The organism is Hydrogenovibrio thermophilus, assembly GCF_004028275.1.
GTDB classification, from domain to species: Bacteria; Pseudomonadota; Gammaproteobacteria; order Thiomicrospirales; family Thiomicrospiraceae; genus Hydrogenovibrio; species Hydrogenovibrio thermophilus.
Map to the genome: position 1 here is coordinate 1208361 of NZ_CP035033.1, position 230686 is coordinate 1439046.

A 230686-nucleotide genomic window follows, 5' to 3' on the forward strand; every position below is an offset into this window, starting at 1 on the left:
ACAAACGTGTGCGCTTTGAGGTGACGGATTCCGGTATTGGCATTCGTCCTGAGCAAATCGATAAATTGTTTTCCGCATTTACGCAAGCCGATGCGTCCACCACGCGTCAATTCGGCGGCACCGGGTTGGGCTTGTCCATCTGTAAAAAGCTGGTGGACATGATGGGCGGTGACATCGGCATTGACAGTGAATATGGCCAAGGCAGCACCTTCTGGTTCGAATTGCCTCTGGTACCGGCCAAAGCGCCGGAAAAACCGGTGGAGGTGTCACCGGAAGTGGAAACGGCACCGTTGAATATTCTGGTGGCGGAAGACAATTTGCCGAATCAGTTATTGGTGAAAGCCATTTTGTCCAAACTCGGGCATCAGGTGTTGGTGGTCGGTAACGGGCTGGAAGCGGTTCAGTCCGTGGAAATGGCCGAGTCACCCTTTGATGTGGTACTGATGGATATGCAGATGCCGGAAATGGACGGGCTGACAGCCACTCAGCATATTCGGGAATTACCGTCCAGCCGGGCGAGTGTGCCGATCATCGCCTTGACCGCCAATGCGCTCAGCGGAGATCGTGAAAAGGTTTTGGACGCCGGTATGAATGATTACCTGACCAAACCGATAGATGTATCGCAGTTGAAGCGGTTATTGAATGTTTGGGGTACGGCCAATCAGCGATTGCCGGGGTTTGAGTAAAAACGCCCAGGCCTGGGCGTTTTCGGCATTCAGTCGGCGTGTTGATAATCCTGCAAGATTTGAAACCAGTCGTCGAATAGCGCCGGTGTGGTTCCGGCCACAGCGGAACGCTTGACCACTTCCGACACCAGAACGGTTTCGCCCGTCAAGGTGGCGCTTTTGCCGCCGGCTTCATTCAAAATCAGCCAGCCGGCGGCGTAATCCCAGATGTTTTGAGCGCCGTGGCAATAAAGTTGACCGCGTCCTGCTGCGACCCAACACCAGTCCAACGCCACGGAGCCGATACTGCGCTGTGATGCATAAGGCGGTTTCAATACCAGCTCGGTTGACAACGGCGCCTGCAATCGTTTGAAATCGACGAGTCCGATGCACTTCTTCAATTCCGTTTTGGCGGTTTGCGCGATAAGCGCGCGGTCGTTCAATTCAGCTCCTTGGCCTTTGCGTGCAGCAAACAGCTCGTCACGGTCCGGGTCGTACACCATACCCAATTTGACATCGCCTTGGATAATCAAGGCCAGCGAGACGCTGTAAACCGGAATGTCGCTGGCGAAGTTGCTGGTGCCATCGACCGGGTCGAGAATCCAGCAACCGTTATCGGAGGCGAGGGCGTCTTTTTGCTCTTGAGCCGAAGATTCCTCGCCTAAAAAGGTGAATTGCGGCCAGTGTTCGTTCAGGAAGGCTTCGGTGGCTTTCTGCATTTCGGTATCGGCTTCGGTCAACACCGAACCGTCGGCTTTGGTGGACGCATCCACATGACGGAAACGCGGCAGCACTTCTTGTTGGGCCAGTTGTTTAATGCCGTTTTTCAGTTTCAGCCAGGCCTGGTCGTTTTCGAAAATAAAAGACATAACTTTCCTTGGTTATTTGAAGCGCAGTGTCGGGTCGACCTGCGTCAGTTTGACTTTTTCGATGGCGTGCTTAGAGGTTTCGGTCACTTCCAGAATGTAGTTGTCGACCTTCAAGCAGGTGCCGACTTCCGGCAAAGTCTCCAATTCTTCCTGAATCAGGCCGTTCAGCGTTTTCGGGCCATCGGTCGGTAACTCGAACTGGTAAGTTTTATTCAGGTCACGAATGAATTCCGATGCATCGAAGGTGATGGAACCGTCCTGGTGCATCGCCACTTTGGTAAAGGCTTTTTCACGGGTGTCGGTGCTGAATTTCCCGACGATTTCTTCCAGCAAATCTTCCAGCGTCAGCAGGCCTTGCAGGTTGCCGTATTCGTCCACAATCAGCGCCATATGGCGTTTGTGTTTGTTGAAGCTGGATAGCTGGATGTTCAGCGTCGTGGTTTCCGGAATGAAATAGCCCGGACGCGTCGCCTTGATGATGTCCTTCAGTGACAAATCGGGTTTGGTCAATAACGGCAGCGCTTTACGCAGGTTGATGACGCCCAGTAAATCCTCGTCCATGTTTTCGCGGTACACCGGAATGCGTGTGAACGGCGATTTGAGGATGGTTTTAACGATTTCTTCCATTGGTTGGCTGACGTCGATGGCGTAAATATCCTGTTTCGGAATCATCACGTCTTCCACGGTGATGCTTTCCAATTGCATGATGCCGTTGAGCATGGTGCGGTATTGTTTCGGCAAACGCCCAGTGGCTTCGTTGATCAGGGTTTGCAGTTCTTCGCGGCTCAACGCATGATCGTCGTCTTCTCGGTCGGACACTTTAACGCCGAACAGGCGCAGGAAATTGTTGGCGAAAAAATTCACCATCCAGACCAGCGGCGACAGCACTTTCAATAACGGTTCTAGAAAATAGGCCGCTGGATAGGCGATTTTTTCCGGGTAAAGTGCGGCCAGAGTTTTCGGGGCCACTTCGGAAAAGACCAGAATGACCAATGTCAGTAGCCCGGCGGCCAAAGCAATACCGGCTTCGCCGATCAAGCGCATCGCGATGATGGTGGCGACGGACGACGCGAAAATGTTTACGAAGTTGTTGCCGAGCAAAATGACGCCCAGCAGGCGATCTGGCGATTCGAGCAAACGCTGAACCTTGATGGCGCCTTTATGGCCTTCTTTGACTTTGTGTTTCAGGCGGTATTTGTTCAGCGCCATCATTCCGGTTTCGGAACTTGAAAAGAGCGCGGACAGAATGATGAGTAAGATTAGGATCCCGAAGAGGACCGAAATGGGAATACTGTTCAAGATGATTCTTTTGGGTAGTTAATCGAAAGGAAATTATAGCGATTCTGAAAGGGATTCGCCATGACATTTTTGCGACAGGGATGCGTGATGTTTTTGCGGCTCGAAAGCCGGGTTTCTCCCGGCTGAAAACGGTTCAGCCTTTGGCGTGCATCATGAAGTTCAGAACGATTTCCGTGCCGATGTAACTTAGAATGAGCAGGAAATACGCCCAGATGGTGTAATAAGCCGCTTTCTGGCCGCGCCAACCGAACTGGAAGTGGCCGAAAATTAACAGGCCGTAGGTCAGCCAGGCCAGGATGGCGAAGAAGGTTTTGTGCACCAGATGTTGCGCGAAAATGTCTTCCATAAAGAAGACGCCGCTCAAAAGCGCGAAGCTCAAGAAAATGAATCCGATAATGACCAGCTGAATCAAGGTTTTTTCCATGATTTGCAGCGGGGGCAGGTTTTTAAAGACAATGCTCAATTGGCGTTTTTGGAACCGTCTTTCCTGAATGGCGTACAAGGTGGCTTGCGCCGCCGCCAGTCCCATGATGCTGTAAGCGGTGATGGAAATCAGGATGTGGCTGCCCAGTGCCAACGGCAATGGCTGGAGCGTGGTGCCGGTGAACGGGAGTAGGGTTGTCAATGCCGCCAACGGGAAGATGAAAATGCCGAGGTTTTCGGTGGCTTTATTGATATTGGTGATCAGCAAAATCACCACGGCAATCCATGAAATCAACGATAATCCGGTACCGAAGCGGAACATCAGCATGCCGTCGCTGAACAAGTGGCCGGAGAAGGAAATCAAGTGCACGACGGCAGCCAAGGCGGCGATCAGCAATAGCTTGTGACGGTTGAAGTTCGCCGCTTCGCTCTCGTCACTTTTAAAGCGCTGCCATAGAATATGGGTGGCATACAGATAGAGCAGACTGGAAAAAAGTGCGATGAAAACGCTGATGGCCATTCTAATCCTTCCGGTTTTGAACGATAGCCGGGTAGCGGTTTTGGCTGAAAAAATCCAATGAAAATCCCGTGCTATCTTAGATATTTGGTGACTAAAGCCGTATAATATCGAAAATCAGAATTAAATGAAACGAAATTCCGCACAATTCCTTAAAGCACAACGCCTTCGAATGCATCGGGGCGGGCGAATGGAATCCGGTTGGCGCGAACTTCGTATAGGGAATGACTATGTTTGATAATCTATCGGATCGTCTGGCCAAATCGTTTAAAGCGATTACCGGTCAGGGACGTTTAACGGAATCCAATATCAAGGACGCATTGCGTGATGTGCGTCGTGCCTTGTTGGAAGCGGATGTCGCCTTGCCGGTGGTGAAAAGTTTCATCGACAAGGTTCAGGAAAGAGCCATCGGTCAGGAAGTGTCCACCAGCCTGAATCCGGGCCAGGCGTTCATCAAAATCGTTCGTGAACAACTGACCGAAGTCATGGGGCAGGAAGCCGCGCCGCTGAACTTCAATGTCGAACCGCCGGCGGTCATTATGATGGCCGGTTTGCAAGGGGCGGGTAAAACCACCTCGGTCGGCAAGCTGGCGCGCTGGTTGAAAGAGCGTGAGAAGAAAAAGGTCATGGTGGTGTCGGCCGACGTGTACCGTCCCGCGGCCATCAAGCAGCTGGAAACACTGGCGGAACAAATTGATGTAATTTTCTATCCGTCTTCCGCCGATCAGGATCCGGTCGATATCGCCAATAATGCTCGTGCGGAAGCGCGTAAACAATTTGTGGATGTATTGATTCTGGATACCGCCGGTCGCTTGCACATCGACAACGACATGATGCAGGAAATCCAGCGTTTGCATTCGGCGGTCAAGCCGGTGGAAACCCTGTTTGTGGTCGATGCGATGACCGGTCAGGATGCCGCTAACACGGCCAAAGCCTTTGATGATGCGTTGCCGTTGACCGGTGTGATTCTGACCAAAACTGACGGGGATGCCCGTGGTGGTGCGGCGCTGTCGATTCGTGAAATCACCGGCAAGCCGATTAAATTCATCGGGGCCGGTGAAAAGACCGAGGCGTTGGAGCCGTTCCACCCGGATCGTATGGCCGGGCGGATTCTTGGCATGGGCGATGTGCTCAGCTTGATCGAAGAAGCCGAAACCAAAATCGATCAGAAAAAAGCCGCCAAGTTTGCCAAAAAAATCCAGAAGTCGGGCCAATTCGATTTGGAAGACTTTCTGGAACAATTGCAGCAAATCAACAAAATGGGTGGTGTTGGCGGTTTGATGGGCAAGTTGCCGGGCATGGGGCAGTTGAAGGATCAAATCAACGATCAGGCGATGGAAAAGGACTTCAAGCGTCTGGAAGCGATTATCTTCTCCATGACGCCGCAGGAGCGTGCGCACCCGGCCATCATCAAAGGCTCGCGTAAGAAGCGTATTGCCTCCGGTTCCGGTACCACGGTGCAGGACATCAATAAGTTGATGAAGCAGTTCACGCAAATGCAGAAGATGATGAAAAAAGTCTCCAAAGGCGGCATGAAAAACATGATGCGCGGCATGGCCGGTAAAATGCCGCCGGGCATGGGCGGAATGTTGCCACCGGGCATGCGTTAAGCCTTTTTCGGAGGTTGTGACACCAATATATAAAAAAACCGCCAGGCCTGGCGGTTTTTTTATGTCTGAAACGTCGCCTAGGGTTTAACCGGTTTGCTTGGACTGTTTTCGAGCGTGCTTGACGGCGTACATTTTTTCGTCGGCGGCGTTCAGCAAGCTGTCTGCGTCATGGCCGTCTTCACCGTAACAGCTGTAACCGACACTGGCGCGAACCTCAATACGGTTCTGTTTGATCTGCATCGGTTTTTCAATCACTTCTTCGATGCGCTGGATGATGTGTTCAATGTCGGCACGGGTCAATTGCCCGCTGAGTAAAATGGCGAATTCGTCGCCTCCCAATCGGAACAGCACGTCATTGGATCGCAGCAGGTGCTGAACGCGCTTGACGATGATTTTCAAGACTTCGTCTCCGGTCTGGTGTCCGTATTCATCATTAATGGGTTTGAACCCGTCCAAGTCGATGAAGATGAACGCCGCGTCCTGATTGTGTTTGAAGGCTTCTTTGGTGATATTGTCCAGCGAGGTACGGTTGTAAGCGCCGGTGAGTTGGTCGAAATAAGCCTGGGATAAGAGCGCTTGTCGCTGTTTGTAGCGATTCAAGGTGTTCTGGTACATCAGGAACAGGCTGACGGCGCTCAATATGATTAGCAGCCCGGCAATCAATACATAACGGGCGCGTATGGAACCGATGGCTTCATTCATGGTGTCTTTGGGAAGATAGGTCACCAGTTTCCAGTTATTGAATTCCGGCGTGAATGCGGTCAGGGAAAAGGTTTGATTGAGTTTTTCGTTGGCGTGTTTGATGCTCTCGAAATCAATCGTTTCATAATTGAAGATGCCTTCCGAGTGTTCTAGGCGGCCACTTTTTTGATTAGAGATCAATTCCCAGACGTCTGGAAAGGATTTGCTGAAATTGGTGTCTTTGCGTTCCGGGAACATAAAGCCCCATTCCAGGTCGGGGCGGGGAGCCTTAATCCAGTAACCAGCATGGTTCAACAGCATCAGCTGGACATTGCCTTCGCTGTACTTGCTGAGGACATTGATCAGTTCCTGTGCGAGGTAATTGACGATGATGACGGACGTAATCTGGTTGTTGTGATCGTAAACCGGCGTGGCAAAACGCATCATGGGTTTGTACGGACGTTCGATTTGGCCGTGCTCGATATTGAGGTCAATCGGGCTGATGTAAACATGACCTTTCGGCACCTCCAGCGCTTCCTGGTAATAATAACGATGCCGTTTGTCCTGCAATTGGTTTTGCGGCACGGCATAAGGGCCTTCTTCGGTGTGGTTGATGCGGATTTGCTCCATGCCGGTGGGGCCGAGCACGCGAAGTTGGTCGTAAATCGGTTTGATGGAGGAAATGTTTTCCAGAAGTTGCTTGGTTTGCAGCATGGCCACGCCCGGCGAATTTTCCAGATAGGCTTGATGCATTTTTGCAATGAATAAGGTGTCTTGAATAACGTCACTGACCAAGTAAACCAATTCTTCCAAAATCACGTCCAGCTTGGATGGTGAGATGGATTCGGTGGAGTGGATGAAAACCTGTCTGTCTTTTTGGTAATAATGCCAGGACAAGCTTGTGATGGCGATGACCAACGCGGCCATGCCGAGCAACAGGCCGCGTTGGATGCGTCGCAGGTTGCTTTGTTCGGCTTTGGTTTGCCGTGAAATGATGAGATGAGATTTCATACGAAAATATACGTGCAACCGATTGTTTTATTGTTGTTTTTTTTTGTGTCTATCAAGTTTTATTATACCGCCGAACCGGTGCGGTGGTTTGGGTATTTCCGGCCAGGCCTGGTGGTTATTGATCTTTCAGGCTGATAATCGGCCAGTTGCGCTCTTGAGCGTAAGACGCCAAGGTCTCGTCGCAATCCACCGCCACCGGATTTTCCACAATGTCCAGCAGTGGGATGTCGTTTTGCGAATCGGAATAGAAGAAGCTACCGGATAGGTCATGGTGGTTGCAAATCAACCACTCGTTCAAACGGGTGACTTTGCCGCTCTGGAAAGACGGCGTGCCCGCCACTTCGCCAGTGTAGCGATTGTCTTTCATCTCCGGGTCGGTGCCGATCAGGTTTTCAATGCCGTAGAGTTCGGCAATCGGCCGGGTCACGAAACTGTTGGTCGCGGTGATGATGAGCAAGGTGTCGCCTTTGGCGCGGTGCTCGTCCACCAGAGATTGGGCTTTAGGTTGATAGATCGGACGGATGAAACTCTCCATAAATTCGTCGTGCCAGGCATTTAAGGTCGTCATATCATGCTTTGAAAGCGGTTCCAGCGAAAAATGCTGATAGGCCATGATATCGAGGGTGCCGTTTTTATAATCCTCATAGAACTGGTCGTTCCGGGTTTCGTAATAGGTTTTGTCCACCACGCCTTTTTCGACCAGAAATTTTCCCCAAAGATAGTCGCTGTCGCCATTGATGAGTGTGTGATCCAGGTCAAAGATTGCTAAAGCCATAATTTTATTCAGTTTATTTCGATTAAAAAAGAAGCGCCATTTTAGCCTATTTAGGCGTTTATTCCGAAGAAAAACACGATTCATTTTATGAAAAAACGCTTTCGTTCAGCATGGGATTGGGGTGTGCCTGGACGTCTTTTCGACATTTTACGGACAAAGCTTTGTGAAAAGAGATTGAAACAAAAGGCGTTTTCTTGCAATAATTAACGGTATTGTATATTGAAAAATAAAAAGAATACCAAAGGGTCAACCGTGATTGATGAAGAGGGATACCGCTTAAATGTAGGTATCATTATCGTAAATAAGGAAGGGAAGCTGTTTTGGGGAAAACGCATGCACCAGGAGGCTTGGCAGTTTCCGCAGGGCGGCGTGCGTGAGCACGAAACGCCGCAACAAGCCGTTTTCCGTGAATTGAAAGAAGAGGTCGGTCTGGAACCGTCCGATGTCCGTGTATTGGGACGCACGCAGGATTGGTTGTCGTACGATTTACCGAAACACCTGATTCGTCATTACAGCCAACCGGTGTGTATCGGCCAAAAGCAAATCTGGTTTTTGCTCGGCATGCTGAGCGAAGAAGAGAAAATCGATTTGAACACTCATGAAACGCCGGAGTTCGAAGGCTGGAGTTGGGTGGATTATTGGTTGCCGGTTCAGAATGTGGTGGAATTCAAACAGTCGGTTTATCAGCAGGCGCTGACCGAATTGGAAGAACACCTCAATAAATTCTGGATTAAAGAACACGCCTGATTCCGAATCGGCGCCTCCAATCGCGTCGATTTTCCCGCCTTTTTGTTCCTGTCCCGGGAAGATTGCCATTACGTTTTCGCATTTTAAATCAAAATATTAACGACATTTCATCAACCGATAAGTGGCGAAAGGGCGCTTAAAGCGCATCCTTCGTTAGGAAAACTAGGTAAAAAATGTTATGATGCCAGCGCATTTAATTTGAACTTGCAGGGAGACGTACGTCCCCAAACCTGAAAAGTTCAGACGTTTTGGAAATACTAAGTAGCTGGAAACCAAAATGGATTTGTTGGCGGTAGACGTAAGAACTACGCTCTACTGAATGGCTTCAGGAAAACCCAGCCCCTGAAGCAGGTTTGAACCAACCAAAGAGGTTAATTTTTTATGAACGATAAGTTCGTTGATCAAGATCCACAAGAAACACAAGAGTGGATCGATGCATTAGAGGCGGTCGTCTCTTTCGAAGGCTCCGACAAGGCGCAACACATTATTGGCTCCTTGATCGAGAAAGCCCGTGTCCACGGAATCGACATTCCTTATTCCGCAAACACCCCTTACATCAACACCATTGCACCGGAAGAGCAAAGCAACTACCCGGGTGACGTTGGCCTGGAACGTAAACTCCGCGCCTTATTGCGCTGGAATGCCATGGCAATGGTGACGCGTGCGAACAAAACCACCAGTGTCGGGGGGCATATCGCGTCTTATGCATCCAGCTGTACTTTGTATGAAGTCGGGATGAACCACTTCTTCAAAGGGCCAAAACACGAACAAGGTGCCGATATGGTGTTCTTCCAAGGGCACACCGCACCGGGGATGTACGCACGTTCCTTTATGGAAGGGCGTCTGGATGTGGATCAACTGCATAACTTCCGTCAGGAAGTCGACGGCAACGGCTTATCGTCTTACCCTCACCCTTGGTTGATGCAGGATTACTGGCAGTTCCCAACCGTTTCCATGGGCTTGGGGCCTTTGATGGCCATTTACCAAGCGCGTTTCATGAAATACATGCAAGCACGCGGCTTGTCCGAAACCCAAGGTCGTAAAGTCTGGGCGTTCCTGGGCGACGGTGAAATGGATGAACCGGAATCCCGTGGTGCTTTGCAGTTGGCCAAGCGTGAGAAGCTGGACAACTTAATTTTCGTCATCAACTGTAACCTACAGCGTTTGGATGGCCCGGTTCGTGGTAATGACAAAATCATTCAGGAACTAGAAGGCGTTTTCCGTGGCGCCGGTTGGAACGTCATCAAAGTGATTTGGGGCTCCGGCTGGGATCGTTTGCTGGCAAAAGACACCACCGGTAAACTGATCGAGCGTATGGGCGAAGTCGTGGACGGTGAGTACCAGGCTTACAAAGCCAAAGATGGTGCTTTCGTGCGCGAACACTTCTTCGGTAAATATCCGGAAACCGCCGAACTGGTCAAAGACATGACCGACGACGAAATCTTCCGTCTGACGCGCGGTGGTCATTCGCCACGTAAGATTTACAACGCTTACAAGCGCGCCACCGAAACACAAGGACAACCAACGGTCATCCTGGCGAAAACCATCAAAGGTTACGGGATGGGCAAATACGGTGAAGCGGCCAACACCGCTCACCAACAGAAAAAACTGGATTTGGAAGGGCTGAAATACTTCCGTGACCGTTTCTCGGTGCCGGTTTCCGACGAAGAACTGGAAAAAGACATTCCGTTCCACCGTCCGGACGAAAACTCCGACATCATCAAATACATGAAAGAACGCCGTGAAGCCTTAGGCGGTGAATTGCCAGCGCGTCAAGACAATGCCGAGCCTTTACTGGTTCCGGAATTGTCGGCGTTCAAAATGCTGACCGAAGGCACCGAAGATCGTGAAATGTCCACGACCATGGCGTTTGTTCGTATCATCTCCATCCTGTTGCGTGACAAGAAAATCGGGCCACGTTGTGTGCCGATTATTCCGGATGAAGCACGTACTTTCGGGATGGAAGGTCTGTTCCGTCAAGTCGGTATCTACGATCCGGCAGGGCAGCTTTACGAGCCAATGGATTCCGACCAATTGATGTGGTACAAGGAAGCCGCCAACGGGCAAGTGTTCCAAGAAGGGATTAACGAAGCCGGCGCCATGTCCAACTGGATTGCGGCAGCCACCGCTTATGCCAACTACGGTGTGAGCATGGTGCCTTTCTACATTTATTATTCCATGTTCGGTTATCAGCGTATCGGTGACTTGGCTTGGGCCGCCGGGGATTCCCGTGCACGTGGTTTCTTGATGGGCGGCACCGCCGGTCGTACCACGCTGGAAGGCGAAGGCTTGCAGCACCAGGACGGTCATAACCTGATTCAATTCGACCAAGTGCCGAACTGTATTTCTTACGATCCGACATTCGCTTACGAAATGGCGGTCATCATCCGTGACGGTATTCGTCGTATGTTCCACGATAAGGAAGACGTTTACTACTACATCACGTGCATGAACGAAAACTACTCGCACCCGGCCATGCCGGAAGGATCGGAAGAAGGCATCCTGAAAGGGTTGTACTCCTTCAAGAAATCCGATGCGAAGCACAAAAACAAAGTACAACTTATGGGCTCCGGTACCATCTTCCGCGAAGTCATCGCGGCGGCGGAAATGCTGGAATCCGAATGGGATGTCGCGGCGGATATCTGGGCGGCTCCAAGTTTCAACCTGTTGCGTCGCGACGGTATTGAAACCGCACGCTGGAATGCGTTGCACCCGACCGAGACACAAAAACTGTCTTACTGTGAAGCCACTTTATCTGGTTCGGAAGGACCATTTATTGCGGCAACCGACTATATTCGCGATTACCCGAACCGTATTCGTGAATATGTTCCAGGTGAGTTCTATGTATTAGGGACCGACGGCTTCGGACGTTCCGATACACGTGAACAACTGCGTAAGTTCTTCGAAGTGGATCGCTACTACGTTGTCGTGGAATCTTTGAAAGCGTTGGCCGATGCTGGCAGCATCAAGCCGGAAGTTGTTCAGAAAGCAATTGAGAAATACGGGATTGATAGTGAAAAACCTTACCCGGTTCATGCTTGATTACGCGTGTCGTTAAGACATGGGTCGTGAAAACGGCCTAAAGAATTCACATTCGGTTCGCTCACGGCGAGCCGAATCCAAAAAGGAATAAAAAAATGGCTACACAGCAAATTAATATCCCGGATATAGGTGATTTTGATTCCGTCGAAGTCATCGAAGTATTGGTTGCCGAAGGGGATGTGGTCGCGGTGGACGATTCTCTGGTAACGTTGGAATCGGACAAAGCCACCATGGAAATCCCTTCTCCAGTCAGTGGTAAAGTGACCAAAGTCACAGTCAAAGTTGGCGACAGTGTCGCGGAAGGCGATTACATTCTAGACATCGAAGCCGATGAAGCGGCGGCGGAAGAAGCACCGAAAGCCGACGCGAAAAAAGAAGAACCTGCTAAAGAAGCGCCTAAAGAGGCTCCAAAAGCCGCCGCACCGGCGGAAAAGCCAGCGCCACAAGAAACCAAAGCACCAGCGCCTAATGTGCCGCCTGTGCCGAAGCCGGTTAATGCTCAGTCCATGGGCGCGGCTTATCACGCGTCGCCATCGGTGCGTGCCTTTGCGCGTAAGTTGGGCGTGGACCTGAATGCCGTCACCGGCACCGGGCCAAAAGGGCGTATCCAGCAAAACGATGTCGAAGCCATGATCAAATCGGTCATGCAAGGTTCAGCGGCGGCTTCCGGCCAGCCACAAGGCGGCGCGGGCATCCCATCCGTTCCGGAAATCGATTTCAGCCAATTCGGCGAAACCGAAACCGTCGAACTGGGCCGCATCAAGAAAATCTCCGGTAAGTTCCTGCAAACCTCTTGGTTGAATGTACCGCACGTCACGCAGTTTGACGAAAGCGACATCACCGAGATGGATGCCTTCCGTAAGAGCATGAAAGCCCAGGCCGAAAAAGCCGGTGTGAAATTAACGCCACTGGTGTTCGTCATGAAAGCCGTGGTCAAAGCCTTGCAGGAGTTCCCGAACTTCAACGCCTCCTTGTCACCGGACGGTCAATCCATTATCAAGAAGCATTACTACAACATCGGTGTCGCGGTCGATACGCCGAACGGCTTGGTCGTTCCGGTGGTGCGCGATGTCGATCAAAAAGGCATCTTCGATTTGTCCAAAGACCTGATGGAACTGTCCGCCAAAGCGCGTGACGGTAAACTGACCCCGGCGGATATGTCCGGCGGTTGTTTCACCATCTCCAGCTTGGGCGGCATCGGCGGCACGCAATTTACGCCAATCGTCAATGCACCGGAAGTCGCCATCATGGGCTTGTCCAAAGCCAAGATGCAACCGGTCTGGAACGGCGCAGAATTTGAACCGCGTTTGGTGATGCCATTCAGCGTGTCTTATGACCATCGCGTTATCGACGGGGCCGAAGGCGTGCGCTTTACCACCACCGTTGGTCAATACCTGACCGATCTACGTCAGTTGATTCTGTAATTGGGAGAAATGTATGAGTAAAGTAGTGGATATTCTCATTCCCGATATCGGTGATTTCGCTGAAGTAGACGTCATTGAAGTATTGGTCGCCGCCGGGGACGAAGTCATTCAGGACGATTCCTTACTGACCTTGGAATCCGACAAAGCGACGATGGAAATCCCGGCACCGTTCGCCGGTAAGGTGACCGAAGTCAATATCAGCGTTGGAGACAAGGTTAAGGAAGGTTCCGTCGTCGGGAAAATCGAAATCGCCGACGAAGAAACCGTTTCTTCCAATGTCGAAGAAAGCGTGACTCCCGATGAAACCCCTGAAGAAAAAGCACCGGAAGCGCCAGCGGCCGTCGCCGCCAGCGATTTGCCGGATGCCGATATTCAGTGCGAAGTCTTGGTGCTGGGCTCCGGCCCGGGCGGTTACACCGCCGCGTTCCGTGCTGCCGACTTGGGCAAAAAAGTGGTGATGATCGAGCGTTATTCCTCCATCGGCGGTGTCTGCTTGAACGTGGGTTGTATCCCATCCAAAGCCTTGTTGCACATGTCCGTGGTGTTGAACGAAACCCGTGAAATGGGTGCGCACGGCATCACCTTCGCCGAGCCGGAAATCGACCTGAACAAAATGCGCGATTACAAAAACTCCGTGATCGGTAAGTTGACCGGCGGATTGTCAGGCCTGGCCAAAGCGCGTAATGTGGACGTGGTGCAAGGTTACGGCAAATTCAGCTCCGCCAATACCGTCACGGTCGAACTGGCCGAGGGCGGCACCCAAACCATCGCGTTTGAAAACGCCATTATCGCCGCCGGTTCCCGCGTGGTGAAACTGCCGTTTATTCCGCATGACGATCCGCGTGTGATGGATTCCACCGATGCGCTGGAACTGGAAGAAGTGCCGAATCGCATGTTGGTCATCGGCGGCGGCATCATCGGGCTGGAAATGGCGCAGGTATACGATTCACTGGGGGCGAATGTCACCATTGTGGAATTGGCCGACAACATCATTCCCGGCGCGGACAAAGACATCGTCCGTCCGCTGTTGAAGCAAATCAAAAAGAAATACGAAAACATCTACCTCGGTTCCAAGGTCACCAATGTGGAAGCCACGGATGCAGGCCTGGTCGTTTCTTTCGAAGGCAAAGGCTGCCCGGAAACCGATACGTTTGACCGCATTCTGGTCGCCGTCGGTCGTGCACCGAACGGTAAATTGATTGACGCCGAAAAAGCCGGTGTCGACGTCAACGACTGGGGCTTTATCGAAGTGGATGAGCGCCAAAAAACCAATGTGGACCACATCTACGCCATCGGCGATATTGTCGGGCAACCGATGCTGGCGCACAAAGCCGTGCATGAAGGTAAAGTAGCGGCAGAAGTCATTAACGGCATGCCAAGCGCCTTTACGCCAATGGGCATTCCATCCGTCGCCTATACCGACCCGGAAGTGGCTTGGGCGGGTAAAACCGAAGACGAGTTGAAAGCCGAAGGCATCGAATACGAAAAAGGCGCTTTCCCTTGGGCCGCGTCTGGTCGTAGCTTGAGCTTGGGCCGTGACGAAGGCATGACCAAAGCTATGTTCTGCGCCGAAACGCATCGTTTACTCGGTTGCGGCATCGTCGGCCCGAACGCCGGTGAACTGGTCGCCGAAGCCATGCTCGCCATCGAGATGGGCGCCGACATGCAAGACATCGGTCTCACCATCCATCCGCACCCAACGCTCAGCGAAACAATTTGCTTTGCAGCTGAAATGGCAGAGGGAACTATAACCGACCTAATGCCACCAAAAAAACGTAAATAGTTTTTTCAGCAAAAACCATTCTAAAACCACCAGGCCTGGTGGTTTTAGATACATTAAAATTCGTTATATTTATTTTTTGATTATAGGCTCTGAATTAAAAAATCATATAATTCCCGATCACCCAAAAATAATTTTTACGATTAATGAAAGACTATCTTGAAATAAAAACATTGCTTGTTGAAGGGCTTCTGGAAGAATTTCCTCAAGCTGAAGGAGATGAAGCTGAGGCAGTTGTATCTCATTGGCTTCAAGCAAGCCAAAATAAAATTCCTTTCTTAACGGATTCTATCAGGAATTATTTTGAAAAAGAAATTAGTAATTTTTTGCCTTCGACTCATAAAAACATGGTTAATGAGAGCGAGGGATTTTATCAATTTAAGCTCCCGATTAATTGGAAGAGTATTCCTTACCCTCCACCGAAGAATCCTTTATTTAACTTTATTGATTTATTTGCTGGTATTGGCGGTTTTCGGCTTGCAATGCAGAATCAAAATGGAAAATGTGTGTTTTCCTGTGAATGGGATTCATATGCTAAAAAAACATATGAGACTAATTTCGGGGAAATTCCTTTTGGTGATATAAGAAAAATTGACGAACTAGAAATACCTGATCATGATGTTTTATGTGCAGGTTTTCCCTGTCAGCCGTTTAGTCTAGCTGGCGTATCTGCGCGGAACTCCAGAAATACCGCGCATGGCTTCGCTTGTGAAACACAAGGTACTTTATTCTTTGATATTGCAAGGATAGTTGAAGCAAAAAAACCTAAAGTTCTATTTCTTGAAAACGTCCGAAACATTGTAAATCATGACAAAGGTAAGACATTTTCAATTATCAAAAGTACGATAGAATCATTAGGTTATAATTTTTCATATAAAGTGGTGGACGCTAGCCCTTTAGTTCCACAAAAAAGGGTTAGAACATATATGGTTTGTACGCCAAAGAATATGCCGGAATTTTCATTTCCAGAAATCCAAGGTGAACCACTTCCACTGAAAAGCATCCTTGAAGATGTTGTCGATGAATCATTTACTATCTCTGATAGACTTTGGGAAGGCCATCAAAGGAGAACTCGTAACAACCTTTCAAGGGGTACCGGATTCACTGCTTTTTGCGCTGATATTGAGAAGCCTTCTAATACCATTGTCGCGAGGTATGGAAAAGACGGAAAGGAGTGTTTAATACCTCAAAAAGAAAGTAATCCAAGAATGTTGACACCAAGGGAATGTGCTCGATTACAAGGCTTTCCAGAGCCATTTATTATTCCGGTAGCAAAAACAGCAGCTTACAGACAGTTTGGCAATTCAGTCGCGGTACCTGTTGTAACAGAAATCGCTAAAGCAATTGTTGCTTATTTGGATATATGTAAGGGTAAATAATATGAGGTTTGGTCAAGCGCAAAAACAAAAATTTGGAACTAAAAATGGTTCCTATTCAATAGTAACTAGAAGAGAGTATGTCGATTCTCAAATTACATTGACTGATTACGAAGCAGAGCTGGTAATCAACCATTTTGGCGCTAGCAACTTACATGTTGGTAATGTTAGATCTGATAGGTTAACGTCTTCAAAGAGTTTTAAGTTATATCCTGATGGTAGGAATATAAATCTTAACATTGTTTATCCAAAGCCGGAAAAAACTGAATTAAGGTTATATATATCCTCAGGAGCAGGATTTAAACCTGAAGGAGGCAGAGTTTGGTTCATGTTCGTACTGGATGATGAATTATGGATTGGGGATATGTCTGAATTGGAATGGAGAATGGAGTCGTCCGTTTTAAAAATGGATGAGTTTGATGCTGTGTACCAAGAAGGTCTTGACGAGTCGCGTGAGATTAAAATACAAAATCTCAAAAAACGCGACATATATGCTCGTGATAGAAATATTGCTTTAAAATCTATGGAACTGTCTGAGTTTAAATGTGAGTTTGATTCCTCACATGATTTATTTTTATCCAGATTTAGTGGAAAGCCTTATCTTGAAGCACATCATCTTATACCAATGGGTGTTCAGCAAGAGTTTGCAACATCACTCGATATCGTTGATAACGTCTGTTGTCTCTGTCCTAACTGTCATCGGGCTGTTCATCATGCTGAAAAAAATTTAGCTCGAGATATTCTTAACACTTTAGCTGATAATAAAGATGTTTTGGATCGTTTTTCTCTGGATGTAAATGATTTATACAGCTTTTATGCGGTTGAGGAAATTCAGTAAATGGTTGACTCATTAACAGCTGAAAAACGTAGCTGGAATATGAGCAGAATTTCAAACAAAGATACAAAACCAGAATTAATTGTTAGAAAATTACTCCATAAAAACGGTTATAGATTTAGGTTGCATAGAAAAGACTTACCTGGAAAGCCGGACTTAGTACTACCTAAATATAAGACAGTGATTTTTGTACATGGTTGTTTTTGGCATATGCATGAAGGATGTAAAGATGCTGGGATACCAAAAACAAGAACAGAGTTTTGGAAGAAAAAACTAGAAGAAAATGTAAAAAGAGATAAAAAAAATATTCAACTTTTAAAAAAATTAGGTTGGAATGTAATAATTGTTTGGGAATGTGAGACTCATAATTCAGAGGTACAATTGCTCGCAAGGTTGGGGAAAGAGTTAACAAGAAATTAATGGGGTCAGGATTGATTTAACCTAAGTATTAGCCAAAATCTATCAGGCAGGGGTGATTAGGAGAAAAGGGAATACCCTTAAATGCTACTGAAAAATGCACCAGTATACCCAATCCAAATGTGTTAATAAGTGTTTATCTTTATACTTTAGCTCATGAATCCAGAGAACTTAAAAAAACTCGTTACAGTTACCATGCCTTACGGAAAATACCAGGGGCGGTTTATTGCTGATTTGCCAGGCAATTACCTTAATTGGTTTGCGCGTGAGGGCTTTCCATTGGGTAACTTAGGGCAGTTATTGGCTCTAATGCATGAGTTGGATCACAATGGCTTAAAGCAGCTGCTTGATCCGTTAAGAAAATAAGTTTTTAATTAGAAAATCATAAAACTTACCAGGCTGGGATAGAGCCTTTGTTATTAAGCCTCGCATTGCGGGGCTTTTTTGTATGCGAAAATCTTGGGTTGAATATTATTCCTCAAAATAGTGTTAGACTAAAAACAGCAATAGAGGAGGCGTGATGATGAATCCTTTAGAAATTCAAGATCGTGCGGCGGGTGCGATTATGGGCGCTTTTATCGGTGATGCGTTGGCACTGGGGCCGCATTGGTATTATGACCTGACGGAACTGCGTCGAGATTATGGCGAGTGGGTAGGCGATTACACGGACCCAAAGCCGGGCCGATATCATGACGGTTTGAAAGCCGGTCAATCCTCCCAAGCCGGGTTTATTCTGAAACTTCTGTTGCGTTCTTTGGTTGAAAACAAAGGCTACGATGAACAAGATTTTTGTCGTCGAATGGACGAGGAATTGTTTCCTCTGATTGATGGTACGCCGATCAGCGGGCCTGGAAACTATACCAGCCAATCCATCCGCGATGCTTGGCGTAAACGGGTGCAGCAAAAGCGGCCTTGGGGTCAAACCGGTGGACATGCGGATACCACAGAGGCGATTGAGCGTACCCTCGCCATTGCGGTTCATTATGCCTTTCAGCCAGACAAACTGGCCGCCGCCATTTCCGATAACACGATTCTGACGCAGAATGATGATACGGTCGTTTCCATGACCGTTGCGTTTGGCGCGGTATTAGGGAAGCTTGTTCAGGGGAACCGTTTAGATTCTGATATTTCCGCAAAATTGATGAAGCTGGTGAAAAGCGGTGCGTTGCCGTTTCATGCCGTGACGAATGATGATTTGCAACCCCCGAAAAAAGGCGACCCGGATCCGCCACGTGCAGGACGTTTTGCTTCTCCGGATGCATTGCTGTCACCGGCTTATATGGCGGAAGCGGCCTTTGATGCGGATATTCAAATCGACCCGCCCTGGAAAGTCTCCATCGTTTACGGCATGCCATGCGCCATTTACCATCAACTGCCAGCGGCTTATTATCTTTCCGCTTTATTTCATAATGATTTTGAGTCAGCGGTGTTACATGCCGTAAACGGCGGTGGTCAAAATCAAGCACGCGCCATACTGACCGGTGCACTTACGGGCGCTCAAGTGGGTTTGAATGGCATCCCTAAGCGGTTTCTTGAAGGGCTCGACAATGCAGAAGAACTGATGAAATTGGCGGAAAGCCTAGCTTCTCATATTGAGATTCGTTAGGCTTTTGAATCAAATCGGCCAGGCCTGGTTACTTTTAAAACAAAACCCGCATAAAGCGGGTTTTTTATTTCGTGATGGGGGATTAGCCATTCATAAACGGGTAATCGGTGTAGCCTTTTTCATCACTGGTGTAGAAGGTATCTTGGTCTGGTGTGTTCAACTCGGCACCCGCTTGGATGCGTGCCGGTAAATCCGGGTTGGCGAGGAAGCTAGTGCCGAAGGCCACCGAGTCTGCCAGCCCTTGTTCAATCACGTCTGCGGCTTCTTGGGCGGTGTACCCCATATTGACCATTAAGTGGCCTTTAAAATGTTCCCGAGCGACCGGAAGAATATCCGCCTGTTGTTGGCCGAAGAAATCCGCGCGCATCACATGCAGATAAGCCAAATTGAATGCGTTGAGGTGTTTGGCCAGGAAAGCCATCCACGTGACCGGGTCGCTGTCTTTCATACTGTTAAAGCTGTTGAGTGGGGATAAACGTAACCCGACTTTGTCGCTGCCGATTTCGTCGGTCACGGCTTGCAAAATTTCGGTCAGAAATCGGGCGCGGTTTTCCAGTGAACCGCCGTATTCATCGGTTCTTTGATTGGCGCTGTCTCGCAGGAATTGGTCAATCAGATAGCCATTGGCGCCGTGGACTTCCACGCCGTCAAACCCGGCTTCAACGGCATTGGCCGCGCCTTGGCGGAAGTCATTCACAATGTCGGCAATTTCCGCTTTGGTCAGCTCGTGCGCCACCGTGTAAGGTTTTTTGCCTTCCGGCGTGTGGGTTTCATCGTCAATGGCGAGGGCGCTGGCGCTGACGGCTTCTTTGCCATTGTTGAGCAATGGGTGGGCGGCACGACCGGCATGCCAGATTTGTAGAAAGATTTTGCCACCGGCTTGATGCACCGCCTCGGCGGTTTTTTTCCAGCCATCGATTTGTTCTTGCGAATAAATGCCCGGGTCATTGCCGAACGCGGACGTCTGTGGGGTGACCATGGTGCATTCGCTGATAATCAGCCCGGCGCTGGCTCTTTGCGAGTAATATTCCGCCATTAAGTCGTTCGGTAAATGATCAATGGCGCGGCATCGTGTTAAAGGTGCCATGATAAAACGGTTGGCTAAGGTCAAGTGGCCCAGTTGAACGGGCTGAAATAACGCAGCGGTATCTGTGGACATGGTTTATTCCTTAATTTTTGACTGAAAACAGGTAACGATCATTCGGATAATTCGATTAGGCTATTCTAAAACCATTTGACCGAATCGTTTTTGCCATTTGAGCAAAACTGTGTTCAGGAAAGTATTAAAACCCGATTAAAATTCCATGAAAGTCCAAGAACGCGATTTGATTGCTTGAGAACTTTATTTGGAAATTCCGGATACATTCAGGTTAAATATCCTAAACGATATGAGAGACTTTTATGAAAATCCTAGCCTTGAGTTTGTCTGTTATTGGCGCATTTTCCATTCAAACCTTTTCGGTTAATGCGCTCGCCAAAGAGCAAGCCCTCGTTAAAAAATCGGACGCGCCTCATTATTCCTTACGCAAATACGCACACGTGCAAACGTTTTACGATTTAACGGCGGAAGAGGCGGTTAAAATCGGTTTGAAAGATAATGTTCCGCCGGCGGCGATATTGGCGATTGCGGGTTGGGAATCCGGTTATGGGCAAGGCTATGTGGCGCAGATTACCGGCAATATTATGAGCTTGGGCGCGCGTAAAGGCGAGGCGGAATTGCCGCCGCTGACCTTGCCGAGAAATCGGGCCACCAATCAGATTATGATTGATATCGATAAGGCGAAACGCATGCCGAAAGATGAGGTGGTTTGGCAAAAAAGACCGCCGAGCCTGAAAAAGGATTATCGCCCGAAACCTTATGCGGGAACGGCCAACAATCTGCTGTATTTCCGAAACCACCCGCACGCGTTGAAACTGGCCTATGCGGATGTGATGCGGGATTTTTCCAGCAGTTGGATCAGTGACAAGTCCAAAGTACCGGTGTTTTTGAAAGCGGCGGAGAACATGGATAAGCTGGTAAAGCGTGACGGCAAAACGGCGTTATTGAGCTGTCAGGTGGCGAAAGACTTTGTGAAAAGCATTGGCGGCCAACCGAGAAGTTTTAATACCCGTCCGGCGTGGATTACGCACGTGAATAAGGTGATGGATAATGCCGGCTTGTGCGCCTTGACTCAAGATGTGTATAAAGGGGAAAGCTTTAAACTGGCGTGGTTGCGTTAAACGCATTTTCATTATAAAAGAAATTTTTCATTGCAAGAAGTTCGACTCAAAGCAATTAAAGAAAATAAATACTGGATTTAACGCTGCTTGAGCAATAAAAGGTTTATTGAATAATGGTGATGTCAAAGAGTCTAAAAATAGGTTTTGCAGAGGATTGCAAAGGCCAATTAATTTCTATTCATGAAGCCTCTAAAGGTCTCGAGTATTATTGCCCTGTCTGTAAGTCTTCTTTGATTATTAAACAGGGAGTGAAACGGTGCAAACATTTTGCTCATAAAACCAAAGAAGAAAGTAGCCATGAAAGCGTTCTACATTATGTAGCAAAACATTGTCTGAAGAATCTTTTAATAGAAGGGTATATTCCTATTTCTCCATATCAAATTATTAGAAAAGCGCCTTCAGAATTTTATGAAAAAAATTTTTATGCTTCGCTTGTGGAACCTAAATTTAATAATTTTAAGTTGTCAGAAGTTTGTGTAGAAAAAAGTGTGAACGAAATAGCCTTGATTTCTGATGTGCTAGCCGTTGAAAGCTTTTCCGATAAATATATTGCTTTTGAGGTAGCGGTCACCAATTTTAAGTCTGAAGATCATATAAACGAATATAAAGACAAAGATATATCTTGTCTTGAGTTTGACTTATCAAGTATGAACTATGATGTTACTGTTGAAGAGATTAAATTAGCTTTGAAGGATAAAAAGAGAATTTTCTTTAAGCATTTATCTAATCAATTGTTATTCATCATGCAAGCAAATCAAAATTTATCTGAGCAGATTGAAAATGATCGCGTGGACGCCCTTAAAAAACAACATAAACATATGGAAGGCCTAAACTTAACAGCAGAAAAAAGTAGAGGTGCGGCTATTAGAGAGAGAAAGTATAAAGAAATTGACCGCGCATTATGGGATGAAGATGAAAAAGAGTGGATTGAGAAAAAGCAGAAAGAACATCGAAAGAGACGCTATCAAAATATTCTTAAAAATGGGCTTTTTTAACGTATGGAAGTAATTGCGAAGATGCTGACTCAAGTCAATAACTTTTGAGAAGCCTAACCATTTTCTCGCTGTATTTTCAAAAACCACCAGGCCTGGTGGTTTTTTTATGTCAGCGTTTTTAACCTCAAACGCTGGTGTTAGAGTTCAAACGCGCCCATGATACTGCCGACGTTCTGTCGGTTCAGGTCTTTGCCCAAAAACACTTTGATTTTGTTCAGGGTTGAGTCATTGAGGTTGTCTTTAATCTGGGCGTGAATGGGCTTGGAAATGGAAACATAGAGTTTGCCGGGGTGCTGTTTGGCGAAGTGGTTGATGAATTCCGCCAGGCTTTCGATTAGGCGGGCTTCGCGTTCCATTCCGCTTTTGGTTTCGAAAGTGCTGTGGCTGTCCGAAACGGCATTGGAATAATCGCCGGCTTTGTCGCTGTAAATTTCCGACAGTTTGGCGTGGCCTTCGATATTGTCAACAGACTCATAGGCCTGCAAAGAGTTGGTTTTTTGGTCTGTTTGTTGGATGGAAAAGACTTTCAGGTTGCCCAAGTCCGCGAGGATGGCATAGCCGATCGTGGTGCTCATAATCACCTCCTTTGAGTTGGTGTGAATAAGACAATAAAAAGGCTAAAAGAATCATCTGCTTTCTATTCTAATCAAATCGACTCAGACCTCAATCTAAATGATATGAGCCATCACCGAAATCAACCTGGTTGTTTTGGGAGGAAAGCGCCAAACCGGCGCTAGAAGGGGCAAATTTCATTTCATGAAAAGATAATTGAGAAATCACCAGGCCTGGTGGTTTTTACATTTCGACAATGACGCGAGCAAGCTCAAGCATTTAATCGGTTTTGGCGGCCAATAGGCTGTGTGCTTGTTTCGCCATTTCCACCAGCACCACATGGGCGTCTTTGGCGGTTTGGACCGGGCTGGTGAGCGGGATGGCAAGGCGTTCGTCGTTTTGCAAAGCCAGTACGATTTCCGTTTCCGTCAGGTCAACCATTTTGGCGGCGGTGACGTCGTTGCGGTTGGCAAAGGCGTGGGCATAGCGTACCAAAGCATCGCCGTGATCGTCATTCATGTGACCGATAATGCGTTCAAGTTCTTCAGGGGTAATGCTCATGGTGTCTCCTTGCTCTGAGAGTGTCGTCGCCCTAGAATAATAAACCGCAGTTTATCAGACCATCCATATTAAAATATTCGACACAACTTTAAAACCCGTTCAAAGTCCGCCAAGATGCTTGGCGGGTTTGTACGATGATGAGAGACAATATGAATTTAAATGACATCCTAAATACCCGTTACGCAACCAAGAAATTCGACCCGACGAAACGTTTGACCGACGAGCAGTTTGAGCAAGTGAAGGCGTTATTGCGCTTGAGCCCGTCGTCGGTGAATTCGCAGCCTTGGCATTTTGTGTTGGCGAATTCGGCGGAGGGCAAGGCGCGTTTGGCGAAGGGCGCGGAAGGCGCTTATGCAGCGAATCATCCGAAAATTATGGATGCGTCGCATGTGGTGTTGTTTTGTGCCAAAACCGATATTTCCGATGCGTATTTGCAGAAGGTGACGGATCAGGAAGACGCCGACGGCCGTTTCCCGAAACCGGAAGCCAAAGAGATGGCGCTGAAAGTGCGCGGCTTCTATGCCGATTTGCATCGCAAGGAATGGGACGACGTCGCTTGCTGGACGGAAAAACAAGTGTATTTGAACATCGGGAATCTGTTGTTGGGCGCGGGCATGCTGGGTATTGATGCGGTGCCGATTGAAGGCGTGGATTTGGCGGTGTTGAATCAGGAATTCGATTTACCAAGCCAAGGCCTTACGGCCGTGGCGGTGGTGGCACTGGGCTTCCATGCCGAAGACGACTTCAATGCGCAGTTGCCGAAATCGCGTTTTTCCGAAGACGAATTGTTTACGCTGCTGTAAAACAACCTTAGCCGTTGAAATACGCCAAAACGGCCAGGCCTGGTCGTTTTATCGATTGTTTATTTCCTACCTGTCAATTTCTTCTATAATCCATTGAAACGGTTTGAAACCATTTTACTTTTTTATTGGGACAGGTGAATCGCATGGATGAACTGATTAAATTGGCGTTGAGTAATTTCCCGTTAACGGCCTTTATTTTAGGGTTATTGAGTGCGGGAGTCTCGTTGGCGCTGTATGCGCGAACCCAACCGTTGACCCAAACGGTGGTGATGGAGCGGGTGTTTGCGTATTTCATGCTGTTCGCAGTGGGCATCGCTTATTTATACAACTTTGTGATTCATGTGTTTTTCGCGGAGATGGCGGCGCATTTCATCGGCTGGCCGAACAGCCCCTTCCAATATGAAGTGGGCTTTGCCAGCCTGGGCTTCGGCATTGTGGGCGTGCTGGCGTTTCGCCAAGGGTGGGCGTTCCGAGCGGCGGCGATTACCGGCCCGGCGTTTTTCACCTGGGGCGCTGCAGCGGGTCATGTTTATCAAATCTTCGCGCACCATAATTTTGCGCCGGGTAATGCGGGCGTGGTGTTGTGGACGGATATTTTCCTGCCGGTTGTGGCCTATGGCTTGTTGTATTGGCAATATCGGGTAATGAAATCGCAGTCGGCCTAAGCGCTGGTATCGCCTGATGGGGCATCGAAGGAAGGAGGCATTATGACATTTTTAAAATGGACCGCATTGTTGGTTTTGTTGTTGATGCAAGCCGCTTGCACAAGTGTGCCGGATAAGGTGACACCGGTGCAGGGGTTTGATTTATCGCGCTATTTAGGAAAATGGTATGAGGTCGCCCGGTTGGATCACAGTTTTGAGCGGGGGCTGGTGGATGTGAGCGCCACTTATTCCATGCGGGAAGATGGTGGCGTTAAAGTGGTTAACCGTGGGATTAATGCCGAGACTGGCGAGCCGAAAGAGGCGGTGGGAAAAGCCTATTTCGTGGGCGCGGAAAATGTCGGTCGCTTAAAGGTATCGTTTTTCGGGCCGTTTTACGGCGGTTATAACATTGCTAAATTGACGGACGATTACAGCATGGTTTTGGTGGTGGGGCCGACGTTGGATTATGCATGGATTCTGGCGCGCTCGCCAAAGCCGGACCCTGATCAGTGTCGTGCTTTTTATGACGCGGCCAAGCAAATCGGCATTCCCGAAAGCCAGTGGATTCGTTTAATCGATTGCGGCTTGCCGGCCACCTTAAAAACCGCTTCTTAGCGGTCGATGTGTGATTTGAGTATTTTGTGCTTTGAAGAAAAATGTTATCAAAAATGTTATCCTTTCCAATATGAAATGATTTTCAATATCAAATGAATGATTAAGTTATTATGTGGAACGACACTTACGATACGGAACACTACGTTTACGGCACCGAGCCGAATGATTTTTTACGGGAACAGGTCCACCATTTGCCGAAAGGTAAAGTGTTGTGCCTGGCGGAAGGTGAAGGGCGCAATGCGGTTTTTCTGGCCAAGTTAGGCTATGACGTGACGGCGGTGGATTTATCCGACGTTGGCTTGCAAAAAGCCGAACGGCTGGCCGAAGAAAACCAAGTGGAAATTGAAACCGTCTGTGCCGACTTGGCGCATTTTGATTTGGGAGAGGAAGTCTGGGACGGCATCGTGTCGATTTTCTGCCATTTGCCGTCGGCATTACGGGCGGATGTGTATCACCGCGTGCAAACCGCTTTGAAGCCGAATGGCGTGTTTTTGGTGGAAGGCTATACTCCGTTGCAATTGTCTTATAAAACCGGCGGACCGCCAGTGGCGGAAATGATGGTATCGCAAAGCGTTTTGGAACAGGAATTGCCGCAAATGACCTTTCGGCATTTATCGGAGCTGGAGCGCCATGTTGTGGAAGGCACCAATCACACCGGACTGGGCCATGTGGCACAGGCCGTAGCGGTGAAACGTTAAACAACGGTTTTGAAACAGCTAACTCAAACGTCATTTAATTTAGTCTATTATGATAATTAAAATTATTTGTGTTAACTATGACGTGAATCGCTTGTCGTTTGGCCGGATTTCTGTCAAGATTAAATCGAAGACTAATTAATATAATATAACGCAATGTAACGGAGAAAAGGATATGTCTGTTATCAGTCAGCTAAAAACCATCCAAGCGGATGCGCACGCTTATTATCTACAATTACACCAAATTCACTGGTTGGTTCAGGGAACGCGATTCAAAGCCATGCACGAGATGACGGAAGGCTATTACGAGCGTATGTCGGAACTGTATGACGACGCGGCCGAGCGTTTGCTGCAGAAAGGCGCTTTGCCATTGTTGAACTTGGATGAATTGAAAGCGGCGAGCACGCTCCCGGCATTGACGGAAACCTGTTTTGACGAGAAAGCGGTTCTGGCGTATGTGGAGTCAATGCTGGCGCACTGGATTAAAGCGTTCAAAGCTCTGGCCGAAGCCGCCGAAGCAGAAGATGACCGCGTCACCACCGCTATCGCCGACGAGCAGATGGAAGTGCTGGAAAAAGACGACTGGATGTTGAAAGCCACTAAAGGCGAAGCGGTTTATAAATAAGCGCAAACCCATCCGGTAAAAACAACCGGTCGCTTTGTGCTCCGGTTGTTTCAATAAAAAAGCCACGCATGATAAGGTTCATGTGTGGCTTTTTTGGTTTCAGTCATGGCTAAAACGGCCAGGCCTGGTGAAAAACGTTATCACCGGGTCAGTGGTCGCATTGGCCGATGTCTTCGTTCCAGATGTCCGGTGATTGTTCGATGAAACGCGCCATGAGCTGTTTGCAACGCTCGTCGTCGAGCAAAATGACCTTGACGCCGGCTTCTTTTAACCAATCCAAATGGCCTTCAAAGTTTGCGTTTTCGCCGATGACAAGGGTGCCGATGCCGAACTGGCGAATCAAACCGGAGCAATACCAGCAGGGCGCGAGCGTGGTGACCAAAATGGTGTCGCGGTAACAACGCTGGCGTCCGGCATCGCGAAAGGCGGCGGTTTCACCGTGAACGCTCGGGTCGTCATCCTGCACCCGTCGGTTTCGGCCTTTGCCGAGCAGTTGACCGTTTTGGTCGAATAACGCCGCGCCGACCGGCACGCCGCCTTCCTCAAAACCGGCTTGGGCTTCCGCCAGCGCGGGTGCCAGTAACGCTTGATAATCCAATGAATCCATTGCGGTTCCTTTTGTGTGGTGAGCGGGTTTTACTGCCTGGTTCAGTGTAACCGATTCCCAGCTTTTGAGCGATTTATGCTATGATGCCTGCCTTTATTGATAAGTAACTTGAGTATTGAATTATGTCTTATACCACCACACCGGATATCGTCAGTTACGGCTTGGGCCGTCAGTTTGGCGACCAATTGGCCGCCGACCCGTTTGAAGGGTTGAATGCGGAAGCCATGGCACAAGGGTTGATGGACGCTTTGCAAGGCAAAGCCAGCCCGATTGCGGATGCGCAATTTCGTGAAGCTTTTCAGGAAATCAATGACCTGATGCAAGCCAAATCAGCCGAGCGCGCCAAAGAGGCTGCGGCCGAAGGCGAAGCCTTCCTGGCTGAAAATGCTAAAAAAGACGGTGTGACCGTGACCGAATCCGGTTTGCAGTATGAGATTCTGGTGGAAGGCCATGGCGAGAAGCCAAGTGCGGAATCGGTGGTTTCAACCCATTATCACGGTACTTTGATTGACGGCAGTGTGTTCGACAGTTCTGTGGAGCGTGGTCAACCGGCCGAATTCCCGGTTAATCGCGTGATTGCCGGTTGGACCGAAGCCTTGCAAATGATGCCGGTCGGTTCCAAGTGGCGTTTGACCATTCCATATGAGTTGGCGTATGGCACGCAAGGTTCCGGCGGCGCCATCGGGCCTTATGAAACGCTGGTGTTTGACGTGGAGTTGTTGGACATCGTCAGCTAACACTTGGCCTACCTATGTGATTTGTTAAAAAGCCCGCTGTTGCGGGTTTTTTTATGCCTGAGTGCTGAAACTGGAAAATGTGGATTATGGCCAGGCCTGGTGGTTTTGTGGTTTGGTTCGCTAGAAGAAAAGCTAGTCATCGCTGCGAATTTTTGCTTAAATGAAATCGCTGGATTTATTTTATTTGAGAGCTTTGCATGAGTGGGGCGCGATAGAAAAATGAGATAAAATTTTTCTGAATTAGGCGGAAAACACAGCGAATAGCTAGTTATTTGCCAGTTTTTCAACGACATTCAGGAAAATTTTAGCCATTTTTATCCGTGCATCCATCTCGTGCAAAGCTTTCTATTTAAACAAAAATAAAAATGAGGTGGGTATGGAACTTGGAGCATTGATTGTGTTTTTGTTGATTGGCGCCGTTGCCGGTTGGCTGGCCGGTTTGGTGATGAAAGGCGGCGGTTTCGGTTTGCTGGGGAATATGGTCATCGGCATCATCGGGGCCTTTGTCGGCGGCTTTTTGTTCGGCTTGCTCGGTATCACGGCTGGCGGCTTGATTGGCTCCATCATTACGGCGACCATTGGCGCCATCGTGCTGTTGTTTGTGATCGGCGTTTTGAAAAAAGTCTAACCCGAGTAGGGGAACTTTCTCATGACACCGGCAGACGTCATTGATTTTTGGTATTCGCCGAGTATGGCCGAGCATTGGTTTCAGTCTACACCGGCGATTGACCAAACCATCCGAGACCGTTTTGAAAGCTTGTGGGAAAGTGCGGCCGGCGGCGAACTGACCAGTTGGCAGGACTCCCCGGAAGGTTGTCTGGCATTGTGCATTGTGCTGGATCAGTTCCCGTTAAATATGTTTCGGGGCGAATCGAAAAGTTTCTCGACCGAGCAGCAGGCCGTCATGGTGACGAAAGAAGCCGTCGCCAAAGGCCTGGACCAACAACTGACGCCCGCCAAGCGGGCGTTTTTGTATATGCCGTTGATGCACAGTGAGGATTTGGCGGATCAAGACGAATCGGTCCGTTTGTTCGAGGCGGCGGGCCTAACGGATAACCTCAAGTTCGCGCGTCACCATCGGGAATTGATTCGGCAGTTCGGTCGTTTTCCGCACCGTAATGCGATTTTGGGGCGTACCAGCTCCGACGCCGAAAAAGCCTATCTCGATTCACCGAAAGCTTTTACCGGTTGATTCATTTCTTTCTGCATCCTGTCTGCGTTATTTCTCGTTATCCCCTCACAATGAATAAAAAAGAAAACAATGTGAATCTCAATCGCAAGTGATGGTTATTTACCGAGCACCCGTTATGCTAAATCTTTTTAAAAATCGGTAGGGCAAGGTATGAGTCTGGAAGGATTTGTTTGGGCGGGATTGTTTTTGGGTGTTGGTGCCACGTTAGTGATGGATTTGTGGGCGTTGTTTGTGAAACGGGCTTTTGCGATACCATCCTTGAATTACTGTTTTGTGGGGCGCTGGCTTTGTCATATGCGAAACGGACGCTTCGCGCACGAGAGTATCGCCACGGCGGAAAAACGGCCGTTGGAGTGTGTTGTCGGTTGGGTCTCCCATTATGGGATTGGTGTGATTTTCGCCTGGATTTTTCTATGGATTATTTCGCCGGACTGGTTGCAAAACCCGACTTGGCTCCCCGCATTGTTATTCGGTATCGCAACCGTTATCGTACCGTTCTTTGTCATGCAGCCGGCTTTTGGCCTGGGTGTGATGGGTGCCAAAACGCCGCAGCCGACTCAAACCCGCTTTCGCAGTCTGATGGCTCATACCTCTTTCGGTATCGGGCTTTATGTGGCGGGCGCTGTCTTCTTCTGGCTGGGGGCTTAGGAGAAACCAAAGAGCCGATTGGGTAAGATAGTAGTCCGCACGCTTCTATGGTAAAGTTCCGTTATCGAATAAACCAAAGAGTCTTTTGATCTTGAACAAAGGACTCTCGAAATATAGAAGGTGCGACGACTTGAAAAAGGGTTCGAAAAACGTGACGTTCATTCCTGTCTGGGCATTGATGCTGTGGGTCTTGAGCGCGTTTGCTTTGAGTACCGCATCCGCCGAGACCGAACCGGAACTGAAAGGCGAGGCGCTGCACATTGCCTTGGTGGAAACTGCGTTGAAGTACGATTTTTTCAATCAACGTTGCCGGGGCGTGAGTGCGTCGCAAAACGAAGCTAAGGTTAACCGCCTGTTTATTGAAAAGTATAATCTGACCGTCAATAACTTCATTAAGCGTTTTCTGACGGATGACCCGCGCGATACGGAATCGGCGATGAAAAAATCGTTGTATGCCGAAATCTACAAACTGGGGGGCTGTCAGGAAGCACGCCGTAAAGGGCTGGAAAGCGAACTGAAAAAAGACTTTCGCCGCCTGTACGAGCAGGTGGAAAGCTCACCCTGGTTCCCGATTTTATAGAGCGTTATAGAGCGAATTCGATAAAGCGGTTATCGAAACCGTTATTTCCGCATTAAGGTGTCGAGGTGATTCACTGCATCCACCCAATCGGCATCGTCTTCCACCGCTTCTTTCAAAAACGCCGCTTGTGCCGGTGTCCAGAGACTGGCTTCATGCAATAGCGTGACTTGAGACAGGCGTGGCTGTTTTTTCAAAAACGCTTCAATGGCGTCATCCGAATTATCCAATCCCAATTGTGCGAATAGGGCATTCAGGTCGTGCGCAGAGGTTTCCATGGTGTGCTCCTCGTTCTAATCGGCTTAATCCCATTTTACGCCGAGCCGTGAAGCGATGGCAAACGAAAAACCCAAACTGACCAGGACTGGTCGAATTCGGTTTTATGCAACAGCGAATTAAGCGGTTTTTTCTTTGAACTCACACAAGTCGTAAATACAGCAGGCGCCGCAACGCGGTTTACGCGCGGTACAGGTGTAACGGCCGTGCAGAATCAATAAGTGGTGCGCCGGGATGATGTATTCTTTCGGCACGTTTTTGAGCAGTTTCTTTTCCACTTCCAGCACGGTTTTGCCGGGTGCGATATTGGTGCGGTTGGAGACGCGGAAAATATGGGTGTCCACCGCCATGGTCGGTTGGCCAAATGCGGTGTTGAGCACGACATTGGCGGTCTTGCGACCCACACCCGGCAGGGCTTCCAAATCTTTACGGTTGTCCGGCACCTGCGAGTTGTGTAGGTCGATCAACATTTTGCAGGTTTTGATGATGTTGGCGCCTTTGGTATTGAACAGGCCGATGGTTTTGATGTATTCCTTCAAGCCGTCTTCGCCAAGGGCGTAAATCGCTTCCGGCGTGTTGGCGACCGGGAAGAGTTTGTCGGTGGCGATATTGACGCCTTTGTCGGTGGCCTGCGCCGATAAAATCACCGCAATCAGCAGTTCAAAAGGATTGGAATAATTGAGTTCGGTTTCCGGCTCGGGAATGGCTTCCGCCAGACGTTGGAAAATTTCAAGGCGCTTTTGTTTGTTCATGGATGGTTCAAATGTCGGTTAAAAAAGTTCGATGGATTGGTTGCTTTTGTAATCGGTTTGAGTCGGCTTCAGTCAGCTTTCAGTGGGTTGACGGCGACCTGTACGCCCAAAGCGTTTTGGGCTTTCTGTGCGCGGCGTTGTTCAATCGCATTTTTCAGCGCCACCAGCAAGCCCAGCCCGATAAAGGCACCGGGCGGCAGAATCGCCAACAAAACCGGGTGATAATTATCGGAGAAATGCAGCGTCATGGCTTGGGCGGATTCACCGAACATCAAATCCATTTGGTCGAATAGGGTGCCGTTGCCGATGATTTCCCGTAAAGCGCCCAGCACCACCAGCACCAGTGCAAAGCCCAAGCCCATGAAAAAAGCATCCACCAGCGATTTGTCGATGGGGTTTTTCGAGGCATAGGCTTCGGCGCGGCCGAGAATGGCGCAGTTGGTGACAATCAGCGGAATGAAGATGCCCAGAATGCCGTGTAAGGTGTTCAGATAGGCTTCCATCAACAGATCGATGACGGTCACCGCCGAAGCGATGATGGCGATGAACACCGGAATGCGGATTTCGTCGGACACATGGTCGCGAATCAAGGAGACCAGCACGTTGGACACGACCAGAACCGCCATGGTTGCCAAACCGAGTCCGATGCCGTTGACGGTGTTGTTAGTGACGGCCAGCAACGGGCAAAGGCCGAGCAGGGCGACCAAGGCCTGGTTGTTGTTCCAAAGACCGTTTTGGGCGATGTGTTTGTAATCGGCCAGTTTGTCGGACAAGGTGTTTGGGGATGAAACAGCCGCATCACTCATACAAAGCATCTCCTTTTTGTTGGACAAACGTCAGCGCCTTGCGGACGGCTTTAATCACGGCGCGCGGCGTGATGGTGGCGCCGGTGAACTGGTCAAAGTGACCACCGTCTTTGCGCACCGCCCACATCGGGACATTGTCTTCTCTCAGTTTAAGACCGTCGAAGGATAATATCCAGCTGGATTTCCGTAATTCAATCTTATCGCCCAGGCCTGGCGTTTCTTTGTGTTTCAAGACGCGAACCCCGGCGATGCGGCCGTCACGATAAACGGCGAGCATGATTTTAATGTCGCCGCTGTAACCGTCCGGCGCGACGGTGGTGAGAATGACCGCCACCGGTTCGCCGTTCTGGCGAGCGCGGTAAACGGTGACCGGTGCGTCCGTGCCAAGATATTTCGGAGAGCGCACTTGAAGGGTATCCTGCAAGGGGTCGTTATCGTATTCATCGGTCGGCAGCAATTGGTTGACGGTGGCCAGCAGGTTGGCGCGTTCCGCTTCCTGAATTGGTTCGTCGGTCAGGAGTTTCGCCACCAGCAACAGGCTGACGCCAATCAGGGTGAACAGACTCAACATCAGCGCGGAACGCAGCATTTGCTTCCAAAGCATTTGACCAGGCCTGGTGGATTGTTGGGTTTCCGTGTTTTCGGTTTGGTTTTCAGTGTCCGACACGTGCGTTTTCCTATTCCGTTAAGGTTGCGTTATTTCTTGTAGCCGACCACGCGCGGTTGCGTGTATTGGTCGATGAGCGGTACAAACATGTTCATAATCAAAATCGCGAAAGCGATGCCGTCCGGATAAGCGCCCCAGTTACGGATTATGTACACCAGCAAGCCGATGCCGATGGCGTAGATAAAGCGACCCATCGGCGTGGTACTGGAGGTGACCGGATCGGTGATGATGAAAAACGCCGCGAGCATCACGCCGCCGGACAACAGGTGAAAGCTCACCGGTGCGTATTGGCTTGGGTCCAGGCTGTGGAATACAAAGGCGACGCCGGCCAAGGCACCCAAAAAACCGACCGGATATTGCCAACGAATCGCGCGTGAATACAGCATCCACAAACCGCCAATCAGGAAGGCGATATTGATGGACGCCCAGCCATACGGAATCTGATTGTCATTGAAATTGGCGCTGTCGAGCGAGGCGAACACCGGCGTGCCTTGTGTCAGCGCAGTTTTAACCTGATCCAACGGCGTGGCGCCGGTGATTTGGTCCAGCCCTAAGTCGTTGGGCGTGTGGCCGGTGAAAATCATCTGGAAGGATTCCATAAAGCCGATATGGTGGCCGGAAACGTCCGACGGCAAGGTCCATTGCGTCAGTTCCGCCGGGAAGGAAATCAATACAAAAGCATAGCCCAGCATGGCTGGGTTGAACGGGTTATAGCCAAGCCCGCCGTACAGGTGCTTGCCGAAGACCAGCGCGAAAATGACGCCAGAAACAATGACCCACCAAGGCGATTCCGGCGGAATGCAGAAGACCAGACCGGTGACAGTGATGACGCCGCTTAAATCGGTCAGGTATGGCATCACCGGGCGGCCGCGTAATTTCAGCAGGGCGTACTCGGTGATGATGAGTGTCAGAACCGCCAAGCCCCATTGAATGGTGATGCCGTAACCGAAAAAGTAGATGTGCGCCAACAGGGCCGGAATGGCAGCGATTTGCACCTGCATCATCAGCTTGCGTACGCTGCTGGCATTATGGGCGAATGGTGACGTTGTCGGAGTCATCTTCAGTGTCCGTCCTTATCGGTTTGGTGAGTGGCCGAGTCGCTTGTGTTATTTGCGTTGTCGGCTTGACGTTTTTGGGCCGCGCGTGCTGCCGCCTTGGCTTTTGCGGCGGCCATGGCGGCTTTTCGTTTCGCGTCCGGCGTCTCTGTAGTGTCGTTTTTCGGCGTTTCGGTGACCGGGTTTTCCGCTTGTTCCGTTTCTTGAGGTCCGGCGGCTTGCGCCTTCTGTTTGGCTTGGGCGCGTTTTTTCGCGACCGCCATCGCCGCCTGGCGTTTGTCTTGAATGGGCGCTTGCCCGTCGGCGCTTTTCGGGGTGTCTTTGGGGGCGTCAGCCGTTTCTGTTTTCGGTTTTGGCTCATTGGCTTTTTTGGCCTGAGCCCGTTTTTGAGCCGCTTCCATCGCGGCTTTGCGCTTGTCGGCGGCAGACGGTTGGCTGTCCGTTTGTGCTTCCGGTTTGGAGGCGCTGTCAGATGTGCTGTTGGTTGAGTTTTGAGCTGCCGCTTTGGCCGCCGCTCGTTTTTTAGCCGCGGCCATGGCGGCGGCTTTTGGATCGGGTTTGGAGTCCGATTTCTTCTTCGGTTCCGCCGATTGGGATTCGGCTTGCTTTTCAGCGGCTTCCGTACGTTTTTTCGCGGCGGCAATGGCTTTTTCACGCGCGGACAGTTTCGGGGCGGTCCCGCTGTCTTTTTCAGCCGATTTTTGGCGAGCACGCGCGGCCGCTTGTGCCGCCGCTGCGGCGGAAGCCGGTTTTTTGGCCACGGATGCGCTGGACGTGTTGGCCTCGGCCTGTTCCGCAGCGGCTTTTTTCTTCACGGCTTCTTTTTTAGCTTTCAAGCGGGCATCACGTTCCTGTTTTTCGCGCTCCAAACGCGCAAGCTTGAACTCGTGGCGTTGCTTGGCCAGTTCCGCCGCTTGTTCTTCCTGTTTGATTTTTTTGATTTCGGATTTTGCGAATCGGTAATACTGCACCAGCGGAATCTGGCTGGGGCAAACGAAGCTGCAGCAACCGCATTCAATGCAATCGAACACTTTGAGTTTTTCGACTTTATCGAACTCATGGCTTCGGCTGTGCCAGTACATTTGTTGCGGCAACAAGTTGACCGGGCAGGCATCCATGCATTCGCCACAACGGATGCAGGGCAGGGCTTCTTCCATCGGTTGCGGCGGGTTGGCGAGAATGCAGTTGGTGGTTTTGATGACCGGCACTTGATTGGATTTCATGGCAATGCCCATCATCGGTCCGCCTTGAATCAGGGGATAATCGAGCGGGTGTTTGGGCTGCGCGAGCTGAGCCAGTTCTTCAAACGAGGAGCCGAGCAGGGCTTCGATATTGAAAGGGTCTTGTAGGCCTTCGCCGGAAACGGTGACCAAGCGACTGATCAGCGGATTGCCGTGGGTCACGGCGTCGTGAATGGCGGCGAAGGTTGCGACGTTCATCATTAGGATACCGGCGTCCACCGCGTGGGTATTGGCGGGTAATTCCACACCGGTGAGTTCCTGGGTCAGCTGTACCTGACTGCCCATCGGGTAAACGGTGGCGACGGTCTCGATTTGGACATCGGTGCCGTTGGTGCCGTTGGCTGCTTTTTGCATGGCCTGAATCGCTTGCGCTTTGTTGTCTTCGATGCCGCAGATAATTTGTTCGACACCCAGTGCCTCGGCGACCATCAAAGCGCCTTGAATGATATTTTCGGGCTGGGTCTGCATCAAAACGTCATCGCAGGTGATGAACGGTTCGCACTCGGCGCCGTTGATCAGCAGGTATTGAATCTGACCGCGCTGCGATGGGATTTTAGCGAATGTTGGGAAACCGGCACCGCCCATGCCGACAATGCCGGCACGATGGACCAATGCTTTGAGCTCGTCGGGTGTTTGCGGACGGGATCCGTCCACTTGCAGCGCGTTGTCGATAGATTCATCCTGGCCGTCGGTTTCGATGACCAAACACTGTCCGTTGAGACCGGAAGCGTGCGGAAGTACGCGGTCTTCAATGGCGGTAATGGTGCCGGACGTCGGCGCGTGAATCGGTGCGGCTAAGCCTTTTTCGGTGTCGGCCAATAATTGATTTTTGAGGACGCGGTCGCCGACTTGAACCTGGGCTTCCGTCACGACCCCGACGTGTTGTTGCAACGGCAAGACCAAGGTTTTTGGAATGTAAACCGGCTTGAGTGGATGACGCAACGACATGGATTTGTTGTAACGCGGGAAGACACCGCCGTGAAAACGATAGAGCCCGCGTTTGGCCATTGGATACAGCTTGGATAACAGCCGTAGGCTGGCGTTTTTGAGCGTCGTGAAGTTCAAGGTTTCGGCCGTCATCGGTTTATGCCTTCTGACCGAGGGTTTGAATCAAGGGTTCTTCGGAACGCGCCGGTTCCGGCCAAGCCCAGGTTTGCGGCGTCGGTTCTTCCGGAATCATGTCGATGCAATCGACCGGGCAGACCGGTACGCATTTTTCGCAACCGGTGCATTCGCTTTCGATGACGGTGTGCATCATTTTGGTGGCGCCGACAATGGCGTCCACCGGACAGGCTTTGATGCAATGCACACAGCCAATGCAAAGGTCTTCGTCGATTTTGGCGATGATTTTGGTGTCGATTTCTTCCGGTTCGGCTTCCATTTCTTTGGGTTCGCGGTGAGTGATCTCGGCGATTTGAATCATCACTTCATGCCCGCCGGGCACACAAAGATTGACCTCCGATTCGCCATTAGCCAAGGCTTCGGCATAAGGTTTGCAGCCTGGGAAACCGCACTGCCCGCACTGGGTTTGCGGTAAGACGCGGTCGATTTGTTCGGCGACCGGGTTGCCTTCCACCTTGAAGCGAATGGCGGCATACCCCAGCAGCAGGCCGAACAGAATGGCCAGACCTAGAAAAATCAGCAACGCGCTTATCATTTGACCAAACCACCGAATCCCATAAAGGCCATCGACATCAAGCCGGCGGTGATTAAGGCAATCGGCGCGCCCTGAAACGGTTTGGGCACGTCGGCGAAAGCGATGCGCTCACGAATCGACGAAAACAGAACCATTACCAGGGTAAACCCGACGGCGGCGCCGAAACCGTAAAAGGCCGATTCCAAAAAGTTATGGCGTTCGCCGACGTTCAGTAGCGCCACACCCAGTACGGCACAGTTGGTGGTGATGAGCGGAATGTAAATGCCCAGCACCTGGTAAAGCACCGGACTAGTTTTGTGGATGGCCATTTCCGTGAAACCGACCACGGCGGCGATGGCGAGAATGAAGCCGATGGTTTGCAGAAACTCCAGCCCGAACGGCACCAACAGATAGGTGTTGATGAGGTAACTCAAAACGGACGACAGCGTCATGACAAAGGTGGTGGCCAAGCCCATTCCCAAAGCGGCATCGGTTTTCTTGGACACGCCCATGAACGGGCACAGCCCCAAGAATTTGACCAGAACAAAATTGTTGACCAGAACCGTGCTGATAAGAATGAGAATGTATTCTGTCATAAGCTAAGCTGACCGTTTTTCGATCGATTTCGACCGTGTGTTTATTTGACGCGCATACCCGGTGTGGCACCGTCGTCCGGATTCAGCAGGAATAAGTCCTTGCCACCCGGGCCGGCCGCCAGCACCATGCCTTCCGACAAACCGAAACGCATTTTGCGCGGTTTCAAATTAGCGACCATCACCGTCATCTTGCCGACCAGGTCTTCCGGCTGATAAGCGGACTTGATGCCGGCGAACACCTGACGTTCGCCCAAGCCGATATCCAGCGTCAATTTGATGAGTTTGTCGGCTTCCGGTACCTGTTCGGCATTGACAATTTTGGCTATGCGTAAATCAATTTTAGCAAAGTCGTCAAATGTGATTTCATCCGCCAACGGGTCGAGAGAATCGGAGCCGTTTTGTGTGTCGGTTGGGTTGTCCGATTTGTTCGATGTGGCCTTCGCTTGAGTCGGCTGCGCTTTCAAGTCTTCCTTGGAGGCGTCGATCATTTTTTCGATGGCGTCCATGTCGACACGGGTCATCAAGGCTTTGAACTTGGTGATTTCATGGTCCATCAACGGTGTTTGGATGGCGTCCCACTGGTAGCCGTCCAATTTCAGGAAGCTGGCGGCTTGTTCGGCGGTGGCCGGAATAACCGGTGCCAAGTACGTCATCAGTACGCGGAACAGGTTGATACCAAGGCTGACGGATTCGTGCAACTCGGCTTCTTTGCCTTCCTGTTTGGCCAAGACCCAAGGTGCGGTTTCGTCGATGTACTCATTAGCTTTGTCAGCCAGCGCCATGATTTCACGCATGGCTTGGGCGTATTCGCGTTTTTCGTACAACTCGGCAATCGCGTCGGATTGATCGGCAAAAAAGGTGTAGAGCGCATTAGCGGAATCCGACCAGGCCTGGCTGAGTTGGCCATCGAATTTTTTGACCACGAAACCGGCGCAACGGCTGGCAATGTTCACCACTTTACCCACCAGGTCGGAATTGACGCGCTGGGCGAAGTCTTCCAGACTCAGGTCAATGTCGTCGATTCGGCTGTTCAGTTTGGCGGCGAAGTAGTAACGCAGGTATTCCGGGTTTAAGTGCTTCAAGTAGGTGTTGGCCATAATGAAGGTGCCGCGGGACTTGGACATTTTTTGTCCGTCCACGGTGAGAAAGCCGTGCGAATAAATGGCATTCGGCGTCCGGAAACCGGCACCGGACAGCATCGCCGGCCAGAAAAGGGCATGGAAGTAAATGATGTCTTTACCGATGAAGTGGTACAGCTCGGCGTCGGAGTCGGCTTGCCAGAAAGCGTCGAAATCAATGCCTTTGGCATCGCACAGGGCCTTGAAGCTGGCCATGTAGCCCACGGGCGCATCCAGCCAGACATAGAAGTATTTGTCTTTTTCGCCGGGAATCTCAAAGCCGAAGTAGGGCGCGTCACGGGAAATGTCCCAGGCACGCAGGCCGGATTCAAACCATTCGTCCAACTTGTTGGCGATTTGGGTTTGCAGGTGACCGTGGTGCGTCCAGTCTTTGAGCATTTTCTCGAAGTGAGACAGCTCGAAGAAAAGGTGATCGGTTTCTTTTTCCACCGGAGTGGCGCCGGAGACGGCGGATTTCGGGTCGATGAGTTCCGTCGGGGAATAGGTCGCGCCGCAGGCTTCACAGTTGTCGCCGTATTGGTCTTCAGCCTTACATTTCGGACAGGTGCCTTTGATGAAACGGTCCGGCAGGAACATTTCTTTTTCCGGGTCGTAGAACTGTTTGATGGTCTTGCGGGAAATGTGGCCTTTGTCGTTCAGCTGATTGTAAATGTAGCTGGCGAAATGCTTGTTTTCCGGCGAATTGGTACTGTGATAATGGTCGAACTGGATGTTGAACCCGGCGAAGTCGGCTTGGTGCTCTTCCGAAACACGAGCAATCAGTTCTTCCGGTGTGATGCCTTCGGCTTGAGCGCGTAGCATGATCGGGGTGCCGTGGGCGTCATCGGCGCAAACATAATAACACTCGTTGCCGCGCATTTTTTGAAAGCGCGCCCATATGTCGGTTTGGATGTATTCGACAAGGTGGCCCAAGTGGATCGGACCGTTGGCGTAAGGCAAAGCACTGGTGATTAATATTTTTCTTCGATGACTCATTTTCTCACTCTGGGTTCTCAAAAATTAATCGGTCAATTATAAGCGTTTTTGATGTTTTTGGGTGGGCTATCCGCTCGAAAAACCGCAATTTACAGTGAATATTTTTCATGAAAAACGGCAGGGTAACATTTTTTTCAAAAAAATTCGTGACAGGGGTGAAATGTTTATTAGAATTAATTCATCGGCATTCATAAATTTTATGAAATAAGCGTCAACTTATACGGATAATCAATGTTACAATCCTGTACATTCCCGTTAAAAATTTGCAGGTATTGCGCCGTTTGCAATGCCTGTTTAAGATGACGGTATGGGCATAGAATATGAAGCAATACTTGGCTGCCGTTCGGTAGCACGAAAGAATTCCTGAGGGGGTAGGTCAATGAGTTTAACGAGTCAAGTGTCGGCCGGCGTCGTGACCATTATGGTCGAAGGCAATTTTGATATCGGTTGTTACGATGCGTTCAATAAGACATTGAACGATAACTTGAACAGTGCATCTAAGTTTGTCATTGACCTTTCCAAGGCGAGCTATATGGACAGCTCGGCTTTGGGGATGCTGCTGTTGCTGCGTGAAAAACTGGGCGGACAGTCATCGAAAATCGAGTTCGTCAACGTGAATGAAGAAGTCATGAAAATTCTGAAAGTGGCGAAATTCGATCAGCTCTTCACCATTTCATCCTGATATTTGTGGAGCCGCGGTTGCATGGCTTCCATTCTGATTGTAGACCCTTCCAAATCCAATCGACTTTATCTTCGACTGACCCTTGAAAAGCAAGGGTATCAAGTTTTTGAGGCCGGTGACGGCCTTGAAGCGCTGGAATCCTACGAACACCATCGACCGAACCTGGTCATCACGGAAATCAAATTGCCGGTCTTGTCCGGTGCCGACTTGGTTCAACGCATCAAGTTGTTGGCGAAAGAAACCTTTGCACCGGTGTTCGTGGTCACGAATGCTTTCAAACCCGACAGTATCCAACGCATCTTATCCGTCGGTGCCGACGACTTCCTGCAGAAACCTTATCCGGAAGAACTGTTGTTGGCCAAGATCGCGTCGTTGTTGCGAAACGTCAACTTCTACGACGATTTGAAACAATCCAAGGAGATGGTGTCTTCCTTGCACATGAGTTTGGCGCTGGAGCACAAATCCGCCGAACGTATTTTTGAGAAGTTTGTACATGGCCCGCGCCAAGAAGTGCCAGGCCTGGAAGCGCATGTGTCACCGGCGTCGATTTTTAACGGTGATGTTTTCCTGTCGACGATTACGCCGGCCGGGAATGTGATTACGTTGCTGGGCGATTTTACCGGGCACGGATTGCCGGCGGCTATCGGCGCGATTCCGGTGGCCGAAGTCTTTTATTCCATGGTGAAGAAGGGCCGCACGCTTAAAGAGATCATTTTCGTAATCAACGATAAATTAAAAACGATTTTGCCGGCGCATATCTTTTTCAGCTGTGTCGCGGTGAAAGTGTTCCCGAAACGGCGTTCGGTCAGTTTGTTTAATGCGGGTATGCAGCCGGTGGTGATGTTGAATGAAGCCAGTGGCGAGTATGCATTGTTTGAATCCAGTTCGGTTCCGCTTGGCGTCCTGGACAGTTTTGAGTTGGATGTGGATTTTACCAAGGTGGATGTGACGGGGAGCGAGCATTTCATCTGTTATACCGATGGCATCGTTGAAGCGATGGACGATGGTAAAGAGATGTTTGGTGTGCCGCGTTTGGTCGAATCCTTGCAAACCTCTCATTATGATATCGGCAGACTGGTGGATGCGGCACAGGACTTTTGTCATGGTTGTGTGTTTAATGACGACGTCAGCATTATCAAGCTAAGCTTGGCCGACATTCTGATGCAGCCAAACCAGATGATTGCGTCGGCCGTGTTGGAGCGCATTCCTCCACCATCCGATTGGTCGTTGAATTATGTGTTTTCCGCCGCTAACCTGCGGTGTAATCCGCACCCGATCGAGTCGATTGTCGATGCCATTATCGGTATGCAACCCATCACGCCCTATAAAGAAGATATCTTTATCATCTTGTCCGAACTGTACAACAACGCACTTGAACATGGGATCTTGCAGTTGGATTCCTGTATCAAGCAGCAGTCGAACGGTTTTTTAGCGTTTGCGGAAGCCAAGCAAAAAGCGCTGGAAACCTTATCCGAAGGGCGTTTGATGGTTGATATTCAGCATGAAGCCTTGTCGGACAGTAAAGGGCGTTTGCGCATCCTGGTGTCGCATGACGGCCCCGGCCGGGCTCAGGACGTGACAACGCAAACCTCCAGTGAAATTTTCTCCGGCCGGGGCATCACCATTGTGCGATTCCTGTGTTCGGATTTTCAATTCGACGACGGCGGAGCGAGAGTGGAAGCGGTTTATGAATGGGAGCGACGCGATGGCGGAAGATAAGATTCTGGTCGTCGACGACGACAGTCGGCAAATTCAAGCCTACATGAATATCTTTGTGCCGAATGTCTCGAGCGGGTTTTCGTTAAAACGTTTTCTCGACAAAGTGCCTGACAGGGAAGCGAGCGAGTCCAAACCGTTTCCGTTTTCGGTGGTGACGGCCTCGCAGGGAGAAGAAGCCATCGAATTGGTGACGGCGGCGTTAGCGGTCGGAGATCCCATCAAACTGGCGTTTATCGATATGCGAATGCCGCCGGGTTTGAATGGTTTGGAAACCGCCAAGCGGTTGCGCGCGCTGGATGAGCGCATTTACATTGTCATAGTGACGGCCTATTCGGACGTTGATCTGAAGCTCATCGCCGATGAAATCGAAGAGAATGTGTTGTTTGTTCGAAAACCCTTTCAAGCCGAAGAAGTCGAACAAATTGCGCGTAATTTCGTGCGTTCCTGGCAAAAAGACCGAGCGTTGGAAAAGCTTAAACATACGCTTGAAGAAAAGGTGAAGTTAAATCTGTTCGAGGCGTCGATGTTCGAAGCCTCAAACGGTTTGTTGGCGGTGTTGGCGGATAAGGTCAACGCACAATCCGGTCTGGTGTCCTACCTCAATACACAATTCGATGTGGCGCCTCAGCAGAAGGCGACTTATGACGATGTCACGCACACCATTTTTGTGGAGGCGCAACAGCTTTCGCAAATGGTGCGCTCCCTGCAGCGTTTGGCGTTGGCATCCGACAAGGTGTCGGTTTTTTCACTCGGCGATATGACCAATCATACCTTGAGTTTGATTCCGGAGCTGAATCAACTGCCCGATAATATACGGTTTCATGTCGACTATCAGGCATCCAAGGATTTGACCTTCCATTTGCCCTATAACCAGTTGGTGTTGGTGCTGACCATGGTTGTACGTAATGCGTTGGAGGCGGTGTTTTCACAAGCTTTGGTGCAAAACAGCTATCAAGGCGACATCCGGTTGACGTTTTCTGAGGTCGATGGACAAGCGGAAGTGCTGCTGTCGGATAATGGCATTGGTGTGATGCCGTCCGATATGAAAAAGATTTTCGAAGCCGGGTTTTCATCGAAAACAGGGCATGCCGGTGTTGGATTGAGTCTGGTGCGATTCTTCATTGATGAGGTGGGCGGCGACATGGATTTCCAGAGTGAAGGCAAGGGGCTGGGCGCCACGATTCGGTTGCGTTTTCCTTTCCATGTGGTGACCGAATGAACCCTGCTGGTCAGGCATTGGTTTTGAGCTCGGATCCCGAGTATCGATCTTATTTCGAATCGCGTTTTCATCGTGACACGGTGTTTTGTGATGCGTTGGCCGATGTCATCGCCAAGCTGGTGAAAGGCCAGCTCGAAGAAACACCGCCCCTTATGGTGTTCCTGGATGGCTGTCTTCTGACCGATGAAAATCATTTTTCATTGCTGAAACGACTGCATGAGTTGAGTCGGTCTACCTATTTCGTCATCGACTTTTCGAGTTTGAATGAAGAGCAGTTCCGCATTTATCAAGACGCGACGGATAACCAGGTTATCTGGTTTCAGAAGTCCTTACCGGTTCATTTCAGAAATCAGATAATCGAGCAGGTGTTGATGTTGTCACGGCAACGCGGTTTGATGGCGGAAGTCCAGGATGAAGCAAGGCAAACGCTGGCGCAATATCGCCAACAAAATGCACTGTTCAATAGTCTCTTGAGTGTGGTGCAGTTCGATGCCAATGGCAAAATTTTAGCCATCAATCAACACTTTTCAACGGAAACCGGTTGGGAGTTTGCCAAGGTTTTGGGCCGTTCGATCCATGAGGTCGTGCTTTGGTCGAATGACGAAAATGGAGACGGCTTGTTTGCCGAGGATTTTGTGGGTGAGACCCGTTATTTTGACGCTTCAGGCCAGCAGCGTTGGGCATTTGCGCAGGTAAAAAAGCAAACACAGAATCACGTGGAAACGTTTTTTTATGTGGCGAAAGACATCTCTGAGCGCAAACAGTATGACCGACAACAACAGTTTGGCACTTACCAGGAAGGCCTGTTGCGCGCCAAAAGTGAATTGATTCATGATCTTGGGAACACGCTGAACAGCATGAACGCGAGTCAGGCGGAAATGGACCGCGGGGTTCAGCAATTGGGGGAGATGCAGACGGATTTGGCGCAGTGGATTTCGCAGCATGCGGATGCACTTTCGGAAGAGGTCACGGCCTTTTTAACCGCGTTGGATGAAAATGTCGGTTACTTGAAAGGGCAATGTTTTCAGCCGACGTCTTCGGTTTTAAAGCATGATCTGGAGCAGATGATTGCTTCAGTCAACCGACAGCAACAAGGGTTGGCGGCCAGTCAATATACCGAATCGGTCAACCTGTATAACCTCATTCAGGAATTGGTGAAATCCAACCAGGCCTTGTTGGCGGAAAAGGGCATTCGTATCCAAGTGCTGGACACCAATACATCGATTTTTCTGCGAGTGTCGCGAAACCAATTGTTTCAGGTCTTGTTGAATTTGGTGAAAAATGCGGTGGAAGCGATCGAAGTGTCGGCCAAGCCGGAACGCTTGATTACGTTACAGACCTTTCAGGACGCATCGGAAACCCGTTTGATTGTGCATGATTCCGGCGACGGGATTGCGGAAGAAAACCTGAACCGGGTGTTTCATTTCGGGTTCACCACCAAGTCGAAAGGCACCGGCCATGGATTGCACTCGGTGGCGAATTTTATGGACGCCTGTCAGGGGAAAATTGAAGTGACCTCTTCCGCGGAGGCCGGTACCAGTTTTATTTTGGTTTTTCCCCGACTCGAGCCATCGGCTGCGGATGTTTCGGAATGAGCGTAGGACCTAGCTGTTTTCCACCACGATATTCGGGAAGGCCGAAGCATAATCGCGTCGTTTGGTGGCGATTTGCGCACTGACCTGGTGCGCAATGTCGTGGTATTTTTGCGCCGCACCACTGGTCGGCATGGCGGCCACGGTCGGTGCGCCTAGGTCGGATTGCGCGCGGATTTGGCTGTCCAATGGCAGGGCGCCTAAGAAAGGTACCTTGAATTGATCTGCCAGTTTCTGGCCGCCGTTTTCACCGAAAATGGCTTCTTCATGACCGCATTGGCTACACACATGCGTGCTCATATTCTCCACGACACCCAGCACCGGGATGTTGACCTTTTCAAACATTCTCAAGCCTTTGCGGGCATCAATCAGCGCGACTTCCTGCGGTGTGGTGACAATCACCGAACCAGTCACCGGAATCTGCTGGGAAAGGGTCAGCTGCACATCGCCCGTGCCGGGTGGTAAATCGATAATCAGGTAATCCAAGCTCTGCCAGTTGGTTTCGTTCAGCAGCTGGGTCAGGGTCGAGGTGACGATCGGGCCGCGCCAAATCATCGGGTCGTCCGGGTTGATGAGAAAGCCGATGGACATCAGTTGCAGGCCGTAAGCGGATAAGGGTTCCATGCTTTTGCCGTCTTTAGTTTCCGGTTTTTGGTGTACGCCGAGCATGGTCGGAATGCTTGGGCCGTAAATGTCGGCGTCCAGCAGGCCGACCTGTGCACCTTCCTGTTGCAGTGCCAAGGCCAGGTTGACGCTGGTGGTGGATTTTCCGACACCACCTTTCCCCGAGGCCACGGCGATGATGTTCTTGACGTTTTTAAGCGGTTGGGTGCCGCCTTGAACGGCGTGGGCCTTGATGTCGGTGGTAAAGGTTATTTCAACCGTCTCAAAGGTGTCTTGCTGTAATAAGGCGTGCTGCAGTTGTTGCTCAATGGCCGGCCACAGGCTTTTGCCCGGAAACGGTAGCGCTAATGCCAGTGTCAGGTGTGTTTTTTTCAACTGAGCGGCTTCCAATGCATTCGAATTCAACGCCTCACTGTCGATGCCGGGTAGCGTCACCGAGTCGATGGCTTGAGCAATGGCGTCACGTTGTTCATCCGTTAAATTGTTGCCGAAGAGTTTATTCAGAATGTTCATGTCGTATTCCTTCCGTCATTATGCCGAAACCAACCAGGCCTGGCCGATTTCCGATAAATGCGTTTTGGTTTGAACCTTATTGAGTGGTGACAAAACCTTGGGATTCAAGGTCAGGAGAGCAAGTCCAGTTGACGCTCGTCCTGTTGGGCGACTTGGTCTTGTGTGATGCGGCTGGCCGTTGGCCCTTGCTGATTGCGGTATTTCGCATCCGCGCGTTTATTGTAGGGCTTAATGGCCGCGCTGGACAGGGTTTCGAAGTTGATGGCGCAAATGTCCATGCCGGGGCGCAGTGCCAATGGCAGTTTGCCGCTGTTGAAGATTTCCAATACGATTTGGCCTTCCCAGCCCGGGTCGATGCGATGTGCCGTGACGTGCACCATCAATCCTAGGCGTGCCAAACTGGAACGGCCATCCAACCAGCCGACCAGGTCGTCCGGAATGGAGACGGATTCGTATGTCGAGGCCAGTGCCAGCTCGCCTGGATGCAGGAAGAAAGCCTGCCCATCGTCAATCACGACTTCGTCACCCATGACTTTGTCCATGAGTTGTTGCATTTCGTCCGACGCGCCGCTCAAATCGATGAAAGGAGCGGTGTGGTCGTTGAAGACGCGGAACTTGTTCGCCAATCGTAAATCGACGCTGATGCCTTTGATCTTGTTTTGATCCGGCATCGGATCGATGCCGATTTTGCCAATTTTCAGGTGTTGGATGATGTCTCTGTCGCTAAGTTTCATTTGAATGTCGGCTTATGATTCAATTCCAGCTCAATTTTTCGGTCTTCGTCTTTGTTGAGAATCACGATGCGGGCCGGGAAATAATTAAGTTCGGGCAAGAGCCAGAGTTCTGCTTCAATTTTACCATTATGGAAGGCAAAAAGTTTTGTTTGTACCGCTTCTTCAAACGGGAGGTCGATTTCATCCGATTCGTTGATGGTGCTGAAAGTGATTTTCTGCTGGATTTTATCGTCCTGCAAATAAATGTTGTCAATCGGGCGTTGGTTTATCACTTGGTATTGGATGCCGTAAGCCATGGAAATGACGTCGTAAATCTGTTTTTGATTCGGCCAGAACTTTTTATCTTCGACATATTCGACTTTATCAAGGTCTTCGCGGCGAATCAGCGTATAGGTTTTCTTTTCGGTACGGTCGTCGTATTCTCGGGTCAGGAATTTTTTGTATTCCAGCCATTTGAAATCTTCGTCACTCTGCTTGAGGTGAATTTTTTCGATGGCCGATTCGTTGATGAACGCTTTGGCCCAGCCTGGCGGAATGGCTTCGCTGGACAGGTGGCAGTCGCCGTTTTGGCAGTTCATTTCCTGATGGGCTTGGCCGATTTTAAAGCCGAGTACCCAGATGTCGAAGGTCGCTTTAAAGCTTGGAATTTGTGCGGCCTGCGACGTGAAGGGGAGCAATAATACGGCAGCGAATAGGGTTCGGGTCGCCAAAAAGGACAATGAATTCATAGCTCTAGCTCGGTCAATTGTAGCGGTACCTGCAAGGTTTGGTCTTGGTAGCAGGCCTGGTTGTTTTGTAACTGAATACGGCCTTGTGCCAACCAGTTGGTGACTAAAGGATACGCGATGTGTTCCTGGATTTGTACCTTTTTTTGCAGGCTCTCGGCCGTGTCACCGGCTTCCACGGGGACTTTGGCTTGCAGAATGACCGGGCCGCCGTCCAGTTCCGGAGTGACGAAATGGATACTGAGGCCGTGTTCGGCATCCTGCGCATCCAGTGCGCGTTGGTGCGTGTTCAGGCCTGGGTATTTCGGCAACAAGGAAGGGTGGATGTTGAGCATGCGTCCCAGGTAATGCAAGGTGAACGCCGGTGTCAGAATGCGCATGAATCCGGCCAGAATAATGCCGTCGATTTGCTGGGCATCAAGGGCTTCAATCATCGCCTGGTCGAAACTTTCCCGGGAGTCGTACTCGGTGTGGTCGATGATGACGGTTGGGATTCCAGCGGCTTGGGCTTTTTGCAGACCGACGGCTTGGGGGCGGTTGGACAAAACGAGCGCGATTTCGTAATCGGAATCCGGCGCACGGTCAATCAAGGCTTGCAGATTGGAGCCGGTACCGGAAATGAGAACCGCAATGCGCATTTTTGATGTCATAAAAGGTTTCGGTGACAGACGTGATGAAAGCATGGCCCGAAAACCGGTCGAAGCGGCTTTCGGGGTGGCGATTATGCCAGCTCGACGACAGGCGTTTCCGAGTCGCTGGCTTCAATGGTGCCGATGACGGAAACGGTTTCACCTTGCGCGGTTAAGGTGTCGATGGCTTTCTGTTTGTCGTCGGCACTGACGACGACGACCAAGCCGATGCCGCAGTTCAAAGTACGGTGCATTTCATGGAAGTCGACATTGCCTTTTTCCTGAATCCAGTCGAATACGGCTGGGCGCTCCCAGCTCTGGGTGTCAATCTTGGCCTGGGTATTTTCCGGCATGACGCGCGGCAGATTTTCCAGCAAACCGCCACCGGTGATGTGTGAAATGGCGTGGATATCAATGTGTTTCATCAGCTCCAGAATCGGTTTGACGTAAATGCGTGTCGGAGCCATCAAAGCATCGATTAACGGTTGTCCACCACAGTCCTGTGACAGATCCGCTGCGTTGACGTCGATGATCTTGCGAATCAAAGAGTAACCGTTGGAGTGCGGTCCGGAAGACGCCAAACCGAGCAAAACGTCGCCGGCTTTGACCTTGCGTCCGTCAATCAAGTCCGCTTTTTCGACGATACCGACACAGAAGCCGGCCAGGTCGTAGTCGCCGTCCGGGTACATGCCGGGCATTTCGGCGGTTTCACCGCCGATTAAGGCACAACCGGATTGCTGGCAGCCTTCCCCGATACCGGCGACGACATCGCGTGCGGTGTAGATGTCCAGTTTGCCGGTGGCGTAATAGTCTAGGAAGAACAGTGGTTCGGCGCCTTGCACAATCAAATCGTTGACACACATGGCCACCAGGTCGATGCCGACTTGGTCGTGTTTGCCGCTTTCAATGGCCAAACGCAGTTTGGTGCCGACGCCGTCGGTTCCGGAGACCAGCAATGGGTTCTTGTATTTGTCCATCGGTAGCTCGAACAAAGCCCCGAACCCACCGAGGGAGGTGGAGACTTCCGGTCTGGAGGTGGCTTTGGCAATCGGTTTAATGGCTTCAACTAGGGCGTTACCCGCATCAATGTCGACACCGGCGTCTTTATAGCTAATGGATGGCTTTTGTGTTGTCATAGGTTTGATTAAAACTGCTGTTGAATAAAGTTTGTGTAAATTTCGGTGAACCCGGCGAGTGACTTGCACCTTCGCAAGCATTCGACACCTGAAATCTTGTGACGAATTTACCAGAGTTTTACCGCAAAATCGGATAACATATTGTAACCAAAAATCATGAGGTAAATATGAGAAGTTTTGTCTCGGCGGTATTTTTTATTTTAATGACCTTCGCCGCTTCCGGTTATGCCGGTGAGCAATCGGATTTGTTTGAAGTTCGAATGCTACAGTTGGATGACGCGACGGATAAAAGCGCTCAGCAGACGTTGGACGAGAGTTTATTGAAGGCGATTCGAATCGAACTGATTCGTTTGACGGGCAATCCAAGTTTTTTATCGCAACCCGAAGCCGAGACGTTTGTTCAATCGCCGAAGGCTTGGTTGAAAAGTTATCGCTATGAATCTTATGAACAGGAAGGGGTCAAGGTCGGCAACTGGTTGGTGTTCGAGTTTGACCAACAGCGCTTTTACCGTTATTTCCAGCAACAGGGGCTGGTGATTTGGCCGATGGCGAATCGTCCGACGACGCTGGTCATGGGGTCGCAATTGATTGCCGGAACCCTGGTCAAGCTAACCGGCGAGACATTGGATTATTTACCGAAACTGAATTACCGTAATACCGCCTTACAACTGGGGTTGCCGATTGAAACGCCGCAATATGCGACTAATTGGGTTTATCCGGATGCGGATGGTTCCAACCAACGGGTGGCTGACATTTTACAATCCAGTGATGCCCGTTATTTGTTGAGCTTTCAGGTGGTGGCGTCCATCAGCGGTGCCGAACGCTATAAATGGCAATTGTTTGATCGCAGCGGAATCAGCTTGTTACAGGGGGAGACCCGTGAGGAACCGGAACAAGGGTACTTTGAAGACACTTTTTCCGAACTGTTGCGATTGTATTCCGCACCATATCGTGAGCAGGCCGAGTTTCTGGGATCTTTGACCCTGACGGTCGATAACATCCATTCGGTCGAGCAACTGACGGAGTTGGAAAAACGACTGAAAGCCATGAAACCGACTGTTCATCAGGTGCGTTTGACATCGGTGGAGAAGCATCAGGTGGTGTTCGAGGTGGTCTATCAAGGCGAATACATTCGATTGGTGAATCGATTGGCGGCCATGCCTAATTTGGTGTCGGTTCGTGATGATGCCGTCATCGGGCAAGTCAATGCGGAATGGGAATAAAGTCGACGGGCCGATAGGAAGATAAGCGACAGTGTTTGTACAGTTACCCCTTAAAATCGGTTTGCGTGAAGAGGTTTGCTTTGACACGTTTGTGACCGAAGACGAAGCGACCGTCTTGGCGTTGAACCGGTTTCAACAGACGCTGATGAAGAGTCAGGAAGGTGAAGCCTTTTATTTTCAAGGTGAGAGTGGGGTGGGCAAAACCCATCTGCTGCAGGCGGCCTGCCGCTTTATGACGGAAAAAAAATCCGCCAGTGTGTATTTGCCGTTGGGTGACACGACCTTACCGTTGATTCCAGATGTGCTCCATGGTCTGGAGCGCACGCCGTTGGTGTGCCTTGATGATGTGGAAAAGGTGATCGGGCAAGAATCTTGGGAGCATGCTTTGGCGAATCTGTTGATGCGTTCTAAGGTACTGGGGCATAAAGTGGTGTTGTCGGGCATGCAGAATATCGGGGACTGGCCGATTGTGACGTCGGATCTGACTCAGGCGTTGATGTCGGTGTTGCCGATTCGTTTGAAGCCATTGCACAATAAGCGCGATCTGGTGGTCGCGATGCAACGCCATGCCTTGAAGCTAGGCTTTGAACTGCCATTGGACGTGGGCAACTACCTCATCAAACAATTTTCCACCGACTTGCAGGAGTTGCTGTCGGTGCTGAAAATTCTCGAACAGGCGACGTTTGTGGAAAAGCGCCGCATGACCTTGCCGTTCGTTAAACAGATATTAACGAAGCATTCATAGTCTGTCTCGCGGGCTGTGGTAGCCTGCTTGCGATTAAAAATGAAACCATAAGGAAGCAAGATGATTCACGCGAAAAACTGGATGAATCCGATTAAATTCTCTCTTTTAATTTCAATGGTGTGGATGGCGGCTTTGTCATCAACGGTTCAAGCGGCGGCCGACATTGAGTTCGAAACGCTGGATGGTAAAACAGTGAAACTGTCCGATTTTCGAGGCAAGTGGGTGGTGGTGAACTATTGGGCGACCTGGTGCCCGCCGTGCCGTGTGGAAATGCCAGAGTTAGGCTTTTTCTATGATGCCCATAAAGATAAAAATGCCGTCGTTTTGGGCGTGAACTATGAAGATAACAGTCCGTCTCAGGTGAAAACGTTTTTGGAACAGGAAGACATCAAGTTTCCGATTGTTCGCCAAAAAGGCCGCATTGACGGTAAAACCACTCCGTTCGGTCCTTTGAGAGGCTTGCCAACCACTTATATGGTCACCCCGAAAGGCGAGGTGGTTGCGGCGAGAACCGGCATGGTCGACCAGAAAATGCTGGAAGAGTTTATTCGGAAATACGACGCAAAAAAATAAACGCTTTAATCAATCTTCCAACCTCAAAAGGCCGTGCAAACGGCCGATAACCCTCTTAAACCCGCTTGTGATAGAATGATGCCATGAACAAAACAAAATTACGCTTTGCATTGAAATATTGGCGCCTGGCCTTCCATTTGATTTTCAAAACCCGCCATTTCGGTGTCAATAACCTGTGGTGGGCGCAGCAGCCGTCTGCCATCGGTTGGCGTTGGTATCAGCAGGCCTGGGGAATTTTGACTGTTATGCCGATTGTGCGGAATTATCAGTCTTTGAAAGTGCGCAGCTGTCTGGGGTGGATTCCGCAGGCCGACTGCGAAGCATTGGGTTATCAAAAAGAGATTGCGAGCAAAGTTCGCACCTGAGCAGGGTTGTAGCAATATGATTCAAATGGACTTGGAGCAGCGGCAGTCGGCACGTTTTGTCCGGCCGTTTCAAGTGACAAACCATGAAGACGAGACGTTTTCCGTGGCGTTTGAAGGGGCGGATGTCAACTTGACCGGGTTGGGGTTCTATATCGACGACCCGGATTTGTTCCTGCCGCAACAATTAATCAGTCTACGCGTCAAGAACGAACAAACCGAAGAGGTCTATTGCTTGGAAGGCGTGGAAGTCATTCACCTGCGTCCGGATGAGAACGGTAAATACCTCTGCGGTTGCCACATCGCTCAAGTCACCAGTGGGCAATTGTTGGCGCATCATCGTTTGGTCATGACCGATGCCCAGACGGCTCTGGTATCGATGGAAACGTCTCAATTATCCGAATTCAATTTCATGGAAGACGGCTCCGCTTTATCGACGGACCAATCCGACTTTCAGGAAGCCAGCATGGCCTTGAACCTCGCGGTGACGCAATCCGATCGAAACCAGAAAGAGGTGGCGCGTTTTATCAACGCGGTGGACTCCATTTTCAACAGCGGTTTGTCGGCGGAAATGAAAGTACAGGATTTGAAAGACGAGTTCGATGATTTTCGCGCCTATCTGCACCAAATGAATGAAAGCACGCTGGCGTTCGCGACGCTGGCCAAGTTGTTAGCGCATACTCCGGAAGAATCCAATGACAAGCTGGCTTGGAAAACGCTGATTTCCGATTTCGAAAACCGCTTTCTCAGTGAAGAGCAGCAAATCGCCTACGACTTTATGCATCAAGGTTTGGACGCCGATGAAGCCTTGAAAGTCGCTTATCAATATCTAAATCAAAGAGACGGTGAATAAACGTGTTTAAAATGTCGAAACCTTTGTTGGTGTGTTTAACCGCAGGGGTTCCGGCCCTCGCGATGGCGGAAAAAAGTCCTTGGGCCCCGAAGATTACGCTGGAAACCGGTTATTTCAATCCGTCGGGCATTCAGGATTATGGCGGGGAAGTCTCGGATCGTTATTACGATGTTCTGCTTGAAAACCAATTGGCGTATTTGGGCTATACCTATTGGAGTCTGGATTGGCACGACATTGATAAACTGCCTTTTGGGAATGGTCATGACAAACCGGTAAAAGGCCTTCGCGGGGCGCGCATTGGCGGAAAGTTCAACCACCGTATCAACTCGAAAATGCTGTTCTTAAGCAGTCTTGGGGTGTCGTCCAAATATGAAGAACAGACCGACGATTCCTACAGCGTCAACCTGAGAGCCTTGGTTTCCTATCAACTGAAGAATGACGTGTCGCTTTTGGGTGGTTTGATTTACAACTACCATCCGGTGCGAAGCCGCTTGTATCCGGCGATTGGGGTCGCGTATCGAGCCCGAAGCTGGGACGGCTTGTCGGCGGTGCTCGGCTTTCCGCGCGCCTATGTGGCTTATGGTTTTGCGGAAAACTGGAACATCAGTACCGGCGCGTCGTACCGGCAGTTTATGGCTAAGTTGGCCGATGACAGCCCGGTTGAAGAAAAAGGATATGTTGAAATTCAAACTTGGAAAGCCGACGTCATGTTGTCTTATCGGGCGTCGAAAAACTGGCGTTTGGATGTGTTTGGACAATATTCCGCCGACTACCGTTTCAGCTTTTACAACCGCCACGGCAATCGTCAAAATCAATATCAACTCGACCCCAGCTGGGGCAGTGGTCTGAAGTTGGCGTATCAGTTCTGATCGTTTATTCCGGGACTAACTGTTCGGCGCGATAATGGCCGCGCGCACCACCAAGCCGTTCGCTTAAAAACGGCAAGCCGGCCTGCAGAGTTTCCATCAATTTCCACGGCGGATGAATCACAATCATGCCGCTGGCCGTCATGCCTTGATCGCCGTCTTTGGCGATGCCTAACTCAAACAACTGAATATTTCGGATGCCGCTGTCGATAAACGCCTTTTCCATGGACTGAATGCGATGGCGTTCTACGACTGGATACCACAGGGCATAGGTGGCGTTGGCAAACTTTTTATGCGCTTTAACCAAGGTTTCCACCGCTTTTGCATAATCTGTTTTGATTTCGTAAGGTGGATCCATCAATACATAACCGCGTTTTTCTTTGGGCGGCAGTTGGCTCATGCAGGCATGAAAACCGTCTTTCGGATAAACGTGAATACGCTTGTCTCCGGTGAAATTTTTCCGCAAAATTTGGCTTTCATTTGGGTGTAAATCGAAAAAATCCAATCGGTCCTGCAGGCGAAGCAGGTGCTGCGCGAACCAGGGAGAACCCGGGTATGTTTGCAGTTCGGTTTGCGGATTGAATTGCTGCACCGTCTCCAGATAATCTTTGACCAGGCCTGGGCAGTTGTCTAATTCATTGAGCAGAGGCCAAAGTTGCCCGATGCCGTTTTCGTATTCCCGGTTTTTTTGCGCTTCACTGTTGGATAAACTGAACGCGCCTGCGCCGGAATGGGTGTCCAGATAATAAATCGGTTTGGGTTTGAGGGTCAGATACTTGAGGATTTGAACCGTCACGCTGTGTTTGAGCACATCGGCGAAATTACCCGCATGAAAGGAGTGGCGATAACTGAGCATGGCTTGTTCGTCCTTGTATTCAAGCGCTGAAGATGTCAGCGATTGCGTTTGTTTTTCTTTTGCTTGCGGGCATCGAGGCGGGCTTGTTTTTTGGCTGCTTTTTGTTCACGCTTGATGTCGACCTGTTGTAATTCCTGCTCCATCATCTCCGGTGTTTCAAAGGTTAGGGCACCAAGTTGCCCATCACGGATTTCGGTAATCAAAATGCGGGAAATCTTATCCAAATCCACCTGCCCGCCGCTGACCAGACAGCCGCGGTCGCGCCCGACGGTTTCCAAAAAAGCCACGTCCGGGAAAGGATCGTGCAGCGGGAGCTCGTCAAGCTGATAGCGTTCTTTCAAGCGTTGCGGGTAGTGCGTCAGTAAATATTCCGCCGCGTAACTGGCGATGTCGGGCAACTCGAAAGCGGTTTCTTTGATGCCGCCGGTAATCGCCAGGCGATAACCGGAGTGCTCGTTTTCGATATTCGGCCACAACATGCCGGGCGAATCGAACAGAGTGATACCGTCTTCCAGCTTAATGCGCTGCAACATTTTGGTCACGGCCGGTTCATTGCCGGTTTTGGCGATCGGGCGGCTGGCCAGAGTGTTGATTAAGGTGGATTTTCCGACATTGGGAATGCCGAGAATCAGGGCGTGTATGACCTTGACGGAGTCTTCCTCTCGTGGAAACATTTTATTGATCAGCCCCAATACCTGAGCTTTACGATCCGATTGCTGAGCGTTCAAAGCCAAGGTCTTGATGTTTTTATGCTGTTCGAAATAGGCTTGCCATTCCGCGGTTTTATCGGCGTCGGCCAGGTCGGATTTGTTGAATATCTTGATGGTCGGTTTGTCGCCGCGAAGCTTGGCGATCATCGGGTTTTCGCTGCTGAACGGAATGCGGGCGTCAAGCACTTCGATGATTAAATCCACTTGCGGGAGGATTTCGCGCACTTCTTTTTGCGCTTTGTGCATGTGCCCTGGGTACCATTGAATTTGCATGTTTTATCTTTATCCGGTTTGCATGGATGGAGTTCAATTGAATGTAATATGAATTATAGACGTTTATCTTAAATCAGGCCGAGACATTTTTAAGTTGGGAGCGTCAGCGTGGTAAAATTATCTTTTTATTTTGGGAGTGCGATCTTGCAATGAAAGCCGTTAAATTTCCTTTTTTGGAGCACATCGGTGCGGAATTGAAAAGCTATGCAACGGGAACGGCGGAAGTGGAGTTACACGTTGAACCCTATCATCTACAGCACATGGGGTTTGTGCATGGCGGTGTGATTTCGACCTTGATGGATAACACCGGCTGGTATGCCGCAGTTTCAAGCTTGGATGAGGGCTTTACGGCGGTGACCATGGAAATCAAAATTAACTATCTTAAGCCGGCTTCTGGAAAGCATTTATTAGCGTCGGCTGAAGTGAAACGCCAAGGCAAGAAGGTAGCTTTTGTGACAATTGAACTGCATGATGAAGGAAAATTGGTAGCTTACGCGACCGGTACCTATGCGATTCTGAAAGAAGACGTATAAAACCAAAAAACCGCCAGGCCTGGCGGTTTTCAACTCAAGGCGTTTTAATCTCAGCGGCGGCCGAAAACCCGCATTAGAAAACGCACCAGCAAGACGATGCCGGAAATCAACCAAAGGTAGACAAACCAACGCACCACTTCGTAAAGAGAAGTCATTTGTCCCGATAAATGTTGTAAGCCTTCCACTGAAAGCTGGCCGTTTTCGGCGGTGCCGAGTGTGATCATCGCGACAATCAGCATAACGGCTCCAAGGCCGGCCCCTAAATACAGAAAAATTTTCTGCCAAATATCCATAATTACTCTCTTTTTACGTGTTTGACGTTCATTATTTTTGCGATTGATTCTACCGGAAAAAGCCATTGAACGATATGTTTAACAGAGTGTTTTTGTTGTGAAAAACCGTTATAACCCTTCTTTTAAAGGGGGTAATGACCTATGACGGGATGAAAAATTTTTATTTCCTACTGCTTTACTAGGTTATATACTGTCAGCGAGGTATGTGAAATCGTTAATCGTTTTAGGGAGACTTGCTATGCCAAGAGTCAGAAACCCTCACGATGCGAGAAGCGTGCCTGTTCCTTCGGCGGCTCCGCATTATGTGAGGACGTCAACATCCGCTGATTGTGAAAATCCGAAAGGTACCTTATATCGTTTTCAGCCTAAGGAAATCGATATGATGCCTGGTAACTGGGCGGAACCGGGTAACCCAACGCCGTATGAGTTACGGATGACCATTCAAACCTGTAAGCGTTTCTGGTATGCGAACAAGGCTGCTTTGGAGCACCCGGACTGCGATCATGAAATCACTGAATACAATATCAAAGTGCTGGAAAAACTTTACATTCACTTGATGTCTTATCTGGTGGAATAGTGTCGGGCCTGTTTTTTCCGGGCATAAAAAAAGCAGGACACTGTCCTGCTTTTTTATCTCAAAACACTTAAGCTGATCGCTTACAGTGCCGTGATGTTTTCCGCTTGAGGCCCTTTCGCGCCTTGTGTAACGGTGAACTCAACTTTTTGACCTTCGGCTAGGGTTTTGAAACCAGAACCGGTGATGGCACTGAAGTGTGCAAAAACATCCGGACCGGATTCTTGTTCGATAAAGCCAAAGCCTTTTGATTCGTTAAACCACTTAACGGTACCTGTCGTTGTTTCAGACATAATTTTAATCCTGTAAAAATCTATAAAAAAGCATGCCTTTCGGCGTAATCATCAGAAAAATAAACTGTTACTTAATGAACTACGGAGAACGGAGAATTACGAATAAAACAACGAAGTCGAGCAGATAAACAAAGAATTTCAGAATTTCTTTCCGAATGTGGAACCAATTAGACGCTAATCGGCGGAGTAAGTCAATTTTTATTTACAAAACAATTGGTTTTTATTACTTGGCCATTAACGATAAATGGCCAGGCCTGGTTAAAAGGGCGATACCCCCTGTTTTGTTTAGAGGTGGGTTACTAAATCGGTCAGAGGGAGGCGGTGCTTCGGTCTGGCTTGGTCGGCCGGTTCTCCGAGTGCCATAATGACGTGCAGGTCATATTGATTCGCATCCAACTTCAAGGCTTTCATCGCTTGGTCTTTATCGAAGCCTTCAATCGGGCAAGAACCGATGCCGAAAACCTGAGCGGCGGTCATCATGTTCCCCAAGGCAATGTAGGCTTGTTTGCCGGACCAGTAAGGTAGGGTTTGTTCATTGAACTGGCTGATGTAACTGCCGTAAAAGTTCAAGACGCCTTGCATGGCGTTGTCGTCCAAACCCCAGCGGCCAAACTGTTTTTTGGCGTAATCGGTAATGCCATCGAACTCTTTAACCGTGACGAATACAACCAGTTCGCTGCAGGTGTCGATTTGCGGTTGACCGCCACAAGCCGCTTTCAGTTCAGCACGGATGGCCGGGTCTCGGACCACCAGAAAACGGGTCGGTTCCAAGCCAAAAGAGCTGGGAGACAGGCGACCAGCTTCCAAAATTTTCTCGAATGTGTCCGGTTCGATGTCCGCTTCCGGTTTGAAGGCTTTAACGGCATAACGGTCTTGCATGGCTTGCATGAAGGTTTTTTCCATGAGGAGGTCCTTTTCAATGAATTTGAGGTCAAATTTACAAAGTTAGAGTATGCTATCATTTATGTATTGTTTTGGTAAGTATGTACTTTTTTGTAATATACTTACTAAAAAGTAACCATTAATAATGTAAGGAATACCATGTCGGAAAAAAACTGTGGCTTTGTCGTCAATAATCAGACCTATCAGTGCGCTTTTCAAGTCGCGATTGATATTTTGGATGGCAAATGGAAGGGGTTGATTTTGTGGTACTTGATGCAAGGACCCAAACGTAATAGCGAATTACGTCGCCTGATACCGCCAATCACACAGAAAATGCTGACACAGAAGTTGCGGCAACTGGAAGAGGAAGGCGTTGTCATCCGAACGGTGTATCCGGTGGTGCCGCCGAAAGTGGATTACCGACTCACTGGGCAGGGTGAACGTCTCAAGCCAGTGTTGGAGCTACTGTACGAATGGGGCGCGGATTACATTGAGGCGCGCCAGGCTCAAGACAGTCAGGGCGAAATTAACGAAGCGAGTTAGAAGTTTTATCGCTTAGGCAAGCAGCTTGTCGATGATGAAGCCGCCCCAGACCAGTGCGGCGAGAAAAAAAGACAGAAACACCGCCGCGGAACCTTGGTCTTTGGCGCGGCCGGACAGTTTATGGTAATCCTGACCAATCCGATCGATGGTGGATTCCACCGCGGAGTTCAGCATTTCCACAATCAAGACAAACACCAGGACGCCGATCAAGGCAATGATTTCCATCAGGCTGTCGCCCAGCCAGATGGCAATGGGCGTTAGCAATAAGCATAGAACGGCTTCCTGGCGGAAAGCCGCTTCGTGCTTCCAGGTCGATTTCAATCCTTTGTAAGAGTAGCCGGCAGCGTAGAAAATGCGCGACCATCCGGTGTAAGGCGATTTCAAGGGGCTTTCCTTTTCAGTTCGGTATCGTAATCTTGTCCATAAGCAATGCGTTTACGCGGTTGAAAGTCCGCCGAACACAAAGCGTTTTGCGCATCATACAGCGAGGATTCCACTTGCGTCAAACATTGCGCGAAATGGAAAACATCATCCAATAGCCCCGGTTGGCCGGTATGGTTTGCCATTATCTGGTCAACGTCTGGAAAGGTTTCACGGTAGGCGCTGTTACGCCATACGATAAACGGCACCTCCAACATAGAAGCCGTTACCCCATCCGGGCCATGGCCTTTGAAATCTTTGGTGTCAAACACCTCTTCACCGTGATCCGCAAAAAACAGTAAGGCGGCTGCGTTGGAAACGGTAGTTAAATCGGCGATGGTGGTGCCGACGATTTCATCCGTGTAATGAATGGAGTTGTCGTAACTGTTAATGTAGCTCGCTTGACTGTCGCTGACGTCTGGCCGGTATGCTTGAAGCTTGTCACGGTTCTTGAACACCGATTTTTCCGGCGGATAACGATTGTTATAGTCCAAGTGGCTGCCCATCAGGTGGACGAAAATCACTTTCTTTTCCGCTGGCGCTTGAACGGCCTCTTGAATGTAAGGCAGTAGGTAGCCGTCATAGCGTTCCACTTCGACGCCATGGAAATCATGGCTGATGAAATGGCTATGGTCGGCTGTTTTGGCTAAGGCCGCGAATGGCATACGCATCGGTTGTTGGTTCGAAAGCCACCAGGTTTCAAAGCCCGCTTTGTTGAAAACGCCCATTAAGCTGACCGATTGATTGATGTCTTTTTGGTTGTCGGTGTTGGCTTCGGTTAAGACATGTCTTAACGAGGCGGCCGTTTGCGCATAGGGCGTGACGATGTTTTCAAAGGCAATCAGGTCGGAACGAACGGCGTCTAACATGGGCGTGGTTGCACGAGGATAACCGTATAGCGACATGTGATTGCGGTTCATGGATTCGCCGATGATAATCACGTAAGTCTGCGGAATGTCTCTCGAGGAAGCTGAAAAATCAGTTTGGGTGTCCAGTTCCTCGCGGGCTTGAATACTCTGTTCAAAACCTTCTCGGTTATTGAGGTAGTCAATGGCAACGCCGTTAAAGCCGGGAATGGTGTCAAATACCCGGTTGCGTTTCTGTACTTCCACTATCGCAACGATGAACATGACAATGGCCAAGCCCACCAAAACTTTTTCCTTACGCATCAGAGACGTTTTTACCAGCATGCGCTTTAGTAGCAGGTATGAAATCGTCAGGTAGAGTAACAACAGCACCACGTTTTCATAACTGGCGTATACGGTTAGAAATTCATAAATTTCTCTGGGGTCAGATTGTGAAATGGCTTCAAATGACGCAGAGGTGAAAACCCCACCGAAAGTTACGGCATAGAGTAAATCCATAGCGCCTGAAAGGGTGATAAAAATCAATATCAAGAGTAAAAAACGATAAAGGTAAACATGATGACGTGCCAAATAAGCAAAGCCGCCCAGCATCACCAACCAGCCCAGTCGTGAGTTCATCTCCGACTCCCGAATAAAATCGGAATAGAGGTTCATCATCAGGAAGGGGAAGAAGAGGATGAACAGTAGTGCCCACCAGTGCGAAAGCGTGAATCTATGCATTGTTATTTTATGGGTGCCGTCACAATATTTTATTTTCGTAATTGCTATATATTGAAAAATATATCGCTAACTCAAATGTTTACAAAGTATAGCAATTACGTAGCTTGTCATATAATTGTTATATTATATGTTACTTTATTGTAACAATAAAGAAGGTGCTAAGAAATTTTTCGGAAAACGGCCAAGCCTGGCGGTTTTTAGTGTAATGCGTAACCAAGTATTAAAAAAGATCTGATTGTGTCGCGTGAGAATGGTTATGAAATCAAGGGTTGCGGTTTTCCAGCATAGCCATTTTGATGCCGGTGTAAATCAATGTCAGGCCGGCTACTTTATTGATTAGCTGAATCACCCAGGCTTTCAGTTTGCGTCTTGCCATATGGGCGCCCATAAAACTGTAAAGGCTGTAAACAAAGGTGTCGGCAAAGAAAAAGGTTAACCCAATGAGTAGCAATTGCATGAATAACGGTTCGTTCGGGTTGATGAATTGTGGCAATAGAGCGGTGAAATACATTAACGCTTTGGGGTTGGCAAGTTGAATCACCAATCCTTGGCTGAAGAGCTTAAGCGCGTGGTGGTCGGTTTTTTTTGGGCTGAACTGAATGGCCGACCCTTTACTGAACAGTACCGTCAGCCCCAGGTAAACCAAAAACGCCACCCCTAGCCACTTGATGATGGTAAACATTAAGCTGGACGCAACAATTAAAGCGGAAATACCCGTCGCAGACAGTGCGAAGAAAAGCAAATCCGCTGTGGCAATGCCTAAGACACCTAAAAATGCTTTTTTGGACTGCAGTGATGCCCCTTGTGAAGCAACGGTCATCGCGGATGGACCGGGCACCAAAATCAACAAAAAAGTGGTGATGAAAAAGATGGAATAATGTTCGATGGACACTTTTACGACGCCTGTGTAATTAAGAGCCTAATCTTACGACTTTTGAAGCCAAAGAATGTATTTTTTATCGTCAAAACAAAAAAACCACCAGGCCTGGTGGTTTTTATGAATGGGCGTAAGGCCGAACTGGGCTTAAGCGTTGAGCTTGGCGAGCAAGAAGTCCATAAACTCCGCTTCGGCGATATCTTGGGCTTTTTCATCGGTGCGGTGTTTGTATTCGATCATGCCGTTGTCTAGGCCACGTTCGCCGATGACGATGCGATGCGGAATGCCGATCAGTTCCATGTCGTTGAACATCACGCCCGGGCGTTCGCTGCGGTCGTCAAACAGCACTTCGATGCCTTTGGCGGTCAGTTCGTCATAAAGCTTATTGGCGGCTTCCGCGACGCGTGGCGACTTGTGCATCTGCATTGGTACAATACACACCTGGAAGGGCGCAATGGCTTCCGGCCAGATAATGCCTTTGTCATCGTGATTTTGCTCGATGGCGGCGGCGACCACTCGAGTGACACCGATGCCGTAACAGCCCATTTCCAATACTTGCGCACGGCTGTTTTCATTCAGCACGGTGGCGTTGAGGGCTTTGGAATATTTGTTGCCCAGTTGGAAGATGTGGCCGACTTCAATGCCACGGCGGATTTCGATTTTCCCTTTTCCGCATGGGCTTGGATCGCCTTTGACGACATTACGGATGTCGGCGACTAGGGTTGGGTTAGCGTTACGATCCCAGTTGGCGCCGGTGTAATGGAATCCGTCTTCATTGGCGCCGCAGATAAAGTCCACGGCGTGATCGGCGGTGCGATCAACGATGACCGGAATGTTCAAGCCAACCGGACCAATGGAACCGGCGTTGCAACCAACGGCGTCCAGAATCTCCGCGTCGCTGGCCATTTCAAGCGGTTCGGCGACTAAGTCTAATTTTTCAGCCTTGATTTCGTTGAGTTCGTGATCGCCACGCACCACCAATGCAACGACTGGATTTTCGTCGGTAGCGCCTTTGACAATTAAGGTTTTCAGGACTTTCTTTTTCTTGACCTGTAGAAAGTCGCAGACCTCTTCGATGCTGTGTTTGCCGGGTGTGGCGACCTTGGTCAGGTCTTCGCTCGGCGCCGGGCGTTCTCCACGTGGTTCCAAGGCTTCCGCCAGTTCGACGTTGGCGGCGAAGTCGGACTCGGTGGAAAAAGCGATGTCGTCTTCACCGGAATCGGCCAGCACGTGGAATTCGTGCGAGCCGTCGCCGCCAATGGAACCGGTGTCGGCCTGAACCGGACGGAAGTCGAGTCCGATGCGTGAAAAGATACGGTTGTAAGCATCGTACATTTCGTCGTAAGTGGTTTGCAGACTGTCGCGATCCATGTGGAAAGAGTAGGCGTCTTTCATAATGAATTCACGAGAGCGCATCACCCCAAAGCGTGGACGAATTTCGTCACGGAACTTGGTCTGGATTTGGTAGAAGTTGGCTGGCAGTTGCTTGTAACTGCGGATTTCCTTACGTACCAAATCGGTGATGATTTCTTCGTGGGTTGGCCCCAACGCAAAGTCACGCTGGTGGCGGTCTTTGAAACGCAGCAATTCCGGGCCGTAATCTTCGGCACGACCGGACTCTTCCCACAACTCCAGTGGTTGAACCACAGGCATCAATAATTCCTGCGCGCCGGAACGGTTCATTTCTTCACGTACAATCGCTTCCACTTTACGCAACACACGGACACCCAACGGCAACCAAGTGTACAAACCGCCGGCCAGCGGTCGAATCAAGCCGGCACGAAGCATGAGCTGGTGGCTGATGACCACAGCATCGGCTGGGGTTTCACGGGTGGTGGCGAGTAAAAGCGATGATGTTTTCATGGTGCGAAATCAAACCCTTCTTGGTGAATTTTTAATCGGATAAACAAAGCGGCTATTCTAGCATGAATGGCGAAAGGGGAAACCGAAAATCCCGCCAGGCCTGGTCGGGATTCGCTTAACGAATGTAGCCGATAACGGCGATGAAATGGCAGACGGAACCGGCCAGTACAAACAAGTGCCAGATGCCGTGGGCGTGACGAAGCAGGTTCTTGTCGTCGAGAATGTAAAATATGATACCGGCCGTGTAGGCGATGCCGCCAATCGCCAGCCAGTATAGGCCGGCCGTAGGCAAAGCTTCTTTTAAGTGGCTGAAATCAAACATGACCATCCACCCCATAATCAGGTAAATGGCGAGTTGTAGCCATTCGATGCGTTCTTTGATGAACAGGTCAAGCAGGATGCCGATAATCGCCAGCGACCAGACGATAATCAAAATCCATAAACCGCTGCTGTCGATTAAGGTCACCAACGTGAAAGGGGTGTAGGTGCCGGCAATCAGCAGGTAAATGGAAATGTGGTCCAGTTTTTGGAAAATGCGTTTCGGCAGCGGGTGCTTGAAGCTGTGATACAGCGTTGAGAAGCTGTAAAGCATGACCAGTGTGAGGCCGAATGTCAGAAAGCCGATAAACAGCAAGGCATCGTTTTGCAAAATACCCACCGCGATCAAGGCGCCCAGTCCCATCAGCGCGAAAACCGCGCCGACCAGGTGGGTGATGCTGTTGAATTTTTCGGAATAATACATGCGTTTCAGCGTACCCTAAAATTAAAAATGTTAAGTCAGTGTATCAAAATACATTTCATCTCATCATGAAAAATACATGAAAGCCACTGTGCGCAGGTATCAAAAGGCTCAGGCCTGGTGAAAACTCGGTTTTCAGCGTGTCATGGCTTTTCTGAACAGGGAATGAAAGTATATCCAAGCTAAAAGACCGTTTAAGGCGGCCGGCAACAGCAAAGATAAATACCCGAACCAATGGAAGGTAAAAATGCCGATCAGTCCGCCGAGGATAAAGCCCAGCAGGATGGCGAATAACAACCAGGTTCGCCAGGTGAACCGGGTGTGCGTTCGAAAGCGGTGGGCGATGGAGACTCCAATGTCGGTGGTGATGCCGGTGACGTGAGTCGTACGGATTTGCAGGCCTTTATAGCTGGCGACCATGGCGTTTTGCAAGCCGCAAGCCAAGGCGCTGAACATCAGGGCCAGGATGTTGATCGAATACGCCATCAAGGCGGCGATGGTCAGGATGATGGCATTCAGAAACAGAGCCGTGCCGTAACTTTTATCTTCTTTGTATTGGCTGTGGCCGATAATGAAGCCGGACAAAAAGGCCCCGACAATGAAGCTCAATAAAATGGATAAGCTGATGATGAAGGCTTCCCAATCAAGGTGAAAACCGCTGTCACTTAAATGGGAGGCAATGCCCGTCATTTGGCTGACGGGAAGGCCGAATTCAATCAGCATGATGCTGTTGATGAATCCGGCAATGGCGGCCATGCCGATGGCGATGGCAAACACCTTGGAAACACTGTAATCGTGTGTGACGTTGTTGGACACGTAATCCTCTTTTGGAACATAAGGCGTGAAAGCTAAAAAACTAAAATACGCCTTATAACCCCAGTTGTAAAGAGGGATTGAGTGGAATTTTGCTAATCCAGCATTTGATGGCCGACGTAAGAAAAAATACCAATCATAATGCCGGTGAGGAATTGGGCGTGTACCAGATAGGAAAACTGGCGCAATTGACGAGGTGAAAATTTCCAACGCAGGAAAAAGCCAAACAGGCCTTGCCAAACCAGCAGTAGCATCACAACTTGAAACAGCAGGATTTCAAAATGGAAGCCGACCAGCAAAATGTGCAAGAAGGTCACGGCCAGGGTGGCGACGCCGACATAGACATGGGTACGATTCAAAGGCACCAGAAGTTTTTGAACCAGAGACTGCGTCGGCTGGTAAAGCATGTTCGGCACCATCCGGTCGGCGACTGAGCCTTTTTCGAACAGCAGTTTCAGTAGGGTGCGGGCATAGATGAACAAGAGCAGCCAAAGTGCGACTTCTCCGAAGCCTTCACCGATTTCCGTGAGAAAAGTTTCATCTTCCCGTTGTGGTGGCAGACTGTTGCGAGCATAAAAGTAATAGGCGAGCGAAACGGCAAAAATGCTCGCCGTGTAGATGAGCAGGGTTCTAAAGGATTTCATTTTTGGAGTAGCGGTTGATGTGTTGGCGGTTAACCGTATTTTTCTTTACAACGTTCAATGGCATCCCAGTAAGCTTTATTGTCTTTTGGGTTGTCTTTGGTGCTGTCCCAAAGCTGGCTGGCTTTTTCTTTACACTCGCGCAACTCAGCGTTCTCGCAGCCGTTGAGCATGACCAGGCTTGTGGTAAATAATGACGCCAGAATAAAACGTGAAACCAGGGTACGCATAATGGAAAATCCCTTTATAACGGAATGAACTTGAAAGCTTAAGTGTATCAAATCCCTCAGGCTTCACAAGTGATTTTACTTATAGTCAAACTAAATGGATGAATGCCGAAAAGGCGTCGAAATGTCAGGGCTGAAATTCGTGGGATGGGCCTTAATTAATTGATTTCGGATGTTTTATTAGAGGTCTGTCCCGGTTTTCAGTATGATAGCGGCATCTGTAAGGCACTTTCGTTTCATTAATCGAATTTATAAAGTTTATAGGAGTCGGCATGCACCGCGCGCTTCAAGAAGAAAAAGATTGGACACAACGTTATACCGATTTTCTGGAAAATCAGGCTTCCCGCGAAGCGCGCATTGTGTATCAACGTGACCGGGCGCGGGTGATTCACTCGGCCTCGTTCCGGCGCTTGCAAGCCAAAACCCAGATTTTCGGTTTGAACGAGTCCGATTTCTATCGCACGCGCTTGACTCATTCGATGGAAGTGGCGCAAATTGGATCAGGTCTGGTGGAACAGCTGATTACGGTCGGCGATGGCAAGGATTATTTGGATTGGCTGCCATCGTTTTATCTGATTGAAGCCATTTGTTTGGCGCATGATTTGGGGCACCCGCCTTACGGTCATGGCGGTGAAGTGGCCTTGAACTATATGATGCGCATGCACGGCGGGTTTGAGGGCAATGCCCAAACCTTACGCATTCTGGCACGCCTGGGAGAATATACGCCGAAAAACGGAATCGATTTGTCACGCCGCGCCACACTGGGGGTTTTGAAATACCCGGCGATTTACGACGAAGTGATTGCGCTGAATGAAGCCTATCAAAGCCAAATGCAGGAACCGGATGCGTTTGACTTTAGAACGCTGGACATGAGCCGTTGGTACCCGCCGAAAGCCAGTGTGTTTTTGGAAGAAAAAGCCCAGTTCGAGTGGGTGCTGGATTTGTTTTCCGACTCCGATAAAGAATTGTTCACGCAATTGAAGCCGAATGATAAAGGGTTCCACAAAACCCAATATAAGGCACTGGATACCACCATTATGGAATTGGCCGATGATATCGCCTATGGTATTCACGATTTGGAAGACGCGGTGGCGATGGGGATGGTGAACCGTGAGCTTTGGCAAGCCGAAGTCATGGAGCACCCGGACTTCAAATGCTACCCATTGTGGGATGAAGTGATGACGGAACGTCTGTTCAGTCCGCGTTCCAAAGACCGTAAGCATGCCATCAGTAAAATGGTCGGCATTATGGTGGAAAGTGTCCATATCGACGAAAACGAAGTGTTCGAACATCCGCTGTTGCGTTATCAGGCCAAGTTGGGTGAAGCGGAAATGACGGTGTTGGAACTGTTGAAAACCTTCGTCTATATCCACGTCATCACCTTGCCGGAAGTAAAAGGCATGGAGTACAAAGGCCAGCTGATTACCTTGGATTTGTTCAAGTCCTTACGCGCCAATCCGCAGGCCTTGTTGCCGCGAAACACCTTTATGAAATACGACCGCGCCGAGTCGGAACGGGATCGTCAAAGGGTGATTTCCGATTACATCGCCGGAATGACCAATACCTATGCATCGCGTATGTATGAGAAGTTTTTTACGGCCTCGCAAGGGTCGATTTTCGACCGTATCTAGAAGGGATTAGGCCAGGGTTTAATTCTAGGAATGGCTTGAAATAAATTCTTCAAGCTGTTTATATTTCAATGGTTTTGATAAATGGTAACCTTGGAATAATTCACATCCATAATCGCATAATTGTTGTAGCTGCTCGAGGGTTTCCACGCCTTCGGCCAGAGTGCGCATGTTCAATTTCTGACCGATTTCGATAATACTTTCCACCAGGCCATGGTCGGATTGTTTGTTCAGCACGTTATCAATAAAACTCTTATCGATTTTCAATTCATCAAAGGGCAGTTTTCGCAGCAGGCTCAAGGATGAGAAGCCGGTTCCGAAGTCGTCGAGCGATAACCAGATGCCACGCCGTTGCAACCGGATCAACAAGTCATGGACGTATTCAAAATCTTCAATGAACAAGGATTCGGTCACTTCAATGGTGAGCAGGTCGGCGGGATAACCATTTTTTTCGATGGCGTCCGTCAGGTCATGATAAAAACCATGGCTCATGAACTGGCGGGCCGAGACATTGAGTGAGAGACGGAAGCGTACGTTATGGTTTTTTTGGAATTCGGCCATACGTCGCAAAGCTGTGTCGAGAATGTAATGACCGAGTTCCGGCATATAGCCGATTTCTTCGGCAATCGGAATGAATTCGGCCGGTGAGATGTCGCCAAATGTCGGGTTTTGCCAGCGTACCAGCGCTTCCACACCGTGCAGTTTTTGACTCCGATCCAACTGAGGTTGATAGACCACGTAGATTTCGTTGTATTTGATGGCCTGGCGGAGCTTGTGTTCCAGGTGGACCTTATGCAAGGTGTTTTGGCGCATGGTTTCGGAAAAGAACTCCACGGCGTTTTTATGCTTTTTGGCATGGTACATCGCCATGTCCGCGCGGCTGAGGATGGTTTTGAGAGTGTCGCCGTCTTGCGGATATTGCGCAATGCCGATGCTGACGCCCAGGTTGAAGCGCATGTCGTCGATATGAAACGGTAGCGAAAGCGACTTGATGAGGCTGTGTGCCAGTACGGACACCTCCTTCGATGTCGAATGCACGATGATGACGAACTCGTCGCCACCGAAACGAATCACCGAATCTTTTTTGTGTAATAGGGATTTGAAACGTTTCGAGACTTCGGTCAAGACCGCATCACCGGTTTCATGCCCGAAGTTGTCGTTGATGTTTTTGAAATTATCCAGATCGAGAAACATCAAACTGTATTCGTGGTTGGGGTTGCTTTCCAATTGGTGTTTGAGTTCGGTGTCCAGATAATAGCGGTTGGGTAAATTGGTGAGCGGGTCGTGCGTGGCCTGATGCAGCAGTCGGGTGCGGGTGCGTTCTTCATAGTTGGCGATGGTTCGGAACAGGGCGTAGGTAATGATGAGCGCAATCAGGAAAAAGGTGCTGTAAGTCATCATCACTCGGCTGAATTCGGGGGTGAGGGTTTTGAGAGGTTGGAACATTGTCACCCACAGATCATAGCGCTGGTTATAGACCACACTGCCTAACATGTTGTTGTTGAAGACTTTCGAGTCCAAGTCGAATGCAAAGGGCGTTGAATAGTGCTTCATTTCTTCCAGAGACAGCCCGTAGCGTTCACGGTAATTGCGTTTCAAGCGCGTCAGCAACTCATCCGACAGCGGGTGCATATAGAACTTTTCATAATCGCTTTTGGGGATGCCGGTCACGAACAGGCGGTAATAGTTCAAGTCGCTGATGATGTCGGCATGGCGGAATTCTTCCAGGCGGAAGTTACTGAGGAAGTTGGCTTCGTCCACTTTCAAGGCGGTGATGATGATGGCAACGACCTTCCCGGTTTCATCACGTAAGGCCTTTCGCATCGGCAGAAGCCAGGTATCAAGCGCGGGGTAATCGTAAGTGCGTCCGAGAATCATTTTTTGGCTGACCAACGCTTTTTGGAAGGAGTCACGGGTGATGTCGCTTTCCAGATAGTTGGTGGTTTTGTCAATGTCCAGGTTGGAACTGAACGCTACCATGTCACCTTGCGGGGTCGCCAAACCGAAACCGGCCAGTACGGGTTTGGCCGCCAGCATTTTGTCGAACAGTTGTTGGGTTTTGGCCAGGTTTTGATAGGTGTGGTTTTCGATGAGCTGTGCGCCGAGCAGGTCGAGTAGCAATTCGTTTTCGACCAGCGTGCTTTGCATGATGTGGTTAAGCAGACTGGTGTCGGCGGAAAGCTCGCGCGTCAAACTCGGCTTTCATGCTGTTGTATTTGGTGACCGATAAAGAAATGAACAATACCACACTGGCGGTGAGGATCAGGTAGAAAAGCCCCCATAGTTTGGAATCAAGACGCTTCATGGATGGTTGAACACCTTCGGTCGATGGTTTGAATCTATCTTATTGGATTTTTTGGGAAAAAGAAATCAGAAGAAACCTGAAAGCTTATTTTGGAAGATAGTATTTTTTCGCTACGGCGGGTTTCAACGGTTTCGGAAAACGGCCAGGCCTGGTGGTTTTGCCGGAAAGGCTCAGGGCGTCTGTTTGGCGTTGCAAGGCCCAGTCGCGGTGTTCCAAGACCAGTTCGGAGTCGCTCGAAAGGTTTTCCAGCACTTGCACAATGCGTTGGCTGAGGTCGGTGTCTTCCAACGCATTCCCCAGTGCGATGCACAGGTTGCGTTGCCATTGTTCAAAGCCGATTCGGCGTATCGGTGAGCCTTCAAATTGGGTTAAAAAATCGGTTTCGTTCCAATCGAGCAGCTCCAATAAGCTGGCGGCGTCGAGCGCGTGTTTGGGTTTAAAGGCGGTTTCTTCGGTGGCTTCGGTGAATTTATTCCAGGGGCAGACCAGCTGACAATCGTCGCAGCCGTAAATACGATTGCCCATTTTTTCACGCAATTCGGGTGCGATGACACCTTTGTATTCGATGGTTAAATAGGAAATGCAGCGGCGGGCATCCACCACGGCGTTATCGACGATGGCCTGTGTCGGGCATTCGTCGATGCAGGCGGTGCAAGGCCCGCAGCCTTGTTTGTCGAATGGCGGGTCGCTCGGCAGTGGCAGGTTGGTGTAAAGCTCGCCCAGGAAAAACCAGGAACCGGCGCGGGGATGAATAATCAGACTGTTTTTACCGATAAAGCCCAGGCCTGCTTTCTCCGCCAGCGGGCGCTCCAACACCGGGGCCGAATCGACAAAAGCCCGGTAGTGGAACGATTCGGCTTTTTCCACCAGTTCGGCTTCAATTTTTGCGGCGAGCTGCTGCAAGCGTTTGCGCATCAGCTTGTGGTAATCCTTGTGCAGCGCATAGCGGGAAACGTACGCCTGGCCGTTGGCTTGCAATTGCTCGACCGGGGAATGGGCGTCCGGGTCGAAATAATTCAATCGGACACTGATGACGCTGACCGTGCCGGGTTCGAGTTCGGCGGGGCGGGTGCGTTTGGTGCCGTGGCGCGCCATATATTCCATGTCGCCGTGGTAATGCTCGCCCAACCAATTGAAATAATCGGCTTCGTACGCAGACAGATCCGTATCGGTGATGCCGACGTCGGCAAAACCGAGCGCCTGGCCCCAGTGTTTAATCTTCTCGGCAAGTTGGTATAATGGCGCTTCCGGCATCTTGAAGAATGGTCTCGCATCGATTGTTTAATAAAACATCCTTTCCGTTCGCCAAGGTCGGTCACAGTCAGGATTGGGGTTGCCAATGGTTCATTCAGAGACACATTCTAGCAAAAACGACGGAACTTCCGAGAAATGCGAATGGCATTTAGCGGATGAAGCCGCCACTCAGGCCTTTGCCGAAGCCTGTGCACAGCTGTGTCTTGACGAATCCGCATTTCAGCCAGGCCTGGTGGTTTATCTGCAAGGCGATTTGGGCGCCGGCAAATCGTTTTTTTCCCGAGCCTTTATCCAATGTTTTCTGCCGAACCAAAAAGTGAAAAGCCCGACCTATACGCTGGTGGAAACCTACCCGACCGAACACGGCCCAATCCTGCATTTCGACCTGTATCGCTTATGCGACCCGGAAGAGCTTGAATTTTTAGCGATTCGCGACTTGATGACGCCACCGTTTATCGCCTTGGTGGAGTGGCCGTCCAAAGGCGTCGGAATTTTGCCGGAAGCGGATTTACGCATTGAATTATCGCCGGACGGCACCGGGCGAAAAATCTCCATAACCCCCATGAAACCAGCTTTTGAAGCGTTTGTCAGAAAACTGACGGAAAAATTGGCACGGTAATTGATTATGACTAGTCACGTGATATTTAAAATACAAAATATAGTGGGTAGTGCCATGATCAGAAAAAATAGCTCCAACATCCTGAGAAACACCATTACGGCGCTTGTTGTCGTTATGGTTATTGTTATGTCATCCACCGCTTGGGCGGCGTCCTTGACCAAAATGCGTTTGGGTCAAGGTACCGATAAAACCCGTGTGGTCTTTGAAATCAAGAAAAACCACCGTTTTGAAATCACCGAGTTGAAGAACCCGGCCCGTATCGTGGTCGATTTCTACAAAGCGGATAACAAACTGACCTTCTCGAAAATGAAATTCCTCGACGCGCGCATCAAAGGGGCGCGCGTCAAAAACCAGTCCAAGCGCACTCGTGTGGTATTGGATTTGCGTGACGACTTTGATTACCGTTATTTCACACTGGCAAAAAACAAGCGCGGTGCCGAGCGTGTGGTCATCGACGTGACTAACGTCAAACAATCGACGGTATTGGCGAAAAAAGCCAAAGCGGAATCCAAGCCGGTTAAAACCATCGCTAAAGTTGAGAAAAGTGCGCCAAAAGCCAAACCAACGCCAGTAACGAAAGTCGCTGTCAAAAAAGCGCCTGAAAAAGCGGTGAAAAAAGTCGCTCAAAAAGAAACCCCGAAAACGGTGAAAAAAGCTACGGTGAAAGTGGCCAAGGTCACGCCGGCGAAAAAAGAAATGTCTACCAATGCTCAGACGCAAAGCCTGTTGAATAAGGACAGTGACATTTTTGCGCCGCAAAATAAAGAATTAGTAGTCGCCATCGATGCCGGACACGGTGGTAAAGACACCGGTGCCATCGGTCACAACAACCTTCGCGAAAAAGACGTGGTGTTGCGATTGGCGAAAAAACTGAAAAAATACATTGATGCCAAACCTGGAATGCGTGCGGTCTTGACGCGTGAAAAGGATGTGTTCATCCCATTGCATAAACGTGTTCGCATCGCTCACCAGAAAGACGCCGACATTTTCTTGTCACTGCACGCAGATGCTTTCCCGAATCCGAAAGCGCGTGGCGGTTCGGTTTATATTTTATCCACGACGGGTGCCAGTAGTGTGATGGCGCGTATTTTGGCGAAATCCGAAAACGCTTCCTTGCAGGATGTGAAGTTGAAAGGGCGTGACGCCGATGTGGCTTTCGTCCTGTCCGATCTGACGCGTTCCGCGAACATCCGTGCCAGCCGTAAACTGGGGCAAGTGATTCTGGGTGAAATGGGGAAAAACGTCCATTTGCATAAAAAATCGGTTCAGTCCGCCAACTTCGCGGTCTTGAAATCAATCGATATGCCATCGCTGTTGATTGAAACGGCGTTCATCTCGAACCCGGGTGAAGCGAGAAAATTGAATTCGGACCGTTTCCAAACACAAATGGCGCGCTCCATCGTCAGCGGCCTGGATCGTTTTGTGAAACGCAACGCCACCAAACCTCGCTGGGGTGAGCAGCTTTACGTTCACTACCGTGTGCAGAAAGGGGATACCTTGTCTGAAATTGCCGAAAACTACAATATTTCCACTTACAAGCTGAAAAAAATCAACAACATCCAAAAAGCGGACCGCCTATACGTTGGCAAAAAACTGCGTATCCCGGTTTCCGAGGATGTGATTGCTTCCTTGTAAACACCGTATTTTAATCAACCCACATTCATTTTTTGAATATCACGTAATATCACGTTCGCCAGGCCCTTCTCAGGGGGCTTGGCATTTTTTTACCAGGCCTGGTCGTTTTTGGGCTTTGCAAACCGGCTTCTTTCGCTTTCAAAACCCCGCTGATAATCCCCGCATAAATCGCTATAATGACGAGCATAAAACCGTCCGAATCCATGAACCGGATTTAGATATCGGATATCGATTACAACGCTTTCATAAACAAACCGACTAAGAATTTTCATGCCGAAAAACAAACCGCAAGACATTGCTTTATTGCCCTCACATCTCGCCGACCAAATCGCCGCCGGGGAAGTGGTGGAAAGACCCGCTTCCGTTGTCAAGGAGCTACTGGAAAACGCGCTCGATTCGGGTGCAACTCAAATCGATATTCAGATTGAAGAAGGGGGCGAAAAGCGCATCGTGGTGTCGGACAACGGCGCCGGCATTCGACAATCGCAATTGCAGTTGGCGGTGAGCCGCCATGCCACCAGTAAAATTCAAACCGCCAAGGATTTGACCGCTGTGGCGACACTGGGCTTTCGCGGTGAGGCTTTGGCGAGTATCGGTTCCGTGTCGCGGTTGACGTTGACCAGCCGTTTCAAAGAGGAAGAAGCCGCCTGGCAACTGCGCGGTGAAGGCGAAGGGAATTGGTCGGAACCGGTACCGGTAGCGCATCCGCAGGGCACGCAAGTGGATGTGCAGGATTTGTTCTTCAACACGCCGGCCCGTAAGAAATTCCTGCGCGCCGCGCGCACCGAGTTTATGCACATTGAACAATTGGTCAAGCGGGTGATGCTCAGCCGTCCGGACGTCACCATTAAATTGACACACAACCAGAAAGTGGTGCGCCATGTGCAGGCCGCATCGGACGAAACGGCTTTGGTCCAGCGCTTAAAACAACTGATGGGCGGCCCTTTTGTGGAACAGAGTCTGGCGCTGGAGTTTGAAGCGCAGGACATTCGTTTGTCGGGCTGGGCGGCCCAAGCCACGTTTAACCGCAGTCAAACCGACATGCAATACGTGTTCGTCAACGGTCGTATCGTGCGGGATCGTTTGCTGTCTTATGCCGTCAAGCAGGCCTATGCCGATGTGTTGTATCACGGTCGGCATCCGGCGTATGTGTTGTTTTTGGAGATTCCGCACGAACTGGTGGACGTGAATGTGCACCCGGCCAAGTATGAAGTGCGTTTTGCCAATGGTCGCTGGGTGTATGACTTTCTGCGCCGTTCGGTTCGGGAAGCGGTGACGCGCCCGGTCGGCGTGTCGGGCGGTCATGCCGAGGCGGCCGCTCCGGTCGGCAAGGCTGGGATAGCATCGGGCCGTTTTGAAGCGACAACGCCAAACGAATCGGCTTATCAGGCGGCGATGCAATTTCAAATCCGTGACACGTCAAACGAGAATGTTTACGGGGTGAACGAGCCGGTGCCGGCCTATGCCATGGAACCGGGCGAGCAATTGATTCGTCAATTTCAAGCGGCGCAAGCCGAGTCGAGTGCGCAAATCGACGCGGCTCGATCGGCGACCCAGCAGCAGCACCCGTTGGGGTATGCCAAGGCGCAAATTCATGGCGTGTTCATTTTGGCGGAAAACGAACAAGGCTTGGTATTGGTGGACATGCACGCCGCACACGAGCGTATTGTGTACGAGCGCATGAAACAGCAATGGACACAAGACCGCTTGGTGTCGCAACCGTTGCTGGTGCCCATCGTGGTGAGTTTGGAAGCGTCGCAAATCGCCATTTGGGACGAGTATCGTGATGAATTGGACAAACTCGGTTTCGAGGCCGAGCCGTTTGGACCGGAACAATTGAAATTGACCCGTGTACCGACATTATTGGCGAAATCCGATGTGGCCCATTTGGTCAACGATATGATTGCCGACTTGGCGGTGGCGGGCGAAACCCGGTTGGTGGAAGAAAAAATCAACCAGATTCTCAGCACCATGGCGTGTCACGGTTCGGTGCGCGCCAACCGTCATTTGACGGTGGATGAAATGAATGCCCTGTTGCGCGATATGGAAGCCACCGAGAGTTCCGCGCAGTGTAACCACGGCCGACCGACCTGGGTGCAGTTGTCGATGGAACAACTCGATGCTTTGTTTATGAGGGGGCAGTAGGGTGAGTGACGTGATGTCGATGGTGCCGGCCTTGAATGTCGAGCGATTAATCGAGCAAAAATGCTGTTTGGCGATTATGGGGCCGACGGCGTCCGGCAAAAGCCGTTTGTCGATGGCTTTGGCCGAGCGTTTGCCGGTGGAAATTATCAGTGTGGATTCCGCATTGATTTACCGTGGCATGGACATCGGTACGGCCAAACCGTCCGCCGAGGAGTTGGCCAAAGTGCCGCATCACCTGATCGATATTCTCGACCCCAGTGAAAGTTATTCCGCCGCCGACTTTGTGGAAGATGTGCATCGCTTGGTGGCGGAAATTTTTGAACGGGGGCGGTTGCCGATGTTGGTGGGCGGTACCATGATGTATTTCAACGCGCTGCAAAAAGGCATGGCGCAACTGCCTTCGGCCGATGAAGCCCTGCGTGCTGAAATTCACCAGGCCTGGCTGGAAGACTCACAAGCCGTGCACGACCGCTTGAAAACGGTGGACCCGGAAGCGGCCGAGCGCATTCATCCGAATGATCCGCAGCGGCTGGTGCGTGCGCTGGAAGTCTATGAAATGACCGGGCGGCCGTTGACCGAATTGCAAAAGGAAGGACAAGGGGCGGGTTTGACGGCTTTCAAGTTGGTCAAGGTGGCTTTGTTGCCGGAAGACCGGGGGCAGTTGCATCAGCAGATTGAGGAACGGTTTCATGCCATGCTGAACGATGGTTTCTTGAAGGAAGCCGAAACCGTTTTTTCGCAACCCGGTTTACACGGTGACCTGCCGGCGATACGCAGTGTCGGTTATCGCCAGGCTTGGTTGTTTTTCGAACAAACCTACGATTATGAAACCTTTGTGGAAAAGAGCATTGTCGCCACTCGACAGCTCGCCAAACGGCAGATTACCTGGCTGCGCAAAGAGACGGATTTACACGTCATCGACCCTTACCACACAAATCTTGACAAAAGTGTGGAGGAGGTTTTAGAGTACTTGGCTAGATGTGATAAAAATGCTTAAATTGAAAAGTGTTTATGTTATTATCTGATTCTTTCAGGGGCGGTAACGAATACACAAGGGCGTTATCATTTTTAGGCCGCTGAAGAGCGAATCCGGCGAATGATTCGTAACACTATAAGAACATAGCTTCATACAAAAATAGGAAATAATCATGGAGACAAAAAAAGTGGCTAAGGCTTTACCAATACAAGATCCATACTTAAACGCGCTGAGAAAAGAAAAAATCAATGTGGCGATTTATCTTGTAAACGGTGTGAAGCTGCAAGGCCGTGTCGATTCTTTCGACCAATTTGTTGTGCTGTTGCGCAGCAATGTGACGCAAATGGTTTATAAGCACGCGATTTCGACCATCGTGCCGGCGCGTGACCCTAAGGCTTATGAATTTGATACGTCGGACGCTTCCGAAGCGAAGCCGGCCGAATAAGATCGAACAAGGCTCCATTGCGGAGCCTGTCCAATATTGTCGTGAAAAACCGGATGCCGTTCGGATAGTCAGGTTTTCACGGATACACTTCGAACCTTTTTTGATCATCACCTCTACACACCTCAAGCGTGCTTGAAAGCAGTCTGTTAACGCATGGAATTATTTGGAAAACTCGAACAGAAGGTACTGGAAAAAGCGATACTGGTACATGTGGATTTTTATCATGAATCCGATCGTGAAGTGCTGGAAGAGTTTTATGAACTGGTGGATTCCGCCGGTGCCGAAGTCAAGGAATTGATTACCACCAAGCGCCAGTCGCCCGACCCGAAATTTTTTATCGGCAAAGGCAAAGCCGAGGAAATTAAGCTCGCGGTGGAAATGCACGAAGCGGATGTGGTGATTGTCAATCATGCGTTGAGCCCGGCTCAGGAACGCAATTTAAGCCAATTTCTTGATTGTCAGGTATTGGACCGAGTCGGTTTGATTCTGGATATTTTCGCGCAACGTGCCCGGTCGCATGAAGGGAAGTTGCAGGTTGAATTGGCACAACTCAAACGTATGTCGACCCGGTTGGTCAAAGGCTGGAGTCACTTGGATCGTCAAGGCGGTATTGGCGCGCGCGGTCCGGGGGAAACCCAGTTGGAAACCGACCGTCGTTTGGTGCAAGGCAAAATCAAACAGCTCGAAGCCCGGATTGAAAAGGTGCGTCAGCAGCGAAATTTGGGGCGCCGTTCGCGTCAGAAATCGGATTTACCGACCGTGACCATTATCGGCTACACCAATGCCGGAAAATCGACCTTGTTCAACCAGATGACGCAAGCGGGTGTGTATGCCGAAGACCGTTTGTTCGCAACATTGGATTCCACTCTGCGTAAGGTGCACCTGCCGGGTGCCGGTCCGGTTATTTTTGCGGACACGGTCGGATTCATCCGGCACATTCCGCATGACTTGGTGGCAGCGTTTCGTTCCACCTTGGAAGAAACCAGCGAAGCCGATTTGCTGATTCACTTGGTGGATGCCGCCGATCCGCACCGCGCCGAAAAAATGGCGGATGTGGCCGAGGTCATTAAAGAAGTCGGTGCTGAAGAAGTGCCGCAGTTGCTGGTGTTCAATAAAATCGACCGCTTGGAACCAGTGGTGGCGCCGCATGTGGATTTAAATGATGAAGGCTTGCCGGAGCGGGTTTGGATTTCCGCGCGTGAGCAATCGGGCATCGAATTAATGATGGATGCCGTGGCGGCTTATTTCCGCGGGCGGTTTCTGACGGTTCGGCTGGTGCTGGATGTTAAAGCGGGCAAGCGTCGTTCCGAGCTGTATACCTTGGGCACCATTTTGGAAGAAGGGTTCGATGAGGCCGGTAACAGCGTCTTCAAGATGTCTTTGACCGAGATGGAGTCCGAGCAGATTCAAAAGTGGGATGAAATCCTCGAATATCAAGTGATAACGTCGAAAAACTGACGGCTTTGTCCGCTTTTCAATGCATGGATTCAAAAACCATGTCCAATTAAATAAATTAATCCCGAAGCCAAGGGGATTAATTGATGACATTTCGTTCGATAAAATTTAAAATGACGCACTGATTTTCAATTTTCTGGAGAAAATAATGGCGTGGAATGAGCCGGGAAAACCTGGACAAGACCCATGGGGCAACTCGGGGAACAACAACCGTCCTAATAATTCAAGAAAACCGAATGGATCGAACCAGGATCCGGACTTGAAGGAAGCCTTAAAAAAAGCCCAGGAATTTTTAGGCGGCACGGGCGATAAGTTCGGTGGCGCCAAAGGAACCGGTTTGATTGTCATCGTATTGATTGCGCTTTGGTTATTGAGCGGCATCTATACGGTCGACTCTCCTGAAAGAGGGGTGGTCAAACGTTTTGGGGCCTACACTCATGAAACCACGGCCGGTCTGCACTGGCACTTGCCTTGGCCGATCGAAACCGTCACCTTGGTGAATGTGGATCGTATTCGTACGGCTGAAATCGGTTACCGTTCCGACAGCCGCAACCGCAACGGCAGTGTGCCGTCCGAAGCCTTGATGCTGACCAAAGACGAGAACATCGTCGACATTCGTATCGCCGTTCAGTACAAAGTCAGTGACGCGAAAAAATATCTGTTCGACGTCGCCGCACCGGATATCACCATGCGTGATTTGACCGAGAGTGCGCTGAGAGAAATTGTCGGCCGAAATACCATGGACTTCGTATTGACCGAAGGGCGGGATGAAGTGGTGTCCAAAGTACGCGCGTTAACGCAGGAAAACCTGGATGCCTACAACACCGGCTTAGTGATTACCTCCTTGAACTTGCAGGATGCCCAACCACCTGAACAGGTTCAGTCCGCGTTCGCGGATGTGGTCAAGGCGCGAGAAGACAGAGAGCGTTTGATCAACGAAGCGGAAGCTTATTCAAATGACATTTTGCCGAAAGCGCGTGGTCAAGCCGCTCGTCAAATCGAAGAAGCCCGTGCTTATCATGATGAAGTCATCGCACGTGCTACCGGTCAGGCCAGCCGTTTCGAAAGCATTATGGCGGAATACAAAAAAGCGCCACGCGTGACGCGTGAGCGTTTGTATCTGGATGCCATCACTAACGTGTTCAGTTCGACTTCGAAAGTCTTCGTCGCGGCCGACAGTGGCACCAATTTATTGTACCTACCGTTGGATAAGATGATGTCCGGCCAAGGCAATAATGTACCGTTCAAAGTACCGGACGATGTGTCGTCTCAATCGGGCACTGGTTCGTCCAGTAGCAGCAACAGCGGTTCGGCTTCTAACCGGAACCCGTCGCAAAACAACATTCGTGACTACTTGAGAACAAGGGAGCTTCGCTAAGATGAAATCCGTTATTACTATTTTTATCGCGGCTGTCCTGTTTATTGGCAGTAATGCCTTGTTTACCGTCCAGCAAGGTCAAACCGCACTGGTTTTCCGTTTCGGTGAAATCGTCGATGATAACTTGAAGCCTGGGTTGCATTTCAAAACACCTTTCGTCAACAACGTGCGTTTGTTTGACGCCCGTTTGCAGACATTGGATGCTGAGCCGGAGCGTTACTTGACGAGTGAAAAGAAAAACCTATTGGTGGATTCGTTTGTTGAGTGGCGTATCAGTGATGCCAAGAAGTTCTATACTGCCATGAACGGTGATATCCGTTTGGCGAATTTGCGTTTGGCGCAAATCATCAAAGATGGCTTGCGTGCCGAATTCGGGAGCCGTACCGTTCAGGAAGTGATTTCTCAGGACCGTCGCGTGATTGTGAAAGAAATCCAAGCGAACACAGGTGAATCGGTCAGTAACTTTGGTATCGACATTGTTGACGTTAAGATCAAACGGGTCGACTTGCCGCAAGACGTCAGTGATTCGGTGTATCAACGTATGGAAGCCGAACGTAACCGTGTGGCGAAAGACTTGCGTTCGCAAGGTTCTGAAGCGGCCGAGCGTATTCGAGCCGATGCCGATCGTCAAAGAACGATTATTTTGGCGGATGCTTACCGTGATGCCGAAAAAGTGCGCGGTGAAGGGGATGGAACTGCCGCCGATATTTATGCCAAAGCTTATTCCAAGGATCCGGATTTCTACGCATTCTATCAAAGCCTGAATGCCTATCAGCAGTCCTTCAACAATAAGATGGACATGATGGTGGTGGATCCGAAGTCCGATTTCTTCAAATTCTTCAACCAGCAGAAATAATCGAATGGTTGAACCGAAAACAATTTGATGTGACATAAAGGTGGTTCAGTCCACCTTTTTTATGCCTTCTCGACAGTCGGTTTCGGGAAGATGGGAGCGGTTTCATGTTTGAGGCACTGCTCAGCGCGATAGCGCTGGTATTCGTCATTGAAGGGCTATTACCGTTTGTGTTTCCCCGTGTTTGGCGAAGCACGATGGCGGAGTTGATACAGCTGGATGACAAGAAGCTAAGGTGGATGGGCTTGATCAGCATTTCCATCGGCATGATTTTATTATTTATTTTTACGTAAGAAGACTGTGATGCAACAAAATATTTGGTTTACGCCGGATGGGCTCGAAGATTTATTGCCGGACGAGGCAAAAAAGCTCGAGTACTATCGCCGTCAATTATTGGATGGTTTCGAACTGTCCGGATACGATTTGGTACTGCCACCGATTGCGGAATTTACGGATTCGCTGTTGACCGGGAAAGGTCGACACCTGGCTGTGGACACCTGCCGTTTTACCGATCAGGAAAGCGGTAAGATGATGGGGGTTCGTGCCGATATGACGCCGCAAGTCGCCCGTATCGCCACGAATCGTATCAAGCAAAAAGGCATTCAACGTCTGTGTTACGTTGGGGAAGTTCTGAAAACCCGAAATAACCGTGCAAAAGGTTCCCGTAGCCCGATTGAAGTCGGTGCGGAATTGTTCGGTCACTCTGGTGTGGAAAGCGATATCGAGGTCATCGAGTTGATGGTGTCGTCGTTAAACGGTATTGGTTTGAACGATTTGACCCTCAGTCTGGGACACGTTTCGGTGGTGGATACCCTGATGAATCAAGTCGGGTTGAGTGCAAGCCAACAGGAAACCATGGTGGATATTCTGTTGCGTAAGTCGATTCCGGAATACGACGATTTTGTTGCCTCTCTTTCCTTGTCGCCGGCTTTGACGGATGCCTTCAATGCATTGTTGTCCATGTGCGGCAGTGCCGAGGATGTGATGGCGAAAATGGATGTGTTGGCCGACGTGTCGGAGGATATGGCAACCCATTTAACTCACTTCAAAGCCGTTTTGGCACATTTCACCGCGTTTGGTAATTTGACCATTCATGTCGATTTGGCCGATATCCGGGGTTATCAATATCACACCGGGATGATTTTCAGTTGTTATGCGGCCGGTCGCAAGATGTATCAATTAGCTCGTGGTGGCCGTTACGACGGTATTGGTTCTGAATTCGGTGTCGATAAACCGGCGACCGGTTTCAGCCTGGATCTGCGTGGCGTGTTGGATCTGTTGGATCAACCGAAGTCGATGAAAAAGGATGTCGTCTATGCCCCAAACGCATACGATGCCGACCTATTGGCTGAAATCGACGGTTTGAAAGCGAAGCACACCATCGTTAAACGTTTTTATGATTTTTCAGAATTGCCGAGTGGCGCTTCTTATTTGGCGCAAACGTCTGGCACCTGGACAATCTCCGTTAAGTAATCCTGCCAGGGCAGGTGACCGTAATTCATTCGTTATAAAGAGAAAAAAATGGCTAAAAAAAATATTGTCGTCGTAGGAACTCAGTGGGGCGATGAAGGAAAAGGCAAGATTGTTGACCTCTTGACAGACCGCGTTGCGGCTGTTGTACGCTTTCAAGGCGGTCACAATGCCGGGCACACGCTGGTCATCGATGGCCAGAAAACCGTACTGCATTTGATTCCATCCGGCATTTTGAGAGAAGAGGTGGAATGCTTTATCGGAAATGGTGTGGTACTGGCTCCGGAAGCCTTGGAAAAGGAAGTTACGCAACTGGAAGCGACCGGCTTACGAGTTAAAAGCCGTCTGAAAATCAGTGATGCTTGCCCTTTGATTCTGGATTACCACGTCGCACTCGATCAAGCCAGAGAACTGGCGCGCGGCAATAAGGCAATTGGTACCACCGGCCGTGGAATCGGGCCAGCGTATGAAGATAAAGTCGCCCGTCGCGGCCTGCGTGCGGGTGATTTGCGTGATATGGCCCAGTTCAAGCAAAAGCTGGAAGGCACTTTGGCTTACCACAACTACATGCTGGAAAATTACTATCAGGTAGAACCGGTTTCGTTCGACGCTTTGTGGGATAAATGTCAGGCGTATGCCGATTTGATTGTTCCGATGTTGGCGGATATTCCGAACCTGATCGATCAGTACAACCGTGCCGGTAAAAATCTGATGTTTGAAGGGGCGCAGGGGACGTTGTTGGACATTGATCAGGGCACCTATCCGTATGTGACATCTTCCAACACCACGGCGGGCGGCGCGGCTTCCGGTAGCGGTATCGGGCCTTGCCAACTGGATTATGTGCTGGGGATCACCAAGGCTTATGCCACGCGTGTTGGCGGAGGGCCTTTCCCGACCGAATTGACTTACGATTGTGCGACGGATGAAGGTGACCCGGTCGGTAAAGAATTGGGGACTCGTGGGCGTGAATTTGGCGCGACCACCGGACGTCAACGTCGTTGTGGTTGGTTCGATGCGGTGGCCTTGCGTCGTTCCGCTCAAATCAACGGCTTGACCGGCGTGTGCTTGACGAAACTGGATGTATTGGACGAGTTGGACGAAATCAAGGTCTGTACGAAATACATCAAAGACGGCGAAGACATTTTCTTGCCACCATCCAGCGCGGATGAGTACGAATTGGTGAAGCCGCATTATGAAACGTTAAAAGGCTGGAATACCTCAACCGTTGGGATTGCGAGTTGGGAGGCCTTGCCGGAAGAAGCCAAGATTTATATCCGTTTCCTGGAAAAAGAAATGGGTGTGCCGGTGTCGATTTTATCGACCGGACCGGATCGTAGTGAAACCCTGGTGTTGCAAGACCCGTTCGCAGGGGAATAAGTATCCTGCTTTGATTGACGTTAAAAAAACCGCCAACGGCGGTTTTTTTATGGGCGTTGTTTTCAGGTTTGTTGGTTCAACGGTCCAAAACGGAGCCGTTAGGTTTGAGCACTGGCAAGATCGCAAAACCACCAGGCCTGGTGGTTTTCAGGAAACCAGCTTAAAGGACTTTACGGATGACGCCCGGTAGGGTTTCCGGGTTAAAGGGTTTGACAATCCAGCCAGTGGCGCCCAAGGCACGGCCTTGTTCTTTCATTTCCTGACTGGCTTCGGTGGTCATCATTAAAATCGGCGTAAAACGGTAGTTTTCAAGCTTTCGCGCCGCTTCCAAAAACGCCAAACCGGACATGACCGGCATGTTGATGTCGGAAAGGATGACGTCGAATTGCTCTTTTTTCAACGCGTCGAGTCCTTGCTGGCCGTCTTCGGCAATGGTGAGGTCAAATTCTTTTCCGAGAACCATGTCGACCAGTTTACGCATGGAAGAGGCGTCGTCGATATACAGGACTTTTTTCATGAGGGTTACTTTAGGTTTATTTTAGGTTTTATTTTCGATTGAAACCGTTTAACTTTATCACAGAAATAAGGGTTTTTTCCTAAAAATTATCTGAAAGGCCCAACAGAGATTGTTACAATAATTTTTTTGACTTTTTAAGGTATCGGAACAAGATGTTACAAAGCATTAGAGAGCATGCACAAGGCTGGATTGCCTGGACGATTGTCGGTTTAATCATCATTACGTTCGCCCTGTTCGGCATCGATCAATATGCCCAAGGTGACAAGACGGTGGTGGTCGCCGAAGTCAATGGCGAAGACATTACCGCAACGGAATTCTTAACGCTTTATGCCCGCCAGCAATCACGCCTTAAAAATCAGTTTGGCGAGCTTTACGACCAGGTCGTCAATGACGAAGATTTGCGTGACCAGGTGATGGATGCCTTGATTGAATCCGAAGTGGTGCGTCAATGGGCCGATGCACACGATATGGTGATTTCCGATCAGCAGTTGGCGATGACGATTCAGTCGGCTCCGGTGTTCCAGAAAGACGGCCAATTCGATGATGCGCTGTATAAAGATATTTTGATGCGCAACGGCTTGAACGTGGCGCGTTTCGAATACGAACAGCGTCAGTATCTGATTGAAAACCAAAACCGTCAGTTGACGGCGGCCTCGGCGATTGTGACCGATGATCAGGTAAAACAATTGGCCGCCCTGCAGTTCCAAAAGCGTGACGTGAATTATCTGCGTGTGGATCAGCGTCCGTTCATTGAAACGGCGACCGTGCCGGATGATGCGATTCAAGCTTACTATGAACAGCATAAAGAAGACTTTGTGACCCCGGAAATGGTCAAATTGAGTTATGTGTTGTTGTCGCAAGAAGAACTGGCGAAGCAAGTGAGTGTTGACGATAAAACTTTGAAACAGTTCTATGAGAACAACAAGGACCAGTTTACCGATCCGGAAAAACGTCAAGCGAGTCACATTCTGGTGAAAATCGATGAAGAAACCGACGATGCGGCGGCCTTGAAAGAAATCCAGGACATTCAGGCGAAATTAGCGAATGGTGACGATTTTGCGGCCTTGGCGAAAGAGTATTCGGACGATCCCGGTTCGGCGGCGATGGGTGGTGATTTGGGCTTGTTCCAACAAGGCATGATGGTGCCGGAATTCGACGAAGCCGTGTTCACAATGAAAGTCGGCGAAGTCAGCGAGCCGGTGAAAACCGATTTCGGTTATCACCTGATCAAATTGACGAAAATTCAACCGAAAAAAGTACTGCCGTATGCGGAAGTAAAAGACGAAGTGGACGACATGTACCGCAATCAGCAAGCCGAAAAACAGTATTTCGAGCAGTTGGAACAGTTGAATACCGTTGCCTATGAACAAGCCGATTCACTGGTGCCGGCGGCGGAAGTGGTCGGTTTGGAAGTGCAAACGACCGACCCGATTCCAAGAAGCGGTGGCGGGGATGAAGTGACGTCCAATGCCAAAGTCATGGCGGCGGCCTTTTCCGAAGACGTGAAAAAATCCGGATTGAACAGTGCCGCGATTGAGTTGTCGCCAACCGAATCGGTGGTGGTGCGCGTGGATGAAAGCATGCCAGCCAAGCAGCAGTCTTTGGACGAAGTCAAAGCGGACATCGTGCGCATTCTGAAGCGCGAAGCGGCGGTGAACGCGTCGGCGGATTTAGCGGGTGAATTGCTGGCTAAATTGCAAAAAGGCGATTCCAAGATGCAGGATTTGGTTAAGGAGGGCGTTGAGTTTACGCCGGTCGGTTGGTTGGAGCGTGAAAACCGTCGCGTTTTGCCGCAGCTGACGCAAGCCATTTTCAAGTCGCCGAAACCGAGCGGTGAAGCACCAAGTTATACCACTTATCAATTGCCGACCGGTGATTCGGTGGTCATTGAAGTCTTGCGCGTGGAAGAAGGCACCTTGCCGGAAGACGAAGCGATTAAAGCTCAGTTGAAAGATGCGTTAATCAACTTGTCGGCCACATCGGAAGTTGACGCGCGTATTCAGACCATGATGGATGCCGCGAAAATTGAAAAGATGTCGAACTACAAAACCATTAAGCCGGCCGGGCTTTAAGTTCGATAAATCGAATCGTTTCTGAAAAACGCCCAGGCCTGGGCGTTTTTTAAGAAGGAATCAAAGCGATAATAAAAAAGCGCCGTTTAGGCGCTTTTTTATTTGGAGCCGAAATGCTTTCAGCCGAATTGATAATGTTTTCTCACCGGCTTTTCAACCGCCCAGTAGCAGTTCAAGCCACGGCGGAAGGTCACCAAATCACCGGTTTTGATGTGGTATTGGGTACCGTTTTCGGTGGTGACAGTGACTTCGCCTTCCAGTAAGTAACAGATTTCGCGCTCATCATAATGCCAAGGGAAGTTGGAGACTTCCTTCTCCCATATCGGCCATTGCATGACCCCCATCAGGTCGAGCTTTTCCTGTGACGGGTTGGATTCGATGGTAACGTCGTTCATGCGGTCCTCCAATCTAGGACGGGGTTTGAAAATGGCGACGGCAGTCGCTGCGCATCGCCTTTCGTTTGACTAACGTTCGAAGTGCTTTCGGTGGATTTTGTCTGGCGGTTCTGGCTTACAGAGCGCCCAAGTATCACCGATTATTGTTCTGTCGATTCAGAGTTGTCGGCCGGTACTCTATAGAGCGCTTGCGCCGCCTGTAAGTATTTTTTGCGGCTCCACAACAAGCCCCAGCGGCTGCCTCCGACCTGGCGCCATAAAACCGCCGCCCGAATCCCCGCCAAAAGCAGTGCGCGGATTTTATTGGCCGTTTTTGGGTTCTGTAAATGCCCGTGCTGTCCGTTGACCATGATTCTCGGGTTAATCGGACTGATATTTTCCGAATAAGCCCTCGCCAACGTCGCGATGACGTTTTCATGGAAGTCGCCAAAATGGGTTCTTTGTGCACAGGCGGATTCAATGACTCTAGAAACCTTATCAAAAGTCCCTTCCGTTTTCGAGACATTTTTTTCCAAAATCATCAGGCTGAGTACGTATTTGGTGACTTCGATATTCCGTGCTGAGACCGATTCGTTGGAGCTCATCTGTGCTAAAAGGGTATTTACGCCCAGTTGAATGTTTTGGACGTCTCCACCGAATACGTCCAGCGTATCGTCGGGGTTTTCGCAAAACAGTGAGTTGATGCTGGTTTGGTAAGCGATTTCGTCGGTTTTACCGCTGGTGGCCAGTTGATACACTTGCTGCGCGACTTGGTAGATGCCGATGAGCGCGATGGCTTTGTCTTGGTCGGTATAAGCTTGCGTCATAACGTCGATTTTATCTCGCTTCAATCTCGTTTAAATGGTGATAACGTCCGGTGATGACGGCACCGCCCAGGCACTCGTCACCCTCATAGAATACCACGGACTGGCCCGGCGTGATGGCGGTTTGGTCTTCGTCGAACTTTACGACGATTTCCCCGTTGGTTTCCGACAGTATCATGCAGCCGGTTTCCGGTTGACGATAACGCACCTTGGCCTTGAGCGGGTGGTTCAGCTTGGGACATTGGCCGGAGGTCCAGTCACAGGTGTCGGCGGTCAAATAAGCGTGATTCAACAGTGGGTGATCGGCTCCTTGCACCGCAATCAGTTGATTTTTTTCCAAGTCCTTGTCGGCCGAAAACCAAGGCAGGCCCGAGTCGCCATGCCCGCCGCCGATGCCTAGGCCTTTGCGTTGTCCCAAGGTGTGGTACATCAAGCCGTCATGATGCCCGATGACTTTGCCGTCGGTATTGACGATGTCGCCCGGTTGCGCCGGTAAAAACTGCTGCAGGAAGTCTTTGAACTTGCGCTCGCCGATAAAGCAGATGCCGGTGCTGTCTTTCTTGTCGTGGGTGATGAGGTCCGCTTCTTCGGCCAGTTGGCGCACGTAAGGCTTTTCCAATTCGCCGATGGGGAACAGGGATTTCGCCAATTGATGCTGTTGCAAGGTGTATAGAAAGTAACTTTGATCCTTATTGGCATCCAAACCTTTCATCAGGTGGCACTGACCCTTGTCGTCACGATGAATGCGAGCATAATGGCCGGTGGCGATGAAATCCGCGCCCAAGGTCATGGCGTGTTGCAGGAAGGCCTTGAATTTGACTTCCTTATTGCAAAGGATGTCCGGGTTCGGTGTGCGACCGGATTTGTATTCCGCCAGGAAATGCTCGAAAACCCGATCCCAATATTCGCCGGAGAAGTTCTCCACGTGTAACGGAATGTCGAGTTTTTCGCAAATCGCCAGGACGTCTTTCAAGTCTTCCGCGGCAGGGCAGTAGTCTTCGGTATCGTCGCCTTCCCAGTTCTTCATGAACAGGCCTTCGACGTCATAGCCTTGTTGTTTCAATAATAACGCCGTAACGGACGAATCCACACCGCCGGAAAGGCCGACGATGACTTTAATTTGAGAGTTGTCTCCGGTTGGAGTTTGAGTGGTGTTTTGCATGGGCTTATTTTATCACGATTTTTCCAGCAGAATCGATTCGCCGGGTTGTAAGTTCTTTAACTGGTAATCGCCGATTCGCGTGCGGATCAAGCGCAAGGTCGGGAAGCCGACGGCGGCCGTCATACGGCGCACTTGGCGGTTTTTACCTTCGGTAATCGTCAGTTCCAGCCAGGACGTTGGAATGTTTTTGCGTTCGCGAATCGGAGGATTGCGCGGCCACAACCATTTGGGCTCTGGCATTTTTCGAGCCTTCGCCGGCTGGGTCAAACCGTCTTTGAGTTCAACGCCTTGTTGCAATTGCTGAATCGCCTGTTTTGTGAGCTCGCCTTCTACTTGCACCAGGTAGGTTTTCGGTTGTTTATGTTTCGGGTCGGCGATTTGGTGTTGCAGTTTGCCGTCGTCCGTCAACAGCAACAAGCCTTCGGAATCTCGGTCTAAGCGTCCGGCCGCGTAAAACCCTGGGCGCTGGATGTAATCTGCCAGGGTTTCGCGTTGCCCTTTGTACTGGGGTTCATCGGTAAACTGACACAGCACATTGAACGGTTTATTGAAAAGCAGCAAGTGACTCATAGGGTTTGACTCATCGTTTCATCGTTGACTTATATTTTTTCGGTCGGTGATGTAAAATAGGCGTTATTCTAACATTCTTTAACCTTTCATCGCCTGACCTTGAGGCGCGCTTAATTTAGGAACTTCCAATGACAGAATCCGCTAAGACGACTTCCAAGATTATTTACACCCTAACCGACGAAGCACCGGCGCTGGCCACTTATTCGTTGCTACCGATTATCGAAGCCTTTACCAAAGCTGCCGGTGTGGCGGTTGAGACGCGCGATATTTCGCTGGCAGGGCGTATCCTGGCGAACTTTCCGGAAAAACTGACCGAAGCGCAGCGCATTGGAGATGCGTTGAATGAATTGGGCGAACTGGCGAAAACGCCGGACGCCAACATCATTAAACTACCGAATATCAGCGCGTCCATTCCCCAGTTGAATGCCGCCATCAAGGAATTGCAATCCCAAGGTTATGATGTTCCGGATTATCCGGCCAACCCGCAGAATGCCGAAGAAGAGAAAATCAAAGCCACCTACGCCAAAGTGTTGGGCAGTGCGGTTAACCCGGTCTTGCGTGAAGGGAATTCCGACCGTCGTGCGCCGACCTCGGTGAAAAATTTCGCGAAAAAGCACCCGCATTCCATGGGCGCCTGGTCGGCGGATTCCAAATCGAAAGTGGCTCATATGTCCGAAGGCGATTTCTATGGTTCCGAAAAATCCACGACCTTGTCGGATGCCACGGAATTTAAAATCGAATTCGTTTCACAGTCCGGCGACACTAAAGAACTGAAAGCCTATGCACCTTTGCAGGCGGGCGAAATTATCGACGCGGCGGTCATGAGCCAAAAAGCGTTACGTGCCTTTTTGGCGAAAGCGGTTCAGGAAGCCAAAGAGCAGGGGATTTTATTTTCGTTGCACCTGAAAGCGACCATGATGAAAGTGTCCGACCCGATTATTTTCGGGCAGGCCGTATCGGTTTTCTTTGCCGAGGTGTTTGAAAAATACGCGGCCGAGTTCGAGCAAGTCGGTGTCAACCCGAACAACGGTTTGGGGGATGTTTACAGCAAAATCCAACATCTAGGCGATGACAAACGTGCGGAAATCGAGAAAGCGATTGCCGATACTGTGAGTGCCAAAGCGGATATTGCCATGGTGGATTCCGATAAAGGCATCACCAACCTGCATGTGCCGTCCGACGTGATTGTCGATGCGTCCATGCCGGCGATGATTCGCACTTCCGGGCAAATGTGGAATAAGGACGGTCAGCAACAAGATACGCTGGCGGTGATTCCGGATCGTTGTTATGCCGGTGTCTATCAAGAAACCATTAATTTCTGTAAGCATCATGGCGCGTTTGATCCAACGACAATGGGCACGGTTCCGAACGTCGGCTTGATGGCGCAGAAGGCCGAAGAATACGGCTCGCACGACAAAACGTTCGAAATGACCGATGCCGGAACCGTCAAGGTGCTGGATAAAGAGGGACAGGTTTTGTTGGAACAAAACGTGGAAGCCGGTGATATTTTCCGTATGTGTCAGGTCAAGGACGCGCCGATTCGTGACTGGGTTAAGTTAGCGGTAAGCCGTGCCCGCGCAACCGGTTGGCCGGCGGTATTCTGGCTGGATACTAATCGTGCCCACGATCATCAGTTGATTGAAAAGGTCAATCATTATCTATTGGAGCATGATACGGCCGGATTGGAAATTCATATTATGTCGCCGGAAGAAGCCACACGCTTTACCCTGCGTCATATTAAAGAAGGGCAAAACGTCATTTCCGTGACCGGGAATGTATTGCGTGATTATTTGACCGATTTGTTCCCAATTTTGGAGTTGGGCACGTCCGCTAAAATGCTGTCCATTGTGCCGTTGATGAATGGCGGTGGTTTGTTTGAGACCGGTGCCGGTGGTTCTGCACCGAAACACGTTCAGCAGTTTATGAGCGAAAACCATTTGCGTTGGGATTCACTGGGTGAATTCCTGGCGTTGGCCGTGTCGTTGGAGCATTTGTCCAGCCATTTCAACAACCCGAAAGCGCAGGTCCTGGCGGATGCCTTGGATAAAGCGACCGGGCGTTTCCTGGAAAACAACAAGTCGCCATCGCGTAAAGTGGGTGAAATCGATAACCGTGGCAGTCATTTCTATTTGGCGATGTACTGGGCGCAGGAATTGGCGGCCCAGGACGCGGATGCCGAATTGAAAGCGCGCTTTACCGACTTGGCCGACGCCATGGCGAAAAACGAAGCACAAATCATGGATGAACTGAACGGCGCGCAAGGACAGGCCATGGACATCGGCGGTTATTACAAGCCAAATGCCGAGCTGGCCAGCCAAGCCATGCGCCCAAGCGCAACCTTGAATACGCTGATTGACGCCGTATAAAAGAAAGTGATAAGCCGCTTTTTAAAGCGGTTGAACTTTATGAGTCTAACCTTTAAAAACCGCCAGGTCTGGCGGTTTTTTTGTTTTTATTCCGGTTATAAAATCATTTAAATATGTATGGTTATTAACGATTTTTATTGGTTTTTCATCTTCTTTTGTCATATAAATTGAGTTTAAAGATAAGTGTTTATGCTTATTTTATTGTATTGATGTCGAACACCGTTCGATGCCGATGTGATTTTCCAATGAATATGGACTGAAGGAGTATTTGAAATGGCTGATACACCTGAAAAAAACCTATACTTTGAAAGTGACGATACGGAACCGGGGATGGATGTCGCGGCGCGATTGAACCTGGAAAGCCTTGAAGAACCGGATGATTTGTTATACATGGCGGATTTGTTGAAAGAGGCACAGGAAGAGACACGCAAAAAAGACTGCGGAAAACTGTTGGATGTTTCTTACACCTATCCGTGTATTAATGGCTGGAGTTATATTTGTCAGCACCAAAAGTGGGAGAAGTGCGGTACCACGAAACGATGTCGCATGCGTGAAAAACGTTGCTGACTTAACGGACTTAACCATTATTGAAACCGCCAGGCCTGGCGGTTTTTTTATATGGCCCTTGAAAGGGGGTTATTGGTTGTATTCGTCTACCGTATCAATCAGTTCGGCGTTCGAGAAAGCGTCTTTCAGTTCTTTGGACTGGGTGGCTTTTCGAATCAAATCCATGGTGTTTTTGTCCGGATGCAGGAATTGGCAGGAAATCTGGTAGGCGCCGATGTCGGTTTTTTCATCAATCCGTACCACCTTGGCTTTTTGATGAACGATTTCGTAATCGTTGGTTTTATCGGAGGCCGAAAGGTCGAAGCGGAAAAAGAGTTCCAAATGGTCGTTGATGTCGACCAGGAAAGGGGTGAAGAAAGAGAAGCCGCCGGAGGAAATATCGTGGGAATCCGCACTCCAGTATTCCGGGAAGACGATGATGTAGTTGCTGCTCGAGATATTGTTGTAGATTTTTTCCAGCAGTGCGGCATAGTGATAAAGGTTGATGAAGGACATCAGCAAGCTGGAACTGTTACGTTTTTTCTTTTCGACATAGTCCCGGATGTCATAGTCGATTTTGACCTTTTCGAGCACCGGTCCTTCGTAGAGTTTGTGGGGCGTAGAGTTTTCCAACAGCGTTAAGGTGCTCTGGCCGATGTGGTCGACCTTTTCTTCGAAATCCCGCAGGATGGATTCGGTTCGGATATTGCCTTTGAGGGAGGCAAAATCCAGGGTGGACTCCAAATTGGCTTTCAGGAAACGTTTGGATTCTTCCACCGAAAGACGGCCGACGGAGATGCCGTTCAGGACTTCCCGTAAATATTCGTTTTTTTCCGCCACGACGGTAAAGAGGTCATAGGCTTCCGGGTGACTGTCCACCAGGGCTTCGCGGATATTTTTCTGATAGTGATCCATCAGGGTGTCCAGCTTCTGGTTGACGATCTTGGTGAAGTGCTTGATACCGGATGTGTAGATGTCGCCTTGAAGTTCCGTGGCGTTTTCATGCGCGCCGAGGCGAACGAAATGGTAGGTCATGTTCGCGGTGTAACGGTAAAAACGACGGGTGTTTTCACGCCGGGAGCGGATGGCTAAAGAGTAGCGGTCGGCGGTATCGGTTTTGTGAATCCAGTAGTGCGTTTTGGGGTAATACTGTTTGAGGAAGTCGAGCAGTTCGTCGTCCGATGCCTCGGCGTCCAGTCGGTCGGCCAGTAAATAACGCAAGGAACGATACAATTGCTCGTATAGAAAAGCCATTTCGTTGTCGAGCACATACAGTTGTTTGTCGAAGAAGGTGATCTTTGCGACCAGGCAGGCATGGAGGGTTTTCAGGATGTCGTCAACGGACACTTTATCCATGTCTTTGAAATGGGTCGAAGCTTGGCTGTCGACACTCAGTATCATCGTTTCCAAGGAATCGTCCCGAATGATTCGATGCGCTATCTTTTTCAAATGAAAAGGCAGCTCTTCAATAAAAGAGTGGTCGTTGTCGTAATGCGTTCCTGGCACGTGTGTGTCCCTAGGTTGAAATTATAATGGGTTGAAATTTGATCAGGTCGTCCGGACAGCGCCCGCCTACGGTTGAGGTGCCGATCAAATTAGCATTATATTATAGTTTAACGGTTTTTGGATGGCAGCCGGATGACGGAATAATCCGGCTTTGAAAAAGAAAAAACCACCAGGCCTGGTGGTTTTTTATACGTTTGAGAGCGATTAGAAATGCAGCGTTACAGTTCGATGTCGAAGTAGACGTTTTGGACGTCGTCTAGGTCTTCGAGCATTTCCAACAGTTTTTCGAACATTTCGCGGTCGTCGTCGTTTTCCAACGGTTTGGTCATTTGTGGCAGGAACTGGATTTCATCGACTTCGAAATCGATTGAGCCGAAGGCTTCAATCAGTGCAGTTTTGGCTTTGGCGTATTCGGTGTGCGGGACGAATACGCTGATTTTGCCGTCTTCATTTTCAATGTCGGAAACGTCGACGTCGGCCATCAAGAGCGCTTCCAAAACGGCTTCTTCATCCTGACCGGCGAAGACCAGAATCGCCGAATGGTCAAACATATGACTGACGCTGCCTTGAGTTCCGATTTTACTTTTGGTCTTGGTAAAACAACTGCGCACATCGCCGAAGGTGCGGTTGGGGTTGTCGGTCAGGCATTCGACAATCACCATGCTGCTGCCCGGTCCATAACCTTCGTAACGGGCCACGGCGAAGTCTTCACCGCCACCGCCTTTGGCTTTGTCGAGCGCTTTGTCGATAACGTGCGCGGGCACTTGAGCTTTTTTGGCGCGTTCGATCAGGCCTTGCAGGGCCAGGTTGCTGTCGGTTTCCGCGCCGCCGCTTTTGGCGCAGACGTAAATTTCACGACTGAATTTGCTGTAGACTTTGGCTTTGGCGTCAGACGTTTTCGCCATGGATTCTTTGCGGTTTTGGTAAGCTCTACCCATCTTGTCTTTCCGTTATCGTTTTTTGAAAAGTGGAATTTTACACAATAACGTTTTGATGATGCAGGGAATTTAAGACTTCTTAAGTTTGAAAAAGGCGAGAGTAACCCGTTTTTACATGGGAAACGGTCATGGAAGGGGGTATAATTATCCGCATTGCTTTTACAGGGACGTGAGAGGAAGTTCGTTGAAGGCCCGAAAGCCGGGTGGAAAATTTTAACTGTTTCATTTTCAATGAAATTTCGTTAATATTGCCGCCAATTCATCAACCGGCGTTGAGTGGTTCGTGGTAGGCCGCTCCGTAAAGAAGAGTTTGAATGATTGATTTAACCGCAAAGCACATCGGGGTTGGGTATAACACATGAAAATTCTAATTATCGACCCCTCGTTGAGTTATCGGGAACTGATTAAAGAAATTTTGTCCACCGAGGACGTCACCGTCATCGAGGCGAAAAGTGGTGAGGATGCGCTCGCTTACCTGAAAAAAGAGATTCCGAATGCGATCAGCATTTCTCATGAACTCGGGGATATGGACAGCTTTAAGTTTCTGCGTAAGTTGAAGCTGAAAGAGGTGCTGAGCAATATTCCGAAGTTTTTGCTCACGTCCAATGCCTCTCAGGATTTCAAACGTTCGGCCTATGATGCCGGGTTTACCGAAATCTTTTTGAAATCCGACATTCAAACCTTAAAGCGCGCGTTGCGCAGCTTGATGCTGTATGCCACCACCAATATTTCCGCTCGGGTGTTGTACATTGAAGACACCCAAAGCACCGCGGATTACACCAGTCACATCATGGCTTCGGCCGGCTGGGAAGTTACCCACGTTAAAAGCGGGGAAGCCGCCGCCGAGATTCTCGATAAGAAAAAACGCTATTTTGATTTGGTGGTGACCGACCTGGTATTGGAAGGTTCCATCAGTGGTATTGGCCTCATCAACCTGATTCGTCAAGGGCATGAAGACATTCGCAATATTCCGATTCTGGCGGTCTCCGGCTGGAACGATTTGTTGCGGCAGGTTTATGTCCTGAAGCATGGGGCGGGGGATTTTATCGCCAAACCGTTCCATGAAACCGATTTTCTGGCGCGGGCCATCAACCTGATTCTGAACAAAAAACGTTTCGACGAATCCAAAGCGGCTCAAAAAGCGCTGTATTTAAAAGCGAACCTGGATGTGGCCACCGGGCTGAATAATCGTCACTTCATCGAAGAGTTCGGTGACAAAATGGTTCAGGAGTCCATCGAGAACAACGAAGGTGTCTCCTTGATGATTCTTGACATCGATTACTTCAAAACCATCAACGATTCCATGGGGCATGCCGCAGGGGATTTGGTTTTGAAGCAAATTTCGACGTTGGTGAAAAGCATGTGTCGCTCCACCGACATTGTCGTCCGTTACGGCGGGGATGAACTGGTGGTATTGATGCCAGGCTGCAATCACGATGAGGCGTTTGAACGGGCCGAGTCGCTGCGTCAGCAGGTTTCCGAATTAAGTCCGGGCGGCATTGATGTCTCTGTCAGTGTGGGAGTGGCCAGTCATGATAAGCGGGTGGCGATGGAGTTGGTGGCGTTATTGAAGAATTTGAATCAGACGCCGCATGATGAAGTGGTATTGGATTACGAGACGTTGTTCCGTGCGGCGGATCATTCTCTGTATGCGGCCAAGCAAGCCGGACGCAATAAAGTCTGTATGAATAACTTGCTGGAACGGACTGAGTCGTTTTCGTCCTGAAACGTCAAAATGGAAATATAATCGGTATCAATGAAAAACGCCCAGGCCTGGGCGTTTTTTGGTTTTGAAGAAAAGCGTTTTCTCTGTGTTCGTTTCGAAACGTCTTTACGCTTTCTTCAAATAAGCGGCGACCAGAACGATTTGGGTGCCGTTGACTTTCCCTTCAATGTGCAACGGGTTATCGGTCAAGTGGATGTTTTTCACCAGGGTGCCGCGCTTTGCGGTGAAGCCGGCGCCTTTGACATCCAAATCTTTAATCAGGGTGACATCATCACCTTCCTGCAAGGTGTTGCCATTACTGTCTTTGTGGACGATGGCATCGTCGTCGTCATCCGGCAAACCGGCATCGGCCCAAGCCTTGGTTTCTTCTTCCAGATACATCATGTCTAGCAAGTCCTGCGGCCAGCCTTCGGCACGCAGGGCATTCAACAGGCGGTAAGCCATGACTTGAACCGCCGGAACCGGCGACCACATGCTGTCGTTCAAGCAACGCCAGTGGTTGGCATCCATCGTGTCCGGCGATTCGATTTGGCTTTTGCAGGTGCCGCATACCAAAATCGCCTGATCGGCGGAACCGTCCGAAGGCGGCACTTCATAAACGCTCAGGTGGTCGGTTGCGCCACACAGTTCACATTTTGAACCGCTTCTTTCTTGCAGGGTTTGTTCAATGCTCATTTTGTTTCCTTTTCTAATTCGGGGCTTATTATGCACAAATGCGTTGTTTTTGAAAGAGAATGTCTGAGAAGAGTCACGTTAGGTATGAAAAAAGACGCCTTTTGAAGAGGTCATCTCGAATTGAAAAAAATTTACTGAAAACGGTTTGAAAACCCGCTGATTTTCGTGCTAATGCTTATTTTTCATACGCTTATTGAGGGCTTTTGACGGTCTGGCTTAAGGCTTTTTTTTGGACCGGAAAACCGTTAGAATAAAGTCTAACCAAAACCGCATTTCGGGTGAATTTCGTTGTTAATCCTAACGCTTCAGAGTGTGACGAATATTAGATGCTGAATAATCGTTACGATACATCCAAAGACTACTTTGCATTGCTCGGTGTTCATCATCAGGCTTGTGATAAAACGATTAAGCAAGCTTATCGAAAGATGGCTCGACGCTACCACCCCGACGTCTCCAAAATTCACAATGCCACCGAAAAGTTTCAAGAAATTTCCGAAGCCTACGAAGTGTTGACCAAATTCAAGGATGCTTACTGGCGGGATTTCTGCCGCCAGAACCGCAAATCCTATTCATCGAGTCAACCCCATTCGCATAATGCATCGCAACGGCAGCGTTCCGAGTCGAGCGGGCCTTATCAATGGCGAAAACAGCGCCCGATTCGAGGTAAGGATCGCATCATCACTTATCCGCTGACGTTGCGTTATGCGATACGGCTGTTGAAAATCGGTTATTTTTACATTCCCGGTTTGAAAGTGAAAATGAGGTTCACCCGAGAAGCGTTCATGAATAAAACCTTCCGCTTGAAAGGCAAAGGCTATCAAGGTCTGTTCGGTGGCGAACCGGGAGATTATCTGGTGAAATTCCAGCTTAAACTGGATTCGCTGAAATGGGAGCTCAAAGGGTGTGATATCTACGGTACCATCCAGGTGCCGAGCACGTTGCTGGTGCCGGGTACGAAACTCGATCTGGAGTCGCCCGCCGGCAGCATGAAAGTGACCGTTCCGGTCAATTATTCTCCGCACGAATACATTCTGATTGAAAACATGGGGTTACCCGGCGATGAGGCCAATGTCCCCGGTCATCTCTATGCAAAATTGATTGCCGCATAACGCCGGCTCTGTTAAATTAAATCTAAGGAACTCGAATGGCAAGTCAACCTTTTCAAGATGACGGCGTGGTGCTGGAAACCGAACGCCCGGCCGTCAAACCACCGAAACGTTATCAGGTGGTGTTGTTGAATGACGACTTTACGCCGATGGATTTTGTAGTGGACGTATTAATGCGCTTTTTTGGCATGGACGAAGCCAAAGCCAATGCCGTGATGTTGGCGGTGCATACCCAAGGAAAGGGCGTCTGTGGCGTATACAGTCGGGAAGTGGCTGAAATGAAGGTGATGCAAGTGAATCAATATGCGAGAGAGCATCAACATCCTCTGCAGTGCGAAATGGAGGTGGTTTAAATGTTAAGCAAGGAATTGCAGTTAACGCTTAGCAATGCGTTCAGCTTGGCGAACGAATACGAACACGAATATGTGACGCTTGAGCACCTATTGTTGGAGTTGCTCGGGTTGCCTTCTGTGCGCGAAGCCATCGAAGCTTGCGGTGTCAAGCCGAACATGATTGAAACCGAATTGGAAAAATACCTGGACGCGGAAGGCACCGGTCACAAAGTAGAAGAGTTGCTGCCGACCATGGCGTTCCAGCGCGTGATTGAGCGCGCCATTTATCTGGTGCAATCCAATGGCTATGCCGAAGTGACCGGTTTGCACGTTTTAGCGTCGCTTTATTCCGAGCAAGACTCTCAAGCCGTGTACATTCTGGAAAGCTGCGGCGTGCATCGTGTCGATATCCTCAGCTACCTTTCGCACGGCGTGACCGCGCAACAGCAGGAAGATTTTCTGTCCAGCTCGCCAACGGAAGAAGGCGTGGAAGACACTCAAACGGCGGAGCCGGAAAATGATCCGATTGCCAATTTCAGCTTGAATTTAAACGCCGAAGTCGAACAAGGACGCATCGACCCGATTATCGGTCGCCAGTGGGAATTGACGCGGACGCTGGAAGTGTTAAGCCGCCGTCGTAAAAATAATCCACTGTTGGTCGGTGAACCGGGGGTCGGGAAAACCGCCGTGGCGGAAGGCTTGGCGCATAAAATCGTCAGCGGTGATGTGCCGGAACAACTGCTCGACGCGGAAGTGTTCAGCTTGGACATGGGTGCGTTGTTGGCGGGCACGCGTTATCGCGGGGATTTCGAGAAACGTTTCAAAGGCCTGCTGAAAGCGCTGGAAGAAAAACCTCACGCGATTTTGTTCATTGATGAAATTCACACCATTATCGGTGCCGGAGCGGTGCAAGGCGGCGCGATGGACGCATCCAACCTGATGAAACCGGCGTTGTCGTCCGGTAAGTTGCGTTGTATCGGCGCGACCACCTATGAAGAATACCGTGGTATTTTCGAAAAAGACCGCGCTTTGGCGCGCCGCTTCCAGAAAATCGACGTACGCGAACCGACCAATCAGGAAACCTTTGATATTTTGAAAGGGCTGAAGTCGCAGTTCGAATCGCACCACAATGTCAAATACACCTTGCCGGCGTTGAAAACGGCGGTGGACTTGTCGGCACGTTACATTACCGACCGTCATCTGCCGGATAAGGCGATTGATGTGATCGACGAAGCCGGCGCGAAACAGGCGCTGATGCCGAAAAGCAAACGCCGCAAACAAATTTCCGTGGCGGAGATTCAACAGATTGTCGCCAATATTGCGCGCATTCCCGTGTCGCAAATCACCCAAAAAGAAAAAGACAAACTGTCTTCGCTGGAAAGCAGCTTGCAACGGGTGGTCTTTGGACAGGATGAAGCCATTCATAAAGTGGTGGCGTCCATCAAGTTGGCGCGTTCCGGTTTGAACGAACCGAATCGTCCGACGGCGTCCTTCCTGTTTGCCGGGCCGACTGGGGTCGGGAAAACCGAGTTGACGCAACAGTTGGCGAAACACCTGGGCATCGAGTTGTTACGTTACGATATGTCCGAATACATGGAAGCCCATTCGGTGTCGCGCTTGATTGGGGCGCCGCCGGGGTATGTCGGGTTTGACCAGGGTGGTTTATTGACCGAAGCGGTCAATAAACATCCGCATTCGGTGGTGTTACTGGATGAAATCGAAAAGGCGCACCCGGATGTGTTTAATTTGCTGTTGCAGGTGATGGATAACGGCACCTTGACCGACAACAACGGCCGTAAAGCTGACTTCCGAAACGTGATTCTGATTATGACGTCGAATGTTGGCGCGGAAGCGGCTTCGCGTGCCAGCATCGGCTTTACCGAGCAGGATCATACGCTGGACTTCCAAAGCGAATTGAAGAAGGTGTTTACACCGGAGTTTCGAAATCGTCTCGATGCGGTGGTGCAGTTCAATCGATTGTCGTCCGAAATCATGGGCTCGGTGGTCAACAAGTTCATCTATGCGTTGGAGAACAGCTTGCAGGATAAGAAAGTGTCCATTGAATTGACGTCTGCGGCACGTGCCTGGCTGGCGAAAGAAGGTTACGATCCGTTTATGGGTGCGAGACCGATGGGGCGTCTGGTGCAGGAGAAAATCAAACAGCCGTTGGCGGAAATGCTGTTGTTTGGTGACTTGCAGGACGGCGGCCGTGTCATCATCGATATCGAGAACGACACGATTCAGTTGAAAGCCGATGAACTGGTTGAGTAAGGCGAATCGGCGTTAAGTCATTACTTTCAGATATAAAAAAACCGCTTTTCAGCGGTTTTTTTAGTTTTTACATTGGGCTGTCAAAGTTTGCGGGAGTTATTTCCCGCGGTAAGTGATGCGACCTTTGGTCAGGTCGTAAGGCGTCAATTCAACCTTAACTTTGTCACCCGCCAGGATGCGGATGTAGTTCTTACGCATGCGTCCGGAGATGTGCGCCAAGATTTCGTGGCCGTTTTCCAAACGAACTTTAAACATGGTATTCGGCAAAGTTTCAATGACTTCACCATCAAATTCGATGACATCTTGTTTTGACATAGAGATTATTAGCTTTTAGTGCCCCTGTAAAAAATAAGCGGCGATTATAGCAGAGGGATTGTTTTTATTCAAGATTTTGTCATTTTTAGAATCGCCGGAACGTGTTAGGGCGCGTCGACGCTGTTCTCGGGAAGAAAAGCACGGTCCCAGGCCTGGTCGAATTGCCATTTTCGGGCCGGAAATGGTTTGGCCGTGTCTTCCCGGAGCAGGCTTTCAAAGTGCTCGCGTGAAATCAGGCGGGCGCCGAGTGATTTGAGGTGTTCGGTTTCCATCTGGGTGTCGATGATGCGAAAGCCCCAGGCTTTGAGTTGCTGGCACAGCGCCACCAAGGCGACTTTGGAAGCATCATTCATTTTGGCAAACATGGATTCGCCGAAAAAGACCTTGCCGATGGCGACGCCGTAAAGTCCGCCGACCAGTTGATCCTGGTGCCAGACTTCGACCGAGTGGGCATGACCGGATTGATGCAGGCGGCTGTAAGCTTGTAGCATCTCGTCGGAAATCCAGGTGCCATCCTGACCAGGCCTGGGCGTTTCCGCGCATTGGCGCATGACGTCGCCGAATGCCTGATCCAATGTGACGGTGAATTGTTGTTTTCGGATGGTTTTCACCAGGCTGCGCCGCACTTTGAGTGAATCGATAAATAAGACCGAACGCGGGTTTGGCGTCCACCATAAAATGGGGTCGTCTTCATTAAACCAGGGGAAAATGCCTTTGCTATAAGCGGTCAACAACCATTCGGGCGTCAAATCGCCGCCGATGGCTAACAAACCGTCCGGCTGTGCCAGCGCATAATGGGTCGGCGGAAAGACCACCGGTTCGGTGTCGAGCCAAAAAGGTTGGTGAATTGACTTGGTCATTGGAAATTATCTGAATTCAGCATGCGATTTATCATAGAATATGCGGCTATTATAACCAATGAAATCAGGCCGTGAATTCGCAATACCTCTTCCAGGGTGCGAAAACGCAAATATAAAATGCGGAAATGAACCAGGCCTGGTGAAAACGCACTGTATTGTTGAGATAAAAATAACGGTTCCCTTAGTTTATATATGACCCAGTTCGTTCATTTACATGTTCATTCGGAATATTCGGTCGTGGATGCCACCTTACGGGTGAAATCGGCGATTTCGAATGCCGCCGGTCACGAACAGCCCGCCCTGGCTTTGACTGACCAGATGAACATGTTCGCGCTGGTCAAATTCTATTCTGCCGCCATCGGCGCCGGCATCAAACCGATTATCGGTTCCGACCTGTTGATTGAAGCCGAAGACGGTAATGTCTTCAAAGTGGTGGCCTTGTGTCAGAATGACCAAGGATATCTCAACCTATCCCATTTGATTTCGATGGCGTATCTGAAGAATCAGAAGATCGTCGCTACCGAAATGCAACCCTTGATCAAGCAAGAATGGCTGAAAGCCTACAACGAAGGCCTGATTATCCTGTCCGGAGGCAAAGACGGCGATATCGGTCAGGCGATTCTCGCCCAAAAACCGAACTTGGCGGCGAAGCGAACGGCCTGGTGGCAGGAAACCTTCCCGGATCGTTTTTATCTGGAGTTGGTTCGTACCGGCCGTGATAATGAAGAAGCCTACCTGGTCGGTGCCGTGGAAGTGGCACAGCGTTATGAGTTGCCGGTGGTGGCCACCAATGACGTACGATTTGAATCCGAGGATGACTTTGACGCGCATGAGGTGCGGGTCTGCATTCATGACGGTTACATTCTTGACGACCCGAACCGACCGAAACGTTATTCTGAAGAGCAGTATTTCCGTTCCTCGGATGAGATGATCGAACTGTTTGCCGATTTGCCGGAAGCCATCGAAAATACGGTGGAGATTGCCAAACGCTGTAATGTCACCCTGACATTGGGCACTTACTTCCTGCCGGATTTCCCGGTGCCGGAAGGCATGACAATGGACGAGTATTTTATTCAGGAATCTCGGAACGGCTTGGAAGAGCGTTTGAAGTTCCTATTCGGGCATTTGTCCGCCGAAGAATTTGCCGAAAAGCGTAAAGAATACGACGATCGTCTCAAGTTCGAACTCGACATCATTATCCAAATGGGGTTCCCCGGGTATTTCTTCATCGTTGCCGACTTCATTCAGTGGGGTAAAAATCACGACGTACCGGTGGGACCGGGGCGGGGGTCCGGTGCCGGTTCCCTGGTGGCCTACGCGCTGAAAATCACCGATTTGGATCCTCTGGAATACGACCTGCTGTTCGAACGGTTCCTGAATCCGGAAAGGGTGTCCATGCCCGATTTCGACGTCGACTTTTGTATGGAACGACGCGATGAAGTTATCGATTACGTGTCGCGTCAATACGGACAGGATCACGTGTCGCAAATCGTGACCTTCGGCACCATGGCGGCGAAAGCCGTGGTGCGCGATGTGGGCCGGGTATTGGGCCACGGTTACGGCATGGTGGACGGTATTGCCAAGTTGGTGCCGAATGACTTGGGTATCAAGCTAAAGGATGCGCTGGAGCAAGAAGAAATGCTTCAGGAACGTTACGATAATGAAGAAGACGTCCGTATGCTCATCGACCTGGCCTTGAAGTTGGAAGGCACGGTGCGGAATACCGGTAAGCACGCCGGTGGGGTGGTCATCGGCCCGAAACCGTTGGATCATTTCTGCCCGGTATTGTGTGAACCGGACGGCACCAGTGTGGTCACGCAGCTGGATAAAAACGATGTGGAAACCGCAGGTCTGGTCAAATTCGACTTTTTGGGCTTGCGGACGCTCACCATCATTGATTGGGCCTTGCACTTTATCAATGATGGCAAACAACCCGGCGATGACGGCTTTGTCGACATCGCGCGCATTCCGTTGGACGATACCCAAACCTTCGACCTGATTAAAACCGGTAAGACCACCGGGGTGTTTCAGTTGGAATCGGCCGGGATGCAGAATTTGATTGTCCGTTTGCGCCCCGACTGTTTCGAAGACATTATCGCCCTGGTCGCTTTGTTCCGCCCCGGACCGTTGGAGTCGGGCATGGTGGACAACTTCATCGCCCGTAAGCACGGTAAGGAAAAAGTCTCTTATCCGGACGCACAGTATCAGCACGAATCGCTGCAACCGATTCTGGAACCGACCTACGGGGTCATTCTGTATCAGGAACAGGTCATGCAGATTGCACAGGTGTTGGCCGGTTATACGCTGGGCGGCGCCGATATGCTGCGTCGTGCGATGGGGAAAAAGAAACCCGAAGAAATGGCCAAGCAACGTTCGGTGTTTAAAGAGGGCGCGGAAAAAGGCGGCATTGACGGCGACTTGGCGATGAAAATTTTCGACCTGGTGGAGAAATTCGCCGGGTACGGGTTCAACAAATCCCACTCCGCTGCGTATGCGTTGGTGTCTTATCAATCGGCCTGGCTGAAAACGCATTACCCGGCCGAGTTCATGGCGGCGCAGATTTCATCCGACATGGACAACACCGAAAAAGTGGTGCACATGGTCAACGAATGTTATGCCATGGGCATTGATGTTCGCCAGCCGAATATCAATGAGTGCGAAATCCATTTTAAGTCGGTCAAAACGGAAGAAAAAGTGGTTCGTTACGGCTTGGGTGCGATTAAAGGCGTTGGTGAATCGGCGCTGGAAGGCATTATCGCCGAGCGCAAGGAAAATGGGCCTTATCAGGATTTGTTCGATTTCTGTTTGCGGGTGACCAAAAAGGTCAATAAGCGCGTTATTGAAGCGTTGATTCTGGCCGGCGCGATGGATTGCCTGCACGATAACCGACAAGCCATGTTGGACAGTGTCGGTTTGGCCTTGCAGAAAGCGGAACAAAAGCACAAGGACGAAGAAGCCGGTCAAGGCGATTTATTCGGTGATGCCATGTCGTTTGAAGCGGAAAATGCTTCGGAGTTGGTCGATGTGCCGGAAATGCCCGAGAAGCTACGTCTGAAAGGCGAAAAAGATGTCTTGGGCTTGTACATGACCGGCCACCCGATTGAAATTTATCGAGAAGAATTGGATAAGTTGGTTGAGCAGAAATTATCCGCCTTGCGTCCGGAGAAATGGGCTAAGAAATGGGCGGCGGGTTTGATTGTCGAAGCGCGCAGCAAGGTGACCAAAAGCGGCAGCCGAATGGGCTTTGTCGCCATCGACGATCAGACCGCTCGTATGGAAGTGGTGTTGCGCCCGGCGGTGTTCGAGTCGTGCCGGGATATTTTGTTGCCCGATACGGTGGTGTTGATTTACGGCGAAGTGTCGGAAGATACGTTTAACGGCGGGATCAAGCTGGATGCCGAACAGGTGGTGACTCTGGCAGAGTCACGCGTCGAAAAAGCGCGGGCCATTAAGGTGTTCGCCGATGCGACGTTACAACCGGATCGTTTACAGAATTTGTCATCGGTGTTGACGCCTTATCGGGTGGAGACCGGCTTGCCGTTGGTGGTGGATTACCGAAACGACCAGGCCAGAGCGCAGATGATTACCCAGGAAGGGATTGAATTTTTTCCGGACGACGAGTTACTGGAAGTGCTCAGAAGTCACGGTTGGCAACCGGAAGTGGTTGTCTGAGTCAATTGGGGGAGTTCAGCGGAGCGGAATTTGAGCGTTGATGAGAGGCCGAATTTAAGGTCATAAAATTTGGTTATAAAGTATTTTTATTCCTATTGGTTGCCCATAACCTTTAGAATGTACGGAATTCGACGAACCGTTCCCAGTGAACTTAAAAAGTTACGTAGAGAAATTGTCAAATAGGAGACATTAATGTCTAACAATATCGAGTCGATCTTACACGAAGATCGGATATTTAAACCAACCGCCGACTTCAAGAGTCAAGCAAACATTACCGAAGAAAAGTACCATGCGTTGAAAGCCAAAGCGGATGAAGACTATGAAGGTTATTGGTGTGATTTGGCGAGGGAAAAACTGGACTGGTCCAAGGATTTCACGGTTGGGTTAGACGATTCCAATGCCCCTTTCTATAAATGGTTCGCCGACGGTGAACTGAACGCCTCCTATAACTGTATCGATCGCCACTTGGAAGAAAAAGAAGACAAGCTGGCCATTATCTTCGAAGCCGATGACGGTTCGGTCGAACAATACACTTACAAAGAACTGCACGATGAAGTCTGCCGCTTGGCGAATGCTTTGACGGCGCAAGGCATCGAAAAAGGCGATCGCGTCATCATCTACATGCCGATGATTCCGCAAGCGGTTTTCGCCATGCAAGCCTGTGCCCGTATCGGTGCCATCCACTCCATCGTATTCGGTGGGTTCTCGGCGGAAGCCTTGCGCGACCGTATTGAAGACGCCGGTGCGCGTATGGTCATTACCGCGAATGCCGGTTGCCGCGGCGGGAAGTCCGTGCCGTTGAAAGGCGCGGTGGATGCGGCTTTGGAAAAAGGCGGCGACTCGGTTCGTAAAGTCATCGTTTACAAGCGTACCGATGATGAAGTGCCGATGAAAGAAGGGCGCGACATTTCTTGGCATGATGCCATCGCCGGTATGAGCAATTATCACGACGCGGTGATGGTCAATGCCGAGCACCCACTGTTCCTGCTTTATACGTCCGGTTCAACCGGCAAGCCGAAAGGGATTCAACACAGCACCGGCGGTTACTTGTTGAACGCCTATGTGACCAATGAGTGGGTCTTTGACTTGAAAGACAGCGATGTTTTCTGGTGTACCGCGGATGTGGGCTGGATTACCGGTCACACTTACGTGGCGTATGGACCTTTGTCGATGGGGATGACCATTGTGATGTTCGAAGGCGTTCCGACGTATCCGGATGCGGGTCGTTTCTGGCAAGTCTGTCAGGACCATGGTGTGACTGTATTCTATACCGCGCCGACGGCGATTCGTGCCCTGATGAAATTCGGTGATGACTTGCCGAAGCAATACGATTTGTCGAAGTTGAGATTGCTGGGCACGGTTGGTGAACCGATCAACCCGGAAGCCTGGATCTGGTATCACGATGTGATCGGACGTGGTGAATGCCCAATCGTGGATACCTGGTGGCAGACTGAAACCGGCGCGCACATGATTGCACCCGTCCCGGGTGTGACCGACTTGAAACCGGGCTCGTGTACCAAACCGTTACCGGGCATCGATGCGCACATCGTGGATGAAGAAGGCGTTGAATTGACGCACGGTGAAGGGGGTTACCTGGTGGTGCGTAAGCCTTGGCCGTCGATGGTGCGTACCATCTGGAACGACGACGAGCGTTTCGTCGATACCTACTTCGCGATGTTCAAGAACAAGTATTATGTGGTGGGCGACAGCGCTCACTTGGATCACGACGGTAACTTCTGGATTATGGGGCGTATCGATGACGTGCTAAACGTGTCCGGACACCGTTTGGGAACCATGGAAATCGAGTCGGCGCTGGTGTCGCACGAGCATGTGGCCGAAGCCGCCGTGGTCGGCAAGCCGCACGATGTGAAAGGGGAGTCCATCTTCGCATTCGTGGTGATGAATATGGAAGTACCGCCAGGGGACGAGCGTCTGGCATTGGTTCAGGAGTTGCGTAATCACGTGGCTAAGGAAATCGGCCCGATTGCCAAGCCGGATGATATCCGCTTCGGTTCCAACCTGCCGAAGACGCGTTCCGGTAAAATCATGCGTCGCTTGTTGCGCAGTATCGCCAAGGGTGAGGAAATCACCTCCGATACATCGACGCTTGAAGATCCAAGTATTTTGGATCAGTTCATGCAGCCGCATAAATAAACAGGGCGCATGAGCTGAACCAAATGTTGAGATAGCCAGACTGGTTACAAAATGACCAGGCCTGGCTATTTTCATATAAACGAGGCCTAAACGGTCTCATTGTCGAACAAGGGTTCGTTTAAATAAATACAACGAAACGACCCGAGTTTCATAATCAAGGAGGAAGACTTTGGAACAGTCTAAAATTGAGAAGATTAAAAATCTTCCGGAGTATCAACAGCTCGTCAAAGAGCGTACGGGGCTGGCATGGAAACTCTCCATTGCCATGCTGGTTGTGTATTACGGGTATATCCTGCTGTTGGCGTTTGATCCGGCATTCTTTACGATGATTGTCAGCGGTCAATACGTATCCATCGGTTTCCCGGTAGGGGTTGCGATCATTATCTTTGCGTTTTTGCTGACCGGTTATTACGTCAGAAAAGCGAATTCGGATTTTGATGAACTCACGGCAAAAATCAAGAAAGAGGTTGAATAATGAAGATGGGAATTCATAAGTTATTGGCCTTGTTGGTTTTGGTCGTCATGCCGGTATCGGTATATGCGGCTGGGATTGATGTATCGGCTCCGGTTGAGAAAGAGACCAATTGGTCCGCTATTTCAATGTTTATCGTCTTTGTTGGCGCAACGCTTTACATCACTTACTGGGCGGCGCAGCGTACCAAGTCCGCAAAAGACTTCTATGCGGCCGGCGGTGGTATCACCGGGTTGCAGAACGGTCTGGCGATTGCGGGTGACTACATGTCCGCAGCGTCTTTCCTGGGTATTACCGGGATGGTGTACTTGAAAGGGTATGACGGTTTGATCTTTGCCATCGGGTTTCTGGTGGGGTGGCCGATTATCCTGTTCTTGATGTCTGAGCGCTTGAGAAACTTGGGTAAATTCACGTTTGCCGATGTCGCGGCTTACCGTTTCCAACAAACACCGATTCGTGTGTTGGCGGCTTTTGGCGGGATTGCGGTTGTTATCCTGTATTTGATCGCGCAAATGGTCGGTGCCGGTAAGCTGATCGAGTTGTTGTTCGGTTTGGACTTCAACTACGCGGTTGTGATGGTCGGTGTCTTGATCATCGCCTACGTATCCTTTGGCGGGATGTTGGCGACGACCTGGGTACAAATCATCAAAGCCGTTTTGTTGCTGTCCGGTGCGACCTTTATCGCTGTAGCGGTTATGTACAACATGGGCTTCAGTTTCGAAACCTTGTTTAAAACCGCTGTTGAAAACCGTGATGGCAATATGGACATCTTGTTCTCCGGTGGTTTCGTTTCCGATCCAATCAATGCGATTTCCCTGGGGATTGCCCTGATGTTCGGTACCGCTGGTTTGCCACACATCCTGATGCGTTTCTTCACGGTTCCGGATGCGAAAGAAGCTCGTAAGTCGGTATTCTATGCGACCGGCTTTATCGGGTATTTCTACATTCTCGCGTTCATCATCGGTTTCGGTGCGATTGCGATGGTGGTGGCGTCTGAATACATGGACGGTTCCAAGCTGATTGGCGGTAACAACATGGCGGCGATTCACTTGTCGCATGTGATCGGTGGTGACTTCTTCCTGGGCTTCATCTCAGCGGTAGCTTTCGCGACCATTTTGGCGGTGGTGTCCGGGTTGACCTTGGCCGGTGCGTCTGCGATTTCGCATGATATCTACGCGAATGTGATCAACAAGAATGCGACCGAAGAACAGGAAACCAAAGTGGCGAAAGGTGCAACTTTTGTGATTGGTGCTTTGGCGATTATTTTCGGTATCGGCTTTAAAGACCAAAACATCGCCTTCGTGGTGGCATTGGCCTTTACAATCGCCGCTTCCGCGAACTTCCCTGTGTTGATTATGTCCATGTTCTGGAGCAAGATGACAACCCGTGGTGCCGTTATCGGTGGCTGGTTGGGTCTGATCTCCGCCGTGGTCATGGTTATTCTTGGTCCGGTCGTGTGGACTCAGATTCTGGGAATGGGCGAAGCCATCGTGCCGTATAAGTTCCCGGCTCTGTTCACCGTGATCATTGCCTTTGTTTCCATCTGGTTCTTCTCCATTACCGATAAGTCGGTACGTGCGAAAGAAGACTTGGATGGCTTTGAAGCACAGTTCGTTCGATCTCAAACCGGGATCGGTGCCGAAGGTGCCTCGAACCACTAAGGTAAGTTACGAGTGATTCGTTAGAATAAAAAGGGGCTGTTTTCAGCCCCTTTTTTGTATGCCTTTGCGCGAGTGTGGCACAATGCAAAGGTCTTAAGAGGTAGAGCCTATGTCCGTTCAACAACAATTGAACTTTCTCAAACAAGTCGAACCGTTTTCGGCACTGAATGAATCGACGCTACTGTCGTTGGCTGAAGCCTTGGATGTGGTGTATTTTCCTTTGGGTGAACGTCTGGAATTGTCTTCCGGCGAAGCTGCAAACGAAAATGCATTTCTGTATTTTGTGATTAAAGGCCATGTGGCCGAGTTCGATGAAAATCAGCGCCAAGTGGCCGTTTACGGCAGTCACACGTATTTTGGCGAAAGCTTTCTATTAAAACGTGCGGCTTATCGCCGTTACGATGTGATTGAAGAAGCGATTGTCTATCGCTTGCCGCAGGAAGCCTTTCTGGAAGTGATGCAACAACCGGAAATCGAGGGCTTTTTCATTGATGACATCACCGCTAAACTCAACCGAATGCATGCCCAGATTCAAGCGGAGTCGTCCAGTGAGTCGCTGATGGGGGTGGTTGAAGACGCTCCGCGCCAAGCGTTGATCGAGGTGAGTGAAACGGAAACCATTCAGGCCTGTGTTCGGCAGATGCAGGCGTTGAAAACCGATGCGTGTGTGGTGGTGTTTCAGGACGAGGCTGAAAGAGGCATTGTCACGTCAATCGATTTGCTCAATGGGTTGGCGTTGAACGAGTACGCGGTGACGGATGCGGTCGGTCCCTTGGCGACGCGGCCGGTGATGACCGTGCATCAATTCGATTATTTGTTCAATGCGTTGTTGAAAATGACCAAGTATCGCATCAACCGTTTGGTGGTGCGCTCGGATGACGCCATGTTGGGTATTTTGCATCAGAAAGACTTGATGGGCATGTTTGCCAACCAGTCAGGCCTGGTGGTTTTGAGTATTCAGCAAGCCGAATCGTTTGACGAACTGAAGGGCGTGGCGGACCGCATTGATCACTTGGTGGTGAATTTGAATAATCGCGGGGTCAAGACGCATTACATCGCCAAATTGGTCAATGAATTGCACCGAAAGATGCTGGAGCGGGTTTTTGAGTTCTTATCGCCATCGGAAGCTTTGCAAAAAGGGTGTTTGCTGGTGATGGGCAGTGAGGGCCGTGCCGAGCAGGTGATTCGTACCGACCAGGATAATGCGTTCATTTTGCCGGATACGGTTGAAATATCGCCAGGCCTGGCGACATTCATGCAAACGTTCAGTGCCCGTTTGATCGAGTTGGGTTTTCCGCCTTGCCCGGGGAGAATCATGGTGTCGAACCCGGTTTGGACTCGGCCGTTATCGGATTTCAAACAGCAACTGCGTGATTGGATGACCGCGCCTTCCGGCGATGCGTTTATGAACCTGTCGATTTTCTTTGATGCCGAGGCGGTGTTGGGCGATGAACAGTTGTTGCTCGACGCCAAGCGAACCATGATGAGCTGGTTGGATTCGAACCGTCACTTTTTACCGCACTTCGCCAAATCCGTGTTGCAGTTCGAGACGCCCATCGGCTTTTTCGGAAAGTTGGTGACCGACAAAGACGCCAAAGACCCGAAAATCGATTTGAAAAAGGGCGGGATTTTCCCCATCGTTCATGGTGTGCGTTGTCTGGCGTTGGAACACGGTATTTTGAAAACCAATACCCATTGGCGTATTAAAGCCTTGATGGACATGGGGGTGCTGACCGAGCATTTTGGTATTGAACTGGGGGAAACGTTGAACTTTCTGAACACCTTGCGCTTGGAGTCGATGGTTGAGCAAATGCAGCTGGAGCAGGCACCGGACAACTTAATTCGGGTGTCGGGGCTGACGCAGTTGCAGCAAGACCTGCTCAAAGACGCGTTCAATGTGGTCAATCAGTTCAAAAAGCTGATTGAGCAGCATTATAAACTTCATGCGGTGATGTGAGGTGTGGCGTTCGTTACGACGTCGTTGGCATCGTCGCCAGTTGAAGGACGAGCGATTTGCGTTTTTGTTTGATGCCGTGCCGCCGGAAAATGAATGGGTGTGTTTCGACTGCGAAACCACCGGGTTGGATCCGAAAAAAGACAAAATCGTTTCCCTGAGTGCGATGAAGATTCGTGGGCAGGAAATCTTGACCAGCGAAGCCTTGAACTTGACGTTGGCACAGGATGCAGCGATTTCCGAACAAAGCATCAAGGTGCATTGGATTCGCAACGAAGATACGGTGCATGGCTTGAGCGAGCGGGAAGCCATTGAACAGTTTCTGCATTTTATCGGCTCCCGTCCGCTGGTGGGGTATTATCTGGAATTCGATGTGGCGATGGTCAATCAGGTGCTCAAGCCTTGGCTGGGAATTGGTTTGCCGAACCCGCAAATCGAAGTGTCGGCCTTGTATTACGATTATAAAGAAGACCCGATTCCGAAAAAGGTCATCGATTTATCGTTTGATGCCATTTTAACGGGGTTGGCTCTGCCGAATTTCGGTCAACATGATGCCTTTAGCGATGCATTGATGACAGCATTGATTTTCATCAAACTGAAAAAATTAGGGTAGGTTTGATTAAATGCGGGTAAATGAAATGCTTTGTTTGACAAATGCTTAAGCGTTTCATATAATTCCGCTCAGTTTTTTAAATCATGTATTAAGGGAGAGGCGGGTTAATGAGCGTCTTTCCGCTTAAATTTTAAAAACCCCGTCTTTACGGGGTTTTTTATTTTTTGAATTAAGGAAAAAGCCTGCGTGATTCTGGAAGAAAAGATTGAAAATTTGCTGAAGCCGACCATTGAAAGCATGGGCTTTCAAATGTGGGGCTGCGAATATTTGCCGGCGGGTAAACACTCGACCTTGCGTGTCTATATTGATAAGGACCCGGAAGGCGTTACCGTCGATGATTGCGGAGACGTGAGTCGGCAAGTGAGCGCCATCATGGATGTCGAAGACCCGATTTCCAATGCCTATATGCTGGAAGTGTCTTCACCGGGGATGGATCGTCCCCTGTTCCGTCCGGAACAATATCGTGCCTACGAAGGGCAGGAAATCCAGTTGCGGACGGCGGTGGCGATCATGGGCCGTAAGCGTTTTAAAGGCATTATGACGCAAGTGAACGAGGATGGCATCGTCGTTGAAGTGGACGGTGAGGCGTATGATATTCCCTTTGGCCAAATTGATAAGGCCAATGTGGTGCCGCAGTTTTAATCTTTTGAAATACACGTTGAATCTTTTAAAAATTTAGCCCCTACTTTTGAGGAAATAGAAATGAGTAAGGAAGTTTTAGCCGTTGTTGAAATCATGTCCAACGAAAAAGGCGTGGATAAGGATATTATTTTCGAAGCCATTGAGGCTGCGCTGGCGACCGCGACTCGCAAAAGCCACAATGACGAAATTGATGCCCGCGTTTCTATTGACCGTCACACAGGGGACTACGAAACGTTCCGTCGCTGGGAAGTGATCGAAGACGATGTCGAAATTGAAGACAATGTCGGTTGGTACATGCGTCACATGGATGCTGTTGAAATCGAACCGCACATTGAACCGGGACAATATATTGAAGAACCGATCGAGTCGATTGAATTCGGCCGTATCGGCGCTCAAACCGCTAAGCAGGTCATTATCCAGAAAGTACGCGAAGCCGAGCGCAAAAAAGTGGTGGAAGAATACGCCAAACGCGTCGGTGAGATTATGACCGGTCAGGTGAAGCGTATCGACCGTGGCGATGTGATTTTGGATTTGGGCGACAATGTCGATGCGGTTATCCCGCGTTCCGAGTTGATTAACCGTGAAGTATTCAAAATGGGTGATCGCGTTCGTGCCTATGTGCAAGACGTTTCGTTCCGTCCTCGCGGGCCGCAAATTTTCATGTCGCGAGCCTGTAAGGAAATGCTGATTGAATTGTTCAAAATCGAAGTGCCGGAAATCGGTGACGATTTGATTGACATCATGAGCGCGGCGCGTGATGTCGGATTACGTGCCAAGGTAGCGGTTCGTGCCAACGACCCTCGATTGGACCCAATCGGTGCTTGTGTCGGTATGCGTGGTGGCCGTGTGCAAGCGGTGACCAATGAATTGAACGGTGAGCGTATCGACATCGTGCTTTGGGATTCCAATGATGCCCAGTACGTGATCAACGCCATGGCGCCGGCCGAAGTCACCTCCATTATGGTCGATGAAGATAAGCACACCATGGACTTGGCGGTGGACGACGAACAACTATCGCAAGCCATCGGTAAAAACGGTCAGAATATCCGCCTGGCGACCGAATTGACCGGTTGGGAATTGAATGTCATGTCCGAAAGCGACATGGCTTCAAAACACGAAACCGAATCGCAAGGCCAGATGGCTTTGTTTGTGAACAGCCTGGACGTGGACGAAGACTTGGCGGAAGTCTTGGTGGCCGAAGGCTTTACGACGCTTGAAGAAGTGGCCTATGTGCCGACTGCGGAAATGCTGGAAATCGACGGCTTTGACGACGATATCGTTTCCGTATTGAAAGAAAGAGCCAAGGATGCGCTTTTGACTCAAGCAATTGCGAATGAAGAAAAGACAGCTATGGCTGAACCTGCACAAGACCTGTTGGATTTGGAAGGAATGACGGAAGAGCTGGCGAAATCGCTTGCCGCTCAAGGTATCGTCACTCAGGAAGATCTGGCGGAACTCGGAACGGACGAGTTGTTGGAAATGGTCGAAATGGACGAGCAGGCCGCGAGTGAGTTGATTATGAAAGCACGCGCACCATGGTTCGAATAATTAGGAGGACACGATTGTATGTCTGAAGTATCCATAAAACAGTTTGCTGAAACACTGAAATTATCAGTCGATAAGCTGATGTCTCAGCTTGAAAACGCTGGGGTGTCCGGTAAAAAAGAAGCGGATTTTCTGTCTGATGACGAAAAAATGACCCTTCTGAATTATTTGAAAGGTCTGCACGGCGAGAAAGTCGACACACCGAAAAAGGTGACTTTGAAGCGTAAACAGGTTCAGAAGCTGAACCTGTCCTCCGGTTCCGGTAAGCGTACCGTGAATGTGGAAGTTCGTAAGAAGCGTACCTATGTGAAGAAGCCGGAAACCGCTGAAGAGCAAGAACCGGAAGTCATCGAGGAAACGGTGGAAACACCGGTACCGGACGAAGTGGTAACGGCCGAAACGCCGGAAACCACTGTGGCTGAGACGACGTCGGAAGAAACCGCTCAACCGGAAGAAGCCTTATCGACGGAAGAAATCATCGAAGCCGTCTCGCCGGAACCGGTTGGGGAGGCCAAAGATAAGAAAGGTAAGCACGACAAAAAAGGTAAGACCACTAAAGCCAAGGTCGACGAAAAAGACGAACCGAAGCACAAAGGTAAACCTAAGCCGAAAGAAAAACTGTCCAAGAAAACCTTGGCGATGTCGGGTGAACAGTCTTTCGGCCGTCGTCGCCATAAAGGCGGACACAAGAAGACCTCGCCGTCCTCGAACGAACACGGTTTCCAAAAGCCGGTTGAAAAACAGGTTCGTGAAGTGCAGTTGGGCGAAACCATTAAGGTAGCCGATTTGGCCGACAAGATGGCGGTCAAAGCCACGGAAGTCATCAAAACCATGATGGGCTTCGGGAGCATGGTCACCATCAACCAAGTGTTGGATCAGGAAACGGCCCAGCTGGTGGTTGAGGAAATGGGGCATAAGCCGGTGTTAGTCAACGAAAACCAAATCGAAGACGATGTGGTGAATCAGGAATACACGGGCGAAACCGTTACGCGCTCGCCAGTGGTCACCATTATGGGCCACGTTGACCATGGTAAGACGTCGTTGCTGGACTACATTCGTAAAGCGAAGGTCGCACATGGCGAATCCGGCGGGATTACCCAGCACATCGGTGCTTATCACGTTGAAACCGGGCACGGTGGCGTCACCTTTATCGATACCCCGGGGCACGAAGCCTTTACGGCGATGCGTGCGCGTGGTGCCAAGGTCACCGACGTGGTGGTCATTGTGGTCGCTGCCGATGACGGTGTGATGCCACAGACTAAAGAAGCCATCCAGCACGCCAAAGCGGCGAATTTGGGCATGGTGGTCGCCATCAACAAGATGGATAAGGAAGGCGCCAACCCGGATCGTGTTATGCAGGAGCTGGTCAATGAAGAGGTCGTCCCGGAAGAATGGGGCGGTGATGTCCAGTTCATCCGTGTCTCCGCGAAAAGCGGAGAAGGCATCGATGACTTGCTGGACGCCATCCTGTTGCAATCGGAAATCCTGGAGCTGGAAGCGCCGTTGGAAGGCCCTGCGAAGGGCGTCGTGGTCGAATCTCGCTTGGATAAAGGGCGTGGGCCGGTAGCGACGGTATTGGTTCAAGCCGGTACCTTGTCAAAAGGCGACATCGCGTTGTGCGGTATGGAATATGGCCGAGTGCGTGCCCTGATGAACGAAAACGGCGAGCAGGTGAAAAGTGCCGGTCCGTCGATTCCGGTCGAAATTCTGGGGCTGTCCGGTGTGCCGGTGGCGGGCGACGATATGATCACGGTCGAAAGTGAACGCAAAGCCCGTGAAGTGGCGATGTTCCGTCAAAGCAAGCACAAGGAAATGAAAATCGCCCGTCAGCAGAAAGCCAAGTTGGACAATATGTTCAATAAGATGGAAGAGGGCGAAGTTCAAAACGTCAACATCATCTTGAAAGCGGATGTGCAAGGTTCCATCGAAGCGATTGTGGACGCATTGGTCAAATTGTCCAACGACGAAGTCAAAGTATCGGTTATCTCCTCCGGTGTGGGCGGGATTACCGAAACCGACGCCAACTTGGCCTTGGCCTCCGATGCGTTGATTTTCGGTTTTAACGTGCGTGCCGATGCGAAAGCCAAGCGTTTGATTGACAACGAAGGTATTTTCCTGAAGTATTACAGTGTCATCTATGAAATCGTCGATGAAGTGAAACGTGCCATCGAAGGGAAGCTGGAGCCGGACTTCAAGGAAGAGATCATTGGTGTGGCCGATGTGCGTGATGTCTTTAAAGCACCGAAAATCGGCTTGATTGCCGGTTGTATGGTCACCGAAGGCATCGTCAAGCGTAACAACCCGATTCGCGTGTTGCGTGATAACGTGGTGATTTACCAAGGCGCTTTGGAATCCCTGCGTCGCTTCAAGGACGATGTTCAGGAAGTCCGTCAAGGCATGGAATGCGGTATCGGTGTGAAAGACTACAATGACGTGAAAGTCGGCGACCAGATCGAGGTCTACGAACGCGTTGCGGTCAAGCGTACCTTAAGTTAATGGTTGCCAGGCCTGGCCGTTTTTGACGGAACAGGCCACGACAATTCGACTATTTTTTCAGTGCCCCGAGAGGGGCATTGTTGTTTGGCGCAATCGCCAATTATGAAGAGAAGATATTATGAACGACGAAGTCAGCAGACCGACCCGGGTGGCGTTGGAAATTCGCAAGACGTTGAGTGAAATTCTGCACCGTGATACCAAAGACCCGCGTTTGGAAAAGGTCAATATCACCGAGTGTAAGATTTCCAAGGATTTAAGCATCGCGACGGTGTACTTTACGATTATCGGAGCCAATGAAGACGATCCGGCAGCTCAGGATGCCATCAAGGCATTGGAAAAAGCCAAAGGATTCTTCCGTTCCGAAATCGGTAAACGCATGAAACTGCGCATTACGCCGGAAATCCGTTTCTTCTATGACACGGTGGCGGAAAACGCCAGTCACATTGAAGAACTGATTTTCAAAGCCTTGCACCAGAACAAAAAGTAAGCGTCGAGCGGGTTCTTATGGCAAAAAAACAATGGCAAGCCGTTGATGGCATCGTCTTGCTCAATAAACCGGAGGGCGTCACCTCCAACGGTATTTTGCAGCAGGTACGACGACTGTACAACGCCAAAAAAGCCGGCCATACCGGCGCTTTGGATCCGTTTGCAACGGGCCTATTGCCGGTGTGTTTTGGTGAGGCGACTAAAATTTCCGGTTTGTTGTTGGATTCCGATAAACGTTACATCGCCACGCTCAGCCTCGGCGTCGAAACTGATTCCGGAGACAAGGACGGTAATCCGTTGCAAACCGTGGACGTACCGCCTCTGTCCGCCGAAAGCATTCAAACCGTTTTAAAAGGGTTTGAAGGCGACATCATGCAGGTGCCGCCGATGTATTCAGCGTTGAAGCATCAAGGCATTCCGCTGTATGAATACGCCCGTAAAGGTGTGGAAGTTGAACGGGTGGCCCGGCCGATCACCATTCACGAATTGACGCTCATTGATTTTCATCCCACCGAAATCACTTTCGAAGTTTTCTGTTCCAAAGGTACTTATGTTCGTACACTGGGCGAAGAAATCGCCAAGGCGCTGGGAACACTCGGGCATTTGACGGCTTTGCATCGCACTCAAACCGGCAGCCTGTGCGGTGACGATATGGCGACACTGGAAACCATCGAACAGGATTTGGCCGCCCATCTGCAACCGTTGGATTTGCCATTACAGCACTTGCAAGCCATGTATTTGAACGAAGCTGATACGCGGACGATTCAGCACGGTGGTAAATTGGCGGTGGCGAAACCGGAGACGGAGTTGGTGCGTTTCTATGATCCGCAGCAGCGTTTCATCGGCGTGGGTGAATGGCAAACGGAAAAAAATCTGCTCAAGCCGAAACGTCTGTTTAATTTGGCGGACTGATTCACATGCCTGCGTCGTTTGACGAAACGCTTCCAATAGTCGATTTGCGGCCGGCCGACAGCTATGCATCCGCTCACTTCCGTGGTGCGACGCATTTACCCTGGCCGGATTTGAAAGAGCGTTTGTCGGAACTGCCACCGCGCCCGGCGGCCTTGCAGTTGATGGGCGAGGCCGCTGACCTGGCGGAAGCCAGCGCTTTTCTGAGCGAAAAAGGTTATGACATTGTCAAAGCCTTGGATGAAACCGCTTGTTTAAGCGAATTGGAAAAATCACCAGGCCTGGCGGTTTCCGGGCTGGCCTCCAAACGGCTGTGGCAGCCGAACCCTTTATTGGTCTGGTTGGTGGAATCGTCAGAATGCTTCGCTTCGACGTCTCATTCAACTTCGACGCAACGCCTTTGGGACATCGGTTGCGGCGGCGGCCGCGATGCGGTTTATATGGGGCAACAGGGGCTTGAGGTGACGGCCATCGACCAACAGGAAGCGGTTTTGTCCCGTGCCCGGCGATTTGCCGAACGGCAGGGCGTGACCGTAGATTGGAAACGCTGTTCGTTGGACGAAACCGGTTGTTTGCCGAATGAACCGGTGGATATGGTGGTGATGATGCGTTACTTGAATCGCGACCTGTTTCCGAGGTTGCGCCAAGCGATTCGTCCCGGTGGCCTGGTGGTGATGCAAACCTTTGTCGAGGGCGTGGAAGCGTTTGGTTCACCGAAAAACCCGAACTTTATTTTAAAACGCGGCGAGTTGGCAAAAACCTTTTCCGACTTCACGATAATTGTTGATAAAATAGACACATTGAAAGACGGGCGTCCGGTTTCGTCTTTTATCGCACAAAAGAAAACTTAAGAGACTCACTATGCAAGAAATGACCCCTTCCGATCTGTTCGATTATTTCCAGAGCAACGCCATTTGCGAATCCTTGACGCGTGCCGATGTCGAGGTGATGTCGCAGTTCTTACAGGAAAAGAACCTGAAAAAAGGCGATGTGATTTTTGATATGGGCGATGTCGGCGATTCGATGTTTTTCATTGTGAAAGGCAAGGTCGGCTTTTCCGTCAACGACGGTCAGGACGAGGCGGAAGTTGGCTATCAGGGGCCGGGCAACTTGATTGGTGAGATGTCGTTTTTCGACCGTAAGCCACGCATGTTGAAAATGTTCGCCATGTCCAAAGAAGTGATTTTGTTGGAAATCAAGCGCCCTATGTATGATCGCTTGAAAGTGGAGCATCCTTACATTGCGGTGAATCTGGTCGAAAATGCCGTGGTGAGTCTGGATCATTTGATTCGTGCCTTGAGTAACGATTTGTCGCATTTCGAACACTATATGGTCGGTTTCGGAAGACACTGATTTTTTAAGCCTTTTCGTGAATATAAGCATGGACAAGCCGATTTGTTTATGTATAATTCACGTTTTCATTCTGCCATCGGTTGCGGAATGGGAATTTTTATAAACCGATTTATCAAAGGATAAAACCATGCTAACAGCTGAAGATAAAGCCAAAATCGTTGCCGAATACGCAACTAAAGAAGGCGATACCGGTTCTCCGGAAGTACAAGTTGCCTTGTTGACACACCGCATCACTTATTTGACGAACCACTTCAAGTCGCACATCCACGACAACCACTCTCGTACCGGTCTATTGCGTTTGGTTAGCCGTCGTCGTAAGTTGCTGGATTACTTGCATAAGAAAAATGCACCGAGATATTTTGATTTGATCAAAAAGCTTGGTCTGCGTAAGTAATCGACTTCGCTGTCAAAAAAAGCCCCGCAGTGCGGGGTTTTTTTTTGCCTGAACACCGTCGAAAGCGCCCCGAAAAAGTTTTGGGATAAATGCGTTCGGTCGGTTGTTTGTCGGGGGATTTATTGTAAAATGTCTCGACTGTTTTAATTTGTAATTGACCTCCGACGACCCCCGATAATCCTAGGGCCGGAAACCGAGACAAGCCTGAATCCTCAGTAGCTTTACGCTTTAAAGTTCCTGGTGATTCAGGTTTCACTGGCTGAATGACAGGATCGATTCGGTCGTCACCTGATAAGGAAAAGATGTATGGCAAAGTACGTTAAGTCTTTCCAGTATGGAAAGCATCAAGTTCGTTTAGAGACCGGTGAAATCGCCCGCCAAGCCGATGGTGCGGTGATGGTCGCAATGGGCGACACCCAAGTATTGGTGACGGCGGTTGGGGCCAAAAGCGCGAAACCGGGGCAGGACTTTTTCCCGTTGACCGTTCAATATCAGGAAAAAACTTATGCTGCCGGTAAAATTCCAGGCGGTTTCCTGAAGCGTGAAGGTCGTCCTTCCGAAAAAGAAACCCTGACTTCACGTTTGATTGACCGTCCGATTCGTCCATTGTTCCCGAAAGGTTTCATGAACGAAGTGCAAATCATTGCCACCGTGGTTTCCTTGGATCCGGAAGTCGGCACCGAAGTCCCGGCCATGCTGGGAACGTCTGCAGCCTTGGCCATTTCCGGCATTCCGTTTGACGGGCCAATTGGTGCGGCGGTTGTCGGTTATAAAGACGGTGACTATTTGTTGAACCCTTCCAGTGAAGAATTGTTGGATTCCGATTTGGAATTGAGCGTCGCCGGGACATCCGAAGCGGTCTTGATGGTGGAATCCGAAGCGGCCGAATTGTCCGAAGAGGTCATGTTGGGTGCGGTGATGTTCGGTCACGATCAAATGCAAGTCGCCATTGACGCCATCAAAGAAATGAAGGCGGAAGTCGGTAAACCTCAATGGGACTGGGAAGCGGCGGCAGAAAACACCGAATTGAAAGACAAAGTCTACGATTTGATTCGCAGCGATATCGAAGCGGCTTATTCGATTGCCGATAAGATGGACCGTTATGCCGCCATCGACGCGGCGAAAGCCAAAGCAATGGATGCGTTGGAAGCAACGGAAGAGAACGCCGACGGTTACGAGGCGGGCGACATTGAAAAAATGGTCGGGAAGTTGCAGAAAGAAATCGTGCGTGGTCGCATTATTGCCGGTGAACCGCGTATCGACGGACGTGATACTCAGACCATTCGTCAAATCGATTGTCAGGTCGGTGTATTGCCGAAAGTGCACGGTTCCGCCTTGTTCACCCGTGGTGAAACTCAGGCATTGGTTGTGACGACATTGGGCACCGAAAAGGACGCTAAGATTGTCGATGAACTGACCGGTTCCTACTCGGACCGTTTCATGCTGCATTACAACTTCCCTCCGTATTCCGTGGGTGAATGTGGTCGTGTCGGTTCGCCGGGACGTCGTGAAATCGGTCACGGCATGTTGGCGCGCCGTGGGGTTTCGGCGTTGTTGCCGACGTCTGAAGAATTCCCATACACCATTCGTGTTGTATCGGAAATCACCGAATCCAACGGTTCCTCTTCCATGGCCACGGTGTGCGGTACCTCCATGTCATTGATGCATGCCGGTGTGCCGATTGCGGCGCCGATTGCGGGTATCGCGATGGGCTTGGTAAAAGAGGAATCCGGTTTTGCCGTCTTGTCCGACATTCTGGGCGATGAAGATCACCTGGGCGACATGGATTTTAAAGTGGCCGGTACTGAGCAGGGTGTAACCGCTTTGCAGATGGACATCAAAATCACAGGTATTACCCGTGAAATCATGGAAATTGCTTTAGGTCAGGCGAAAGACGGGCGTTTGCACATTCTGAAAGAGATGGATAAAGCCATCACCGCCTCGAACGTCAGTGTGGCCAGCACGGCACCACGCTTCTTCAATATCAAAGTCAAGCCGGAAAAAGTGCGTGAAATCATCGGTAAAGGCGGCGCGACCATTCGCTCCATCACTGAAGAAACCGGTGTTACCATCGAAATCGACGACGACGGTAACGTGAAAATCGCCGCCGTTGACGATGCATCTGCGGAAGCCGCGAAGGCACGCATTGCCGAAATCACGGCCGAGCCGGAAATCGGTAAGGTCTACGATGCGAAGGTCGTTAAAATCGTTGATTTCGGCGCGTTTGTGTCTTATATGCCGGGTCGAGAAGGCTTGGTGCATGTGTCGCAAATTGCCGACGAACGTGTTGAAGACGTCAATGAATATCTGAAAGAAGGTCAGGAAATTCAGGTACGTTTGATTGACATCGACAAGCAAGGACGCGTTAAACTGTCCATCAAGGAAGTGTAACCGTCCATAACGGTCATGGCCGTTACGTTGTATTGAAAGAGGCCGCATTTGTCGGCCTTTTTTGTTGAAAGCATTTATGAAAGATCCAGAAGGCGATTAAGAAGGGACTATGTCAAAGAATCATCCTGCATTTGAATTCATCACCGAGCATTTTATCGAATCGTTGAATATTACCGTTCAGCATTTCAAGCACAAGGTTACCGGAGCCGAGCATTACCACCTGGCGGCGGACGATCCGCAAAACGTCTTTATGGTTGCTTTACGGACCGTGCCGATGGATTCCACCGGTGTGGCGCACATTCTGGAGCACACCGTTTTGTGCGGCAGTGAAAAATATCCGGTGCGCGACCCGTTTTTCATGATGATTCGCCGTTCTCTGAACACCTTTATGAACGCCTTTACCTCCAGTGATTGGACCGCTTATCCGTTTGCGACCGAAAACCGTAAGGATTTCCAGAACCTGTTGGAAGTCTATATGGATGCGGTGTTTTTTCCGAACATTGATCCGTTGGATTTCGCTCAGGAAGGGCACCGTTTAGAGTTTTCGGAGATGGACGATCCAACTTCCGATCTGACCTATAAAGGCGTGGTGTTCAACGAAATGAAAGGCGCGATGAGCTCGCCGGTTTCGACGCTTTGGCAAACCTTTTCCGCGGAAATCTATCCGACGTCAACTTATCACTACAATAGTGGTGGCGACCCGAAAGACATTCCGGAATTGACTTATGAGCAATTGGTGGAATTCCATCGTTACCATTATCATCCATCGAATTCGGTGTTCATGACTTATGGCGATATTTCCGCCGCCGAGCATCAAACCCAGTTTGAAAGCCTGGCATTGCATCGCTTTAACGACCAAGTGGAACGCATTATGGTCGGCAAGGAAAAACGCTACAGTCAGCCGATGCAGTTTGAAAACCGTTATGCCTTGAATGAAGACGATTTGTCGAAGAAAACCCACATCGTGCTCGGTTGGCTATTGGGCGAAAACCAGAACCCGATGGACGTTCTGAAGGGACATTTGCTGTCCGCCGTGCTGCTCGACAACAGTGCGTCGCCTTTGCGTCAGGCATTGGAAGCATCGCATTTGGCCACGGCGCCGTCGCCGCTATGCGGTTTGGAAGACTCCAATAAGGAAATGGTTTTTGTGGCCGGGGTACAGGGTTCCGAAGCGGAACATGCCGACGAAATCGAAACCTTGATTCTGGAGACGCTGGAGCGCATCGTACGAGACGGCATTGACACCGATCAAGTCGAGGCGATGTTGCATCAATTGGAGTTGTCGCAGCGTGAAATCGGCGGGGATTCTTATCCATATGGCTTGCAATTGATTCTGCAATCTCTGGCAGGCGCCATGCACGAAGGCGATCCGATTGCGCTATTGGATACGGATGCGGCATTGCAAACTTTACGCGATGAAGTCACCGACCCGAATTTCATTCCGAACTTGATTCAAGAATGGATTCTGGATAACCCTCACCGTGTGCGCCTGACTTTGTCGCCGGACGATAAACTGTCGGCCGAACAGGATGCGGACGAAAAAGCCAAGCTGAAACGCATTCAGGATGATTTGAGTGACGCGGACAAACACGCGATAGTTGAGCGCTCTCTGGCCTTGAAAGCACGTCAGGAACAGTTGGATGATGCGTCGATCCTGCCGGAAGTGACCAAAGAGGACGTTCCATCAGAAATTAAGGATATTCAACCGGTTAAATCCGACACTGAAAGTCATTTAACGGCCTATCAGGCCGGGACTAACGGTTTGAGTTACCTGCAGATGATTTTGGATCTACCCGATTTCACCGAAGACGAACAAGCGGTTTTGCCATTATTCAATGCCTGCATGACGGAGCTGGGTTCCGCCGGACGCGACTATCTGGAAACCCAATCTTTGCAAGCGGCGGTTACCGGTGGCTTGAGTGCCAAATCGGCGGTACGAGCCAACCTGCATGACCGTGATGCGTTTTACAGCCATTTCATTTTGTCCGGCAAGGCTTTGAATAAAAATCAGCCAGGCCTGGCCGATTTGATGTTGGAAACGTTGGAGGAGGTGCGTTTTGACGAATTCGATCGTATTCGTGATTTAATCGGGCAAATCCGTTCGTCGATGGATCATGGCATTACCGGTAACGGGCATGGTTTGGCCATGTCGGCCGCCAACCAAACGGCCTCGCCGGTGGCGAACTGGAACTTTAAGCGTTCCGGCTTCGCCGGCATTCAAACCATCAAGTCGATTTACAAATCGCTGGAGACCGACGGCGAACTGGAACGCATCAGTCAATTGTTCGGGGGGATTCAGCAAAAACTGTTGCAGGCCTCCAAGCAAGCGCTGGTGATTTCGGATGAAACCGGGTTGGATTCCGGCATCGCCAGCATCTCGGAATGGCAAGGCGCTTTATCGACAAACGCAATCGGTAACGGATTGCAGTTGGCGGTGCCGCACACTCCAATTCACCAGGCCTGGGTGACCAGCACGCAGGTGAATTTCTGCGCCAAATCGTATCCGGCGGTGACCGCCGGACATGAAGACGCGCCGAAACTGTCGATTCTCGGTGCCTGTTTGCGCAATGGCTTCCTGCATTCCGAAATCCGCGAGAAAGGCGGGGCTTACGGTGGTGGCGCCAGTTACAATGCGGAAGCCGGCACCTTTGTGTTCTATTCGTATCGTGATCCGCGTTTGATGGAAACTTATGCCGACTTCGATCGTGCGCTGGATTGGGTCTTGAGCGAAGACGCCACCCAGGCGAAAGTGGACGAAGCAATTCTGAACGTCATCAGCGCCATGGACAAACCGGGTTCACCGGCCGGTGAAGCGCGTAAGGCGTTTTATCAACAGTTGTATGGTCGCACACACGCAATGCGCAAACAGTATCGGGAAGGGGTCTTATCGACCACGCTCGACGACATTCGTTCCGTGGCCGAGCGTTATTTGAAATCGGATGTCGCCTCGTCCGCCGTGTTGACGCACAGTGGCATGAGCGATACAGTCAAAGACAACGGGTTTGAAATCATCACGCTTTAGTATCGTTAGGCTTTAACACAACCAGTGAGGCGAATGCCCAAGGGAGTCAATATGCAAGCGAACCAACGCACCGGTGTTTTGGCACTGGGTTTTTTCATCTTTCTCGGGCTGTCCTCTCTCGGGCTGATTCTGGCCAATGCGGCGATCGACGTCAAGCAATATGACCGTGTCGTGACGGTCAAAGGGCTGGCGGAGCGAGAATACAAGGCCGATATTGTGATTTGGCCGATTGCGTTCAGTGTGGCGGAGAATGATGTTCAGGCACTGTACAGTTCTATCGACGATAATTCACAAACCATCAAGCGTTTTCTCATCAAAAATGGCATTCAGGACAGCGAAATCAGTTTTTCGACGCCGAATATTACCGATAAGTCCGCTCAGAGTTACGGCAACGGCCCTAAACCGGAGTTTCGATTCATTGCACGTCAGACGGTGACGGTCTATTCCAAAAATGTCGATGGTGTGCGTCAAGTGATGGGTGAGTTATCGGCGTTAGGGAAAGAGGGCATCGTTTTGACCGGCGGCGGTTATGAAGGCCAGACGGAGTATATTTTCACCCGTTTGAATGACGTGAAGCCGGAAATGATTGAGGAAGCCACCAAAAAGGCCCGTCAGGTGGCAGAGAAGTTCGCCGCCGATTCGGATAGCAAACTGGGCAAAATCAAACGCGCATCCCAAGGGCAATTCAGTATTCGGGCACGTGACCGTAACAACCCGCAAATCAAGAAAGTGCGGGTTGTATCCACGGTGGAATATTATTTGTCGGATTAAGCCTGTTGCCGGGTTAGGCCGCGGTGCTTTTCAGCGCGGTTTTACGGTGTTCGTTCCGACCGTGCAGCACCAGGCCTAAGCCGCCCAGCATTAAGGCCGCGGCAATCATAAACCGCAGCGTAATCGGCTCATCAATCAACCAAGTCGCCCCGAAAGCGGCGATGAGCGGTACCAATAATTGCGTGGCGGATGCCAGACTGGCCGACAATCTCGGCAAGGCCGTGTACCATAAAATATAACCCAATCCCGTGGTGACGCCCCCGGAAATCACCGCCAGCCAAAATCCTTTTGAAGTCATAAATACCTGGTCTCCGATGAACAACAGGCTCAATACACTGGCAACGGCAATCAGCGGCAGGGTGCGATAAAAGTTAAACGCCGTGTCCGACAGGGGTTTCAACGATTTTTGACCATTCAACGTATACAGCGCCCAAGTAAAAGCCGACGCCATCACCATGACCAAGCCCCACCAGGAAGGCGTGGTCAGCTTCGGGTAAACCAAATACAGTAATCCGACCAACGCCACCGCCGCGCCAATCCACTCCGCCAAATGCAGTTTGTCGCCTTTGCGCAAGGCATAACCAATCATGGTGAATTGCACCACCGCGGCCAGCACCAATGCACCGGTCGCGGTGCTGATCGCCACGTAACCGTAAGAAAACGTCAGGGCATATAAGAACAGTACCACGGCCGCGTACCAGGAGCCGTGATTGGTTTTTGACGTCGGCTGGGCGATGGTGGTTTGACGGCGGCGGTTTGACCAATGGATCAATGTCATGACCGCAAACAAAGACAGTGCGGCGGAACCTAAACGTAAACTGGTGAAGCTGACCGGATCAATCAGTTGGTGGTCCAGCGCCCAACGGCAAATGACGGCATTGGCGGCAAACGCGGTGACGGATAAAAAGGTCAAAAGGGCGGTTTGCATCATCAGGCTGCGGGTCATAATCGGGTTCCAAATAAGGGGACAAAAAAAGAAAAAATATTCTACGCGGCGGAGAATAAAAAGAACAGCGCGTTTTCGTAGGGTTTTTACGGTGTTGAATACAAACCGTCGGAATATAAAAAACGACCAGGCCTGGCCGTTTTCAGGTTATTTGGATGTTATTCGATAAACACCAGATACTGCAGCTGCCACAAATCAAATAGCAAGGCTTGATTGGCGGCGGTTTGCAAATCGTTTGGCGTCAGTTCGCTTTGATTGCATAAAGTGGCGATAAAACTGTCTTCGGCACCGTGTTTGTCCCAAATAGCGCCGTTGATGTAAAGCAAGGTCTCGTTGGCCACTTGAGCGTAAGCGAAGCGGCATACCGGGTCTTTTTCCATGCCGTCGCATTCGGTCAGAGCGGTACAGAAATCCTCGAATTCCGGGGTTTCATCTTCGCTCAACGGTTCCGGCAGTTGGCGTGAGGCTTCCTGGTCTAATTGAGTGGCAAAGCGGCCGAACCAGGTTTGCAGTAAGTCTTTATCTTGCAGCGCCGATGTCAGCAGTGCCTGTGCTTGTTCCACCGCATTGTCGGTGACTTCACCGGGATTGAGGTTGTCCGACCAGGTCGGGTCCTGATAGATGGCCTGAAAGGCGGACATTTCCGATAAATGGTCACCAAAGCTGTCCCACAGTTCTTGACCTTGGTAGCTGCGGTAACCGATGGAAAACGTCATGCAATTGTCGGTCAGGCCGACGCCGTGGTGGCCCCATTTCGGAGGGAGATACAAGATGTCACCCGGTTGGCAAACATAATCGTCTTCCACGTCAAATTTTTTCATCAATCGTAAATCCACACCTTCGATGTAATTTTCCGGTGTGCAATGTTGCGACGACAATTGCCAGCGGCGTTCGCCTTGTGCCTGCAACAGGAAAACATCATAGTGGTCGTAGTGGGGGCCGACATTGCCGCCGACGGCGGCATAACTGACCATGATGTCATCGATTCGCCAGCGAGGAATGAAATTAAATTTGTTCAGTAACTGATTGATTTCCGGTATTAAACGATCCATGCCTTGCACCAGTAATGTCCAATTCTCTTCCGGCAGTTCCTGGTAAATGCTTTCCGGAAAAGGGCCTTTCTTGAGTTCGTAATCGGTGTCGCTGTGCTGGATGACAATGCGGCTTTCCACTTCGTCTTCCAGCGACAAACCGGCGAGTTCTTCGGCGGAAATCGGTGGCGTGAACCCCGGCAGGGCATTGCGAATCAGCAAGGGTTTTTTCTGCCAGTAGTGGCTTAGGAAGTCGGTTTTGCTTAGCGCATTGAAATCAATCATTGTCATCGGCTCAGTATTTGGTTGAAAAATTAGGGCAATTATAACGGTTAAAGCTTGAGCTGACGATGATTCTTGGCGGGGACGTCATCTCCAAGGCTTATAACTTTGAATACGGCCAGGCCTGGTCGAAATATTCGAAAAGAACCGGAAGTCGGATATAAAAAAACCGGCCTGAAAGCCGGTTTTTAAATGAAGACGGGCACCGTTTAGCGGCCTTTCAACATGGTCAACGCCAATTCGATGTTTTGCGCCTGCTGTGCGGCATTACCGATGTAAGACGCCGGGGTCATTTCTTTCAGCGTTTGCTTGGCTTCTTCCGGTAATTCCAAGGTATCGACGAAATCCTGCATGATTTCCTTGTTGACGCGACGGCCACGCGTCAGTTCTTTCAATTTTTCATACGGCTTCTCGATGCCGTAACGACGCATGACGGTTTGAATCGCTTCCGCCAGCACTTCCCAGTTATTGTCCAGGTCGTCGGCCATGGCTTGCGCATTGACTTCCAATTTGTTCAAACCTTTCAAGGTGGCTTGCAGGGAAATCATCGTGTGCGCCACGCCCACACCCAGGTTACGCAGAACCGTGGAGTCGGTCAAATCACGCTGCCAGCGCGAAATCGGCAGCTTCTGACCCAGGTGGTCGAAAATGGCATTGGCGATGCCCAGGTTGCCCTCGGAGTTTTCGAAGTCGATTGGGTTGACCTTATGCGGCATGGTCGAAGAACCGATTTCGCCGGCGACGGTTTTTTGTTTGAAGAAGTTGATGGAAATGTAGCTCCAGACGTCGCGGTCGAAATCAATCAAAATCGTATTGAAACGCTGCATGGCGTGGAAGTATTCCGCAATGTAGTCGTGCGGTTCGATTTGAATGGTATAAGGGTTCCACGCCAAGCCCAAGCTTTGTACGAATTGTTCGGTCAGTTCATACCAGTTGATGGATGGGTAGGCCGCCAAGTGGGCGTTGTAGTTGCCGGTGGCGCCGTTGATTTTCCCCATGATCTGAACGTTCATCAATTGCTTGATTTGACGTTGCAAACGGTAAGCGACGTTGGCGAATTCTTTACCGGCGGTGGTGGGGGAAGCCGGTTGGCCGTGGGTGCGGGACATCATCGGAATGTCGGCCATTTCGGTCGCCATTTCAGCGATTTTATCGACCAGCGTTTGCATTTCCGGCACGATGACGCTGGAACGCGCGTCTTTCAACATCAAGGCGTAGGCCAGGTTGTTGATGTCTTCGGACGTACAGGCAAAGTGCACGAACTCGCCGATGGCGTTCAGTTCGGTATTGTCGCCGAAGTGTTCCTTGATCAGGTATTCCACCGCTTTCACGTCGTGGTTGGTGGTTTTTTCGATGTCCTTGACACGTTGTGCCATGTCCAAGGTGAATTCGTCCACCAATTTCATCAAATGGCTTTCCGCTTCCTGGCTCAAAGCCGGAACTTCCGGAATGCCCGGGTGGTTGGCCAACATACGCAACCAGGACACTTCCACTTTCACACGATTTTTGATGAGACCGTACTCGCTGAAAATCTCTTTAAGGTTGGACAAACGCGCACCATAGCGACCATCGACAGGTGAAATAGCGGTAAGTTCTGAAAGTTGCATCCGTTGGCTTCCTTTTTAATTTCATAATGCTTGAAAAATTTGCGCCCATTATAACCGATGTGACACAAAAAATTCTTCCGGATGCGCTTGATGCGGTCGAAAGCCATCGGCCATAATGGTTTGATTCATGCTTGATGCATATTCACGTTGTGCAAGCGCAACACAAGGGAGAAAAGGATGGTGTTCAAACGAGTGAAAAGCTTCTGTCTGGCGGTGCTATTGTTTTCGCCAGGCCTGGCCGTTTTGCCGACGGCGCAGGCGGCCGGGTTCGAGGAAAAAAAAGGGGAAACCCACTTTGAAGGACGCAACCGCGAGTTCCGTTGGGAAAGCGATCGGGTGCATTACAAATGCAGTTCCGGTAAGAAGGTGACGGTGATTTACATGAACATCGAACCGCAAGGCCATTTGGCGGTGATCGATTACGACGGTGTCATGCGGTTGATGAAGCCGTATCGCGCCTCGGGCGACAGTGTGAAGTATCTGGCACTGGACGAGCAAAACAGTCTGCGTTGGCACCGGGTTGGCGACAGAGGCTTTTTAAGTTACTTCCCGCCCGGCCAGCAAGGTGGCGCGAAGGTATTGGAAAAATTGTGTCAGGTGGACGATTAAGTCATGAAACCCAAATCGGACTTGCCGATGAAATGGTCGCCAGTGGTACAGGAGGAGGCCACCGGGTGCGGCATTGCCGCATCGGCGGCCCTGGCGCGCATTTCTTATGCCGAAGCCAAACGCGTGGCCGCACAAATGGGCATTTCCGCTGCGGATAAACGTTTGTGGTCAAGCACCGATTGGGTGGTGGGATTGCTGGGCGAACTTGGCATTGGCGTTCAGCCGGATCCGGTACCGTTCACCGCTTGGCATGATTTGCCGGATTGCGCTTTATTGGCGATTAAATGGCATTTGGAAAACGACCGACCGTTTTGGCACTGGGTGGTGTTTATCCGTCAGGCGGACGGTCAGGCGTATGTCCTGGATTCTAAAGCGACATTGAAACAACACCTGCGAACCGATTTCGGTCGTATGAAACCAAAATGGTTTCTGAACGTCGCTTTGGAAGTGATTTAATGGCAAGAGGCAAACTCACCAGGCCTGGCTGAAAACGGCGATATGTAAGGCCGTATAAGGAATATATAAATGACTATATAAGCATTTGATAATGTTTTGTTATGCGCGAGTAAGAAAATTTAGGGTTTATCCTGATTGATAATTCCGCTCTAGGTTTTTATGCTTACGTTCTTATCTCGAAGAGAGAGATGATTAAAAAGGATAAAAAATGTTGGACTACTTGAGATACCACTTTAAAAACCTGTGGTTCCGAGATAAATCGGAAGAGATTGTTTTCATCAATAAATACGCTGTTCAAATGCGAGCGGGGTTGATGTTGATTCTGCCGATTTACATGGTCATCGTTCTGTTCACCACCGTACTGGCTCCGACCTGGACGGTATTGCCGAACACTATGGTGGAAGAGACCTTTGACGTGACCGACGATTGGCGCACCATCTTCAATGTGCAAGCCTTCCGCACGCCGTTCGACTACACCATTCCCAGTCTGATTCTGCTGTACGGCATGTTCGAAATGATTGTCGGCATGTTCATCCGCACCGCTTATTTGTCGCCGACCATTCACATTGCGACGTTTTTAACTCGGAATATCCGTCCGAAATGGGAACCGCTGAAACCCAAACGTTTCGCCTGGCTGATTGGCGCCACGCTGATTACCTTGTGTTTGTTGTTTTTTAACCCGGATACCGCGGCGCGTTTCGTCAACGACTTGTTCGGTTCGCAGATTCTGCCGACGGACCATAACTGGATGCCGGATTTCATTCCGTTGCTGGTGGGCATCTGTTTCTTACTGATGTGGATGGAAGCGGTGTTTGGGTTCTGTCTGGGCTGTAAAATGCACTGGATATTGGCCAAACTGGGCATCTTCAAAGAACATTGCTACGATTGCATGAACGTCGATTTCGACCAACGCGCCTGGATTGAAGAACGCAAAGCCGCCGAAAAAGCCTTGAAAGACGGCGAGGCCAAAGACAAGGCTTAATCAACCGTTTGCCCTAAACCGCCCAGGCCTGGTTATTTTTGCTTTAAATTCATTCGTCATATTAGAATATACGTATTATGTCTGATTTAATATGAATGGAGAATTTAAAGCGCATCAATGGAAGCCTTAACGGAATATGTAAAAAACCAAGTATGGTTACTTGAATACCCAATTCGGTTTGAGGGTATGGATTTGTTTGGGCGGATGACCATTATCCGTTTGGAAAATGGCGATCTGCTTATTCATGATCCCTGCAAAATAACCGATGCTATCCGGCAGCAGATTGATGACATTGGCCCGGTGAAATACATTGTTGCACCGGGCAGTTATCACCATTTATTCGTAACCGATTTCCAAACGAAGTATCCGCAAGCGGAAACCTTTTTATGCCCGGGCTTGGAAAGAAAACGACCGGATATTCCCTTTGACTGGATACTCGGTAATAAACCGGATCCGAGATGGGCGGATGAAATTGACCAAGTGGTGGTGAGCGGCACCAAATATATGTGGGAAGTCGCTTTTTTCCATAAACCTTCCAAGACTTTGATTCTCGTTGATTTACTGGAAAATATTGGTGACGACTACCGGCATCATGCCAATTGGGTTTTGCGATTCTGGTGGAAGTTTGTTTTCAGAATGTGGAATAAACCTAAGCCTGCACCGGAATATCAAATGGGCTGGGGAAATAAACAAATCGTTCAGACGGCATTGTATAAAATTCTGGGCTGGCAGGCGGAAAGGGCGATTATTGCGCATGGTGAAACCATTGAAGAAGGTGTCAATGAGGTCTTGTCCGAGGCTTGGAAAAAGGTCTTAAAAGCATAATTTGATTCGCATTCAATCCTGAATAAACACCAGGCCTGGGCGATTTAGGGAATTCAGTCTATAATCAACGTTTATCCATTTTACGAGGTGATTCGGTGCCGGGAATTCTAATTGCGTTCAGCCTGTTGTTTATTGCGACGGTCACGGCTTGGTATCACCGCAAAGCGGGCATTGCTTTGTTCATGGTTTTTCTGGTGGTGGCGTTGGCGGTTTTCCTGCAACATGCAACCGATCACCTCGGGTTGCATTTTTAAAGGCCGTTGTCGTTTATGTCATTTTTTACCTTTCCCAACCTGTTCAAGTGGAAAAGTATCGTTGAAATTCTTGGCATTTGCCTGATCATCGCCGCGGCGTTTTATTATCAACTGGTGCTGAACGAACTGCCGTGCCCTTTATGTTTGTTGCAACGCATGGGGCTGTTGGCCATCGCATTCGGTTTTATGCTGAATTTACGATACGGCGCGCATCCCGGCCATTATGGATTGTCATTGCTGGCGGCGGTTTTGACCGGGCTCATTGCGTTGCGCCAAGTCAGTTTGCACATCAATGACCCGGAAGGCTATGGTTCGGCGGTGCTGGGATTGCATATGTACACCTGGGTATTTGTCATCGCCGTGGTGGCGGTGGTTTATATCGCCATCGTGATGAGCTATGCCGGACAGTATGCGCTGAAGCAAAGCGCGGATACCTCTATAGCGTTTCAACGATTCAGTTGGTTGGCCTTTGTGGCATTGAGTGTGATGCTGTTCGCGGATGTGGCGACGGTTTTGTTGGAGTGCGGTTTGCAGGAATGTCCGGATAATCCGACTCAGTATCGCTGGCTTTCGTCATAAATAACGCACTGAGCCGAAAACGACCGTCATGAAAACCTCCAATGATTTCCTGTCGACATTGAATGATGTGTTTGCGTTGTTCGGTGCCATTGAGGCCAAACGAATGTTCGGCGGTTACGGCTTGTATCATCAGGGGGTGATGTTTGGGTTGGTGTCCGGTAACGAATTGTTTTTGAAAACGGACGATGAATCGGCGCAAACGTTTATCGAGCAAGGGTTGCTGCCGTTCGAGTATTCACGGGATGGGGGCCGGGTGCAATTATCTTATTATGCGGCGCCGGAGGTTATTTTCGATGACCCGGAAGAGGCCAAAGAGTGGGCTGAACGAGCTTATAAAGCGGCGTTAAGGTCAAGCTCGGCCACAAGGGGTAAGTGATCGGAAGCTTGTTTGGCCAACGGGCTGCGGTGGGTGTTTAAACTTTTCAATACGGGGCGAGGAGCGGCCCATATACGATCCAATGACAACATCGGTAATTTCGTTGGCCAGGTTCGTCGAAAGGGCGTGTCCGGGAAGCGACTATGTAAGGCTCGTAACGGTCGTCCCCATAACCACCATTCATTCAGGTCACCAGCCAGTATGACAACGTCATGAGCATTATCGTTAAAAATCGTTAATAGACGTTCCACTTGTTCGCGGCGTTCTGATGGCCGTAAGCCAAGGTGGGTCGCCACCAGTTGTAACCGAATACCGTCCAGTGTGAAAGAAACATCCATTGCCTTTCGAGGTTCGCGGCCGGTCACACTGAGATCATGCGACCGGACGTCTTCATAGGGAAGCCGTGTCAGGACAGCATTGCCGTAATCACTGTCGCCTAACTTCATGGTGTTGCCCGCCAGGGCGGTGCATTGGGTCGCTTGTGCTAAATGGTTCAGCGCGTCAAATTCATGGCCTGGGCAAGATTCCACTTCCTGCAAGATAATCAAGTCGGCATTGATTTCCTGAAGCACCGCCGCGCAACGTTCGACGGATTGCTGACCATCATGACCGATACAGCGATGCAGGTTCCAGCTGACTAATTTGATGTTCATGGTTTTCGTTATTGTCCTTGCTCGCGTTTCCGGGATTTATAGCGCAGCCATTTACGCAGTCCAAACATCATCAAAACAATCGCCACCACCCAAAAGACCAGCCAAATGAGGTTGATGCCACTTGGCTCTTTTATTGAGCGTAACACCTTGTCGGTAAACAGCGCAATGGCCGCCATACCGGGTAAAAAACCAATGAAAGATCCTAATATAAAATCCCGTAAGCGAATGTGGGAGGCACCGGCGACCACATTAATCACCGCAAAAGGTGCGATGGGAATGATGCGCATTGTAATAATCGTTAAAACACCACGTTTGGATAACTTCTGGCTGATGCGATGCAAACGATTCCCCGCGTAACGTTTCAGCAGTCCGTGTCCGGCCCATTGTCCCAACAGATAGGACAACACCGCGCTGAGCAGGGCGCCCGACAAGGCATAGGCAAACCCCAGCGAGGACCCGAAGACCAATATCACGGCCACTACCAACAGGGTTAAGGGCACGGCGAGCGTGGCGGCGACAGCAAATATTGGAATCACAAGCCAGGGTGCAAGTGATTGCGATTCCAGTAAGGTGATATAACGCATCATCTGGTCGATATTCAGCCAGTCGCTTAACGGCGTCCAGCGCCATACGGCGACCAAAACCAATAACATCGTCAATAGCAAAGCGACTTTTAGAAAATGCCGGGCCGTATGAGGCTTGTCTTTATTCGGCACGAAATGGTTCACAAGATGATCGGGGTGATACGGCTGTTCAGGGTCGATTAGGGCGGATTCGGGCACCAGTTGATCGACTTCCGTTGTGACGTTTGTATTCAGCGTCTGTAAGGTGCGCTCGGAGCCTTGGAGCGATTCAATTGCGCGGATCAACGATGGATGTTCCGCTTCACTGTTTTGCAGTGTCGTAGTGTCGATACCCAGGTGCTCACTCATCAAGGTGCGCCGGATTTTTTGAATCGCGTAATAAGCCTCTGATTCGATTTCCGCTTCAATGAAAAGATCGCACTCACTGTCCAGCCCCATCGAACGGTTGCTGAGGTTGGAGGATGCCACCCGAAGCATGCAATCATCAATAATCATACACTTGGCATGAACCATTAAAGAGACATCCGTATCGCTTGCGAGTTGCGGATAATACAACCGCAAACGGTTTGCGTGATCCGCATCCTGCAGTTTTTTGACCAGGCGGGCACGCAATACATCCATGGTATGCTGCTCAAGCCATCCGCCGGTTTTTTCCGGCATCACGATGATGATTTCGGGGCCGTTTTCAAGCTGTAAACTTGCAACGAGCGCTTGTTGAATCGCATTTGATGTCAGGTATTGGTTTTCGATATAAATAAAGTGCTTGGCCGCTGAAATACTGTCCAGATAAAGTTGTTTCACTTCCTGAATCGCGGGGTGTCCACGATATTGCGCCAGTGTTCGTGCAATGCCGACCGGTACATTATGGATCAATGGTGTTATGGAAGCGGGCCAAGGATCATGCTCTAGGTCATCGTCCGGCGCATTTGGCGAATCCGGTTGAGCCGGGGTTGCTTGAGTTCCGGTCGCACGTTGCCAGCGTTCGCGTGCCAGTTGCCCTAAAGCTTTGGCCGCATCGTCATCCACCACCATTTGAACATCATGGAAAGGGGGATAAGGCTTGCCGTCTGGGTCTTTTCGTCTGGCATCGTCAATGGCATGCTCGGGGGTATCCCAGCGCCATTTGCTCAGGTCAAAGCCGCCGGAAAAGCCCACACGATCGTCAACGACCACGACCTTTTGGTGCTGAGAAGCGCCAACCGGGTGCTGACTGTCTAAATGAAAATGAACACGCGAGTGGGTTTTCTTGTTAAACACGTACGAAGGACGGCTTTCGCGTTCCAATGTATAGATGGACGCAAAGTCCCAGGTCAGCACAAAAACATCGACATGGTGTTCTCGTGCGACGAAATCCAGTAATTCGCCCAGTTCAATCGGGTGCTCATGGTCAGAATCGTCTCGCACCAGCTTCAATCGGCTGTGTAAATCCCACCCCAGAATGAACACCGAATCATGCGCCGAAAGAATGGCTTCACGTACCGCGCGAAAATAGGCTTCGCCATCAATGGCCACTGCAGCACGGTTCGCATTCACTTTTTGCCAGCAATTTTCGCCAGGGGTGAGGATTGAAGTGCGCCTCTCCCCAATCATATCGTGCATAGAATATCCTTAAAAACCTGATGAATGGTTCTGATGAATCATGGGCTGATTGAAACAGGATAACCGCCCAAGGTCAGAAAGCCAATCGGGAATGACCGGATTACTGGATTCAGGGTTATGAGACGACCAATGAATGGAGCTTGTTTCGGAGAGGATCAGAGTGACACCGGTTGGCGACGTTCGTCGCTTTCCGGTTGGGGATATTCAAGTGGCGTGCCGGCGGAATGCCGGCCGAGGGGGAGGCGTTATTTTTGCGAAAGGGCCTTAGTGTGGTAGGCGATATGCTCACCAATAAAGGTGGCGATAAAGTGATAACTGTGGTCATAGCCATCCTGCATTCTGAGTTGCAGGTTAATGCCATTATCGTCACAGGCTTTTTGCAACGCTTCGGGCTGTAACTGACCTTCGGTTAAAAATTCATCCGCCGTACCCTGATCAACCAAAATGTGTTCACAAGACGCGCCGTTTTCAATTAATTCAACCGCATCATAAGACGCCCAGTCACTTTGATTTTTTTCTCCTAGGTAGGCCGTAAAACAACCTTGTCCCCAGCCGCACTGCGTTGGGTGACAAATGGGCGAAAAGGCCGAGACCGATCGAAACGCTCCTGGATTTTTTAACGCGCAAATTAAGGCACCGTGACCACCCATTGAATGGCCGCTGATGGATTTAACGCCAGCCATCACCGGAAAATTTTGCTCAATCAAATTGGGCAGTTCAGCCGTCACGTAATCATACATTTGATAATGCTTCACCCAAGGTTCTTGCGTGGCATTCACATAAAAACCGGCACCTTTTCCTAAGTCATAACGATCGGGTTCATCCGCCACCTCGTCCCCACGAGGGCTGGTGTCCGGCATCACCAAGGCAATGCCGTTTTCGGCGGCATAACGTTGTGCCCCCGCTTTAACGCGTACATTGTCGTCTGTGCAGGTTAAGCCGGATAACCAGTACAAAGCCGGTACGGCTTGTGTTTCCGCTTGCGGCGGCAAATAGACTGAAAAGGTCATCTCGCACTGGCAGCTATCCGAGAAATGTGTATAGCGGTTGAGAAAACCGTCAAATTCTTTAATGCTTTCTATTTGTTTCATGTTTCATTCATTCCATTATCTATCTCATTATTTTAAAAAAAGATCGTAATCCGCGTTTTTAAAAAATAATGACCGAGCGAATACTTTCGCCGCTGTGCATTAAATCAAAGGCTTTATTAATGTCTTCCAAGCCCATTGTGTGGGTCACGAAAGCATCCAGCTCGATTTCACCGTCCATATAACGTTCCACATAACCCGGTAGTTCGCTACGTCCTTTCACGCCACCAAAAGCGCTTCCTTTCCAGGTGCGACCGACGACCAAGTTAAACGGACGAGTCGAAATTTCCTGACCGGCGCCTGCCACACCAATAACGGTGGAAACCCCCCAGCCCATGCGAGTACATTCCAGAGCATCGCGCATCACCTCGACATTACCGATACACTCAAAGGAGTAATCGACACCGCCGTTCGTAATTTCAGCAATGTACTCGCTGACTTTGCCATCCACGCTTCTTGGGTTCACAAAATCCGTCGCGCCGAGAGCTTTGGCCATTTCCCATTTGCTTGGGTTCAGGTCCACCGCAATAATCCGTGAAGCTTTGGCCATAACCGCGCCTTGAATACAAGAAAGCCCGATTCCGCCTAAACCGAATACGGCCACCGTCGAACCGGCTTCCACTTTAGCGGTATTGAGTACGGCGCCAATTCCGGTGGTGACGCCGCAACCGAGTAAACAGACCTTATCCAACGGCGCTTCTTTATTGATTTTAGCTAATGCGATTTCCGGAACCACCGTGTACTCAGCAAAAGTGGAACAGCCCATATAGTGGTAAATTGGCTTACCATTTTTGGAAAAACGACGTGTTCCATCCGGCATATAGCCTGTCCAAACCGTTCCGGCAATGGATTGGCATAAATTGCTTTTCGTAGAGTTGCAGTATTCGCATTCTCCGCATTCGGGAATATATAACGGAATCACGTGGTCGCCAGGTTTCAGATCTTTAACACCGGGGCCGCATTCGACCACTTCACAGCCGCCTTCGTGCCCTAAAATGGCTGGAAAAACGCCTTCAGGGTCGTCACCAGACAGGGTGAACGCATCCGTATGGCAAACGCCTGAAGCAACTACCTTTAATAGGACTTCACCCTCTCTTGGGCCTTCTACTTCAACTTCTTCAATTTCTAAAGGTTTTTTGGGTTCCCAAGCGACTGCTGCTTTACATTTCATCTGTTTAAGTCCTTATTTTTTGGTCATTGAATATACAGTGGGAGGAGAGCTAAGGCAGGAATCAATGAATGAACAAAAACGACTATCGTTTTTATCGTAGGACAAAAAAAACCGCCAATGGCTCGCCATGGCGTGTATTTTCAATCATACCCTAAAAAAATCCATACCCTCATGGGAGTACTCATTATGGGGACTTTTAGTCTCTGAATCGTGCGTGGTAGCCATTCTAACGAAATTTTCCAGCGTGCATGATACAAGTTGCAAAAAAGATCATGGGTCTTTCCAGGTATTTCATATTCGCTGAAAGTCGGGAGATGAAGCGAGACGAGTCAAAAAATAAAATTTGGCATTCAGTGTTTATTTATGGCCTAACCTTATCAGGGAGAGAGATTGATTCGGCGTTCGTTGCTTTCCGGATAGGGATATTCCATATGGCGAGCCGCCGCGCGGGCAACGTCTTCCCCGAACTGCATGGCGACAATCTGCAAGGCCATGTCGATGCCGGCGGAAATGCCAGCTGAGGTGATTATATGACCGTGGTTGACCACATGCGACTGCTTATCGACCGTGACGTTCGGGAAAAGTGATTGCATCCAATCCAACGAGCGCCAATGGGTGGTTGCGCTCAAACCGTCCAACAAGCCCGCATTTCCGAGCACCAACGCCCCCGTACAGACCGAAGCCAGGGTTTCAACCGAAGCGGCCGCATCACGCACAAACGCCAGTAAGCTTTCGTTGTGCATTTCCTGACGAGTGCCCATGCCGCCCGGCACCACCAGAATATCCAACGGCGGGGCTTGTTCGAATGTACAGCCGGGGATGACTTTCATCCCTCCGGTAGTGGTTACCGGTTCGGGTGACTGCGCTATCAGATGGACGTCAAACGGAGACGTGTCTTCAAAGCGTCGATTTTCATCCAATCGTGTGACGGAAAAAACTTCAAACGGGCCGCAAAAGTCGAGGACTTCGACGTCATCAAAAATAACGATTCCAAGTTGTTTGCGCTTCATAGACGGTCTCTTTTTATAGGGGGCAATTAGGGGTCAATCGATAATGCCTTTGGCCTTCAGCGCTTCCAGTGCCAATTTTTGGCGCAAGGGCAATTGCGCTTTATTGTCGAGCACCATATTCAAGGCAAACAGCCAGGTGTCTTGCGATGTTTTGACATAGCCGATATACCAACCCACATTTGGGTGAACGCGTGCGGCCCAACCCGTCTTAGCCCATAAGGAATAAGAGGGTGTTTTTTTCACCAGCATGATTTTTTGCAAGGTGTCATAAGCCTTGTCATTAAAAGGAAGCTGGCGACGGACGAGTTTTTTTAGAAAATCCACCTGTTCGAATGCACTGATTTCAAGTGAGCCTTCATCCAGCCAAAAGGTGGTGACATCGAATTCGTTCTGTAAATGACCGTAATCAGTTTGTTTGAGATAACGTTTGTAAGCTTCGGTTCCGACTGCACGGGCAATTTGCTGATAACACCATACGCAGGAAACTTTAAAAGCGCTGTCCAACGTTTGGTCGTGATTCCAGCGGGCCACACTGTAATGGTGACCATCCCATTTGAATACAGTGTGTTCATCTTGAACCACGCCATCCTCAACGGCAATCAGGGTATTCATTACTTTAAACGTCGAGGCGGGTGAAAACGGCTGCCTCGCTCTTGTTGCATTATGGACAAATGTTTGCCCGGTTTTCAGCGATTCAATGACCATGGTGCCCTCAATATTTTGTTGGGCGAAAAGCTTGGCGATCACCGAATCGTCGGCATTCGAAACCACGGGAATCAGCGCGGTAAGCAGTGCCATAATGTAATATCGGGTGGTTTTATACATGATGCGTTATATCTTTTTAAGTAGGGGCGGAGGTGATGAATTGGCATTCAGGCCAAAGCCTGCAACCATTTATTGCGCGTTGACTTCTTCGCGTTCCCGTTCATATTGGTCGTAAGGTTTATTCGCGGCCTTCATGCAAGCATCGTATTGCGACGGTGGCTTTTTGTAACAACTGTTACGGTTATTGTGCTGAATATTGTCGTAAACGGCCTGATTGCTGCATCCGGCTAACATAAAGAGGCTTGTCAAAATCAGTAGGTTTCTCACCGTGCTTTCCCTTAGAATGGTTTGTGATTGAATGGATTCAAATGATACGAAATTTTGATTAGGATTTCGCGGTAAATCATCCAGTCATGACATTGTAATGGATTTTGATGGAGTGCTTGGAAAATGAATGTTTTGGTGGTCGGGGCAACGGGTGCGACGGGGCGGTTATTGGTGAGTCAATTGCTCAACCGTGGGTGTCATGTCAAAGCGGTGGTGCGTTCTGCGGAACGCTTGCCGGAAACGGTTCGAGCGCATGCGCATTTGACGCTCATCGAAGCCGACATTTTGGCGCTGTCGGAAACGGAGCTCGCTGAGCTCGTAAGCGATTGCAGCGCCGTGGCTTCCTGCTTGGGGCATAATCTGACTTGGAAAGGCCTTTTCGGTCAACCGCGCCGTTTGGTGACCGACGCCGTGCAACGTTTGTGCGATGCCATTCAAGCCAACCACAAAACCGAACCCACCCGGTTTGCTTTGATGAACACCTCCGGGAACCGGAACCGTGATTTGGCGGAACCCATTTCGTTTGCGGAAACCCTGATTGTCGGGTTGATTCGCCTTTTATTGCCACCGCATTCGGATAACGAACACGCCGCCGATTACCTGCGAACCCAAGTCGGACAAAATCATCCCGCCATCGAATGGGCCGCCGTACGGCCCGATTCCTTGGTGGATCGCTCGGACGTTACCGACTATGCAATTTATCCCTCTCCAACTCGAAGCGCCATTTTCAATGCCGGTGAAACCAGCCGAATCAATGTCGCCGATTTGATGGCCCGGTTAATAACCGAAGAAGACTTGTGGGAACAATGGAAAGGGCAGATGCCGATTATCTATAATCAGATTTAACCATTTTGGCTTTCTGCGCCAATCGCCAACTGCGGCAAAATCTGTATCAAGGCCTCATAAATGTCAGGTTCAATGGAACTGCCACACTCGCTTTTGAGTATCGACAGCGCTTTTTCGATCGGCATGGCATCTCGATAAGGGCGGGAAGCGGTCAGGGCATCAAAAATATCCGCCACGGTGATCAGTTTAGTTTCAAATAAAATTTCTTCACTTTTCAGCCCATAAGGGTAGCCCTTTCCATTGAGCTTTTCATGGTGTGCCCCGCAGATTTTGGCAATTCGGTTAAACGGTTGGATGCGTTGTAGAATTTGTTCGGAATACAGTGGGTGCAGTTGAACCTGTTTAAATTCATCATCCGTCAGTTTGCCGGGCTTATCCAGAATGTGGTTACTTACCCCCAGTTTGCCAATATCATGCAGCAGGGCACAGCGGTTGATTTCTCTCTGCTGTTCAAAGGAAAACCCAAAATGCTGACTGAGTTTGACGGTGTAATCGGCTACCCGAGAACTGTGATCGTGCGTAAAAGGGCTTTTCGCATCGACAATCATGGCAAACGCATAGGTGATGTCATCAATTTTCTGTTGAGTCAGTGTGATTTTTTCGGCTTCCGGTTCGAGCGAACGAATATCGCTTTCAAGGTCTGTTTTCGTTAAGGTTTCCCAAAAGGGCGATTGTGTTTCAAGACTCAATAAGGCGTCAACCAACGCCGGGTTAAACCAGGAGCCTTTTCGGGAACGAACCTCGTTTAACGCCGCAACCTGACCACCGGTTTGAAAAAACACATCGGTCACTTGCGAAAGCAGTGCAATTTGCGCATTGATTGGAATTTGATCTCCGGCCACGCCATAGGGCTTTCCATTGCCATTCCAGTGCTCGTCTAAATAACGAATACCGTCGGCGATTTCTTCATTAAACCCGAGGCGTTTTGCGATATCCGCGCCTCGCTCGCAGCGCGTTGCGAACATTTCCGTGCTTTGTTCGTCACCGAAGCGAGCAATATTGATCAAACGTTTCGTTTTGGAAATTAAGCCACTTCCGACGGCCGTATGCTTGAGGACAAAGTCAAGCATCTGCTTGTAGCTGTCATTATCGACCAATTTAAAATCTTTTTTCGCTTGGCGCTCATCACTGCCATACAGTTCATATAAACGCGCGGCATTACTGCTGCACCCGGCATCTTTCAATAGAAGGGTGTAGTACAAATTCCAAATGTGTTTGGATTCCAAGCCGATGATCTTGCCAATGTGCATCCCAATCCAGCAGCAGCGCACACTGTGCCCGGCGGGTTGTCCTTCCGTTAAGTCCAAGGCATAACTCAAGGCACTGATGACTTGCGAAAGGCTTAAATTTTGTACTTTATCGACCATGGTTTGAAAGATTCCATTTAAAAATGATGACGGGAGAACAATGGTCCCTTGATCACCACCTTAACGGAATTTCCGAATCAAAAACATTAAAAAATGTAATTCATCCGACAAGATGACCGGTGACAGTGAATGGAATTTCGAAAAGGCTTTATTTTCGGTTTGACGGTCATGCCTAAGCTTTAACCAATCAATTTGACCAGGCCTGGTCGATTTTTCGTGGGGTTGCGTATCGGTCAGCGGCTAGGCTATGCTTATCACTTTGCAAAACAGAAGGGCGTGGCATGCCCTTGGTTTCAACAGGCTAACAAACAAAATCACCAGGCCTGGTTAATATTGAATGGAGACCCTTGATGATCAAAACCCACGAAGACTTACACCAGTTGGTGTCGACGGAAATAGAACGTTATTTAGCCGAACACCCGGAGGCTTCCATCACCTTTGAGGTGGCTGAAAACAATTCCTGTAGTATGAAAAACACCCAGAATGACCATAAGTTCGTGTTTTTGTTCGCCCGCTTCGGCGATGAATATAAAGTGGGCTTTGCTCTGTACAAAGGCTATGATCCTAATCCTTGCTGGATTGACGATATTGAACATGAAGGCTTTGACCAAAATTTTATGCAAATCCTCATCAAAGAACACTTAATCGGAGAGTGAATCCAAAAAAAACCGGGTCAAAACGCCCTGTATTGTATAGGAATTTGGCCCGGTTTCCCCGCCACCAATTGCATATCCGAATGCAAAAATACGCCTTTTGCACGCTCTATCTGTAACACTTTATTTTAAGAGAGCTTTGCACGGGATGGATACACGTCTAAAAATGGCTAAAATCTTCCTGAATGTCGTTGAAAAACTCGTTAATAGGCAGCTATTAGCGTCGTTTTCCGCCTAATTCAGAAAAATTTGATCTCATTTTTTCCACGCGTCCCACCCATGCAAAGCTCTCTTTAACAATAATCACCAGGCCTGGGCATTTTTAAACTTATGGCAATGCTCAAGCTATGGCGGATACCACCCCGGTTTTAACGGCACAAAATGCCTGTTTGATGCGGGGGACTTTAAAGATGAATTTGAAAGGGCGAAGTAACGCATGACATCGGCACGGATTTTAGCGGTGGCCAACCAGAAGGGCGGCACCGGCAAGACCACTTTAAGCATGAACCTAGCCGCAGGCCTGGTCAATCACGGCCGTGTGCTGTTGATTGATGCCGACCCGCAAGGTTCGGCCACCCAGTGGTGCCGGTTGTCGGCCGAAGACAAACCGTTTCCGGTTCCCGTCATCGCTGTGGCCGGGCATTTGGCTCACGAAGTGGAACGCTTTGCAAACGATTACGATTTTATTGTCATTGATTGCCCGCCAACACTGGAAACCGGCGTCATGCAAGCCGCGCTCAAAGTGTCCCAAACGCTGTTGATTCCGGTGTTGCCGTCACCGATGGATTTATGGGCCAGCCTTCGCATTGCCGAAGCCATTGAACAAGCCAAAAGGCACAACCGGCCCTTACAGCCCTATATCGTCATCAATCAGTTGGAACCCCGCAGTGCCTTATCCAACGCCATGCAAGAAGCTCTGCAAGAGTTCGATATTCCCGCCTTGAAAAGCGGCCTGCGTCGTCGCGCCGTTTATCGCAATGCGGCGGTGGATGGGCTGAGTGTCTATTGCATGGGCAAACGTGGCGAAATGGCCGCCAATGAAATCGACGATATTATCCAGGAGGTTTTATGACCACCCAAAACACCACTGCATCTAAATTAACCGACAGTCTGCGTCGTGCCAAAACCACGCAGGAAAAACCCGCCAGCAAAACAACCGCAACGCCATCGCGTCAAAAGACGCCCGCTAAGCCGGTCGTCAAAAAACCAGCTTCAAAAGAGGAATCAACAGAACGGGTTAAACCCATGATTTCAAAACGCGTTTGGCCGGATTGACCCAATATTCAATCGGGTCAAATTCGATTCATTTATCAAACATAAATTAAGCGTTGGTGTTGCCGTTTTTCCGTAACAAATCTCGAATCTCGGTTAACAGTTTTTCCTCTGCGGATGGCTCCGGTGGCGCGGCTGGAGTTTCCTCGACTTTCTCGGCTTCTTCTTTTTCCTTAGCCATTCGTTCCTGCAATCGGTTGATGCTCCGTACTAGGAAAAAGACCACCAACGCAATTAACACAAAGTTAATGATGGCTTGGATAAAGTTGCCGTAGGTGATGGTCGCCGCACCGACTTGGAAGGCCAGCGCCGTGAAGTCCACTCCGCCCAACGCAATACCAATCAAGGGCATAACAATGTCATCCACCAATGATTTTACAATCGCGGTGAAAGCCGCTCCAATAATGACCGCGACAGCCAAATCAAGCACATTTCCTCGATTAATGAACGTACGGAATTCTTTGATCATGTTTTGTTCTCTTTTACCTTTGTGTTTTCAATGAAGTGAGTGCGGCGTTATTTTTTCGACCCGCTAACACCAAACTCAGCGAGCGAGCCTTGAAAAACTTCGCTTGAGTGCCTTGTTAACCTTGGTCTTAGGGTACTTTTATCTAAATTGGATTGCAAATGACGTGGCGGTAAATTTGGATGAATGGGGGAACCAAACCGGTTCGATTGGATGTGTCTAGTGATTATTTATTGAGGACAATGTCGATGTTGAAGCCTTCATCCTCCGTTGGAGCCTGAAAGTAACGGTTGACCTGGTGAAACACCGTTTCGGTATCAAATTGGGCGCGTTCCGGTGATTCCAGTCGGCGTTTTTCCAGCCGCTGTAAGCACAGCGAATCGTCGGTTTGCAGATAAATTAATTTATGGGGAATCTGACTTTCGTCGAATAGCTCTTTAAACCAAGCCCGTTGTTTTGGGGTGTTGCCCGGAAAATCCATCACCACCGAAACGCCGGAATGCAACAGGCTTTGAACATGGCTTTTTAGCAAGGGTTTCAAGCGTGCCGAATACAGGATGTAATCGTCAAAGTTTTGAATTTCATCAGGATAAAGAGCTACCAACCAATCATCTTCAGACAGCAAAATCGCTTTGAGTTCGTTCGCCAGTTGTTTGGCGTAAGTGGATTTCCCCGCGCCCATTTTGCCGCTGAAAAAAATCAAAGTGCCTGTTTCGTTCATTGCATATCCTTTGCAAATGGAGCATTCAATCAAATGACCAATATTACCAGGCCTGGTCGTTTTTACCGAAAGGTATTGAAGCAACCTCGAGTAATCAATCGAGTCTGACTCCATTGGTTTGAGTGCATTGTTATGCGTCTGTTGCCTGTGGACTGATCTGTCCTAAACCTTTTCCACGATGACATACTTGAGTCATGTATCTCTTTCCTTATCGTCCTGTAAGCGAGCACGCCACATGGCAATGCTGATACCTAGAAAGATTAGTCCAAGCCAGAAAATCTCATTGGCATTGTTATTTGCTTCAAAACTCATGATTACCATTCCGGCACCAGTAGCACCAAGGAGGTACCGGATTACGTCCATATTTGTCGTTTTAGATAGGCTCATTCCGTAATCTCCGATCTATTATCGCCACCCCGTTAAGCTAACCGGTCTTTGTTAGGTGTTTAAAGCTTTTGTGATTTGTTTTTTACCAGCAAAATATAATCGAATATAGACTGGCTTTTTATTCCATCCAAAATAATCAGCTTCACTGAAATTAAATGTTTTTGTATCGTAAGGTTCAATTCTGACATTAATCAATGAATCTTCTGGCGACCAAATACATTTTTCTTTTCCATCGTTTATAACATAAAGCTCCATATACTCAAGAAGAACAGGCTTGGAAGATAGGTTGTTGATATTTATATCGTTCCCGATCTCAGGAATACTTCTGAAAACTGGGCTAACCTCGATTCTAAAACGGTTACTCCAATACTCGTAAATTTTAAGAAATGCTAAGACTGTTGAGAGGATTGCTCCCCATACTGACATAAAGGTTGTCGCTTCTATTTCAAGTCCGAATATATTCATGTTTTTTGATTGAGTGACAGTTAGTTTCATTTACTCAATAAATTCAGTTCCAGACATGGTTGAAAGAATTTCATATGTAATATTTACACTTGATGCATCTAAAATTTTTATTTTTATTTTCTTAAACGCAAATAAGCCTTGATTTGAGTTATTTAGTTCAAAGTCAAAATCTTGAGAATATGCCTCACGGATCATATTTTTAGCAAATTCTTGTACGGTGAATTTTGCAAGGTTTTTTGATTTTCCTTTATAAATGATTTTATAGCTATGCTCAGGGTAATCAATACTTTCACTTTGAACAACTTCCTTTGTATACTTAACTGCAGGAGTTAGTGGGTTCCAGTTCAACTTATTTCTAAAAGTCCACTCACTAAATGAACCAACGCCTACAGGGTCTTTTAAGCAAATTCTTGGGGTACAGAATAAATTAGAGAAAATACCTTGTTGTGAAAAAATTGTTTTTGCTGATGATTTTTGATTTCTGCTCAAAGTCAATTTATCATCATTTTCTAGATTAATACTTGCAGGTTCAGTTAAGGTAAAAACATATCCTTTAGTAACAATTAACTCTACATCTCTGTAAATCGAATCTCCAACAGTCGCGGTTTTTATCTCGCCTTTTTTCTGCATAACTACTTTATGATAACTTTTAGATTCACTGTCAGTTATATTTATAATTCTTACGCCACCATTTGATGAACAGCCAGATAATATTGAAGCAGTTATTAAGAAACAACCAAATAAAATTGCTTTATTCATGAAAAAATCTCTTATTTATTAATAAAATAGGACGCTACGCTTTAATTAAGGCAGGCATTACTATTTCTATTTGATTCACCAAATGAAAAAGGGTTGCGTCCAATTTTTTTGATCGGTTATCGAATTTTGACCTAACTTTCTTATCAGAGAAAGTTGTTTCGTTTTTACGATTATCCTACTCGACTTGATTTTAAAAATTAAGTAAAAACTCTAGTTTTCATTGTAGGGCGAATGTGCCCAGCAGTCCGCTGCATACTCATCAATCATATGTTTTTCTTCTTCGATAAATCTGGCCAGGCCTGCCGGGAAGGGGTTTTGGGCGAGCCAGTGGGTGGAGCGCATTTTGACGGGTGTGAAACCACGGGCGATTTTGTGTTCGCCGCCGGCACCGGGTTCGAATGTTTGAATGTTGTTTTCAATCGCGTAGTCGATGCCTTGGTAAAAACAGGTTTCGAAGTGCAGGTGTTTGACTTCTTCAATGCAGCCCCAATGGCGGCCGTAAAGCGTGGTGTCGGAGCGGAACATTAAGGCTCCGGCAATGCAGCGGCCGTCCAAATCGGCCAGCACCAGCAGAATTTGCTCGGGCATGGCTTGGGCGATGGCTTTGAAGAAGTCGAGATTGAGCGTGGGGGTGCTCCATTTGTCGATAAAGGTTTTCTGGTAGAAATAACTGAAATTGTCCCAATCGTCTTCGGTGGCGGTGTGGCCGTTGAGTTGACGAAATTCGATGCCGCTTTCGGTGACGGCTTTGCGTTCCTGGCGGATGTTTTTGCGCTTTTTCTTTTTGAGTTGGGCAAGAAAGTCGTCGAAGGTTTGATAATCCTGATTGTGCCAATGAAACTGGCAGTCGTGACGGAAGTATTCGTTATCCCGTTTATGCGATTCCAACCAGGCCTGCTGTTCCGGGTTGGCGAACAACCAGTGAACGCCGCTCATATTAAGATTTTCGGCTAAGGCCAAAGCGCCGTCAAATAACTGCGTTTGCAGTTGTTCGGCGTCGAAAGAGCCATTGCCGATGGTTTCCAGCTGCGGGTGAATCAGAAAACGCTGTCCTTGCGCGGGGGTGTAAGGTACGGCGGAGACGAGTTTGGGGTAATAGGGCAAGCCGACGTGATTCCACGCTTGTTCCCAGGCCTGGTCAAAAACGAATTCGCCGTAATTATTGTGTTTTTCATACAACGGCAGGGCGGCCACGATGCGATCGCCGTGCGGGCTTTCATAAGTGAGGGTGAGATGGTGCGGCAACCAGCCGAAATGTTCGCCCACGCAATCGTGCGCTTCCAAAGCCGATAAAAAACCGTGTTTGAGGAAGGGGTTGTTGTCCTGCACCAAGGCATCCCATTGCGCAGCTTGCTCGGCGGAAAATTCGGTCAGGCCGTTGTGGACGTCGAGACGAAGTTTGGGGGTTTGCGCTGTGGTCGATTTTGGCTTTGAATTCATCTTGTTTGCCTTAACTGTTTGAACTCATTTTAGCATTGAAGTCCGTTTACAACGAATGGGTTTGTATGTATTTGGAGTCAGTTCAGCCGGATATTCATAGTCTCTCAATTTATATTTTTCATTGTTAATGTATATTTTAGTCGTGACTAATTAACAGCTAATTAATGTCTAATTAATTATTGGTTAATGGCTTTGAGCGGGGTTTGTGTAGCATTCGTTTTGGTATGACGCCTCTCATTATTTCTTTATTTATTTCGACAATTATTTAACAAAACAGGTTTTTATGGATATTCAAGCCGCAGGGAAGCAGCCGGATCAACGTTCTATTTGGTATTTTTTAGGCCCAGCTTTTTTAGTGTCGGTGGGTTATATGGACCCTGGCAATTGGGCGACGTCCATCGAAGCGGGTTCCCGTTATGGTTATGACTTACTTTGGGTGATTACGTTGGCGTCGCTGGTGGCGATTTTGATGCAGTTGCTCAGTGCGAAACTGGGAATTGCGACGGGACGAAATCTGGCTCAGATGATTCGCAGTGAACACCCAGGACGATGGGGGACGTTTTTATTGTCTTCGGCGGGCTTGGCGATGGTGGCGACGGACTTGGCCGAGTTCTTAGGCGTGGCGGTGGCGTTGAACCTGTTATTTGAGATTCCACTGGTGGCCGCCATCTTTCTGACGATTTTTGATGTGCTGCTGATTCTCTGGCTGGAACGATTTGGGTTCCGCTGGGTGGAAATGACCATTTTTGCCTTTGTCGCCACCATTGGCCTGGGGTATGTGGTGGAACTGTGGTTGGTGCAACCGGAGTGGGCTGAGGTGGCCAAGGCTTTGGCGGTGCCGAACGATACGATTATGAACACCACGGCTTTGTTTATTGCGATGGGCATTTTGGGGGCGACGGTGATGCCGCATAACCTGTATTTGCACTCTCATCAGGTGACAACCCGTTCCAGCTTGGCAGGGGAGGCGTTACAACGCTTTTATAAAATGATGAAGTGGGACACGATATTGGCGTTAACCGCCGCTTGGGTCGTGAACTCCGCTATTTTGATTATGGCCTCGGCGGCATTCCATGAAAAAGGGTTGTTAATTACCGATATCGACGAAGCTTATCACACCCTCGGCCCATTGCTCGGCGGTGCGGCGGCGCTGACCTTTGGCATCGCGTTGCTGGCGTCGGGCATTGCCAGTTCCGCAACGGGCACGCTGGCAGGGCAGATTGTGTTTGAATCCTTCTTTAAAAAACGCCCGGTTAATATTTTAAAAATCCGCGTGTATATCCGTTTGGCGACCATGATTCCGGCGGCGGTGGCCATTTTATTGAGCGCCAAGCCATTGAGTTTACTGGTGTTGTCTCAGGTGGTTTTGTCGATGCAGTTGCCGTTTGCAGTGATTCCGTTGGTGATGATGACTTCCGACCCGGCTTTAATGGGGGATTTGGTGAACGGCTATGGCACTAAAATGATGGCTTGGATGGCGTCGATTGTGATTGTGGTTTTGAATATATGGCTGCTGGGGATGCTGTTTTGGGACGGGTTTGAAAGCATGGTGCTTCACTGAGCCGGATCAGCCTGATGGTCGCCCGGTTTTACGGTGTGTGAATTCTTTTTTAGATTGTTGGCACCTGCGGCTTAAGTGTTTGGGTGTGTCTATGATAAAATGTCTCCAACCAAAAAAATCATAAGTACTGGAGAGAGAGTATGTTAGAAGCCTATCGTCAACATGTGGCTGAACGTGAAGCGGAAGGAATTCCACCGTTACCGATGGATGCGGAGCAAACAGCACAACTGGTTGAATTGATTAAAAACCCACCGGCGGGTGAAACGGATTTTGTATTGGATTTGTTTGTGAACCGTGTGCCGCCGGGCGTTGACGAGGCGTCTTACGTGAAAGCCAGCTTTTTGGCGGACGTGGCGGCGGGCAAAGTGTCTGTTGATTTGATTTCCCCGGTGAAAGCCACCTTCTTGTTGGGCACCATGCTGGGCGGTTATAACGTTCAGCCGTTGATCGGTTTGCTGGACAGCGATAAGGCCGAAGTGGCCGAAGAAGCGGTGAAAGCCCTTTCCAAGACCCTATTGGTGTATGAAGCTTATCACGACGTGGTGGAGAAATCGAAAACCAACGATTATGCCATGCAGGTGTTGAAATCCTGGGCGGAAGCCGAGTGGTTCCTGGATAAGCCTAAGATGCCGGAACAAATCACTGTGACCGTCTTTAAAGTGGAAGGCGAAACCAACACCGATGACTTGTCGCCAGCGACAGCGGCTTGGTCGCGTCCGGACATTCCATTGCACGCCAAGGAAATGTTGAAAGCGCGCATGGACGATGTGGACGGCACCATTGCCGAGTTGGAAGCCAAAGGCCATCCGGTTGCTTATGTGGGCGACGTGGTGGGCACCGGTTCGTCGCGGAAATCGGCGATGAACTCGGTGATGTGGTTCTTCGGGAATGACATTCCTTACGTGCCGAACAAGCGCCAAGGCGGCGTGGTGTTGGGCGGTAAAATCGCACCGATTTTCTTCAACACGGCGGAAGACTCCGGTTCTTTGCCGATTGAATGTGAAGTAGACAATTTGAACATGGGTGACGTTATTACGATTCACCCATACGACGGCAAAATTACCAACGAAGCGGGCGAGGTGGTTTCCACTTTCGAATTGGCGCCGGACACCATGCCGGACGAAGTGCGTGCCGGTGGGCGTGTACCGCTGATTATCGGCCGTGGTTTGACGGACAAAGCGCGTGAAGCGCTGGGCATGGAACCGTCCGACGTCTTTATCCGCCCAACGGATAAATCCCAAGCCGAGCACGGTTATACGCTGGCGCAGAAAATGGTCGGTAAAGCCTGCGGTATCGAAGGCGTGCGCCCGGGCATGTACTGTGAGCCACGCATGACCACGGTCGGGTCGCAAGACACCACCGGTGCCATGACGCGTGACGAAATGAAAGAATTGGCTTGTTTGGGCTTTTCGGCGGATTTGGTGATGCAATCGTTCTGCCACACTGCGGCCTATCCGAAGCCGGTGGACATCAAACTGCAACACTCCTTGCCGGATTTCATGACCAGCCGTGGCGGTGTGGTTCTGCGTCCGGGTGACGGGGTCATTCACTCTTGGCTGAACCGTCTGTTGTTGCCGGATACCGTCGGTACCGGCGGCGATTCGCACACCCGTTTCCCAATCGGGATTTCCTTCCCGGCAGGGTCAGGCCTGGTGGCTTTTGCCGCAACCTTGGGCGTGATGCCGCTGAACATGCCGGAGTCGGTTCTGGTGCGTTTCAAAGGTCAAATGCAGCCGGGCATTACCTTGCGTGATTTGGTGAACGCCATTCCGTATCAAGCGATTCAGGACGGTTTGCTGACCGTCGAGAAGAAAGGTAAGAAAAACATCTTCAATGGTCGTGTTCTGGAAATCGAAGGCTTGGAGCATTTGAAAGTGGAGCAGGCGTTTGAGTTGTCCGACGCGTCCGCCGAGCGTTCCGCCAACGGCTGTGTGGTGAAATTGGGTCAAGACCCGATTATTGAATATCTGAAATCCAATATGGCGTTAATCGACTGGATGGTCGAAAACGGTTATCAGGATGCCAAGACCTTGTTGCGTCGTCGTGACGAAATGCAGGCGTGGATTGATAACCCTGAGTTGATGGAAGCGGATGCCGATGCGGATTACGCGGCGGTGATCGAAATCGACTTGGAAACCATCAAAGAACCAATCGTGGCGTGCCCGAATGATCCGGACGACGTGAAACTGATGTCTGACGTGGAAAACGCTAAAATCGACGAAGTGTTCATTGGTTCCTGTATGACCAACATCGGTCATTATCGTGCCGCCGGTAAGGTGCTGGAGCAAATGGGCAATGTGCCGACCCGTTTGTGGATTGCGCCGCCGACGAAGATGGACGAGCGTCAGTTGATTGAAGAAGGTTATTACAGCATTTACGGTCGAGTGGGTGCTCGGACGGAAATGCCGGGTTGTTCCTTGTGTATGGGGAACCAGGCGCGTGTCGCCGATGGCGCGACGGTCTTCTCGACCTCAACCCGTAACTTCCCGAACCGTTTGGGGAACGGCGCGAACGTTTACCTGGGGTCGGCGGAGCTGGCGGCGGTGTGTTCGGTCTTGGGTCGTATTCCGACGGTGGCCGAGTACATGGATGCCGTGGCGATGTTGGATACCATGTCCGACGATGTCTACCGTTATCTGCAGTTTGACGAAATGGCCGACTACAAAGTGGAAGAGCCGAAGAAATTGTCGGACATCGGTGTGGCCGTCGCGTAAGCGTCCGCCATTTCCCCATAAAAAAACCGCCTTAACGGCGGTTTTTTTATGTCTGTTATTTGGTGTGTCGGCCAGGCCTGGTGACTATTGGAATTGGATTAACCGACGGTCACGCGGTTGCGTCCGTCTTCCTTGGAACGATACAACAAATTGTCGCCACGGTGCATCAGGCTTTCCGCGGTGTCTTTGTGCTTCAGTTCGGTCACGCCAAAACTGGAGGTGATGTGCAGATCGTGCGCATCAAGCGTTTCCAACTTTTTACGCAAGCGTTCCGCGACTTTCTCGGCGTCTTCCAGATAGGTTTCGGGTAACAATATCACGAATTCCTCACCCCCCCAGCGGGCAAAGACGTCCTTGTTGGTCAAGCCGTCTTCGACGGCACGCGCTACGGTTTTGAGCACTTTGTCGCCCATCAAGTGACCGTGGGTGTCATTGATTTTTTTGAAGTGGTCAATGTCGAAAAACACCAGGCTCAGCGGCAACTGTTTGGATTTGCTCAGTTTCATCTGCTCGTTCAAGGCGCGTTTGAACACATTCCGATTCGGCAGGCTGGTCAAGCTGTCGGTCCGCGCCATTTTGTGCAACAAACGTTTCTGACGAATCTGGTTACGCAGGTAGAAGAAGGTCAGTAAGCTGATAATGAACAGCAGGCTTTCATTTACGACGTTGATTTTCATGAAGTTTTCAGTCACGATGCGCAAGCCGGGTTCATTAATGTAATTGACGATGTAACCGACGGCTTGGCCTTCGGTATTTTTCAATGGGAAGAAGGTGACCAAATAATAGGTTTGGTTAATATTAGTCACTAAATGACAAACATTGCATTGGCCGAGTACGCCTTGGAAGTCATCGTGCAGTTTCTCGTTGATGGCGTGAATGCGTTTTCGGGAAATGCTGTTTGGGCGTTTCTCATGGTATTGCACGCTTTTGTCCACCACATAGTTTGCGGAGATTTCCGACGGTGCGTAGTTGCTTTGCTCGTTTTCGAACACCTTGTGTTTGATCAGGTCTTTTTTCAACAGCAGGTCGTGCGCTTCGTTGTGGTCGTGGGTGATGAGGTGGTAAATGGCGTCAATGGAGAAGGAAATCTCCACACTGCCGACCAACTCGCCCTGGTAATGCAAGGGATAGACATGACGGAAGCCGTTGAAAATGCGGCCTTCCTCAAACCCGAAAATCGGCTTTTGAGTTTTGTGCACTTGCTCGATGCTGTAACGGACGTCGGATAAATCGTCCCCGAATTTCGCCGGGCGGTGAAAGCGCAAAAAGCTGGAGCTGTCCGGTAAATGGAAGTGCAGTTGTCGGATGTATTCCGATTTCAGCAGTCGATACAACGGCTCCAGACGGTTGTAGAGTGTTTCGCGCACCTCGTTGCGCACGACCGCGTCGCCATGATAAGCCTTGGCCATCAAGCTAAGAATGTCGTCCTGATTGATGGCGGAGGTGAAGATGACGTCGGCATTGATGCGCAGCGCTTTCTGGCTGGATTTGAAACTGTTGATTTCCTGCTGACTGGCGTAGTGAATCAAATGCTGTTTCTGGGTGCTGTAATTGCTGTAAGTGGTCCAGATGCTGCCGGCACTGAGTAAAATGAATACCGCGATGGAGACGATAAGCGCCAATCGCCGGGAGGGCAGATTTTTCCAGCGTCGGAATGTTCTTTTGGCAGGTGTCGGCATGGTATAAAAAAATCAAATGCAGTTAGGTGAAATATTCATTATACCATTTCTGCAAAATAACACTAAAACTCAGTGGGTTATACCGTGAAGTTTACGCCAAGTCGGACATTGAAAATGCCCAGGCCTGGCGGAAAATGGAATGGCGCTTAGCGCAAGGAAGTGAGGTAGAGAGACAGCTTGGTCGCGGTTTCTGTGCTGATGTCGCCCAATAGCTGTTCCATAAAGCCTTTTTCGGTTTCGTAGTAACGGGTGTTGGTCTGTTTGATGACTTCACGCTCCACGTAACCCATGTCACCCAAACCGTCAATCAAACCGTTTTCAACCGCTTCGTCGCCCAACCAGACCAAGCCGGTAAAGGTGTTTTTATTTTCTTTCAAACGGTCGCCTCGGCCTTTACGAACCGCTTCGATAAATTGTTCATGCGTTCGGTCCAGAATGCGTTTCTGGAAGAACTCGCGGCCTTCTTTATCAATCGGGCCGAACGGGTTCAAAAAGGTTTTGTGTTCTCCGGCGTGCATGGAACGGTTTTCCACGCCGATTTTATCCATCAGGCCGGTGAAGCCGAAGCTGTCCATGCGCACGCCGATGGAGCCGACCAGCGAGCCTTTGTTGGCGTAAATTTTATCGGCGGCCACGGCAATGTAATAACAGCCGGAGGCACAGGCGTCTTCCACCACCACGTACACCGGTTTTTGATACAGGTTTTTCAAACGGGTGATTTCATCATTGATCAGCGCCGATTGCACCGGGCTGCCGCCGGGTGAATTGGCTTGGATAATGACGGCCTCGGAATTCGGGTTCTTAAAGGCTTTGTCCAATAATGGGTTGAGTTTTTCCGCACTGGTGTAAGTGCCCGGCATAATGGCGCCTTCCAGTTTGACGATTGCGACATGCTTATCGGTGCCGAGCATTTCCTGTTCGGACGGAATCTGGCGAGTCAACATCACGAGGGTGACGATAATGTAGGCCACGACGGCCAGTTTCAGCAGATTGGTCCAGCGGCGGCTCCAACGTTCCTGCTTGATGAACTTTTCCGCCGCACCGGCTAAACGGTTCAAACCATCGTTTTGATTCGGATTCTCCATTGACAATACCTTATAATGTGTCGAAATCGCCTGACGAAAACCGGAATGCAAGCCGGCACTCCGAATGCCGAAAATCGGTCGTTTCGTTTAGAGATTTCTAAATTATCTGAATTATGACAGCCCGCCACGCGCCGGGCTGATTGAACAAGAAGCCCCATTCTAACCGAAATGACAAAGCAAGTAGATACCCAATTCGACATCGATGCCTTTTTGAAGAACCTGACCGAGCGGCCGGGCGTGTACATGATGAAAGACGCCGAGGATCAGATCATATACGTCGGGAAGGCCAAGAACCTGAAACGGCGGGTATCAAGTTATTTCAAAAAACGCCACGACGCTATCAAAACCGAGGCGATGGTGGCGCAAATCGCGTCGATTGAGGTCACGGTCACGGACACCGAATCCGAAGCCTTGATTCTGGAAAACACCTTAATCAAACGCCATAAACCGCGTTACAACATCCTGTTCCGCGACGATAAATCCTATCCGTACATTTTTGTGTCGACCGGCAAGAAATTTCCATCTTTGAGTTATCACCGCGGCGCGAAACGCAGGGTGGGGCGTTATTTTGGGCCTTTCCCGAATGCGTCCGCGGTGCATCAGACCTTGCATGCCATCCAGAAAATTTTTCCGGTGCGCCAGTGTGCGGAAAGTGTGTTCAACCACCGTTCGCGGCCGTGTTTGCAATATCAAATCAAACGCTGTTCCGGCCCCTGCGTGGAGGGTTTGGTCACCAAAGAAGAGTACGACGAAGACGTGGCCAACACCATTGCGTTTTTGGAAGGCAAAAGCTTTGAGGTGATTGAAAACCTGGGGCATAAAATGCAGGCGGCGTCCGATGCGTTCGAGTTTGAAGTGGCGGCGGTCTATCGCGATAAAATCTCCGCGTTGCGCGCCATTCAAAGCCAGCATTTGATTAATCAGCCCGGCTCCAAGGACACCGACGTGGTCGCGATGGCCGAAGAAGCCAATCAAGTGTGCGTGTCGATTATGATGTATCGCGGCGGCAACTTGTGGGGCAGTCAGAATTATTTCCCGAAAACCGGCGGGCAAGACGTGAACGCCGACGAAGTGATTACCGCCTTTATCAGTCAGCATTACAGCGACTTGCCGGTGCCGCAGTTGTTACTGGTGTCGGAAGCCTTGGAAGATAAAACCGCGTTGGAAAGCTGGATGTCGCAACGACGCCAAGAAGGCAAAGCGAGCGGTAAGGTGAAAATCCGCCAAGCGAAATCACAAACCGAAAAAGGTCTGATGAAGCTGGCGATGACCAACGCCACGTCCGGTTTGAAGCAGCAATTGACGCAGAAAGCTTCGCAAGCCGAGCGGGTAAAAGCCTTGCAGGAAGTGCTGGCCTTGCCGGTGCCACCGAATCATATGGAGTGTTTCGACATCAGTCATACTCAAGGCAATCAAACCGTCGCCAGTTGCGTGGTGTTCAGCGAAGGCGTCCCGAACAGCAGCGCTTACCGCAAGTTCAATATCGAAGGCATTCAGCCGGGCGATGACTACGCCGCCATGCATCAGGCGCTGACACGCCGTTACAGTCGAGTGAAAAAAGAAGGCTTGCCGATGGCGGATTTAATTGTCATCGACGGCGGGAAAGGCCAGCTCAATAAGGCCATTGAGGTGTTCAAAGCTTTGGAGCTGGATAATGTGCCGCTGGTATCGGTCGCCAAAGGAGAAGGGCGCAAGGCAGGCCTGGAGATTTTGTACACGCCGTTTAATGAAGAAGGCATTGACCTCGAAGCCGATGATATCGCCTTGCATTTAATCAATTACATTCGTGACGAAGCCCACCGTTTCGCCATCACCAGCCATCGCAGCCGCCGTCAAAAAGCACAAACCCATTCGCGTTTGGAAGATATTCCTGGGGTTGGCGCCAAAACGCGCCATAAATTGTTGACGCATTTTGGCGGTTTGGGGGAAGTGAAAAACGCGGCGGTGGCCGAGTTGCAGAAAGTGCCCGGCATCAGTCAGAAGATCGCCCAGACCATTTACGATTTCTTCCACGGTGAAATCTGAGCCGTAAAGCGCACGGAATTCATTCGCCCCATTTATGACACCAATCAATTTAGGGGTATGAACTTTTTACGAAACCCCACTATTTATTGCCATACTCACGCGGGTCTATGGTAATATTTTTTGGATTTTGACCGATAAACCGTCCGTCGGGCGGCCTTTTTACCAGCTGAAATAAAAAAGATTTAGAGTTTTATGTCCCTGCAATCCTTACCTATGATGATGACGTGGTCACGCGTACTGCTGATTCCCGTTTTCCTGATTTGTTACTACGCACCGATTGAGGATGCGCGTTTCTGGGCCGGGTTGGCCTTTATGATCGCCGCCATTACCGACTGGTTCGACGGATTCCTGGCACGTAAACTTAATGTCAGCAGCAAACTAGGCGCCTTTCTCGACCCGGTGGCGGACAAGTTGATTGTCGCCGCCGCCTTGATTGTGGTGGCCGTGGAATATCAAAACATCTGGGTGACCTTGTCGGCCATCGTCATTATGATGCGTGAAGTCAGTATTTCCGCTTTACGGGAATGGATGGCGGAAAACAATGCCCGTGAAGTGGTGGCCGTGTCCAATTTGGGTAAAGTCAAAACCGCCTCGCAATTGGCGGCCTTGACCTGGTTGCTGTATGGCGGCGAACTTTGGGGCGTGGATTGGGGCACCTTGGGCTTCCCAATGTTGTACTTCGCCGCGATTCTGACGATTATTACCTGGTATCAATACGGGCGTGCCGCCTTGCCGGTGATTTTGGACACGTCATCCGAGGATGCAAAAGATTCACACTAATCAATAACTTGCGTTTTGATTTTGAAAACCCGAATACTGGGCGGTTCATTTTCCGTCACAGATTCGGGTTTTTTCGTTAAAAAAGCTTGTAATTTTTCCGTCTCGCCCTATAATACGCCTTCATTACGAATGCGGGAATAGCTCAGCGGTAGAGCACAACCTTGCCAAGGTTGGGGTCGCGAGTTCGATCCTCGTTTCCCGCTCCAAATGGCGGAATGGCAGAGTGGCTATGCAGCGGATTGCAAATCCGTGGACCTCGGTTCGACTCCGGGTTCCGCCTCCATTTTTCGGTTCTTCGTAATCCTCATTATTTTCTTGCCCGCCCAGGTGGCGAAATTGGTAGACGCAAGGGACTTAAAATCCCTCGGTGGCAACACCGTGCCGGTTCGATTCCGGCCCTGGGCACCATTTACAAAGCTTTACTTTCCTCCGTTTTATTTTTTCAGTATTTATCCATACATTCTTCGGTATTTGCCTTTGACGGAACCTCGCGGGTCAAGTAAGATTCCCTTCTTTAATTGTTTCAGGTTCGACCTTACGCTATGAGCAAAATAATCGATTTAAAAGGCTCAATCCTTTCCTTAACCGTTCTAAATCTTTTTTCCGATCAAATTGATGATACCAAGCAGGCGATTGCGGCGAAAATCGGCCAGGCGCCGGATTTTTTTGTGGGGATTCCGATTGTATTGGAACCGCAAATTGAATTGAAAGACCCGACCTTTTTGGCGTTGTTGGTGGAGTATTTAACCCAGCAGCAGATGATTCCGATTGGGATTCGTACTGAAGACGAGAGTATTAAAGAACAGGCGGAGTATGCAGGCCTGGCGATTTTCCCGAAAGAGAAGCCGAAAGCGGCCCGCGCAAGCAAACCGAAAGCGGCGGCCGAAGAAGCTGGTTTGAAAACGGCGATGATGGTGAACGGCGCGGTGCGTTCCGGCCAGCAGATTTATGCGAAGGACCGTGACTTGATTGTCATGGGGCCGATTAATCCGGGTGCGGAAGTGGTGGCGGACGGCCATGTGCATGTATTCGGTAAGGTAATGGGTAAAGTGTTTGCCGGTTCGTCGGGCGATACGTCGGCGCGGATTTTTGCCAAACAGTTGAACCCGGAACTGGTGTGCATCGCGGGAATGTATCAATTGTCGGAAGATATCGACGAGGCCTATAAATCCGGTTTTGTGGAGATTTGTCTTCAGGACGGGAAGTTGGTGTTCAATACCGATATTCTGGCGTAATCGTGACGGTTTGCAAACTTTTGTCACGAGTAAATTTACGCAACCCATCAAGTCCGTTATAATTTTGAGAATTTGTTTTTATTCGCCGGTCGTTTCGACGGGCGATTTTCATTTCAAGGAGAAGCTTAGGTGTCACGTGTAATCGTTGTAACCTCTGGTAAAGGTGGCGTGGGTAAAACCACGACCAGTGCGAGTATTTCAGCCGGCCTGGCGTTAAAGGGCTATAAAGTCGCGGTCATTGACTTTGATGTGGGGCTGCGTAATCTGGATTTGATTATGGGCTGCGAACGCCGCGTGGTGTACGATTTCGTTAATGTGGTGCAAGGCGAAGCTTCTTTGAAACAGGCGTTGATTCGCGATAAGCGCATCAATAACCTGTACATTCTGGCGGCGTCTCAAACCCGCGATAAGGATGCGTTGACACAGGAAGGCGTGGAAAAAGTCATTGAAGACCTGAAAGAAGACGGTTTCGATTTCATTATTTGTGACTCTCCGGCCGGTATCGAAAAAGGCGCGCAATTGGCGCTGTACTTCGCGGACGAAGCGATTGTGGTCACCAACCCGGAAGTGTCTTCCGTGCGTGACTCCGACCGTATTTTGGGCATTTTGCAAGCCAAGTCGCGTCGTGCGGAGAACGGCGATGAGGCGATTGTTGAACACTTGGTGTTGACGCGCTACAACCCGGAACGAGTGGAAACCGGCGAAATGCTGTCGGTTGAAGACGTGACGGATTTGTTGAATGTTCGTTTGTTGGGTGTGATCCCGGAGTCGCAACAGGTGTTGAATGCCTCCAACTCCGGTGAACCGGTGATTCTGACCAAAGATTCCGATGCGGCGTTGGCGTATGAAGATGTGGTGGATCGCTTCTTGGGCGAAGAGAAAGAACACCGTTTCTTAACGGCTGAAAAGAAAGGCCTTTTCAAGAAAATTTTCGGGAAGTAAGCTATGGCGTTACTAGACTATTTACTTGGACAGAAAAAGAAGAAATCGGCAAATGTCGCAAAAGACCGTTTGCAGATTTTGTTGGCGCACGAGCGCTCTGAACGTAAAGCACCGGATTATTTGCCGAAAATGCGTGAAGAGATTCTGGAAGTGATTGCCAAGTACGTGAACATCGACCAGGATCAACTGCAGATTTCGGTGGATGAAGCGAACGGCTTTGAAGTGCTGGAATTGAACTTGGTGTTGCCGGATAAGTAAGCGTTTACTTTTTAAAGAGTAACCTATTAAAAAAGCCGCTGGGATAACTCTCAGCGGCTTTTTTATTTTGGAGCCTTTGGTTTTTAAACACCCAAAACCACCAGGCCTGGTGATTTTGGTTACTTCCGGTTTAGGCTTGCGTGACCGCCTTTTTCAAACGGTAATCGGCATAGAAGGCGCCCAGCGGAATCAAGGCCGCGACAAAGACCAAAGCGCCCAGTCCTGGTCGAATTAGCTTTTTCGCCACTGCGGACAACATGGTCAGGGTGAGAGAGATAAACAAAACGCCGTGCGTCGGCCCAAGCACCTTGACCGCGTAAGGCCAATCGAATTGGTATTTAATGGGAACGGCGACAAAGACCAATAGCAGCAAAGCGATACCGTCCAGCAGAGCCAGCCAGTAAAGTAATTTAAGATGGGAGTTCATCGTTTTTCCTCTTGAAAACCGCGTCAAAAACGCCGTTCGGTCTTATTGAAAGTGTGTTTAAGCGTGGCTGTTATGGTGTCACGTTTTGATGGATGAAGGCTTGAGAAAGCCTTGAAACGGCTGGATTGGGCAAGCGGGAGGGCGTTTGAAAACCGAATGGCGAAACCATTCGGTCATCATGTTTGAACGCTTAGCGTCCGAGGTATTGAATTTTGACCAGCGCACCGAAAATCGGGTGGTCGAAATAATGCAGTTCGCCGGATTTGATTTTGCGGGATTCTTTTAGCTGAAAGCGCCAAAACTCCGGTAACTCGGTTTCTTCCACATTCTGGTTGACGGCGAATTCGTCGCGGATGCGCAATGGGATTTTGCGGTCCAGTTCCAAATCCAAACGCACATGGGCGTAACGGGATTTGTAAAACACCAAGGTGCCGAGCAGTTTGGATTGATAGCTTTTGTCCGGCAGAGCTTCAATCAGAATCGGTTTGGTTTTGTCTTCCGGCTTGCCTTCCAGCACCCAGCTGGTGTGATAGAGGATGTGATAACCTTTTTGCGGCGTCATTTTATTCGCTTCACCTTCCAGCATGAAACGACTGGCCGGAAGGGTGGTGAGGTTAACCGTGCCATCAATATTGACCGGGTCCGGTTCATGCCAGTATTCTTCGGTCCAGCCACGCAAGGCCAGGGTTTCGAAAACAATCAGTTCCACTTGATATTTCGGCAGGTCTTCCGCTTGGGCTTTGGTGGCAAGGCCCAGACTGAGAAAGCAAGCCGTCATCAAGCTGAAAAACAATCGTGTATGCATTTAAGTGTCCTTGTTCGAAATGGTGGCCACGATGAGTTCGATGGCGTCGATTCGTTGTTTCATGTCAGGCATTGTATCGAAATATTTTAATTCCGTTTGCCCTTTTAGTTGATAGTTCTTCGGGTGATTTTGAATCAATTTAATCAATTCCACCGGGTTGATGTTGGGGCTGTCGCCGAATTGGATACGAATCATCGACTCGGACGCTTCCAGTTTTTTCAGGTTCAGCGGTTCAATCAACAGCTTGACACGCGTGGCCTCGAACAGGTTTTTGACCTGTGGCGGTAACAGCCCGAAACGGTCGATCATTTCCACTTCCAGTTCCTGTAAGCCGTTGGTGTTGTCGGCACTGGCGATGCGTTTGTAGAACACCAGACGGGTGTGGATGTCCGGCAGATAGTCTTCCGGAATCAAGGCCGGTAAACCGAGTTCGATTTCCGCGCCGGTGTGGAGCTTGGCCTCCAACTCGGGTTGTTTGCCGGATTTTAACGATTTGACGGCGCGTTCCAGCAATTCCGAATAGAGACCGAAACCGATTTCCTGAATTTGGCCGGATTGGCCGTCGCCCAGCAGTTCACCCGCGCCACGGATTTCCAAATCATGGCTGGCAAGCATGAACCCGGCACCGAGGGTATCGTGCTTGGCGATGGCAGTGAGGCGTTTTTCCGCATCGGCGGTCATCAGGCTTTTACCGGCAGTGAACATATAGGCGTAGGCTTTGTGGTGCGAACGTCCGACACGGCCGCGTAACTGATGCAATTGCGCCAGGCCAAATTTGTCGGCGCGGTGAATCAGAATGGTGTTGGCGGTTGGAATGTCGATGCCGGTTTCGATAATGGTGGTGCAGACCAGAATGTTGAAACGACGGTGATAAAAATTCTGCATCACCTGTTCGAGTTCACGCTCGTGCATTTGGCCGTGGGCGACGTCCACCTTGGCTTCCGGCAGGAGTTCGCGCATGTCTTCCGCCATCTGTTCGATGCGGTCGACGTTGTTGTAAAGCAGGTAAATCTGCCCGCCACGACGGATTTCACGCAGACAGGCTTCTTTGACCACATCCGGGTTCCATTCCAGCACGAAGGTTTGCACCGCCAGACGTTTGGCCGGCGGCGTGGCGATAATCGACAGGTCACGCAAATCGTTCATCGCCATGTTCAGGGTTCTTGGAATCGGTGTGGCGGTCATGGTGAGCACGTCCACCTCGGTGCGGAGTTTCTTGAGCTGTTCTTTCTGGCGCACGCCGAAACGGTGTTCTTCGTCGATGATAATCAGGCCGAGGTTGTCGAATTTCATGTCGCCCTGAATCAGCTTATGGGTGCCGATGACGATATCGACCTGTTTGTTTTGAACCGCTTCGAGAATCTGTTTGGTTTCCTTGGCGGTTTGGAAACGGGATAAGCCTTCAATGCGCACCGGCCAGTCGGCAAAACGGTTTTTAAAGTTTTCCATGTGTTGCTGCGCCAGCAGGGTGGTGGGCACCAAAACCGCGACCTGTTTGCCGGCGTAAGCGGCAATGAAGGCGGCGCGCATGGCCACTTCGGTTTTGCCGAAGCCGACGTCGCCGCAAATGAGGCGGTCCATCGGTTTGCTGGCTTGCATGTCATGCACCACCGCATCGATAGCGGCTTCCTGATCGGGTGTTTCCTCGAATGGGAAGCTGGCGCTGAAGCGGGCGTAGGCTTCTTCGTCGGTTTCGAAAGAATGACCAGGCCTGGCTTCGCGCTGGGCGTAGATGTCGAGCAGTTCGGCGGCGACGTCACGGACTTTTTCGGCGGCTTTGCGTTTGGCCTTGTCCCATTTGTCGGAACCGAGTTTGTGTAACGGTGCGGTTTCGGCGCTGGCGCCGGTGTAACGGCTGATGAGGTGCAGCGAGGTGACGGGCACGTACAATTTGGCTTCGCCGGCGTATTCGATCATCAGGAATTCGTGTTCTTCACCTTGGATGGTCATGGTTTCCAGGCCAAGGTAGCGGCCGACCCCGTGGTCGAAATGCACAATCGGGCTGCCGATGTCCAGTTCGATGAGGTTGGAGATGGCGGTGTCGAATTCGGAGTGTTTGCGCTTACGGCGTCGTTTCTGAATGACGGTTTGGCCGAAAATCTGCGCTTCGGAAATCAGGCAGAAATCCGGTGTGAAGATGGATTCTTCCAACGGGCCGACTACGATTTGATGTGGTAAATCGTTGTGTTTGAACGCATTCCAATCATCGACGATTTTCGGGACTTTTCCTTTAAATTCAGTATGTTTTCCGAGCAGTGTTAACAGCGTTTCTCGGCGTCCGGTGGATTCGGCGCAATACATAATACGGCCGCCGTATTCGCTTTGGAATTGATCCAGAAAGGCATTGAGTTTGGCCATCGGGTATTCGCTATTGGCCTGCACATTTAAATCCGGTGCCGGCAGGGTTTTGAAGTCCACTTGGTTTTTGCCGGAGGCGATGCGCTCCAGTTGAATGCGATGATAGTTTTTCAGGGCGCTGAAAATGTCGTTTTCGGATTGAATCAGTTCTTCCGGCGGCAGTACCGGATAATCCGGGTTGTGCTGTGCGATTTGATACCGCTCACGGTAATCGCGCCAGTTTTGTTTAATGGCGTCCTGAATGGCCGGTTGGCTGAAGAACAGACTGTTTTCGGGAATGTAATCAAACAGCGTGGCGGTTTCGGGGTGAAATAATGACAGGTAATATTCCAGGCCATCAACGGTCTGGCCGTTATGAACCGCTTGGTACAACAGGCTGTTGCGGGATTCGTCACCGAAGGTTTGGCGGAAGCGTTGTTTGAATAAGGTGATGCCGTCCGGGTTGAGGTCGTATTCCTTGGCGGGCAGGAGTTCGATTTGGTCAATCTGCTCGGTGCTGAGCTGGGTTTCCGGGTCGAAACAGCGGATGGTTTCGACTTCGTCGTCGAACAAGTCCAATCGGAAAGGCGTGCGGCTGCCCATCGGGAAGAGGTCGATAATCGAGCCGCGCACCGCAAATTCGCCGTGTTCCATCACCTGGCTGACGCGTTGATAGCCGCCGGATTCCAAACGTTGGGTAAAGGGTTCGATGTCGAGGGTATCGCCACACTTTAATATAAAGGTGTATTGTTCGATGAACGTATGGGGAACCACTTTCTGCAACAGGGTACTGACCGGCAGGATCAAAATGCCTTTTTGGGTTTGCGGCAGTTGATAGAGCGTGCGCAGGCGTTGCGAGATGATGTCCTGATGCGGTGAAAACTGGTCATAGGGCAGGGTTTCCCATTCCGGAAAGTTCAGAATCGAAAGGTCGCCTTCGGAAAAGAAGTTCAGCGCGTCTTCATATTTATTGGCTTCGCTCATGTCCTGAGTCAGCAAAACCACCAGGCCTGGGTGGTTTCGGGCTTTTTCCATGATGACGAGCGCGTCTTCGGCCGAGGTGTTGAGCGACCAGTGTGACGTCTGGCCTTTTAGTGGAACCTGATCGGCTTCCAGCAACGAGTAGGGTTTGGGCATGCGATTTTCTATGACTTTGGGTTTGTATTGGTTTGAAAAATGACGGTATTTTATCAAAATATTGCTTTCAACTGGCGCTTTCAGGCACCATAATAGCCGCGCAAACATCAGTTTAAATGAATCGCATCGTATCAATAAGCAAAAAGGTTGAATGAATCATGAACGGTCGCTGGGCTTACAACTGGGTACAGATTTTGGCACACCATTATGTCTTGAGCGCAGTGGTGTTCGCGGCAGCTTGGTTGTTGGCACTGGCCGGGGTGTTCAAGTCACCGGCCTTATTCGAGCAAATGAATTTCATGTGGGTTTGGTTGGCGTTGGCCTTGATGGGTGGGGTGTCGGTCAAGGTCATGGATTCGGTCAAGACCGGCGTTTTGGTGTTTGGGCTGAGTTTGGCGGTGTTGGGCGCGGTACTCGGGTTGTTGGGCTGGTTCGGCTTGGCGTTGACTGAAACGTCGGTACTGGGCATGGTGGTGGTGTTGGCGCTGATGATGAGCAATTTGGTGCATGTGATGGCGGCCTTGTTGCGTGAAATGGCGCGGGGCGGGTTTCAACATGATGCTTTAGCCGAAGCATTGAATATGAATGCCGCGCCGGTGTTTTTGTCGAACCTGACGACCGGTTTGGGGTTTGCTGTCGCGGCTTTTTACGATGCCCGTTTGCTGGATGCGGCCTGGGTTGTCTTGCTAGGCGCGCTAGTGAGTTATGCGATGCTGATGACGGGCTTGCCGCTGATTCTGTTGCGTTGGTTTTTGGAGTTCCGCGTCGGGCATTATGAAGACCGCCACGGGTTTATCGGTTTGGCGGAAAAATTTCAGACCTATCCGAAATGGGTGACGCTCATGTTGTGGTTGTCGGCGTTGGTGGTGGTGATGAGCGCCGTGTATCTGTGGCGCAAGCTGGATAACCTCAATGCGGTGGGCGTGATGTTAGCCACGAGTTTTGTGGTGTTATTAGTATTTTGGCATGACCTTAAAATAACTTTGATGACCCTATTAAGCAGTGTTTTGTCGGTTATTTTGGTTTTGACTGCGTATTTTTCCGTGCAGAATTTCCAATCGATTTCGGCGGTTATTTTGATTGTGCCGCTCGGGATAGTATTGGATGATGCCATTCATTACTTTGCGCGTTACTTGAAATCAAAACGCGGTTACTTTAACGATGTGGAATCCTGTCATCGGTTTGCGTTAGCCAGCGTGGGGCGCCCGATTTGGGCCACGACACAAATTCTGATTGCCGGACTATTGGTGTTGAGTTTCAACGAAAATTCATTGGTGCAACAGGCAAGTTTGATTACCCTTTTGGCGGTTTTATTGGCGTCTTATATTGTCTTGGTTTGGCTGCCGGCCTTGGGCTTGAAAAAAGCGAAAAACAACCGCTAATAAAATTTATTCCACAAAATCAGTAAAACTTATTATTCAATATACGAAAAATTTATTTTTAATTTGAATATTAATGCTTCATTATTTCCGGTCAAGAAGTCTGTGGTAACTCAGAATACAGCTCGGATAGGGCGTCTTGTTCAAGACGGCACCCACTTCCGGCTCGGATTTCTCAAATAAAAAATCAGATAAGCGCTTGATGTTACAGCGGGATTCAGAGTTTTCGGGGTCTGAAACCTAAAACCTTATTCTTGTTTGACGATTAAGTGCAATTTCTAGAGATACGAATGAAAAGGAACGAAAAATGGCAACAATTGTTGTAGTAGGATCAAGCACCGGTGGTCTACCGATGGCTTACGATGTTCGTAAGCACCTAGGCAAAGAGCATACCATCAAAGTCGTAAACGCAATCGACGAGTTCAATTTTGTCCCGTCCAACCCTTGGGTGGCGGTTGGCTGGCGTAAGCCGGAAGACATTTCCTTTAAATTGGAACCGCATTTGACGCGTAAAGGCATTGAGTTTTACCACCAGACTGTGACGAAGCTGGATGCTCCGAACAACAAAATCACTTTGGATGACGGTAGCGAAATGGACTACGACTACCTGATTCTGGCCACCGGTCCGGCATTGGCTTTCGAGGAAATCGAAGGGTTTGGTCCGAAGAGCCATGGCGGGAATACGGTTTCCGTTTGTACGACACCGCACGCGACTGAAGCGTTTGAACAATGGGAAGAATTCTGCGAAAACCCTGGCCCAATCGTTGTGGGCGCGGTACAAGGCGCATCCTGTTACGGTCCGGCTTACGAGTTCGCGATGATCATGGAAACCGATTTGCGTAAGCGTAAGATTCGTAGCCAGGTTCCGATGACGTTTGTAACGTCCGAACCTTATATTGGCCACTTGGGTCTGGGTGGTGTTGGTGATTCCAAAGGGTTGATGGAAACCGAAATGCGTAACCGTCACATCAACTGGATTTGCAACGCAAAAGTGACCAAAATCGAAGACGGTAAAATGTATGTCGACGAGCACAACAATAAAGGTGACGTCATCGATCAGCACGAACTGCCGTTCAAATATTCCATGATGTTGCCGGCGTTTAAAGGTTCCAAGTTCCTGCAAGAATTGGCCGAGCCTGAAAACATGGGTGGTCCTTTGGTTAACCCTCGTGGTTTCGTTAAAGTCGATAGCTATAGCCGTAACCCGGCGTTCCACAATATCTATGCATTGGGTGTTGGGATCGCCATTCCTCCGGTTGAAGCGACGCCAGTTCCTGTCGGAACGCCAAAAACCGGTTTGATGATCGAGTCGATGGTGACCGCCATTTGTCATAACATTGAAGCGAACCTGGAAGGTAAAGAGCCACACGAAGAGCCGACTTGGAACACTGTGTGTCTGGCCGATATGGGCGATACCGGTGCCGCGTTTGTGGCCTTGCCACAGATTCCACCGCGTAACTTGACGTGGGCGAAACGTGGTAAATGGGTTCACTTGGCGAAAATCGCGTTTGAAAAATACTTCATCCGTAATATGAAAGCCGGTAACTCCGAGCCGATTTACCAGAAGTACATCATGAAAATGTTGGGTATCAACCGTTTGAAATCCGACAAATAAGACGCTTTCGTCTGCCACTGAAAACGCCCTCCTTGTGAGGGCGTTTTTGTTTGCGACATTCAGTGAAATGGCTTAACGTTTAAAGTCATCATTGCCGCAAGTCTTTGCTTTATAATAAGCGCCATGAATTTAGCCGCCACCCTTCATTATCTGGACCTGCTTGGAACCGTCGTGTTTGCCATGACCGGCCTGCTGGCCGCCAGCCGAAAGCAACTTGATTTGTTCGGCGCCATTGTCATTGCGATGGTGACGGCTGTCGGCGGCGGCACCTTGCGTGATTTGATTCTGGATCAGCCGGTTTTCTGGTTGTCGGAAAATATCTATATTTATGTGGTGGTGATTTCCACCTTGTTCTTGTTTTTCTACGCACGCTTTCGCAGTTTACCGACACGCTTGTTATTGTTTTTGGATGCGTTGGGGTTGGCGGTGTTCAGTGTCATCGGGGCGCAAAAGGCGATGGCCTTAGGATTGTCCGACCCGATTGTAATCATGACCGGGGTCATGACCGGAGTGGTCGGCGGGGTGATTCGCGATGTGCTGATGGGCGAAGTCCCACTGATTTTCCGTAAAGAAATTTATGCCACGGCGTCCTTTGTCGGCATCAGCTTATTGCTGCTGATGGTCGGTTGGGGCGTGTCGGTCGACGTTTCGGTCATTGTATCGATTTTAGTGATTTTCATCTTGCGGGCCTGGGCGGTGCAGTTCAATATCGGACTGCCGGTGTTCCAACCCGTGAATACGCAGGATTAAAGTAAGAGTCTTTTTATGTTCAAACTGCCATTCGAACTGCTGCTGGGGACGCGTTACACCCGGGCCAAAAAACGCAACGGGTTTATCTCGTTTATTTCGCTGTCGTCGATTATCGGGATTGCCTTAGGGGTAACGGCTTTGGTGACGGTGATGTCGATCATGAATGGTTTCCAGCAGGAACTGCGAGACCGTATTCTGGACATGACCGCTCATATGACGCTATCGGAACGTGGCGAGCGTTTGCATCACTGGCAAGATTTGTACGGTATTGTCAAAACCTTGCCGCATGTAAAAGGCGCGGCGCCGAATGCGATGGGTCAGGGCATGTTGACGGCTGGCGACCGGGTCAAAGGCGTTTTGGTTCGCGGGGTGTTGCCTAAGTACGAAGGTCAGGTGGCGGACGTGCAGTCTAAAATGGTGTACGGTCAGATGGATGATTTGAAATCTCGAGATTACAACATCATTCTCGGCACGGAATTGGCAAATGGTCTTGGGGTGTCGGTGGGGGACAAGGTCACCTTGGTCGCGCCGCAGGCATCGATTTCGCCAATGGGGATTATGCCGAGATTGAAGCGCTTTACGGTGTCCGGTTTATTCGAGGTGGGCATGCATGAATATGACAGTGCTTTGGCGCTGGTGCACATGAACGATGCTCAGCGGGTGTTCAAGTTGGGCGATGCCGTGTCGGCATTGCAACTGCGTTTGGATGATTTGTTCGCGGTGCGGGCGGTACGCAACGAAATTGCGGATAACATCGATCAGGTGTTGTATATCCGGGATTGGACGCAACAACACGCCAATTTCTTTAAAGCCATCGAAATGGAAAAGCGCATGATGTTCATTGTATTGGCGTTGATTATTATGGTGGCGGCGTTCAATATCGTGTCGACCATGGTGATGGTGGTCACCGACAAGCAGAAAGACATCGCAGTGCTGCGTACTATTGGTGCCAGTCCGGCCAGTATTCAGACCATTTTCATGGTGCAGGGTTTGATTATCGGGATTGTCGGTGCCTTGATGGGCATTGTCGGCGGGGTGACCATTTCCCTGAATATCGATGTCATCGTCCCGTTCATTGAAAACCTGTTCGGCTTTAAATTCTTCCCGGCGGACATTTATTACATCAGCAAAATTCCGTCTGACCTGCATTGGGAGGACGTTTGGGTGGTGTCAGGCCTGGCGTTTATTCTGACTTTGTTAGCGACGATTTATCCGGCCCGACGCGCGGCCAAAACTCAACCGGCGGAGGCTTTGCGTTATGAGTGATGTCATTCTTCATGCCATGAATCTGGAAAAAGAATACCGTGACGGCAAACTGGTGACGCCGGTCATCAAAGGTTTGGATTTCGAACTGAAAACCAATGAAAAGGTGGCGATTGTCGGCAGTTCGGGTTCCGGCAAAAGTACTTTGCTGCATCTGCTGGCCGGATTGGATACACCGACCGGCGGTGAAGTCGGCTTGATGGGGCAGGATTTTTCCCGTCTCAGCGAAGTCAAACGCGGTCGGCTGCGGAACGAATACATGGGCTTCGTATACCAATTTCATTTCTTGTTGCCGGAACTCAGCGCGCTGGAAAACACCATGTTGCCGTTGCGCGTGGCCCGAAAACCGGCGCATCAAGCACAGCAAGAAGCCGAAGCCTTGCTGGAACGGGTCGGTTTATCGCATCGTATGGCGCATAAGCCGGCCGAATTGTCGGGCGGTGAGCGTCAACGCGTTGCGATTGCCCGTGCCTTGATTACGCGTCCTGCCTGTGTGTTGGCGGACGAGCCGACCGGCAACTTGGATGAAACCTCGGCACAACAGGTTTTTGATTTAATGTTGGAATTGAATCAAGAGCTTGAAACGGCTTTGTTGGTGGTGACGCACGACCTGAAGCTGGCTGCGAAAATGGATCGGCAGTATCAACTGACGGAAGGGCATTTTGTCGCGCCGGATCTAGGGGTGACGTCCGCCTGATATGCTCAATATTCAATCCGTAACCTTGATGGCCGGGACGAAAGTCCTGTTGGAAAATGCTTCACTGGTCATTCACCCTGGGCAAAAAATCGGCTTGATTGGTGCCAATGGCGCCGGGAAATCCACGCTGCTTAAAGCGATTCTTAACGAGGTGCCGTTGGATGCGGGCAGCATCGCCATGCCGGACGCCTGGCAAGTGGGATATGTGGAGCAGGAACAAACGCACCTGCACATGAAAGCGCTGGACTACGTGATGTTCGGCGATACGTTGTATGCTGAGGCACGAAGCAAAATCGAGCAAGCCGAGCGAGATAATCATCATGACCGGTTGGTAGCGGCTTACGATGAACTGGATCACATTGACGGTTATGACGTGCCGATGAAAGCCCAGCAATTGATGTATGGTCTAGGGTTCAAGGAAGCGGATTTCGACAAACCGCTGGAAGCCTTTTCCGGTGGTTGGCAGGTTCGCCTGAAATTGGGGCGAGCGTTGATGCAGCGTGCGGATTTGCTTTTACTGGATGAACCGACCAACCATTTGGATATCGAAGCGGTTTCCTGGTTGGTGCAGTGGTTGAAATCGTTTTCCGGTGCCGTGATTGTCATTTCCCATGACCGCCATTTTCTCGACGAAGTGGTGCAGGGCATTGCGCAACTTGATCAAGGGCGAATCCACTATTTTACCGGCAATTTTGCGGCCTTCGAACGTCAGCGCAACGAGCAACTGATGCAGCAGCAGGCGCTGCACGATAAGCAGAAACAGCAGATGCAACATCTGAAGTCCTTTATCGAACGCTTTAAAGCTAAAGCCTCCAAAGCCAAACAGGCGCAGAGCCGTGTCAAAGCCATGGAGCGCATTGAGCAAGTGGCCGCGGTGCAGGCCACAAATCCCTTTCAGTTCCATTTAGCCGAACCGGATCATTTACCGGACCCGATGTTGAATGTTGAACAACTGGCGTTCGGTTACGGTGATACTGCGATTTTGCAGGAAGTTTCTTTGGTGTTGCGTGCCGGTGACCGCATCGGATTGGTCGGGGTGAACGGCTCCGGGAAATCGACGTTATTGAAACTGTTGATTCGTGAGCTGCAACCGAAAAGCGGGGTGGTCAAACACAGTAAAGGCTTGAAAATCGGTTACTTCGCACAGCATCAACTGGAGGCATTGAATCCGAATCAAACGCCTTTGGCGCATATGTTGGCGCTTGGCAAGGAAATGATGACGGACATTACCGATCAGGAAGCGCGGGATTTTCTCGGGCGTTTCGGGTTCGGGCATGACAAAGCCTTGTCGCCGGTCAAGCCGTTTTCCGGCGGCGAAAAGGCTCGTTTGTCGCTGGCACTGATGGTGTATCAAAAACCGAACCTGGTGATTTTGGATGAACCGACTAACCATTTGGATATGGAAACCCGAGATGCGCTGGAAATGGCGTTGCAGGAGTTTTCCGGCGCTTTGATTTTGGTGACGCACGATCAGCATTTATTGTCGAGTATTGTCGATCAGTTTTGGTGGGTGCACGATACGCGGGTGGAACGCTATGCCGGTGATCTGGAAAGTTACTTGCAGCAGCGTTTAAAACGTTTGAAAGAGCAGCAGGCAAGCATCAAAGCTGAAAAAGCGGCTCTTTCGGCCAGGCCTGGTGATTCTTCGGATGACGCCGGGGCGGTCAACAAAAAAGCCCAGCGTCAGGAAAACGCTCAGTTCCGCAAGCGGTTGAAAGAAGCGACACGTGCACAAACCAAGCGATTGACCCAGGTGGAAAATGCCTTGTCGAAAGCGCAAAATGCGCTGAGTGACATTCATTCGACCATGGAAGATTCCGGTTTGTACGAGGCCAGTCGTTCCGAAGAACTGACCGCATTGCTCAAAGACGAGGCGCGCTTAACCGCTGATATTGAAACGTTGGAAGAAGAGTGGCTGCTGTTGGAAGCGGAAATCGAGGAGATTACCGATAATTTTCAATGATGATGCTTTTTGAAAGGTGAGAACTGGTAAATCCCAATAAAAAAAGCTGCATCATGCAGCCTTTTTGGTATCGACGCCGTTTAGCGATTAACGGAAAGCACAGCCGTGCTTTAGACCGAACTTGCGCAGGATGTACACCATCGGGCAGAATCCGGTCAAACCGGAAATCAACAGGTTTAGACCGATGAAACCGGTCAACAGCAACCATGCCGGAGTGTAAACGTACGCCAGAATTGCGGACAGCAATACCATTGTGCCGACCATCAGCATCATGAATTTTTCAATAACCATCTTTGTTAGCCTCTTTTAAATATATAAGCGTTTATAAATATATTTTACATATAACCCAATATATTAATTTTATCACAGTCGCGCTATTTGGTGGAAGAGCGCATTAATTTCCGGCTATGTCTTTCATTAATTTAATAAAATCGGTATAATTCCGCGTTTATTTTAGTTAGAGAATAAACCGCCGAACGGGATGTTGTAATTCTGTTCACGAACTGGATTTTAATTTTTGAGATTAAACACATGCAAGTAACAGTAGAAAAGCCGGAAACAGGCCTTGAACACAAAATTAACGTCACGCTGCCAGCGGGTGATTTAGACAGTAAAGTTGAAAGCCGTTTAGCCCAAATGCGTCGTACGGTGAAGATGGATGGTTTCCGTCCTGGAAAAGTCCCTATGAGCATTGTGAAAAAACGCTATGGCGGTCAAGTTCGTCAAGAAATGATGGGTGAAACGGTTCAGCAATCTTTCTATGAAGCGGTTGCGAAAGAATCTTTGAACATCGCCGGTTACCCACAGTTCCAAGAGCTGGATGAGAAAGACGGTAATATCATCTATTCGGCGACATTCGAAGTTTTCCCGGAAATCAAATTGCCGAAGTTCTCGACATTGAAAGTGGAAACCGTTAAGTCCGAAGTCACGGATAAAGACGTTGAGAACATGATGACCAAGCTGCGTGAACAAAAAATGGCTTGGAAAACGGCCAGCGCCGCTAAAAAAGCCCGTAATGGTGAACAGGTTATTATTGATTTCGTCGGTAAGAAAGACGGCGTTGAGTTCGAAGGCGGCAAAGCCGAAAACGTACCTCTTGAACTGGGTTCCGGTCGTATGATTCCAGGTTTCGAAGACGGAATTATCGGCATGAAAAAGGGAGAGGAAAAAACCATTGAAGTGACTTTCCCGGAAGACTATCAGTCTGAAGAGCTGAAAGGGCAAACCGTTACATTTGACATTACGGTACACTCGGTACAAAAGAAAGTCTTGCCAGAGATTGATGAAGAATTCGTTAAGTCCTTCGGTATCGAAGAAGGGACTGAAGAAGCTTTGATGAACGAAATTCGTTCCAACATGGAAAAAGAGTTGCAACGCGCAGTTGAAAACCAAAACCGTACCGCTGTTTTGGATGCCTTGTCCGAAAAAGTGGACGTTGAATTGCCGCAAGCCTTGATTGATCAAGAAGCGTCTGCGTTGATGCAGCGTCAGGTCGAACAATTCCAACAACAAGGTTTGAAAGCGGAAGACATCGGTTTGACGTTGGAAACCTTCAAGCCTGACGCGGAAAAACGTGTCAAAATCGGTTTGGTTCTAGGTGAAGTCATCAAAGAAAACAAAATCGAAGCGACGGAAGAAGCGAGAAAAGCGTTTATCGAAGATCAAGCCTCGGCGTATGAAGATCCGAAAGAAGTGATCGACTGGTATGCGAAGAACCCGCAGGCTCAGAAAGAAATCGATGCGATTTTGGTGGAAAAAGAGATTGCCAACACCATCTTGAAAGACGCCAAAGTCAAAGAAGTTTCAAAATCGTTCGAAGAGATTGTTAGCCCAGCTGCCTAACCGCTTTTCAACGTCTGTAAAAAACTTAACTTCTGTTGCAAAATGATGTAATTTTGTAACAAAGTTAAGTTTTTTTTTGCCTGATAAAAAGCTAAGATAGAACCATCTATACGGTAACTTTTTGACGAAACAATTGAAATTTCGAGCCTGTTTTCAGGTCTTTGAAATAAAAACTAAATAAAAATAAAGGTTTATTTGAATGCATTCAACACCGATCCAAGACGCTTTGATTCCAATGGTCATCGAACAAACGAGCCGGGGAGAACGCTCGTTCGACATTTATTCCCGTTTGCTGAAAGAACGCGTCATCTTTTTGGTCGGACAAGTCGAAGACCAGATGGCGAACTTGATTGTCGCCCAGTTGCTGTTTTTGGAATCCGAGAACCCGGATAAGGATATTCATCTTTATATCAATTCACCGGGCGGAAGCGTAACGGCGGGCATGGCCATTTACGATACGATGCGATTCATCAAGCCGGATGTTAGCACCATGTGCATTGGCCAGGCAGCGAGCATGGGATCGTTTTTGCTGTCCGCCGGCGCGGAAGGCAAGCGCTTTGCATTGCCGAATTCCCGTGTGATGATTCACCAGCCGTTGGGTGGTTTCCAGGGGCAGGCTTCGGATATTGAAATCCATGCAAAAGAGATTATGCAAATTAAAGGGCGTTTGAATCAGGCTTTGGCCGACCACACCGGTCAGCCGTTGGATGTGATTGAGCGTGATACGGATCGTGATAATTTCATGAGCGCGCAGGAAGCGTGTGATTACGGTTTGGTTGATAAAGTACTAACACGTCGTTAATAGAAAGAAAAGGCAGTCGGATGAGTGAAAAAACGTTGTATTGTTCATTTTGCGGTAAAGCGCAGGATGAAGTGAAAAAATTGATTGCAGGCCCTTCTGTTTATATTTGTGACGAATGTGTTGAGCTGTGTAATGACATTCTTAAAGAGGAATTCGGCGAAGAAGAATTGAATGCGTTCGAGTTGGATAATTTGCCGACGCCGCATGAAATCAGCCAAATTCTGGACGACTACGTCATTGGCCAGTACCACGCCAAAAAAGTGCTGTCGGTGGCGGTGTATAACCACTACAAGCGTTTACAAAACGGTTATCAGAAAGACGATGTCGAACTGAACAAAAGTAATATTTTGCTGATCGGGCCGACCGGTTCCGGTAAAACCTTGCTGGCTCAGACTCTGGCGCGCTTGCTGGATGTCCCATTCGCCATCGCCGACGCCACCACGCTGACCGAAGCCGGTTATGTGGGGGAAGATGTTGAGAGCATTGTGCTGAAACTGTTGCAACGTTGTGACAACGATGCGGAAAAAGCCGAAAGAGGCATTATCTATATCGATGAAATCGATAAGATTACCCGTAAATCGGAAAACCCATCGATTACGCGCGACGTATCCGGCGAAGGGGTTCAACAGGCGCTTCTGAAACTGATTGAAGGCACCGTTGCGAACATTCCTCCGCAGGGCGGGCGCAAGCACCCGAACCAGGATATGATTCAAGTTGATACCTCGAAGATTCTGTTTATCGTCGGTGGGGCGTTCGAGGGGCTGGATAAGCTTATCGAGCAGCGTACGGATAAGAATACAGGCATCGGCTTCTCGGCTGAGGTGAAGTCGCAAGACACCAAGGCATCATTGTCGGAACGTTTCCAGGGCATCGAGCCGGAAGATTTGGTCAAGTTCGGTTTGATTCCGGAATTTGTCGGGCGCTTGCCGGTGGTCGCGGCTTTGGAAGAGTTGGATGAGAAAGCCTTGATTCAAATTCTGACCGAACCGAAAAACGCTTTGGTCAAACAATATCAGAAAATGTTCGAGCTGGAAGGCGTGGAACTACAGTTTCGTAAGGATGCCTTGACGGAAATCGCCAAAATGGCGATCGAACGTAAAACCGGTGCGCGTGGGTTACGCTCCATTTTGGAGAAAACTTTGCTTGATACCATGTACGACCTACCGAGCATGCAAAATGTCGAGAAAGTTGTGATTAACAAAGCCGTTATCAAAGGCAGTAAAAAGCCGATGCTGATGTACCACGAGTCGGACGAAAAAGTCTCCGGGTAGTTAACGGTTGCCACTGCGTGGACGCGTGGATAATAACGATAAAAAAGATTGGAACGCATTATGGACATAGACCAAATTGAATTTAAAACCAACGTGTTTGTTTTAGCTTTACGCGACGTGGTGGTTTTTCCCGGGATGGTGGTGCCGTTGTTTGTCGGTCGCCCGAAGTCAATGAATGCATTGAATGCGGCCATGAAAGAAGATAAGCAGATTTTTCTGATTACCCAGAAAAATGCCACCGAGGAAACGCCCACCATCGATAACCTTTACCGCATCGGGGTGATGGCGAATATTCTGCAATTGCTGAAATTGCCGGATGGAACCTTGAAGGTACTGGTGGAAGGGGTTAAACGTTTTGAATTGCTGGGGCTGAACAACGAAGAGTCCTTCCTGACCGGTGACATTCAGCAAGTGGAGTCGGACGAAACCTTGGATAACGATGGGGTGGTTCTGGTACGCACCATTCAAGAGCGTTTTCAGGATTATGCGGATTTGAAGAAAAAGATTCCATCTGAAGTCCAGAAAAGCATTCAAAAAACGACTGAACCGAATCGTTTGGTGGATACCATTTCCGCGAATTTGAAATTGGGCATTGAAGAAAAACAGCAGTTGCTGGAAATCTTGTCCATCAATGATCGTTTGGAACACATTCTCAGTACCATCGAAACCGAAATCGATTTGTTGGAGTCTGAACAGCGCATTAATTCGCGCGTTAAGAAAAAGATGGATCAGACCCAGCGAAACTTCTATTTGAACACCAAGCTGCAAGCGATTCACGAAGAGCTGGGCGAAGCTTCGGAAGACGGCGTCAGCGAAATGACCAAGTTGAAAGAACAAATCGATGCGGCCGGTATGACGCCGGATGCCTTGAAGGTGGCCGAAGAAGAGTTGAAAAAACTCAAAATGATGTCACCGCAATCGCCGGAAGCCAATATTGTTCGCACTTATATTGAGTGGTTGGTGGCGATTCCGTGGAAGAAGCGTACCCGTGTTTCTAAAGACTTGAATAAAGCTCAGGCGATTTTGGATAAACAGCATTACGGCTTGGAAAAAGTCAAAGAACGGATTATTGAATATTTGGCAGTCCAGAAGCGCGTTAAAAAGATGAAAGGGCCGATTCTGTGCTTGGTGGGGCCTCCGGGGGTCGGTAAAACCTCTTTGGCTCGCTCCATTGCCGAAGCCACCAACCGTCATTACGTGCGTATGTCATTGGGTGGTGTGCGAGACGAAGCGGAAATCCGCGGCCACCGTAAAACCTATTTGGGTGCCATGCCGGGACGTGTGATTCAAAAAATGAAAACCGCCGGAACTCGGAACCCGCTGTTCTTGTTGGACGAAATTGACAAAATGGCGCGTGACCAGCGCGGCGATCCAGCCAGTGCGTTGCTGGAAGTATTGGATCCGGAACAAAACAAGGCGTTTAACGACCATTACCTGGAAGTCGACTATGATTTGTCCGACGTCATGTTTGTGGCAACATCGAATTCCATGGATATTCCGGAACCGTTGTTGGACCGAATGGAAATCATCGATTTAGCCGGTTACACCGAAAATGAGAAGCTTAATATCGCTTCCCAACATCTGTTACCGCGTGAAATGAAAGATCACGGCTTGAAAAAAGACGAAATTGAAGTGCCGCGTGAATCGATTTTGAAGATTATTCAAACCTACACCCGCGAAGCCGGTGTGCGATTGTTGGATCAGAAGTTGGCGAAAATCTGTCGTAAATCGGTTAAGGAAATCGTTACGGGCGAGGCCGAAGCGCCGATTCAGGTGATGCCGGAGGATTTGGAAAAATACCTCGGTGTCGCCAAATACCGTTTCGGTCTGGCGGAAGAAAAAAATCAGATCGGGCAAGTGGCCGGTTTGGCCTGGACACGTGTTGGCGGTGACTTATTACGCATTGAAGCCACGGCTATGCCCGGAAAGGGGAAAAATACCTCGACTGGTCAATTGGGCAGTGTGATGCAGGAATCGACGCAAACCGCGATGAGCGTCATTCGCAGCCGTTCCAAAGAATTGGGGTTGGAAGACGATTTCTATGAAAAACAAGATATTCATTTGCACTTTCCCGAAGGGGCTATTAAAAAGGATGGGCCGAGCGCGGGGATTGCGATTTGTACCGCCATTGCGTCGGTCCTGACCCAAATTCCGGTACGTTCCGATGTGGCCATGACCGGTGAAATTACCTTGCGTGGTGAAGTCTTGCCGATTGGAGGCTTGAAAGAAAAATTGCTGGCGGCGGCGAGAGGCGGCATTAAAACCGTTTTGATTCCGTATGAAAATGTCCGGGATTTGTCGGAAATTTCCGAGGAAGTGAAAGCCGGTTTGGACATTCATCCGGTGCAATGGATTGACGAAGTCTTTAAGATTGCATTGGAATCCATGCCCGCAATCGACGATGAAGAGGCGCTTGCGGACATTAGCATGAAAGATGCCGAAATGGACAAAATCATTGCAAATAAAGAAACTTCCAAGCAAATTCTTAAAAAAGGTCAGAAAAGGCATTAATTTTGTAAATTTTTCCTCTGAACAGGCTTGACAGTAAATGTTGAACGCTGATATAACTACCACAAGCCTTAATTTGGGTGGAAAGAATACTTAATACTTATGGAGAAACTCACATCATGAATAAGACCGAATTAGTTAGTGCGATCGCTGAAGAAGCAGGTTTAACGAAAGCAGATGCCGCTAAAGCGCTAGAAGCAACTGTGTCCACTGTTACAAAAGCCTTGAGCTCAGGTGATTCAGTCGCCATCATTGGATTTGGTACTTTTAAAGTTGGTGAGCGTTCAGCACGTACTGGTCGTAACCCTCAAACAGGTGCAGAAATGCAAATCCCTGCGGCAAAAGTTCCTAAGTTCTCAGCTGGTAAAGCACTTAAGGACGCTGTTAACTAAGACCGAATTTGTCTTAATAGCTGTCACAACCCCTCAAATTTAATCAAATCAATAGGTTAAATTCTGAGGGTTTTTTTTATGTCAGAAATTTGTAAAAAAAGCATCCAAATTGTTTGACAACGTCGCTTAAGTACTTATAATACGCCCATCAGTTGAGGCAAGCTCAGACAGCGTCTGAAACGGCCTCAAGCGCAAAAGAATAGATCAGAGTTGGGTGATTAGCTCAGTTGGGAGAGCATCGCCCTTACAAGGCGAGGGTCACTGGTTCGAGCCCAGTATCACCCACCAGTTTTGATTCGATTCGGAGTGGTAGTTCAGTTGGTTAGAATACCTGCCTGTCACGCAGGGGGTCGCGGGTTCGAGTCCCGTCCACTCCGCCATTATTTGCACTGATTCGAATTGTTTCTACGATTCGGGTGATTAGCTCAGTTGGGAGAGCATCGCCCTTACAAGGCGAGGGTCACTGGTTCGAGCCCAGTATCACCCACCATTATTATTTCGATGATTTCCAATCATCATCCCTGTTCGGAGTGGTAGTTCAGTTGGTTAGAATACCTGCCTGTCACGCAGGGGGTCGCGGGTTCGAGTCCCGTCCACTCCGCCATTTATCGATTCTCGATTTCCTTTTTCTTATTTAAAAATAACCTTTCACAGGCCTTTGCGGTTTTGTTTTCTACGGTATTTTCTATCCGTGCTTCAGGCATAAAAAAAGCCCCTTGCGGAGCTTTTGTATGAAATGACCAGGCCTGGCCATTTTTTGATGATATCAGTTGCTGGCTGTGGTGTTGTAACCGCCATCCACGTAAGTGATTTCACCGGTGATGCCTGATGCCAGGTCTGAGCATAGGAACGCGGCGGTGTTGCCGACTTCTTCGATGCTGACGTTACGACGCAGTGGCGTGGCTGCCGCGGCTTTATCCAGCATGCTACGGAAGTCTTTGATGCCGGAAGCCGCTAGGGTGCGGATCGGACCGGCCGATACGGCATTAACACGGATACCATCTTGTCCCAAGTCGGCCGCCAGGTAACGTACGGTTGCTTCCAGAGACGCTTTGGCGATGCCCATGACGTTATAGTTTGGAACGGCTCTTTCCGCACCCAGGTAAGAGACGGTGAGGACCGAACCGTTGTTTTTGTTCAGCATGTCATAGCCGGCTTTGGTCAAAGCTGTCAGGCTGTAAGCAGAAATGTCGTGCGCCACCGAAAAGCCGGAGCGGGTTGAGGCGTCAATCATGCGGCCTTCCAATTCCTCACGCGGTGCGAAAGCGACCGAGTGAACCAGAATGTCCAAACCGTCCCATTGTTTGCCCAGTTCGGCAAAGACGTTGTCGATTTGTTCGTCGGACGTGACGTCCAAAGGGAGAACGATGCTGCTGCCCAGTTCTTCGGCGATTTTCTCAACGCGACCTTTCAGTTTTTCGGTTTGATAGGTCAGGGCGATTTCCGCACCTTGTTCGTGCATTTGTTTGGCGATACCGTATGCGATGGATTTGTTATTCGCGACCCCGACGATCAGGGCTTTTTTTCCCGCAAGAAATCCCATTTTGACTCCTTTGTTCTACTAGGTTGTTTCCGAAAAATGTACAAAAATAATTTGGGTCATTATAACGTTAAAATCGGGCTATAATGATCTTCTTTTTATTTGAAAAACCATTCGTAATTTTGATAACCTAGTCGGAATGTCGAGTCGATTCAAATCTCTCTTATAAAGCGGATGAAGCGTGGTTGGTAACTTCTTAAAAATCAGTGTGATTTTATCGGTAATCATGTTTTTTTCCGGCTGTGACGGCAGCCGTTGGAACAATCCTTATGAACTGTCGCAAGTGGAAGAGCCGGTGCTGTTTTCGGCTTTTTCATCCCGCCCGAAACATCTTGATCCGGTGATTTCTTATAATGCCAACGAGTGGTCGATTATCAGCCAGGTCTATGAACCGCCGCTGCAATACCATTATTTGAAACGCCCTTATACCCTTGAGCCTTTGACCCTGACGGAAATGCCCACAGTGACCTTTTTAAATCAGGCCGGGGAAGTGGTGTCGGAGGATTCCGGCGAGGTTGCCTTTTCGGAATATCGGCTGCAGCTGAAACCCAACATCTATTTCCAACCCCATCCGGCCTTTGTCAAAGATGCGCAGGGGCAACCGGCATTGGTGTCGCTTACCAACGAGCAGTTGGAAGGCATTCGAACCTTGGAAGATTTCACCGAAACCGATACCCGTCCTTTGACCGCGGACGATTATGCTTATGCCATCAAGCGTATGGCGGTGACCAGTAATCATTCGCCGATTCTGGGTACGATGAAGCCGCTGATTGTCGGCATGGCATCGTTTTCGAAAGCGGTGTCGGCGCAACCGGTAACGGTACCCGAGCTCAGACAGAAGGATTTACCCGGCGTGCAGGTGGTGTCGGACCGTGAATTGCGCATCCGCATTCATGGGGTTTATCCGCAATTTCTGTATTGGTTGAGCATGAATTTCTTCGCGCCGATTCCTTGGGAAGCGGAGGTGTTTTACGATCAGCCAGGCCTGGCGGAAAAGAATATTTCATTGGACACCTATCCGGTCGGCACCGGCCCGTACCAATTGGTGGAAAATGACCCGAACCGTCGCATGCGCCTGTTGGCTAACCCGAATTACCACCACGGTTTTTACCCGACCGACGGCTTGCCGGACGATGCGAATCCGAATCTGCTGAACGATGCCGGAAAGCCGCTGCCGTTCATTAAGGAAGTCATCTATTCCCTGGAAAAGGAAAGTGTGCCGTTATGGAATAAGTTCTTGCAAGGGTATTACGATGCCTCCGGTGTCAGTTCGGACAGCTTCGATCAGGCGATTTCGGTTTCTTCCGGCGGCGATTTGAGTTTGACCCCCGAGATGCGGGACAAAGGCATTCGCTTTCTGAATGTGGTGGAACCCACTGTGTTTTATTTCGGCTTCAATATGCTTGACCCGGTGGTCGGCGGCTACAGTAAGAAGCAGCGCAAACTGCGTCAAGCGATCAGCATTGCGCTGAACGAGGAAGAATTCATTTCCATTTTCCTGAACGGGCGTGGGGTGGCGGCGCAAGGCCCGATTCCGCCGGGTATTTTCGGTTTTGAACCCGGCAAGGCGGGCATGGATCCGTTTGTGTATGATTGGCGAAACGGTCGTCCGCAACGCAAATCGATTGAAGAAGCCAAACGCTTGCTGGTCGAAGCGGGTTACCCGAATGGCCGTCAACCGAACGGCGACCCCTTGGTGTTGCATTACGATACGGCGGCCACTGGCCCGAACAGCAAATCACAGCTTAATTGGTACCGTAAGCAGTTTGCCAAGCTGGGAATTGAGCTGGTGATTCGCGCCACCGATTACAATCGTTTTCAGGACAAAATGCGCACCGGGCAAGGGCAGATGTTTTCCTGGGGTTGGAACGCGGATTACCCCGATCCGGAAAACTTCCTGTTCCTGCTGGATGGCGAGCAGGCCACCGTTAAAAACAAGGGCGCGGGTATCAACTACGCCAATTACGATAATCCGGAATTCAACCGTTTGTTCAAGCAAATCAAAACCATGTCAAACGGGCCGGAGCGTTTAGAATTGATTCGTCAAATGGTGCGCATCGCGCAACAGGACGCGCCTTGGTCTTGGGGCTTTAATCCGAAAAGCCTGGCGCTGTATCACAGTTGGTACCACAATGCCTGGGCGAACCCGTTGGCGAATAACACCTTAAAATACAAGCGTTTGGATCCCAAGCTTCGAGCGGAAAAACAGATTGAATGGAATCCGCCGGTGTTGTGGCCATTGATTTTAGTGCTGGTCCTGTTACTGGTGTCCATTTACCCGCTGGTACGTGCCTATCAAAAACGGCAAAAAACCGCAATTGAAACGCATGACTCGGGAGGCGCGTAAATGTTGGCTTATATCGTAAGACGCTTGTTGTTCGCCGTTCCGATTTTGATCGGCGTGAACCTGATTACTTTTGCACTGTTTTTCATGGTGAACACTCCGGACGATATGGCGCGCACTCATTTGGGCGCTAAGCAGACCACGCCGGAAATGATCGAGGCCTGGAAGCAGGACCACGGTTACGACAAGCCGCTGTTCTATAATGAAAAAGCACCAGGCCTGGGCGTTTTGACCGATACCTTGTTTGTGAATGAATCCGTTAAGCTTTTCACTTTTGACTTCGGCCAGTCGGATGACGGTCGGCAGATTTCCGCCGACATTCAGGAACGCATGTGGCCGAGCTTGGCCATTGCCTTACCGACGTTTCTCATCGGTTTGGTGACCAATATTTCACTGGCGTTGTTGATTGTCCTGTTTCGAGGGTCGGTGCTCGACAGCGTGACCATGATGGTGGCGGTGGCGATTATGTCGATTTCCGGGCTGTTCTACATCATCGCCGGCCAGGTGCTGTTCAGCAAAATTTGGCACTGGGTGCCGATTTCCGGTTACAGCGAAGGTTGGGATGCCTTTAAGTTCTTGATTTTGCCGGTGGCCATCGGCGTTTTCGCCGGGTTGGGTGCCGGCGTGCGTTGGTATCGCAGCATTTTCCTGGAAGAAATCAATAAGGATTACATTCGCACGGCTCGGGCCAAAGGCTTGTCTGAAATCAAATTGCTGTTCGGTCATTTATTGCAAAACGGGCTGCTGCCGATTCTGACCGGCGTGGTGGTGGTGATTCCGACCTTGTTCATGGGCAGCTTGATTATGGAGTCCTTCTTCGGTATTCCAGGCCTGGGCAGTTATACGATTGACGCCATCAATGCGCAGGACTTCGCCATCGTGAAGTCGATGGTGTTCCTCGGTTCGGTATTGTACATCATCGGCCTGATTCTCACCGATATTTCCTATACGGTGTTTGACCCGAGAGTGAGGTTGGACGGATGATGGGCATCAGCTTGGAAATGCTTTGGACGGATTACATGATCTGGGGGCTGATGCTGGCCTTGCTGGTGTGGGCGCGTTTGATCAGCCGTTCACCGCAGGTGCGTCAACAATGGCTGCAGATTTTCGAATCGCGTTTGGCAATGATTTCCGCGATTCTGTTGATGGTGTATTTGTTGATTGCTCTGATGGATTCGGTGCACTTCCGCGTCGACGCGTCGTCCACGCTGTTATCGGATAATCAAAGTGTGCTGGACACCGCCTTACCGCATTTGGCGAGTGATCAGGAACGCACTTACTCCGCGCCGTTTGCGACGACCGAATACAACAAGAGTTTGGAAGTCGGCGACGATGGCCGTGTCGAACAGCGTTACCGTCCCTTGAAGCATGTGGAACCGGTGTCGATTGTTCAGGCCAGTTTGGAAGCCGCTTTGGCCGGGTTATTGATCAGTTTGTTGTTGATTTTATTGCACGCCTTGTGGCGCTCACGGGTTCACCGACTGTCGTTACTGGCTTACAGCCGCCAAGTATGGCTTAACCAAACACGCCTGCCTTGGCGGACCGGCTATTTAACGCTGATACTGGTGGTTGTCTTTTTAGCTTGGCTGTATCACCTCAGTTTCTTCTACCATGTGTTCGGCACCGACAAGGTGGGCAACGATGTGTTGTACGAATCCTTGAAAAGTATCCGCACCGGCGTGTTGATCGGGGTGCTGACCACTTTGGTGATGTTGCCGCTGTCGTTGATTCTGGGCATCAGCGCGGGTTTGTTCCGCGGCTGGGTGGATGACGTCATCCAATACATTTACACCACCTTGAACTCGATTCCCGGTGTTTTGTTGATTGCCGCCGCCGTCCTGGTGATGCAAGCAATTATGAGCAACAATCCGGAATGGTTCAGCAGCACGGAAGAGCGCGCGGACATTCGATTGCTCTTCCTGATTTTTATTCTTGGCATGACCAGTTGGACTGGACTGTGCCGATTGCTTCGCGCCGAAACCCTCAAAATCAGCCAAGTCGATTATGTCACGGCCTCGAAAGCCTTTGGCGTGAGCCGCTTCCGCATCATCGGCCGTCACATCATGCCGAATGTAATGCACATCGTATTGATTGCGGTGGTGCTGGATTTCAGTGGCCTGGTGTTGGCGGAAGCCGTTTTGTCGTATGTTGGCGTCGGGGTGGACCCGACCATGCACAGTTGGGGAAATATGATCAACCAGGCACGCTTGGAAATGGCGCGGGAACCGATGGTCTGGTGGTCGCTGTTTTCGGCTTTCTTTTTTATGTTTATCTTGGTGCTGGCCGCCAATTTATTCTCGGATCGAGTGCAAACCGTGCTGGATCCACGTAATCAGAAATAATGTTAGGATGAATCTATGGCATCACAAGAACCCGTATTGAGCGTTGAACACCTGGCAATCAAAGCCGGTGACACTTCGCTGGTCAAAAACATCAGCTTTCAGATTCAACCGGGAGAAATTTTCACGTTGGTCGGGGAATCGGGCAGCGGCAAATCCCTGACGTCATTAGCGATTATGCGTCTGCTGCCGGAAGCACTGGACATCACCGGCGGGCAAATTGTGCTCAACGACGAAAGTCTGTTCTTGTTGCCGGAAGTGAAAATGCAGCGAGTGCGCGGTCAGCAAGTGGCGATGATTTTTCAGGAACCGATGACATCCTTGAACCCAGTCATGAAAGTGGGGGATCAAGTCGCGGAAGCCTTGAAGGTTCATTTAAAAATGAATCGTCAGGCCGCTCGCAAAAAGGTGATCAGCCTGTTTGAGGAAGTCGGCATTCCCGACCCGGAGGCACGTTACGACTGGTATCCGCACCAATTGTCTGGTGGGCAGAAGCAACGCGTAATGATTGCGATGGCGCTGGCCTGTGAACCGGATTTGTTGATTGCCGACGAGCCGACGACCGCCTTGGACGTTACCATTCAAGCCCAGGTGCTGGAACTGCTGAAACGGTTGCGCGATGAGCGAGGCCTGGCGATTTTATTCATTACCCATGACATGGGCGTGGTCAACGAAATGGCGGACCGCGTGGCGGTGATGAAGCAAGGTGAATTGGTCGAGCAGGCCGATAAAGCGCACTTCTTTGCCAAACCGACCCATCCGTATACTCAAAAACTGCTGGCCGATGCCGTGCCGAAACTGACGTACAAGCCGATTTCGGAAGCGCGCAGTTTGTTGCGTATTAGCGATTTGAAAGTGCATTTTCCGATTAAAAAAGGGATTTTCCAGCGCACCGTCGGCTATGTGAAAGCGGTGGACGGCGTCAATCTGGCGATTAATCGCGGGGAAACCTTGGCGCTGGTCGGCGAATCCGGCAGCGGCAAAAGCACCATCGGGCAGGCGATTTTACGGTTGGTGGACGCGACGTTCGGCGAAGTGGAGTTTCATACTGAATCGGAAATCGTCGATTTGCTGCCGTTGAATGAACGTCATATGAAGCCGTTTCGCAAACGGGTGCAGGTGATTTTTCAGGACCCGTTCTCGGCGCTGAACCCGCGAATGCAAATTCGCGACATTATCCGTGAAGGCATGAACAGCTTGAAGGTCGGCCCGAAAACGCCGGCCGAGCAGGATGCGCGCATTGATGAATTGTTGGAACAGGTCGGGCTGCTGCCGGAACATAAGTTCCGCTACCCGCATGAGTTTTCCGGCGGGCAGCGGCAGCGCATCGGCATTGCCCGCGCCTTGGCGGTGGAGCCGGAGTTGATTATCTGTGACGAGCCGACCAGCGCCTTGGACGTATCGGTACGGGCGCAGGTGTTGGAGCTGTTGAACCGATTGCAGCAGCAATATCATATGTCGTATCTGTTCATCACCCATGACTTATCGATTATTCCCGCCATCGCCCATCAGGTGGCGGTGATGAAAGAAGGGCGGATTGTCGAACAGGGCCCGGTGGAAGACATTATGCTGAACCCGCAGCATGACTACACTCGCAAGCTGTTGGATTCCGCGCCGGAGTTGATTAAACAGGCCTTTAATCGTCCGCCAGAGGCACCAGCACTTTAATTCAAGCGAGTATGAAAAGTCACCAGGCCTGGCGACTTTTCAGGAAAGTGCTTTCACGTTCAATCAGGTTTTGGCCTGACCTTCCAGTTCGGCAATGCATTGCATGGTTTTCAACACCGAATCCGGATTCAAACTGATGGAGTCAATGCCCAGTTCAATCAAGAACTCGGCCATTTCCGGATAATCCGACGGCGCCTGACCGCATAGTCCGGAGTGCAGGCCATTGCGTTTAGCCCCTTCAACGGCCCATTTAATCATGGTTTTCACGCCTTCGGCACGTTCGTCATAACTGTCCGCGACCAAAGCGGAATCCCGATCCACACCGAGCACCAGCTGCGTCAAATCGTTCGAGCCGATGGAAATACCGTCAAAGTAGGGCGCGAAGGCGTCCATTTCAAGTACATTGTTGGGAATCTCGCACATCATGTAGATTTTCAACGCATTTTTATTACGTTTCAAACCATGTTTTTCCATGGTTTCGATCACTTTTTGCGCTTCGACCACACGCCGCACAAACGGAATCATCACGATGACATTGCTGAATCCCATTTCTTCGCGCACGTGTTTGATGGCTTGGCACTCCAGAGCAAAGGCCGGCTCAAACGCCTCGGAAATATAACGCGATGCGCCGCGATAGCCCAACATCGGGTTTTCTTCATCCGGTTCGAAATATTTTCCGCCCAGCAGGCTGGCGTATTCGTTGGATTTAAAGTCCGACAGGCGGACCACAACCGGTTTCGGATAGAAAGCCGCAGCAATGGTGCCGATGCCGCTGGCGAGTTTGTCGATGAAAAAGGCTTTGCCGCTATCGTAACCGCGGGTTAGGTCGGTCAGCTGTTCCAGGATGGTTTTGGCCGTTATTTTTTCCGGTTGCAGTAACGCTAAAGGGTGGGCTTTGACCGATTCATTAATGATGAATTCCATTCTGGCCAGCCCGACGCCCTGATTTGGGATAAAACTGGTTTGAAAGGCCAGTGCCGGATTGCCTAGATTCAGCATGATGTCTGTTTTCGGCATCTCCAAATCGGACAGGTCAGTTTCATGGATTTCAAACGGTTGTTTGCCGAGATAGACTTTTCCTGTATCGCCTTCGGCACAGGAAACGGTGATTTCGGGATTGGATTCCAACTCCTTGGTGGCTTGGGGGCAACCGACAATCGCCGGAATGCCCAGTTCACGCGCAATAATGGCGGCGTGGCAGGTTCGTCCGCCGCGATTGGTGATGATGGCTGAAGCGATTTTCATCACCGGTTCCCAGTCCGGCGTAGTGATGTCGGTGACGAGAATTTCGCCGGCTTTGAACTGGTCGATGTAAGCGACATCTTGGATTACGTGGGCCTGGCCATGAGCGACTTTGCTGCCAACGGCGCGGCCTGTCGCCAGAATTTGAGCATCCGGTTCCGGTGAAATTTGGTAGGTTTTCAATTGGGTGCCAATCTTTTGAGAAGCCACGGTTTCCGGGCGGGCCTGGACGATATACAGCTGCCCATCGTCGCCGTCTTTGGCCCATTCAATGTCCATGGGGCGTTGGTAACCGATTTTGTCGCTGTAATGTTTCTCGATACGAATGGCGTAATCCGCCAGCTTGAGAACCTCTTCGTCGGTAATGCAGAAAGCCTGGCGTTCGGCGAGGGAGGTGCTGATGTTGCGCACCGGCGATTTATGGGCGTCCGCGGCATAAATCATTTTGATTTTCTTGGCGCCAAGGTGGCGTCGCAATACGGTTCGGTAGCCTTGTTCAAAGGTTGGTTTATGGACATAGAATTCGTCGGGGTCGACGGCGCCTTGAACGACGTTTTCGCCCAGACCGTAAGCACCGGTAATGAACACCGCATCCTTAAAGCCGGTTTCGGTGTCGATCGAGAACATCACGCCGGATGCGGATAAATCGGAGCGCACCATTTTTTGGACGCCAATCGACAGTCCGACATCAAAGTGATTGAACCCTTGGTCGATTCGGTAATGGATGGCGCGGTCGGTGAACAAGCTGGCAAAGCAGCGTTTACAGGCATCGAGCAGGGCGGTTTCACCGCTGATATTAAGATAGGTGTCCTGTTGGCCAGCGAAACTGGCGGTGGGCAGGTCTTCCGCCGTTGCCGAGCTGCGAATGGCCATGGTAATCGGCGTGGTGAAACAGTCGCTTAAAACGTGATAAGCGTCGAGAATTTCGTCGATCAACGCTTGTGGCAGATCGGCATGGTAAACCAATTGCCGTGCGGCCTGACCACGTTCGGCTAAATCGGTTACGCTGGATTCGTCGAGCGGGTCAAGAATGTCATGAAGCTTGTCCCACAAGTCGTTTTCCGTTAACACGGCTCGATAAGCCTCGGCGGTGACGGCAAAACCGTTTGGCACCGGAACGCCGACCGGCGTCAGAGCCTGAAACATTTCACCCAAGGAGGCGTTTTTACCGCCCACCAATGGAATATCATCAATTCCGATTTCGTCAAAAAATCGAATATAACGCCGCTTTGCCATGATGTTCTCCTAACCCGAATATTTAACAAATTTGCACCGATTTTGCTTGTTCCTTGATTCCACAAGAAATATTTTCTCAGTCGGCCGTAATCACCGATACGACGCTTCTTCGAAAATTTCCTTGTGAAACCAATGCTCTGCGCAATCTCAGCACAAATTCATGAAACATTCGGCTAAAAAGTTGTATAGTTTGTAAGGTGTTAATGCTGCGTAACATCATACGCCCTTCCCAGGCGGATTCAAACCCAAATAAAAACACATCCGGCCGTTTGCACAGCATAAGTTTCCAGACCGATTGTAACCCGATAATGAGGAGATTTGATCATGAATGCTACCCGAAACTGGTCGCTGCCCGAACTCAGTATTCCGTTAAAAGCCCTGTTCACCGGCTACATTATGGTGGTGGGGCTAGGGCTGTTGATGGCCGGCGGACAAATACTGCTGACGCACGGTATGGCGGACGGTAAATTCGGGGTTTCGGTCGATGATATTGTGTACAGTTATTACGGGAATCGAACCGGCTCCAAGCTGGAGTCGAAACTGAACGGGTCGATGAAAGACAAAGCCACGCCGGAAGAACGGATGACATTGATTAAGTGGGCGCGTGACGGGGCGAAGGAATCGGAATGGGAGCCGATTGTTCAGCCGATCGTGATGCAAAAATGCGCCATGTGTCATGCACACATCAAGTCTCTGCCAAATGTTTCTCAATTCGACACCATGAAAGACATCGCCAAAGTGGATGAGGGCGCGGACATTACTTCTCTAACACGGGTTTCGCATATCCACCTGTTCGGTATTTCGTTTATTTTCTTCTTTGTTGGTTATATTTTTTCGATGGCGGTTGGCTTTAATCGCTGGGTGAAGGCGGTGATTATCTTTATTCCGTTTGCATTTTTGGTGGTGGACATCGCGTCCTGGTGGCTAACGAAGATGAATCCGCAGTTTGCCTGGTTTGTGATTATCGGTGGCTTTGGTTACAGCATTGCCGCGACGATTATGTTGTTCACGTCTTTGTACCAAATGTGGGTGATGCCATGGGTGGCTGCGCATAAAACGCCGTCGGCGTAATCACCGAAACGGCCTTCTGAAAAGGCGAAACGCAAGTTAAATTGACTGAATTGCAAAAAAACGCCCAGGCCTGGGCGTTTTTCGGTTTTAGAGCTTTTGCAGAGAATCGGTCGTGGAATCGTCTTGCAAGGCTTTCAGGAGTTCGGCGGCGATAACCTGACTGGTCGGAATGGTCTCGGGGTTCTCACTCGGGAACTGACGGCTGCGCGTATTGGATTGAAAAGCACCGAGTTTGGCGCTGTAAAAGCGCAGGGGGCTTTTCTGGTTTTCGAGCGCCACGGTTTTCATAAGTTGTTCCAGCCCGGCTTTGGCCACCCCGTAAGCGCCGTAATAAGCCGGATTGTCTTCCAGGTTTCCATCCAATATTGCAACCAATTGCCCGGCGTCTGCAGCGCGTAATAAAGGCAGTGTTTGCTGAATGAGATGGAAGTTGGCATTCAAATTGGTGTGCAGCACTTCGTACCATTGGATGTAATCGAAATACTCAACCGGCGTAAAGGCCGGTAGGGTCGCGGCATTCAAAAACACCCCGTCAAGATGGCCGTATTCATTTTCCAATGTGGTTCTCAGTTGCCCGTAATGCTCGATGTTTGCGCCGAGCAAATCCATTGGAAACAAAGCCGGTTGCGCTTGGTAGTCATCGGAGTCGACAAGGGTGTCATAAAGGTGATTCAAGCCTTTCAGGTTTTTATCCAATAAAATCAGTTGGTTGTTGTCGTGTGCTGAGGCCAGTGCGAGGCTGCGCCCCAAGCCTTCCGCGGCACCGGTAATCAAATAAATGCTCATAATGTCTCTTGAATGAAGTGAGTGATTTCAATCGGGGTTTCAAAGAAATAATCGGCCGGCCACGCGGTTTCGGACGCGGCTTCCGGCAGATAACCGAACATGGCGGCCCCGGTTTGCATCCCGGCGTTGATGCCGGCTTCAATGTCTCTTGGGTGGTCGCCGAGATAAATACATTGGTCTGCGGTGACGCCGCATTGTTGCGCGGCCAACAACAAGGGTTCCGGATGCGGCTTACGCACGCTTAAGGTGTCGCCGCAAATGATGCTGGCCGGTTCGGATGGAAACGAGATGTTCGCCAACAACTTTTCCGTCAACCAGGTGGGCTTGTTGGTGACAATCCCCCAGGGAATATTACGTTCGGCGATTTCCGCCAGGCCGGCTTCCAGCCCCGGGAAAAGGCGTGTATGCATGTCGATGTGCTTGAAGTACACATCCAGAAAAAATTGTCGTTTGCTTTCCAATTCCTCGCCTTCCAAGCCGGGAAACGCCAGCTGTGTCATCGCCAGTCCGCCTTGAGAAACGGTTTTGCGAATGTCTTGATAATGCAAAGGGTCCTGGCCGTAATGGCGACAGGTGTGGTTCAGCGCGTAGGCAAAATCGTAGGAAGTGTCGAGCAGGGTGCCGTCCAAGTCAAAAAGCACACATCGAATGGTCATAGGGTTGTCTCTTTCAATTTGGTCAGTCATTGCGGTTAAGCGGGTTTTTGATAAGCCATCAGGTAATTAACATCGAGTTTCTCGCTCAAACCATAACGCTTTAAGAGCGGGTTGAACTCGATGCCGGCGCCGTCTTTGAGTAGCAGTCCGGCTTGTCTTGCCATGGCGTCCAACTCGGACGGTTGGATGAATTTTTCATGTGTATGGGTGCCTTTCGGTACCAGATCCAACAGCTGTTCTGCCGCGAAAATCGCCAATAGGTAGGATTTGTAATTGCGGTTCAGGGTGGAAAAGAACACCCAGCCGCCGGGTTTTACGGCTTTAGCAGCCGCTTCGATGATGGCCGCTGGTTGTGGCACGTGTTCCAGCATTTCCATACAGGTGACGATGTCGTAATGCCCGGCGTGTTGGTCGGCATGATCCTCTGCCGATTCCAAACGGTAATCGACCTTGACGCCGGAATCCAAGCCGTGCAGTTTGGCGACAGTCAGTACTTCATCGGCCAAGTCGATACCGGTGACTTGGCCGCCGGCCTTGGCCATGGCTTCCGATAGAATCCCGCCGCCGCAACCGATGTCGAGGATGGTGTGACCTTCAATGGGCAAAAACTGCTCCATGAACGTCAATCGGAAAGGGTTGATTTTATGCAGTGCGCCGAACTCGCCCGACTCGTCCCACCAGGTGTTGGCGAGCTGATTGAAATTGTTCAGTTCGGCTTGGTCGGCGTTGATGTGTGGCGTTTTGGACGTTGACATAAAAACAAAACTTCCTCGGAACTTTTTGGCAATTGGTAAAGTGCTCGTGATTATAGCAACTACTCGGGTTTTTATGTGACTTAATCCAAGCCGTACCTTTCGTGATTGAAAATTTGAATCCCCCGATAAATTGGTGAATGAAAAATCGCATAAACCCTGATGAATGGCTGGGAAAGGTCAATTGCGCCTCGATTGCCGACAGGACGCATAAAACCTAGAGGAAAGGCCTTTTTTTGGGTTATAATGCTTAGCTAATGTCAACTAAAAAGAAAACTGTGATTCTATGTCTGATTTTGCAAGAGAAATTCTTCCGATCTCATTAGAAGATGAGATGAAACAATCTTATCTCAGCTATGCGATGAGCGTTATTGTAGGGCGAGCCTTGCCGGATGTTCGAGACGGTCTGAAGCCGGTTCACCGTCGCGTGCTTTATGCGATGAACGAATTGGGGAACTCCTGGAATAAGCCTTACAAGAAATCGGCACGTATCGTTGGGGATGTGATTGGTAAATACCATCCGCATGGCGATACGGCGGTGTACGACACCATTGTGCGTATGGCGCAACCTTTCTCGTTGCGTTACATGCTGGTGGATGGACAGGGGAATTTCGGCTCAATCGACGGGGACGCGCCGGCCGCGATGCGTTATACCGAAGTTCGAATGGCCAAAATCGCACATGAATTACTGGCGGATCTGGAAAAAGAAACCGTCGACTTCACTCCGAACTACGACGGTTCTGAGACCGAACCGGACGTTTTGCCGACACGAGTTCCGAATTTGCTGGTCAACGGTTCTTCTGGGATTGCGGTGGGGATGGCGACCAATATCCCGCCGCACAACCTAAACGAAACCGTCAATGCCTGCGTGGCTCTGATTGATAATCCTGAGTTGGATATTCCTGGGCTGATGGAGTATCTACCGGGACCGGATTTCCCGACTTACGGGATTATTAACGGTACCAAGGGAATTCGAGAAGCCTATGAAACCGGTCGCGGTCGTGTGCAAATGCGCGCCAAAACCAGTGTCGAAACCGATAAGAGTGGCAAGGCTTCCATCATCGTTCATGAAATCCCGTATCAGGTCAATAAAGCCAAACTGATCGAGCGTATTGCCGAACTGGTCAAAGAGAAAAAAATTGACGGCATCACCGCACTGCGAGACGAGTCCGACAAGGACGGTATGCGTATCGTGATTGAGGTACGTCGTGGTGAAGTCCCGGAAGTTCTGATTAACAATCTCTATAAGCAGACCGCGTTGCAAACCGTTTTCGGCATCAATATGGTGGCGTTGATGGACGGCCAGCCGAAACTGCTGAACCTGAAAGACGTGCTGGAAGCCTTTATTCGCCATCGTCGTGAAGTGGTGACGCGTCGCACGATTTTCGACTTGCGCAAAGCGCGTGAAAAAGCGCATATCTTGGAAGGCTTGGCGCTGGCGTTGAACAATATCGACGAAATGATCGAGTTGATTAAGTCGTCACCAAGCCCGTCGGTTGCGAAAGAGCGTATGTTGGAGCGCGACTGGCCAATCGGCAATGTCGGGCAGCTACTGGATCGCGTCGAAATGGACGATGTGCGCCCTGAAGATTTGCCGGCTGGCTTTGGCGCCGAGGGTGAAATTTATAAATTGTCACCAGTTCAGGCGCAAGCCATTCTGGAAATGCGTCTGCACCGCTTGACCGGTTTGGAACAGGATAAAATCCTAAACGAATACCGCGAGTTGATCGAAAAAATCGCCGAGTTCCTGGAGATTCTTCGTAATCCGGACCGTTTAACTGAAGTGGTACGTGAAGAATTGCTGGAAGTGGTCGAAAACTTCGGTGATGATCGTCGTACTGAAATCGACCACTCGTATCAAGAAATCGACGCTGAAGATTTGATTGCGGTCGAAGACCGTATTGTCACCTTGTCGCAAGACGGTTACATCAAAACGCAGCCGTTGTCCGATTACCAGGCACAACGTCGGGGCGGTCGTGGCAAGTCGGCCACGCAAATGAAAGAAGACGATCAGGTCGGTAAGATTCTGGTGGCCAGCACGCACGATATGTTGCTGTGCTTCTCTAACCGCGGCAAGCTTTATTGGCAGAAGACCTGGCAGTTACCTTTGGCGAGCCGAGGTTCGAAAGGGAAACCAATTGTGAATGTCCTGCCATTGGAAGATGGTGAGTACATCACTTCCATCTTGCCGGTGACGGAATTCTCCGACGGTTATTATGTCTTTATGGCGACCAAGAAATCGACCGTGAAACGTGTAGCGCTGGCGGACTTTTCACGTCCAAGAGCCAACGGTATTATCGCCGTTGATTTATTGGATGACGACGAATTGGTCGGCACCGCCATTACTGACGGCGAACAGGATATTATGTTGTTCAGCAATATCGGTAAAGCGATTCGTTTCGACGAAAACGACGTCCGTGTCATGGGACGCCAAGCACGTGGTGTGCGCGGCATGAAACTGAAAGACGATATGTCAATTATCAGCATGCAGGTGGCGCGTCAAGACACATTGATTCTGACCGCGACCGAGCACGGTTACGGTAAATGTACGCCGGTGGACGACTACTCCACCATCAATCGTGGCGGACAAGGGGTCATTTCCATTAAGACCTCCGACCGTAACGGTAATGTGGTGTCGTCGGTCGCGGTGACACCGGAACAGGAAGTGGTGCTGATTACCAATAAAGGGACTTTGGTGCGTACGCGCGTTTCCGAAATTTCCGTGGTGGGACGTAATACCCAGGGTGTGAAATTGATCAACGTCGGCAAAGGTGAAGTCGTGGTCGGTTTGGCTGTCGTCGATGTTCAGGACGAAGAGCTGTTGGAGGCCATCGACGAGGCGGCGGATGAGACAACTGTCGAGAATGCTGCGCCTGAATCGGACGCTGGAGAAGACACTGCAACGGAATAATGTTCAATCAAATCGGGCCGGGTTCATCGGCCCAATTCCAAGTTCAATGTAATAAAGAGACACAATGAGAGCATTTAATTTTAGTGCCGGCCCTGCGATGTTGCCGGAAGCTGTGATGCGTAAAGCGCAGGCGGAGTTTTTAAACTGGAATAATACAGGCATGTCGGTGATGGAAATGAGTCACCGTAGCAAGGAATTTATGGAAGTGGCGCACCATATGGAAGCCACCTTACGTGAAATCATGGGCATTCCTAGCAATTATAAGGTGTTGTTCGTGCACGGCGGCGCCTCTTTGCAGTTTGCCGGTGTGCCGATGAACCTAACTGAAGCCGATGATGTGGTGGATTACGTCAACACCGGTGTTTGGTCTCAAAAAGCCATTAAAGAAGCCTCTCGTTATGTCAATGTGAACGAAGTCGCAAAAGCGGAAAACAGCATTCCGGCTCCGGAAACGTGGCGACTGTCACCTGAAGCCAAATACTTGCATATTTGCCAGAACGAAACCATCACCGGTGTGGAATATCAATCCGCTCCCATCAGCGACAAGCCCATCATTTCCGACTTTTCATCCACGGTTCTTTCCCGTCCAATCAATGTCTCCGATTACGGTGTCATCTATGCCGGTGCGCAAAAGAATATCGGCCCGGCAGGCTTGGCGATTGTTGTGGTGCGCGAGGACCTGATCGGACAGGCGCGTTCCGATACTCCGAATCTGATGAATTGGCAAACCTACAACGATAACGAATCCATGTTCAATACACCGGCGACCTTCTCTTGGTATTTGGCCGGTCTGGTCTTCGACTGGATTAAAGAGCAGGGCGGAGTTGACGCCATGGGGGAAATCAATCAGCGTAAATCGAAAAAACTGTATGACTTGATTGATGCTTCGGAATTCTTCTACAACGAAGTCGACCCGTCGGTGCGCTCTTGGATGAATGTGACCTTCAAGTTGAAAAATACGGATTTGGACGCGGCGTTCCTGGAAGAATCGAAAGCCGCCGGTCTGTTGAGTTTGAAAGGCCATAAAGCCTATGGCGGTATGCGTGCCAGTATCTATAACGCCATGCCGGAAGAAGGCGTGGATGCATTGGTGCAGTTTATGAAAAACTTTGAAGCGAAATACGCCTGATAACGGCCGGCCCTGAGTAAAACGACAAGACTTTATGATTGACGAAACAGAAAAACAACAACTCAACGAGATTCGAGAAGAAATCGACCAAATCGATGCCGAGATTCAGGCATTGATTTCGCGCCGTGCAGACTGTGCCCAGAAAGTGGCGGACATCAAAACCAAAGGCGGCCAGGTGGAAGCGGTATTTTACCGCCCGGAACGGGAAGCACAGGTTTTGCGTGCGGTCAAAGCGCGCAATAAGAGCTTGATTCCCGATGATGAAATGGCGCGGTTGTTTCGTGAAATTATGTCGGTTTGTTTGGCGTTGGAACAACCGATCAAGGTCGCGTACCTTGGACCGGAAGGCAGCTTTACGCATGCCGGCGTGATAAAACAGTTCGGTTCGTCGGTGCATCCATTAGCGGTTTCGTCGATTGAAGAAGTCTTTGAAATCGTTGAAAAGGGCGACGCCAATTATGGTTTGGTACCGGTTGAAAATTCCACGGAAGGCGTGGTGAAGCAAACCCAAAACGAGTTGGTGACCACGCCGTTAAAGATTTCCGGTGAAGTCGGTTTGGAAATCCATCATTGTCTGCTGTCACAACAAAGTTCGTTGGAAGGTATTGAAAAAATCGTCGCCCACCCACAGGCGCTGGGACAGTGTGAACAGTGGTTGAAAAACAATGCCCCTCGTATTGCGTTGGAACCGGTGGAATCCAATGCGCTGGCCGCACAAATGGCACAGCAGGATGCCAGTTTGGGTGCCATAGCTTCAGAAGCCGCGGCCCAATTGTACTCTTTGAACGTGTTGGAAACCCACATCGAAGACCGCAAGGATAATACGACCAAGTTTTGGGTCATCGGCTCCGAAGCGACCGAACCGAGCGGTGAAGATAAAACCGCGATGGTGTTGGCCATGCCCAACAAGGCCGGCTCCTTGTTGGATGTGTTATCGAGTTTCGCCACGCGCAATATCAGTATGACGCGCATCGTGTCGATTCCATCAACGGAAACCAAATGGGATTATTTGTTTTTCATCGATGTCGATGGTCATCAAAAAGACGCCAATCTCGCGGAGGCGATTCAAGAGGTTCAACAAAAAACCAGCTTTTGTAAAATCTTGGGCTCTTTTCCCGTCTCCCCGTTGAACTAATTGAAGCGATTACGATATGTCCAACCCTTTGTTTTCCGACCAGGTCCTGTCACACGTCAACCGTATCGAAGTTTACCAGCCGGGGAAACCGATTTCTGAATTGCAGCGCGAGCATAACCTGTTTCGCATCTCCAAATTGGCGTCCAATGAAAACCCACTGGGCAGTAGCCCGAAAGTGGTGAAAGCCATTCAGTCGGAACTGATGAATCTGGGACGTTATCCGGACGGCAATAATTATTATCTGAAACAAGCTCTGGCGGATTTTCTGCAGCGTGATGTGTCGCAGATTGCGCTGGGCAACGGTTCGAATGAGTTGTTGGAAATGGCCGCTCGAGCGTTTGCGGGTTCGGGTGATGAAATCGTGTATTCGCAGTATGCTTTTGCCGTCTATGCCATTAGCGCTCAGGTGGTCGGCGCGACGGGTGTCGAAGTCCCTGCGAAGGATTGGGGGCATGATTTGGCCGCCATGGCCGATGCGATTACCGAGCGAACCAAACTGGTTTATTTAGCCAATCCGAATAATCCGACCGGCACCTTTTTCGGAAAAACCGAATGGGAAGACTTTATCCAGAAAGTACCGAAGCACGTCATTGTCGTGCTGGATGAAGCCTATACCGAATACGTGACCGATCCGGACTATGCAGATGGACTTGACTATCTGGATGCATATCCGAACCTGTTGGTTTCGCGAACCTTTTCAAAAGCCTATGGTTTGGCCGCATTGCGGGTCGGTTACATGGTCGGTCACCCGGAAGTGATTGGCTACATTAACCGGATTCGTGAGCCATTCAACATCAACCATCTGGCGCAGGTGGCCGCACAGACGGCCTTAACCGACCAGGCTTTCGTCAAGAAAACGGTGGAACTGAATCAGCAGGGCATGGTCAGTCTGATGCGCTTTTTCGACGATATGGATTTGGAATATATCCCATCCCAAGGTAATTTCATTTGTGTCCGATTGGGTGAAAGCGCACCACAGGTCAATCAAGCCCTGTTGGCGGAAGGCGTGATTGTCCGCCCCGTCGCCAAACAAGGCACTTTCGCTGAATTCTTGCGGGTGTCGATTGGGCTGCAAAAAGAAAACAGCCATTTCATGGATGCTTTGCGAAAGATTTTAAGTCGTTCGGCCTAATACGCAATAGACGGTCAAAACGGCAACGGATAAAAATGAAATGAAACAATGGAATAATATAACGATTATCGGAGTGGGGCTGATTGGCGGCTCCTTGGCCAAGGCCCTTAAAAAGGCAGGCCTGGTCAAAAACGTTACGGGTTATGGAACACGTGAAGAAAGCCTGCAAAAAGCCCAGCAGTTAGGCGTCGTCGACCAATATACCTTGTCATTGCAAGAGGCGGTTCAGGGCGCGGATGTGGTGGTTTTGGCCGTACCGCTGGGTGCGATGGAAGCGGTCTTGAAAGAGATGCAACCGTTCTTGTCGGAAGAGACACTTTTGACCGATGTCGGCAGTGCGAAAACCTCGGTTTTAAACGCCGTGAAAGCCGCGTTTGGGCGAATCCCCAAACGTTTTGTGGCAGGGCATCCGATCGCCGGTAAAGAAAAAAGCGGGGTTGAAGCCGCTTGTGAGAATCTGTTTGTCGACCATCGTGTGATTTTGACGCCAACGGCGGAAACCGATAAAGGCGCTTTGGCCGAACTGACCGAACTTTGGCAAGCCACGGGAGCCTGCGTGTCGGAAATGACACCCGCTTTTCACGATGAAGTCTTTGCCGCCACCAGCCATTTACCGCATTTGTTGGCGTTCGGATTGGTTAATCTGCTGAATGAACATGAAGAATTGGGCAATGTGTTTCAGTATACCGCGGGTGGCTTCCGGGATTTTACCCGCATCGCTTCCAGTGACGCGGTCATGTGGCGGGACATCGCTTTGACGAACCGCGACGCCATCGTCAAGTGGTTGAATCATTATCAAGCCGAAATTCAAGCCTTGACCGAATTGGTCGGCTCCGGCGACGGGCAACGCCTTCATGATTATTTTGCGCAGGCCAAGCAGGCAAGGGACGAACACATCGTCAAGCCGAACGAAATAAAAGACGGCTCGCAGACAAAGCCGTAAAACGTAAAAGGAATTAAGATTGTTCGAGTCGCCGGAAGTCTTACCGGCGGGCTTGTAAACCTCAGGAAAGTTGATTATGTCAGAAAACATTCAATTCAAAGTCCGTCCGGGCGGGAAAATTCACGGGCGCATCCGTGTACCGGGCGATAAATCGGTTTCGCACCGCAGTATTATGCTCGGCGCCATTGCCGATGGCACTACTCACATCACCGGCTTTTTGGAAGGGGAAGACAGCTTGGCGACCTTGAAGGCGTTTCAGGCCATGGGCGTGGCGATTGAAGGGCCGGATAATGGCCGTGTCACCGTGCACGGTGTGGGCCTGAAAGGTTTGAAAGCACCGACTCACCCGTTGGACATGGGGAACTCCGGGACGGCCATGCGTTTGATGGCTGGGATTTTGGCGGGCCAGGATTTCGAATGTGAACTGGTTGGCGATGCTTCCTTATCCAAACGGCCGATGAAGCGGGTGACCGATCCGCTTGCGGAAATGGGCGCTGAAATCGAAACCGAAGCCGGCGGGACGCCACCGTTGAAAATCAAGCGCGGCGGTCCGTTGAAACCGATTGATTATGTGTTACCGATGGCGAGTGCGCAGGTGAAGTCTTGTGTTCTGTTGGCAGGACTTTATGCAGAAGGGCAGACCGCGGTTGAGGAACCGGCACCGACACGGGATCATACTGAACGCATGTTGCGCGGTTTCGGTTATGATGTGGTGTCCGAAAAACTGGACGATATGCGAACGCGTGTATCGCTCACCGGCGGTCAGTCCTTGGCGGCGTCCGATATCGATGTTCCGTCGGATATTTCTTCGGCGGCTTTCTTTATGGTGGCGGCGGCGATTGCCGAAGAAGCCGATTTGATGATTGAGCATGTCGGCATCAATCCGACTCGTACCGGAGTATTGGATATTCTCAAACTGATGGGCGCCGATATTACGCTTGAGAACGAAGCGACGGTTGGTGGCGAACCGGTGGCGGATATCCGAATCCGTTCGTCGAAATTGAAGGGGATCGACATTCCGCCGCATTTGGTCCCTTTGGCAATTGATGAATTCCCTGTGTTGTTTGTTGCGGCTTCCGCAGCCGAAGGGCGCACCGTGTTGACCGGTGCCGAAGAGCTACGTGTCAAGGAGTCCGACCGCATTCAGGTAATGGCGGATGCTTTGAACGCGCTTGGCATTCAAGCCACGCCAACCGAAGATGGCATGATTATCGAAGGGGGGCAACAAGCACCGCAATCCGCACCGATTTTAAGTCACCATGACCACCGAATTTCCATGGCAGCAACCGTTGCCGGATTACGCGCCGCGTCGGATGTGATCGTGGACGATTGCGCCAACGTCAATACATCCTTTCCAACGTTCATTGAATTGATTAATCAGGTCGGCATGCATGTTGTCGCTGAGGAGGCTTAATATGGAAACAACCGAAGCAATCGTCACGGTGGATGGGCCAAGCGGTGTCGGAAAGGGCACCTTGGCGCAATACCTGTGTTGCAAAACCGGCTTCCACTTACTGGACAGCGGCGCCATTTATCGAAGCTTGGCGTACGGCGTGCTCGATCAAGACTTGGCGTTGGACAATCTACCAGGCCTGGTGGAATTGGCTGAAAACCTGCCGGTGGAGTTTATCGAAACCAGCATCCTGTACCAAGGCCAGGACATTACCGCCAAAGTGCGCACCGAAGAAGTGGCGGCCATGGCGTCTAAAGTGGCGGCGATTCCGGAAGTGCGCGCCGCCTTATTGAAGCGCCAAAAAGACTATGCGCAACCGCCTGGCTTGATTGCGGACGGGCGAGATATGGGCACAGTGGTCTTCCCGAATGCGCCGGTTAAGCTGTTTTTGACGGCCTCGGCGGAAGAAAGAGCAAAAAGGCGAGTTAAACAGTTGAAAAATCAAGGGGTTGATGTTAATATTCGCCAAATAACTCAAGACATTATGGAAAGGGACGAGCGCGACCGCACTCGGAAGACCTCTCCATTAGTTCCGGCAGACGATGCGTTGGAAATCGATACAACCGATTTAAGTATCGATGAGGTCTGCAAATTGGCGATGGATCAATTATGGAAACATGGGTTAATCAAGTAAGTTAGCATTTAAATAATCTAACTTATTGAATTAAAAGATTTTATTGAAATCCTCGTTCGGTTGACGAATGGGGATTTTGTTTTTTGACGATTTGCTGACTTGTTGGGATGTCGGCAATATTAATAACGGACCCGTTAACTTTCTGGAAACCCCAATATGAAAGAAGTGAACGGCTATGAAAATTTGGTAAATTATCCATGAGTGAATTATCTTTCGCTGAATTATTTGAGCAGTCTTTGCAAGAAGACAAATTCCAAACCGGTTCTTTGATTATCGGTAAAGTTGTTGGTATCGATAAAGAAACCGTTTTGGTTGACGCAGGTATGAAATCTGAGTCAGCGATTCCTAAGAGCCAATTTGAAGATGCCAGCGGTGAGCTGGAAGTGGCTGTCGGGGATGACGTTGAAGTCTATCTTGAGACTTTGGAAGACGGTTTCGGTGAAACACGTCTTTCTCGTGAAAAAGCGAAACGCGCTAAGACTTGGGATCGTTTGGAAGCGGCTCTTGAAGATAGCGAAACCGTTACCGGTACGGTTACTGGTAAAGTTAAAGGTGGTCTTACAGTTGATGTTGAAGGTGTTCGAGGATTCCTTCCGGGTTCACTTGTGGATGTCCGCCCAATTCGCGACTTCGGCTTCTTGGAAGGTAAAGAAGTTGAATTGAAACTGGTCAAGCTTGACCGTAAACGTAACAACGTTGTCGTTTCTCGTCGTGCCGTTATTGAAGCTGAAAACTCTGTTGAGCGTGAAGCGCTTCTGGCCAATATGGAAGAAGGTTCTGTATTGAACGGTATCGTTAAAAACCTAACTGACTACGGTGCGTTCATCGACCTAGGCGGTATTGACGGTCTATTGCACATCACGGACATGGCTTGGCGTCGTGTAAACCATCCTTCTGAAGTCATCCAAGTGGGTGATGAGATTGAAGTGAAGGTATTGAAGTTCGACCGTGAGAAGAACCGTGTATCTCTAGGCATGAAACAATTGCAAGAAGATCCATGGACCGATATGGTTGCGCGTTACCCGATTGGTTCTGAAATCATGGGTAAAGTGGCGAACATCACCGACTACGGTGCGTTCATTGAGATCGAAGACGGTATTGAAGGTTTGGTTCACACATCTGAACTGGATTGGACTAACCGTAACATCCACCCATCCAAAGTGGTTCACTTGGGTCAGGAAGTTAAAGTTAAGATTTTGGACGTTGATCAAGAACGTCGTCGTATCTCCTTGTCCATCAAGCAATGTACCGTCAACCCTTGGGAAGCGTTCTCTGCAACCCACGCCAAAGGTGACAAAATCACTGGCAGCATCAAATCGATCACCGATTTCGGTATTTTCATCGGTTTGGATGGCAACATCGACGGTTTGGTTCACTTGACGGATATTTCTTGGTCTCAGTCTGGTGAAGAAGCGGTTCGCGAATTCAAAAAAGGCGACGAGCTTGAAACGGTTATCTTGTCTATCGACCCTGAGCGTGAGCGTATCTCTCTTGGTTTGAAACAACTTGAGCAAGACCCATTCGGTGAATTTGTCGCTGAAAACGGTAAAAACAGCATCGTAACCGGTACGGTTAAATCCGTTGACGAGAAAGGTGCGGTTGTCGACTTGGCAGAAGAAGTGGAAGGTTACCTTCGTGCTTCCGAGCTGGAAGAAGACACGCGTGATGCCAGCTCTGTCTTGAAAGTTGGTGATTCCGTTGAAGCGAAAATCACGAATGTGGATCGTAAGAACCGCAGCGTATCGCTTTCTGTTAAAGCCAAAGCGGCTCAAGAAGAAGCGAATGCCGTCAAGGACTATTCTGCAAACCAACCTCAAGCCCAAAACACTCTGGGTGATTTGCTAAAAGGTCAACTTTCTTCTGAAGAGTAATTGTTGTGAGATTCGGGTGCTCTGCACCTGAATCGGCCTTTTCAATCCGGCCGTATGTCTATGTACTTGGGCCGGACAACGATTCATTTTTAATGAATGAAGAAAGAGACAAATTACAATGACGAAGTCAGAATTAATTGAATTGATAGCCCGAAAGCAGACTCAGTTTAGTCAAAAGGATGTGGAACTGGCGATCAACCAAATCTTAGACTCGATGATAGACACTTTATCAGAAGGCGACAGAATTGAAATTCGTGGCTTTGGAAGTTTCAGTCTCCATCACCGAAAAGCACGCATGGGCCGAAACCCGAAAACGGGAGAGAAAGTCCAGTTAACTGCAAAACGTGTGCCGCACTTCAAGCCAGGTAAATCCTTGCGGGATCGTGTGGATGAGTCAAAGGATTTTACCGATATTATCGGTTAATATCATTTCAACTCAATTATGAAAAGGTTACAATATTGAAAAAATATTGTGGCCTTTTTTTATGTCTCGAATTCTTTCACTGATCATCACGCTGTTATTCCTTTCTGCCGGTTTGATTTTAGGGGTCCTTAACCCAGCCATCGTTCCATTCGATGTTTTTTGGACTCAAATCGAAATTCCGCTTTCATTATTATTGGCCATTGCCGTGGTTATCGGTATGCTGTTGGCGGGCTTTTACGCCTTTTCACAATTGATTAAGTTAAAGTGGGAACTGAGACGTTCCGAAAAAAACAATAAAAAACAAATGGATGAAATCATCAGTTTGAAAAAAGACATTCTCGATTTGCAGAAAAAACAACCGGAAAGCGCTGATGCGTCAACCTCACTTGAAATGCTTTCCAAACCTTGAAAAAAGCCCGTCTTCTAGCCTTTACGTTATTTTGATTTACGAGTAATTTATGACTGATATGATTTCTTCCGACCCCAAGGTCGTGGTGGCGTTGGATTTTCCAAAAGAATCCTTAGCGCTTTCATTTGTTGAACAATTGGAACCGAACCTGTGTCGGTTGAAGGTAGGAAAAGAACTGTTTGCCATCGGCGGACCTCAGTTGGTGGAAAAACTGGTCGGCAAAGGCTTTGATGTATTCTTGGATTTGAAATACCATGACATTCCCAACACCGTAGCGATGGCTTGTAAAGCGGCGGCGGAATTGGGCGTTTGGATGCTGAACGTGCATGCTTTGGGTGGTCGTCGCATGATGGAAGCCGCCAAGGAAGCCGTGATGCAATGTGAACAGCCGCCTTTATTGATTGGCGTGACGGTTCTGACCAGTATGGAGCAATCCGACTTGGCGGAAATCGGGCTACCCGGCACACCGAAAGAAAATGTCTTGCGATTGGCAGGCCTGGCCAAATCATCCGGTTTGGATGGTGTGGTCTGTTCTGCACAAGAAGCCAGCGCCATTCGTAGCCAGTTGGGTGACGACTTTTGCTTGGTGACGCCCGGCATCCGCCCGGCCAACAACAGTGCCGGCGATGACCAACGCCGTATCATGACGCCGGCACAGGCGATGGAAGCCGGTTCGAGTTATTTGGTGGTCGGTCGACCGATTACTCAAGCGGCGGATCCGGTGGCCGTGTTGAAATCCATCAACGATTCCATTCGATAAGTTTTTATCTGATTTTAAAGCTGTCGATTTAAGCCTTATAAATCGGCAGCTCCAACCGAAATTCCACACCGTAAGCTTCGCCGTCCGCGTTAAACAGGTTATAGGCTTCGACATTGCCTTTGTGAAAATCCGTGATTAGCTTAACGATGAACAGCCCTAGTCCTAAGTGGGTTTGGTCGTCGGCGTTCACTTCCCGAATCGACATCATGCCGTCGAATATTTGTTTTTCGTAACCGTTTGGTAGGGCCGGTCCGGAGTTCTGGACCGAGATCACCACATCTTTGTCGGTTTGGTGGGCGGAAATCTTAATGGGCGAACGATGATCGTTAAAGTCTTTGGCATTGCTGATGAGCTTATCCATCATCTGTTCAATCATGAAGCCATCACCCAGTAATAAGGTATTATTTTTCAAGCGGTAATCGACTTCGATTTCACTGGCGTCGTTGGTTTCCCGAATGCTGTCCAGATAATGTTGGAGCATCTCGCCGACGTCAAAGGCTTCCGGTGTTTGAGAGTGCAAACTGTCTTCGATGCTGGAGGCTTCGGACAGGGAGGCAATGATTTGTTTAAGCTGTTCCAGGGCATGCTTGGAGTATTGGACCTGTTTGTGCTCCACGTCTTTTTCCAACAGCGACAGCGACATCGATAGACGGTTTAACGGATTATGGATTTCATGGCGTAAGGTGCGCGGTAACTGCTTCAGATAACGTTCATAGGATGACAATTGCGTGAGCATTTCGTAAATGTGGTGGCGCAGATCGGACAGTTCGTCATGATACCCGCGAATGCGCGTATCCGGGAAGGAAAGCTGGTTGACCTTGCCGTAGTTATCGAAGGTGTTGCTAACGTCCTTATCCAGACGAACAATGCGATTGGAGAGGGAGGCGGTGTAAAAAATCGCACCCAAAATCACCAGTAGAAACACCACGCCACCGATACCGATTAATCGATAAAAATAGTTCAACGATTCGGATAACAGACTGTCCATGGTTTGTTCCAACACTGCCGCGCCGATGATTTTGTTTTGCAAACGTAAAGGTGTCGCCGACATCAACGAAATCGGCTGATTGTCGCGGTTCATTCGGTATTGCTGAAAGGTTCGGCCGTTGATGGCTTGGCGAATCAGGGCAATTTCCGGGGTCTTGCTTTGCGGATACGGGTAGGGCAAGGTGTAGGGGATGATCGTTGAAAACGTCTTAATCAAAAAGTGGCCCAATAAGCTGAAGGGGTCGCGGTTTTTTTGTGCGCTTTCGTCGTAATTGGGTAAGCGGCCGACGACATACGTGGCCTGCCCGAATTCATTGACAATCCACAGCACGGATTTTTCCAGGTTGAGGTGCGCCAATTGACTGGTGGGGTTACCGGCTTGAATCTGCAATGCCCAGAGGTCGGTACGGTTTTCCAGAATATAAGATAAGTTGACAACGGTTTGTTGCTGGATAATGGCTTGGTTTTTCAAGAGCAGGCGGTGAAGGTCCACCGCAAACTTATAGGCAAGAAACGGCAATATTGTTAGCAATAACAATAAGATAAAGAACCTTGTTCGAATGGAGAGTCGCAATTGAAAAGGGGGCTTGTTTTGCATATGGCTCCTTAAGTGCGATTCTCCGGAATGAGCCAGGCCTGGCTATTTTTCATACCAGCTGTAGCCGCGTCCATATTCGTTGTGAATCAAGTTGAACTCCGGATCGATTTTCTTGAACGCCGAACGGATACGACAAATATGGGTATTGATGGTGTTACGTTCAACCACGCCTTGAGTGGATTCCTGCAGTGTGTCGTAGGTAACGACACCGCGCTCACCGGTCAAAGCGAACTGCTTCAACATTTCAAATTCGGTGGCGGTCAAGTCCAGCGCTTTATCCTGCCAGTAAGCCTTGAACTCTTCGTTGGCCAAGCGCAAACCGTCAATAATCGACTTTTCGGCCTTGTCCGCCGTCGGCGCCGTGCCGGTAATGCGCAGCAGGTTTTTGACTTTGGCGGTCAGAACGCTCAGGCTGATAGGCTTGGGTAAATAGTCGATAGCACCTAAGGCATGGCCGGTATAAATATCGAATTCGGATTGGCGTTCCGACAGAAAAATCACCGGAATGGCTCTTTCGTAAGACAACAGGTGCTTGGCCAGTTCAAAACCGCCGTCGATTTCATTACCGAGAATGATGTCGGAAATGACCAGGTCTGGTAACGCTTCATCAAAGCTGGCTTCAGCGGGTTTACGCTCGGTAAAGGCTTTGACTTGGAAGCCTTGTTCGGTCAAAGCGGTTTCGAGGTTTTCCAACTGAAGCGGATCGTCTTCGATAATGGTGATGGTGTAATCGGTGTTTAACATAGCCGTGTTTTCTCCACAATACGGGTTATTCCCTAATCGCTTTATTCTATGCCGCTTACGCGATGTATTGGAAGTCCAGTACTTGCATATTCATAATGATTCCAGCATCTTGAATCGGCAGCACAATGGCATCCTGGTCGGAATGGTTGTGGTGTGAGTGCCACCAACCCGGCGGGGTGACGAAAACCGAACCTGGCGTCCACATGGCCTTGACTGGATTGATCAGGTTGCCGTCGGCATCGATTTCCTTGGCAATCATGGTGTAAGTGTCGGGCCCGGCATCCACGCAATAATCCAATGCAATGGAGTTATGGCGGTGCGGTTTTTGCACCACGCCAGCCGGTAGCGCGTTGTACAGCGACCAAAGCGTATGGGTCAGCGTCATGGTTTGCGGAAAATGCGGGTTTGCCAATAGGACGCCAGTGCGATTTCGGCCGGCGGCTTCTTCACGAATTGCATTGAGTTCTTTGGTCAGGCGTTCTTTGGTGTAAAGCACCGGTGAAAAGCGCTTGGTTTTCGGTGCGACGCCGAGGTAATTCAGCAACGGGCCGTCATGCACCCAATACAAGGCGCTGTCTTTTGTGGCAGTGTGTAAGGCATCCGGAACGGCTGGCAAGGTGAACAAATCACCTTCTTTCCATTCAATGGTTCCTTCAGACATTTGTGTCTTACCGGCACCGCGAATGACGAAAAACATTTGCGATGTCGCCTGTGCCTGGGTCTTCAGGGTATCGTTCGGGTTGATTTTGATGAAGTTCGCCATCAGGTTCGGGCTGGTCGCCGGGTATGAAATATCCAGGCTTTTCGATAAATCAAAGGGAATAATGCGCGTGTCGCCCTGCTCATGCAGACTGGAAGGGTAGTCCACAACATCGATTTTCGGCATCGGCGGGTTTACGGCAGACATGTACTCTTTAAAATCGGCTTGCGCTTCCCATTGTTGCTGAGCAGCTTCTTGACGTTGTTCAACGGCTTGCTTTGGTATGATCATCCCGATATTCCTAATTATATAAATGAATGGTCGTCTTTATGCGGCCAACCCCCAAAAAGGCCAGGCCTGGTCAAAATGGTTTATAGCAAACATTTTACTGCATGGCTTTATCGAATTCCAAAAATTAGCCGGTTGTCACTGAATTGAATCGCAGCCATCGAGCGGAAACGGATGGAAACGCACTGATGGTCGATAAGATTACGGCTGCCAAATAAGGCATCATTTGCACACCCAGCACGATGCACCAAAACAATGTTTCAAGTGATTCGAAGCCCACTCGCCAGTAAATGACCAGCACTAATGATGCTAAAATCGTGACCAGTGCGGTTTCTTGGCCGGCGTCTTTCAATGCTTGCAAAATCGCCGCCGACTGGCGCCCTTTTGGGGTTCGTAAAAAGGGCACTTTTCGACCGATAAACAAACCAGACAACACGGCTTTTGCAATGGTGTGTGACAATGCCAGCCCGGCCACGGCCGCGCCAGTGGCCGTAACAAAACTGGCATGCATTCGAGTCAGATAAAGGGCCAGCATCTTCAATAGTTTGAAACCAAAGAATAAAATCGGCACCAGTGAAATCATAATATTCGGCGCATTAAAGTGAATCGGGTTGCTGATCATTAATAATGACCAGATGATGGCCAATAGCGTGAAAATAAAATTGAAACCATCGGCAATCCAAGGCAACCAGCCGGCGATGAAGTGGTAACGTTGCCCGAGGTTTAAGTGTGTTTGGTTGAGGAAAAGGGCGCCGGCATGTTCCCGCATAATCTGCATGGCACCATAGGCCCAGCGATAACGTTGTTTTTTGTAATCCATAAACGTATCCGGCATGACGCCGCGGCCATAGCTGGTGGATTCATAAGTGGCTTGATAGCCGTGTTCGAAAATTTTAAGACCGAGTTCAGCGTCTTCGGTAATGGTCGTTTCACCCCAACCACCGACTTCTTGCAGAACTTTTCGTCGAACCAATGTCATGGTGCCATGCTGGATGATGGCATTCCGTTCGTTGCGGGTCACCATGCCGATATGGAAAAAGCCTTTATATTCGGCATAGCACATGGCCTTAAAGGCATTTTCATTGAAATCACGATAGTCTTGCGGGGCTTGAACAATTGCCACTTCCGGTTCGTCAAAATGCACGACCAAGCGTTTTAACCAATCCGATTCAACCTGATAATCACTGTCGATCACAGCAATGGCTTCGGCCTCCGTATGCGTATGTTTTAATGCAAAATTCAGGGCCCCGGCTTTGAACCCTTCCAGCGGCGAAACATGAAAAAAACGAAATCGTGTGCCCAATTTTTTGCAATGCTGCTGAACCGGTCGCCAGACATTTTCATTTTGAGTGTTATTATCAATGACCAGTACTTCGAAACTCGGATAATCCAGGCGAGAAAGCGCATCGAGGGTCTCGATCATCATGTCCGGTGGTTCATTATAAGCCGGTACGTGAACGGAAATAAACGGCCAATCTCGAGAGGTTGAAGTCGTCTCTGGAAGGGAAGAGGGTAGTAAAAGCCGGCGATGTTTCCGTAACCAGAGGGCTTCGGCCCATTCGTGCGCTTCAACCAATATAACCAGCCAAACCCCCATGACCCCAAGCATCAGTAAGAGGCCAACCATTCGGCTGATCCAGTCTTGATAAAGCAGGGTGTGCTGATAAACAACCCAAATAATAACGGAGGAAGCGAAGAACGCAATGGCAACCAAGAAGGTCCGTCCGCGTTTTTTCAAATTACGGCTATCCATCAGTAAGAAAAGTACTAAAAATACCGCTAATAAAATGGATGCAATGGCAAGAATTCGCCATTCTTTAATCGGAATGATGGGTTTATAAAATTCGAATTTGGGTTGACGGTTTACATCATAAACACCCCAGTAAGCCCCGACAGCACCTTCCAGATCGGCTTTCCAAGGTTGATCAAAAGCTTCCATGACGTAGTAAACGTAACCTTCCGTTCGAGCTTTATCGAGGAAACGTCTTAAAAAAATGGCTTCGTTGGCATTTGAAGCAGAAGCTTCTTTGATGCTGCGTCCATTACTGGGCCAGCCTACCTCGGCAATGACAATCGGTTTGTTGGGAAAGTTTTCGCTCAGCAAAGCCATTTTATCGACAATATAATCAACCGCACTTTCTACCGGAACACCTTCCCAGAAGGGCAGCATATGGACGGCGAGATAATCTGCATGCTCGGCCAACTCCGGGTATTTCATCCAAACATGCCATGGCTCGGCTGTACTCACAGGAACATCCAGCGCCTTTTGCATTCTTTCAAGGTAAGCGGACATTTGATCAACGCTGATTTCTTTTCTCAGTACTGCCTCATTTCCGACAATGGCGCGCACAACATTGTATGGCGGACGATGAACAATCTCTTCCAGAGCTTTCAGTTCTTGTTCATTTGTTTCGAAGTCACCATCAATCCAGGCGCCGAGCGCGAGGTTAATGTTGTGTTTTGCCGCGAGCTCGGGAATCTCACCAAATACGCCTGTCGCGGAATATGTGCGAATAGCGTGAACCATTCCGGATAAGATCTCCAGGTCTTTTTCGATTGATTCTGTGGTTGGGTAAATCCCGGAGAAAGGGCTTTGATCGTAATGATATGGGGAAAATGCAAAACCGGGAATTGTGGTTGGCCAGGATGGTTCTTCAAGTGGTTTATTAAAATAAGCGTAAGAACCAAATGTGAAAAGAGCGAATGATAATAAGATGAGTAAGTTTTGCATAACTGTTTGAAATATTTCACTATCCAGCGATGGAAAGAAAAATATTTTAACAGATTGTTACTTTTTCGTAACAATATATGAAGACGACTTGTCTGTCGACCAAGAAGTCAGCTAAAACTTATTTAAATTTATTGAGCTTTTTGCGCTCGCTGGACGATGGAATGTGCATCGCCTCGCGATATTTGGCAATGGTACGGCGCGCAACATTGATTTCTTTTTCTTCCAGTAACGCCATGAGTTTATTATCACTGAGCGGCTTGTTTGGATCTTCATCGTCAATCAATTGCTTGATGTGCGATTTGATGGCGATGGCGGATTGATCCTCGCTGCCGTATTGTGACACGCCGGTAGAGAAGAAGTATTTCAGTTCAAAGGTGCCGCGCGGCGTCTGCATGTATTTCTGATTGGTGGCACGGGAAATGGTGGATTCGTGCAATTCAAGGGATTCGGCCACGTCGCGCAACACCATCGGCTGCATGGCTTGTTCGCCTTCATCGAAGAAGCGTGCTTGTTTCTCGACAATGTATTTGCCGACACGCAGCAGGGTTTCCCCCCGACTTTGGATGCTTTTAATCAAGCCTTTCGCTTCAGTCAGTTGTTCTTTGATTTGTTTGGCTTCCTGGCTACTGGAGCCTAAGTCACCCGCCATATTGATGTATGCGGAGTTGATGGTCAGGCGCGGAAACGCATCCTGATTGAGTTCCACCATAAAGCCGTCTTTGGTGCGATACAGCTTCAAATCCGGAATCACGATTTCACCCTGGGTCGACGAATACTCACGACCGGGTCTTGGGCTGAGCGATTGGATTACCTGAATCACTTCGGTCAGTTCATCGTCATTCAAAAGGTAAATCTTTTTGATGCGTTTATAATCACGAACACTCAGTAAATCGAAGTTTTCTTCGATAATTTTGATGGCAGTGACGACATATGGGTTCTGGTGCAAGGCTTTCAGTTGCAGAATCAAGCATTCCGATAAGTCACGCGCGCCGACGCCGGTCGGCTCAAACTGTTGGATGACCGATAAAACGCCTTCGATGTCCGACAGGTGAATCAACAGGTCGGGTTCTTTTTCCTGAATATCGGCCAGAATGTTTTCCAATGGCGTTTTCAAGTAGCCTTCATCGTTGATGTCGTCAATGATGTAAGACGCAATGAGTTCTTGCGTTTCGGTCCAAGAATAAATGTCGGATTGCCAATACAGCTTTTCACTCAAAGTCACTTCGGACGAAGTATAGTTTTCCGGAGAGGTGTAATCATCGTTGTCGGATTTGATTGAACTGGAAACAGGGGAGATGTCGGTATACACCTCTTCCCATTCACAGTCGATTTGTAAATCGTCGGACAGCGTGTCGGACGCTTCGATGTCAATCTCATTCTCACTGGCATCCGAGACTTCGGCGGCTTCTTCTTCTGAAGCGAACTCTTCGGCGTCTTCCGGGCGGTCTTCATCCAGTTCCAGCATGAAGTTGGTTTCAAGCGTGGTGGAGATGGTTTGCTGAACTTCCAACGCGGAGTATTGCAGGATTTTGATGGATTGTTGCAACTGCGGTGTCAGTTTGAGCTGTTGACCGATATTGATTTGTAAGCCCGGCATTAACGCCATAGAGAATCTCTCCTTGGTGCCCGAAATGATTAATGGTTGAGTATCTCAGTAATGGTTATATAATAATCGAAAATTCGCCAAAACGGTATTATCTTGGCATAGAGATTTAAAAAACATGCCAATTTTTATTTTTAACTCAATAATACAAAAAAGACGAGAGGAGCGACAAGGTGTCAATCAAACAACAAGCGCATGAAATCGTTGATGCACTGCCGGATGATGCAGATTGGAACGAGCTGGTCAAAAGTCTGTATCGCAATCAAAAAATCACCTTGGGAATGACTGATCTCGAGTTGACTCAAAAAGACCTGTCCGAAGCGGAAATTTCAACCATTATGGGCCGTCTGGAATCGTCCAGCTCACGTCCGGACGACATGCGAGACACCCGCTCTTACAACCCGGGAAATGCCGCCACACTGGGCATGGTGGCTGGGATTGTCGCCATTTTCTTCGCCTTCGTATTCCCGCCAATTACCTGGTTGGCCGCGCCGATTGCGGTGGTGGCCGGTGCGATTGGTGTGAAACATCATCAACCAAGAGCTTGGGTGCCGATTTTGATGGCCATTGTGTCCATGGCACCAATGATTATGGTTTTGAGTGAACACGTCGATTACTTTAAATAGTTTTACGTTCAAAATAATCTCACCAAAGAAACGCCCAGGCCTGGGCGTTTTTTGTATCTGTTATTTACAAATCAGTGCAATTTTAGCAAACAACCTTTAAAAGGTTTCGCAACCAAAATAAGATAACAGGTTGATTTTAGTTGATTTTAAATAAAAACAAGTGAAACAGCCTTTGTGTTCGTCGTTATCGTATGTTCGCATAATGCATATTATGTTAAATTAGATATAACGTAAAAAAGTGCGCCGATCAGGCGCACCTCTTCCGTTCACGTTTGAGCGTTTTTAAATTCAGAACAAGCTGAGAACGTTTTCCGGTGGACGCCCGATAACGGCTTTGTCACCGATGCGAACAATCGGTCGTTGGATCAGTTTAGGATGTTGATGTAGGATTTCCAGCCAGGCCTGGCGGTTTGTTGCATTGTCTTTCAAGGATAATCCCAGTGCTTTGAATTCCGCTTCGCCGGTTCGTACGATCTCTGTAGGCGCGACACCCAGTAAATCACAAAGTGTGTCCATCATTTCTACCGTTGGCGGCGTATCCAGATACCGTACTTCCTCAATCTCAAAACCGTTTTCTTCTAATAATGTACGTGTTTGACGACTTTTCGAACAACGTGGGTTGTGATAAATAATGGCGTGTTTCATCTGACGTTCACTTACTTCGGTTATTCGTCATTGTCTGACGAGTCGTTATCACTGGCGATTCGCTTGTTTAAAGCCGCTTCAACAGCTTCAATGCGGGACTGACACACTTGATAAGCGCGTGTGGCTTCATCCACCATCGGCACCAGTTCATCGATGTCGATTTCTTCGGAATTTGATAGTTTCTGTGCGATTTCTTGCAGTTTCGCGTAGTTTTTTTGATAACTTTCGTTGGTGCTGTCGGCCATAACGGGTTCCTTTAGCAATGGTTATTCTTCTACGGGAATGGCTTGTATGGCGCCATCCTTAAAGGTGATTTCAATTTGCGACTGACGTTTCGCCACATCGGCGGACTTAATCGGTGTGCCGCCCTTTTTGTCTTTAACGATCGCAAAGCCACGATTCAATTGGGTCTTCGGTCCGGAACTCAAAACGAAACGAATCCACTGTTTATTACGAACGCGGGCTTTTTCCAAATGCTGGAACGGCGCATTGGCGACGGTGGTTTGGTATTGAGCCAATTGATGTTTCTGAAGTTTTAATTGACTCGAAACCTGATATTTAAGCTCTTGATTTAACTGTAATAAAGTGTGTTTTTGGGCTTGAACCAGCCCCAGGCTCTGTCGCTGAATTTGGTAATGCAGTGGCGTCAATAACCGCTTGAGTCGCTCGGTAATATTCAAGCTTTGCCGTTGCACGGTTTTTTCCATGTCGGCCAGAATTTGCTTTTGTTTTTGCACGTACAACTGGCTGGATTGTTCGATGGTGAGCCAATGTCGTTGCGCTTTTTGCGCGCCTTCGAAAATCGCCTGGCGAACACCGGCAATGACTTTACTCGGTGTGTCGAATCGCACTGCCGCGACTTCGTCCAGCAAGGTATTGTCGCGCTCGTGACCAATGCCGGTCAAAACCGGAATCGGCGCCATCGCAATCGCTTTGGCGAGGCTATAGACATTCAATGGCGTTAAATCCAATTTGGCGCCACCGCCGCGGATAATGATCAGGGCATCAAATGGGTTGGCTTGATGCAGTGCGTCAAAGGCCTCAAAGGCGGTGAGCATTTCCGACTCGACCTGTTCACCTTGAAAAGCGGAGTAGAAATATTTGAATTCGCAGAGTTCGGCTTGTTGCAGCAAGTCGGCGTCGGCGCGGAAATCTCCGAGCCCCGCGGCATTTGGCGGTGCAATGACCGCGACACGGAAAAAATCCGTCGGTAAAGAAAATTGTTTATTACGTTCGTATAGCTGCTCGGCCACCAATTGCTGACGAATCTTATTTAAATTGGCTTCCAGCTCTCCCAGTGTAAAGCTCGGATCGATGTCCTGAACCACCAAAGAGAAACCGAATTTTTCGTGAAAATTCACTTCGGCCAGCAACAACACTTTCTGGCCTGGTTTTAATTCGGAACCGGTTTCTTTGGCAAAAGTCTCTAAAATACGAGTGACTTGGCTTTGCCAAATCATCGCGCGGCAGGTGGCAACCGCCCCGCCGGTTTCAGCAGTTTCTGTCAGTTCCAGATAAACGTGCCCTCGGCGTTCATTCAGGTTGGCGATTTCCGCTTTGACCCATACTGCACCGGGAAAGGATTGACGCAAAGCCGATTGAACCTGGAACATCAACTGCCCCAGCGTAACGCCCTTTTCCTTTTCATTCGCCGGCACGGCGTCCGGCGACAAGGGTGAATCGACAATCGACAAGGTTGGCTGATTGGGCAACCAGCGTTCGAACGGGGTTAAATCCTCCGAAAGGTTGTCGGGCACATACCATTTTTTCTCCATGGGGCTCCAACGAGCCCCTAATGATTTGGCGGCGTCTTTTTCGGCGAAGGGCACTTCCAGTAAAATCATCGGTTTTGCTCTTCCATGCGTTGGATTTCCTGGGCCACACGGCGGTAGGCTTCCTGCAATACTTCAATCCCGGCCCCCGGTTGGAACGCATTTTCGGAAATGTAACGGCGCCACATACGCCCGCCCGGCAAGCCGGCAAACAGGCCAAGCATATGGCGGCTCACCTGGTTCAGCTTGCCGCCAGACGACAAATGACGTTCGATATAAGGGTACATGGCTTCCAACACGGCTTCCCGATTCAATGGTTCAGACACATCATCATAATAAAGCCGATCGACTTCCGTCAATAAATACGGTTTTTCATACACCGCACGCCCGAGCATGAGGCCGTCCACCGCTGGCAAATCTCCATCGGGTTGTAAAAACGCCAAACCGTCTTGCGGCGACGCGATTCCACCATTGATGGCGACCGGAAACTCTGGGAATAATTGTTTAATGCGTCGAACCCAGTCGTATTTCAATGGGGGCACTTCGCGGTTTTCCTTGGGCGACAAACCTTGCAACCAGGCTTTACGGGCATGGATAATCATGCCGTCGGCACCGGCGTCGTGCACTTGAGTGACAAAGTCCACCAGCGTTTCGAAATCTTCCTGGTCGTCGATACCAATCCGAGATTTCACCGTCACCGGAATTTTCGATACGGCGGCTTTCATGGCCGCCACCCCTTCTGCCACCAAACCGGGATGCCCCATCAAGCACGCGCCAATCATATTGTTTTGGACCCGGTCGGATGGGCAGCCGACATTAAGATTGATTTCCGAATAGCCCCATTCCTCGCCCAAAGCGGCGCATTTGGCCAAATCCTCCGGCCCGGAACCCCCTAGTTGCAAGACCACTGGGACATCGTCCTCGGAATGCCCGAGAAACCGCTCCAGGTCATCGCCGTAAATAATCGCGCCGGTGGTGACCATTTCCGAATACAGCCAGGCCTGGCGGGTTAGCTGACGATGAAAAACACGACAATGACGGTCGGTCCAGTCCAACATCGGCGCCACAGAGAAGTGTTGGGCACTGCAGGTCGGTTGACCGGTGGTTTTTTGAAGGGAGTGGTTGAGCAAAACGCTTCCTTATTGCGAATCAACAAAGAAGCGTATTATAAGTGAAAGCCGCGTGAATATCAGCGGCATGGTGTTTTTTACAGATGGGCCGGCCTTTCCGTAGATTCGGCCAGGCTTGGTCAATTATTGGCCAACGTGCGGTTTAGAAATCGCTCCAATCATGATCGGATGCATCTTTGGCTGCACTTGGCGCGGCCAAAGCTTTGGGTTGCGCAGCTTTTTGAGCGGGTTTGGTCAACATCGCTGAATCGGTTTTAAAGAACGCCATTTCGCTTGACAGCGTTTGCGCTTGATCCGACATACTCTCCGTGGCGGCGGAGGTTTCTTCCACCAAAGCGGCATTTTGCTGGGTGGCGGCATCGATGTCACTGATCGCTGTGTGCACCTGCTCAATACCTTTGGCCTGCTCTTCCGACGAACGGGCAATCATCTCAATCATTTCATGTACATGAGTGATCGATTCGCGGATTTCCGCCAGCATATCACCGGACTCGCCCGTCAATTGAGAACCTTGTTGAACCAGTTCATTACTCTCGTTGATCAGGTTTTTGATGTCGCGCGCCGCATCGGCGGATTTTTGCGCCAGGCCGCGGACTTCACCGGCGACCACCGCAAAACCACGTCCGTGATCGCCGGCACGCGCCGCTTCCACGGCCGCATTCAGCGCCAAGAGATTGGTTTGGAAGGCAATGCTGTCAATCAGCGTCACGATGTCGTTAATGCGTTGACTGGAGTTTTCAATGGAGTTCATCGCATCGATGGTTTGTTTCATCACCTCGGCACCACGCTCCGTTTTCTGTTGCACGTTTTCCGACAGGTTCGACGCCTCAATGGCGTTTTTGGTGTTGTTCTGAACCGTGGAATTCATCTCTTCCATGGTCGCAGAGGTTTGCTCGACGGCCGCCGCCTGTTGTTGCACGCGTTGGCTTAAGTCCAAAGCACCTTTGGAGACCTCTTCCGACGCCGACAAGACAATGTGCGTCGCGCCATTGACCTGGTTTACGATACGGTCCAGATTATTAATGGCATTGTTCAGGTTCTGTTGGATGTGCGCCAATTCCCCCGGATAATGGCCGGACATGTTCTCGGTCAAATCGCCATTGGCAATCAATGTCAAAATACGGCTGATTTCCTGCATCACTGTGCCCAGCGAATCGACGCTGCTGTTGATGCTTTGTTTCAGCTCGTCAAAGCTGCCGGATGCGGATGCCTGCACTCGGTGCGAGTAATCGCCGGACGCGACGGCGTGCATCACGCGATTGATTTGGTTGATGATATTGGCGGTGTTGGACAAAGCGCTTTCCACCTTGTTACGGAAAGCTTCGGCAACACGTTCGTCCATTTTGGCTTCCAAATGGCCGTTTTGCAGGGCATTCATAATGCTATCGAGTTCGTTCATCATGAATTCGACGCTTTCCGCTGAGGCATTAATGCCGTTTTTCAGCGCCAGCATTTCGCCGACAAAATCGCCGTCCATGCGTTTACTGAAATCCCCGTCGGCAATCGCCGCGACCGTTGCATTGGCGCCATCAAAGGTCGCTTTGGTTTGGTCCAGTAATTGGTTAAAGGCCATTGACGCACGGCCGATTTCATCTTGATGATACACGTGAATCCGCTTGGAAAAATCGCCATTCTTGACCACATTCTGGGAAACGTCCATCAGCTCATTCATCGGTCGCAAAATGGCTCTCAGGGTTCGATACGACAAGAGCGCCGCAATCACGAACATTAACAGCGCCACGATGATGGCCCAGGTGAAGGTCGTTTGATAGGCTTCTTCATTGGCGTCATTGAGTTGCCCGGCAATTTCCAACTGCAAATCGATGAGCTGGGTGATGGCATCCGAAATCGGGTCGATTGCCGGATACAGCTGTTCGATGCTGAAACCTTCCACCGCTGCCATATCGCGCGATGCAATCGCCGATTTCAAGCCTTCGATGGATTCATCGGCTTTTTCCATCAGCGTTTGAGCATTCTGCGCCAAGGCCGATTACCGCTCGGTCAAGGTGGTGGCCATGTATTTGTTCCAGGTTTCTTCAATGACTTGTTGCGCCTGCTGAATATTCCCGCTGGCTTGTTCAAACGTCAGGTTTTCATTACGCAGCTTATGATTGGTATCCACGATATTGACCGCGTATTCATCGGCGATGATTTTCAAATCTTTCAGCGGAATAATGCGATCCAGATAGATTTGATGAAAGGATTGGTTGTTTTGTTTCATAATCACCAGGCCTGCGACAATGGCCGCCATCAGAAAACCGATGAGCAGTGAAATAATGAAAATAATGCGTTGCTTGATTGTCATTGAATAAATTACCTCCGTTGGTTACAGCGGGGTAACTATAGTGATTTGAACCCGAAAATAAATAAAAATTTTATGAAATTTGGTTTTTCAACCCCATCAAGAGAGATAAAGCCGGAATTACTCCTTCATAAGTACAGAATTATCGGTAGTTTTCGCTTAAAATGATGCTTGGTTCTGCTTTAGTGAATGTGTTTTTAAGTTAAGCTCAAGTGTGTAAAGGCGTTATGGATTCGGTTCAAACTCTCTATCAAAAAGTTTTCAAATCGGAAGAATATGATGCGCTGGGGATAAAGGCCTGTGAAATGGCGCTGGAAGCTTACGACCTACCGGAACAAAGCATTGTGCGCAGCGCCGAAGTCGCTGCCGTCCTGGCAAACCTGAAACTGGATCGCGACACCTTGATTGCCACGCTGGTCAGCGATATGACCCTGGAACCGCACTATTCCATTGCGCAAATCACCGACGTTTTCGGGCAATCCATTGCCAAAATGGTGGACGGCATTCGTCGCCTAAACCAATTTCGCGATTTCATGCCGGCCAATACCTCCAACGAGGTTCAAAACGAGCGCTTGCGGCAGATGCTGTTGGCGATGACTTCCGACATCCGCACCATGATCGTCAAGCTCGCATATCGCGTGGTGCGCCTGCGTAACCTTAAAAACGAAGATGAAGATGTTCGCCGCCAAATCGCTTCGGAAACCCAGCTAATTTTCGCCCCGCTGGCAAACCGTTTGGGGATTGCCCAATTGAAATGGGAACTGGAAGATCTGTCCTTCCGTTTTCTGGAACCGGGAATCTACAAGGAAGTCGCCCGTCAATTGGACGCCAAGCGCTTAGGCCGCGAAGCCTATATCAACAGCATCATTCAAGAGCTGCAAGAGATGCTCAAAAACTCGGGCATCGAATACCACATTTCCGGTCGCCCGAAGCACATCTACAGTATCTGGCGCAAAATGACCCGCAAAAACCTGCCGATTGACGCGCTGTATGACCTGCGCGCGGTGCGCATCTACGTGGATTCCGTGCGGGAATGTTACGAAGTGCTGGGGATGATTCACAGCCGCTGGGCTTACATCAAAGACGAGTTCGACGATTACATCGCCAGCCCCAAGGAAAACGGTTATCAATCGATTCACACCGTTATCATCGGCGCGGAAAACAAAACCGTCGAAATCCAGATTCGTACCCACGAAATGCACCGTCATGCCGAATTCGGGATTGCCGCCCACTGGCGTTATAAAGAAGGCGGCAAACCGATTGATCCAAGCCTGGAGCAAAGCATTAACCTTGTGCGCCAAATGCTTGAATACAATGACAATCCGGATTTACTGAATGAAATCAGCACCGAACTGTTGAGCGAACACATTTACGTGATGACGCCCGCCAATGAAATCATCACCATGAACAAAGGCTGCACGCCGCTGGATTTCGCTTACCAGATTCACACCGAGCTGGGCCACCGTTGTCGTGGCGCCAAAATCAACGGCAAAATCATGCCATTGACCTATCAGTTGAAAACCGGTGATTCGGTGGAAATTCTGACGGTCAAAGAAGGCACGCCGAACCGTAACTGGCTAAACCCGAACTTGAACTACTTGGGCAGCAGCCGCTCGCGTACCAAGGTGCGCCACTGGTTTAACCAACAGAATAAAGACGCGAATATCGAAGCCGGTGAAGGCTTGTTCCATAAAGAAGTCCGTCGCCTGCAAGCCGACGACATCAGTGCCGAGATGCTTTTGGAGCGTTTCAAGCTGGAAACCGTCGATGAATTGTACGAAGGCATCGGTAAGGGCCAAATCAATGAACGCCAGTTGACCAACGCCATCCAGAAACTCATCAAACCGGAAGAAGAACACATGCGCCCGCGCTCCCGTGACTTGTTGGAACACGATGTGCCGTTGGAACCGGGCAAAGCGTATGTGGTCGGTGTGCCGCAACTGAAAACCTCTTTGGCGCCCTGCTGCCACCCGGACGAATCCGACCAGATTATCGGTTACGTCACCCGTGGCCGCGGCGTCACGGTGCACAAAAAAGATTGCCCGAACATTCTCAACCTGACTTACGACGAACAAAAACGCCTGATCGAAGTGGCCTGGCACGGCGCCAAACCGGAGCCGGAAGCTTACGATGCGGTATTGCAAATCTTGGCGTTCGACCGAAAAGGCTTGTTACGAGACATCATGGCGATGTTGACCCATTGGGATATCAACCTCATCAATTCCGACACGCGCACCGACAAAGCCGACGGCAGCGTGTCCATGACATTGCAAATCGAAGTGGAACCCCAAACCAATGTCGGGGAGTTGCTGGATCAGATCGAACAGATTCAAAACGTGGTGTCGACGTCCATTAACTTGAACAAAGAAAAGCATTCGTCGGTTTCGCAAACACTGCACTAAGTATTTGAAAATAAATATAAAAAGAAAATAAACAAAACCGCCAAAATTGGCGGTTTTTTATTTTGGATACATGAATTTCTTTAGATTACAGCGCGCTGGAATCGATAAACACCAACGTCTCATCGCCCTGCACACGCTGAATCGGTAAATCGTCGCCGTCCAATAACTGCTTAACCGCCTCACGTTTTCCCGCACCGGTAATCAATTTGAATACATGGCGGCTGCGGCCCAAACGTTCGTACGACAGACTGATGCGTTCCGGCGGCGGTTTTGGGGAATGGTATTCCGTCACCACGGAAATATCCTCCGGATACACATGCCCCGGAAACAAACTGGCGGTGTGGCCGTCTTCCCCCATACCAAGCAAAACCACATCAAAGCGATCAATCACGTCGACGGTAGCTTGGTAGGATTTGGCTGCCAATTCAGGGCCCAGTTCAGCGGGCATGACATGGATATTCTTGTCCGGAATATGACCGAAAAACAACCAGGCCTGGTGCAAACTCACACTGTTCCGCTCGCTGTCTTCCTTCGGTAAACAGCGCTCGTCGCCCATGTAAATATGCCAGTTGGCCCAATCGGCTTGTTGTTCCGCCAGCAACTCATAACATTTCTGTGGCGTGGTGCCACCCGCCGTCACCAGTGTAAAACGCCCGCGGGCACGAATGGCTTGATCCGCCAGAACCCGTAGCTGTTCCACCGTATGGGTGGCGACGTCTGCCGGCGTGTCGAACACACGCCAATTCGTCGGCAGGCCATTCACTTCGGTCATCTTTCAGACTCCGGGTGAATATGGTAACGCCAGTTTTGTTCCGGCGAATCAAACAGCTTATTGGCGCCTTCCGGCCCCCAGCTTCCCGACTTGTAGGTATCGATGTAACCGGTTTCCGTGCCCCAAACCTGAATGACCGGGTCCACCACTTTCCAAGCGGCTTTGACTTCGTCATAGCGCAGGAACAGGGAGCGGTCGCCTTTAATGACATCCAGCAGCAATTCTTCATAGGCATCGTTCGGTTCTTCGCCTTCCCGTCCCATGGAGGCATCCAGACTGATTTGTTCGGTATTAATTTCCAGGCCTGGCTGTTTCGCCATCATTTCGATCTTAATGGATTCGTCCGGCTGAATGCCGAAAATAATCCAGTTGGGTTTCATTTTCTGAACGTGCGAATCGCGGAAAAACTGCTTTGGTGAATGCTTGAAGCAAATCGACACCAGCATTTTGTTTTTCGCCATGTTCTTGCCGGTTTGAATGTAGAACGGCACACCGGCCCAGCGCCAGTTGTCGATGTAGAGTTTCAAGGCTGCATAGGTTTCGGTGACACTGTCTTGCGACATGCCGGGCTCGTCCAGATAAGCCGGCACTTGCTTGCCGTGAATTTCACCGGCCGCATACTGCGCCCGATAGGCTTGGGCCGAGACGTTTTTCTTGGAAATGCTTCGAATCGACTTTAACAATTTCACTTTTTCATCGCGTAGGTCTTCCGCATCCATCGAGGCCGGCGGCTCCATGGTGACCAGTGCCAACAGTTGTAACAAATGGCTTTGAATCATATCGCGCATCGCACCACTGGTGTCGTAATACCCCGCGCGTGTTCCGATGGGTCGGTCTTCGGCATGGGTAATCTGAATATGGTCGATGTAATTGCGATTCCAAAGCGGCTCCATCAACAGGTTGGCGAAGCGGAACACCATAATATTCTGCACCATGCCTTTGCCGAGATAATGGTCGATTCGGTAAGTCTGGTCTTCATCCAGATATTTATTGAGTTGCGCTTGCAGTTGTTTGGCGCTATCGGAATCGTAACCGAAAGGTTTTTCCAGCACCACGCGTTTCCAGCCGTCGGTTTCGGCCAACATACCGCTTTCACCCAAATGACGCACCGTGCTGGCGAAGTGATCCGGCCCCAACGATAAATAATAGACGGCATTGTTCGGCCAGGCGTCGGTGGCGATTAAACGCGCCAGCGCCTGATACGACTCGGCTTTATTAATATCCATTTGGAAATAATCCAAACGTTCGCAAAAACGTTTGAACAGATTTTTATTCAAACCGCCCCGCGCTTTGGGTTCCACCGCTTTTTTCACGATTTTTATCCAGTCGTCTCGGCTCCATTCGCGTCGCCCGATGGCGAGAATGCGCATGTCATCGTCCAGGCGGCCGACTTGTTCCAAATGATAAAAGCTGGGCATGAGTTTCGATAACGACAGGTTTCCGGTGGCCCCGAACACCACATAAGTACAGGCTTCCGACATAAGACTTACACCTCGTACGTTGTGGAGCTGACATTACCGCCGGAATGAATCCAATCGGTATGGAAATATTCACCACGTGGGGCGTCGACACGTTCATAGGTGTGTGCGCCGAAATAATCGCGCTGCGCCTGCAGTAAGTTGGCCGGCACCCGTTCGCTACGATAGCCGTCGAAGAACGCCAGGGCCGAACTCAGCGCCGGGGTTGGAATTTGACTTTGAATGCCGAAAATCACCGCTTGACGCCAATTGGCTTCCGCCGATTTAATCGCGTCTTCAAAGAACGGCGCTTTCAGCAGATTGGACAGGTTCGGTGACGCATCGTAGGCCTTTTTGATTTCGCCCAGGAAGGTACTGCGGATAATACAGCCGCCACGCCACATCAGGGCGATGCCGCCGTAATTCAAATCCCAGTCGAACTCTTTCGCCGCTTCGGACATCAGCATATAGCCTTGTGCATAGGAAATGATTTTCGACGCATAGAGCGCATCGTGAATCGCGGTCAACATCGCGTCTTTATCGACATCCAGCGTCTTGTCGCTACGCGGATACAATTTAGCCGCTTCCACCCGCTCGCTTTTCAGGGCGGATAAGCAGCGGGCGTAAACCGATTCGGTAATCAGCGTCAATGGCATGCCCAGCTCCAACGAGCTGATGCCAGTCCATTTTCCGGTGCCCTTCTGACCGGCCGCATCCAGAATCTTATCGACCAATGGTTCGCCGTCTTTGTCTTTAAAGCTGAGAATGTCAGCGGTGATTTCAATCAAATAAGAATCCAAAACACCTTTATTCCATTCCGCAAACACGGCTTGGCATTCGTCGGCGGACATGCCCAAGCCTTCCCGCATCAATTGATAGGCTTCGGTAATGAGCTGCATATCACCATATTCGATCCCGTTATGCACCATTTTGACATAATGTCCGGCCCCTTCTGGACCAACCCAGTCACAACAAGGTTCGCCATCCGATTGTGCGGCGATGGCCTGAAAAATCGGTTTCACCGACGGCCAGGCCGCCGGGTCGCCACCCGGCATAATGGATGGCCCGTGACGCGCACCCTCTTCCCCGCCGGACACGCCGGTACCGACAAACAGGATGCCTTTTTCTTTCAAACTCTGCGTGCGTCGAGTGGAATCGGTGTATAAGGAATTCCCGCCGTCGATGATCATGTCGCCCTTGTCCAGCAGCGGTAACAATTGGTCGATAAAGTGGTCCACGACTTCACCTGCCTTGACCATCAACATCACCTTGCGGGGCGCTTTCAAGCTGTTGACCAGTCCTTCAAGCGAATCGTAGCCGGTAATGGGTTTGTCTTCGACACGGTTTTGAATAAAGTCGTCCGTTTTCTGCTTCGAACGATTGTAAACACTGACGTGAAACCCATGATCGGCCATGTTCAAAACCAGGTTCTGACCCATGACCGCTAAACCAACTAAACCGATATCCGCTTGAGACATAATCACTCCAAAATGTACGCTGAACAAGACGACTCCATGTTAATCAATAACCGGCGTCTTAAAAAGATAGTTTTAAGAAGAATTTATAAAAATTTTAAACGTTCAACGTCAAAACAAGCAAAAAACGAACCACGAAACCAGGCCTGGTTAAAACGAGTAAAAGGAAGTATAAAGTGAGACAGATGTCCGGAAATGAAAAAGCCCGCCTGAAAACTCAAGCGGGCTTTTGAAAGTGGCGTCCCGTAGGGGAGTCGAACCCCTGTTACAGCCGTGAAAGGGCCGTGTCCTAGGCCTCTAGACGAACGGGACAATGTGGATTGTCATCCGGCTTGTATTTCAACAAGCAATCAATTGAACCGGTTTCAATTCTACCGACCTAGAGGCAGACCTTTTCAATCAATTTAAATTTGGAGCGGGAAACGAGGATCGAACTCGCGACCCCAACCTTGGCAAGGTTGTGCTCTACCGCTGAGCTATTCCCGCATAGTGGCGTCCCGTAGGGGAGTCGAACCCCTGTTACAGCCGTGAAAGGGCCGTGTCCTAGGCCTCTAGACGAACGGGACACAATGTGATTAACCAGGTTAATCTGTGCCTGGATTTCTCCAGTTATCTCTTCCAAAATCCCATCGTTTAAGTCCGGCCTAGTGGTCTTAAAAGATTCCAGAAAAGTATCAGAATTGGTGGAGCTAAGCGGGATCGAACCGCTGACCTCAACACTGCCAGTGTTGCGCTCTCCCAGCTGAGCTATAGCCCCTCAAGCTGATGAGCGCGTATTATATAGAACTTATCGGGACGGTCAAGACTTTTTTAACAAAAATGCCATATTAATTTCGCCCGTAAGTACCGCGCCCACCCCGCTGTTTAAGCGTTCTGCTTCCGGATTTCAATGGCCTGTAACGCTAAGTCTATACGGGCAATACATTTTTCCTGTCCGATCAACTCCGCCGTGGCATCAATCGACGGCGATTGGCCGCCGCCGGTAATGGCGACACGCAATGGCATCCCCACTTTGCCCATGCCCACATCCAAGTCGGAAGCGGCTTCCTGAATGGCGGCGTGAATCGCTTCCGCTTTCCATTCGGACAGTGCCGCAAACTTCTGTTGTACCAAACGCAACGGTTCTTCCGCCACCGGGCGAAGATGTTTTTTGGCGGCGTCTGCATCGAATTCAGTGAAGTCCTGATAGAAATAGGTCGCGCCATCCGCCATCTCAATTAAGGTACGGGCACGCTCACGCAACAAGTCAGCCACTTTCGACAGCACCGGGCCTTGCGATACGTCCAAGCCTTTGGCTTCCATAAACGGCGTCAAATGCGTCACCAAATGGTCGATGTCGGTGGTTTGGATGTGCTGTTGGTTAATCCAAAGCAGTTTTTCGGTGTTGAAAGTCGACGGCGAAGAGTTCACGCTTTCCAGATCAAACAATTCCACCATCTGCGGAACGGTGAAGATTTCCTGATCTTTATAAGACCAACCCAGACGCACCAGATAGTTCAACAAGGCTTCCGGCAAAAAGCCTTCTTCCTTATATTGCAAAACCGACACCGCACCGTGACGTTTAGACAAGCGACTGCCGTCTTCACCCAATACCATCGGAATATGCGCGAACTTCGGCACTTCCGCACCCAAGGCTTTATAAAGGTTGATTTGTCTGGGGGTATTGTTAACGTGGTCGTCACCGCGAATCACGTGCGTCATGCCCATATCCCAATCATCCACTACGACGGTCAGGTTATAAGTCGGTGTGCCATCGGAACGAGCGATAATCAAATCGTCCAGCTCTTTATTGGACACGACAATTTTGCCTTTGACCAAATCGTCAATGACCACTTCCCCGTCGGTTGGGTTCTTGAACCGGACCACCGGCTTAACGCCTTCCGGTGGTGTGCCGGTGAAACAACGATAACGGCCATCGTAACGTGGCTTTTCACCTCGGGCTTTTTGTTGCTCACGCATTTCATCCAGTTCTTCCGGTGACGCGTAGCAATAATACGCCAGGTCACGATCCAGCAAATCCTGGATGACCTCTTTATAACGATCGAAACGTTGGGTTTGGTAAATCGGCCCTTCGTCGTAATCCAGCCCCAGCCATTCCATGCCGTCTAAAATCGCTTGAACGGATTCCTGCGTGGAGCGTTCCAAGTCGGTATCTTCGATGCGCAGAATGAACTGACCGTTATTCTGTCTGGCATACAACCAGGAAAACAAGGCCGTGCGAACGCCGCCAATGTGTAGATAACCGGTCGGGCTGGGGGCAAAACGAGTTTTGATCACGAAAATCTCCTAAAGTCATTCGATCGTCTTTGACGGGTATTTTTTAAGTTAACTTCGTCGGTAAAGACAGCGGTTCAAAAATGTAGGCTTATTATAAAGGGAATGCCGATGCGATTGGAGAACGAATTTCAGTGAACCCACCAAAAGGCACACCTTTAATCATGCGATAACCGCTTTCCGAAAATCCAAGTCGGTTGTTTCAATGAATAGACTAAGACATTATACTAACGCCAGCCAACACTCATATAACGAGAACATCAACGTCGATTTCGACCAGGCCTGGAGGATACATGAGAACAACACGAAACCTGTTTATGGGAACATCTGCCGTGCTGGCGGCGGGCGTCATTGCCGCCACAACCGTTTGGCCGAGCGCCGCGTATTTATGGCTGCTGGTCGGCCCGTTCATTCTGCTCGGCGTTTACGATATGAGCCAGAAAAAGCACACTCTGCTCAGGCTCTACCCCATTCTCGGCCACATACGTTATATATTTGAATCGATTCGCCCGGA

At 49.8% G+C, this 230686-nt stretch carries 212 protein-coding genes and 11 tRNA genes (2 of these 223 only partly in view); 127 read left to right on the forward strand and 96 right to left on the reverse strand.

Annotated elements, in window-relative coordinates; genetic code table 11:
* Window positions 1-686, forward strand: the end of a protein-coding gene (locus EPV75_RS05620; RefSeq protein ID WP_128384740.1) for a hybrid sensor histidine kinase/response regulator. It extends 1570 nt beyond the left edge of the window; only the last 686 of its 2256 coding nucleotides appear in the window; its start codon lies beyond the left edge, outside the window; the stop codon is at window positions 684-686.
* 29 nt (window positions 687-715) lie between these two features.
* On the opposite strand, the gene EPV75_RS05625 is transcribed toward EPV75_RS05620, so the two are convergent.
* The 3 genes from EPV75_RS05625 to EPV75_RS05635 form a co-directional block, all read right to left on the reverse strand.
* Window positions 716-1534, reverse strand: a complete 819-nt coding sequence (locus EPV75_RS05625) for an inositol monophosphatase family protein (RefSeq protein ID WP_128384741.1) — start codon at window positions 1532-1534, stop codon at window positions 716-718.
* Window positions 1535-1546: 12 nt separating this feature from the next.
* Complete coding sequence (locus EPV75_RS05630; RefSeq protein WP_128384742.1) at window positions 1547-2833, reverse strand: HlyC/CorC family transporter; 1287 nt, start codon at window positions 2831-2833, stop codon at window positions 1547-1549.
* 133 nt (window positions 2834-2966) lie between these two features.
* On the reverse strand, window positions 2967-3776 hold the full coding sequence (locus EPV75_RS05635) for a cytochrome C assembly family protein (RefSeq protein ID WP_029937855.1): 810 nt from the start codon (window positions 3774-3776) through the stop codon (window positions 2967-2969).
* Window positions 3777-4003: 227 nt separating this feature from the next.
* Between EPV75_RS05635 and ffh the strand changes: the two genes are divergently transcribed.
* On the forward strand, window positions 4004-5383 hold the full coding sequence (gene ffh, locus EPV75_RS05640; RefSeq protein WP_029937856.1) for a signal recognition particle protein: 1380 nt from the start codon (window positions 4004-4006) through the stop codon (window positions 5381-5383).
* An 84-nt stretch (window positions 5384-5467) separates the two neighbouring features.
* On the opposite strand, the gene EPV75_RS05645 is transcribed toward ffh, so the two are convergent.
* Together EPV75_RS05645 and EPV75_RS05650 are read right to left on the reverse strand one after the other, a co-directional pair.
* Window positions 5468-7075 carry a GGDEF domain-containing protein gene (locus EPV75_RS05645; protein ID WP_128384743.1) on the reverse strand — a complete coding sequence of 536 codons (1608 nt, stop codon included), beginning with the start codon at window positions 7073-7075 and terminating at the stop codon, window positions 5468-5470.
* 115 nt (window positions 7076-7190) lie between these two features.
* A complete protein-coding gene (locus EPV75_RS05650; RefSeq protein ID WP_128384744.1) occupies window positions 7191-7850 on the reverse strand; it encodes a histidinol-phosphatase in 660 nt (219 codons plus the stop codon).
* Window positions 7851-8102: 252 nt separating this feature from the next.
* On the opposite strand from EPV75_RS05650, the gene EPV75_RS05655 reads away from it, so the two are divergent.
* The 9 genes from EPV75_RS05655 (at window position 8103) to EPV75_RS05695 (ending at window position 19077) form a co-directional block, all read left to right on the forward strand.
* Window positions 8103-8597, forward strand: coding sequence for an RNA pyrophosphohydrolase (locus EPV75_RS05655; protein WP_029937859.1), 495 nt, complete (start codon window positions 8103-8105; stop codon window positions 8595-8597).
* 381 nt (window positions 8598-8978) lie between these two features.
* Window positions 8979-11639, forward strand: a complete 2661-nt coding sequence (gene aceE / locus EPV75_RS05660) for a pyruvate dehydrogenase (acetyl-transferring), homodimeric type (RefSeq protein WP_128384745.1) — start codon at window positions 8979-8981, stop codon at window positions 11637-11639.
* 95 nt (window positions 11640-11734) lie between these two features.
* On the forward strand, window positions 11735-13063 hold the full coding sequence (gene aceF, locus EPV75_RS05665; protein ID WP_128384746.1) for a dihydrolipoyllysine-residue acetyltransferase: 1329 nt from the start codon (window positions 11735-11737) through the stop codon (window positions 13061-13063).
* Window positions 13064-13076: 13 nt separating this feature from the next.
* Window positions 13077-14846: a dihydrolipoyl dehydrogenase gene (gene lpdA / locus EPV75_RS05670; RefSeq protein ID WP_128384747.1), complete on the forward strand. Its 1770-nt coding sequence runs from the start codon at window positions 13077-13079 to the stop codon at window positions 14844-14846.
* A gap of 143 nt (window positions 14847-14989) precedes the next feature.
* Entirely contained in the window at window positions 14990-16222 is a 1233-nt protein-coding gene (locus EPV75_RS05675; protein ID WP_128384748.1) for a DNA cytosine methyltransferase, read from the forward strand.
* A gap of 1 nt (window position 16223) precedes the next feature.
* Window positions 16224-17057 carry an HNH endonuclease gene (locus EPV75_RS05680; protein WP_128384749.1) on the forward strand — a complete coding sequence of 278 codons (834 nt, stop codon included), beginning with the start codon at window positions 16224-16226 and terminating at the stop codon, window positions 17055-17057.
* Entirely contained in the window at window positions 17058-17474 is a 417-nt protein-coding gene (locus tag EPV75_RS05685; protein ID WP_128384750.1) for a very short patch repair endonuclease, read from the forward strand. It begins immediately after the preceding gene.
* 153 nt (window positions 17475-17627) lie between these two features.
* On the forward strand, window positions 17628-17837 hold the full coding sequence (locus EPV75_RS05690) for a DUF3820 family protein (protein ID WP_128384751.1): 210 nt from the start codon (window positions 17628-17630) through the stop codon (window positions 17835-17837).
* A gap of 154 nt (window positions 17838-17991) precedes the next feature.
* Entirely contained in the window at window positions 17992-19077 is a 1086-nt protein-coding gene (locus EPV75_RS05695) for an ADP-ribosylglycohydrolase family protein (protein WP_225972417.1), read from the forward strand.
* An 82-nt stretch (window positions 19078-19159) separates the two neighbouring features.
* Here EPV75_RS05695 and EPV75_RS05700 read toward each other — a convergent pair whose 3' ends face one another.
* Window positions 19160-20236: an alkene reductase gene (locus EPV75_RS05700; RefSeq protein WP_128384752.1), complete on the reverse strand. Its 1077-nt coding sequence runs from the start codon at window positions 20234-20236 to the stop codon at window positions 19160-19162.
* 242 nt (window positions 20237-20478) lie between these two features.
* On the opposite strand from EPV75_RS05700, the gene EPV75_RS05705 reads away from it, so the two are divergent.
* Window positions 20479-21297, forward strand: coding sequence for a glucosaminidase domain-containing protein (locus EPV75_RS05705; RefSeq protein WP_128384753.1), 819 nt, complete (start codon window positions 20479-20481; stop codon window positions 21295-21297).
* 119 nt (window positions 21298-21416) lie between these two features.
* Window positions 21417-22292: a competence protein CoiA family protein gene (locus tag EPV75_RS05710; protein ID WP_192894046.1), complete on the forward strand. Its 876-nt coding sequence runs from the start codon at window positions 21417-21419 to the stop codon at window positions 22290-22292.
* Between the two features lie 137 nt (window positions 22293-22429).
* Here EPV75_RS05710 and EPV75_RS05715 read toward each other — a convergent pair whose 3' ends face one another.
* Both EPV75_RS05715 and EPV75_RS05720 read right to left on the reverse strand, forming a co-directional pair.
* Window positions 22430-22867 carry a host attachment protein gene (locus EPV75_RS05715; RefSeq protein WP_128384755.1) on the reverse strand — a complete coding sequence of 146 codons (438 nt, stop codon included), beginning with the start codon at window positions 22865-22867 and terminating at the stop codon, window positions 22430-22432.
* A 256-nt stretch (window positions 22868-23123) separates the two neighbouring features.
* Window positions 23124-23405, reverse strand: coding sequence for a DUF2470 domain-containing protein (locus EPV75_RS05720; protein ID WP_128384756.1), 282 nt, complete (start codon window positions 23403-23405; stop codon window positions 23124-23126).
* Between the two features lie 149 nt (window positions 23406-23554).
* Between EPV75_RS05720 and nfsB the strand changes: the two genes are divergently transcribed.
* From nfsB to EPV75_RS05745, 5 genes are all read left to right on the forward strand, one after another.
* Complete coding sequence (nfsB, locus tag EPV75_RS05725) at window positions 23555-24208, forward strand: oxygen-insensitive NAD(P)H nitroreductase (protein WP_128384757.1); 654 nt, start codon at window positions 23555-23557, stop codon at window positions 24206-24208.
* 143 nt (window positions 24209-24351) lie between these two features.
* Entirely contained in the window at window positions 24352-24873 is a 522-nt protein-coding gene (locus tag EPV75_RS05730; protein WP_128384758.1) for a DUF6790 family protein, read from the forward strand.
* Window positions 24874-24915: 42 nt separating this feature from the next.
* On the forward strand, window positions 24916-25467 hold the full coding sequence (locus EPV75_RS05735) for a lipocalin family protein (protein WP_128384759.1): 552 nt from the start codon (window positions 24916-24918) through the stop codon (window positions 25465-25467).
* 110 nt (window positions 25468-25577) lie between these two features.
* Entirely contained in the window at window positions 25578-26165 is a 588-nt protein-coding gene (locus EPV75_RS05740) for a class I SAM-dependent methyltransferase (RefSeq protein WP_128384760.1), read from the forward strand.
* A 172-nt stretch (window positions 26166-26337) separates the two neighbouring features.
* The gene (locus EPV75_RS05745; RefSeq protein WP_029937881.1) at window positions 26338-26787 is read left to right on the forward strand and encodes a Dps family protein; all 450 of its coding nucleotides are present in this window, start codon (window positions 26338-26340) and stop codon (window positions 26785-26787) included.
* A gap of 148 nt (window positions 26788-26935) precedes the next feature.
* Here EPV75_RS05745 and EPV75_RS05750 read toward each other — a convergent pair whose 3' ends face one another.
* Window positions 26936-27394: a nucleoside deaminase gene (locus tag EPV75_RS05750; RefSeq protein WP_128384761.1), complete on the reverse strand. Its 459-nt coding sequence runs from the start codon at window positions 27392-27394 to the stop codon at window positions 26936-26938.
* Window positions 27395-27516: 122 nt separating this feature from the next.
* Between EPV75_RS05750 and EPV75_RS05755 the strand changes: the two genes are divergently transcribed.
* The 5 genes from EPV75_RS05755 (at window position 27517) to EPV75_RS05775 (ending at window position 30551) form a co-directional block, all read left to right on the forward strand.
* Window positions 27517-28131, forward strand: coding sequence for an FKBP-type peptidyl-prolyl cis-trans isomerase (locus tag EPV75_RS05755; protein ID WP_128384762.1), 615 nt, complete (start codon window positions 27517-27519; stop codon window positions 28129-28131).
* A 376-nt stretch (window positions 28132-28507) separates the two neighbouring features.
* Complete coding sequence (locus EPV75_RS05760) at window positions 28508-28759, forward strand: GlsB/YeaQ/YmgE family stress response membrane protein (RefSeq protein WP_029937884.1); 252 nt, start codon at window positions 28508-28510, stop codon at window positions 28757-28759.
* Between the two features lie 21 nt (window positions 28760-28780).
* Window positions 28781-29323 (forward strand): DUF924 family protein, encoded by a 543-nt coding sequence (locus EPV75_RS05765; protein WP_128384763.1) that lies wholly within the window; start codon window positions 28781-28783, stop codon window positions 29321-29323.
* Between the two features lie 150 nt (window positions 29324-29473).
* Window positions 29474-29971, forward strand: a complete 498-nt coding sequence (locus EPV75_RS05770; RefSeq protein ID WP_128384764.1) for a DUF2938 domain-containing protein — start codon at window positions 29474-29476, stop codon at window positions 29969-29971.
* 130 nt (window positions 29972-30101) lie between these two features.
* Window positions 30102-30551, forward strand: a complete 450-nt coding sequence (locus EPV75_RS05775; RefSeq protein ID WP_128384765.1) for a hypothetical protein — start codon at window positions 30102-30104, stop codon at window positions 30549-30551.
* Window positions 30552-30592: 41 nt separating this feature from the next.
* Here the strand turns inward: EPV75_RS05775 and EPV75_RS05780 are convergent, their stop codons facing one another.
* From EPV75_RS05780 to metG, 9 genes are all read right to left on the reverse strand, one after another.
* Window positions 30593-30826, reverse strand: a complete 234-nt coding sequence (locus tag EPV75_RS05780; protein ID WP_029937888.1) for a DUF2789 family protein — start codon at window positions 30824-30826, stop codon at window positions 30593-30595.
* A 117-nt stretch (window positions 30827-30943) separates the two neighbouring features.
* Window positions 30944-31576 (reverse strand): endonuclease III, encoded by a 633-nt coding sequence (gene nth / locus EPV75_RS05785; protein WP_128384766.1) that lies wholly within the window; start codon window positions 31574-31576, stop codon window positions 30944-30946.
* Window positions 31577-31644: 68 nt separating this feature from the next.
* Window positions 31645-32382, reverse strand: coding sequence for an electron transport complex subunit E (locus EPV75_RS05790; protein ID WP_304437718.1), 738 nt, complete (start codon window positions 32380-32382; stop codon window positions 31645-31647).
* Entirely contained in the window at window positions 32375-33049 is a 675-nt protein-coding gene (gene rsxG / locus EPV75_RS05795; protein WP_225972418.1) for an electron transport complex subunit RsxG, read from the reverse strand. Before rsxG ends, EPV75_RS05790 begins: the two co-directional genes overlap by 8 nt.
* A gap of 29 nt (window positions 33050-33078) precedes the next feature.
* Window positions 33079-34107: an RnfABCDGE type electron transport complex subunit D gene (locus tag EPV75_RS05800; protein ID WP_128384767.1), complete on the reverse strand. Its 1029-nt coding sequence runs from the start codon at window positions 34105-34107 to the stop codon at window positions 33079-33081.
* A 2-nt stretch (window positions 34108-34109) separates the two neighbouring features.
* Window positions 34110-36425, reverse strand: a complete 2316-nt coding sequence (rsxC, locus tag EPV75_RS05805) for an electron transport complex subunit RsxC (RefSeq protein ID WP_128384768.1) — start codon at window positions 36423-36425, stop codon at window positions 34110-34112.
* Window positions 36426-36429: 4 nt separating this feature from the next.
* A complete protein-coding gene (rsxB, locus tag EPV75_RS05810; protein ID WP_128384769.1) occupies window positions 36430-37002 on the reverse strand; it encodes an electron transport complex subunit RsxB in 573 nt (190 codons plus the stop codon).
* Complete coding sequence (rsxA, locus tag EPV75_RS05815) at window positions 36999-37577, reverse strand: electron transport complex subunit RsxA (protein WP_029937895.1); 579 nt, start codon at window positions 37575-37577, stop codon at window positions 36999-37001. The genes rsxB and rsxA overlap by 4 nt, the downstream gene beginning before the upstream one ends.
* Window positions 37578-37618: 41 nt before the next feature.
* Window positions 37619-39691: a methionine--tRNA ligase gene (gene metG, locus EPV75_RS05820; protein ID WP_128384770.1), complete on the reverse strand. Its 2073-nt coding sequence runs from the start codon at window positions 39689-39691 to the stop codon at window positions 37619-37621.
* A gap of 379 nt (window positions 39692-40070) precedes the next feature.
* Between metG and EPV75_RS05825 the strand changes: the two genes are divergently transcribed.
* The 4 genes from EPV75_RS05825 to EPV75_RS05840 are packed head-to-tail and all read left to right on the forward strand — an operon-like array spanning window position 40071 to window position 44906.
* Window positions 40071-40373, forward strand: a complete 303-nt coding sequence (locus tag EPV75_RS05825) for an STAS domain-containing protein (RefSeq protein ID WP_029937897.1) — start codon at window positions 40071-40073, stop codon at window positions 40371-40373.
* A 21-nt stretch (window positions 40374-40394) separates the two neighbouring features.
* Window positions 40395-42092, forward strand: a complete 1698-nt coding sequence (locus tag EPV75_RS05830; protein WP_128384771.1) for a SpoIIE family protein phosphatase — start codon at window positions 40395-40397, stop codon at window positions 42090-42092.
* Window positions 42061-43311 (forward strand): ATP-binding protein, encoded by a 1251-nt coding sequence (locus EPV75_RS05835; RefSeq protein WP_128384772.1) that lies wholly within the window; start codon window positions 42061-42063, stop codon window positions 43309-43311. The genes EPV75_RS05830 and EPV75_RS05835 overlap by 32 nt, the downstream gene beginning before the upstream one ends.
* Complete coding sequence (locus EPV75_RS05840; RefSeq protein WP_128384773.1) at window positions 43308-44906, forward strand: ATP-binding protein; 1599 nt, start codon at window positions 43308-43310, stop codon at window positions 44904-44906. The genes EPV75_RS05835 and EPV75_RS05840 overlap by 4 nt, the downstream gene beginning before the upstream one ends.
* A 9-nt stretch (window positions 44907-44915) precedes the next feature.
* Here the strand turns inward: EPV75_RS05840 and apbC are convergent, their stop codons facing one another.
* The 5 genes from apbC to purM form a co-directional block, all read right to left on the reverse strand.
* The gene (gene apbC / locus EPV75_RS05845) at window positions 44916-46040 is read right to left on the reverse strand and encodes an iron-sulfur cluster carrier protein ApbC (protein ID WP_128384774.1); all 1125 of its coding nucleotides are present in this window, start codon (window positions 46038-46040) and stop codon (window positions 44916-44918) included.
* Between the two features lie 110 nt (window positions 46041-46150).
* Window positions 46151-46774, reverse strand: a complete 624-nt coding sequence (dcd, locus tag EPV75_RS05850) for a dCTP deaminase (protein ID WP_128384775.1) — start codon at window positions 46772-46774, stop codon at window positions 46151-46153.
* Window positions 46771-47502 carry a DUF3108 domain-containing protein gene (locus EPV75_RS05855; protein ID WP_128384776.1) on the reverse strand — a complete coding sequence of 244 codons (732 nt, stop codon included), beginning with the start codon at window positions 47500-47502 and terminating at the stop codon, window positions 46771-46773. Before EPV75_RS05855 ends, dcd begins: the two co-directional genes overlap by 4 nt.
* Window positions 47499-48149: a phosphoribosylglycinamide formyltransferase gene (purN, locus tag EPV75_RS05860; RefSeq protein WP_128384777.1), complete on the reverse strand. Its 651-nt coding sequence runs from the start codon at window positions 48147-48149 to the stop codon at window positions 47499-47501. The genes EPV75_RS05855 and purN overlap by 4 nt, the downstream gene beginning before the upstream one ends.
* A 71-nt stretch (window positions 48150-48220) precedes the next feature.
* The gene (purM, locus tag EPV75_RS05865; RefSeq protein WP_127119807.1) at window positions 48221-49264 is read right to left on the reverse strand and encodes a phosphoribosylformylglycinamidine cyclo-ligase; all 1044 of its coding nucleotides are present in this window, start codon (window positions 49262-49264) and stop codon (window positions 48221-48223) included.
* A gap of 167 nt (window positions 49265-49431) precedes the next feature.
* Here purM and EPV75_RS05870 point away from each other — a divergent pair, with 167 nt between their 5' ends.
* From EPV75_RS05870 to EPV75_RS05895, 6 genes are all read left to right on the forward strand, one after another.
* Complete coding sequence (locus EPV75_RS05870) at window positions 49432-50487, forward strand: DUF2066 domain-containing protein (RefSeq protein ID WP_128384778.1); 1056 nt, start codon at window positions 49432-49434, stop codon at window positions 50485-50487.
* A 31-nt stretch (window positions 50488-50518) separates the two neighbouring features.
* Complete coding sequence (hda, locus tag EPV75_RS05875) at window positions 50519-51232, forward strand: DnaA regulatory inactivator Hda (protein WP_029937907.1); 714 nt, start codon at window positions 50519-50521, stop codon at window positions 51230-51232.
* Between the two features lie 60 nt (window positions 51233-51292).
* Entirely contained in the window at window positions 51293-51805 is a 513-nt protein-coding gene (locus tag EPV75_RS05880) for a TlpA disulfide reductase family protein (RefSeq protein WP_225972419.1), read from the forward strand.
* A gap of 83 nt (window positions 51806-51888) precedes the next feature.
* Window positions 51889-52170 (forward strand): hypothetical protein, encoded by a 282-nt coding sequence (locus EPV75_RS05885; RefSeq protein WP_029937909.1) that lies wholly within the window; start codon window positions 51889-51891, stop codon window positions 52168-52170.
* A 16-nt stretch (window positions 52171-52186) separates the two neighbouring features.
* On the forward strand, window positions 52187-53020 hold the full coding sequence (locus tag EPV75_RS05890) for a C48 family peptidase (protein WP_127119805.1): 834 nt from the start codon (window positions 52187-52189) through the stop codon (window positions 53018-53020).
* 11 nt (window positions 53021-53031) lie between these two features.
* Window positions 53032-53889, forward strand: coding sequence for a hypothetical protein (locus EPV75_RS05895; RefSeq protein ID WP_128384779.1), 858 nt, complete (start codon window positions 53032-53034; stop codon window positions 53887-53889).
* Window positions 53890-53893: 4 nt separating this feature from the next.
* Here EPV75_RS05895 and EPV75_RS05900 read toward each other — a convergent pair whose 3' ends face one another.
* The gene (locus EPV75_RS05900) at window positions 53894-54742 is read right to left on the reverse strand and encodes a 23S rRNA (adenine(2030)-N(6))-methyltransferase RlmJ (protein ID WP_128384780.1); all 849 of its coding nucleotides are present in this window, start codon (window positions 54740-54742) and stop codon (window positions 53894-53896) included.
* A 35-nt stretch (window positions 54743-54777) separates the two neighbouring features.
* Entirely contained in the window at window positions 54778-55725 is a 948-nt protein-coding gene (gene ylqF, locus EPV75_RS05905; protein WP_128384781.1) for a ribosome biogenesis GTPase YlqF, read from the reverse strand.
* 149 nt (window positions 55726-55874) lie between these two features.
* Between ylqF and EPV75_RS05910 the strand changes: the two genes are divergently transcribed.
* Window positions 55875-56258, forward strand: a complete 384-nt coding sequence (locus tag EPV75_RS05910; RefSeq protein ID WP_029937914.1) for a PaaI family thioesterase — start codon at window positions 55875-55877, stop codon at window positions 56256-56258.
* Window positions 56259-56308: 50 nt separating this feature from the next.
* Here EPV75_RS05910 and EPV75_RS05915 read toward each other — a convergent pair whose 3' ends face one another.
* On the reverse strand, window positions 56309-56551 hold the full coding sequence (locus EPV75_RS05915; RefSeq protein WP_128384782.1) for a hypothetical protein: 243 nt from the start codon (window positions 56549-56551) through the stop codon (window positions 56309-56311).
* Between the two features lie 379 nt (window positions 56552-56930).
* Between EPV75_RS05915 and EPV75_RS05920 the strand changes: the two genes are divergently transcribed.
* A complete protein-coding gene (locus tag EPV75_RS05920) occupies window positions 56931-57128 on the forward strand; it encodes a hypothetical protein (RefSeq protein WP_128384783.1) in 198 nt (65 codons plus the stop codon).
* A gap of 80 nt (window positions 57129-57208) precedes the next feature.
* Here EPV75_RS05920 and EPV75_RS05925 read toward each other — a convergent pair whose 3' ends face one another.
* Together EPV75_RS05925 and EPV75_RS05930 are read right to left on the reverse strand one after the other, a co-directional pair.
* Window positions 57209-57418, reverse strand: coding sequence for a cold-shock protein (locus tag EPV75_RS05925; RefSeq protein ID WP_029937917.1), 210 nt, complete (start codon window positions 57416-57418; stop codon window positions 57209-57211).
* Between the two features lie 285 nt (window positions 57419-57703).
* Complete coding sequence (locus tag EPV75_RS05930; protein WP_128384784.1) at window positions 57704-58321, reverse strand: NAD(P)H-dependent oxidoreductase; 618 nt, start codon at window positions 58319-58321, stop codon at window positions 57704-57706.
* Between the two features lie 138 nt (window positions 58322-58459).
* Here EPV75_RS05930 and EPV75_RS05935 point away from each other — a divergent pair, with 138 nt between their 5' ends.
* Complete coding sequence (locus EPV75_RS05935; RefSeq protein WP_128384785.1) at window positions 58460-58843, forward strand: winged helix-turn-helix transcriptional regulator; 384 nt, start codon at window positions 58460-58462, stop codon at window positions 58841-58843.
* A 12-nt stretch (window positions 58844-58855) separates the two neighbouring features.
* Here EPV75_RS05935 and EPV75_RS05940 read toward each other — a convergent pair whose 3' ends face one another.
* The 8 genes from EPV75_RS05940 to EPV75_RS05975 all read right to left on the reverse strand — a co-directional run bounded on the left by EPV75_RS05940 (window position 58856) and on the right by EPV75_RS05975 (window position 66012).
* Window positions 58856-59227: a diacylglycerol kinase gene (locus EPV75_RS05940; RefSeq protein WP_128384786.1), complete on the reverse strand. Its 372-nt coding sequence runs from the start codon at window positions 59225-59227 to the stop codon at window positions 58856-58858.
* A complete protein-coding gene (locus EPV75_RS05945; RefSeq protein WP_192894047.1) occupies window positions 59224-60747 on the reverse strand; it encodes a phosphoethanolamine transferase in 1524 nt (507 codons plus the stop codon). The genes EPV75_RS05940 and EPV75_RS05945 overlap by 4 nt, the downstream gene beginning before the upstream one ends.
* Before the next feature lie 364 nt (window positions 60748-61111).
* Window positions 61112-61741 (reverse strand): LysE family translocator, encoded by a 630-nt coding sequence (locus EPV75_RS05950; RefSeq protein WP_127119795.1) that lies wholly within the window; start codon window positions 61739-61741, stop codon window positions 61112-61114.
* Window positions 61742-61873: 132 nt separating this feature from the next.
* The gene (locus tag EPV75_RS05955; RefSeq protein ID WP_128384788.1) at window positions 61874-63589 is read right to left on the reverse strand and encodes a proline--tRNA ligase; all 1716 of its coding nucleotides are present in this window, start codon (window positions 63587-63589) and stop codon (window positions 61874-61876) included.
* Window positions 63590-63704: 115 nt separating this feature from the next.
* Complete coding sequence (trhA, locus tag EPV75_RS05960) at window positions 63705-64331, reverse strand: PAQR family membrane homeostasis protein TrhA (RefSeq protein ID WP_029937924.1); 627 nt, start codon at window positions 64329-64331, stop codon at window positions 63705-63707.
* A gap of 132 nt (window positions 64332-64463) precedes the next feature.
* On the reverse strand, window positions 64464-65144 hold the full coding sequence (locus tag EPV75_RS05965) for a YoaK family protein (protein WP_225972420.1): 681 nt from the start codon (window positions 65142-65144) through the stop codon (window positions 64464-64466).
* A gap of 92 nt (window positions 65145-65236) precedes the next feature.
* Window positions 65237-65785: a hypothetical protein gene (locus EPV75_RS05970; RefSeq protein ID WP_128384789.1), complete on the reverse strand. Its 549-nt coding sequence runs from the start codon at window positions 65783-65785 to the stop codon at window positions 65237-65239.
* 29 nt (window positions 65786-65814) lie between these two features.
* A complete protein-coding gene (locus tag EPV75_RS05975) occupies window positions 65815-66012 on the reverse strand; it encodes a hypothetical protein (protein ID WP_029937927.1) in 198 nt (65 codons plus the stop codon).
* A gap of 269 nt (window positions 66013-66281) precedes the next feature.
* On the opposite strand from EPV75_RS05975, the gene EPV75_RS05980 reads away from it, so the two are divergent.
* Entirely contained in the window at window positions 66282-67640 is a 1359-nt protein-coding gene (locus tag EPV75_RS05980; protein WP_128384790.1) for an anti-phage deoxyguanosine triphosphatase, read from the forward strand.
* Between the two features lie 24 nt (window positions 67641-67664).
* On the opposite strand, the gene EPV75_RS05985 is transcribed toward EPV75_RS05980, so the two are convergent.
* From EPV75_RS05985 to queG, 3 genes are all read right to left on the reverse strand, one after another.
* Complete coding sequence (locus EPV75_RS05985) at window positions 67665-69830, reverse strand: bifunctional diguanylate cyclase/phosphodiesterase (protein WP_128384791.1); 2166 nt, start codon at window positions 69828-69830, stop codon at window positions 67665-67667.
* Window positions 69793-69942: a hypothetical protein gene (locus EPV75_RS12240; RefSeq protein ID WP_192894048.1), complete on the reverse strand. Its 150-nt coding sequence runs from the start codon at window positions 69940-69942 to the stop codon at window positions 69793-69795. The genes EPV75_RS05985 and EPV75_RS12240 overlap by 38 nt, the downstream gene beginning before the upstream one ends.
* Before the next feature lie 84 nt (window positions 69943-70026).
* A complete protein-coding gene (queG, locus tag EPV75_RS05990) occupies window positions 70027-71196 on the reverse strand; it encodes a tRNA epoxyqueuosine(34) reductase QueG (RefSeq protein ID WP_128384792.1) in 1170 nt (389 codons plus the stop codon).
* Between the two features lie 85 nt (window positions 71197-71281).
* Here queG and tsaE point away from each other — a divergent pair, with 85 nt between their 5' ends.
* From tsaE to EPV75_RS06045, 11 genes are all read left to right on the forward strand, one after another.
* Complete coding sequence (gene tsaE, locus EPV75_RS05995; RefSeq protein WP_128384793.1) at window positions 71282-71815, forward strand: tRNA (adenosine(37)-N6)-threonylcarbamoyltransferase complex ATPase subunit type 1 TsaE; 534 nt, start codon at window positions 71282-71284, stop codon at window positions 71813-71815.
* Between the two features lie 126 nt (window positions 71816-71941).
* Entirely contained in the window at window positions 71942-73450 is a 1509-nt protein-coding gene (locus tag EPV75_RS06000; protein ID WP_225972421.1) for an N-acetylmuramoyl-L-alanine amidase, read from the forward strand.
* A 270-nt stretch (window positions 73451-73720) separates the two neighbouring features.
* Window positions 73721-75595 carry a DNA mismatch repair endonuclease MutL gene (gene mutL / locus EPV75_RS06005; RefSeq protein WP_128384795.1) on the forward strand — a complete coding sequence of 625 codons (1875 nt, stop codon included), beginning with the start codon at window positions 73721-73723 and terminating at the stop codon, window positions 75593-75595.
* Window positions 75596-75617: 22 nt separating this feature from the next.
* The gene (miaA, locus tag EPV75_RS06010) at window positions 75618-76592 is read left to right on the forward strand and encodes a tRNA (adenosine(37)-N6)-dimethylallyltransferase MiaA (RefSeq protein WP_404811345.1); all 975 of its coding nucleotides are present in this window, start codon (window positions 75618-75620) and stop codon (window positions 76590-76592) included.
* Between the two features lie 151 nt (window positions 76593-76743).
* On the forward strand, window positions 76744-77016 hold the full coding sequence (gene hfq, locus EPV75_RS06015) for an RNA chaperone Hfq (protein WP_029937936.1): 273 nt from the start codon (window positions 76744-76746) through the stop codon (window positions 77014-77016).
* A gap of 153 nt (window positions 77017-77169) precedes the next feature.
* Entirely contained in the window at window positions 77170-78474 is a 1305-nt protein-coding gene (gene hflX, locus EPV75_RS06020; RefSeq protein ID WP_128384796.1) for a ribosome rescue GTPase HflX, read from the forward strand.
* A 145-nt stretch (window positions 78475-78619) separates the two neighbouring features.
* The gene (gene hflK / locus EPV75_RS06025) at window positions 78620-79849 is read left to right on the forward strand and encodes an FtsH protease activity modulator HflK (RefSeq protein WP_029937938.1); all 1230 of its coding nucleotides are present in this window, start codon (window positions 78620-78622) and stop codon (window positions 79847-79849) included.
* 1 nt (window position 79850) lies between these two features.
* A complete protein-coding gene (gene hflC / locus EPV75_RS06030) occupies window positions 79851-80705 on the forward strand; it encodes a protease modulator HflC (RefSeq protein WP_029937939.1) in 855 nt (284 codons plus the stop codon).
* Window positions 80706-80809: 104 nt separating this feature from the next.
* The gene (locus tag EPV75_RS06035) at window positions 80810-80995 is read left to right on the forward strand and encodes a DUF2065 domain-containing protein (RefSeq protein WP_029937940.1); all 186 of its coding nucleotides are present in this window, start codon (window positions 80810-80812) and stop codon (window positions 80993-80995) included.
* 10 nt (window positions 80996-81005) lie between these two features.
* Window positions 81006-82175, forward strand: coding sequence for an ATP phosphoribosyltransferase regulatory subunit (locus EPV75_RS06040; protein ID WP_128384797.1), 1170 nt, complete (start codon window positions 81006-81008; stop codon window positions 82173-82175).
* A 48-nt stretch (window positions 82176-82223) separates the two neighbouring features.
* A complete protein-coding gene (locus tag EPV75_RS06045; protein ID WP_128384798.1) occupies window positions 82224-83549 on the forward strand; it encodes an adenylosuccinate synthase in 1326 nt (441 codons plus the stop codon).
* Window positions 83550-83709: 160 nt separating this feature from the next.
* Here EPV75_RS06045 and EPV75_RS06050 read toward each other — a convergent pair whose 3' ends face one another.
* Window positions 83710-84066 carry a response regulator gene (locus EPV75_RS06050; protein ID WP_029937943.1) on the reverse strand — a complete coding sequence of 119 codons (357 nt, stop codon included), beginning with the start codon at window positions 84064-84066 and terminating at the stop codon, window positions 83710-83712.
* A 152-nt stretch (window positions 84067-84218) separates the two neighbouring features.
* Between EPV75_RS06050 and EPV75_RS06055 the strand changes: the two genes are divergently transcribed.
* Window positions 84219-86138 carry a SurA N-terminal domain-containing protein gene (locus tag EPV75_RS06055; RefSeq protein ID WP_128384799.1) on the forward strand — a complete coding sequence of 640 codons (1920 nt, stop codon included), beginning with the start codon at window positions 84219-84221 and terminating at the stop codon, window positions 86136-86138.
* A gap of 119 nt (window positions 86139-86257) precedes the next feature.
* Here EPV75_RS06055 and EPV75_RS06060 read toward each other — a convergent pair whose 3' ends face one another.
* From EPV75_RS06060 to EPV75_RS06075, 4 genes are all read right to left on the reverse strand, one after another.
* Entirely contained in the window at window positions 86258-86533 is a 276-nt protein-coding gene (locus EPV75_RS06060) for a cupin domain-containing protein (RefSeq protein ID WP_029937945.1), read from the reverse strand.
* 140 nt (window positions 86534-86673) lie between these two features.
* Entirely contained in the window at window positions 86674-87339 is a 666-nt protein-coding gene (gene hflD, locus EPV75_RS06065) for a high frequency lysogenization protein HflD (protein WP_128384800.1), read from the reverse strand.
* A 10-nt stretch (window positions 87340-87349) separates the two neighbouring features.
* Window positions 87350-88498: a tRNA 2-thiouridine(34) synthase MnmA gene (gene mnmA / locus EPV75_RS06070; protein ID WP_128384801.1), complete on the reverse strand. Its 1149-nt coding sequence runs from the start codon at window positions 88496-88498 to the stop codon at window positions 87350-87352.
* 12 nt (window positions 88499-88510) lie between these two features.
* Window positions 88511-89068 carry an rRNA large subunit pseudouridine synthase E gene (locus EPV75_RS06075; protein ID WP_128384802.1) on the reverse strand — a complete coding sequence of 186 codons (558 nt, stop codon included), beginning with the start codon at window positions 89066-89068 and terminating at the stop codon, window positions 88511-88513.
* A 128-nt stretch (window positions 89069-89196) separates the two neighbouring features.
* On the opposite strand from EPV75_RS06075, the gene EPV75_RS06080 reads away from it, so the two are divergent.
* Both EPV75_RS06080 and EPV75_RS06085 read left to right on the forward strand, forming a co-directional pair.
* Window positions 89197-91434, forward strand: coding sequence for an NADP-dependent isocitrate dehydrogenase (locus EPV75_RS06080; protein WP_128384803.1), 2238 nt, complete (start codon window positions 89197-89199; stop codon window positions 91432-91434).
* Between the two features lie 273 nt (window positions 91435-91707).
* Window positions 91708-92001 carry a hypothetical protein gene (locus tag EPV75_RS06085; RefSeq protein WP_029937950.1) on the forward strand — a complete coding sequence of 98 codons (294 nt, stop codon included), beginning with the start codon at window positions 91708-91710 and terminating at the stop codon, window positions 91999-92001.
* 69 nt (window positions 92002-92070) lie between these two features.
* Here EPV75_RS06085 and EPV75_RS06090 read toward each other — a convergent pair whose 3' ends face one another.
* Both EPV75_RS06090 and EPV75_RS06095 read right to left on the reverse strand, forming a co-directional pair.
* Window positions 92071-93486, reverse strand: coding sequence for a PilZ domain-containing protein (locus EPV75_RS06090; RefSeq protein ID WP_128384804.1), 1416 nt, complete (start codon window positions 93484-93486; stop codon window positions 92071-92073).
* Between the two features lie 218 nt (window positions 93487-93704).
* On the reverse strand, window positions 93705-94424 hold the full coding sequence (locus tag EPV75_RS06095) for a YebC/PmpR family DNA-binding transcriptional regulator (RefSeq protein WP_128384805.1): 720 nt from the start codon (window positions 94422-94424) through the stop codon (window positions 93705-93707).
* Window positions 94425-94782: 358 nt separating this feature from the next.
* Between EPV75_RS06095 and EPV75_RS06100 the strand changes: the two genes are divergently transcribed.
* Window positions 94783-96150, forward strand: coding sequence for a diguanylate cyclase (locus EPV75_RS06100; RefSeq protein WP_029937953.1), 1368 nt, complete (start codon window positions 94783-94785; stop codon window positions 96148-96150).
* A gap of 105 nt (window positions 96151-96255) precedes the next feature.
* On the opposite strand, the gene EPV75_RS06105 is transcribed toward EPV75_RS06100, so the two are convergent.
* Window positions 96256-96825, reverse strand: a complete 570-nt coding sequence (locus EPV75_RS06105; protein WP_029937954.1) for a PhnA domain-containing protein — start codon at window positions 96823-96825, stop codon at window positions 96256-96258.
* Window positions 96826-97151: 326 nt separating this feature from the next.
* Here EPV75_RS06105 and EPV75_RS06110 point away from each other — a divergent pair, with 326 nt between their 5' ends.
* Genes EPV75_RS06110 through clpA form a run of 3 tightly spaced genes read left to right on the forward strand, consistent with a single transcriptional unit; the run spans window position 97152 to window position 100534 of the window.
* A complete protein-coding gene (locus tag EPV75_RS06110; protein WP_029937955.1) occupies window positions 97152-97934 on the forward strand; it encodes a DnaJ domain-containing protein in 783 nt (260 codons plus the stop codon).
* A gap of 35 nt (window positions 97935-97969) precedes the next feature.
* Entirely contained in the window at window positions 97970-98284 is a 315-nt protein-coding gene (clpS, locus tag EPV75_RS06115; RefSeq protein WP_029937956.1) for an ATP-dependent Clp protease adapter ClpS, read from the forward strand.
* Window positions 98285-100534: an ATP-dependent Clp protease ATP-binding subunit ClpA gene (gene clpA, locus EPV75_RS06120; protein WP_128384806.1), complete on the forward strand. Its 2250-nt coding sequence runs from the start codon at window positions 98285-98287 to the stop codon at window positions 100532-100534. It begins immediately after the preceding gene.
* A gap of 96 nt (window positions 100535-100630) precedes the next feature.
* Here clpA and infA read toward each other — a convergent pair whose 3' ends face one another.
* Window positions 100631-100849: a translation initiation factor IF-1 gene (gene infA, locus EPV75_RS06125; RefSeq protein WP_011370535.1), complete on the reverse strand. Its 219-nt coding sequence runs from the start codon at window positions 100847-100849 to the stop codon at window positions 100631-100633.
* A 104-nt stretch (window positions 100850-100953) separates the two neighbouring features.
* Window positions 100954-101709 carry a leucyl/phenylalanyl-tRNA--protein transferase gene (aat, locus tag EPV75_RS06130; RefSeq protein WP_128384807.1) on the reverse strand — a complete coding sequence of 252 codons (756 nt, stop codon included), beginning with the start codon at window positions 101707-101709 and terminating at the stop codon, window positions 100954-100956.
* A 192-nt stretch (window positions 101710-101901) separates the two neighbouring features.
* On the opposite strand from aat, the gene dnaE reads away from it, so the two are divergent.
* From dnaE to EPV75_RS06215, 17 genes are all read left to right on the forward strand, one after another.
* Window positions 101902-105381, forward strand: coding sequence for a DNA polymerase III subunit alpha (gene dnaE, locus EPV75_RS06135; protein ID WP_128384808.1), 3480 nt, complete (start codon window positions 101902-101904; stop codon window positions 105379-105381).
* A gap of 192 nt (window positions 105382-105573) precedes the next feature.
* A complete protein-coding gene (acs, locus tag EPV75_RS06140; protein WP_029937960.1) occupies window positions 105574-107535 on the forward strand; it encodes an acetate--CoA ligase in 1962 nt (653 codons plus the stop codon).
* Between the two features lie 169 nt (window positions 107536-107704).
* A complete protein-coding gene (locus tag EPV75_RS06145) occupies window positions 107705-108010 on the forward strand; it encodes a DUF485 domain-containing protein (RefSeq protein WP_029937961.1) in 306 nt (101 codons plus the stop codon).
* Entirely contained in the window at window positions 108010-109668 is a 1659-nt protein-coding gene (locus EPV75_RS06150; RefSeq protein WP_185748100.1) for a cation acetate symporter, read from the forward strand. The genes EPV75_RS06145 and EPV75_RS06150 overlap by 1 nt, the downstream gene beginning before the upstream one ends.
* 109 nt (window positions 109669-109777) lie before the next feature.
* Entirely contained in the window at window positions 109778-111625 is a 1848-nt protein-coding gene (locus EPV75_RS06155) for a putative nucleotidyltransferase substrate binding domain-containing protein (RefSeq protein ID WP_128384809.1), read from the forward strand.
* A 1-nt stretch (window position 111626) separates the two neighbouring features.
* Complete coding sequence (locus EPV75_RS06160) at window positions 111627-112235, forward strand: 3'-5' exonuclease (RefSeq protein WP_128384810.1); 609 nt, start codon at window positions 111627-111629, stop codon at window positions 112233-112235.
* A 186-nt stretch (window positions 112236-112421) separates the two neighbouring features.
* Window positions 112422-112877, forward strand: coding sequence for a ribosome maturation factor RimP (rimP, locus tag EPV75_RS06165; protein ID WP_029937965.1), 456 nt, complete (start codon window positions 112422-112424; stop codon window positions 112875-112877).
* Between the two features lie 60 nt (window positions 112878-112937).
* Window positions 112938-114425, forward strand: a complete 1488-nt coding sequence (gene nusA, locus EPV75_RS06170) for a transcription termination factor NusA (protein ID WP_128384811.1) — start codon at window positions 112938-112940, stop codon at window positions 114423-114425.
* Window positions 114426-114443: 18 nt separating this feature from the next.
* Complete coding sequence (gene infB, locus EPV75_RS06175; RefSeq protein WP_128384812.1) at window positions 114444-116918, forward strand: translation initiation factor IF-2; 2475 nt, start codon at window positions 114444-114446, stop codon at window positions 116916-116918.
* A 118-nt stretch (window positions 116919-117036) separates the two neighbouring features.
* Window positions 117037-117405, forward strand: a complete 369-nt coding sequence (gene rbfA / locus EPV75_RS06180; RefSeq protein WP_029937968.1) for a 30S ribosome-binding factor RbfA — start codon at window positions 117037-117039, stop codon at window positions 117403-117405.
* Window positions 117406-117422: 17 nt separating this feature from the next.
* Window positions 117423-118316 carry a tRNA pseudouridine(55) synthase TruB gene (truB, locus tag EPV75_RS06185; RefSeq protein WP_128384813.1) on the forward strand — a complete coding sequence of 298 codons (894 nt, stop codon included), beginning with the start codon at window positions 117423-117425 and terminating at the stop codon, window positions 118314-118316.
* A gap of 5 nt (window positions 118317-118321) precedes the next feature.
* Window positions 118322-119164, forward strand: a complete 843-nt coding sequence (locus EPV75_RS06190; RefSeq protein ID WP_128384814.1) for a methyltransferase domain-containing protein — start codon at window positions 118322-118324, stop codon at window positions 119162-119164.
* Between the two features lie 10 nt (window positions 119165-119174).
* Window positions 119175-119666: a Crp/Fnr family transcriptional regulator gene (locus tag EPV75_RS06195; protein ID WP_051673347.1), complete on the forward strand. Its 492-nt coding sequence runs from the start codon at window positions 119175-119177 to the stop codon at window positions 119664-119666.
* A 127-nt stretch (window positions 119667-119793) separates the two neighbouring features.
* A complete protein-coding gene (rpsO, locus tag EPV75_RS06200) occupies window positions 119794-120060 on the forward strand; it encodes a 30S ribosomal protein S15 (protein WP_029937972.1) in 267 nt (88 codons plus the stop codon).
* Window positions 120061-120366: 306 nt separating this feature from the next.
* Window positions 120367-122451, forward strand: coding sequence for a polyribonucleotide nucleotidyltransferase (gene pnp, locus EPV75_RS06205; protein WP_029937973.1), 2085 nt, complete (start codon window positions 120367-120369; stop codon window positions 122449-122451).
* Window positions 122452-122560: 109 nt separating this feature from the next.
* Complete coding sequence (locus EPV75_RS06210; protein WP_128384815.1) at window positions 122561-125473, forward strand: insulinase family protein; 2913 nt, start codon at window positions 122561-122563, stop codon at window positions 125471-125473.
* 51 nt (window positions 125474-125524) lie between these two features.
* Entirely contained in the window at window positions 125525-126244 is a 720-nt protein-coding gene (locus EPV75_RS06215) for an SIMPL domain-containing protein (RefSeq protein WP_128384816.1), read from the forward strand.
* A gap of 13 nt (window positions 126245-126257) precedes the next feature.
* Here EPV75_RS06215 and EPV75_RS06220 read toward each other — a convergent pair whose 3' ends face one another.
* The 3 genes from EPV75_RS06220 to purB form a co-directional block, all read right to left on the reverse strand.
* Window positions 126258-127190 carry a DMT family transporter gene (locus EPV75_RS06220; RefSeq protein ID WP_128384817.1) on the reverse strand — a complete coding sequence of 311 codons (933 nt, stop codon included), beginning with the start codon at window positions 127188-127190 and terminating at the stop codon, window positions 126258-126260.
* A 158-nt stretch (window positions 127191-127348) separates the two neighbouring features.
* A complete protein-coding gene (locus EPV75_RS06225; protein WP_225972265.1) occupies window positions 127349-128512 on the reverse strand; it encodes a cupin domain-containing protein in 1164 nt (387 codons plus the stop codon).
* A 200-nt stretch (window positions 128513-128712) separates the two neighbouring features.
* A complete protein-coding gene (purB, locus tag EPV75_RS06230) occupies window positions 128713-130110 on the reverse strand; it encodes an adenylosuccinate lyase (RefSeq protein ID WP_029937978.1) in 1398 nt (465 codons plus the stop codon).
* Between the two features lie 177 nt (window positions 130111-130287).
* On the opposite strand from purB, the gene EPV75_RS06235 reads away from it, so the two are divergent.
* The 7 genes from EPV75_RS06235 (at window position 130288) to EPV75_RS06260 (ending at window position 134191) form a co-directional block, all read left to right on the forward strand.
* Window positions 130288-130719 (forward strand): MliC family protein, encoded by a 432-nt coding sequence (locus tag EPV75_RS06235; protein ID WP_127119767.1) that lies wholly within the window; start codon window positions 130288-130290, stop codon window positions 130717-130719.
* A gap of 3 nt (window positions 130720-130722) precedes the next feature.
* Entirely contained in the window at window positions 130723-131175 is a 453-nt protein-coding gene (locus tag EPV75_RS06240) for a hypothetical protein (protein WP_225972266.1), read from the forward strand.
* Between the two features lie 208 nt (window positions 131176-131383).
* A complete protein-coding gene (locus tag EPV75_RS06245) occupies window positions 131384-132157 on the forward strand; it encodes a DUF4395 domain-containing protein (RefSeq protein WP_128384818.1) in 774 nt (257 codons plus the stop codon).
* A 117-nt stretch (window positions 132158-132274) separates the two neighbouring features.
* The gene (locus EPV75_RS06250; protein WP_128384819.1) at window positions 132275-132982 is read left to right on the forward strand and encodes a DUF4336 domain-containing protein; all 708 of its coding nucleotides are present in this window, start codon (window positions 132275-132277) and stop codon (window positions 132980-132982) included.
* A gap of 95 nt (window positions 132983-133077) precedes the next feature.
* Entirely contained in the window at window positions 133078-133236 is a 159-nt protein-coding gene (locus EPV75_RS12245) for a DUF5993 family protein (protein ID WP_164730751.1), read from the forward strand.
* A gap of 15 nt (window positions 133237-133251) precedes the next feature.
* The gene (locus tag EPV75_RS06255; RefSeq protein ID WP_128384820.1) at window positions 133252-133815 is read left to right on the forward strand and encodes a disulfide bond formation protein B; all 564 of its coding nucleotides are present in this window, start codon (window positions 133252-133254) and stop codon (window positions 133813-133815) included.
* A 28-nt stretch (window positions 133816-133843) separates the two neighbouring features.
* Window positions 133844-134191, forward strand: coding sequence for a TfoX/Sxy family protein (locus tag EPV75_RS06260; protein ID WP_128384821.1), 348 nt, complete (start codon window positions 133844-133846; stop codon window positions 134189-134191).
* Here the strand turns inward: EPV75_RS06260 and EPV75_RS06265 are convergent.
* From EPV75_RS06265 to EPV75_RS06295, 7 genes are all read right to left on the reverse strand, one after another.
* Complete coding sequence (locus EPV75_RS06265; RefSeq protein WP_128384822.1) at window positions 134146-134844, reverse strand: endonuclease/exonuclease/phosphatase family protein; 699 nt, start codon at window positions 134842-134844, stop codon at window positions 134146-134148. The genes EPV75_RS06260 and EPV75_RS06265 overlap by 46 nt on opposite strands.
* An 8-nt stretch (window positions 134845-134852) precedes the next feature.
* Window positions 134853-137027: a VTT domain-containing protein gene (locus EPV75_RS06270; protein WP_128384823.1), complete on the reverse strand. Its 2175-nt coding sequence runs from the start codon at window positions 137025-137027 to the stop codon at window positions 134853-134855.
* Window positions 137028-137272: 245 nt separating this feature from the next.
* The gene (gene fghA / locus EPV75_RS06275; protein WP_128384824.1) at window positions 137273-138118 is read right to left on the reverse strand and encodes an S-formylglutathione hydrolase; all 846 of its coding nucleotides are present in this window, start codon (window positions 138116-138118) and stop codon (window positions 137273-137275) included.
* Window positions 138119-138176: 58 nt separating this feature from the next.
* Window positions 138177-139286, reverse strand: a complete 1110-nt coding sequence (locus EPV75_RS06280; protein WP_029937988.1) for an S-(hydroxymethyl)glutathione dehydrogenase/class III alcohol dehydrogenase — start codon at window positions 139284-139286, stop codon at window positions 138177-138179.
* A gap of 377 nt (window positions 139287-139663) precedes the next feature.
* The gene (locus tag EPV75_RS06285; RefSeq protein WP_128384825.1) at window positions 139664-140296 is read right to left on the reverse strand and encodes a DJ-1/PfpI family protein; all 633 of its coding nucleotides are present in this window, start codon (window positions 140294-140296) and stop codon (window positions 139664-139666) included.
* A 33-nt stretch (window positions 140297-140329) separates the two neighbouring features.
* Window positions 140330-141094, reverse strand: coding sequence for a class D beta-lactamase (blaOXA, locus tag EPV75_RS06290; protein WP_128384826.1), 765 nt, complete (start codon window positions 141092-141094; stop codon window positions 140330-140332).
* 96 nt (window positions 141095-141190) lie between these two features.
* Complete coding sequence (locus EPV75_RS06295) at window positions 141191-141355, reverse strand: hypothetical protein (protein WP_206197857.1); 165 nt, start codon at window positions 141353-141355, stop codon at window positions 141191-141193.
* A 156-nt stretch (window positions 141356-141511) separates the two neighbouring features.
* On the opposite strand from EPV75_RS06295, the gene EPV75_RS06300 reads away from it, so the two are divergent.
* Window positions 141512-142234 (forward strand): NAD(P)-dependent oxidoreductase, encoded by a 723-nt coding sequence (locus tag EPV75_RS06300; RefSeq protein ID WP_128384827.1) that lies wholly within the window; start codon window positions 141512-141514, stop codon window positions 142232-142234.
* Here EPV75_RS06300 and EPV75_RS06305 read toward each other — a convergent pair.
* A complete protein-coding gene (locus EPV75_RS06305) occupies window positions 142231-143601 on the reverse strand; it encodes an HD-GYP domain-containing protein (RefSeq protein ID WP_128384828.1) in 1371 nt (456 codons plus the stop codon). The two genes, EPV75_RS06300 and EPV75_RS06305, sit on opposite strands and share 4 nt — an antisense overlap.
* Window positions 143602-143951: 350 nt before the next feature.
* On the opposite strand from EPV75_RS06305, the gene EPV75_RS06310 reads away from it, so the two are divergent.
* The 3 genes from EPV75_RS06310 to EPV75_RS06320 all read left to right on the forward strand — a co-directional run bounded on the left by EPV75_RS06310 (window position 143952) and on the right by EPV75_RS06320 (window position 145529).
* Window positions 143952-144257, forward strand: a complete 306-nt coding sequence (locus tag EPV75_RS06310) for a hypothetical protein (protein ID WP_068648666.1) — start codon at window positions 143952-143954, stop codon at window positions 144255-144257.
* A gap of 433 nt (window positions 144258-144690) precedes the next feature.
* Window positions 144691-145326 carry a ParA family partition ATPase gene (parA, locus tag EPV75_RS06315; protein ID WP_128384829.1) on the forward strand — a complete coding sequence of 212 codons (636 nt, stop codon included), beginning with the start codon at window positions 144691-144693 and terminating at the stop codon, window positions 145324-145326.
* Window positions 145323-145529: a hypothetical protein gene (locus EPV75_RS06320; RefSeq protein ID WP_128384830.1), complete on the forward strand. Its 207-nt coding sequence runs from the start codon at window positions 145323-145325 to the stop codon at window positions 145527-145529. The genes parA and EPV75_RS06320 overlap by 4 nt, the downstream gene beginning before the upstream one ends.
* A gap of 46 nt (window positions 145530-145575) precedes the next feature.
* Here the strand turns inward: EPV75_RS06320 and mscL are convergent, their stop codons facing one another.
* From mscL to EPV75_RS06350, 6 genes are all read right to left on the reverse strand, one after another.
* Window positions 145576-145995 carry a large-conductance mechanosensitive channel protein MscL gene (gene mscL, locus EPV75_RS06325; RefSeq protein ID WP_128384831.1) on the reverse strand — a complete coding sequence of 140 codons (420 nt, stop codon included), beginning with the start codon at window positions 145993-145995 and terminating at the stop codon, window positions 145576-145578.
* A 223-nt stretch (window positions 145996-146218) separates the two neighbouring features.
* A complete protein-coding gene (locus EPV75_RS06330) occupies window positions 146219-146713 on the reverse strand; it encodes an AAA family ATPase (RefSeq protein WP_128384832.1) in 495 nt (164 codons plus the stop codon).
* Window positions 146714-146905: 192 nt separating this feature from the next.
* Window positions 146906-147100 (reverse strand): hypothetical protein, encoded by a 195-nt coding sequence (locus tag EPV75_RS06335; protein ID WP_128384833.1) that lies wholly within the window; start codon window positions 147098-147100, stop codon window positions 146906-146908.
* A 51-nt stretch (window positions 147101-147151) separates the two neighbouring features.
* Window positions 147152-147595 (reverse strand): hypothetical protein, encoded by a 444-nt coding sequence (locus EPV75_RS06340; protein ID WP_128384834.1) that lies wholly within the window; start codon window positions 147593-147595, stop codon window positions 147152-147154.
* Complete coding sequence (locus EPV75_RS06345) at window positions 147596-148324, reverse strand: hypothetical protein (protein WP_128384835.1); 729 nt, start codon at window positions 148322-148324, stop codon at window positions 147596-147598.
* A gap of 210 nt (window positions 148325-148534) precedes the next feature.
* Complete coding sequence (locus EPV75_RS06350; RefSeq protein ID WP_128384836.1) at window positions 148535-149764, reverse strand: GNAT family N-acetyltransferase; 1230 nt, start codon at window positions 149762-149764, stop codon at window positions 148535-148537.
* Window positions 149765-150047: 283 nt separating this feature from the next.
* On the opposite strand from EPV75_RS06350, the gene EPV75_RS06355 reads away from it, so the two are divergent.
* Both EPV75_RS06355 and acnB read left to right on the forward strand, forming a co-directional pair.
* A complete protein-coding gene (locus EPV75_RS06355; RefSeq protein ID WP_128384837.1) occupies window positions 150048-151325 on the forward strand; it encodes an Nramp family divalent metal transporter in 1278 nt (425 codons plus the stop codon).
* A gap of 140 nt (window positions 151326-151465) precedes the next feature.
* Window positions 151466-154039 (forward strand): bifunctional aconitate hydratase 2/2-methylisocitrate dehydratase, encoded by a 2574-nt coding sequence (gene acnB / locus EPV75_RS06360; RefSeq protein ID WP_128384838.1) that lies wholly within the window; start codon window positions 151466-151468, stop codon window positions 154037-154039.
* A gap of 98 nt (window positions 154040-154137) precedes the next feature.
* On the opposite strand, the gene EPV75_RS06365 is transcribed toward acnB, so the two are convergent.
* Together EPV75_RS06365 and sppA are read right to left on the reverse strand one after the other, a co-directional pair.
* A complete protein-coding gene (locus EPV75_RS06365) occupies window positions 154138-155718 on the reverse strand; it encodes a sensor domain-containing diguanylate cyclase (protein ID WP_128384839.1) in 1581 nt (526 codons plus the stop codon).
* A gap of 146 nt (window positions 155719-155864) precedes the next feature.
* The gene (sppA, locus tag EPV75_RS06370; protein ID WP_128384840.1) at window positions 155865-156803 is read right to left on the reverse strand and encodes a signal peptide peptidase SppA; all 939 of its coding nucleotides are present in this window, start codon (window positions 156801-156803) and stop codon (window positions 155865-155867) included.
* A gap of 168 nt (window positions 156804-156971) precedes the next feature.
* On the opposite strand from sppA, the gene uvrC reads away from it, so the two are divergent.
* The 8 genes from uvrC to minE all read left to right on the forward strand — a co-directional run bounded on the left by uvrC (window position 156972) and on the right by minE (window position 162043).
* Window positions 156972-158828 (forward strand): excinuclease ABC subunit UvrC, encoded by a 1857-nt coding sequence (uvrC, locus tag EPV75_RS06375; protein ID WP_128384841.1) that lies wholly within the window; start codon window positions 156972-156974, stop codon window positions 158826-158828.
* Window positions 158829-159020: 192 nt separating this feature from the next.
* Entirely contained in the window at window positions 159021-159608 is a 588-nt protein-coding gene (gene pgsA / locus EPV75_RS06380; protein ID WP_128384842.1) for a CDP-diacylglycerol--glycerol-3-phosphate 3-phosphatidyltransferase, read from the forward strand.
* Window positions 159609-159739: 131 nt separating this feature from the next.
* A tRNA-Gly gene (locus EPV75_RS06385) sits at window positions 159740-159814 on the forward strand.
* Between the two features lie 3 nt (window positions 159815-159817).
* Window positions 159818-159891 (forward strand) — tRNA-Cys (locus EPV75_RS06390).
* A 38-nt stretch (window positions 159892-159929) separates the two neighbouring features.
* Window positions 159930-160016, forward strand: a tRNA-Leu gene (locus tag EPV75_RS06395).
* A gap of 134 nt (window positions 160017-160150) precedes the next feature.
* Window positions 160151-160843, forward strand: coding sequence for a septum site-determining protein MinC (gene minC, locus EPV75_RS06400; protein WP_128384843.1), 693 nt, complete (start codon window positions 160151-160153; stop codon window positions 160841-160843).
* Between the two features lie 129 nt (window positions 160844-160972).
* On the forward strand, window positions 160973-161785 hold the full coding sequence (gene minD, locus EPV75_RS06405; protein WP_068648689.1) for a septum site-determining protein MinD: 813 nt from the start codon (window positions 160973-160975) through the stop codon (window positions 161783-161785).
* Window positions 161786-161788: 3 nt separating this feature from the next.
* Entirely contained in the window at window positions 161789-162043 is a 255-nt protein-coding gene (gene minE, locus EPV75_RS06410) for a cell division topological specificity factor MinE (RefSeq protein ID WP_068648691.1), read from the forward strand.
* 130 nt (window positions 162044-162173) lie between these two features.
* Here the strand turns inward: minE and EPV75_RS06415 are convergent, their stop codons facing one another.
* From EPV75_RS06415 to mfd, 3 genes are all read right to left on the reverse strand, one after another.
* A complete protein-coding gene (locus EPV75_RS06415; RefSeq protein ID WP_128384844.1) occupies window positions 162174-162470 on the reverse strand; it encodes a DUF3817 domain-containing protein in 297 nt (98 codons plus the stop codon).
* Between the two features lie 190 nt (window positions 162471-162660).
* Complete coding sequence (locus EPV75_RS06420) at window positions 162661-163275, reverse strand: peptidoglycan binding protein CsiV (protein WP_128384845.1); 615 nt, start codon at window positions 163273-163275, stop codon at window positions 162661-162663.
* Complete coding sequence (gene mfd, locus EPV75_RS06425; RefSeq protein WP_128384846.1) at window positions 163276-166749, reverse strand: transcription-repair coupling factor; 3474 nt, start codon at window positions 166747-166749, stop codon at window positions 163276-163278.
* A 158-nt stretch (window positions 166750-166907) separates the two neighbouring features.
* On the opposite strand from mfd, the gene EPV75_RS06430 reads away from it, so the two are divergent.
* The 6 genes from EPV75_RS06430 to EPV75_RS06455 all read left to right on the forward strand — a co-directional run bounded on the left by EPV75_RS06430 (window position 166908) and on the right by EPV75_RS06455 (window position 174416).
* Window positions 166908-168131 carry an RND transporter family protein gene (locus tag EPV75_RS06430; protein ID WP_128384847.1) on the forward strand — a complete coding sequence of 408 codons (1224 nt, stop codon included), beginning with the start codon at window positions 166908-166910 and terminating at the stop codon, window positions 168129-168131.
* Window positions 168132-168435: 304 nt separating this feature from the next.
* Window positions 168436-169743: an NAD(P)/FAD-dependent oxidoreductase gene (locus tag EPV75_RS06435; RefSeq protein ID WP_128384848.1), complete on the forward strand. Its 1308-nt coding sequence runs from the start codon at window positions 168436-168438 to the stop codon at window positions 169741-169743.
* Window positions 169744-169866: 123 nt separating this feature from the next.
* Window positions 169867-170493 carry a trimeric intracellular cation channel family protein gene (locus EPV75_RS06440; RefSeq protein WP_128384849.1) on the forward strand — a complete coding sequence of 209 codons (627 nt, stop codon included), beginning with the start codon at window positions 169867-169869 and terminating at the stop codon, window positions 170491-170493.
* Window positions 170494-170508: 15 nt separating this feature from the next.
* Window positions 170509-171759, forward strand: a complete 1251-nt coding sequence (locus EPV75_RS06445; protein WP_128384850.1) for a lipoprotein-releasing ABC transporter permease subunit — start codon at window positions 170509-170511, stop codon at window positions 171757-171759.
* The gene (lolD, locus tag EPV75_RS06450) at window positions 171752-172453 is read left to right on the forward strand and encodes a lipoprotein-releasing ABC transporter ATP-binding protein LolD (protein WP_029938080.1); all 702 of its coding nucleotides are present in this window, start codon (window positions 171752-171754) and stop codon (window positions 172451-172453) included. Before EPV75_RS06445 ends, lolD begins: the two co-directional genes overlap by 8 nt.
* A gap of 1 nt (window position 172454) precedes the next feature.
* On the forward strand, window positions 172455-174416 hold the full coding sequence (locus EPV75_RS06455) for an ABC-F family ATP-binding cassette domain-containing protein (protein WP_128384851.1): 1962 nt from the start codon (window positions 172455-172457) through the stop codon (window positions 174414-174416).
* 87 nt (window positions 174417-174503) lie between these two features.
* Here the strand turns inward: EPV75_RS06455 and EPV75_RS06460 are convergent, their stop codons facing one another.
* Window positions 174504-174707: a YgaP family membrane protein gene (locus EPV75_RS06460; RefSeq protein ID WP_029938082.1), complete on the reverse strand. Its 204-nt coding sequence runs from the start codon at window positions 174705-174707 to the stop codon at window positions 174504-174506.
* 240 nt (window positions 174708-174947) lie between these two features.
* Between EPV75_RS06460 and tig the strand changes: the two genes are divergently transcribed.
* The 9 genes from tig to EPV75_RS06505 all read left to right on the forward strand — a co-directional run bounded on the left by tig (window position 174948) and on the right by EPV75_RS06505 (window position 181835).
* Entirely contained in the window at window positions 174948-176258 is a 1311-nt protein-coding gene (gene tig, locus EPV75_RS06465) for a trigger factor (protein ID WP_128384852.1), read from the forward strand.
* A 199-nt stretch (window positions 176259-176457) separates the two neighbouring features.
* On the forward strand, window positions 176458-177060 hold the full coding sequence (clpP, locus tag EPV75_RS06470; protein WP_029938084.1) for an ATP-dependent Clp endopeptidase proteolytic subunit ClpP: 603 nt from the start codon (window positions 176458-176460) through the stop codon (window positions 177058-177060).
* A 20-nt stretch (window positions 177061-177080) separates the two neighbouring features.
* Window positions 177081-178331: an ATP-dependent Clp protease ATP-binding subunit ClpX gene (clpX, locus tag EPV75_RS06475; protein ID WP_029938085.1), complete on the forward strand. Its 1251-nt coding sequence runs from the start codon at window positions 177081-177083 to the stop codon at window positions 178329-178331.
* Between the two features lie 60 nt (window positions 178332-178391).
* The gene (gene lon, locus EPV75_RS06480; protein ID WP_029938086.1) at window positions 178392-180842 is read left to right on the forward strand and encodes an endopeptidase La; all 2451 of its coding nucleotides are present in this window, start codon (window positions 178392-178394) and stop codon (window positions 180840-180842) included.
* A gap of 116 nt (window positions 180843-180958) precedes the next feature.
* On the forward strand, window positions 180959-181231 hold the full coding sequence (locus EPV75_RS06485) for an HU family DNA-binding protein (RefSeq protein ID WP_029938087.1): 273 nt from the start codon (window positions 180959-180961) through the stop codon (window positions 181229-181231).
* Window positions 181232-181443: 212 nt separating this feature from the next.
* Window positions 181444-181519 (forward strand) — tRNA-Val (locus EPV75_RS06490).
* 15 nt (window positions 181520-181534) lie between these two features.
* A tRNA-Asp gene (locus tag EPV75_RS06495) sits at window positions 181535-181611 on the forward strand.
* A gap of 34 nt (window positions 181612-181645) precedes the next feature.
* Window positions 181646-181721 (forward strand) — tRNA-Val (locus EPV75_RS06500).
* A gap of 37 nt (window positions 181722-181758) precedes the next feature.
* Window positions 181759-181835, forward strand: a tRNA-Asp gene (locus tag EPV75_RS06505).
* Between the two features lie 162 nt (window positions 181836-181997).
* Here the strand turns inward: EPV75_RS06505 and EPV75_RS06510 are convergent.
* Window positions 181998-182774 carry an enoyl-ACP reductase FabI gene (locus tag EPV75_RS06510; protein WP_029938088.1) on the reverse strand — a complete coding sequence of 259 codons (777 nt, stop codon included), beginning with the start codon at window positions 182772-182774 and terminating at the stop codon, window positions 181998-182000.
* Between the two features lie 205 nt (window positions 182775-182979).
* Between EPV75_RS06510 and EPV75_RS06515 the strand changes: the two genes are divergently transcribed.
* Genes EPV75_RS06515 through EPV75_RS06530 form a run of 4 tightly spaced genes read left to right on the forward strand, consistent with a single transcriptional unit; the run spans window position 182980 to window position 189122 of the window.
* Window positions 182980-185118: an ABC transporter substrate-binding protein gene (locus tag EPV75_RS06515; protein ID WP_318779039.1), complete on the forward strand. Its 2139-nt coding sequence runs from the start codon at window positions 182980-182982 to the stop codon at window positions 185116-185118.
* Complete coding sequence (locus EPV75_RS06520; protein ID WP_128384853.1) at window positions 185119-186099, forward strand: ABC transporter permease; 981 nt, start codon at window positions 185119-185121, stop codon at window positions 186097-186099. It abuts the gene before it with no gap.
* Window positions 186096-187457, forward strand: coding sequence for an ABC transporter permease (locus EPV75_RS06525; RefSeq protein ID WP_128384854.1), 1362 nt, complete (start codon window positions 186096-186098; stop codon window positions 187455-187457). Before EPV75_RS06520 ends, EPV75_RS06525 begins: the two co-directional genes overlap by 4 nt.
* A 15-nt stretch (window positions 187458-187472) precedes the next feature.
* Window positions 187473-189122: an ABC transporter ATP-binding protein gene (locus EPV75_RS06530; protein ID WP_128384855.1), complete on the forward strand. Its 1650-nt coding sequence runs from the start codon at window positions 187473-187475 to the stop codon at window positions 189120-189122.
* A 63-nt stretch (window positions 189123-189185) separates the two neighbouring features.
* Here EPV75_RS06530 and ppsA read toward each other — a convergent pair whose 3' ends face one another.
* Complete coding sequence (gene ppsA / locus EPV75_RS06535) at window positions 189186-191600, reverse strand: phosphoenolpyruvate synthase (RefSeq protein WP_128384856.1); 2415 nt, start codon at window positions 191598-191600, stop codon at window positions 189186-189188.
* 324 nt (window positions 191601-191924) lie between these two features.
* Between ppsA and EPV75_RS06540 the strand changes: the two genes are divergently transcribed.
* Complete coding sequence (locus tag EPV75_RS06540) at window positions 191925-192671, forward strand: elongation factor-1 alpha (RefSeq protein WP_128384857.1); 747 nt, start codon at window positions 191925-191927, stop codon at window positions 192669-192671.
* Between the two features lie 87 nt (window positions 192672-192758).
* On the opposite strand, the gene EPV75_RS06545 is transcribed toward EPV75_RS06540, so the two are convergent.
* Genes EPV75_RS06545 through ubiG form a run of 3 tightly spaced genes read right to left on the reverse strand, consistent with a single transcriptional unit; the run spans window position 192759 to window position 194868 of the window.
* On the reverse strand, window positions 192759-193457 hold the full coding sequence (locus EPV75_RS06545; RefSeq protein ID WP_128384858.1) for an SDR family NAD(P)-dependent oxidoreductase: 699 nt from the start codon (window positions 193455-193457) through the stop codon (window positions 192759-192761).
* On the reverse strand, window positions 193454-194113 hold the full coding sequence (locus EPV75_RS06550) for an HAD family hydrolase (RefSeq protein WP_128384859.1): 660 nt from the start codon (window positions 194111-194113) through the stop codon (window positions 193454-193456). Before EPV75_RS06550 ends, EPV75_RS06545 begins: the two co-directional genes overlap by 4 nt.
* A gap of 35 nt (window positions 194114-194148) precedes the next feature.
* Complete coding sequence (gene ubiG, locus EPV75_RS06555; protein WP_128384860.1) at window positions 194149-194868, reverse strand: bifunctional 2-polyprenyl-6-hydroxyphenol methylase/3-demethylubiquinol 3-O-methyltransferase UbiG; 720 nt, start codon at window positions 194866-194868, stop codon at window positions 194149-194151.
* Window positions 194869-195151: 283 nt separating this feature from the next.
* On the opposite strand from ubiG, the gene gyrA reads away from it, so the two are divergent.
* The 11 genes from gyrA to pyrF all read left to right on the forward strand — a co-directional run bounded on the left by gyrA (window position 195152) and on the right by pyrF (window position 207666).
* Complete coding sequence (gene gyrA, locus EPV75_RS06560) at window positions 195152-197776, forward strand: DNA gyrase subunit A (RefSeq protein WP_128384861.1); 2625 nt, start codon at window positions 195152-195154, stop codon at window positions 197774-197776.
* A 64-nt stretch (window positions 197777-197840) separates the two neighbouring features.
* Window positions 197841-198905 carry a 3-phosphoserine/phosphohydroxythreonine transaminase gene (gene serC, locus EPV75_RS06565; RefSeq protein WP_128384862.1) on the forward strand — a complete coding sequence of 355 codons (1065 nt, stop codon included), beginning with the start codon at window positions 197841-197843 and terminating at the stop codon, window positions 198903-198905.
* Between the two features lie 34 nt (window positions 198906-198939).
* A complete protein-coding gene (pheA, locus tag EPV75_RS06570; protein ID WP_128384863.1) occupies window positions 198940-200040 on the forward strand; it encodes a prephenate dehydratase in 1101 nt (366 codons plus the stop codon).
* 16 nt (window positions 200041-200056) lie between these two features.
* Window positions 200057-201172, forward strand: coding sequence for a histidinol-phosphate transaminase (gene hisC, locus EPV75_RS06575; protein WP_128384864.1), 1116 nt, complete (start codon window positions 200057-200059; stop codon window positions 201170-201172).
* Between the two features lie 40 nt (window positions 201173-201212).
* Window positions 201213-202115 (forward strand): prephenate dehydrogenase, encoded by a 903-nt coding sequence (locus tag EPV75_RS06580; protein ID WP_128384865.1) that lies wholly within the window; start codon window positions 201213-201215, stop codon window positions 202113-202115.
* Window positions 202116-202191: 76 nt separating this feature from the next.
* A complete protein-coding gene (gene aroA / locus EPV75_RS06585) occupies window positions 202192-203529 on the forward strand; it encodes a 3-phosphoshikimate 1-carboxyvinyltransferase (RefSeq protein ID WP_128384866.1) in 1338 nt (445 codons plus the stop codon).
* A gap of 1 nt (window position 203530) precedes the next feature.
* Complete coding sequence (cmk, locus tag EPV75_RS06590; RefSeq protein ID WP_029938104.1) at window positions 203531-204202, forward strand: (d)CMP kinase; 672 nt, start codon at window positions 203531-203533, stop codon at window positions 204200-204202.
* 197 nt (window positions 204203-204399) lie between these two features.
* A complete protein-coding gene (rpsA, locus tag EPV75_RS06595) occupies window positions 204400-206073 on the forward strand; it encodes a 30S ribosomal protein S1 (protein ID WP_128384867.1) in 1674 nt (557 codons plus the stop codon).
* Between the two features lie 118 nt (window positions 206074-206191).
* Entirely contained in the window at window positions 206192-206497 is a 306-nt protein-coding gene (locus EPV75_RS06600; protein ID WP_029938106.1) for an integration host factor subunit beta, read from the forward strand.
* Between the two features lie 61 nt (window positions 206498-206558).
* A complete protein-coding gene (locus EPV75_RS06605) occupies window positions 206559-206906 on the forward strand; it encodes a LapA family protein (protein ID WP_128384868.1) in 348 nt (115 codons plus the stop codon).
* Window positions 206907-206955: 49 nt separating this feature from the next.
* Entirely contained in the window at window positions 206956-207666 is a 711-nt protein-coding gene (gene pyrF, locus EPV75_RS06610; RefSeq protein WP_128384869.1) for an orotidine-5'-phosphate decarboxylase, read from the forward strand.
* Window positions 207667-207694: 28 nt separating this feature from the next.
* Here the strand turns inward: pyrF and EPV75_RS06615 are convergent, their stop codons facing one another.
* From EPV75_RS06615 to EPV75_RS06635, 5 genes are all read right to left on the reverse strand, one after another.
* Window positions 207695-209146, reverse strand: coding sequence for an ATP-binding protein (locus EPV75_RS06615; RefSeq protein ID WP_225972267.1), 1452 nt, complete (start codon window positions 209144-209146; stop codon window positions 207695-207697).
* Window positions 209147-209293: 147 nt separating this feature from the next.
* Window positions 209294-209995, reverse strand: coding sequence for a response regulator transcription factor (locus EPV75_RS06620; RefSeq protein WP_128384871.1), 702 nt, complete (start codon window positions 209993-209995; stop codon window positions 209294-209296).
* Between the two features lie 55 nt (window positions 209996-210050).
* Window positions 210051-210986: a cupin domain-containing protein gene (locus EPV75_RS06625; RefSeq protein WP_225972268.1), complete on the reverse strand. Its 936-nt coding sequence runs from the start codon at window positions 210984-210986 to the stop codon at window positions 210051-210053.
* A 124-nt stretch (window positions 210987-211110) separates the two neighbouring features.
* Complete coding sequence (locus EPV75_RS06630) at window positions 211111-213714, reverse strand: glycosyltransferase family 2 protein (RefSeq protein ID WP_128384872.1); 2604 nt, start codon at window positions 213712-213714, stop codon at window positions 211111-211113.
* Between the two features lie 118 nt (window positions 213715-213832).
* Window positions 213833-215320 carry an RNA polymerase factor sigma-54 gene (locus tag EPV75_RS06635; protein ID WP_128384873.1) on the reverse strand — a complete coding sequence of 496 codons (1488 nt, stop codon included), beginning with the start codon at window positions 215318-215320 and terminating at the stop codon, window positions 213833-213835.
* Window positions 215321-215490: 170 nt separating this feature from the next.
* Between EPV75_RS06635 and EPV75_RS06640 the strand changes: the two genes are divergently transcribed.
* Window positions 215491-215943 carry a hypothetical protein gene (locus EPV75_RS06640; protein ID WP_127119719.1) on the forward strand — a complete coding sequence of 151 codons (453 nt, stop codon included), beginning with the start codon at window positions 215491-215493 and terminating at the stop codon, window positions 215941-215943.
* Window positions 215944-216231: 288 nt separating this feature from the next.
* Here EPV75_RS06640 and arsC read toward each other — a convergent pair whose 3' ends face one another.
* The 6 genes from arsC to EPV75_RS06670 all read right to left on the reverse strand — a co-directional run bounded on the left by arsC (window position 216232) and on the right by EPV75_RS06670 (window position 221795).
* A complete protein-coding gene (gene arsC, locus EPV75_RS06645; protein WP_128384874.1) occupies window positions 216232-216588 on the reverse strand; it encodes an arsenate reductase (glutaredoxin) in 357 nt (118 codons plus the stop codon).
* A gap of 20 nt (window positions 216589-216608) precedes the next feature.
* Window positions 216609-216833 carry an exodeoxyribonuclease VII small subunit gene (gene xseB, locus EPV75_RS06650; RefSeq protein WP_029938115.1) on the reverse strand — a complete coding sequence of 75 codons (225 nt, stop codon included), beginning with the start codon at window positions 216831-216833 and terminating at the stop codon, window positions 216609-216611.
* A 21-nt stretch (window positions 216834-216854) separates the two neighbouring features.
* The gene (gene xseA, locus EPV75_RS06655; protein ID WP_128384875.1) at window positions 216855-218432 is read right to left on the reverse strand and encodes an exodeoxyribonuclease VII large subunit; all 1578 of its coding nucleotides are present in this window, start codon (window positions 218430-218432) and stop codon (window positions 216855-216857) included.
* The gene (gene dusA, locus EPV75_RS06660) at window positions 218429-219490 is read right to left on the reverse strand and encodes a tRNA dihydrouridine(20/20a) synthase DusA (protein WP_225972269.1); all 1062 of its coding nucleotides are present in this window, start codon (window positions 219488-219490) and stop codon (window positions 218429-218431) included. The genes xseA and dusA overlap by 4 nt, the downstream gene beginning before the upstream one ends.
* Window positions 219491-219632: 142 nt before the next feature.
* On the reverse strand, window positions 219633-221474 hold the full coding sequence (locus tag EPV75_RS06665) for a methyl-accepting chemotaxis protein (RefSeq protein ID WP_128384876.1): 1842 nt from the start codon (window positions 221472-221474) through the stop codon (window positions 219633-219635).
* Between the two features lie 6 nt (window positions 221475-221480).
* Entirely contained in the window at window positions 221481-221795 is a 315-nt protein-coding gene (locus EPV75_RS06670) for an MCP four helix bundle domain-containing protein (RefSeq protein ID WP_128384877.1), read from the reverse strand.
* A 224-nt stretch (window positions 221796-222019) separates the two neighbouring features.
* On the opposite strand from EPV75_RS06670, the gene EPV75_RS06675 reads away from it, so the two are divergent.
* On the forward strand, window positions 222020-224194 hold the full coding sequence (locus tag EPV75_RS06675; RefSeq protein WP_127119716.1) for a RelA/SpoT family protein: 2175 nt from the start codon (window positions 222020-222022) through the stop codon (window positions 224192-224194).
* 85 nt (window positions 224195-224279) lie between these two features.
* Here the strand turns inward: EPV75_RS06675 and pgl are convergent, their stop codons facing one another.
* The 8 genes from pgl to gltX all read right to left on the reverse strand — a co-directional run bounded on the left by pgl (window position 224280) and on the right by gltX (window position 230175).
* Window positions 224280-224966 carry a 6-phosphogluconolactonase gene (pgl, locus tag EPV75_RS06680; RefSeq protein ID WP_225972270.1) on the reverse strand — a complete coding sequence of 229 codons (687 nt, stop codon included), beginning with the start codon at window positions 224964-224966 and terminating at the stop codon, window positions 224280-224282.
* A complete protein-coding gene (zwf, locus tag EPV75_RS06685) occupies window positions 224963-226447 on the reverse strand; it encodes a glucose-6-phosphate dehydrogenase (RefSeq protein WP_128384878.1) in 1485 nt (494 codons plus the stop codon). Before zwf ends, pgl begins: the two co-directional genes overlap by 4 nt.
* A 5-nt stretch (window positions 226448-226452) precedes the next feature.
* A complete protein-coding gene (gene gnd, locus EPV75_RS06690; RefSeq protein WP_128384879.1) occupies window positions 226453-227901 on the reverse strand; it encodes a decarboxylating NADP(+)-dependent phosphogluconate dehydrogenase in 1449 nt (482 codons plus the stop codon).
* Between the two features lie 233 nt (window positions 227902-228134).
* A tRNA-Glu gene (locus tag EPV75_RS06695) sits at window positions 228135-228210 on the reverse strand.
* A gap of 99 nt (window positions 228211-228309) precedes the next feature.
* Window positions 228310-228384 (reverse strand) — tRNA-Gly (locus EPV75_RS06700).
* Between the two features lie 4 nt (window positions 228385-228388).
* Window positions 228389-228464 (reverse strand) — tRNA-Glu (locus tag EPV75_RS06705).
* A gap of 115 nt (window positions 228465-228579) precedes the next feature.
* Window positions 228580-228655 (reverse strand) — tRNA-Ala (locus EPV75_RS06710).
* A 107-nt stretch (window positions 228656-228762) separates the two neighbouring features.
* Window positions 228763-230175, reverse strand: coding sequence for a glutamate--tRNA ligase (gene gltX / locus EPV75_RS06715; RefSeq protein WP_128384880.1), 1413 nt, complete (start codon window positions 230173-230175; stop codon window positions 228763-228765).
* A gap of 290 nt (window positions 230176-230465) precedes the next feature.
* On the opposite strand from gltX, the gene EPV75_RS06720 reads away from it, so the two are divergent.
* Window positions 230466-230686, forward strand: partial view of an FMN-binding glutamate synthase family protein gene (locus EPV75_RS06720; RefSeq protein ID WP_128384881.1) — the beginning only. Its footprint extends 1366 nt past the window's final position; the window shows 221 of its 1587 coding nt (coding positions 1-221); the start codon lies at window positions 230466-230468; the stop codon falls past the right edge of the window.

Coding starts and splice junctions, on each gene's coding strand:
- aat (WP_128384807.1), bottom strand. CDS start 101,709: ATGACCAAGTCAATTCACCAACCTTTTTGGCTCGACACCGAACCGGTG.
- EPV75_RS06340 (WP_128384834.1), bottom strand. CDS start 147,595: ATGAAACTAACTGTCACTCAATCAAAAAACATGAATATATTCGGACTT.
- gyrA (WP_128384861.1), top strand. CDS start 195,152: ATGTCTGATTTTGCAAGAGAAATTCTTCCGATCTCATTAGAAGATGAG.
- EPV75_RS05750 (WP_128384761.1), bottom strand. CDS start 27,394: ATGGATTCATTGGATTATCAAGCGTTACTGGCACCCGCGCTGGCGGAA.
- ubiG (WP_128384860.1), bottom strand. CDS start 194,868: ATGTCAACGTCCAAAACGCCACACATCAACGCCGACCAAGCCGAACTG.
- EPV75_RS06035 (WP_029937940.1), top strand. CDS start 80,810: ATGTTTGAGGCACTGCTCAGCGCGATAGCGCTGGTATTCGTCATTGAA.
- EPV75_RS06345 (WP_128384835.1), bottom strand. CDS start 148,324: ATGAATAAAGCAATTTTATTTGGTTGTTTCTTAATAACTGCTTCAATA.
- EPV75_RS06630 (WP_128384872.1), bottom strand. CDS start 213,714: ATGCAAAACTTACTCATCTTATTATCATTCGCTCTTTTCACATTTGGT.
- ylqF (WP_128384781.1), bottom strand. CDS start 55,725: ATGCAAATTCAATGGTACCCAGGGCACATGCACAAAGCGCAAAAAGAA.
- hfq (WP_029937936.1), top strand. CDS start 76,744: ATGGAGACAAAAAAAGTGGCTAAGGCTTTACCAATACAAGATCCATAC.
- pnp (WP_029937973.1), top strand. CDS start 120,367: ATGGCAAAGTACGTTAAGTCTTTCCAGTATGGAAAGCATCAAGTTCGT.
- EPV75_RS05770 (WP_128384764.1), top strand. CDS start 29,474: ATGAGTCTGGAAGGATTTGTTTGGGCGGGATTGTTTTTGGGTGTTGGT.
- EPV75_RS06220 (WP_128384817.1), bottom strand. CDS start 127,190: ATGACCCGCAGCCTGATGATGCAAACCGCCCTTTTGACCTTTTTATCC.
- purN (WP_128384777.1), bottom strand. CDS start 48,149: ATGACATCAAAAATGCGCATTGCGGTTCTCATTTCCGGTACCGGCTCC.
- EPV75_RS05895 (WP_128384779.1), top strand. CDS start 53,032: ATGTCGAAACCTTTGTTGGTGTGTTTAACCGCAGGGGTTCCGGCCCTC.
- aceE (WP_128384745.1), top strand. CDS start 8,979: ATGAACGATAAGTTCGTTGATCAAGATCCACAAGAAACACAAGAGTGG.
- EPV75_RS06675 (WP_127119716.1), top strand. CDS start 222,020: ATGGATTCGGTTCAAACTCTCTATCAAAAAGTTTTCAAATCGGAAGAA.
- EPV75_RS06420 (WP_128384845.1), bottom strand. CDS start 163,275: ATGCATACACGATTGTTTTTCAGCTTGATGACGGCTTGCTTTCTCAGT.
- hisC (WP_128384864.1), top strand. CDS start 200,057: ATGTCCAACCCTTTGTTTTCCGACCAGGTCCTGTCACACGTCAACCGT.
- EPV75_RS06355 (WP_128384837.1), top strand. CDS start 150,048: ATGGATATTCAAGCCGCAGGGAAGCAGCCGGATCAACGTTCTATTTGG.
- lolD (WP_029938080.1), top strand. CDS start 171,752: ATGAGTGATGTCATTCTTCATGCCATGAATCTGGAAAAAGAATACCGT.
- EPV75_RS05695 (WP_225972417.1), top strand. CDS start 17,992: ATGATGAATCCTTTAGAAATTCAAGATCGTGCGGCGGGTGCGATTATG.
- hflX (WP_128384796.1), top strand. CDS start 77,170: ATGGAATTATTTGGAAAACTCGAACAGAAGGTACTGGAAAAAGCGATA.
- EPV75_RS06605 (WP_128384868.1), top strand. CDS start 206,559: ATGTCTCGAATTCTTTCACTGATCATCACGCTGTTATTCCTTTCTGCC.
- EPV75_RS06210 (WP_128384815.1), top strand. CDS start 122,561: ATGTCAAAGAATCATCCTGCATTTGAATTCATCACCGAGCATTTTATC.
- infB (WP_128384812.1), top strand. CDS start 114,444: ATGTCTGAAGTATCCATAAAACAGTTTGCTGAAACACTGAAATTATCA.
- EPV75_RS06225 (WP_225972265.1), bottom strand. CDS start 128,512: ATGACAATGATTGATTTCAATGCGCTAAGCAAAACCGACTTCCTAAGC.
- EPV75_RS06525 (WP_128384854.1), top strand. CDS start 186,096: ATGATGGGCATCAGCTTGGAAATGCTTTGGACGGATTACATGATCTGG.
- EPV75_RS06510 (WP_029938088.1), bottom strand. CDS start 182,774: ATGGGATTTCTTGCGGGAAAAAAAGCCCTGATCGTCGGGGTCGCGAAT.
- EPV75_RS06240 (WP_225972266.1), top strand. CDS start 130,723: ATGAAACCCAAATCGGACTTGCCGATGAAATGGTCGCCAGTGGTACAG.
- EPV75_RS06335 (WP_128384833.1), bottom strand. CDS start 147,100: ATGAGCCTATCTAAAACGACAAATATGGACGTAATCCGGTACCTCCTT.
- EPV75_RS06100 (WP_029937953.1), top strand. CDS start 94,783: ATGAAAATTCTAATTATCGACCCCTCGTTGAGTTATCGGGAACTGATT.
- EPV75_RS05855 (WP_128384776.1), bottom strand. CDS start 47,502: ATGAATTCATTGTCCTTTTTGGCGACCCGAACCCTATTCGCTGCCGTA.
- nfsB (WP_128384757.1), top strand. CDS start 23,555: ATGAATTTAAATGACATCCTAAATACCCGTTACGCAACCAAGAAATTC.
- mscL (WP_128384831.1), bottom strand. CDS start 145,995: ATGATCAAAGAATTCCGTACGTTCATTAATCGAGGAAATGTGCTTGAT.
- ppsA (WP_128384856.1), bottom strand. CDS start 191,600: ATGGCAAAGCGGCGTTATATTCGATTTTTTGACGAAATCGGAATTGAT.
- purM (WP_127119807.1), bottom strand. CDS start 49,264: ATGACAACACAAAAGCCATCCATTAGCTATAAAGACGCCGGTGTCGAC.
- EPV75_RS05975 (WP_029937927.1), bottom strand. CDS start 66,012: ATGCGTACCCTGGTTTCACGTTTTATTCTGGCGTCATTATTTACCACA.
- serC (WP_128384862.1), top strand. CDS start 197,841: ATGAGAGCATTTAATTTTAGTGCCGGCCCTGCGATGTTGCCGGAAGCT.
- EPV75_RS06245 (WP_128384818.1), top strand. CDS start 131,384: ATGTTGGACTACTTGAGATACCACTTTAAAAACCTGTGGTTCCGAGAT.
- clpP (WP_029938084.1), top strand. CDS start 176,458: ATGCATTCAACACCGATCCAAGACGCTTTGATTCCAATGGTCATCGAA.
- EPV75_RS05740 (WP_128384760.1), top strand. CDS start 25,578: ATGTGGAACGACACTTACGATACGGAACACTACGTTTACGGCACCGAG.
- hflD (WP_128384800.1), bottom strand. CDS start 87,339: ATGACGCAAGCTTATACCGACCAAGACAAAGCCATCGCGCTCATCGGC.
- cmk (WP_029938104.1), top strand. CDS start 203,531: ATGGAAACAACCGAAGCAATCGTCACGGTGGATGGGCCAAGCGGTGTC.
- EPV75_RS05690 (WP_128384751.1), top strand. CDS start 17,628: ATGAATCCAGAGAACTTAAAAAAACTCGTTACAGTTACCATGCCTTAC.
- tig (WP_128384852.1), top strand. CDS start 174,948: ATGCAAGTAACAGTAGAAAAGCCGGAAACAGGCCTTGAACACAAAATT.
- EPV75_RS06295 (WP_206197857.1), bottom strand. CDS start 141,355: ATGTTAGCCGGATGCAGCAATCAGGCCGTTTACGACAATATTCAGCAC.
- EPV75_RS05935 (WP_128384785.1), top strand. CDS start 58,460: ATGTCGGAAAAAAACTGTGGCTTTGTCGTCAATAATCAGACCTATCAG.
- EPV75_RS06085 (WP_029937950.1), top strand. CDS start 91,708: ATGGCTGATACACCTGAAAAAAACCTATACTTTGAAAGTGACGATACG.
- nth (WP_128384766.1), bottom strand. CDS start 31,576: ATGAACAAACAAAAGCGCCTTGAAATTTTCCAACGTCTGGCGGAAGCC.
- zwf (WP_128384878.1), bottom strand. CDS start 226,447: ATGTCGGAAGCCTGTACTTATGTGGTGTTCGGGGCCACCGGAAACCTG.
- xseA (WP_128384875.1), bottom strand. CDS start 218,432: ATGATTTTACTGGAAGTGCCCTTCGCCGAAAAAGACGCCGCCAAATCA.
- EPV75_RS05625 (WP_128384741.1), bottom strand. CDS start 1,534: ATGTCTTTTATTTTCGAAAACGACCAGGCCTGGCTGAAACTGAAAAAC.
- pheA (WP_128384863.1), top strand. CDS start 198,940: ATGATTGACGAAACAGAAAAACAACAACTCAACGAGATTCGAGAAGAA.
- EPV75_RS05790 (WP_304437718.1), bottom strand. CDS start 32,382: ATGAGTGATGCGGCTGTTTCATCCCCAAACACCTTGTCCGACAAACTG.
- EPV75_RS06620 (WP_128384871.1), bottom strand. CDS start 209,995: ATGTTAAACACCGATTACACCATCACCATTATCGAAGACGATCCGCTT.
- purB (WP_029937978.1), bottom strand. CDS start 130,110: ATGCAACTTTCAGAACTTACCGCTATTTCACCTGTCGATGGTCGCTAT.
- EPV75_RS05830 (WP_128384771.1), top strand. CDS start 40,395: ATGGCTTCCATTCTGATTGTAGACCCTTCCAAATCCAATCGACTTTAT.
- clpX (WP_029938085.1), top strand. CDS start 177,081: ATGAGTGAAAAAACGTTGTATTGTTCATTTTGCGGTAAAGCGCAGGAT.
- rsxA (WP_029937895.1), bottom strand. CDS start 37,577: ATGACAGAATACATTCTCATTCTTATCAGCACGGTTCTGGTCAACAAT.
- fghA (WP_128384824.1), bottom strand. CDS start 138,118: ATGAAACAAATAGAAAGCATTAAAGAATTTGACGGTTTTCTCAACCGC.
- uvrC (WP_128384841.1), top strand. CDS start 156,972: ATGACAAAGCAAGTAGATACCCAATTCGACATCGATGCCTTTTTGAAG.
- EPV75_RS06040 (WP_128384797.1), top strand. CDS start 81,006: ATGCAACAAAATATTTGGTTTACGCCGGATGGGCTCGAAGATTTATTG.
- EPV75_RS05635 (WP_029937855.1), bottom strand. CDS start 3,776: ATGGCCATCAGCGTTTTCATCGCACTTTTTTCCAGTCTGCTCTATCTG.
- EPV75_RS06545 (WP_128384858.1), bottom strand. CDS start 193,457: ATGAGCATTTATTTGATTACCGGTGCCGCGGAAGGCTTGGGGCGCAGC.
- dcd (WP_128384775.1), bottom strand. CDS start 46,774: ATGAAACTTAGCGACAGAGACATCATCCAACACCTGAAAATTGGCAAA.
- rpsO (WP_029937972.1), top strand. CDS start 119,794: ATGCTAACAGCTGAAGATAAAGCCAAAATCGTTGCCGAATACGCAACT.
- aroA (WP_128384866.1), top strand. CDS start 202,192: ATGTCAGAAAACATTCAATTCAAAGTCCGTCCGGGCGGGAAAATTCAC.
- EPV75_RS06430 (WP_128384847.1), top strand. CDS start 166,908: ATGAACGGTCGCTGGGCTTACAACTGGGTACAGATTTTGGCACACCAT.
- EPV75_RS06235 (WP_127119767.1), top strand. CDS start 130,288: ATGGTGTTCAAACGAGTGAAAAGCTTCTGTCTGGCGGTGCTATTGTTT.
- EPV75_RS06305 (WP_128384828.1), bottom strand. CDS start 143,601: ATGGTCGATAAAGTACAAAATTTAAGCCTTTCGCAAGTCATCAGTGCC.
- EPV75_RS06520 (WP_128384853.1), top strand. CDS start 185,119: ATGTTGGCTTATATCGTAAGACGCTTGTTGTTCGCCGTTCCGATTTTG.
- EPV75_RS05930 (WP_128384784.1), bottom strand. CDS start 58,321: ATGGAAAAAACCTTCATGCAAGCCATGCAAGACCGTTATGCCGTTAAA.
- EPV75_RS06540 (WP_128384857.1), top strand. CDS start 191,925: ATGAATGCTACCCGAAACTGGTCGCTGCCCGAACTCAGTATTCCGTTA.
- EPV75_RS05890 (WP_127119805.1), top strand. CDS start 52,187: ATGATTCAAATGGACTTGGAGCAGCGGCAGTCGGCACGTTTTGTCCGG.
- rpsA (WP_128384867.1), top strand. CDS start 204,400: ATGAGTGAATTATCTTTCGCTGAATTATTTGAGCAGTCTTTGCAAGAA.
- EPV75_RS06080 (WP_128384803.1), top strand. CDS start 89,197: ATGACAGAATCCGCTAAGACGACTTCCAAGATTATTTACACCCTAACC.
- blaOXA (WP_128384826.1), bottom strand. CDS start 141,094: ATGGCACTGCTTACCGCGCTGATTCCCGTGGTTTCGAATGCCGACGAT.
- EPV75_RS06265 (WP_128384822.1), bottom strand. CDS start 134,844: ATGAACATCAAATTAGTCAGCTGGAACCTGCATCGCTGTATCGGTCAT.
- EPV75_RS05675 (WP_128384748.1), top strand. CDS start 14,990: ATGAAAGACTATCTTGAAATAAAAACATTGCTTGTTGAAGGGCTTCTG.
- EPV75_RS05825 (WP_029937897.1), top strand. CDS start 40,071: ATGAGTTTAACGAGTCAAGTGTCGGCCGGCGTCGTGACCATTATGGTC.
- EPV75_RS06095 (WP_128384805.1), bottom strand. CDS start 94,424: ATGGGTAGAGCTTACCAAAACCGCAAAGAATCCATGGCGAAAACGTCT.
- aceF (WP_128384746.1), top strand. CDS start 11,735: ATGGCTACACAGCAAATTAATATCCCGGATATAGGTGATTTTGATTCC.
- EPV75_RS06045 (WP_128384798.1), top strand. CDS start 82,224: ATGGCTAAAAAAAATATTGTCGTCGTAGGAACTCAGTGGGGCGATGAA.
- apbC (WP_128384774.1), bottom strand. CDS start 46,040: ATGAACATTCTGAATAAACTCTTCGGCAACAATTTAACGGATGAACAA.
- sppA (WP_128384840.1), bottom strand. CDS start 156,803: ATGGAGAATCCGAATCAAAACGATGGTTTGAACCGTTTAGCCGGTGCG.
- EPV75_RS06250 (WP_128384819.1), top strand. CDS start 132,275: ATGGAAGCCTTAACGGAATATGTAAAAAACCAAGTATGGTTACTTGAA.
- EPV75_RS05925 (WP_029937917.1), bottom strand. CDS start 57,418: ATGTCTGAAACAACGACAGGTACCGTTAAGTGGTTTAACGAATCAAAA.
- EPV75_RS06670 (WP_128384877.1), bottom strand. CDS start 221,795: ATGACAATCAAGCAACGCATTATTTTCATTATTTCACTGCTCATCGGT.
- EPV75_RS06460 (WP_029938082.1), bottom strand. CDS start 174,707: ATGGTTATTGAAAAATTCATGATGCTGATGGTCGGCACAATGGTATTG.
- trhA (WP_029937924.1), bottom strand. CDS start 64,331: ATGTATTATTCCGAAAAATTCAACAGCATCACCCACCTGGTCGGCGCG.
- pgl (WP_225972270.1), bottom strand. CDS start 224,966: ATGACCGAAGTGAATGGCCTGCCGACGAATTGGCGTGTGTTCGACACG.
- rbfA (WP_029937968.1), top strand. CDS start 117,037: ATGAACGACGAAGTCAGCAGACCGACCCGGGTGGCGTTGGAAATTCGC.
- EPV75_RS05910 (WP_029937914.1), top strand. CDS start 55,875: ATGAAAGCCGTTAAATTTCCTTTTTTGGAGCACATCGGTGCGGAATTG.
- rsxB (WP_128384769.1), bottom strand. CDS start 37,002: ATGATAAGCGCGTTGCTGATTTTTCTAGGTCTGGCCATTCTGTTCGGC.
- EPV75_RS05970 (WP_128384789.1), bottom strand. CDS start 65,785: ATGAAATCCTTTAGAACCCTGCTCATCTACACGGCGAGCATTTTTGCC.
- EPV75_RS05835 (WP_128384772.1), top strand. CDS start 42,061: ATGAATGGGAGCGACGCGATGGCGGAAGATAAGATTCTGGTCGTCGAC.
- EPV75_RS06350 (WP_128384836.1), bottom strand. CDS start 149,764: ATGAATTCAAAGCCAAAATCGACCACAGCGCAAACCCCCAAACTTCGT.
- EPV75_RS05915 (WP_128384782.1), bottom strand. CDS start 56,551: ATGGATATTTGGCAGAAAATTTTTCTGTATTTAGGGGCCGGCCTTGGA.
- minE (WP_068648691.1), top strand. CDS start 161,789: ATGGCGTTACTAGACTATTTACTTGGACAGAAAAAGAAGAAATCGGCA.
- EPV75_RS06050 (WP_029937943.1), bottom strand. CDS start 84,066: ATGAAAAAAGTCCTGTATATCGACGACGCCTCTTCCATGCGTAAACTG.
- EPV75_RS06365 (WP_128384839.1), bottom strand. CDS start 155,718: ATGCCGACACCTGCCAAAAGAACATTCCGACGCTGGAAAAATCTGCCC.
- parA (WP_128384829.1), top strand. CDS start 144,691: ATGACATCGGCACGGATTTTAGCGGTGGCCAACCAGAAGGGCGGCACC.
- EPV75_RS06215 (WP_128384816.1), top strand. CDS start 125,525: ATGCAAGCGAACCAACGCACCGGTGTTTTGGCACTGGGTTTTTTCATC.
- EPV75_RS06150 (WP_185748100.1), top strand. CDS start 108,010: ATGAAGATGGGAATTCATAAGTTATTGGCCTTGTTGGTTTTGGTCGTC.
- EPV75_RS06435 (WP_128384848.1), top strand. CDS start 168,436: ATGGCAACAATTGTTGTAGTAGGATCAAGCACCGGTGGTCTACCGATG.
- EPV75_RS06260 (WP_128384821.1), top strand. CDS start 133,844: ATGAAAACCTCCAATGATTTCCTGTCGACATTGAATGATGTGTTTGCG.
- EPV75_RS06155 (WP_128384809.1), top strand. CDS start 109,778: ATGTCCGTTCAACAACAATTGAACTTTCTCAAACAAGTCGAACCGTTT.
- EPV75_RS05765 (WP_128384763.1), top strand. CDS start 28,781: ATGACACCGGCAGACGTCATTGATTTTTGGTATTCGCCGAGTATGGCC.
- EPV75_RS06270 (WP_128384823.1), bottom strand. CDS start 137,027: ATGCACGATATGATTGGGGAGAGGCGCACTTCAATCCTCACCCCTGGC.
- EPV75_RS05870 (WP_128384778.1), top strand. CDS start 49,432: ATGAGAAGTTTTGTCTCGGCGGTATTTTTTATTTTAATGACCTTCGCC.
- EPV75_RS06415 (WP_128384844.1), bottom strand. CDS start 162,470: ATGAACTCCCATCTTAAATTACTTTACTGGCTGGCTCTGCTGGACGGT.
- hflK (WP_029937938.1), top strand. CDS start 78,620: ATGGCGTGGAATGAGCCGGGAAAACCTGGACAAGACCCATGGGGCAAC.
- EPV75_RS06635 (WP_128384873.1), bottom strand. CDS start 215,320: ATGGCGTTAATGCCGGGCTTACAAATCAATATCGGTCAACAGCTCAAA.
- EPV75_RS05715 (WP_128384755.1), bottom strand. CDS start 22,867: ATGAGCACCACGATCGGCTATGCCATCCTCGCGGACTTGGGCAACCTG.
- arsC (WP_128384874.1), bottom strand. CDS start 216,588: ATGAAACACGCCATTATTTATCACAACCCACGTTGTTCGAAAAGTCGT.
- EPV75_RS05955 (WP_128384788.1), bottom strand. CDS start 63,589: ATGAAAACATCATCGCTTTTACTCGCCACCACCCGTGAAACCCCAGCC.
- lon (WP_029938086.1), top strand. CDS start 178,392: ATGGACATAGACCAAATTGAATTTAAAACCAACGTGTTTGTTTTAGCT.
- EPV75_RS05705 (WP_128384753.1), top strand. CDS start 20,479: ATGAAAATCCTAGCCTTGAGTTTGTCTGTTATTGGCGCATTTTCCATT.
- EPV75_RS05745 (WP_029937881.1), top strand. CDS start 26,338: ATGTCTGTTATCAGTCAGCTAAAAACCATCCAAGCGGATGCGCACGCT.
- EPV75_RS06285 (WP_128384825.1), bottom strand. CDS start 140,296: ATGAAGCGCAAACAACTTGGAATCGTTATTTTTGATGACGTCGAAGTC.
- EPV75_RS05760 (WP_029937884.1), top strand. CDS start 28,508: ATGGAACTTGGAGCATTGATTGTGTTTTTGTTGATTGGCGCCGTTGCC.
- hflC (WP_029937939.1), top strand. CDS start 79,851: ATGAAATCCGTTATTACTATTTTTATCGCGGCTGTCCTGTTTATTGGC.
- acnB (WP_128384838.1), top strand. CDS start 151,466: ATGTTAGAAGCCTATCGTCAACATGTGGCTGAACGTGAAGCGGAAGGA.
- EPV75_RS05880 (WP_225972419.1), top strand. CDS start 51,293: ATGATTCACGCGAAAAACTGGATGAATCCGATTAAATTCTCTCTTTTA.
- EPV75_RS05900 (WP_128384780.1), bottom strand. CDS start 54,742: ATGCTCAGTTATCGCCACTCCTTTCATGCGGGTAATTTCGCCGATGTG.
- queG (WP_128384792.1), bottom strand. CDS start 71,196: ATGCCGGAAGCGCCATTATACCAACTTGCCGAGAAGATTAAACACTGG.
- EPV75_RS06110 (WP_029937955.1), top strand. CDS start 97,152: ATGCTGAATAATCGTTACGATACATCCAAAGACTACTTTGCATTGCTC.
- EPV75_RS06060 (WP_029937945.1), bottom strand. CDS start 86,533: ATGAACGACGTTACCATCGAATCCAACCCGTCACAGGAAAAGCTCGAC.
- EPV75_RS05780 (WP_029937888.1), bottom strand. CDS start 30,826: ATGGAAACCTCTGCGCACGACCTGAATGCCCTATTCGCACAATTGGGA.
- mnmA (WP_128384801.1), bottom strand. CDS start 88,498: ATGCAAAACACCACTCAAACTCCAACCGGAGACAACTCTCAAATTAAA.
- EPV75_RS05840 (WP_128384773.1), top strand. CDS start 43,308: ATGAACCCTGCTGGTCAGGCATTGGTTTTGAGCTCGGATCCCGAGTAT.
- EPV75_RS06300 (WP_128384827.1), top strand. CDS start 141,512: ATGAATGTTTTGGTGGTCGGGGCAACGGGTGCGACGGGGCGGTTATTG.
- EPV75_RS06320 (WP_128384830.1), top strand. CDS start 145,323: ATGACCACCCAAAACACCACTGCATCTAAATTAACCGACAGTCTGCGT.
- EPV75_RS06075 (WP_128384802.1), bottom strand. CDS start 89,068: ATGAGTCACTTGCTGCTTTTCAATAAACCGTTCAATGTGCTGTGTCAG.
- EPV75_RS06625 (WP_225972268.1), bottom strand. CDS start 210,986: ATGATCATACCAAAGCAAGCCGTTGAACAACGTCAAGAAGCTGCTCAG.
- metG (WP_128384770.1), bottom strand. CDS start 39,691: ATGAGTCATCGAAGAAAAATATTAATCACCAGTGCTTTGCCTTACGCC.
- EPV75_RS05720 (WP_128384756.1), bottom strand. CDS start 23,405: ATGAGCATTACCCCTGAAGAACTTGAACGCATTATCGGTCACATGAAT.
- clpS (WP_029937956.1), top strand. CDS start 97,970: ATGGCAAGTCAACCTTTTCAAGATGACGGCGTGGTGCTGGAAACCGAA.
- EPV75_RS05800 (WP_128384767.1), bottom strand. CDS start 34,107: ATGACTCCGACAACGTCACCATTCGCCCATAATGCCAGCAGCGTACGC.
- EPV75_RS06055 (WP_128384799.1), top strand. CDS start 84,219: ATGTTACAAAGCATTAGAGAGCATGCACAAGGCTGGATTGCCTGGACG.
- EPV75_RS05685 (WP_128384750.1), top strand. CDS start 17,058: ATGGTTGACTCATTAACAGCTGAAAAACGTAGCTGGAATATGAGCAGA.
- lpdA (WP_128384747.1), top strand. CDS start 13,077: ATGAGTAAAGTAGTGGATATTCTCATTCCCGATATCGGTGATTTCGCT.
- EPV75_RS05920 (WP_128384783.1), top strand. CDS start 56,931: ATGATGCCTGGTAACTGGGCGGAACCGGGTAACCCAACGCCGTATGAG.
- mutL (WP_128384795.1), top strand. CDS start 73,721: ATGCCGAAAAACAAACCGCAAGACATTGCTTTATTGCCCTCACATCTC.
- EPV75_RS05730 (WP_128384758.1), top strand. CDS start 24,352: ATGGATGAACTGATTAAATTGGCGTTGAGTAATTTCCCGTTAACGGCC.
- EPV75_RS06310 (WP_068648666.1), top strand. CDS start 143,952: ATGATCAAAACCCACGAAGACTTACACCAGTTGGTGTCGACGGAAATA.
- EPV75_RS06440 (WP_128384849.1), top strand. CDS start 169,867: ATGAATTTAGCCGCCACCCTTCATTATCTGGACCTGCTTGGAACCGTC.
- minC (WP_128384843.1), top strand. CDS start 160,151: ATGAGCAAAATAATCGATTTAAAAGGCTCAATCCTTTCCTTAACCGTT.
- EPV75_RS12240 (WP_192894048.1), bottom strand. CDS start 69,942: ATGAAGCGTCTTGATTCCAAACTATGGGGGCTTTTCTACCTGATCCTC.
- EPV75_RS06105 (WP_029937954.1), bottom strand. CDS start 96,825: ATGAGCATTGAACAAACCCTGCAAGAAAGAAGCGGTTCAAAATGTGAA.
- acs (WP_029937960.1), top strand. CDS start 105,574: ATGTCTAACAATATCGAGTCGATCTTACACGAAGATCGGATATTTAAA.
- EPV75_RS05710 (WP_192894046.1), top strand. CDS start 21,417: ATGTCAAAGAGTCTAAAAATAGGTTTTGCAGAGGATTGCAAAGGCCAA.
- EPV75_RS06255 (WP_128384820.1), top strand. CDS start 133,252: ATGTCATTTTTTACCTTTCCCAACCTGTTCAAGTGGAAAAGTATCGTT.
- EPV75_RS06600 (WP_029938106.1), top strand. CDS start 206,192: ATGACGAAGTCAGAATTAATTGAATTGATAGCCCGAAAGCAGACTCAG.
- nusA (WP_128384811.1), top strand. CDS start 112,938: ATGAGTAAGGAAGTTTTAGCCGTTGTTGAAATCATGTCCAACGAAAAA.
- EPV75_RS05680 (WP_128384749.1), top strand. CDS start 16,224: ATGAGGTTTGGTCAAGCGCAAAAACAAAAATTTGGAACTAAAAATGGT.
- infA (WP_011370535.1), bottom strand. CDS start 100,849: ATGTCAAAACAAGATGTCATCGAATTTGATGGTGAAGTCATTGAAACT.
- ffh (WP_029937856.1), top strand. CDS start 4,004: ATGTTTGATAATCTATCGGATCGTCTGGCCAAATCGTTTAAAGCGATT.
- clpA (WP_128384806.1), top strand. CDS start 98,285: ATGTTAAGCAAGGAATTGCAGTTAACGCTTAGCAATGCGTTCAGCTTG.
- EPV75_RS06455 (WP_128384851.1), top strand. CDS start 172,455: ATGCTCAATATTCAATCCGTAACCTTGATGGCCGGGACGAAAGTCCTG.
- EPV75_RS06195 (WP_051673347.1), top strand. CDS start 119,175: ATGCAAGAAATGACCCCTTCCGATCTGTTCGATTATTTCCAGAGCAAC.
- EPV75_RS06550 (WP_128384859.1), bottom strand. CDS start 194,113: ATGACCATTCGATGTGTGCTTTTTGACTTGGACGGCACCCTGCTCGAC.
- tsaE (WP_128384793.1), top strand. CDS start 71,282: ATGGTTCATTCAGAGACACATTCTAGCAAAAACGACGGAACTTCCGAG.
- EPV75_RS06330 (WP_128384832.1), bottom strand. CDS start 146,713: ATGAACGAAACAGGCACTTTGATTTTTTTCAGCGGCAAAATGGGCGCG.
- xseB (WP_029938115.1), bottom strand. CDS start 216,833: ATGGCCGACAGCACCAACGAAAGTTATCAAAAAAACTACGCGAAACTG.
- EPV75_RS05945 (WP_192894047.1), bottom strand. CDS start 60,747: ATGAACTCACGACTGGGCTGGTTGGTGATGCTGGGCGGCTTTGCTTAT.
- pyrF (WP_128384869.1), top strand. CDS start 206,956: ATGACTGATATGATTTCTTCCGACCCCAAGGTCGTGGTGGCGTTGGAT.
- EPV75_RS06530 (WP_128384855.1), top strand. CDS start 187,473: ATGGCATCACAAGAACCCGTATTGAGCGTTGAACACCTGGCAATCAAA.
- dnaE (WP_128384808.1), top strand. CDS start 101,902: ATGACCCAGTTCGTTCATTTACATGTTCATTCGGAATATTCGGTCGTG.
- gnd (WP_128384879.1), bottom strand. CDS start 227,901: ATGTCTCAAGCGGATATCGGTTTAGTTGGTTTAGCGGTCATGGGTCAG.
- mfd (WP_128384846.1), bottom strand. CDS start 166,749: ATGCCCAAACCCTACTCGTTGCTGGAAGCCGATCAGGTTCCACTAAAA.
- truB (WP_128384813.1), top strand. CDS start 117,423: ATGGCAAAAAAACAATGGCAAGCCGTTGATGGCATCGTCTTGCTCAAT.
- EPV75_RS05700 (WP_128384752.1), bottom strand. CDS start 20,236: ATGTCCACAGATACCGCTGCGTTATTTCAGCCCGTTCAACTGGGCCAC.
- rsxC (WP_128384768.1), bottom strand. CDS start 36,425: ATGACGGCCGAAACCTTGAACTTCACGACGCTCAAAAACGCCAGCCTA.
- EPV75_RS05645 (WP_128384743.1), bottom strand. CDS start 7,075: ATGAAATCTCATCTCATCATTTCACGGCAAACCAAAGCCGAACAAAGC.
- EPV75_RS06190 (WP_128384814.1), top strand. CDS start 118,322: ATGCCTGCGTCGTTTGACGAAACGCTTCCAATAGTCGATTTGCGGCCG.
- EPV75_RS05885 (WP_029937909.1), top strand. CDS start 51,889: ATGAACAAAACAAAATTACGCTTTGCATTGAAATATTGGCGCCTGGCC.
- EPV75_RS05980 (WP_128384790.1), top strand. CDS start 66,282: ATGCACCGCGCGCTTCAAGAAGAAAAAGATTGGACACAACGTTATACC.
- EPV75_RS06580 (WP_128384865.1), top strand. CDS start 201,213: ATGAAACAATGGAATAATATAACGATTATCGGAGTGGGGCTGATTGGC.
- EPV75_RS05650 (WP_128384744.1), bottom strand. CDS start 7,850: ATGGCTTTAGCAATCTTTGACCTGGATCACACACTCATCAATGGCGAC.
- EPV75_RS06485 (WP_029938087.1), top strand. CDS start 180,959: ATGAATAAGACCGAATTAGTTAGTGCGATCGCTGAAGAAGCAGGTTTA.
- pgsA (WP_128384842.1), top strand. CDS start 159,021: ATGTCCCTGCAATCCTTACCTATGATGATGACGTGGTCACGCGTACTG.
- EPV75_RS06445 (WP_128384850.1), top strand. CDS start 170,509: ATGTTCAAACTGCCATTCGAACTGCTGCTGGGGACGCGTTACACCCGG.
- EPV75_RS06000 (WP_225972421.1), top strand. CDS start 71,942: ATGTCATCCACCGCTTGGGCGGCGTCCTTGACCAAAATGCGTTTGGGT.
- EPV75_RS06280 (WP_029937988.1), bottom strand. CDS start 139,286: ATGAAATGTAAAGCAGCAGTCGCTTGGGAACCCAAAAAACCTTTAGAA.
- EPV75_RS05755 (WP_128384762.1), top strand. CDS start 27,517: ATGTCTTATACCACCACACCGGATATCGTCAGTTACGGCTTGGGCCGT.
- EPV75_RS05735 (WP_128384759.1), top strand. CDS start 24,916: ATGACATTTTTAAAATGGACCGCATTGTTGGTTTTGTTGTTGATGCAA.